The sequence below is a fragment of the Pandoraea sp. NE5 genome, from assembly GCF_024363545.1.
In the GTDB taxonomy this organism is placed as follows: domain Bacteria; phylum Pseudomonadota; class Gammaproteobacteria; order Burkholderiales; family Burkholderiaceae; genus Pandoraea; species Pandoraea cepalis.
Genome location: NZ_AP025517.1, coordinates 625,809 through 856,494 on the forward strand (window position 1 = coordinate 625,809; position 230,686 = coordinate 856,494).

General features: G+C 63.4%; 207 protein-coding genes, 1 other RNA gene and 1 pseudogene (1 of these 209 running past the window's edge). 102 read left to right on the plus strand and 107 right to left on the minus strand.

Annotation, left to right across the window (positions count from 1 at the left end):
- Window positions 1-85: 85 nt before the first annotated feature.
- The 3 genes from argC (PanNE5_RS02915) to rplM form a co-directional block, all read right to left on the minus strand.
- On the minus strand, window positions 86-1,129 hold the full coding sequence (gene argC / locus PanNE5_RS02915) for an N-acetyl-gamma-glutamyl-phosphate reductase (protein ID WP_017235648.1): 1,044 nt from the start codon (window positions 1,127-1,129) through the stop codon (window positions 86-88).
- Window positions 1,130-1,312: 183 nt separating this feature from the next.
- Window positions 1,313-1,708, minus strand: coding sequence for a 30S ribosomal protein S9 (gene rpsI, locus PanNE5_RS02920; protein ID WP_010805092.1), 396 nt, complete (start codon window positions 1,706-1,708; stop codon window positions 1,313-1,315).
- A 10-nt stretch (window positions 1,709-1,718) separates the two neighbouring features.
- A complete protein-coding gene (rplM, locus tag PanNE5_RS02925; protein ID WP_010805091.1) occupies window positions 1,719-2,147 on the minus strand; it encodes a 50S ribosomal protein L13 in 429 nt (142 codons plus the stop codon).
- Between the two features lie 637 nt (window positions 2,148-2,784).
- On the opposite strand from rplM, the gene PanNE5_RS02930 reads away from it, so the two are divergent.
- Complete coding sequence (locus tag PanNE5_RS02930) at window positions 2,785-3,207, plus strand: OsmC family protein (RefSeq protein WP_026132304.1); 423 nt, start codon at window positions 2,785-2,787, stop codon at window positions 3,205-3,207.
- An 88-nt stretch (window positions 3,208-3,295) separates the two neighbouring features.
- Here the strand turns inward: PanNE5_RS02930 and rnpB are convergent.
- From rnpB to pyrC, 3 genes are all read right to left on the minus strand, one after another.
- An RNA gene (gene rnpB / locus PanNE5_RS02935) (RNase P RNA component class A) lies at window positions 3,296-3,705 on the minus strand.
- 123 nt (window positions 3,706-3,828) lie between these two features.
- The gene (locus tag PanNE5_RS02940; RefSeq protein ID WP_261939200.1) at window positions 3,829-4,611 is read right to left on the minus strand and encodes a DUF3025 domain-containing protein; all 783 of its coding nucleotides are present in this window, start codon (window positions 4,609-4,611) and stop codon (window positions 3,829-3,831) included.
- Window positions 4,612-4,655: 44 nt separating this feature from the next.
- Window positions 4,656-5,693: a dihydroorotase gene (pyrC, locus tag PanNE5_RS02945; RefSeq protein WP_261939201.1), complete on the minus strand. Its 1,038-nt coding sequence runs from the start codon at window positions 5,691-5,693 to the stop codon at window positions 4,656-4,658.
- Between the two features lie 194 nt (window positions 5,694-5,887).
- Between pyrC and PanNE5_RS02950 the strand changes: the two genes are divergently transcribed.
- Window positions 5,888-6,718 carry a class II glutamine amidotransferase gene (locus PanNE5_RS02950; RefSeq protein WP_017235643.1) on the plus strand — a complete coding sequence of 277 codons (831 nt, stop codon included), beginning with the start codon at window positions 5,888-5,890 and terminating at the stop codon, window positions 6,716-6,718.
- A gap of 74 nt (window positions 6,719-6,792) precedes the next feature.
- Here the strand turns inward: PanNE5_RS02950 and PanNE5_RS02955 are convergent, their stop codons facing one another.
- The 7 genes from PanNE5_RS02955 to PanNE5_RS02985 form a co-directional block, all read right to left on the minus strand.
- Window positions 6,793-7,518: an amino acid ABC transporter ATP-binding protein gene (locus tag PanNE5_RS02955; protein WP_017235642.1), complete on the minus strand. Its 726-nt coding sequence runs from the start codon at window positions 7,516-7,518 to the stop codon at window positions 6,793-6,795.
- Window positions 7,515-8,195, minus strand: a complete 681-nt coding sequence (gltK, locus tag PanNE5_RS02960; RefSeq protein ID WP_017235641.1) for a glutamate/aspartate ABC transporter permease GltK — start codon at window positions 8,193-8,195, stop codon at window positions 7,515-7,517. Before gltK ends, PanNE5_RS02955 begins: the two co-directional genes overlap by 4 nt.
- The gene (locus PanNE5_RS02965) at window positions 8,195-8,935 is read right to left on the minus strand and encodes an amino acid ABC transporter permease (RefSeq protein WP_017235640.1); all 741 of its coding nucleotides are present in this window, start codon (window positions 8,933-8,935) and stop codon (window positions 8,195-8,197) included. The genes gltK and PanNE5_RS02965 overlap by 1 nt, the downstream gene beginning before the upstream one ends.
- A 109-nt stretch (window positions 8,936-9,044) precedes the next feature.
- On the minus strand, window positions 9,045-9,953 hold the full coding sequence (locus PanNE5_RS02970; RefSeq protein WP_017235638.1) for a glutamate/aspartate ABC transporter substrate-binding protein: 909 nt from the start codon (window positions 9,951-9,953) through the stop codon (window positions 9,045-9,047).
- A gap of 164 nt (window positions 9,954-10,117) precedes the next feature.
- Window positions 10,118-11,404 carry a Glu/Leu/Phe/Val family dehydrogenase gene (locus tag PanNE5_RS02975; protein WP_017235637.1) on the minus strand — a complete coding sequence of 429 codons (1,287 nt, stop codon included), beginning with the start codon at window positions 11,402-11,404 and terminating at the stop codon, window positions 10,118-10,120.
- Window positions 11,405-11,613: 209 nt separating this feature from the next.
- Complete coding sequence (locus PanNE5_RS02980) at window positions 11,614-12,570, minus strand: LysR family transcriptional regulator (RefSeq protein ID WP_017235636.1); 957 nt, start codon at window positions 12,568-12,570, stop codon at window positions 11,614-11,616.
- Between the two features lie 145 nt (window positions 12,571-12,715).
- A complete protein-coding gene (locus PanNE5_RS02985; protein WP_017235635.1) occupies window positions 12,716-14,620 on the minus strand; it encodes an ABCB family ABC transporter ATP-binding protein/permease in 1,905 nt (634 codons plus the stop codon).
- Window positions 14,621-14,832: 212 nt separating this feature from the next.
- On the opposite strand from PanNE5_RS02985, the gene PanNE5_RS02990 reads away from it, so the two are divergent.
- Window positions 14,833-15,252: an acyl-CoA thioesterase gene (locus PanNE5_RS02990; RefSeq protein ID WP_017235634.1), complete on the plus strand. Its 420-nt coding sequence runs from the start codon at window positions 14,833-14,835 to the stop codon at window positions 15,250-15,252.
- Between the two features lie 99 nt (window positions 15,253-15,351).
- Here the strand turns inward: PanNE5_RS02990 and PanNE5_RS02995 are convergent, their stop codons facing one another.
- From PanNE5_RS02995 to PanNE5_RS03090, 20 genes are all read right to left on the minus strand, one after another.
- Window positions 15,352-16,119, minus strand: coding sequence for an enoyl-CoA hydratase (locus PanNE5_RS02995; protein ID WP_150562441.1), 768 nt, complete (start codon window positions 16,117-16,119; stop codon window positions 15,352-15,354).
- A gap of 170 nt (window positions 16,120-16,289) precedes the next feature.
- Window positions 16,290-17,489 carry an acetyl-CoA C-acyltransferase gene (locus tag PanNE5_RS03000; RefSeq protein ID WP_017235632.1) on the minus strand — a complete coding sequence of 400 codons (1,200 nt, stop codon included), beginning with the start codon at window positions 17,487-17,489 and terminating at the stop codon, window positions 16,290-16,292.
- A gap of 17 nt (window positions 17,490-17,506) precedes the next feature.
- Window positions 17,507-19,891, minus strand: coding sequence for a 3-hydroxyacyl-CoA dehydrogenase/enoyl-CoA hydratase family protein (locus PanNE5_RS03005; protein ID WP_261939788.1), 2,385 nt, complete (start codon window positions 19,889-19,891; stop codon window positions 17,507-17,509).
- A gap of 77 nt (window positions 19,892-19,968) precedes the next feature.
- On the minus strand, window positions 19,969-21,756 hold the full coding sequence (locus tag PanNE5_RS03010; RefSeq protein ID WP_150551580.1) for an acyl-CoA dehydrogenase C-terminal domain-containing protein: 1,788 nt from the start codon (window positions 21,754-21,756) through the stop codon (window positions 19,969-19,971).
- 48 nt (window positions 21,757-21,804) lie between these two features.
- Window positions 21,805-22,398, minus strand: coding sequence for a TetR/AcrR family transcriptional regulator (locus tag PanNE5_RS03015; protein WP_017235629.1), 594 nt, complete (start codon window positions 22,396-22,398; stop codon window positions 21,805-21,807).
- A gap of 211 nt (window positions 22,399-22,609) precedes the next feature.
- Window positions 22,610-23,767: a cardiolipin synthase ClsB gene (gene clsB, locus PanNE5_RS03020; protein ID WP_261939202.1), complete on the minus strand. Its 1,158-nt coding sequence runs from the start codon at window positions 23,765-23,767 to the stop codon at window positions 22,610-22,612.
- 18 nt (window positions 23,768-23,785) lie between these two features.
- Window positions 23,786-24,250 (minus strand): dihydroneopterin triphosphate diphosphatase, encoded by a 465-nt coding sequence (gene nudB, locus PanNE5_RS03025; protein WP_261939203.1) that lies wholly within the window; start codon window positions 24,248-24,250, stop codon window positions 23,786-23,788.
- A gap of 175 nt (window positions 24,251-24,425) precedes the next feature.
- Complete coding sequence (gene aspS, locus PanNE5_RS03030) at window positions 24,426-26,228, minus strand: aspartate--tRNA ligase (protein ID WP_017235626.1); 1,803 nt, start codon at window positions 26,226-26,228, stop codon at window positions 24,426-24,428.
- Between the two features lie 47 nt (window positions 26,229-26,275).
- Complete coding sequence (locus tag PanNE5_RS03035; protein WP_017235625.1) at window positions 26,276-26,920, minus strand: DUF502 domain-containing protein; 645 nt, start codon at window positions 26,918-26,920, stop codon at window positions 26,276-26,278.
- A gap of 102 nt (window positions 26,921-27,022) precedes the next feature.
- Entirely contained in the window at window positions 27,023-27,364 is a 342-nt protein-coding gene (locus PanNE5_RS03040; protein WP_261939204.1) for an FmdB family zinc ribbon protein, read from the minus strand.
- 158 nt (window positions 27,365-27,522) lie between these two features.
- A complete protein-coding gene (locus tag PanNE5_RS03045; RefSeq protein ID WP_261939789.1) occupies window positions 27,523-28,968 on the minus strand; it encodes a sodium:solute symporter family protein in 1,446 nt (481 codons plus the stop codon).
- A gap of 374 nt (window positions 28,969-29,342) precedes the next feature.
- Window positions 29,343-30,041 carry a methyltransferase domain-containing protein gene (locus PanNE5_RS03050; protein ID WP_017235622.1) on the minus strand — a complete coding sequence of 233 codons (699 nt, stop codon included), beginning with the start codon at window positions 30,039-30,041 and terminating at the stop codon, window positions 29,343-29,345.
- Between the two features lie 14 nt (window positions 30,042-30,055).
- A complete protein-coding gene (ubiB, locus tag PanNE5_RS03055) occupies window positions 30,056-31,621 on the minus strand; it encodes a ubiquinone biosynthesis regulatory protein kinase UbiB (protein ID WP_261939205.1) in 1,566 nt (521 codons plus the stop codon).
- 3 nt (window positions 31,622-31,624) lie between these two features.
- On the minus strand, window positions 31,625-32,260 hold the full coding sequence (locus PanNE5_RS03060) for an SCP2 domain-containing protein (protein WP_039830728.1): 636 nt from the start codon (window positions 32,258-32,260) through the stop codon (window positions 31,625-31,627).
- A gap of 143 nt (window positions 32,261-32,403) precedes the next feature.
- A complete protein-coding gene (locus PanNE5_RS03065; RefSeq protein WP_150562434.1) occupies window positions 32,404-33,396 on the minus strand; it encodes a Tim44 domain-containing protein in 993 nt (330 codons plus the stop codon).
- Between the two features lie 208 nt (window positions 33,397-33,604).
- Complete coding sequence (gene ubiE, locus PanNE5_RS03070) at window positions 33,605-34,339, minus strand: bifunctional demethylmenaquinone methyltransferase/2-methoxy-6-polyprenyl-1,4-benzoquinol methylase UbiE (RefSeq protein WP_017235567.1); 735 nt, start codon at window positions 34,337-34,339, stop codon at window positions 33,605-33,607.
- 60 nt (window positions 34,340-34,399) lie between these two features.
- Window positions 34,400-34,813: a gamma-butyrobetaine hydroxylase-like domain-containing protein gene (locus PanNE5_RS03075; protein ID WP_017235566.1), complete on the minus strand. Its 414-nt coding sequence runs from the start codon at window positions 34,811-34,813 to the stop codon at window positions 34,400-34,402.
- Between the two features lie 79 nt (window positions 34,814-34,892).
- Complete coding sequence (locus PanNE5_RS03080) at window positions 34,893-35,330, minus strand: HIT family protein (protein ID WP_261939790.1); 438 nt, start codon at window positions 35,328-35,330, stop codon at window positions 34,893-34,895.
- Between the two features lie 74 nt (window positions 35,331-35,404).
- Window positions 35,405-37,096: a Na+/H+ antiporter gene (locus tag PanNE5_RS03085; protein ID WP_150562432.1), complete on the minus strand. Its 1,692-nt coding sequence runs from the start codon at window positions 37,094-37,096 to the stop codon at window positions 35,405-35,407.
- A 52-nt stretch (window positions 37,097-37,148) separates the two neighbouring features.
- A complete protein-coding gene (locus PanNE5_RS03090; protein ID WP_026132288.1) occupies window positions 37,149-41,144 on the minus strand; it encodes a DUF3683 domain-containing protein in 3,996 nt (1,331 codons plus the stop codon).
- Window positions 41,145-41,718: 574 nt separating this feature from the next.
- Between PanNE5_RS03090 and PanNE5_RS03095 the strand changes: the two genes are divergently transcribed.
- Window positions 41,719-42,177 (plus strand): (2Fe-2S)-binding protein, encoded by a 459-nt coding sequence (locus PanNE5_RS03095; protein ID WP_017235561.1) that lies wholly within the window; start codon window positions 41,719-41,721, stop codon window positions 42,175-42,177.
- 15 nt (window positions 42,178-42,192) lie between these two features.
- Window positions 42,193-44,415, plus strand: a complete 2,223-nt coding sequence (locus tag PanNE5_RS03100; protein WP_261939206.1) for a xanthine dehydrogenase family protein molybdopterin-binding subunit — start codon at window positions 42,193-42,195, stop codon at window positions 44,413-44,415.
- A gap of 215 nt (window positions 44,416-44,630) precedes the next feature.
- Here PanNE5_RS03100 and PanNE5_RS03105 read toward each other — a convergent pair whose 3' ends face one another.
- Window positions 44,631-45,230, minus strand: a complete 600-nt coding sequence (locus PanNE5_RS03105) for a YqaA family protein (RefSeq protein WP_261939207.1) — start codon at window positions 45,228-45,230, stop codon at window positions 44,631-44,633.
- A gap of 142 nt (window positions 45,231-45,372) precedes the next feature.
- Between PanNE5_RS03105 and PanNE5_RS03110 the strand changes: the two genes are divergently transcribed.
- The 4 genes from PanNE5_RS03110 (at window position 45,373) to queF (ending at window position 49,447) form a co-directional block, all read left to right on the plus strand.
- Window positions 45,373-45,993, plus strand: coding sequence for an NTP transferase domain-containing protein (locus tag PanNE5_RS03110; RefSeq protein ID WP_017235558.1), 621 nt, complete (start codon window positions 45,373-45,375; stop codon window positions 45,991-45,993).
- A 121-nt stretch (window positions 45,994-46,114) separates the two neighbouring features.
- Entirely contained in the window at window positions 46,115-47,644 is a 1,530-nt protein-coding gene (gene ilvA / locus PanNE5_RS03115) for a threonine ammonia-lyase, biosynthetic (RefSeq protein ID WP_017235557.1), read from the plus strand.
- 56 nt (window positions 47,645-47,700) lie between these two features.
- Entirely contained in the window at window positions 47,701-48,633 is a 933-nt protein-coding gene (locus PanNE5_RS03120) for a 5'-nucleotidase (RefSeq protein WP_017235556.1), read from the plus strand.
- The gene (gene queF, locus PanNE5_RS03125; protein WP_261939208.1) at window positions 48,620-49,447 is read left to right on the plus strand and encodes an NADPH-dependent 7-cyano-7-deazaguanine reductase QueF; all 828 of its coding nucleotides are present in this window, start codon (window positions 48,620-48,622) and stop codon (window positions 49,445-49,447) included. Before PanNE5_RS03120 ends, queF begins: the two co-directional genes overlap by 14 nt.
- A 67-nt stretch (window positions 49,448-49,514) precedes the next feature.
- Here the strand turns inward: queF and PanNE5_RS03130 are convergent, their stop codons facing one another.
- The 5 genes from PanNE5_RS03130 to PanNE5_RS03150 all read right to left on the minus strand — a co-directional run bounded on the left by PanNE5_RS03130 (window position 49,515) and on the right by PanNE5_RS03150 (window position 53,460).
- Entirely contained in the window at window positions 49,515-50,036 is a 522-nt protein-coding gene (locus PanNE5_RS03130; protein ID WP_017235554.1) for a hypothetical protein, read from the minus strand.
- Window positions 50,033-50,497, minus strand: coding sequence for a hypothetical protein (locus tag PanNE5_RS03135; protein ID WP_157211553.1), 465 nt, complete (start codon window positions 50,495-50,497; stop codon window positions 50,033-50,035). The genes PanNE5_RS03130 and PanNE5_RS03135 overlap by 4 nt, the downstream gene beginning before the upstream one ends.
- Before the next feature lie 157 nt (window positions 50,498-50,654).
- On the minus strand, window positions 50,655-51,047 hold the full coding sequence (locus PanNE5_RS03140; RefSeq protein WP_198288736.1) for a RidA family protein: 393 nt from the start codon (window positions 51,045-51,047) through the stop codon (window positions 50,655-50,657).
- A gap of 39 nt (window positions 51,048-51,086) precedes the next feature.
- Entirely contained in the window at window positions 51,087-52,577 is a 1,491-nt protein-coding gene (locus tag PanNE5_RS03145) for an N-acyl-D-amino-acid deacylase family protein (RefSeq protein ID WP_261939209.1), read from the minus strand.
- Window position 52,578: 1 nt separating this feature from the next.
- Window positions 52,579-53,460, minus strand: a complete 882-nt coding sequence (locus tag PanNE5_RS03150) for a MurR/RpiR family transcriptional regulator (protein WP_017235550.1) — start codon at window positions 53,458-53,460, stop codon at window positions 52,579-52,581.
- A gap of 165 nt (window positions 53,461-53,625) precedes the next feature.
- On the opposite strand from PanNE5_RS03150, the gene PanNE5_RS03155 reads away from it, so the two are divergent.
- A complete protein-coding gene (locus tag PanNE5_RS03155; protein ID WP_150562423.1) occupies window positions 53,626-54,897 on the plus strand; it encodes an amino acid deaminase in 1,272 nt (423 codons plus the stop codon).
- Between the two features lie 188 nt (window positions 54,898-55,085).
- Here the strand turns inward: PanNE5_RS03155 and PanNE5_RS03160 are convergent, their stop codons facing one another.
- The 3 genes from PanNE5_RS03160 to PanNE5_RS03170 all read right to left on the minus strand — a co-directional run bounded on the left by PanNE5_RS03160 (window position 55,086) and on the right by PanNE5_RS03170 (window position 58,295).
- Window positions 55,086-55,637, minus strand: a complete 552-nt coding sequence (locus tag PanNE5_RS03160; RefSeq protein WP_017235548.1) for a MarR family winged helix-turn-helix transcriptional regulator — start codon at window positions 55,635-55,637, stop codon at window positions 55,086-55,088.
- 4 nt (window positions 55,638-55,641) lie between these two features.
- The gene (locus PanNE5_RS03165) at window positions 55,642-57,237 is read right to left on the minus strand and encodes an MDR family MFS transporter (protein ID WP_026132286.1); all 1,596 of its coding nucleotides are present in this window, start codon (window positions 57,235-57,237) and stop codon (window positions 55,642-55,644) included.
- 200 nt (window positions 57,238-57,437) lie between these two features.
- Window positions 57,438-58,295 carry an alpha/beta hydrolase gene (locus PanNE5_RS03170; protein WP_261939210.1) on the minus strand — a complete coding sequence of 286 codons (858 nt, stop codon included), beginning with the start codon at window positions 58,293-58,295 and terminating at the stop codon, window positions 57,438-57,440.
- A gap of 125 nt (window positions 58,296-58,420) precedes the next feature.
- Between PanNE5_RS03170 and PanNE5_RS03175 the strand changes: the two genes are divergently transcribed.
- From PanNE5_RS03175 to PanNE5_RS03195, 5 genes are all read left to right on the plus strand, one after another.
- Window positions 58,421-59,194 carry an AraC family transcriptional regulator gene (locus PanNE5_RS03175; RefSeq protein WP_017235545.1) on the plus strand — a complete coding sequence of 258 codons (774 nt, stop codon included), beginning with the start codon at window positions 58,421-58,423 and terminating at the stop codon, window positions 59,192-59,194.
- Between the two features lie 120 nt (window positions 59,195-59,314).
- Window positions 59,315-59,779, plus strand: coding sequence for a RidA family protein (locus tag PanNE5_RS03180; protein WP_017235544.1), 465 nt, complete (start codon window positions 59,315-59,317; stop codon window positions 59,777-59,779).
- Window positions 59,776-61,167: an adenylosuccinate synthetase gene (locus PanNE5_RS03185; protein WP_261939211.1), complete on the plus strand. Its 1,392-nt coding sequence runs from the start codon at window positions 59,776-59,778 to the stop codon at window positions 61,165-61,167. Before PanNE5_RS03180 ends, PanNE5_RS03185 begins: the two co-directional genes overlap by 4 nt.
- Window positions 61,157-61,777, plus strand: coding sequence for a pyridoxamine 5'-phosphate oxidase family protein (locus PanNE5_RS03190; RefSeq protein WP_017235542.1), 621 nt, complete (start codon window positions 61,157-61,159; stop codon window positions 61,775-61,777). Before PanNE5_RS03185 ends, PanNE5_RS03190 begins: the two co-directional genes overlap by 11 nt.
- A gap of 206 nt (window positions 61,778-61,983) precedes the next feature.
- Window positions 61,984-63,357: an MFS transporter gene (locus PanNE5_RS03195; RefSeq protein WP_261939212.1), complete on the plus strand. Its 1,374-nt coding sequence runs from the start codon at window positions 61,984-61,986 to the stop codon at window positions 63,355-63,357.
- A gap of 164 nt (window positions 63,358-63,521) precedes the next feature.
- Here the strand turns inward: PanNE5_RS03195 and PanNE5_RS03200 are convergent, their stop codons facing one another.
- The 3 genes from PanNE5_RS03200 to PanNE5_RS03210 all read right to left on the minus strand — a co-directional run bounded on the left by PanNE5_RS03200 (window position 63,522) and on the right by PanNE5_RS03210 (window position 66,573).
- Entirely contained in the window at window positions 63,522-64,091 is a 570-nt protein-coding gene (locus PanNE5_RS03200; protein WP_261939213.1) for a YdeI/OmpD-associated family protein, read from the minus strand.
- A gap of 330 nt (window positions 64,092-64,421) precedes the next feature.
- Window positions 64,422-65,312, minus strand: a complete 891-nt coding sequence (locus PanNE5_RS03205; protein WP_261939214.1) for an oxidoreductase — start codon at window positions 65,310-65,312, stop codon at window positions 64,422-64,424.
- Window positions 65,313-65,358: 46 nt separating this feature from the next.
- On the minus strand, window positions 65,359-66,573 hold the full coding sequence (locus tag PanNE5_RS03210; protein WP_261939215.1) for an MFS transporter: 1,215 nt from the start codon (window positions 66,571-66,573) through the stop codon (window positions 65,359-65,361).
- 129 nt (window positions 66,574-66,702) lie between these two features.
- Between PanNE5_RS03210 and PanNE5_RS03215 the strand changes: the two genes are divergently transcribed.
- Window positions 66,703-67,653 (plus strand): LysR substrate-binding domain-containing protein, encoded by a 951-nt coding sequence (locus tag PanNE5_RS03215; protein WP_261939216.1) that lies wholly within the window; start codon window positions 66,703-66,705, stop codon window positions 67,651-67,653.
- Window positions 67,654-68,008: 355 nt separating this feature from the next.
- On the opposite strand, the gene PanNE5_RS03220 is transcribed toward PanNE5_RS03215, so the two are convergent.
- Window positions 68,009-68,929, minus strand: a complete 921-nt coding sequence (locus PanNE5_RS03220; RefSeq protein ID WP_150562416.1) for an alpha/beta fold hydrolase — start codon at window positions 68,927-68,929, stop codon at window positions 68,009-68,011.
- A gap of 104 nt (window positions 68,930-69,033) precedes the next feature.
- On the opposite strand from PanNE5_RS03220, the gene PanNE5_RS03225 reads away from it, so the two are divergent.
- Window positions 69,034-69,402 carry a MerR family transcriptional regulator gene (locus PanNE5_RS03225; RefSeq protein ID WP_150562415.1) on the plus strand — a complete coding sequence of 123 codons (369 nt, stop codon included), beginning with the start codon at window positions 69,034-69,036 and terminating at the stop codon, window positions 69,400-69,402.
- A gap of 306 nt (window positions 69,403-69,708) precedes the next feature.
- Here PanNE5_RS03225 and argC (PanNE5_RS03230) read toward each other — a convergent pair whose 3' ends face one another.
- On the minus strand, window positions 69,709-70,638 hold the full coding sequence (gene argC, locus PanNE5_RS03230) for an N-acetyl-gamma-glutamyl-phosphate reductase (RefSeq protein WP_261939791.1): 930 nt from the start codon (window positions 70,636-70,638) through the stop codon (window positions 69,709-69,711).
- 136 nt (window positions 70,639-70,774) lie between these two features.
- Here argC (PanNE5_RS03230) and PanNE5_RS03235 point away from each other — a divergent pair, with 136 nt between their 5' ends.
- From PanNE5_RS03235 to PanNE5_RS03280, 10 genes and pseudogenes are all read left to right on the plus strand, one after another.
- Window positions 70,775-71,659, plus strand: a complete 885-nt coding sequence (locus PanNE5_RS03235; RefSeq protein ID WP_261939217.1) for a LysR family transcriptional regulator — start codon at window positions 70,775-70,777, stop codon at window positions 71,657-71,659.
- A 71-nt stretch (window positions 71,660-71,730) separates the two neighbouring features.
- A pseudogene (locus PanNE5_RS03240) lies at window positions 71,731-71,832 on the plus strand (GNAT family N-acetyltransferase); the annotation flags it as partial.
- 615 nt (window positions 71,833-72,447) lie between these two features.
- On the plus strand, window positions 72,448-73,278 hold the full coding sequence (locus PanNE5_RS03245; RefSeq protein WP_261939792.1) for a nitrilase family protein: 831 nt from the start codon (window positions 72,448-72,450) through the stop codon (window positions 73,276-73,278).
- A gap of 61 nt (window positions 73,279-73,339) precedes the next feature.
- Window positions 73,340-74,503, plus strand: a complete 1,164-nt coding sequence (locus tag PanNE5_RS03250) for a substrate-binding protein (RefSeq protein ID WP_261939218.1) — start codon at window positions 73,340-73,342, stop codon at window positions 74,501-74,503.
- A 76-nt stretch (window positions 74,504-74,579) separates the two neighbouring features.
- Window positions 74,580-75,413, plus strand: coding sequence for a branched-chain amino acid ABC transporter permease (locus PanNE5_RS03255; protein ID WP_150562407.1), 834 nt, complete (start codon window positions 74,580-74,582; stop codon window positions 75,411-75,413).
- An 88-nt stretch (window positions 75,414-75,501) separates the two neighbouring features.
- The gene (locus PanNE5_RS03260) at window positions 75,502-77,268 is read left to right on the plus strand and encodes a branched-chain amino acid ABC transporter ATP-binding protein/permease (RefSeq protein WP_261939793.1); all 1,767 of its coding nucleotides are present in this window, start codon (window positions 75,502-75,504) and stop codon (window positions 77,266-77,268) included.
- Window positions 77,265-77,972, plus strand: a complete 708-nt coding sequence (locus tag PanNE5_RS03265) for an ABC transporter ATP-binding protein (protein ID WP_035534536.1) — start codon at window positions 77,265-77,267, stop codon at window positions 77,970-77,972. Before PanNE5_RS03260 ends, PanNE5_RS03265 begins: the two co-directional genes overlap by 4 nt.
- Before the next feature lie 91 nt (window positions 77,973-78,063).
- Window positions 78,064-79,065 carry an asparaginase gene (locus tag PanNE5_RS03270; protein ID WP_261939219.1) on the plus strand — a complete coding sequence of 334 codons (1,002 nt, stop codon included), beginning with the start codon at window positions 78,064-78,066 and terminating at the stop codon, window positions 79,063-79,065.
- A gap of 10 nt (window positions 79,066-79,075) precedes the next feature.
- The gene (locus PanNE5_RS03275) at window positions 79,076-80,236 is read left to right on the plus strand and encodes a transporter substrate-binding domain-containing protein (protein ID WP_150562405.1); all 1,161 of its coding nucleotides are present in this window, start codon (window positions 79,076-79,078) and stop codon (window positions 80,234-80,236) included.
- Window positions 80,233-80,853, plus strand: coding sequence for an ANTAR domain-containing response regulator (locus PanNE5_RS03280; protein ID WP_261939220.1), 621 nt, complete (start codon window positions 80,233-80,235; stop codon window positions 80,851-80,853). Before PanNE5_RS03275 ends, PanNE5_RS03280 begins: the two co-directional genes overlap by 4 nt.
- A gap of 368 nt (window positions 80,854-81,221) precedes the next feature.
- Here PanNE5_RS03280 and PanNE5_RS03285 read toward each other — a convergent pair whose 3' ends face one another.
- Window positions 81,222-81,674, minus strand: a complete 453-nt coding sequence (locus tag PanNE5_RS03285; protein ID WP_150562403.1) for an Rrf2 family transcriptional regulator — start codon at window positions 81,672-81,674, stop codon at window positions 81,222-81,224.
- A gap of 101 nt (window positions 81,675-81,775) precedes the next feature.
- Here PanNE5_RS03285 and PanNE5_RS03290 point away from each other — a divergent pair, with 101 nt between their 5' ends.
- Window positions 81,776-82,681: an NAD(P)/FAD-dependent oxidoreductase gene (locus PanNE5_RS03290; RefSeq protein WP_261939221.1), complete on the plus strand. Its 906-nt coding sequence runs from the start codon at window positions 81,776-81,778 to the stop codon at window positions 82,679-82,681.
- A 401-nt stretch (window positions 82,682-83,082) separates the two neighbouring features.
- Here PanNE5_RS03290 and PanNE5_RS03295 read toward each other — a convergent pair whose 3' ends face one another.
- A complete protein-coding gene (locus PanNE5_RS03295; protein ID WP_261939794.1) occupies window positions 83,083-83,946 on the minus strand; it encodes a class I SAM-dependent methyltransferase in 864 nt (287 codons plus the stop codon).
- A 96-nt stretch (window positions 83,947-84,042) separates the two neighbouring features.
- A complete protein-coding gene (locus PanNE5_RS03300; protein ID WP_261939222.1) occupies window positions 84,043-84,936 on the minus strand; it encodes an NAD(P)/FAD-dependent oxidoreductase in 894 nt (297 codons plus the stop codon).
- Between the two features lie 148 nt (window positions 84,937-85,084).
- On the opposite strand from PanNE5_RS03300, the gene PanNE5_RS03305 reads away from it, so the two are divergent.
- From PanNE5_RS03305 to PanNE5_RS03315, 3 genes are all read left to right on the plus strand, one after another.
- Window positions 85,085-85,717: a TetR/AcrR family transcriptional regulator gene (locus tag PanNE5_RS03305; RefSeq protein WP_261939223.1), complete on the plus strand. Its 633-nt coding sequence runs from the start codon at window positions 85,085-85,087 to the stop codon at window positions 85,715-85,717.
- Window positions 85,718-86,289: 572 nt separating this feature from the next.
- Window positions 86,290-86,634 carry an ArsR/SmtB family transcription factor gene (locus tag PanNE5_RS03310; RefSeq protein WP_017235523.1) on the plus strand — a complete coding sequence of 115 codons (345 nt, stop codon included), beginning with the start codon at window positions 86,290-86,292 and terminating at the stop codon, window positions 86,632-86,634.
- Window positions 86,624-87,142, plus strand: a complete 519-nt coding sequence (locus PanNE5_RS03315) for an SRPBCC domain-containing protein (RefSeq protein WP_261939224.1) — start codon at window positions 86,624-86,626, stop codon at window positions 87,140-87,142. Before PanNE5_RS03310 ends, PanNE5_RS03315 begins: the two co-directional genes overlap by 11 nt.
- Window positions 87,143-87,259: 117 nt before the next feature.
- On the opposite strand, the gene PanNE5_RS03320 is transcribed toward PanNE5_RS03315, so the two are convergent.
- A complete protein-coding gene (locus PanNE5_RS03320) occupies window positions 87,260-88,150 on the minus strand; it encodes an alpha/beta fold hydrolase (protein ID WP_261939225.1) in 891 nt (296 codons plus the stop codon).
- A gap of 176 nt (window positions 88,151-88,326) precedes the next feature.
- Window positions 88,327-88,932, minus strand: a complete 606-nt coding sequence (locus PanNE5_RS03325) for a TetR/AcrR family transcriptional regulator (RefSeq protein WP_261939226.1) — start codon at window positions 88,930-88,932, stop codon at window positions 88,327-88,329.
- Window positions 88,933-89,218: 286 nt separating this feature from the next.
- Here PanNE5_RS03325 and PanNE5_RS03330 point away from each other — a divergent pair, with 286 nt between their 5' ends.
- Complete coding sequence (locus tag PanNE5_RS03330; protein ID WP_261939227.1) at window positions 89,219-90,931, plus strand: SulP family inorganic anion transporter; 1,713 nt, start codon at window positions 89,219-89,221, stop codon at window positions 90,929-90,931.
- 77 nt (window positions 90,932-91,008) lie between these two features.
- On the opposite strand, the gene PanNE5_RS03335 is transcribed toward PanNE5_RS03330, so the two are convergent.
- The 3 genes from PanNE5_RS03335 to PanNE5_RS03345 all read right to left on the minus strand — a co-directional run bounded on the left by PanNE5_RS03335 (window position 91,009) and on the right by PanNE5_RS03345 (window position 94,003).
- Window positions 91,009-91,437, minus strand: coding sequence for a GFA family protein (locus tag PanNE5_RS03335; protein WP_261939228.1), 429 nt, complete (start codon window positions 91,435-91,437; stop codon window positions 91,009-91,011).
- A gap of 207 nt (window positions 91,438-91,644) precedes the next feature.
- Window positions 91,645-92,712, minus strand: a complete 1,068-nt coding sequence (locus PanNE5_RS03340) for a DUF2971 domain-containing protein (protein ID WP_261939229.1) — start codon at window positions 92,710-92,712, stop codon at window positions 91,645-91,647.
- Between the two features lie 307 nt (window positions 92,713-93,019).
- Window positions 93,020-94,003, minus strand: a complete 984-nt coding sequence (locus PanNE5_RS03345; RefSeq protein ID WP_261939230.1) for a LysR substrate-binding domain-containing protein — start codon at window positions 94,001-94,003, stop codon at window positions 93,020-93,022.
- 189 nt (window positions 94,004-94,192) lie between these two features.
- Between PanNE5_RS03345 and PanNE5_RS03350 the strand changes: the two genes are divergently transcribed.
- Both PanNE5_RS03350 and PanNE5_RS03355 read left to right on the plus strand, forming a co-directional pair.
- The gene (locus PanNE5_RS03350; protein ID WP_261939231.1) at window positions 94,193-95,533 is read left to right on the plus strand and encodes an MFS transporter; all 1,341 of its coding nucleotides are present in this window, start codon (window positions 94,193-94,195) and stop codon (window positions 95,531-95,533) included.
- A 34-nt stretch (window positions 95,534-95,567) separates the two neighbouring features.
- Window positions 95,568-97,133 (plus strand): sulfatase-like hydrolase/transferase, encoded by a 1,566-nt coding sequence (locus tag PanNE5_RS03355; protein WP_261939232.1) that lies wholly within the window; start codon window positions 95,568-95,570, stop codon window positions 97,131-97,133.
- Window positions 97,134-97,320: 187 nt separating this feature from the next.
- Here PanNE5_RS03355 and PanNE5_RS03360 read toward each other — a convergent pair whose 3' ends face one another.
- A complete protein-coding gene (locus PanNE5_RS03360; RefSeq protein WP_261939233.1) occupies window positions 97,321-98,223 on the minus strand; it encodes a LysR substrate-binding domain-containing protein in 903 nt (300 codons plus the stop codon).
- 150 nt (window positions 98,224-98,373) lie between these two features.
- Here PanNE5_RS03360 and mdcA point away from each other — a divergent pair, with 150 nt between their 5' ends.
- The 9 genes from mdcA (at window position 98,374) to mdcH (ending at window position 105,889) form a co-directional block, all read left to right on the plus strand.
- On the plus strand, window positions 98,374-100,035 hold the full coding sequence (gene mdcA / locus PanNE5_RS03365; protein WP_261939234.1) for a malonate decarboxylase subunit alpha: 1,662 nt from the start codon (window positions 98,374-98,376) through the stop codon (window positions 100,033-100,035).
- The gene (locus PanNE5_RS03370; protein WP_261939235.1) at window positions 100,035-100,943 is read left to right on the plus strand and encodes a triphosphoribosyl-dephospho-CoA synthase; all 909 of its coding nucleotides are present in this window, start codon (window positions 100,035-100,037) and stop codon (window positions 100,941-100,943) included. Before mdcA ends, PanNE5_RS03370 begins: the two co-directional genes overlap by 1 nt.
- A gap of 11 nt (window positions 100,944-100,954) precedes the next feature.
- Window positions 100,955-101,257 (plus strand): malonate decarboxylase subunit delta, encoded by a 303-nt coding sequence (locus PanNE5_RS03375; RefSeq protein WP_261939236.1) that lies wholly within the window; start codon window positions 100,955-100,957, stop codon window positions 101,255-101,257.
- Between the two features lie 12 nt (window positions 101,258-101,269).
- Window positions 101,270-102,127 (plus strand): biotin-independent malonate decarboxylase subunit beta, encoded by an 858-nt coding sequence (locus PanNE5_RS03380; RefSeq protein WP_261939237.1) that lies wholly within the window; start codon window positions 101,270-101,272, stop codon window positions 102,125-102,127.
- Window positions 102,124-102,945, plus strand: coding sequence for a biotin-independent malonate decarboxylase subunit gamma (gene mdcE / locus PanNE5_RS03385; protein WP_261939238.1), 822 nt, complete (start codon window positions 102,124-102,126; stop codon window positions 102,943-102,945). The genes PanNE5_RS03380 and mdcE overlap by 4 nt, the downstream gene beginning before the upstream one ends.
- A gap of 179 nt (window positions 102,946-103,124) precedes the next feature.
- Window positions 103,125-103,520, plus strand: coding sequence for a malonate transporter subunit MadL (gene madL / locus PanNE5_RS03390; RefSeq protein ID WP_017235504.1), 396 nt, complete (start codon window positions 103,125-103,127; stop codon window positions 103,518-103,520).
- Between the two features lie 13 nt (window positions 103,521-103,533).
- Window positions 103,534-104,298, plus strand: a complete 765-nt coding sequence (gene madM / locus PanNE5_RS03395) for a malonate transporter subunit MadM (RefSeq protein WP_026132280.1) — start codon at window positions 103,534-103,536, stop codon at window positions 104,296-104,298.
- Window positions 104,295-104,954 carry a malonate decarboxylase holo-ACP synthase gene (locus PanNE5_RS03400; RefSeq protein ID WP_261939239.1) on the plus strand — a complete coding sequence of 220 codons (660 nt, stop codon included), beginning with the start codon at window positions 104,295-104,297 and terminating at the stop codon, window positions 104,952-104,954. The genes madM and PanNE5_RS03400 overlap by 4 nt, the downstream gene beginning before the upstream one ends.
- Window positions 104,951-105,889, plus strand: a complete 939-nt coding sequence (gene mdcH / locus PanNE5_RS03405) for a malonate decarboxylase subunit epsilon (protein ID WP_261939240.1) — start codon at window positions 104,951-104,953, stop codon at window positions 105,887-105,889. The genes PanNE5_RS03400 and mdcH overlap by 4 nt, the downstream gene beginning before the upstream one ends.
- Before the next feature lie 77 nt (window positions 105,890-105,966).
- On the opposite strand, the gene yddG is transcribed toward mdcH, so the two are convergent.
- Complete coding sequence (yddG, locus tag PanNE5_RS03410; RefSeq protein WP_261939241.1) at window positions 105,967-106,899, minus strand: aromatic amino acid DMT transporter YddG; 933 nt, start codon at window positions 106,897-106,899, stop codon at window positions 105,967-105,969.
- An 87-nt stretch (window positions 106,900-106,986) separates the two neighbouring features.
- The gene (locus PanNE5_RS03415) at window positions 106,987-108,522 is read right to left on the minus strand and encodes a PLP-dependent aminotransferase family protein (RefSeq protein ID WP_026132278.1); all 1,536 of its coding nucleotides are present in this window, start codon (window positions 108,520-108,522) and stop codon (window positions 106,987-106,989) included.
- 297 nt (window positions 108,523-108,819) lie between these two features.
- On the opposite strand from PanNE5_RS03415, the gene tauA reads away from it, so the two are divergent.
- The 4 genes from tauA (at window position 108,820) to PanNE5_RS03435 (ending at window position 113,385) form a co-directional block, all read left to right on the plus strand.
- Window positions 108,820-109,878 carry a taurine ABC transporter substrate-binding protein gene (gene tauA / locus PanNE5_RS03420; protein ID WP_150562381.1) on the plus strand — a complete coding sequence of 353 codons (1,059 nt, stop codon included), beginning with the start codon at window positions 108,820-108,822 and terminating at the stop codon, window positions 109,876-109,878.
- Between the two features lie 79 nt (window positions 109,879-109,957).
- The gene (locus PanNE5_RS03425; RefSeq protein WP_261939242.1) at window positions 109,958-110,782 is read left to right on the plus strand and encodes a taurine ABC transporter ATP-binding protein; all 825 of its coding nucleotides are present in this window, start codon (window positions 109,958-109,960) and stop codon (window positions 110,780-110,782) included.
- Window positions 110,783-110,922: 140 nt separating this feature from the next.
- Entirely contained in the window at window positions 110,923-111,738 is an 816-nt protein-coding gene (locus tag PanNE5_RS03430; protein WP_017235496.1) for an ABC transporter permease subunit, read from the plus strand.
- A gap of 243 nt (window positions 111,739-111,981) precedes the next feature.
- Window positions 111,982-113,385: an amino acid permease gene (locus PanNE5_RS03435; protein WP_017235495.1), complete on the plus strand. Its 1,404-nt coding sequence runs from the start codon at window positions 111,982-111,984 to the stop codon at window positions 113,383-113,385.
- Window positions 113,386-113,530: 145 nt separating this feature from the next.
- Here PanNE5_RS03435 and PanNE5_RS03440 read toward each other — a convergent pair whose 3' ends face one another.
- The 4 genes from PanNE5_RS03440 to PanNE5_RS03455 form a co-directional block, all read right to left on the minus strand.
- Window positions 113,531-114,418, minus strand: coding sequence for an ABC transporter permease (locus tag PanNE5_RS03440; RefSeq protein ID WP_017235494.1), 888 nt, complete (start codon window positions 114,416-114,418; stop codon window positions 113,531-113,533).
- 3 nt (window positions 114,419-114,421) lie between these two features.
- Window positions 114,422-115,684 carry an ABC transporter permease gene (locus PanNE5_RS03445; RefSeq protein ID WP_026132276.1) on the minus strand — a complete coding sequence of 421 codons (1,263 nt, stop codon included), beginning with the start codon at window positions 115,682-115,684 and terminating at the stop codon, window positions 114,422-114,424.
- A gap of 104 nt (window positions 115,685-115,788) precedes the next feature.
- On the minus strand, window positions 115,789-116,823 hold the full coding sequence (locus PanNE5_RS03450) for an ABC transporter substrate-binding protein (RefSeq protein ID WP_017235492.1): 1,035 nt from the start codon (window positions 116,821-116,823) through the stop codon (window positions 115,789-115,791).
- A 57-nt stretch (window positions 116,824-116,880) separates the two neighbouring features.
- Window positions 116,881-118,014, minus strand: a complete 1,134-nt coding sequence (locus tag PanNE5_RS03455; protein WP_261939795.1) for an ABC transporter ATP-binding protein — start codon at window positions 118,012-118,014, stop codon at window positions 116,881-116,883.
- 171 nt (window positions 118,015-118,185) lie between these two features.
- Between PanNE5_RS03455 and PanNE5_RS03460 the strand changes: the two genes are divergently transcribed.
- Window positions 118,186-119,694 carry a PLP-dependent aminotransferase family protein gene (locus tag PanNE5_RS03460; protein WP_017235490.1) on the plus strand — a complete coding sequence of 503 codons (1,509 nt, stop codon included), beginning with the start codon at window positions 118,186-118,188 and terminating at the stop codon, window positions 119,692-119,694.
- Window positions 119,695-119,927: 233 nt separating this feature from the next.
- Entirely contained in the window at window positions 119,928-121,211 is a 1,284-nt protein-coding gene (gene gabT, locus PanNE5_RS03465) for a 4-aminobutyrate--2-oxoglutarate transaminase (protein WP_017235489.1), read from the plus strand.
- A 36-nt stretch (window positions 121,212-121,247) separates the two neighbouring features.
- Here gabT and PanNE5_RS03470 read toward each other — a convergent pair whose 3' ends face one another.
- From PanNE5_RS03470 to PanNE5_RS03485, 4 genes are all read right to left on the minus strand, one after another.
- Window positions 121,248-122,192 (minus strand): CobW family GTP-binding protein, encoded by a 945-nt coding sequence (locus PanNE5_RS03470; protein WP_261939796.1) that lies wholly within the window; start codon window positions 122,190-122,192, stop codon window positions 121,248-121,250.
- A 68-nt stretch (window positions 122,193-122,260) separates the two neighbouring features.
- Window positions 122,261-123,928: an amidohydrolase gene (locus PanNE5_RS03475; protein WP_017235487.1), complete on the minus strand. Its 1,668-nt coding sequence runs from the start codon at window positions 123,926-123,928 to the stop codon at window positions 122,261-122,263.
- Window positions 123,928-125,349 carry a sodium:solute symporter gene (locus PanNE5_RS03480; RefSeq protein ID WP_150551648.1) on the minus strand — a complete coding sequence of 474 codons (1,422 nt, stop codon included), beginning with the start codon at window positions 125,347-125,349 and terminating at the stop codon, window positions 123,928-123,930. Before PanNE5_RS03480 ends, PanNE5_RS03475 begins: the two co-directional genes overlap by 1 nt.
- Window positions 125,350-125,457: 108 nt before the next feature.
- Window positions 125,458-125,658: a DUF3311 domain-containing protein gene (locus PanNE5_RS03485; protein WP_026132274.1), complete on the minus strand. Its 201-nt coding sequence runs from the start codon at window positions 125,656-125,658 to the stop codon at window positions 125,458-125,460.
- 300 nt (window positions 125,659-125,958) lie between these two features.
- Here PanNE5_RS03485 and PanNE5_RS03490 point away from each other — a divergent pair, with 300 nt between their 5' ends.
- The 5 genes from PanNE5_RS03490 to PanNE5_RS03510 all read left to right on the plus strand — a co-directional run bounded on the left by PanNE5_RS03490 (window position 125,959) and on the right by PanNE5_RS03510 (window position 131,710).
- Window positions 125,959-127,392 (plus strand): NAD(P)/FAD-dependent oxidoreductase, encoded by a 1,434-nt coding sequence (locus PanNE5_RS03490; RefSeq protein ID WP_017235484.1) that lies wholly within the window; start codon window positions 125,959-125,961, stop codon window positions 127,390-127,392.
- Between the two features lie 34 nt (window positions 127,393-127,426).
- On the plus strand, window positions 127,427-127,816 hold the full coding sequence (locus PanNE5_RS03495) for a nuclear transport factor 2 family protein (RefSeq protein WP_017235483.1): 390 nt from the start codon (window positions 127,427-127,429) through the stop codon (window positions 127,814-127,816).
- 176 nt (window positions 127,817-127,992) lie between these two features.
- Window positions 127,993-129,825: a sulfoacetaldehyde acetyltransferase gene (gene xsc, locus PanNE5_RS03500; RefSeq protein WP_017235482.1), complete on the plus strand. Its 1,833-nt coding sequence runs from the start codon at window positions 127,993-127,995 to the stop codon at window positions 129,823-129,825.
- Between the two features lie 80 nt (window positions 129,826-129,905).
- Window positions 129,906-130,946, plus strand: coding sequence for a phosphate acetyltransferase (pta, locus tag PanNE5_RS03505; RefSeq protein ID WP_017235481.1), 1,041 nt, complete (start codon window positions 129,906-129,908; stop codon window positions 130,944-130,946).
- Entirely contained in the window at window positions 130,943-131,710 is a 768-nt protein-coding gene (locus PanNE5_RS03510) for a sulfite exporter TauE/SafE family protein (RefSeq protein WP_017235480.1), read from the plus strand. Before pta ends, PanNE5_RS03510 begins: the two co-directional genes overlap by 4 nt.
- A gap of 21 nt (window positions 131,711-131,731) precedes the next feature.
- Here PanNE5_RS03510 and PanNE5_RS03515 read toward each other — a convergent pair whose 3' ends face one another.
- Together PanNE5_RS03515 and PanNE5_RS03520 are read right to left on the minus strand one after the other, a co-directional pair.
- Window positions 131,732-133,474: a cobaltochelatase CobT-related protein gene (locus PanNE5_RS03515; protein ID WP_261939243.1), complete on the minus strand. Its 1,743-nt coding sequence runs from the start codon at window positions 133,472-133,474 to the stop codon at window positions 131,732-131,734.
- Window positions 133,471-134,457 carry an AAA family ATPase gene (locus PanNE5_RS03520; protein ID WP_261939244.1) on the minus strand — a complete coding sequence of 329 codons (987 nt, stop codon included), beginning with the start codon at window positions 134,455-134,457 and terminating at the stop codon, window positions 133,471-133,473. The genes PanNE5_RS03515 and PanNE5_RS03520 overlap by 4 nt, the downstream gene beginning before the upstream one ends.
- A gap of 220 nt (window positions 134,458-134,677) precedes the next feature.
- Here PanNE5_RS03520 and PanNE5_RS03525 point away from each other — a divergent pair, with 220 nt between their 5' ends.
- A complete protein-coding gene (locus PanNE5_RS03525) occupies window positions 134,678-135,466 on the plus strand; it encodes an IclR family transcriptional regulator (RefSeq protein WP_130024881.1) in 789 nt (262 codons plus the stop codon).
- A 4-nt stretch (window positions 135,467-135,470) separates the two neighbouring features.
- On the opposite strand, the gene PanNE5_RS03530 is transcribed toward PanNE5_RS03525, so the two are convergent.
- The gene (locus PanNE5_RS03530; RefSeq protein ID WP_261939245.1) at window positions 135,471-136,343 is read right to left on the minus strand and encodes an IclR family transcriptional regulator; all 873 of its coding nucleotides are present in this window, start codon (window positions 136,341-136,343) and stop codon (window positions 135,471-135,473) included.
- Between the two features lie 341 nt (window positions 136,344-136,684).
- Here PanNE5_RS03530 and PanNE5_RS03535 point away from each other — a divergent pair, with 341 nt between their 5' ends.
- The 3 genes from PanNE5_RS03535 to PanNE5_RS03545 all read left to right on the plus strand — a co-directional run bounded on the left by PanNE5_RS03535 (window position 136,685) and on the right by PanNE5_RS03545 (window position 141,215).
- On the plus strand, window positions 136,685-138,355 hold the full coding sequence (locus PanNE5_RS03535; protein WP_261939246.1) for a GMC family oxidoreductase: 1,671 nt from the start codon (window positions 136,685-136,687) through the stop codon (window positions 138,353-138,355).
- Window positions 138,356-138,398: 43 nt separating this feature from the next.
- The gene (locus PanNE5_RS03540) at window positions 138,399-139,727 is read left to right on the plus strand and encodes an MFS transporter (protein WP_017231496.1); all 1,329 of its coding nucleotides are present in this window, start codon (window positions 138,399-138,401) and stop codon (window positions 139,725-139,727) included.
- Between the two features lie 237 nt (window positions 139,728-139,964).
- Complete coding sequence (locus PanNE5_RS03545; RefSeq protein ID WP_017231497.1) at window positions 139,965-141,215, plus strand: EAL domain-containing protein; 1,251 nt, start codon at window positions 139,965-139,967, stop codon at window positions 141,213-141,215.
- 88 nt (window positions 141,216-141,303) lie between these two features.
- Here PanNE5_RS03545 and PanNE5_RS03550 read toward each other — a convergent pair whose 3' ends face one another.
- Entirely contained in the window at window positions 141,304-142,410 is a 1,107-nt protein-coding gene (locus PanNE5_RS03550) for an NADH:flavin oxidoreductase/NADH oxidase (protein WP_017231498.1), read from the minus strand.
- A 176-nt stretch (window positions 142,411-142,586) separates the two neighbouring features.
- Between PanNE5_RS03550 and PanNE5_RS03555 the strand changes: the two genes are divergently transcribed.
- Entirely contained in the window at window positions 142,587-143,522 is a 936-nt protein-coding gene (locus tag PanNE5_RS03555; protein ID WP_261939247.1) for a LysR family transcriptional regulator, read from the plus strand.
- A gap of 107 nt (window positions 143,523-143,629) precedes the next feature.
- Here PanNE5_RS03555 and PanNE5_RS03560 read toward each other — a convergent pair whose 3' ends face one another.
- The gene (locus PanNE5_RS03560) at window positions 143,630-144,739 is read right to left on the minus strand and encodes a tartrate dehydrogenase (protein ID WP_150562361.1); all 1,110 of its coding nucleotides are present in this window, start codon (window positions 144,737-144,739) and stop codon (window positions 143,630-143,632) included.
- Between the two features lie 95 nt (window positions 144,740-144,834).
- Between PanNE5_RS03560 and PanNE5_RS03565 the strand changes: the two genes are divergently transcribed.
- Window positions 144,835-145,746, plus strand: coding sequence for a LysR family transcriptional regulator (locus PanNE5_RS03565; protein ID WP_017233067.1), 912 nt, complete (start codon window positions 144,835-144,837; stop codon window positions 145,744-145,746).
- A 42-nt stretch (window positions 145,747-145,788) separates the two neighbouring features.
- Here the strand turns inward: PanNE5_RS03565 and bglX are convergent, their stop codons facing one another.
- On the minus strand, window positions 145,789-148,119 hold the full coding sequence (gene bglX / locus PanNE5_RS03570; protein ID WP_150562533.1) for a beta-glucosidase BglX: 2,331 nt from the start codon (window positions 148,117-148,119) through the stop codon (window positions 145,789-145,791).
- Between the two features lie 296 nt (window positions 148,120-148,415).
- On the opposite strand from bglX, the gene PanNE5_RS03575 reads away from it, so the two are divergent.
- From PanNE5_RS03575 to PanNE5_RS03585, 3 genes are all read left to right on the plus strand, one after another.
- Window positions 148,416-149,960, plus strand: coding sequence for a glucan biosynthesis protein G (locus tag PanNE5_RS03575; RefSeq protein ID WP_261939797.1), 1,545 nt, complete (start codon window positions 148,416-148,418; stop codon window positions 149,958-149,960).
- Window positions 149,961-150,304: 344 nt separating this feature from the next.
- Window positions 150,305-151,684: an MFS transporter gene (locus tag PanNE5_RS03580; protein ID WP_150562359.1), complete on the plus strand. Its 1,380-nt coding sequence runs from the start codon at window positions 150,305-150,307 to the stop codon at window positions 151,682-151,684.
- A gap of 257 nt (window positions 151,685-151,941) precedes the next feature.
- Entirely contained in the window at window positions 151,942-152,367 is a 426-nt protein-coding gene (locus PanNE5_RS03585) for a hypothetical protein (RefSeq protein ID WP_150562358.1), read from the plus strand.
- Window positions 152,368-152,464: 97 nt separating this feature from the next.
- Here PanNE5_RS03585 and PanNE5_RS03590 read toward each other — a convergent pair whose 3' ends face one another.
- The gene (locus PanNE5_RS03590) at window positions 152,465-153,343 is read right to left on the minus strand and encodes an IclR family transcriptional regulator (protein WP_410007557.1); all 879 of its coding nucleotides are present in this window, start codon (window positions 153,341-153,343) and stop codon (window positions 152,465-152,467) included.
- Complete coding sequence (locus PanNE5_RS03595; protein WP_254440890.1) at window positions 153,340-154,161, minus strand: IclR family transcriptional regulator; 822 nt, start codon at window positions 154,159-154,161, stop codon at window positions 153,340-153,342. The genes PanNE5_RS03590 and PanNE5_RS03595 overlap by 4 nt, the downstream gene beginning before the upstream one ends.
- Before the next feature lie 251 nt (window positions 154,162-154,412).
- Here PanNE5_RS03595 and PanNE5_RS03600 point away from each other — a divergent pair, with 251 nt between their 5' ends.
- The 3 genes from PanNE5_RS03600 to PanNE5_RS03610 all read left to right on the plus strand — a co-directional run bounded on the left by PanNE5_RS03600 (window position 154,413) and on the right by PanNE5_RS03610 (window position 157,495).
- Window positions 154,413-155,372 carry an MBL fold metallo-hydrolase gene (locus tag PanNE5_RS03600; protein ID WP_150551663.1) on the plus strand — a complete coding sequence of 320 codons (960 nt, stop codon included), beginning with the start codon at window positions 154,413-154,415 and terminating at the stop codon, window positions 155,370-155,372.
- A gap of 86 nt (window positions 155,373-155,458) precedes the next feature.
- Window positions 155,459-157,195, plus strand: coding sequence for an FAD-dependent oxidoreductase (locus PanNE5_RS03605; RefSeq protein ID WP_017233073.1), 1,737 nt, complete (start codon window positions 155,459-155,461; stop codon window positions 157,193-157,195).
- Window positions 157,196-157,261: 66 nt separating this feature from the next.
- Entirely contained in the window at window positions 157,262-157,495 is a 234-nt protein-coding gene (locus PanNE5_RS03610) for a DUF2783 domain-containing protein (RefSeq protein ID WP_150562356.1), read from the plus strand.
- An 82-nt stretch (window positions 157,496-157,577) separates the two neighbouring features.
- On the opposite strand, the gene PanNE5_RS03615 is transcribed toward PanNE5_RS03610, so the two are convergent.
- Window positions 157,578-158,378 (minus strand): IclR family transcriptional regulator, encoded by an 801-nt coding sequence (locus PanNE5_RS03615; RefSeq protein ID WP_017233075.1) that lies wholly within the window; start codon window positions 158,376-158,378, stop codon window positions 157,578-157,580.
- A gap of 301 nt (window positions 158,379-158,679) precedes the next feature.
- Between PanNE5_RS03615 and PanNE5_RS03620 the strand changes: the two genes are divergently transcribed.
- From PanNE5_RS03620 to pcaF, 3 genes are all read left to right on the plus strand, one after another.
- Complete coding sequence (locus PanNE5_RS03620) at window positions 158,680-159,357, plus strand: 3-oxoacid CoA-transferase subunit A (protein ID WP_150562355.1); 678 nt, start codon at window positions 158,680-158,682, stop codon at window positions 159,355-159,357.
- A 25-nt stretch (window positions 159,358-159,382) separates the two neighbouring features.
- On the plus strand, window positions 159,383-160,033 hold the full coding sequence (locus PanNE5_RS03625; protein ID WP_017233077.1) for a CoA transferase subunit B: 651 nt from the start codon (window positions 159,383-159,385) through the stop codon (window positions 160,031-160,033).
- Between the two features lie 98 nt (window positions 160,034-160,131).
- Entirely contained in the window at window positions 160,132-161,334 is a 1,203-nt protein-coding gene (gene pcaF / locus PanNE5_RS03630) for a 3-oxoadipyl-CoA thiolase (RefSeq protein ID WP_150562354.1), read from the plus strand.
- Between the two features lie 155 nt (window positions 161,335-161,489).
- On the opposite strand, the gene leuA is transcribed toward pcaF, so the two are convergent.
- Both leuA and PanNE5_RS03640 read right to left on the minus strand, forming a co-directional pair.
- Window positions 161,490-163,202 (minus strand): 2-isopropylmalate synthase, encoded by a 1,713-nt coding sequence (leuA, locus tag PanNE5_RS03635; RefSeq protein ID WP_150562353.1) that lies wholly within the window; start codon window positions 163,200-163,202, stop codon window positions 161,490-161,492.
- A 351-nt stretch (window positions 163,203-163,553) separates the two neighbouring features.
- Window positions 163,554-164,027 (minus strand): Lrp/AsnC family transcriptional regulator, encoded by a 474-nt coding sequence (locus PanNE5_RS03640; protein ID WP_261939248.1) that lies wholly within the window; start codon window positions 164,025-164,027, stop codon window positions 163,554-163,556.
- Window positions 164,028-164,317: 290 nt separating this feature from the next.
- On the opposite strand from PanNE5_RS03640, the gene hppD reads away from it, so the two are divergent.
- The 3 genes from hppD to PanNE5_RS03655 all read left to right on the plus strand — a co-directional run bounded on the left by hppD (window position 164,318) and on the right by PanNE5_RS03655 (window position 168,360).
- Window positions 164,318-165,391 (plus strand): 4-hydroxyphenylpyruvate dioxygenase, encoded by a 1,074-nt coding sequence (gene hppD / locus PanNE5_RS03645; RefSeq protein ID WP_261939249.1) that lies wholly within the window; start codon window positions 164,318-164,320, stop codon window positions 165,389-165,391.
- A gap of 163 nt (window positions 165,392-165,554) precedes the next feature.
- Window positions 165,555-166,943 (plus strand): amino acid permease, encoded by a 1,389-nt coding sequence (locus tag PanNE5_RS03650; RefSeq protein WP_017233081.1) that lies wholly within the window; start codon window positions 165,555-165,557, stop codon window positions 166,941-166,943.
- A 217-nt stretch (window positions 166,944-167,160) separates the two neighbouring features.
- Complete coding sequence (locus tag PanNE5_RS03655; protein ID WP_017233082.1) at window positions 167,161-168,360, plus strand: aromatic amino acid transaminase; 1,200 nt, start codon at window positions 167,161-167,163, stop codon at window positions 168,358-168,360.
- 117 nt (window positions 168,361-168,477) lie between these two features.
- Here PanNE5_RS03655 and PanNE5_RS03660 read toward each other — a convergent pair whose 3' ends face one another.
- From PanNE5_RS03660 to PanNE5_RS03675, 4 genes are all read right to left on the minus strand, one after another.
- Window positions 168,478-169,368, minus strand: a complete 891-nt coding sequence (locus tag PanNE5_RS03660; protein ID WP_261939250.1) for an MBL fold metallo-hydrolase — start codon at window positions 169,366-169,368, stop codon at window positions 168,478-168,480.
- A 57-nt stretch (window positions 169,369-169,425) separates the two neighbouring features.
- Window positions 169,426-170,784, minus strand: a complete 1,359-nt coding sequence (locus PanNE5_RS03665; protein WP_261939251.1) for an MFS transporter — start codon at window positions 170,782-170,784, stop codon at window positions 169,426-169,428.
- A 64-nt stretch (window positions 170,785-170,848) separates the two neighbouring features.
- On the minus strand, window positions 170,849-171,865 hold the full coding sequence (locus PanNE5_RS03670) for a succinylglutamate desuccinylase/aspartoacylase family protein (RefSeq protein ID WP_261939252.1): 1,017 nt from the start codon (window positions 171,863-171,865) through the stop codon (window positions 170,849-170,851).
- A gap of 156 nt (window positions 171,866-172,021) precedes the next feature.
- Window positions 172,022-172,915, minus strand: a complete 894-nt coding sequence (locus PanNE5_RS03675; RefSeq protein ID WP_017233086.1) for a LysR family transcriptional regulator — start codon at window positions 172,913-172,915, stop codon at window positions 172,022-172,024.
- Window positions 172,916-173,098: 183 nt separating this feature from the next.
- On the opposite strand from PanNE5_RS03675, the gene PanNE5_RS03680 reads away from it, so the two are divergent.
- Window positions 173,099-173,818 (plus strand): glutathione binding-like protein, encoded by a 720-nt coding sequence (locus PanNE5_RS03680; protein ID WP_039830110.1) that lies wholly within the window; start codon window positions 173,099-173,101, stop codon window positions 173,816-173,818.
- 126 nt (window positions 173,819-173,944) lie between these two features.
- On the opposite strand, the gene PanNE5_RS03685 is transcribed toward PanNE5_RS03680, so the two are convergent.
- Both PanNE5_RS03685 and PanNE5_RS03690 read right to left on the minus strand, forming a co-directional pair.
- Window positions 173,945-176,503 (minus strand): penicillin-binding protein 1A, encoded by a 2,559-nt coding sequence (locus PanNE5_RS03685; protein WP_410007578.1) that lies wholly within the window; start codon window positions 176,501-176,503, stop codon window positions 173,945-173,947.
- 58 nt (window positions 176,504-176,561) lie between these two features.
- Window positions 176,562-177,278 carry a FadR/GntR family transcriptional regulator gene (locus PanNE5_RS03690; protein WP_150562346.1) on the minus strand — a complete coding sequence of 239 codons (717 nt, stop codon included), beginning with the start codon at window positions 177,276-177,278 and terminating at the stop codon, window positions 176,562-176,564.
- 323 nt (window positions 177,279-177,601) lie between these two features.
- On the opposite strand from PanNE5_RS03690, the gene PanNE5_RS03695 reads away from it, so the two are divergent.
- From PanNE5_RS03695 to PanNE5_RS03715, 5 genes are all read left to right on the plus strand, one after another.
- Window positions 177,602-179,308, plus strand: coding sequence for a lactate permease LctP family transporter (locus PanNE5_RS03695; protein WP_017232547.1), 1,707 nt, complete (start codon window positions 177,602-177,604; stop codon window positions 179,306-179,308).
- A gap of 79 nt (window positions 179,309-179,387) precedes the next feature.
- A complete protein-coding gene (locus PanNE5_RS03700) occupies window positions 179,388-180,170 on the plus strand; it encodes a (Fe-S)-binding protein (protein ID WP_017232548.1) in 783 nt (260 codons plus the stop codon).
- Window positions 180,167-181,576: a lactate utilization protein B gene (locus PanNE5_RS03705; RefSeq protein WP_261939253.1), complete on the plus strand. Its 1,410-nt coding sequence runs from the start codon at window positions 180,167-180,169 to the stop codon at window positions 181,574-181,576. The genes PanNE5_RS03700 and PanNE5_RS03705 overlap by 4 nt, the downstream gene beginning before the upstream one ends.
- Complete coding sequence (locus PanNE5_RS03710) at window positions 181,573-182,202, plus strand: lactate utilization protein C (RefSeq protein ID WP_261939254.1); 630 nt, start codon at window positions 181,573-181,575, stop codon at window positions 182,200-182,202. The genes PanNE5_RS03705 and PanNE5_RS03710 overlap by 4 nt, the downstream gene beginning before the upstream one ends.
- A gap of 140 nt (window positions 182,203-182,342) precedes the next feature.
- A complete protein-coding gene (locus PanNE5_RS03715; RefSeq protein WP_051060084.1) occupies window positions 182,343-183,050 on the plus strand; it encodes an OmpW/AlkL family protein in 708 nt (235 codons plus the stop codon).
- A gap of 176 nt (window positions 183,051-183,226) precedes the next feature.
- Here PanNE5_RS03715 and PanNE5_RS03720 read toward each other — a convergent pair whose 3' ends face one another.
- Window positions 183,227-183,799 carry a cytochrome b gene (locus tag PanNE5_RS03720; protein ID WP_017232552.1) on the minus strand — a complete coding sequence of 191 codons (573 nt, stop codon included), beginning with the start codon at window positions 183,797-183,799 and terminating at the stop codon, window positions 183,227-183,229.
- 593 nt (window positions 183,800-184,392) lie between these two features.
- Between PanNE5_RS03720 and PanNE5_RS03725 the strand changes: the two genes are divergently transcribed.
- Window positions 184,393-185,226, plus strand: coding sequence for an aldo/keto reductase (locus tag PanNE5_RS03725; RefSeq protein WP_017232553.1), 834 nt, complete (start codon window positions 184,393-184,395; stop codon window positions 185,224-185,226).
- 85 nt (window positions 185,227-185,311) lie between these two features.
- A complete protein-coding gene (locus PanNE5_RS03730) occupies window positions 185,312-186,580 on the plus strand; it encodes an NAD(P)/FAD-dependent oxidoreductase (protein WP_261939255.1) in 1,269 nt (422 codons plus the stop codon).
- 81 nt (window positions 186,581-186,661) lie between these two features.
- Here PanNE5_RS03730 and PanNE5_RS03735 read toward each other — a convergent pair whose 3' ends face one another.
- Window positions 186,662-187,663, minus strand: a complete 1,002-nt coding sequence (locus PanNE5_RS03735) for an LLM class flavin-dependent oxidoreductase (RefSeq protein ID WP_261939256.1) — start codon at window positions 187,661-187,663, stop codon at window positions 186,662-186,664.
- Between the two features lie 162 nt (window positions 187,664-187,825).
- On the opposite strand from PanNE5_RS03735, the gene PanNE5_RS03740 reads away from it, so the two are divergent.
- Window positions 187,826-188,242: a winged helix-turn-helix transcriptional regulator gene (locus tag PanNE5_RS03740; RefSeq protein ID WP_017232556.1), complete on the plus strand. Its 417-nt coding sequence runs from the start codon at window positions 187,826-187,828 to the stop codon at window positions 188,240-188,242.
- A gap of 2 nt (window positions 188,243-188,244) precedes the next feature.
- Here the strand turns inward: PanNE5_RS03740 and PanNE5_RS03745 are convergent, their stop codons facing one another.
- The 4 genes from PanNE5_RS03745 to PanNE5_RS03760 form a co-directional block, all read right to left on the minus strand.
- Window positions 188,245-189,228: a succinylglutamate desuccinylase/aspartoacylase family protein gene (locus PanNE5_RS03745; RefSeq protein WP_261939257.1), complete on the minus strand. Its 984-nt coding sequence runs from the start codon at window positions 189,226-189,228 to the stop codon at window positions 188,245-188,247.
- A 141-nt stretch (window positions 189,229-189,369) separates the two neighbouring features.
- Complete coding sequence (locus PanNE5_RS03750) at window positions 189,370-190,689, minus strand: MFS transporter (RefSeq protein ID WP_017232558.1); 1,320 nt, start codon at window positions 190,687-190,689, stop codon at window positions 189,370-189,372.
- Between the two features lie 174 nt (window positions 190,690-190,863).
- Window positions 190,864-191,784, minus strand: coding sequence for an alpha/beta fold hydrolase (locus PanNE5_RS03755; RefSeq protein WP_261939258.1), 921 nt, complete (start codon window positions 191,782-191,784; stop codon window positions 190,864-190,866).
- Between the two features lie 231 nt (window positions 191,785-192,015).
- Window positions 192,016-192,549: a MarR family winged helix-turn-helix transcriptional regulator gene (locus tag PanNE5_RS03760; RefSeq protein ID WP_261939259.1), complete on the minus strand. Its 534-nt coding sequence runs from the start codon at window positions 192,547-192,549 to the stop codon at window positions 192,016-192,018.
- Between the two features lie 241 nt (window positions 192,550-192,790).
- On the opposite strand from PanNE5_RS03760, the gene PanNE5_RS03765 reads away from it, so the two are divergent.
- Both PanNE5_RS03765 and PanNE5_RS03770 read left to right on the plus strand, forming a co-directional pair.
- Entirely contained in the window at window positions 192,791-193,939 is a 1,149-nt protein-coding gene (locus tag PanNE5_RS03765) for a M20 aminoacylase family protein (protein WP_232424540.1), read from the plus strand.
- 40 nt (window positions 193,940-193,979) lie between these two features.
- Window positions 193,980-195,296, plus strand: a complete 1,317-nt coding sequence (locus tag PanNE5_RS03770) for an MFS transporter (RefSeq protein WP_261939260.1) — start codon at window positions 193,980-193,982, stop codon at window positions 195,294-195,296.
- Window positions 195,297-195,354: 58 nt separating this feature from the next.
- Here PanNE5_RS03770 and PanNE5_RS03775 read toward each other — a convergent pair whose 3' ends face one another.
- Window positions 195,355-195,672 carry a DUF190 domain-containing protein gene (locus PanNE5_RS03775; protein ID WP_261939261.1) on the minus strand — a complete coding sequence of 106 codons (318 nt, stop codon included), beginning with the start codon at window positions 195,670-195,672 and terminating at the stop codon, window positions 195,355-195,357.
- Window positions 195,673-196,093: 421 nt separating this feature from the next.
- Between PanNE5_RS03775 and PanNE5_RS03780 the strand changes: the two genes are divergently transcribed.
- Window positions 196,094-196,657, plus strand: a complete 564-nt coding sequence (locus PanNE5_RS03780) for a hypothetical protein (protein WP_261939262.1) — start codon at window positions 196,094-196,096, stop codon at window positions 196,655-196,657.
- A 150-nt stretch (window positions 196,658-196,807) separates the two neighbouring features.
- Here PanNE5_RS03780 and PanNE5_RS03785 read toward each other — a convergent pair whose 3' ends face one another.
- Genes PanNE5_RS03785 through PanNE5_RS03810 form a run of 6 tightly spaced genes read right to left on the minus strand, consistent with a single transcriptional unit; the run spans window position 196,808 to window position 201,227 of the window.
- Window positions 196,808-197,230 (minus strand): RidA family protein, encoded by a 423-nt coding sequence (locus PanNE5_RS03785; protein ID WP_017232565.1) that lies wholly within the window; start codon window positions 197,228-197,230, stop codon window positions 196,808-196,810.
- 58 nt (window positions 197,231-197,288) lie between these two features.
- Window positions 197,289-198,017, minus strand: a complete 729-nt coding sequence (locus PanNE5_RS03790; protein WP_261939799.1) for an amino acid ABC transporter ATP-binding protein — start codon at window positions 198,015-198,017, stop codon at window positions 197,289-197,291.
- A gap of 14 nt (window positions 198,018-198,031) precedes the next feature.
- Window positions 198,032-198,991 carry an agmatinase gene (locus tag PanNE5_RS03795; RefSeq protein ID WP_261939263.1) on the minus strand — a complete coding sequence of 320 codons (960 nt, stop codon included), beginning with the start codon at window positions 198,989-198,991 and terminating at the stop codon, window positions 198,032-198,034.
- Window positions 198,992-199,022: 31 nt separating this feature from the next.
- Window positions 199,023-199,685 (minus strand): amino acid ABC transporter permease, encoded by a 663-nt coding sequence (locus PanNE5_RS03800; protein WP_017232568.1) that lies wholly within the window; start codon window positions 199,683-199,685, stop codon window positions 199,023-199,025.
- Window positions 199,675-200,337 (minus strand): amino acid ABC transporter permease, encoded by a 663-nt coding sequence (locus PanNE5_RS03805; RefSeq protein ID WP_261939800.1) that lies wholly within the window; start codon window positions 200,335-200,337, stop codon window positions 199,675-199,677. Before PanNE5_RS03805 ends, PanNE5_RS03800 begins: the two co-directional genes overlap by 11 nt.
- 29 nt (window positions 200,338-200,366) lie before the next feature.
- The gene (locus PanNE5_RS03810) at window positions 200,367-201,227 is read right to left on the minus strand and encodes a transporter substrate-binding domain-containing protein (protein WP_026131704.1); all 861 of its coding nucleotides are present in this window, start codon (window positions 201,225-201,227) and stop codon (window positions 200,367-200,369) included.
- Between the two features lie 200 nt (window positions 201,228-201,427).
- Here PanNE5_RS03810 and PanNE5_RS03815 point away from each other — a divergent pair, with 200 nt between their 5' ends.
- Complete coding sequence (locus PanNE5_RS03815) at window positions 201,428-202,300, plus strand: LysR family transcriptional regulator (protein WP_017232571.1); 873 nt, start codon at window positions 201,428-201,430, stop codon at window positions 202,298-202,300.
- 393 nt (window positions 202,301-202,693) lie between these two features.
- The gene (locus PanNE5_RS03820) at window positions 202,694-203,983 is read left to right on the plus strand and encodes an MFS family transporter (protein WP_017232572.1); all 1,290 of its coding nucleotides are present in this window, start codon (window positions 202,694-202,696) and stop codon (window positions 203,981-203,983) included.
- 28 nt (window positions 203,984-204,011) lie between these two features.
- Here PanNE5_RS03820 and PanNE5_RS03825 read toward each other — a convergent pair whose 3' ends face one another.
- The 3 genes from PanNE5_RS03825 to PanNE5_RS03835 all read right to left on the minus strand — a co-directional run bounded on the left by PanNE5_RS03825 (window position 204,012) and on the right by PanNE5_RS03835 (window position 206,579).
- Window positions 204,012-204,920, minus strand: a complete 909-nt coding sequence (locus PanNE5_RS03825) for a LysR family transcriptional regulator (RefSeq protein WP_261939264.1) — start codon at window positions 204,918-204,920, stop codon at window positions 204,012-204,014.
- Between the two features lie 53 nt (window positions 204,921-204,973).
- Complete coding sequence (gene ruvA, locus PanNE5_RS03830; protein ID WP_017232574.1) at window positions 204,974-205,555, minus strand: Holliday junction branch migration protein RuvA; 582 nt, start codon at window positions 205,553-205,555, stop codon at window positions 204,974-204,976.
- Window positions 205,556-205,628: 73 nt separating this feature from the next.
- Complete coding sequence (locus PanNE5_RS03835; RefSeq protein ID WP_017232575.1) at window positions 205,629-206,579, minus strand: LysR family transcriptional regulator; 951 nt, start codon at window positions 206,577-206,579, stop codon at window positions 205,629-205,631.
- Window positions 206,580-206,772: 193 nt separating this feature from the next.
- Between PanNE5_RS03835 and gtdA the strand changes: the two genes are divergently transcribed.
- From gtdA to PanNE5_RS03865, 6 genes are all read left to right on the plus strand, one after another.
- Window positions 206,773-207,810, plus strand: a complete 1,038-nt coding sequence (gtdA, locus tag PanNE5_RS03840; protein WP_017232576.1) for a gentisate 1,2-dioxygenase — start codon at window positions 206,773-206,775, stop codon at window positions 207,808-207,810.
- A 99-nt stretch (window positions 207,811-207,909) separates the two neighbouring features.
- Complete coding sequence (locus PanNE5_RS03845; RefSeq protein WP_017232577.1) at window positions 207,910-208,608, plus strand: fumarylacetoacetate hydrolase family protein; 699 nt, start codon at window positions 207,910-207,912, stop codon at window positions 208,606-208,608.
- Window positions 208,609-208,617: 9 nt separating this feature from the next.
- Window positions 208,618-209,259: a maleylacetoacetate isomerase gene (gene maiA, locus PanNE5_RS03850; protein ID WP_261939265.1), complete on the plus strand. Its 642-nt coding sequence runs from the start codon at window positions 208,618-208,620 to the stop codon at window positions 209,257-209,259.
- A gap of 40 nt (window positions 209,260-209,299) precedes the next feature.
- The gene (locus tag PanNE5_RS03855; protein WP_261939266.1) at window positions 209,300-210,517 is read left to right on the plus strand and encodes a 3-hydroxybenzoate 6-monooxygenase; all 1,218 of its coding nucleotides are present in this window, start codon (window positions 209,300-209,302) and stop codon (window positions 210,515-210,517) included.
- 207 nt (window positions 210,518-210,724) lie between these two features.
- Window positions 210,725-212,068 (plus strand): MFS transporter, encoded by a 1,344-nt coding sequence (locus tag PanNE5_RS03860; RefSeq protein WP_261939267.1) that lies wholly within the window; start codon window positions 210,725-210,727, stop codon window positions 212,066-212,068.
- A 270-nt stretch (window positions 212,069-212,338) separates the two neighbouring features.
- Entirely contained in the window at window positions 212,339-213,280 is a 942-nt protein-coding gene (locus PanNE5_RS03865) for a 2-hydroxyacid dehydrogenase (protein WP_017232581.1), read from the plus strand.
- 13 nt (window positions 213,281-213,293) lie between these two features.
- Here PanNE5_RS03865 and PanNE5_RS03870 read toward each other — a convergent pair whose 3' ends face one another.
- On the minus strand, window positions 213,294-213,545 hold the full coding sequence (locus PanNE5_RS03870; RefSeq protein WP_017232582.1) for an MJ0042-type zinc finger domain-containing protein: 252 nt from the start codon (window positions 213,543-213,545) through the stop codon (window positions 213,294-213,296).
- 79 nt (window positions 213,546-213,624) lie between these two features.
- Here PanNE5_RS03870 and PanNE5_RS03875 point away from each other — a divergent pair, with 79 nt between their 5' ends.
- A complete protein-coding gene (locus PanNE5_RS03875; RefSeq protein ID WP_026131705.1) occupies window positions 213,625-213,912 on the plus strand; it encodes a type II toxin-antitoxin system RelB/DinJ family antitoxin in 288 nt (95 codons plus the stop codon).
- Here the strand turns inward: PanNE5_RS03875 and PanNE5_RS03880 are convergent.
- Complete coding sequence (locus PanNE5_RS03880; protein WP_254440906.1) at window positions 213,909-214,880, minus strand: AraC family transcriptional regulator; 972 nt, start codon at window positions 214,878-214,880, stop codon at window positions 213,909-213,911. The two genes, PanNE5_RS03875 and PanNE5_RS03880, sit on opposite strands and share 4 nt — an antisense overlap.
- A gap of 246 nt (window positions 214,881-215,126) precedes the next feature.
- On the opposite strand from PanNE5_RS03880, the gene PanNE5_RS03885 reads away from it, so the two are divergent.
- From PanNE5_RS03885 to PanNE5_RS03900, 4 genes are all read left to right on the plus strand, one after another.
- On the plus strand, window positions 215,127-216,176 hold the full coding sequence (locus tag PanNE5_RS03885) for an aldo/keto reductase (protein ID WP_017232585.1): 1,050 nt from the start codon (window positions 215,127-215,129) through the stop codon (window positions 216,174-216,176).
- A 224-nt stretch (window positions 216,177-216,400) separates the two neighbouring features.
- Complete coding sequence (gene yfcF, locus PanNE5_RS03890; protein WP_017232586.1) at window positions 216,401-217,075, plus strand: glutathione transferase; 675 nt, start codon at window positions 216,401-216,403, stop codon at window positions 217,073-217,075.
- Between the two features lie 324 nt (window positions 217,076-217,399).
- Window positions 217,400-218,497: a branched-chain amino acid aminotransferase gene (locus PanNE5_RS03895; protein ID WP_017232587.1), complete on the plus strand. Its 1,098-nt coding sequence runs from the start codon at window positions 217,400-217,402 to the stop codon at window positions 218,495-218,497.
- Between the two features lie 138 nt (window positions 218,498-218,635).
- Window positions 218,636-219,295: a YitT family protein gene (locus tag PanNE5_RS03900; protein ID WP_130024818.1), complete on the plus strand. Its 660-nt coding sequence runs from the start codon at window positions 218,636-218,638 to the stop codon at window positions 219,293-219,295.
- A gap of 6 nt (window positions 219,296-219,301) precedes the next feature.
- Here the strand turns inward: PanNE5_RS03900 and PanNE5_RS03905 are convergent, their stop codons facing one another.
- Window positions 219,302-220,210 (minus strand): LysR family transcriptional regulator, encoded by a 909-nt coding sequence (locus PanNE5_RS03905; protein ID WP_261939268.1) that lies wholly within the window; start codon window positions 220,208-220,210, stop codon window positions 219,302-219,304.
- A 166-nt stretch (window positions 220,211-220,376) separates the two neighbouring features.
- On the opposite strand from PanNE5_RS03905, the gene PanNE5_RS03910 reads away from it, so the two are divergent.
- From PanNE5_RS03910 to PanNE5_RS03920, 3 genes are all read left to right on the plus strand, one after another.
- Window positions 220,377-221,402, plus strand: a complete 1,026-nt coding sequence (locus PanNE5_RS03910) for a DUF1338 domain-containing protein (RefSeq protein ID WP_261939269.1) — start codon at window positions 220,377-220,379, stop codon at window positions 221,400-221,402.
- 116 nt (window positions 221,403-221,518) lie between these two features.
- Window positions 221,519-223,018, plus strand: a complete 1,500-nt coding sequence (locus PanNE5_RS03915; RefSeq protein WP_017232591.1) for an aldehyde dehydrogenase family protein — start codon at window positions 221,519-221,521, stop codon at window positions 223,016-223,018.
- 161 nt (window positions 223,019-223,179) lie between these two features.
- A complete protein-coding gene (locus tag PanNE5_RS03920) occupies window positions 223,180-224,382 on the plus strand; it encodes a PLP-dependent aminotransferase family protein (protein ID WP_261939270.1) in 1,203 nt (400 codons plus the stop codon).
- Here PanNE5_RS03920 and PanNE5_RS03925 read toward each other — a convergent pair whose 3' ends face one another.
- From PanNE5_RS03925 to PanNE5_RS03935, 3 genes are read right to left on the minus strand one after another with little or no spacing between them, the layout of a single operon-like run.
- Entirely contained in the window at window positions 224,383-225,549 is a 1,167-nt protein-coding gene (locus tag PanNE5_RS03925; protein ID WP_261939271.1) for a M20 aminoacylase family protein, read from the minus strand.
- Window positions 225,550-225,586: 37 nt separating this feature from the next.
- A complete protein-coding gene (locus PanNE5_RS03930) occupies window positions 225,587-226,819 on the minus strand; it encodes a diaminopropionate ammonia-lyase (RefSeq protein ID WP_261939272.1) in 1,233 nt (410 codons plus the stop codon).
- A gap of 51 nt (window positions 226,820-226,870) precedes the next feature.
- Complete coding sequence (locus PanNE5_RS03935; RefSeq protein ID WP_261939273.1) at window positions 226,871-228,151, minus strand: Zn-dependent hydrolase; 1,281 nt, start codon at window positions 228,149-228,151, stop codon at window positions 226,871-226,873.
- Between the two features lie 180 nt (window positions 228,152-228,331).
- On the opposite strand from PanNE5_RS03935, the gene PanNE5_RS03940 reads away from it, so the two are divergent.
- Window positions 228,332-228,805, plus strand: coding sequence for an Lrp/AsnC family transcriptional regulator (locus PanNE5_RS03940; RefSeq protein ID WP_017232596.1), 474 nt, complete (start codon window positions 228,332-228,334; stop codon window positions 228,803-228,805).
- 78 nt (window positions 228,806-228,883) lie between these two features.
- On the opposite strand, the gene PanNE5_RS03945 is transcribed toward PanNE5_RS03940, so the two are convergent.
- Both PanNE5_RS03945 and PanNE5_RS03950 read right to left on the minus strand, forming a co-directional pair.
- On the minus strand, window positions 228,884-229,468 hold the full coding sequence (locus PanNE5_RS03945; protein ID WP_150551731.1) for a fasciclin domain-containing protein: 585 nt from the start codon (window positions 229,466-229,468) through the stop codon (window positions 228,884-228,886).
- Window positions 229,469-229,514: 46 nt separating this feature from the next.
- The gene (locus PanNE5_RS03950; RefSeq protein ID WP_261939274.1) at window positions 229,515-230,408 is read right to left on the minus strand and encodes an alpha/beta hydrolase; all 894 of its coding nucleotides are present in this window, start codon (window positions 230,406-230,408) and stop codon (window positions 229,515-229,517) included.
- 194 nt (window positions 230,409-230,602) lie between these two features.
- Between PanNE5_RS03950 and PanNE5_RS03955 the strand changes: the two genes are divergently transcribed.
- A protein-coding gene (locus PanNE5_RS03955; RefSeq protein WP_017232599.1) for a lipocalin family protein crosses the window boundary here: on the plus strand, window positions 230,603-230,686 show its 5' end (the start). 603 nt of this gene lie beyond the right edge of the window; only the first 84 of its 687 coding nucleotides appear in the window; the start codon lies at window positions 230,603-230,605; its stop codon lies off the right edge, out of view.

Below are 230,686 nucleotides of genomic sequence, written 5' to 3' on the forward strand. Positions count from 1 at the left end.
AAAATCGGTTCGGTACCATTCTAGTCTCTATTCCCAGATTGTGCCGACGGCAGAAAAATCAAGGGCTTAGAGACCATAAATACCGTTACGGCAGTACGGGAATATGGGTCAGCCCCATGTTCTCCGGCAAGCCGAACATCAGGTTCATACACTGCACGCCCTGACCGGACGCACCCTTGACCAGATTGTCCTCGACGACGAGGATCACCAGCGTATCTTCATTGCCCGGACGATGCACCGCCATACGGACATAGTTCGATGCGCGCACCCAGCGCGTTTCCGGCATCGAGCCGGCCGGCAGCACGTCCACGAACGGCTCGCCGGCGTAATACGTCTCGAACAGCGCCTGGAAATCGGTGTCGCGCGCTTCGGGCAGGATCGTCGCGTAAAGCGTCGAGTGGATGCCGCGAATCGTGGGCAGCAGGTGCGGCACGAACGTCAGGCCCACGTCGTAGCCCGCGATCGCCTCCAGACCCTGCTTGATTTCCGGGTGATGGCGATGGCCCTTCACGGCGTAGGCCTTGAAGTTGTCGGCCGACTCCGCGAGAATCAGCGACGTCTCCCCCTTGCGACCCGCACCGCTCGCCCCTGACTTGGCATCGGCGATCAGGTGTTTGGGGTCGACCAGCTTGCGACCACCGGCAAACAGCGGCGCATAGCCTAGTTGCACGGACGTGGGGTAGCAGCCCGGCAGACCGATGACGCGGGCGCTCTTGATCTTGTCGCGGTTGATTTCGGGCAGGCCGTAGACGGCTTCTTCGAGAATGTCGGGGCAAGCGTGGGGCATGCCGTACCACTTTTCGAACGTGGCGATATCTTTCAGGCGGAAATCCGCCGCCAGATCGATCACGCGCACACCGGCGGCGAGCAGCTCACGCGCTTGCGCCATGGCCACGCCGTGCGGCGTGGCGAAGAACACCACATCGCAATCGGTCAGGCGGGCGTCGTCGGGCGTGCAGAACGCCAGGTCGACACGGCCTCGCAGGTTCGGATACATATCGGCGACCGGCGTACCCGCTTCCTTGCGCGAGGTGATCGCCGTCAACTTCACTTCCGGGTGCTGTGCCAGCAAACGGAGCAGCTCCACACCGGTGTAGCCGGTGCCGCCTACGATACCTACCTTGACCATGTCCTACCCCTTTCAATCGGAACCGCGATTCTATCAAGCTTCCACGACACGTGTGGGACGGCAACGCGCCTGACACCTGCGCAAGTCACACGCGCCAAAGGCGACGCACAATAGAAAAAAGGCCGCACGAGGCGGCCTTTCCTTGCATCCGCCAGAGGCCGATGCGAACAAGCACTCGGGCGATTAACGCTTCGAGAATTGCTTGCGACGGCGAGCCTTGTGCAGACCCACCTTCTTACGTTCGACTTCACGGGCGTCGCGCGTGACGAAGCCAGCGGTCGACAGCGTCGGCTTGAGCGTCGCGTCGTAGTCGATCAGTGCGCGGGTGATCCCGTGACGAACCGCACCGGCCTGACCCGTTTCACCGCCGCCGGACACGTTGACCTTGATGTCGAACGTTTCAGCGTGGTTGGTCAACTCGAGCGGCTGACGAACGATCATCAGCGACGTTTCGCGAGCGAAGTACTCTTTGATCGGCTTGCCGTTGACGACGATGTCGCCCTTGCCAGCCTTGATGAAGACGCGAGCAACAGCGCTTTTGCGACGGCCGGTGCCGTAATTCCAATCGTTTTTGAACATGGCGTGGCCCTTAGATCTCGAGCGACTTCGGTTGCTGCGCTTCGTGCGGATGGTTACCGTCGGCGTAAACCTTCAGCTTCTTGATCATCGCGTAGCCCAGCGGACCCTTCGGCAGCATGCCCTTCACGGCCTTCTCGAGCGCACGGCCCGGGAAACGCTCTTGCATTTTGCCAAACGTGGTTTCGTAGATACCGCCCGGGTAACCCGTGTGACGGTAGTACTTCTTGTCGGTTTGCTTTGCGCCCGTAACTTTCAGCTTGGCAGCATTGACGATGATGATGTAATCACCCGTGTCAACGTGCGGCGTGAATTCCGGTTTGTGTTTGCCGCGCAGACGGCGTGCCACTTCGCTGGCGACACGGCCGAGGACTTTGTCCGTCGCGTCAATCACAAACCATTCGCGCGTCACCTCTGCCGGCTTAGCGGAAAACGTCTTCATGATCGATCCAAATAAAATACATTTGCCCCATTAACATCAACTTCCTGCTTGTCTGCCGGCCGCGTCCTCGCGATTTGCATCGCATGGCGCAGTCCTGTGCTTGCAGGCTCTCCCTGATGTATCTTCCGTGGGCATTTCCGGAAAAGCCGTTGATTATACAGAAAAAACCACTCGTCGGTAAACAGCGTTTCCCGACGCACAAAAAAAAACCCGAACCTCATGGGTCCGGGTTAAATCCACCAAAGGAGGAGGGTGGAGGAGACACTGGCAGAATTGCTGTGAAGCACAACAACCAATGACTGCAGTCTAGCAAACCCGATGGTGCGATGCAAGAAAATTTATAGTGCGAAATCAATAACCATAATGCGGAATGGCCGGAAGATGAGGGACTGACAATTATCTACATTAAAATCAAATGGTTACCATCAAAAAACCTTACGTAACAACGCGGCCAGTAGAGTCCAACATCTAACTTTAGGGTTTATCCGCCTGAAACCACGATCAAAAAAGCGCCAATATTGCGACGCAGCAACCCGTGCTGCCCAGGTCGGCATCCCAAGGTCGCGTTGAGCGTCGTACGCGCCTTAGCGGAAGCCGTTACAATTTTCGCTTGAACGGGATATCGGGGTTTCGGAATATGGAATGCAAGGTGAGTTGGATGGGCCAGGACGGTATGGCTTTCGTCGCCCAGACGGGAAGCGGACACATCGTCGCAATGGACGGTGCCCCGGAGGGTGGCGGTCACAATCAGGCGCCGCGTCCGATGGAAATGCTGTTGGTTGGCACGGGCGGATGTACGGCGTACGACGTCGTGCTGATTCTCAAGAAGAGCCGGGCCGAAGTGAAGGATTGCAACGTCACGCTCAAGGCCGAGCGGGCCAGCGAAGATCCGAAGGTCTTTACCAAGATTCACTTCCACTTCACGGTGACGGGGCGCAATCTGAACCCCGCCACGGTGGAGCGCGCGGTGACCCTCTCTCACGACAAGTACTGCTCGGCGTCGATCATGCTCGCGAAGACGGCGGAGATCACCCATAGCGTCGAGATCGTCGAAGGCTGAGAATCGCTCGGTCCGGCCATGGCTCGCCGACACGATGACGTTGGAAACACAAAAGGCTCCCAGCGGGAGCCTTTTGTGTTTTGTTCGGATGCAGAGCCGGCCGATAAGCCGGATTCTGTGAACGCGACTCGCGCCGCGCCTGACAATCATTCCTCTAGGCGACGCATCACTGCGCCGCTCAAGCTTCCTACCCGCAGGCTCCCGGGGGCCCCGTTGCCGGCATCCGCACGAGGCGCATGCCGTTCACCTGCCTATTTGGAATTGCTCCGGGTGGAGGTTACCGTGCCGTGTGCGTTGCCGCACGCCGCGGTGCGCTCTTACCGCACCGTTTCACCCTTACCTGATCCGCCTGGCTTGCGCCAGGGGCCATCGGCGGTCTGTTCTCTGTTGCCCTGTTCCGCGTCTCACGACGGATGGCCGTTAGCCATCACCCTGCCCTGTGGAGTCCGGACTTTCCTCCCCCTCCCAAAGGGAGGCGGCGATTGTCTGGCCGACTCTGCGGGCGGAAGTGTACCACGCGTGCCGCCGTGCCGCCGCCGTTCCGCCGCCCTGCCCCTGCCCTACTTCAGCGCCTGACTCTGCCCAACGTCCGCCCTCCTGGCCCACGCGCCACCGAGACACTCAGCTCGTCCGACGCCGGCCAGGCCGGAAGACCGAGGTGTCCCGATAATAGGCGGGGTCTTGGTTGGCCGGCCACCAATCGGGGATGCCCAACACCGGCAAGGGGGCGAAGTCACGTGTCGTGAGCGGCCCATTGGCGAGCCCCGGCGCGATCCGGGCGTCGAGCCAGGCGCGGCGCGCATTCGGTGTCCAGCCAAAGTAGGCGTGTGGCACGTCCACGATCCACGCGTGCGCGGTCACTGCCGGGTACGGGGCAACGAGCTTCTCCAGCAACGCATGCCCGAAAGGCTGCACCTCGCAGGCGCGCCCCCAATCGGCACGCCGTGCAACGAAGAGCGTGTGCCAGTCGAACGCCCGAAGCGCCCCGCCCAGCGCAGGGTCGCTACACGCGAAGAGGACGGCATTTTCGTCGAAGAGGGTGGCGGCATCGCGCGTGGCACCGCGCGTGGCTTGCACACCGTCGACGGCGATGGCGGCGGCCTGACGAGCGTTGAGCGCCGCCTTGCCGCGCGGATAGGCCAGCCAGATCAGCGCATTGAAGAAGTCATGCAGATTAGGGCGCGTCGGTACCCCGCCTGTGTCCGCGATGAAGGCCTCGTAGGCGGTGTCGGCGGGAAGCGCCTGTGGGGCGACGAATCGCAACGCCCGCCCCCGCCCACTCACCTGTCCGGCCGCCGCCGCTTGCGCCGACAGCGCCTCGCGCCAGTCGGCGCCCGCCAAGGCGTCCCGTCCCCGCTCGGCAACCGCGTCGAACCAGGGCGCGTGCCAGTCGATCGCCGGCAAGCCTGTCCGCGTGGACGCCAAAGGCGCCGACGCGTCCACTGGACTCACCCCTTGAACTTCCAGCCGATGACTTCGCCGCCGCGCAACGGCACCACGGTCGCATCGCCCATCGGCAGTGCCGCCGGCAGTTCCCAGTCTTCACGCACCAGGGTGATCTTGTCGCTATTGCGCGGCAGTTCGTAGAAATCCGGGCCGTGGAAGCTGGCGAAGCCTTCGAACTTGTCGAGCGCGCCGGCCTTGTCGAACGCCTCGGCGTACAGCTCTACCGCGTGCAGCGCCGTGTAGCAGCCGGCGCAGCCACAGGCGGCTTCCTTCGCTTCGCGTGCGTGCGGGGCACTGTCGGTACCGAGGAAGAAGCGCGGACTGCCTGACGTAGCCGCCTTCACGAGCGCGTCGCGATGCGTCTCGCGCTTGAGCACCGGCAGGCAGTAGTAATGCGGACGAATACCGCCCGTGAAGATCGCGTTGCGGTTGTACAGCAGGTGATGCGCGGTGATCGTGGCGGCGATGGGGCCGTCGGCCTGTGCGACATACTCGGCGGCGTCCTGGGTCGTGATGTGTTCGAACACCACCTTGAGGCCCGGGAAATCGCGGCGCAGCGGCGACATCACGCGGTCGATAAAGACCTTTTCACGATCGAAGATGTCGATGTCGGCGCTCGTCACCTCACCGTGCACGAGCAGCGGCATGCCAACGTCCTGCATCGCTTCGAGCGCGCCGCGGCACTTGGCCAGATCGGTCACACCGGCGTCGGAGTTCGTCGTGGCGCCGGCGGGGTAGAGCTTCACCCCATGCACGAAGCCCGATGCCTTCGCGCGACGGATTTCGTCGGCGGCCGTGTTGTCGGTCAGATACAGGGTCATGAGCGGCTCGAACGCATTGCCGGCCGGGCGCGCCGCGAGAATACGCTCGCGATACGCGGCGGCGAGTTCGGTCGTCGTGACCGGCGGCTTGAGGTTCGGCATGATGATCGCGCGCCCGAACTGGCGGGCGCTGTCGGGCAGCACGCTCTTGAGCACGTCGCCATCGCGCACGTGCAGGTGCCAGTCATCGGGGCGGGTGATAGTCAGTTCGTTGATCATGGGCGTTTTCCGGGAGCTGGGGGAGACGGCAAGCCCATGAGACCGTCGCCGCGCGGTGACGCGTCGGCGCGACGGACCGATTGGGCGGCAATGTACGTACACAGGGGCCAGTGCTATGCTTGTGCAACCCCATATTGTACTGGTTGCGGCGCTCCGACACGACGTGCGCAACCCATCTTCGATTGACCCGCCCCATGTGCCAACTGCTCGCAATGAATTGCGCGGAACCGACCGACATCACGTTCTCATTTACCGGTTTCGCAGCGCGTGGAGGCGGTACGGATCACCACGCGGACGGCTGGGGCATTGCATTCTTCGAAGACAAGGCCTGCCGGCTGTTCATCGATCACCAGGCCGCCGCGAACTCGCCCATCGCCGAGCTGGTGAAGAAATACCCGATCAAGTCCAAGAACGTCATCGCGCATATCCGCAAAGCGACACAGGGCATCGTTGAGCTGGAGAACTGCCACCCGTTCCAACGCGAGCTATGGGGACGCCACTGGATCTTCGCGCACAACGGCGATCTGCATGACTACGATCCGTTTCTCTCGGGCGTCTACCAGCCCGTGGGGACGACCGACAGCGAGCGCGCCTTCTGCGACATCATGCAGGGCCTGCGCAAGCGCTTCCCCGGTTCGCAACCGCCACTCGACGAGTTGTTCCATGCGGTCGAGGACATTACGCGCACGATCACGCGCCACGGCGTATTCAACTTCGTCCTCTCGAACGGCCAGGCGCTGATCGCGCACTGCTCGACACGGCTGCACTTCATCGCCCGCCAGTGGCCGTTCACGAAGGCGCATCTGATCGACGCCGACTGGGAAATCGATTTTTCCAAGTTCACGACGCCGGCCGATCGCGTGGCGGTGATCGCCACGGCACCGCTCACCGACAACGAAGTCTGGACGACCTTCGCACCGGGTGAGTTGATTCTGTTCGAGAAGGGGGGGCCGTCGCTGCGCACCGTCGTGCCGATTCCCGAAGCCGTTCGTCTGCGCAACGAGCAGAACACTGCCTGCCAGTAAGCCCGCGACGACGCCGACGAGCATAAAAAAGCGTGCCCGAAGGCACGCTTTTTTCATTCCACCCGCACCAACGATCAGTGCAGGATCTTGGCCAGGAAGTCCTTGGCGCGGTCCGACTTCGGATTCGCGAAGAACTCGTCCTTCTTGTCGTCTTCGACGATGATGCCTTGATCCATGAAGATCACACGGTTCGCGACCTTCTTGGCGAAGCCCATTTCGTGCGTAACCACCATCATGGTCATGCCTTCCTGCGCCAATTCGACCATCACGTCGAGCACTTCGTTGATCATTTCCGGGTCGAGCGCCGAGGTCGGCTCGTCGAACAGCATGGCGATCGGGTCCATGCACAGGGCGCGAGCGATGGCCACGCGCTGCTGCTGACCGCCCGAGAGCTGGCCCGGGAACTTGTGGGCATGCGCCGTCAGGCCCACGCGCTCCAGCAACTTCAGGCCCTTGACACGGGCGGCGTCCTTGCTGCGACCGAGCACCTTGACCTGCGCGAGCGTCAGGTTTTCGGTGATCGACAGGTGCGGGAACAATTCGAAGTGCTGGAACACCATGCCTACGCGCGAGCGCAGCTTGGCCAGGTTCGTCTTCGGATCGGCGACCGATGTGCCATCGACGATGATCTCGCCTTGCTGGATCGGCTCCAGACCGTTGACGGTCTTGATGAGCGTGGACTTGCCCGAACCCGACGGGCCGCACACCACCACGACTTCACCCTTCTTGACTTCAGTGGAGCAGTCCGTGAGCACCTGGAACTGGCCGTACCACTTGGAGACGTTTTTAAGGGTAATCATTTCGCCAACCTCTTCTGAAGACGTTTAACCGACATCGAAACCGTGAAGCAGATCACAAAGTAGACCGCTCCGGCAAACACAATCATTGCGGGCAACGTGCCGTCACGCTGGCCCACCTGGTACGCCATGCCGAAGAAGTCGGCCAAGGCGATCGCGTATACGAGCGAGGTGTCCTGGAACAGAATGATGCCCTGGGTCAGCAACAACGGCACCATGTTGCGGAACGCCTGCGGCAGCACCACGAGCGCCATCGCCTGCCAGTACGACATGCCCAGCGCGTAGGCGGCGGACATCTGGCCCCGCGATACGCTCTGGATACCCGCGCGAATGATTTCCGAATAATACGCCGCTTCGAACAGCGAGAAGGCGACGAGTGCCGAGACCATCCGGATGTCCCAGGTCGGCGGCACATCGAGCACCGAACGCAACACCTGCGGCACGATCAGGAAGAACCACAGCAGCACCATCAGCAGCGGAATCGAGCGGAACAGGTTCACGTACAGATCCGCAAACCATTTCAGCACGGTCACGCCCGACAGACGCATCATCGCGAGAATCGTGCCCCAGAGGATGCCCACGACCACGGCGAGCACCGTGATCTGCAGCGTGGTGATCATGCCCTTGACGAGCAGCGGCATCGCGTCGATAGCGCCGCCCCATGCGAAGATCTCACCCATTATTTGCCCCCGATGTAGCCCGGCAGGCGGGTCTTGGCTTCGATGAAGCGCATGAGCACCAGCACCGCGACGTTGATGATCATGTACGCGATCGTCACAGCAATGAAGGACTCATAGCTATGCGCCGTGTAATCGATGAGCTGCTTGCCCTGCCCGGTCAGTTCGAGCAGGTTCACCGTCGAGATCACGGCCGAGTTCTTGAAGATGTTGACGAATTCCGAGGTGACCGGCGGAATCACCACACGGAAGGCCACCGGCAGCAGTACGAAGCGGTACGTCTGCGGGAGCGTGAGCCCCATGGCCAGACCGGCGCTCTTCTGGCCCTTGGGCAGGGAATTGATACCGGAGCGCACCTGCTCACACACCCGGGCCGCCGTAAAGAGCCCCAGGCCGATCACGCCGGTGAGCAGCGAGACGCTCGCCGGATTAAGCGCGAACAACCACGTACGAACCGATTCCGGCAGGAAGTCGGGCGCCACGTAGTACCAGAAAAACAACTGGATAAGCAACGGGATGTTCCGGAACAACTCGACGTAGGCCGTCGCGAAGCCGGATATCCATTTGTTGGGGATGGTGCGCATCACGCCGAGCACGGAGCCCACGATGAGCGCAATGATCCAGCCGCCGAGGCCAACTTCAAGCGTGAGCTTGAAGCCCGAGAGCAACCACCCGAAATAGGTCGTCCCCTCGCCCGTTGCCACAGGCTGGAAGAAAAAACTGAAATCGAGACCGAGAGCCATGATCTCCCCTTTTCTACTTGTCTTGCTTAAAAAGAAGCGGAAGGATTGGCTCCTTCCGCTTCGGCATTACGCACTGATGGTGCTCGGCGACTCGTGAAGCCTGCGAGGCTTACTTGGCGCCTTGAACGTCAGCGTGGTCGTTCGGCGACTTCCACAGCGCGGCCATCTCGGCCGACGGGGGGAAGTCCATATTCACGCCGCCCAGCGCAGCGATCGGCTGCTGGAACCACTTGGCGAAGTCCTTCTGCGCCTGGCCCGACTTCTGGTAATCGGCAACGGCCTTGTCCACCAGCTTCTTGAAGGCCGGATCGTCCTTGCGCATCATGCAGCCGTAGGCTTCATACGATTGCGGCTTGCCGACAATGCTGTAGTCCTTGGCGTCCTTGAACTTGGCGCGCTCGCCCGCGAGCAGGGCGTCATCCATCATGAACGCGACGGCACGGCCCGAGTGCAGCGTGATCGCGGCTTCTCCGTGGTCCTTGGCGCTGATGATGTTCATGCCCATGTTGTCCTTCTGGTTCATCTCGCGCAGCAGACGCTCGGAGGTCGTGCCCGCCGTGGTCACGACGTTCTTGCCCTTGAGGTCGGCGAAGTCCTTGATGCCCGAGCTGTTCTTCGCCAGCAAACGCGTGCCGATGATGAAGAACGTGTTCGAGAACGCTGCCTGCTTCTGACGCTCGGCGTTGTTCGTGGTCGAACCGCACTCCATGTCGATCGTGCCGTTCTGAACCAGCGGAATGCGGTTCTGAGACGTGATCGGCGTCTGCGTGACCTTCAGGTTCGGCAGCTTGAGTTCCTTCTTGACTTCGGCCACGACGGCCATCGCCACATCATTGGCATAGCCAACGACATTGTGGTTATTGTCATAGAACGAGAACGGAATCGAGGATTCGCGGTTACCCAGCGAGATGACGCCGGTGTCCTTGATTTTCTTGAGCGTACCGGTTTCCTGCGCCTGGGCAGCACCTGCCATCAAGCCAACACAGCACATCGCCAATGCAATTTTCGAGAGGGTCATTCTTTAGTCTCCTTGGCAAAAAACAGATGCATTTTAGCACCGCATTTGCCCATTTTTTTATTATCGAATGTTCGGAACGTACGTCTTTCTTAACGCAAATCGCCCCGAACATTCTGTTTTACGCATTATTGCGTATTACTACTTAGCCGGACAGCACCGCCTGATCAGGGGTACAGACCGCGCATCTCACGGGCTTGCAGAATACGGGTACACGCCACGATGAATGCGGCAGTACGCAGCGAAACCTTATGCTCCTGCGCCACATGCCACACGCCATCGAACGCTTCGCGCATGATGCGCTCCAGACGGTGGTTGATCTCTTCCTCGGTCCAGAAGAAGCTCGAGAAATCCTGCACCCACTCGAAGTACGAGACCGTCACGCCGCCGGCGTTGGCCACCACGTCCGGCACGACAAGAATGTTCTTGCTGCGCAAGATGTCGTCGGCCGCCGTCGTCGTCGGGCCATTGGCCCCTTCGACCACGATCTTCGCGCGGATCTTGTCGGCGTTTTTCTCGGTGATCTGGTTTTCGAGTGCCGCCGGAATCATGAACTCGCAGTCCAGCGACCAGAACTCGTCGTCCTTGATGGTCTCAGCCGCCGGGAAGCCGCCCACGCCGCCGGTTTCGGCCACGTGCTTGAGCAGGTTCGGCACGTCGAGGCCGTCGGACTTGTAGATCGTACCGGTGTGATCTTGCACGCCGATGACATGCGCACCCGCCTCGTGGAACAGACGGGCGGCAATGCCCCCCACGTTGCCGAAGCCCTGTACCACCACGCGTGCGCCGCGCACGTCGAGTCCCAGGCGGCGGGCCGCCTCGCAACTCACCACGAACACGCCGCGGCCCGTGGCTTCACGACGGCCCAGCGAGCCGCCCAGCGAAATCGGCTTGCCGGTCACCACGCCGGTGGCCGTGGACCCCTCGTTCATCGAGTAGGTATCCATCATCCACGCCATGATCTGCTCATTGGTGTTGACGTCCGGCGCCGGAATATCCTTCGTCGGCCCGATAATGATGTTGATTTCGCTGGTGTAACGACGCGTCAGACGCTCGAGTTCTCCGCGCGAGAGCTTGCGCGGGTCGACACGAATGCCGCCCTTGGCGCCGCCGTAAGGCACGTTCACCGCTGCGTTCTTGACCGACATCCAGGCCGACAGCGCCATGACTTCGGACAGCGTGACGTCCTGGTGAAAACGCACACCGCCCTTACCGGGGCCGCGCGACGTATTGTGCTGGACACGATAGCCCTCGAAATGGGCGATGGTGCCATTGTCGAGTTCGATCGGGCAGTCGACGATCAGGATGCGCTTGGGACGCTTGAGGGTTTCGACCCAGCGCGACAGCGTGCCCAGGTAAGGCGTGACGCGGTCGACCTGTTGAAGGTAGTTGCCCCACGGACCGAGATCATCGGCCTGCAGGTAAGAAGGCAAGATATGTGACGTTTGCGACATTATGGAATTCTCCGGCTTCAATCTGCGCCGCACGCACATACCGTGCTTGCGACACGAATGGCTGGCACTTTACCGAGAACCCCCGAGAACAATCCAATGCCGAATAAACATGCAACTATGCATTTCATGCATAGTTTTGCCGCCCGTCTGAAATTATCCCGACATTCCGCGAATCGACGCGCATCGCGCCGATCCGGCACGCACGCCGGTCAGCCTTTGATCTGATCGCGCACGGCTTGCCAGAACGCCTCGAGCGCATCGCGCTTGGTCAGCTCGCGCCGGTTGCTGGCGTCGGTATAGGCCAGACGGTCGCGATACAGGCGAATCTCCATGTCCAGATGCCATGGGGCCGCCGCCTTGCCCGGGGGCGCGAGATCGACCAACTCGCCGCGCGCGACCGAATCGACCACGGCGCTTTCCGGCAGAAAGGCCACACCGTGTCCGGCGAGCACCATGGCCTTGAGCGCCTCGGCCATGTCGGTCTCGTACACCTTGTCCAGATGCAGCCGGCTCGACGCGTCGCCGGCGAGCAGATCGGTCATCCGGCCGAGATAGGCATTCGCCGTGTAGGCGAGGTAGGGCACCGGCGCGTCGGGCGTGCCGGGCAGCTTGAAGCGGGCGCGCTTTTGCGGCGTCGGGGCGCTGTAGGGGCTGAACCGCTCGCTGCCGAGCACGATCATCTCGTAGCGCGCCGCATCGAGTTGCAAGGGCTGGCTCGGATGGTAGTAGCACATCAGGAGATCGCAGCCGCCATCGGTCAGCGACATCGCCGCGTCGTGCACGTTGAGCGCACGCAAACGGCTGCGCAACAGGCCCAGACGCTTCTCCAGCGCCTTGAGCCATCGCGGGAAGAACGTCATCGACAGCGTGTGCGGCACGGCGAAATCGAGCACCGAATGGTCGGCCGAGCGCTGTTCGCGCAGCAAGGCGCGCGCCTCCTGCGCTTGCGAGAGCAATGCCAGCGCCTGCTCATAGAACACTTCGCCGGCCGCGGTGAGGCGCGTGGGATAGCTCGATCGGTCGATCAGTTCACTGCCAAGCCACGCTTCGAGCGACTGAATCCGGCGCGAGAACGCCGGCTGCGTCACATGGCGCAACTCGGCCGAACGACTGAAACTGTTCGTCTTGGCGAGCGACACGAAGTCCTCGAGCCATTTGATTTCCATGCGGCACTCCCGCGTCGGCGATGTCAGCGCGCTAGTCTACTCAATCGTCCGGCCGGCGCACAGACCCGCGTCCGCGCCAGTCGTCCAACTGCCCAACGGCTCAACCGCCCTGCCTTCCGCCCGACGGCCGAGTTGCCACGCGCCCTCAGGACACCACCGTGGCGAAGTGCGACGCCTCGGCATCGCCCTCCCCGTCGCGACGCTGCTGTTGCAACGCCCACATCTGCGCGTAGAGTCCTTCGGCACGCAGCAGGTCGTCGTGCGTGCCACGCTCCACGATGCGGCCCTTGTCGAGCACGATGATCTGCGCGGCGTGCACGACCGTCGAGAGGCGGTGCGCGATGACAAGCGTCGTGCGTTCACGGGCGATGTTGCGCAATTCCGCCTGAATCGCCTGCTCGGAGCGCGAGTCCAGCGCCGAGGTCGCCTCGTCGAAAATCAGGATATGCGGATTCTTGAGAAGGGTGCGCGCAATCGCCACGCGCTGCTTCTCGCCGCCGGAGAGCTTGAGCCCGCGCTCGCCGACCATCGATTCATAGCCGGCCGGCAGGCTCTCGATGAAGTCGTGGATATGCGCCGCACGGGCCGCGGCGATGACCTGCTCGCGCGACGCCGACGGATTGCCGTACGCGATGTTGTAGTAGATCGTGTCGTTGAACAGCACAGTGTCCTGCGGCACGATACCGATGGCCGCGCGCAGCGAGTCCTGCGTGACGTCGCGAATGTCCTGCCCGTCGATGGTGATGCGCCCCGCCGCCGCGCCGGGGAAGCCGACGTCGTAGAAGCGAAACAGCAGGCGTGAGAGTGTCGATTTTCCCGAGCCGCTGTGCCCGACGACAGCCGTGGTCGTGCCCGCCGCCACGGTGAAATCGACGTCGTGCAGAATCTGGCGCGACGCCTCGTACCCGAAATTCACGTGCTCGAAACGCACGGTGCCGCCATGACAGACAAGTGGCGCCGCACCCGGCGGATCGGCAACTTCGCGATTCACGTCGAGCAACGTGAACATGCGATCCATGTCGGTCATCGCCTGTTTGAGTTCGCGATAGATCACGCCGAGGAAATTCAGCGGAATGTAGAGTTGCAGCATGAAGGTGTTGACGAGCACCAGGTCGCCGAGCGTCATGCGGCCACTCATCACGCCTTGGGTGGCATGCCAGAGAATCAGGATGAGTCCGGTCGCGATGATCGCCTGCTGTCCGAAATTCAGCACCGAGAGCGAGTTCTGCGACCGAATCGCCGCGGCGCGATAGCGCTTGAGGTTCTCGTCGTAACGCTGCGTCTCGAACGCCTCGTTGCCGAAATACTTCACCGTCTCGTAGTTGATCAGCGAATCGATGGCGCGCGCGTTGGCTTTCGAGTCGAGTTCGTTCATCGTGCGACGAAAATGCGTGCGCCACTCCGTGACTTTCACCGTGAACACGATGTAGAACGACAGTGCCACGAGCGTGACGATGGCGTAAAACGCGTCGTAGCGCACGACGAAGAAGCCGAGCACGAGCGCCACCTCGATGAGCGTGGGCAGAATGCTGTAGAGCGAGTACGAGATCATCGACTGGATGCCCCGCGTGCCGCGCTCGATGTCGCGACTCATGCCGCCCGTCTGACGCTCCAGGTGAAAGCGCAGCGACAGCGCGTGCAAATGGCGAAACACCTTGAGCGCGATTTGCCGCACCGCGCTTTCCGTCACCTTCGAGAACAACATTTCCCGCAGTTCGGTGAAGAGCGACGTGGACAGGCGCACCACCCCATATGCCACGACCAGCAGACCGAGCCCGCCCACGACGATCAGGCTTGCATCGCCCGATGCGCGCGCCGTGGCGGAGAAGGTCGCCACGGGGCCGAGCCCGTCGACGATGTGCTTCATGATGATGGGCACGCCGAGGTTGGCCACCTTCGCCATGACGAGACACGACAGCGCCAGCGTGACGCGTCCGCGGAATTCGAGCAGATACGGGAACAGCGATTTGATGACTTGCCAGTCGCCGCGGGGGGGGCGAGCGGCGTCGGAGGCCGTCGGTGCAGGCTCGGCCGAAGAGTAACGTCTCATGATGGGGAGGGGCGGCGTCCGGCTCGTTCGAGGGCTTTCCGCTAAAATCGTCGATGGCGTATTTTCGCAGAACCCGGCGTCTCATGCTGAGCCGACGCCGGGCGGCTCTTCCGCCCGTGGAAACCCGAAGCAGGACCGGCAGCGGCGTGCCGTCGCCGTCTTTCTCGCGGTTTCCGACTTTCGCAGTCTTCCCGGCTCACGCAAGGATCCTCATGAGTACCTCGACTGCCGCCCTCACGGCCCTGCCCGAAGAAAAAGAACTGGCGTTGCGCGTACTGCCGATGCCTGCCGACGCCAACGCCCACGGCGACGTATTCGGCGGCTGGATCATGTCGCAGGTCGACATTGCCGGCTCGATTCCCGCCGCACAGCGCGCCAACGGCCGCGTGGCGACCATTGCCGTCAACTCGTTCCTGTTCAAGGAGCCGGTGTTCGTGGGCGACCTGCTGAGCTTTTACGCGACGATCGTGAAGACCGGCAATACGTCGATCACCGTCTACGTCGAGGCCTATGCGCAACGCATGCGCCTGTCGCACGAGATCGTCAAGGTCACCGAGGCGATGGTCACGTACGTGGCGACCGACGAAGATCGCCGTCCGCGCCCGCTGCCCAAGCTCGACACGGCGAGCTGAGCGTCCGCCAACAAAAAAACGCCGCCGTCTCGCAGAATGAGGCGTGCGGCGTCGATGCGCCTGCTGTGCCGCCGAGTCTTCCCGGCGACGGCGGAGGCGTTATGAAAACTGACTGAAATCCGGCTTGCGCTTCTCGAAGAACGCCGTGAACGCCTCACGCGCTTCCGGAGAGACGAGCCGTTTACCGAACTCCAACGCCTCGTCGCGAATACGCGACTGCACCGCTTGCGCGCTGTCGCCCTTCATCAGCTGCTTGGTCACGCGCAGCGACGCCGCCGGCATGGCCGCGAGTTGCGCGGCACGCTTCGCGGCGTAGTCGGCCAGTTCGTCCGCCGGCACAGCACGGTTGACGAAGCCCATCGCGACGGCCTCGTTCACGTCGAACGGCTCACCGAAAAGCAGCTTCTCGGCGGCACGCTGGTAGCCCGCCACGCGCGGCAGCAGCCAGCTCGACGCCGCCTCCGGACACAACGCCAGTTGCGAAAACGGCAGCGAGAAGCGAGCGGTTTGCGTGGCATACACGACATCGCAGTGCAGCAGCAGTGTCGTGCCGACGCCGACCGCATTGCCCGCCACGGCCGCGACAATGGGTTTGGTCGCCTGGCTGATCGCACGCAGGAACTGGAACACGGGGGCGTCGTCGTCCTTCGGCGGGTTTTTCAGAAAGTCTTCGAGATCGTTGCCTGCCGAAAAGGCCTCCGGCTGCCCCTGGATCAGGATCACGCGCAACGACGGATCGGCCTCCGCCTCGGCAATGCCTTCGGCCATTGCCTGATACATCGCGGCGGTAATCGCATTCTTCTTGTGCGCGCGGTTGAAGGTCAGCACCTGCACCGCGCCCTGGCGATGCACCAATACGTCTTCCATCTCGTGTGTCTCCTCGGATGTTCCGGGCCTCTGGCGACGCCGGGTCACTGCCCGCCGTAGATGAGAACGCCGGGGGCGGTCGCGCTGTTGCGAAACCGCACCCCGGCGCCCTGGGCCGTCGTCCGCCGCATGTCTGACGATTGCCAGCGGACGGCCTACGGCACGCCCGCTTACATGCGCTCGAGAATCCCCGCCGCGCCCATGCCGGTCCCCACGCACATGGTCACCATCCCGTACTTCAGGTTGTGACGGCGCAGCGCGTGCACCACGGTCGCGGCACGGATCGCGCCGGTCGCGCCCAGCGGGTGGCCCAGCGCGATAGCGCCGCCCATCGGGTTGACCTTGCGGGTGTCGAGATCCAGATCCTTGATGACGGCAAGGGCCTGCGCGGCAAACGCCTCGTTCAGTTCGATCCAGTCCATGTCCTGCTGCGACAGGCCCGCCGCGCGCAGAGCCGCGGGAATCGCCTCCTTCGGACCGATACCCATGATCTCGGGCGGCACGCCGCGCACGGCGAACGACACGAAACGGGCGAGCGGCGTGAGGTTGAACTGCTTGAGAATCTTCTCGCTCACGACGAGCAGCGCGCCGGCACCATCCGACGTCTGCGAACTGTTGCCGGCCGTGACCGACCCCTTGTTCGCGAAGACCGGACGCAGTTTGCCGAGCCCTTCGATCGACGTATCCGGCCGCGGGCCTTCGTCGAGCGACAACGTGCGCGTCTTGATCGACACGTCGCCGGTGGCCAGATTCGGGAAGCGTTCGACGATCTCGATCGGCGTGATCTCGTTCGTGAATTCGCCCGCCTGTTGCGCCTGGATCGCCTTCTGGTGGGAGGCCAGCGCGAAGGCGTCCTGCGCGTCGCGCGTCACGCCCCATTGCTGCGCCACCTTCTCGGCGGTCAGCCCCATGCCGTACGCGATGCCCACGTTCTCGTCGCGCTCGAAGATCGACGGCGAGAGCGACGGCGTGTTGCCCATCATCGGCACCATGCTCATGCTCTCGATACCCCCGGCGAACATTGCGTCGGCTTCGCCCACACGAATGCGGTCCGCCGCCATCGCGAGCGCCGTGAGGCCCGAGGCGCAGAAACGGTTGACGGTCACCCCGCCCACCGTGTTCGGCAGACCCGAGAGCAGCGCGCCGATACGCGCCACGTTCAGGCCCTGCTGGGCTTCGGGAATGGCACAGCCGATGATGGCGTCCTCGATGACCTTAGGATCGAGATCCGGCACCTGCGCGAGCGCACTCTTGAGAATGGTCGCGAGCAGGTCGTCCGGACGCGTGTTCTTGTAGCTGCCCTTGGGTGCCTTGCCGATCGGCGCGCGCGTGGCGGCAACGATGTAGGCGTCTTGCAGTTGTTTGCTCATGTCAGTCTCCGATCGGCTTAGTTGCGCACCGGCTTGCCGGATTGCAGCATGCCCATGATGCGTTCCTGGGTCTTCGACGTGCCCAGCAGTTCGATGAAGGCGCGACGCTCGAGCGCCAGCAGCCATTCTTCGTTCACGAGGCTGCCGGCCTCCACGTCGCCGCCGCACACGGCTTCGGCGATGCGCGAGGCGATGAGGAAGTCGTGCGCCGAGATGAAGTTGCCGTCTCGCATATTCACGAGCGACGCCTTGATGGTCGAGATCCCCGAGCGACCGGCGACAGGAATGCCAGCCGGCTTGAGCGGCGGACGATAGCCGGCAATGGCCAGCGCGCGCGCCTCGTTACGGGCGACCGACAGCAGTTCGTGCACGTTGTACACGATGGTGTCCGTCGGCTTCAGATAGCCCATGTCGCGGGCGTCGAGCGCCGAGGCCGAGACCTTCGCCATCGCCGCATTGGTGAACGACTTGGTCACGAACTGGAGATACTGCACGCTGCCCGCGGCACTCGCGGCTTCCGCTGCGCGGATCGCCGCTTCCTTCAGGCCGCCGCCGCCCGGCACCAGCCCGACACCGACTTCCACGAGACCGATGTAGCTCTCGAGCGCCGCCACGCGCTTCGCGCTATGCAGCAACAGCTCGCACCCGCCGCCCAGCGCAATACCGGAGACGGCCGAGACGACGGGCACCTGCGCGTACTTCACACGCATCATGCCGTCCTGGAACTTCTTGATGAACGGCTCGATACCCTTCGCCCCGCCCATCATGAACGCGGGCATGGCCGCTTCGAGATCGGCGCCGGCAGAGAACGGACCACCCGGCGCACCGAGTTTGAGCGACGTGGGCTGCCATACGACCACACCGCGATAGTGCTGCTCGGCCAGATCGATCGCGCGGGTCAGCCCGTCGATGACGGCCGGCCCGATGGTGTTCATCTTCGACTTGAACGAGACGATAAGCACGTCGTCCTGCCCCGGGGTCTCGTCGACCCACAGGCGCACGGCGTCGTTCTCTTCGATGGTCTTGCCGAACTTGCGCGGATCGGCGCTGGCGTCGCCCACGAGCGAGGCCGGGAAAACCTGACGCTGATACACCGGCAGCGTGCTGCGCGCAACGAACGCGTCCTTGGCCGGTGCATACGAGCCATTCGCCGTGTGCACACCGCCCGCCTCGGCGACATTGCCGCTCGTCACCCACTTGGGCAGCGGCGCGCTCGAGAGCGCCTGACCGGCGTCGATGTCTTCCTGCACCCACTGCGCAATGTCCTTCCAGCCCGCAGCTTGCCAGTCCTCGAACGGACCGGTGCTCCAGCCGAAGCCCCAGCGAATCGCGAAGTCGACTTCACGTGCGTTGTCGGCGATCTGCTCGAGATACACACCGATGTAATGGAACACATCGCGGAACACCGCCCACAGAAACTGGGCTTGCGGGTTCGTCGATTCGCGCAGCAGACGCAGACGCTCGGCCGGCGCTTTCTTCAGAATGCGCACGACCATCTCGTCGGCCTTCTTGCCCGACTCGACATACTCACCCGATTGCGGGTCGAGCACCTTGATGACCTTGCCTTCCTTCTTGTAGAAACCCGCGCCCGTCTTCTGACCCAGCGCGCCCTTTTCTACGAGTGCCTTGAGCACCGGCGGCGTGGCATACGTCGGGGCGAACGGGTCGTCCTTGAGGCCGTCCTGCATCGTCTTGATCACGTGCGCCATCGTGTCCAGACCGACCACGTCGGCCGTGCGGAACGTGGCCGACTTGGCACGACCCAGCTTGCTGCCGGTCAGGTCATCGACCACATCGAACGGAATGCCATACTTCTGCGCTTCGGCGAACACCGCCAGAATCGAGAACACGCCCACGCGGTTGGCGATGAAGTTCGGCGTATCCTTCGCGCGCACCACGCCCTTGCCGAGCGTGGACGTGAGGAACGTTTCGAGTTGGTCGAGAATCTCCGGCGCCGTGGTGGCGGTCGGGATCAATTCGACCAGATGCATATAGCGCGGGGGATTGAAGAAGTGCACGCCGCAGAAGCGCGACTTCAGATCGGCATCGAAGCCTTCCGAGAGTTCAGTGATCGACAGGCCCGACGTATTCGACGCGAAAATTGCGTGCTTGGCCAGATGCGGCGCGACCTTCTTGTACAGGTCATGCTTCCAGTCCATGCGCTCGGCGATCGCTTCGATCACCACGTCGCAGCCGGCGAGGGTTGCAAGGTCGTCCTCGTAATTCGCCGCTTCGATGTATTGGGCGTCGGCCTTGTCGGCGAACGGCGCGGGGCTCAGCTTCTTCAGGCCGTCGATGGCACGCAGGACGATGCCATTCTTCGGGCCTTCCTTGGCCGGCAGATCGAACAGCACGACGGGCACTTTCGCATTGACGAGGTGCGCGGCAATCTGCGCACCCATCACGCCGGCGCCCAGCACAGCGACCTTGCGTACGACCAGGGGTTTGTTGGTTTGGCTCACGGTGATCTCCTCCGCTCTCAGAACAGGTCGACGTCGACTTCCATCAGCGTCTTCGCACCGGCACGGGCCATGCGGATTTGCGACGCGGTCTCCGGCAGCAACTTGGCGAAATAGAAACGCGCCGTGGCGAGCTTCGATTCGTAGAACTTGTCGCCGCTGCCTTGCTTGTCAAGCGCGATGCGCGCCATGCGTGCCCAGAAGTAAGCGAACACGAGATGGCCGACCACGCGCTGATACGGCACCGAGGCGGCGCCCACTTCGTCTGGATTGGCCATGGCCTTCATGCCGATTTCCATCGTCAGCTTCTGCACCTTGTCGCCGATGTCCGCGAGGGGATTGACGAACTCCTGCATTTCTTCCTTCGTGCCTTCGGCCTCGACGAAGTCCTGCACGAGCTTGCCGAACTTCTTGAGCTTCGCCCCCATGTCGCCGAGCACCTTGCGGCCCAACAGGTCGAGCGCCTGAATCGAGTTCGTGCCCTCGTAGATCATGTTGATGCGTGCGTCGCGCACATACTGCTCCATGCCCCACTCGGAGATGAAGCCGTGGCCGCCGTAAATTTGCATCGCATGGTTGGTGCACTCGAACGCGTTGTCGGTCAGGAAGGCCTTGATGATCGGCGTGAGCAGCGCGACCAGATCGGCGGCTTCACGACGCTCGGCTTCGTCACCGTGCGACAGCTCCTTGTCGATGTGCAGCGCGGTCCAGTAAGAGAACGCGCGACCGCCTTCCACATAGGCTTTCTGCGTGAGCAGCATGCGGCGCACGTCCGGATGCACGATGATCGGATCCGCCGGCTTGTCCGGCGCCTTCGGGCCGGTGAGCGAGCGCATCTGAATGCGCTCCTTCGCGTACACCAACGAGTTCTGGTAGGCGACTTCCGTCAGGCCCATGCCCTGCATGCCCACGCCCTGACGCGCGGCGTTCATCATCACGAACATGGCATTCAGGCCCTTGTTCGGTTCGCCAACGAGCCAGCCGCGCGCGCCGTCGAGGTTCATCACGCAGGTGGCATTGCCGTGAATGCCCATCTTGTGCTCGATCGAGCCGCACTTGATGCCGTTGCGCTCACCCGGTGCGCCATTCGCGTCGGGGATGAACTTCGGCACAACGAACAGCGAGATACCCTTCGTTCCCGGCGGCGCGTCCGGCAGGCGGGCCAGCACAAGGTGGACGATGTTGGCGGCCATGTCGTGCTCGCCGGCGGAGATGAAGATCTTGGTGCCGGAGATGGCGTACGAGCCGTCGCCATTCGGCTCGGCCTTCGTGCGCAGCATGCCCAGGTCGGTGCCGCAGTGCGGCTCGGTCAGGCACATCGTACCGGTCCATTCGCCCGATACGATCTTCGGCAGATAGGTGGATTGCTGCTCAGGCGTGCCATGCGCATGCAGGCACTCGTAAGCGCCGTGCGACAGGCCGGGATACATCGTCCAGGCCTGGTTGGCGGAGTTGAGCATTTCATACAGGGCGTTGTTGACGACCTGCGGCAGCCCTTGGCCTCCGAACGCGGGGTCGCACGCCAGCGAGGGCCAGCCGGCCTCGACGTATTGCTGATAGGCCTGCTTGAAGCCGGTCGGCGTCGTGACGACGCCATCGCCTTCGTACTTGCAGCCCTCGCGATCACCCACCTGATTCAGCGGGAAGACGACTTCGCTGCAGAACTTGCCGGCCTCTTCGAGCACCTGGTTGATGGTGTCGGCATCGATGTCCGCGTGTTTCGGCAATGCCTTCAATTCGTTTTCCACGCCCAGCAGTTCGTGCAAAACGAATTGCATGTCGCGCAGCGGCGCGTTGTACTGTCCCATGACCTACTCCTCCGAACAAATCGAATTGAATCGCGGACGGCTCGCGCCTCACCCGCGCTGATAAGACGAAATCAGTTTTTCCAGCGCCACCCGGGTCATCTCGACGGCCCCCGGCTCCCGGAGGAACCGCGCGTCGTGATGCAAGCCAAGTGTCAGGCTGTACATTTCAAAGAGCATCAGACGCGGATCGGTGTCCGCACGCAAATGCCCCTCCTCCTTCGCTTGCGTGATCGCGCGCAGCAGGGCCGATCGCCACAACCGCACGCTCTTCACCAAGGCCTCGCGCACCGGGCTGGCCGCGCGATCGTCGTACTCGACGGCACCGCTGATATAGATACAGCCCGTCGTCACCTCGCGAATGCGCTTGTCCATCCAGCGATCCACCAGCGCCCTGAGTCGCGGCAGGCCGCGCGGAGCTTCCATCCCGGGGGCGAACACCTCGTCCTCGAAACGCCGGTGATACTCGCGCAGCACTTCAATCTGCAAGTCCTCGCGCGAACCGAAATGCGCGAAGACGCCGCTCTTGCTCATCTGCATACGATCAGCCAGCAAGCCGATCGTCAGCCCCTCAAGTCCATCGCGCCCCGCAAGTTCCAGCGCGGCATTCAGGATGGCGGCTCGTGTCTGTTCACCCTTTCGCATATGTTTGGCATCGCTTTGGTTATCCGTTCTCCGATGCTAACCAAAAAATCGAACGGCCGTCCTATTATTGGGGGACACCCATGGGCGAACAAGGAATTTATTAGATCGGAATACCTAATCGGTAGCCGTCGGAGGGCGGGGTTCGGCGACGTCGGCACAGGGCCGAGAGCCATGAGCAACGGCGGATCATCCGTCGGCATCCGCCCGAAAATCAGTCGTATTTGCCGCGCGTGAGGAGCCGCATCGTCAGGCGATAGAGGCGATACGCCATCCACTGGCGGAAGCGCCGCCAGCGCGAGCGTGCGCCGTAGCGGGCGGGGTCGATGAGACGCGCCTCGTCAAAGGCTCGGCGGATGTGATCGCGCAGTTCGATGACCAGCGGATCGTCGAGCACCACCACGTTGGCTTCGTGATTCAGGAACAGCGACAGCGCATCCAGATTGGAGGAGCCGACCGTAGCCCATACGTCGTCGACGACGGCCACCTTGCCATGCAGTTGACGCACGTCGTACTCGCCGATGCGCACGCCGGCATCGAGCAACTTGGCGTAAAGCCAGGGCACCGCGGCATCGAGCAGGCGGAACTCGTTGCGGCCGATCAGCAGATGCACCGCCACGCCGCGTCGGGCCGCCTGCGTCAGTGCACGTCGCAGCCGGCGGCCGGGCACGAAATAGGGATTCGCGAGCCAAACCTCGTGGCGCGCGCGGCCCAGCGCCATCAGGTACGCCTTTTCGACCGCGCGACGATTGTGCAGGTTATCGCGTGCCACGAAGGCTGCCTGACCGGCGTAAGGCGCGTGCAGACGCCCACGTTGCCCGCGGCGCCGATGACGGAACGGCGTCCCCAGATACCCCGGCGCGAGGCGCAGCCACTGAATATGAAACGCGATGGAGATTTCGGCGACGATGGGACCGCGGCATTGCACGGCAAAGTCCCAGCGCGGATCGTCCATGCGGGTGTCGCCACCGGCGTTGTCGTCGTCGATGATGTTGATGCCGCCGACAAATGCCACCGCGTGATCGACGATGGCCAGCTTGCGGTGCGTGCGCGAGAAACCGAACTTGCCGAACAGCCGCGGATTGTAGATGCGATACGCCACACCGCGCTCGCGCCAATCGGCGAGAAACGGCAGTCGGCGGCTCGTGCCGATGCCGTCGAGGATGACGCGTACCGCAACGCCGCGTTGCGCGGCGCGTTGCAGCGCTGCGGCGACCTGCTGCCCCGCCTCGTCGGCTTCGAAGATATACGTCTCGAGCGCCACGTCGCGGGTGGCTCGGTCGATGGCGGCAATGAGCGCTGTGAAGTAGCGCTGACCGAGATAGAGCAGCGTCAGATCGTTATCGCGGGAGAACGGCAGGTACTTGCTCATCGGCGCGCCGTGCCGCGGCTAGCGCACGCGCAACGGCAACTGCCGGATGGCATCGCCGTTCGACGGTGAGAAACAACGCGCGGCGGCCGCTTCCCACGGCAGCCACGCATAGGCGACATGCTCGCGCGGCGAAAGCGTCACGGCGGTGTTCTGCGGCACGCACAAGCCGAACCAGTGTTCCGTATTGCGCGTCACGCCCGGCGCATAACGATGGGCCCAACGCGGATAGATGTTGTACTGAATTTCGTGCTGCCAATCGGTCAGCGCAGCGGCGGGCACCGCGGTTCCGTTTGCCACGCGAATACCGGTCTCCTCGAAGACTTCGCGCACGGCCGTCTCGAACAGCGGTTCGTCGAGCCGGTCCTTGCTGCCGGTGACCGACTGCCAGAAGTTCTCGGCGTCGGCACGCTCGATGAGCAGAACGTCGAGCGCCGGCGTATAGATCACGACGAGCACCGATTCGGGAATCTTGAAGGGTTTCATGCAGGTGGCGATTCGAGAACGGCACCGAAGACCGGCACCGATGACGCATTGTATAGGGCAAACGCCGGGTGTTGCGGCATGCGCGATGCCCCCGAAAAACGAAAACCCCCTCGCCTGACGGCAGAGGGGGTTTTCAGCTTGCGTGCGGGGCCGACGAGCGGCCCCGTGAGCCACGTCAGGCCTTGGGCGCTTCCGGCTGGCGCAGACGGATATGCAGGTCGCGCAGTTGACGCTCGTCGACCGACGACGGTGCCTGCGTGAGCAGATCCTGCGCACGTTGCGTCTTCGGGAACGCGATCACGTCGCGGATCGAATCGGCGCCGGCCATCATCGTGATGACGCGGTCGAGACCGAATGCAATGCCCCCGTGCGGCGGCGCGCCGTACTGCAGCGCGTCGAGCAGGAAGCCGAACTTCGCGCGCGCTTCTTCCTCACCGAGATTGAGCGCACGGAACACCTTGCTCTGCACGTCTTCCTGGAAGATACGGACCGAACCGCCGCCGATTTCCCAGCCGTTGAGCACCATATCGTAGGCTTTGGCCAGGCACTTGCCCGGATCGGTCTCGAGGTAGTCGATGTGCTCGTCCTTCGGGCTCGTGAACGGGTGATGGCACGCGACCCAGCGGGCATCTTCCTCGTCGTACTCGAACATCGGGAAGTCGACGACCCACAGCGGACGCCAGCCGGCTTCGAACAGGCCGTGGCTCTTGCCGAATTCCGAGTGACCGATCTTCAGGCGCAGCGCGCCGATGCCGTCGTTCACCACCTTGGCCTTGTCCGCACCGAAGAAAATGATGTCGCCGTCCTGCGCGCCGGTACGCTCGAGAATCGAGGCAACGGCGGCGTCGTGCAGATTCTTCACGATCGGGCTTTGCAGACCGTCGCGGCCCTTGGCCACTTCGTTGACCTTGATCCACGCCAGGCCCTTCGCGCCGTAGATCTTCACGAAATCGGTGTAGGCGTCGATTTCGCTACGCGAGATCTCCGCACCGCCCGGCACGCGCAGCGCAACCACGCGACCGCCTTCGGTCGTGGCCGGCACCGAGAACACCTTGAAGTCCACGTCGCCCATCACGTCGGTCAGCTCGGTGAATTCGAGCTTCACGCGCAGATCGGGCTTGTCGGAGCCGAAGCGACGCATCGCTTCCGCGTACTCCATGACCGGCACCTTGGCATCGAGGTCGACGTCGATGGCTTCCTTGAACACGTGACGAATCATGTTCTCGAACAGATCGCGGATTTCCTGCTCCGTGAGGAACGAGGTTTCGCAGTCGATCTGCGTGAATTCCGGCTGACGGTCAGCGCGCAGGTCTTCGTCGCGGAAGCACTTGGTGATCTGGTAATAGCGGTCGAAGCCGGCCACCATCAAGAGCTGCTTGAAGAGCTGCGGCGACTGCGGCAACGCGAAGAACATGCCGGCGTTCACACGCGAGGGCACCAGATAGTCGCGTGCGCCTTCCGGGGTGCTCTTCGTGAGCATCGGGGTTTCGATGTCGATGAAGCCTTGCGCGTCGAGATATTTGCGCACTTCCATCGCCACCTTGTAGCGCAGGCGCAGGTTGTATTGCATCTGCGGACGACGCAGATCCAGCACGCGATGCGTGAGGCGCGTGGTTTCCGACAGGTTTTCGTCGTCGAGCTGGAACGGGGGCGTGACCGACGGGTTGAGCACTTCGAGCGCGTGGCACAGCACTTCGATCTTGCCGCTCGTCAGGTTGGCGTTCTCGGTGCCCGCCGGACGGCTGCGCACCAGGCCCGTGATCTGCACGCAGAATTCATTGCGCAGGCCTTCGGCGGCCTTGAACATCTCCGCGCGGTCCGGATCGCACACGACCTGCACCAGACCTTCGCGATCGCGCAGGTCGATGAAAATGACCCCGCCGTGATCGCGGCGGCGATTGACCCAGCCACACAGCTTGACCGTTTGGCCCAGTTGTTGCTCGGTCACCAGACCGCAGTAGGAGGTACGCATGGACATTTTGCTGTTCCGATTTTCAAAAAATGGCGCCGGCGATTCCCGGTGGCTCAGAGGAGCGGACCGGGACGTTGCTGGCGCGGGTTGTGGGCGGGCGCCACCACGCCCATCGATACGATGTACTTGAGGGCGGCATCGACCGTCATGTCGAGTTCGACCACGTCGCTCGCCCGCATCATCAGGAAGAAACCCGACGTCGGGTTCGGCGTCGTCGGCACATAGACGCTCACGAACTCGCCCTGCAAATGATTGACCACGTCGCCGCCCGGCGCGCCGGTCAGGAAAGCGATGGTCCAGGAATCCGCGTGCGGATATCGCACGAGCAACGCCTTGCGAAACGCGTTGCCGTTGCTCGACAGCAAGGTGTCGGACACCTGCTTGACGCTGCCATACAGCGGTCCAACGATGGGAATGCGCGTCAGGATGGCTTCCCACCAGCCGACCAGCTTCTGGCCGATGAAATTATGCGCCAGAAGGCCAACGACGAACACGAACGCGAGCGTCACCACCACGCCGAAGCCGGGCACGCGCATGCCGATGAGGTGCGACGGCTGCCAGTCGTCCGGCAACAGCAGCAAGGTCTGATCCATCGTGCCGATGATCAGGCCGAGGACCCACAGCGTGATGGCGAGCGGCACCAGCACCAGCAGGCCGGTGAGGAAAATCGTCTTCAACGCGGGTTTTTTAACGCGCATGGCAGGGCTCGCGAAGGTGGGCGGCTATGGGTATGTCAGCAGGCGAATCCGCGTTCCGGCGCATCCGGCCGCCGGGCTCGAACGCGCATCGTTCTGTCTATCTCAGTGGCAGGCGCAACCGCCGCCACAGCTCGCCGCCGGCGCGCTCGACGACTCGCCGCCAGACGACGAGGCCGAAGCGGACGACGTCGCGCTCTCGCCCGACGCCGCTGCCGGCGCCGACGAGGTCGACGCCGCGCCCGAGGCACTCGCGCCGCCCGAACCGCCACGGAAATCGGTCACATACCACCCCGAACCCTTGAGCTGGAACCCGGCCGCAGTCACCTGCTTGCGAAACGTGTCCTTGCCGCATTCCGGGCACTGGGAGAGCGGATCATCGCTCATTTTTTGCAGCACATCCTTGGCGAAACCGCATGTTTCGCAACGATAGGCATAGATAGGCATGGTACTTTCCGACGGAAAAAGGCGCGCAAAGCCTTGAATTATAACCGCTTCACAAGGCTTTCGGGATTTGTCCAGCGACATATGGGGCCGCAACGACCCAAGATCAAGATGGGTCGTTGCCGTAATCCGCGTAGTGAAAGGCTTCCCGGCCTGGGTCGTCAGATCGTCGACACCTGCGGCTCCCGCGACTGCGCATGCGCTGCGTTGGGTTGGAGGAGCGAGCCAACGACCATGCCGGCGATCGAGGCCGCCAGCCCCGCCAACTGCGCCGGCACCATGGCCTCGGGCGCCAGCCATTCGCACCCGATCCAGACGATCAGGCCGAAGAGCACGGCAAGCGTGCCGCCCAGGGAGCTCGAACGCTTCCAGTAAAGTCCGAACGCCAGCGGCACGAAGCAGCACACGAGCGTGACCTTGTATGCGCTCTCGACCATATGGAAGATCGACGCCGTGGAATTCAGCGCGTACACCAGCACCAGCGCCGTGAAACAGAGCACGACGATACGCATCAGTCGCAGCAGGTGCTTGTCGTCGATACGACCGCGCAGCATCGGGCGGACGATGTTCTCCGCGAACGTCACCGAGGGCGCCAGCAGCGTGGCCGACGCGCAGCTCTTGATGGCCGAGAGGAGCGCGCCGAAGAACATTACTTGCGCCACGACCGGCACACTAGTGAGCACCAACTGCGGCAGAATCTGTTGCGGATCGGTGCCGATGTACTTCTGCACCATCGACGGGGCGATCAGCAGGGCCGAGTAGGCCAGGAAGATGGGGATGAACGTGAAGAAGAAGTACAGCACGCCGCCCGTGACCGAACCGGCGACCGCGACATTCTCCGACTTGGACGACATCACGCGCTGGAACACGTCCTGTTGCGGAATCGAGCCGAACATCATGGTAATGCCCGCGGCAATGAACGCCAGCACTTCGGTTGGGTTCAACTCCGGCAGGAACGCGAACTTGCCGGCCTGAGCCGCGTGTGTGATCACCGCGCTCGCCCCCCCCGGCACCATGCCAGAGACCTGCACAGCGATGTACACAAGCCCCACGACGATGATGATCATCTGGATGAAGTCGGTCACCGCCACCGAGATCATGCCGCCGAGCAGCGTATAGGCCAGCACCGAGACCGCGCCGATCACCATGCCCATGGGCTCGGACATTGCGCCGCCGGACACCGCGTGAAACACGAGTCCCAGCGCCTTGATCTGCGCACCGACCCAGCCGAGGTACGAGATCACGATGGCGATACTCGTCACCACTTCAACCGTACGGTTGTACCTGAGCTTGTAGAAGTCGCCGATCGTCATGAGGTTCATGCGATACAGCTTGCGGGCGAAAAACATGCCGACGAGCACCAGGCACATCGACGAACCGAACGGATCCGAGACCACGCCGCGCAGCCCTTCGCCGAGGAAGGTGGCGGGAATGCCGAGCACCGCTTCTGAGCCGAACCAGGTGGCGAAGACCACGGCGATGACCATGCCGTAGGGCAGGCGACGGCCGGCGACGGTGAAATCCTTGGTATTGCGGACCTTGAGGGCGGCCAACAGCCCGATGGCCACTGAAATGACCCAATACAGTATGACAAACCAGATCAGCATAGCGCGGCCCCCGCCAATCCCCGGGGCGTCGGTCATGGCGTGGCGGCGTCCGTCTTGCGCCCGGTCCGGCCTCAAACGGCCACTGCGCAAGCGAACGATACCGCGCCTTGGGCCTCAGCCTTCCGGGCAACAGAAAATCAGGTCGTGCATGACGGGGCCGATGCGATGGAGCGCTTTTATCTGCCCGCTGTGCCGCCTGGCGAAAAAATTTCGGCCGATTATAGCGGCGCGAGCGCGACGCGGGGAGGAAAAATCGCGACGGCCCGGTTCGATGGCGGCAAATATCGGGAATTGCCTAGCGTCTGAGGTGACGTTGCATGCTGATGGTGCCTGTGCGCAGTCACCGCCGAGACGCCAAAAGGCGTGTTCGACGCTCAGCGCCGGCGCCAGATCATCCAGTGTTCGGCCCCGGCGAAGACCGGCACCGAGTCGTCGACAAGCCGGTCCGCCTCGCAGACGAAGTCCTGACCGAGCAGAGCATCCAGGGCGTCCGGCGCGATGCCGAACGGCGGGCCCTTCAGCGTTTCCTTGAGGAAGAAGAATCCGGCCAGACGTCCACCTTGGGGCAGCAGTTGCGCCATCCGGCGTGCGTAGTCCTGCCAGAGGGTGCGGGGCAAGGCGCAGAGAAACGCCCGCTCGTAGACCACCTCGAGCGCGAACGGCGGCGTATAGGTGAAGAAATCGGCCTGTTCCACGAGCGCCGCGTGTGAACCGAGCCCCGCCTTGGCCGACGCGACGGCGGTCGCCGAGAAGTCGATGGCCCGCACCGGCCAGCCTTGCGTGTCGAGCCACGCGGCCTCATACGCCGAGCCACAGCCCGGGATCAGCGTGGCCCGGGGTGCGCCCTCGCCTGCGACGAAGTCGCGCAGCGCCCTGGGCACCCCGGCCGCATCCCAAGGCATGAAGGCACTCGCGAAACGCTCGTCCCAGAATTCCGCGCGCGACGGATCGCGATGGGAGAAAGTCGGGACGGAAGGTGCGGCAGGCGCGGCGGACGCACCGCCCGTCTCCGGGCGGTCATCTTCTCGAGGGGCGGCAAATGCGACGTAAGGCGTTCGGACGATGGGCACCATAGGCTCCGCTATTTTCAGAATCCGCCGTAGAGCCAGACAAATGCCGTCAACACGCCGATGGCGACGCCGCCCACCAGACAGAACGCGCCCGTCAGCAGCCGATTGGTGCGGCGTTGCTCCTGAAGTAACGCGAGCAGCACGGTGTCGTCCTGCGGACGCGCATGCGCGGCGAGCGCCTGGTGGATGAGCCGCGGCAGTTGCGGCATCGTCTTGCTCCACTGCGGCGCTTCGGCTTTCAGCCGTTCAAGCCAACCGCGCGGGCCGATCTGTTCGGCCATCCACCGTTCGAGGAACGGCTTGGCCGTCTTCCACAAATCCAGATCCGGGTCGAGCTGACGGCCGAGACCTTCGATATTGAGCAGCGTCTTTTGCAACAGCACGAGCTGCGGTTGAATCTCGACGTTGAAGCGGCGCGACGTCTGGAACAGGCGCATGAGCACGAGCCCGAGCGAAATCTCCTTGAGCGGCCGGTCGAAGTAAGGCTCGCAGACGGCGCGAATCGCCCCTTCGAGTTCTTCGACCCGCGTGTCGGCCGGCACCCAGCCCGACTCCAGATGCAGCGATGCCACCCGGTGGTAGTCGCGACGGAAGAACGCGAGGAAGTTCTGCGCGAGGTAATTCTTGTCGAACTCGGACAGCGCGCCGACGATGCCGCAGTCGAGTGCGATATACCGGCCGAACGTCGCCGGGTCGAGACTGACCAGGATATTGCCCGGATGCATGTCGGCGTGGAAGAAGCCGTCGCGCAGGAACTGGGTGAAGAAAATCTCGACGCCCTCGCGCGCAAGCTTCTTGAGGTCGACGCCCGCCTCGCGCAGCACGTCGATCTGGCTGATCGGCACCCCGTGCATGCGCTCCATCACGAGGACGGCGCTGGAACTGAATTCCCAATAGATCTCGGGCACCATCAGCATGCCCGAGTCGATGAAGTTGCGACGAAGTTGCGCGGCGTTGGCGGCCTCGCGCATCAGGTCGAGTTCGTCGTGCAGATACTTGTCGAACTCGGCGACCACCTCACGCGGCTTCAACCGCTTGCCGTCTGGCCACAACCGCTCGACCCAACCGGCGAGATCGCGCATGAGCGCCAGATCGCTGTCGATCACGTTGAGCATATTCGGGCGCAATACCTTGACCGCGACTTCTTTGCCGGCGTGCTCGCCATCGCGAACCCGGGCGAAGTGCACCTGCGCAATCGAGGCACTCGCGACCGGCATGCGCTCGAATTCCACGAAGACGTCTTCGAGCGGGTGACCCAGCGACTTCTCGATGCTCGCGCGGGCAACTGCCGGATCAAACGGCGGCACCTGATCCTGGAGACGCGCCAGTTCCTGCGCGATATCGGGCGGCATCAGATCACGGCGCGTCGAGAGCACTTGTCCGAACTTCACGAAAATCGGCCCCAGCGATTCAAGCGCGAGGCGCAAACGTTCGCCGCGCGGCGCTTTGAGCCCACTGCGCCCGAACGACAACACGCGCAGCAGCCCGCGTGCCATGGGATGAGGAATGCTCGAGAGCACCAGTTCGTCGAGCCCGTAGCGGTAGCTGACGAAAAAGATCTTGATCAGACGCAGGAGGCGCATCGTTCAGCGACCTCCCAGGGGGCGGGATACCGAGGCGGCTGCCGCATCGCGCCCGGCCGTCTGGCGTTCGAGCTTCTCCAGGCGCTTTTCCAGCCGCGCGAGATCGTCGCGCAGCGTGCCGATGCCGCTGCGCATCGCATCGAGGCGCCCACGCCCGACCAGCAGCGGGTTCTCCTCCACGAGGTAATCGGCGAGCGAGCGCGCCAGCGTGCCGCCGGTGCGGCGTGCGCCGGCCACCGCCGCCTTGCCGGTTTCGGTCACCCGGTGTGCCGCCGCGTCGCCGATCACCTTGCTCAGGTCTTCGGCCACCTCCCAGCGCAGATGCTGGGCCAGATAGGAGACCGTGTTGGCAAACTCGGCATCGCCCTCGATCTTGACGTGTCGCATGACAGCCGCCTGACCGCCGCCCGCGAAGTCGGCGAGCGCCGCCGGCGGCACCGCGATGCTGACGTCGCAAGACAGGTTGGCATCGGCGGCGACCAGATAGCCGTCGTCGCCCACGCGCAGACGCAGGTCGATGGCCGACATCGCCAGCCGGGCAGACGCCCCGATGTGATGGCGCAGACGGTCGCGCGCCCACGGTTCGCGGGCAAGCAAGTGGTTCACGGTGGCGGCAAAGGCTTTGGCGGCTACGGTCATGAGCTTGGCGGTCGGCCGGCGATGCGCGCCGGTCGTACCGAAAGACGCCGCCCGGCAACGATCGGCGGACGGCAAAAAAAAGAGCCCGCGCTTTAGACGCGGGCTCTCATTGTAAGGCAGGTTACGGCAAAACCGTCGTGCGCTTAGCTAGCCTGTTGAATCCCGGCGAGCACCCAGCCGCCGCTACCGGTCACCGGCTTGGTCAGGTTCCACACTTCGTTGAACGGCTCGGCCGCGGCACCCTCGGCTTCGCGGATCAGGCCCGAGAAGCGAACGCTTGCCACATACTCGACGGCCGATTCCTCGATGCCAAGCAGTTCGGCATTGAGTTGCACGACGTCCGTGCGGTTGACCGACTTGCCGCGCTCTTCGAGGTCCATCTTGATTTCCGCGAACATCTGCGGCGTGGTGAACTCGTTGATATCGGCCTGATCGCCCTTGTCCCAGGCCGCTTGCAGACGGTTGAAGTACACCTTGGCACTGCGCAGGAATCCGTCGACATCGAAGCCGGCCGGCACGCCGAACGGGGCGGCTGCGGCAGCGGCCCCCGCGGCGACGGGCACGCCCGACAGCGACGGCTGGGCCGACGAAGACGCCGGTTGTGCCGGTTGCGACGGTTGTTGCGGCTGGCTGTCCCACGACTGGCGCAGCGTGTTGTTCGACGCGTCGTTACCCGCGCCCGCATACGCCGGCGTCTGGGACTGCGACTTATTGCCGCGGAAACGACGGATCAGCCACATCACGGCGAAGGCGATCAGCGCAATCATGATGACGTTGGCCATCATGCTGGCGAACGCGCCGCCCAGGCCGAAGTGCGAGAGCAGGGCCGCGATACCGAGACCGGCCGCCAGACCGGCGATCGGGCCGAGCCAGCGATTGGCCGGCTTGGCGGCGGCCGCGGCCCCTGCGGCACCGGCCCCTGCTGCCGCCGGTGCGGCCTGCTGCGGTGCGGTGCCCGGCGTGGCTTGCGTCGGTTGTTGCGGCGCTTGCTGGCGCTGCGTCACGGTGCTGGACTGCTTGCCGATGCTCCGGCCGCCGCCAACGCGTTTGGCATCGGCGTCCGCGATCGTCATGCCGACCGCCACTACGCCGGCCACCACGCCCAACAACAGCTTGTTTTTCAGGAACTGGAACATCGTTCTGGTCTCTCCGTGGAGTTTATAGGTTGCTGTCTACTGACAGGCGTCAACCGGAATGGTTCAGCACTTTTTTACGTACTGAAACCAGATGAGGCGACGGCCGATTCTGCCACAGCAGAATTAGCTCGTTCTTAGAGAAACGCCCCGGCGCGGCTTTTTTCCGCAGTCCGGGGCGCTGAGGTGCGTCAGGTAAGTGAGCGCAAACTCAGAATTTGCGTCCGATATGCAGCGCGACGACCCCCGCGGTCAGGTTGTGATATTCCACACGTTCGAGACCGACCTGTTCCATCAGGGACTTGAGCGTTTCCTGGTCCGGGTGCATGCGAATCGACTCGGCCAGATAGCGGTAGCTGTCGGCGTCGCCCGCGATGCGCGAACCGAGCCACGGCAGCACCTTGAACGAATACGTGTCGTACGCCTTCTCGAGCGGCTGCCAAACCTTCGAGAACTCGAGCACCATGACCTTGCCGCCCGGTTTGATCACGCGGCGCATTTCGGCGAGCGCGGCATCCTTGTGCGTCATGTTGCGCAGGCCAAACGCCACCGTGACCACATCGAAATAGTTCGACGGGAACGGCAGCTTTTCGGCATCGCACAGCAGGGTCGGGGTGACAATGCCTGCGTCGAGCAGGCGATCGCGCCCCACGCGCAGCATCGATTCGTTGATGTCGGTGAGCCAGACTTCGCCGGTCGGGCCGGCCGCGCGCGCAAACGCCTTCGACAGGTCGCCCGTGCCGCCCGCGATGTCGAGCACCTTGAAGCCGGGGCGCACGGCGGCGCGTCCGATCGTGAAGGCTTTCCAGATCCGGTGCAGTCCACCCGACATCAGATCATTCATGATGTCGTACTTGCTCGCGACCGAATGGAACACCTCGGCGACCTTGCCGGCCTTTTCCTTCTCGTCGACGGTTTCATAACCGAAGTGGGTCTGTTGGCCCATTGCAATCTCCCAGATTCATGTAAGCGGGCGCGCCACACGCACGTGCGCCCCGCCGGGGCCTCAATGGTGGTGGCAGCCACCCGCAGCCGGCGACGACATCGGCGTGTCGCGATCGACCCCCGCTGACGCGAGCTTGTCCAGGTATTCCTGCCACAGCGCGTCCTGACGCACGCACAGCTCGTAGAGGTAATCCCACGAATAGATGCCGGTATCGTGTCCGTCCGAAAACACCGGGCGCACGGCGTAATTGCCGATCGGCTCCAGGCCAATCAGATCGACATCGCGCTTGCCGGTTTGCAGCGTCTCCTGCCCCGGGCCGTGGCCACGCACTTCCGCCGACGGCGAGAGTACGCGCAGGAATTCGAACGGCAGGCGGTAGTGTGTTCCGTCCTCGTAGCCCAGTTCCAGCACCTTCGATGTGCGATGCAGCGTCAAGGAAACGGGAATCGGCGTGTCTTTCTCCAGCCCAGCCATGGTCTTGCTCCAGAATAATCGGTCGGTGCGCCGACATGCGACACATCGGCCGGCAGTATAGCCGCTCAGGCCTCAACGGTCATGCCGGCCACGCCGGGAGACGATTCAATTCCGCCACCACGGCCTCGCGCAGGGCGGGTGTCCAGGCGGCGCGCTCGGCGAGCACCGCCGCCGGCACCTCGCGTTGCGGCGCGCTCCAGACCGAGCCGGGAAAATGAACGTCGTCGCGATATCGCGGAATCACGTGCCAGTGCACGTGCGGCACCATGTTGCCCAGACTCGCCACGTTGATCTTGTGCGGCGACATGACCGTGCGCTGGGCTGTTTCGACGGCGAACACGGCGCGCATCACATGCTCGCGCGCCGCCGCGGGCAGATCGCTCATTTCGGCGACGTGGGCATGCCAGATCACCCGAGCGAAGCCCGGGTAGGCGATCTCATTCGCCAGCACCACGCGCAGCACCGGGTCGCGCCATACGACATCGCCGCCCTCTCCGGTGCAAAACGGACATTCCATCATGCGTCTTCCCTCGTTTGCCCTGCCCTCCCCGCGTGCGCCGCAGACGGTTCAGGTCAGTGCTGTCAGTGCGCTCACTGCTTGTTGCGCTTGTAACGTTTGCCGGTGGCCGGGTCGACCGGGCCGAGCGCAAGTTCGGCGAAGTCGATCTCGCTGATCAATTCGCGCAGCGTCTCGTCGTTGATGCGGTGCGCCAGGCGCAGACGCGACAGTTCCCCGCGCTCGGCCTGCAGGGCGGCGGCGCGCAGCCGGCGTTCGACTTCGACCTCACGCACCGCGCGCACGCGCATCTCGTCGTCGGTCGCGTTCGACGCGTTGAGCGTGCGGCGATACCGCCCCATCACCCGCGCGGCCGCTTCGGCGCACACGGCAGTGTCGAGTTCGTCGCCCGACTTCGCAATGACTTTTTGCAGCGATTCAACGGTGCGGATCGCCGCCTCCGACGCCGCGAGGCGCGCCTCGCCCATCTCACGATTGCGCGGGTCCTCGACCGGCCAGCGCACGCCGCGCAGCAGGAACGGCAAACCGAGGCTGCCGCCGACAAGCGAGAGCAGAATCACGCCGGCGGCCAGGAAAATCAGCAGATCGCGTCCCGGAAACGGCGCGCCGCCCGGCAGGGCCAGCGGCACCGAGAGCGCACCGGCCAGCGTCACCGCGCCGCGCACGCCCGAGAGGGCCGTCACGCCAGTGAAGCGCATGCCGGGCTTCATTGTGATTTCGCCACGTCGCATACCGAGAAAATACATCACGCGCCACGCCACCCACACCCAGCAGAAGCGCAGCACGATGAGCACCGCCGAAATCGCGCCGACGTAGGCCATCAGTTCGCCGAGATTGAGCAGCGTTCCCCAATGCGGCTCGCCGGGCCGCAACGCGGCACGCACGATGTCAGGCAATTGCAGGCCGAGCAGCACGAACACTGCGCCATTGAACACGAATTCGAGCATCGACCACACCCCGTTACCGAGAATGCGGGTGGCGGTGCGGGTATTGAGCAGATCGGTCGAGCTGACCGTCATGCCGGCGGCCACGGCCGCGAGAATGCCCGAGAAGCCGAAATGTTCGGCCAGCAGATAGGCCGCAAACGGCATGAGCAACAGCAGCAGCACGACCGTCGCCGGCTCTTCGGCGGACGCCGCCATCACGCGGCGATGGAACTGCGTGAACAGCCACGTCACGGCCCAGCCGGCGAGCAAGCCGCCCAGCGCGATGACGAAAAACGAGAACGTGGCGTTACCGATCGAAAAGAGTCCCGTGGTCGCGGCCACGATGGCGAACTTGAACGCGACCAGGCCCGACGCGTCGTTCATCATGGCCTCGCCTTCGAGCACGTGCATGAGGCGCGTGGGCATCTGCAGGCGTGCGGTGATGGCGGAGACGGCCACGGCATCGGTTGGCGAGAGCACGCCGCCGAGCGCGAACGCCACGGCGAGCGGAATCGACGGAATCATCCAGTGGATGAAATAGCCCACGCCGAGCACCGTGAAGATCACCAGGCCGAGCGCCATCGCGACGATCGGCACGCGCAGGTGCCAGAACTCGCGTTTGGGCATGCGCCAGCCGTCGGCGAAGAGCAACGGCGGGATGAACAGCAGGAAGAAGATCTCCGGATCGAGATCGATGTGCAGCCCCGCGCCCGGAAAAGCGAGCGCGGCGCCCACAGCGATCTGCACGATCGGCACCGGCAGAACTTTGACGTAGCTGACCAGCACGCCGGTCAGCGCCACCACAAACAGCAGGATCAGCGCGGTGAGGACTACCCCCATGCCGCCTCCATGGTCCGTCGGTCAGGCATCGGCCGCGTCCCCGAGCGGGCCATCAGACCAGCACGCGTTCGATGCCGCCGTGGTTCGCATCCTTCACGTAGTCCACCAGCCACTCGTCACCCAGCACATGCTTGGCGATCTCCACGACGATATAGTCCGCCGTGATGTCGGCGTCGTCGTTATAACGCGACAGCCCTTGCAGGCACGACGGGCAGCTCGTCAGAATCTTGACGTCCTCGACCTTGCCGTCCGCGCGCAGCTTCGCCGCGCCCTTGCGCATCTCCTCTTCCTTGCGGAAGCGGATCTGCGTCGAGATGTCCGGACGCGTGACCGCCAGTGTGCCCGACTCACCGCAACACCGATCGTTCTTCTCGATCTTGTAGCCGTCGTGCTCGCTGCCCATCAACTCGTTCACGAGCTTGACCGGATCCATCGTCTTGATCGGCGTGTGGCACGGGTCGTGATACATGTAGCGCGTACCGTTCACGCCTTCGAGCTTCACGTTCTTCTCGAGCAGGTATTCGTGGATGTCGACGATGCGGCAGCCCGGGAAGATCTTCTCGAATTCATAGCCCGCGAGCTGGTCGTAGCAAGTGCCGCACGACACGACCACGGTCTTGATATCGAGATAGTTCAGCGTGTTCGCCATGCGGTGGAACAGCACGCGATTGTCCGTCACGATCTTCTCGGCCTTCTCGCCCTGCCCCGAGCCGCGCTGCGGATACCCGCAGCACAGATAGCCCGGCGGCAGCACCGTCTGCACGCCGACATGCCAGAGCATCGCCTGCGTGGCGAGCCCGACCTGCGAGAACAGGCGCTCCGAGCCGCAGCCCGGGAAATAGAACACCGCTTCCGAATCGACCGTGGTGGTCTTCGGATTGCGAATGATCGGCACGACCTTGTTGTCTTCGATGTCGAGCAGTGCGCGCGCCGTCTTCTTCGGCAGGTTGCCCGGCATCTTCTTGTTGACGAAGTGGATCACTTCCTCGCGCAGCGGCGGCTTGCCCACCGTTGCAGGCGGACGTGCCGTCTGCTTCTTCGCTAGCTTCTTGAAGACGTCCGCGCCGAAACGCTGCGCCTTGTAACCCCAGTCGATCATCACCTTGCGGGTGATGTTGATCGTCTCCGGGTTCGTCGCGTTCAGGAAGAACATGCCGGCGGCCGCGCCCGGATTGAACTTCTTCTTGCCCATCTTGCGCAGCAGGTTGCGCATGTTCATCGTCACGTCGCCGAAGTCGATCTTCACCGGACACGGCGTTACGCACTTGTGACACACCGTGCAGTGATCGGCCACGTCGTTGAACTCGTCCCAGTGCTTGATCGACACCCCGCGGCGCGTTTGCTCTTCGTACAGAAACGCCTCGATGAGCAGCGACGTTGCGAGAATCTTGTTGCGCGGGCTGTAAAGCAGGTTCGCGCGCGGCACGTGCGTGGCGCACACCGGCTTGCACTTGCCGCAGCGCAGGCAGTCTTTCACGCTGTCCGCGATCGCGCCGATATCCGACTGCTGCATGATCAGCGACTCATACCCCATCAGCCCGAAGCTGGGCGTATAGGCATTGCGCAGGTCGGCGGGCAGTTCCGGCATATCGAGCAGCTTGCCCTTGTTGAAGCGCCCTTCCGGATCCACGCGCTGCTTGTACGCGCGGAACTCGCCGATCTCGGCTTCCGTCAGGAACTCCAGCTTGGTAATGCCGATACCGTGTTCGCCCGAGATCACGCCATCGAGCGAACGGGCGATGGCCATGATGCGTGCCACCGCCTTGTGCGCATCCTGGAGCATCTCGTAGTTATCCGAGTTCACCGGGATGTTCGTGTGCACATTGCCGTCGCCCGCGTGCATGTGCAGCGCGACGAACACGCGGCCGTGCAGCACGCGCTTGTGAATCGCTTGCGCTTCCTCAAGGATCGGCTTGAACTCCGCGCCCGAGAAAATCTTGCGCAGTTCTCCGCGGATCTCCTGCTTCCACGACACGCGCACCGTACGATCCTGCAGCAAGTCGATGAGTCGGGTTTGCGGCTGCTTGCTCAGCCGATCGTTGAGCGCCACGTTGAGGTCGCGCACGCCGTGTCGGTTGAGCAGCGGAATCGCTTCGGCCAGCGGCAGTTCGAAATGATCGCGCAGGAACACCCAGCGCGCGCGCACGTCGCGCAGCAGCGTGAGTGCCGTTTGCACGCGATCTTCGAGCAGTTCGGCCGACGGAATCTCGTTCGCGTCATCCGTCTTGCCCAGCGGCAGATTGCCGGCGTCGAAGAAGACTTCGAGCGCATCGACCAGTTGCAGCTTGTTCTTGAGCGACAGCTCGATGTTGATGCGTTCGATGTGATCCGTGTACTCGCCCATGCGCGGCAGCGGAATCACCACGTCTTCATTGATCTTGAAGGCGTTGGTGTGGCGCGCGATGGCGGCGGTACGCGAGCGGTCGAGCCAGAACTTCTTGCGGGCTTCGGCCGACACCGCGACGAAACCTTCGCCGCTCTTGCCGTTGGCCATGCGAATCACTTCCGACGTCGCCTGAGCGACGGCGTTGTCATCGTCGCCAACGATATCGCCGATCAGCACCATCTTCGGGAACGCATTGCGCTTCGACTTCGTGGCGTAGCCCACGGCGCGCAGATAGCGTTCGTCCAGATGCTCCAGGCCCGCCAGAATCGCGCCGCCGGCCGCCGTCTGCGCGAACATGTAGTCCTTGATCTCGACGATGCTCGGAATCGCTTCCTTCGCCTGGCCGAAGAACTCCAGGCATACCGTGCGCGTGTGCGCGGGCATCTTGTGCAGAATCCAGCGCGCGCTCGTGATCAGACCATCGCAGCCTTCCTTCTGAATGCCCGGCAGACCGGCGAGGAACTTGTCCGTCACATCCTTGCCGAGCCCTTCCTTACGGAAACGCTTGCCTTCGATGTCCAGTTTTTCCGTCTTGAGCAGCACGGCGCCCGGGGCGTAATTGCCGTCGAACCACGTCAACTCGAAGCGGGCGACCGGAATGTCGTGAATCTTGCCGAGATTGTGATCGAGACGGGTGACCTCGAGCCAATTGCCCTGCGGGTCGACCATGCGCCACCACGCGAGGTTATCGAGCGCGGTGCCCCACAGCACGGCCTTCTTGCCACCGGCGTTCATCGCCACGTTGCCACCGATGCACGATGCGTCGATCGACGTCGGGTCGACCGCGAACACCAGACCAGCCCGCTCGGCGGCCTCGGCCACGCGACGCGTCACCACGCCGGCGCCCGAGAAAATCGTCGGCACCGGTTCGTCGACGCCCGGCAGCGCCGAGTACTCGACCTCATCGAGCTGCTCGAGCTTTTCCGTATTGATCACGGCCGAGAACGGCGTGAGCGGAATCGCGCCGCCCGTGTAGCCGGTGCCGCCTCCGCGCGGAATCACCGTCAGTCCCAACTCGAAGCACCCCTTCACCAGCGCCGCCATTTCGGCTTCGCTGTCCGGCGTGAGCACCACGAACGGGTACTCCACGCGCCAGTCCGTCGCGTCCGTCACATGCGAGACGCGCGACAGACCGTCGAACTTGATGTTGTCATGCGCGGTCGTGCGACCGAGCACCTTCTTCGCGCGACGGCGCAGCTCGGCCATCTTCGCGAACTCCTCGGCGAAGTCCGCCACGGCGCGGCGTGCCGCCACCTCCAGTTGCTCCACACGGGCGGCGCGTTCGCGGCCGTTCGCATCGGCGTTCGCGGCCACATCCGCGCGGCGACGCTTGTCGATCTCGTTCAGACGATGGTCCAGCGCGTCGATCAGCAGCTTGCGGCGCTTCGGATTATCGAGCAGGTCGTCTTGCAGATACGGATTGCGGCGAACCACCCAGATATCGCCGAGTACCTCGTAGAGCATGCGGGCCGAGCGGCCGGTGCGTCGCTCCGCGCGGAGTTCGTCGAGGATGTGCCAGGCGTCGGCGCCCAGCAGGCGCATGACGATTTCGCGGTCCGAAAACGACGTGTAGTTGTAGGGGATCTCGCGCAGTCGCGGCGGCTGGGCGGCGAGTGCATGCTTGGCGTCGTGCGGCTCGAAGGCGGGCAAGGGTGCGTTCATCTTGTCGGGCTCGTCAATGCGGCGGTGCATCCGCCGTCGGCGTTCGTCTCGCGAGACGCGCCGAAAGTCAAAATCGGGTAAGCGCAATGGATGCCGGCGGCAAGCGCGACGGGTGCGCGCGGGCCGGCAACAGACGATCTGCGGTCAACGAGATCGACGACTGCCGTGCGAAGACGTCGATGACGAATCGTGTCCGATCATCGCGTAGAAACACAGGGGGGTGAGGCAGTTCGTGCGCATGCCCAGATCTTTCTTCCGGCTTGGGAACAGGTTGGTAGGGGAATGTAGCCAGAATTGTACTTCATTGCACCGCAACACGTCGGCACCGCGCCGAATTCGCCGCGAGGCGCGAGATTCCCCTCCTTCCCGACGCTCCGGCGCGTTCACTGCCGCGTTGACCGCCCCTACACGAGCGCCGGCCCCTTCGCATTCCCGCCCTATCGCCGACCTTCCTGCTGATCGCTATATCCGAATGGATACAACGACTTATGACACACGCCTGCGCTGAAACTTTCACCGAATGGGAGTATGTTTTGCCGATCCCCGGTCTCTCCACCCGTCAAGAGGTGTCTCTATGGTCTCGTTTCAACTGAACGGCCGTGTCGTGCAGGTCGATGTCGACCCGGCCACTCCCCTGCTCTGGACCCTGCGCGACGCGCTCAACATGACCGGCACCAAGTTCGGTTGCGGCATGGCGCTGTGCGGCGCGTGCACCGTGCATCTCGACGGTGCGCCCATCCGAAGCTGCATCACCCCGGTCTCCGCCGTCGCGGGAAAGGCCATCACCACCATTGAAAACGTCGGGGCGGACGCCGTCGGGCGTGCTGTGCAGAACGCCTGGGTCAAACACGACGTGCCCCAGTGCGGCTACTGCCAGAGCGGCCAGATCATGTCCGCCACGGCGTTGCTGCGCGAGAACAAACAGCCCAACGACGAACAGATCGACGCCGCAATGTCCGGCAACATCTGCCGTTGCGGCACCTACGCCCGCATTCGTGCGGCGATCAAAGACGCTGCGGCGTCGCTGGCCTGAGGCGAGGAGATACCCATGCGTGAACTTCGCTTTTCCCCGCGCCCTGGCGTCGCCGTGGGCGACTTCGCCGGCCTGACGCGCCGAGTATTTCTCAAGACCTCGGCGCTTGCGGCCGGTGGACTCATGCTCGAAATGTCGCTGCCCGGCGCCATGCGGGCAGCCAGCGCCCAGGGCGCGGCCGCCACGCCCGCCGTGCCCTCGGCCTTCGTGCGCATTGCGCCGGACGACACCGTCACCATCCAGGTCAACCGCCTCGATTTCGGACAAGGCGTACAGACGGCGCTGCCCATGCTCGTCGCCGAAGAACTCGATTGCGACTGGGCCAAAGTGCGCAGCGAGCTGGCGCCGGCGGCCGACGTCTACAAAGACCCCGTGTTCGGCATCCAGATGACGGGGGGCTCGGGCTCCGTCGCGCATTCGTGGCTGCAATACCGGCGCATTGGCGCATCTGCGCGGGCCATGCTCATCGCGGCCGCGGCGCAGCAGTGGAAAGTGCCGGCGGCGCAGTTGCGCACCGAGAACGGCGTCGTGCTCGGCCCGAACGGCCAGCGCGCCACGTACGGCAGTCTTGCCGCGCGCGCGCAGGCGCAGCCGGTGCCGGCCGATGTCGCGCTCAAGGAACCTTCGGCGTTCCGCCTGCTTGGCAAGCCGACGGGACGGCTCGACGCGCGGGCCAAGTCCATGGGCGTGCCGATGTACGGCATGGACTTCAAGCTGCCGAACCTGAAAGTTGCTGTCGTTGCTCGCCCGCCCGTGTTCGGTGCCAAAGTGAAGCAGTTCGACGCCAAAGCTGCGCGGGCGGTCAAGGGCGTGCGCGATGTCCTAGAGATCCCGGACGACCGGGGCGGCACCGCCGTGGCCGTCATTGCCGATGGCTACTGGCAGGCCAAGACCGGGCGCGACGCGCTCAAGGCCACGTGGGACACGACGGGCGTTGAGCATGTCGACACGACCGCCCAACTGGCCAAATATGTGGAAATGGCCAAGACGCCGGGCACGGTCGCGATCGACGCGGACATCTCCAAGCTCAAGGGTGCGCCCAAGACCCTCGTTGCCGAATACCACTTCCCGTACCTGGCGCACGCGCCTATGGAGCCGCTCAACTGCACCGTGCAGCTTTCCGACAAGGGCGCGCAAGTGTGGACCGGCACACAGTTCCAGACCGTCGACCAGGCCGCCATTGCGCGCACGCTCGACCTCAAGCCCGAGCAGGTCAAACTGCACACGCTCATGGCGGGCGGCGGATTTGGCCGCCGCGCGGTCCCGACGTCCGACTATGGCGTCGAGGCGGCCCAGGTGGCGAAAGCGTGGCGGCGTGCGGGGCATCGTGAGCCGGTGAAAGTGATCTGGAGCCGGGAAGACGACATCCGTGGCGGTTACTACCGTCCGATGTACGTCCATCGTGCCGAGATCGGCCTGGATGCCAAGGGCAACGTGCTGGCGTGGGATCACACCATCGTGGGTCAGTCGATTTTGCAGGGCACGCCGTTCGAAAAGATGATGGTCAAGAACGGCATCGACGGCACCAGCGTCGAGGGCGTTGCGGGCACCCCATATGCGGTGCCGTTGCGGCTCACGTTGCACAGTCCGCAGGTCAACGTGCCGGTGCTGTGGTGGCGGTCCGTGGGCAACACGCATACGGCGTACGTCATGGAAACATTGATAGACGAACTATCGAAGGAAGCGGGTCAGGACCCGGTGGCGTATCGGTATGGGTTGATGGGAGATAAGCATCCTCGGCACCGGGAGGCGTTGGCGTTGGCGGTTGAACGTTCCGGCTATGGAAAGACGCCGTTACCGTCGGGCCAGGCGTGGGGTGTGGCGGTGCATGAGTCGTTTGATTCCGTGGTGGCGTACGTCGTAGTGGCTGAGATGCGCAATGATTCACCGCGTTTGGTGAGTGTGACGGCGGGGGTGCATTGCAATTTCGCGGTCAATCCGTTGACGGTGGCGGCACAGGTCGAGGGAGCGGCCTTGATGGGATTGGGGATGACGATACCGGGCGCGGCGATCACGATGAAGGATGGAGAAGTTGAGCAGAGCAACTTCCATCAATACATGGTGGCGCGTTTGCCCGACATGCCGGCCATCAGTGTGCACGTTGTGGGTTCGGGGGACGCACCGACGGGGATGGGAGAGCCGGGGTTGCCGCCGTTGGCGCCGGCGTATGCGAATGCGGTATTCGCGTTGACGGGAAAGCGGATGCGGGCGTTGCCGTTCGACCTGACGAAGGCGTAACGGAAACGGAGGCAAGGCGTAGCGCAAGCGCACGTCGGGCGGGTTGGGCTTGGGGGAGCGTGACGGTGGGCCGGACCGGGGCCCCTTTCTGCAGCGAGTTGGGTTTATGTTTGAGAGGCGGAAAGGGGCCCCGGTCCGGCCTCTCGGGCATAGGAAGAAGGAAGCGCGTGGCATGACCACCGGTGTGTGTGTCAGTCCAGGCGTCAGCCCGGTCGTCAGCCAATGAGCAGGTGTTTAAGGGGCGCAAAGATGCCGTGCCAAAACGACTCGGGCACGCGCAGCATCAGAAACGTGACGGCGACATAGCGAAGCGTTTTGCCGACGGCGATAAAGAAGAGGCATTCGCGCCAGGAGAGTCGCAGCCATCCGGCGAGGGTACAGAACGGGTCGCCGACCACGGGCAGCCAGGAGAGCAGGAGCAGGGGTGGGCCGAAGCGGCGCATCCAGCGGTGATAGCGCTCATTCATCGGGGCTTGTCCGTTGGGGCGCTTCGTGCTGGCGGGCTCTGGCATCGGGCCGCCCGCGAGTGCGGCGGTACGGGCGTGCGCGCGTCGGCGGGCTTTCAGGCGAACGAAGCCGCGGCGAGCGGCGAAGCCCATCCACCAGTCGAGCATGCCACCAGCGGTATTGCCTATGCTGGCCACCGCGATGGCGGTCCAGAGCATATGTGGATTGAGCGTCACATAGCCGAACAGTGCGGGCTCCGAGCCCATGGGCAGAAGCGTGGCCGACAGAAACGACACCAGGAAAATGGCCGGCAGGCCGACGCCGGGCAGGGCCAGCACGCCGAGCAGCCAGGTGATGAACGACTCCATGCAACTCCGGGAAAAGACAAAAACGACCGAAAAAATGGCGGCAACCCTGCCTCCATGACCGACCGGACGGTCGGCACATCCCGCGAGAGGGTACACGCACGCGTTTGGCAGAAACAAAGAGTCTGGCGCATAATGCACCCCCATGACCCGACCCTCGACGCCGCCCGTGGCCATTCTACTGGCAGGCGGACTCGGTACCCGCTTCGATGCGGCGGGGCGCAGGAACAAGCTGCTCGCGCCGCTGCCTGGCGATCCCCTGAACCGACCCGTTGCCCTCGCCAGCGCCCACGCGCTGCTGGCGGTGTTGCCGCGCGTCATCGCGGTGGTGCGCCCGGACTCGGCCGAGCTGGAGAGCGTGCTGTTGCAGGCCGGGTGTGAAGTCGTCATGAGCCATGCCACCCAACGCGGCATGGGCGCAACGCTTGCCGCCGGCATCCGGTCCGGCGTCGACGAAGCGCCGCCCTCGGGGCTCGAACATCTCGACGGCTGGCTCATCGCGCTGGCCGACATGCCCTACATTCATCCGAACACCATTCGCGCGATTGCCGGCGGACTCACGTCGCCCGACGCCATCGTCGCTCCGAGTTACCAAGGACAACGCGGCCACCCCGTCGCGTTCGGATCCGCCCTGACACCGCGCCTGAGCGCCCTCGATGGCGACATCGGCGCGCGCGACCTGTTGATTAGCGGGCACATTACGATCGTCGATGTCGACGACGCCGGAATCGTGCGCGACATCGACACCCCAGACGACCTTCGCTAGGGCGCGCACTCTCCTTTCCCGTTTTTTCCAGAGAAACCAAGCGCGACCGCCCCGGCGGACGTGCTGGTCTATCATTGTCCTTTCGTTCCTCGATGTGCCTAACCTGAAGAAGCCTTAAATCATGTCCGACGCAGCTCCCGACTATCTGAAGAAGATTCTGACCGCCAAAGTCTACGACGTCGCCAAAGAAAGCGAACTCGAACTCGCACGCACGCTCTCCATGCGTCTGCACAATCGAATTTATCTCAAGCGCGAAGACAACCAGACGGTGTTCTCCTTCAAGATTCGGGGTGCATACAACAAGATGGCCAACCTGAGCGAAGCCGACCGCGAGCGCGGCGTGCTCACCGCATCGGCAGGCAATCACGCGCAAGGCGTCGCTTACTCTGCTGCGCGCCTGGGCTGCAAGGCCGTCATCGTCATGCCCGTCACCACGCCGCAGGTGAAAATCGAGGCCGTGAAAACCCACGGCGGGCGCGCCGTCGAAGTCGTGCTCGCGGGCGACTCCTACAGCGACGCCTACGCCCACGCGATGACATTGCAAGAAGAGCGCGGCCTGACCTTCGTGCCCCCGTTCGATGACCCCGACGTCATCGCCGGCCAGGGCACCATCGCCATGGAAATTCTGCGCCAGCACCAGGGACCGCTGCATGCCATCTTCGTGCCCATCGGCGGTGGCGGCCTGGCTGCGGGCGTGGCGGCCTACGTCAAAGCCGTGCGGCCCGAGATCAAAGTCATTGGCGTGCAATCCGTCGACTCCGACGCCATGGCCCAATCAATTCACGCCGGCGAACGTGTCCTGCTGAGCGACGTCGGCCTCTTCGCCGATGGCACCGCCGTCAAATACGTCGGCGCCGAGACCTTCCGCCTGTGCGCGGCCTACCTCGACGAAGTCGTGCGCGTGGACACCGACCAACTTTGCGCCGCCATCAAAGACGTCTTCCAGGACACCCGCAGCGTGCTCGAACCGTCGGGCGCCCTGTCCGTGGCCGGGGCCAAGCTCTACTCCGAGCGCGAAAAGCTCAAAGGCGAAACGCTCGTCGCGATCACCTCCGGCGCCAACATGAACTTCGACCGTCTGCGCTTCGTGGCCGAGCGTGCCGAAGTCGGTGAAGCCCGCGAAGCCGTGTTCGCCGTCACCATTCCCGAAGCGCGCGGCAGCTTCAAGCGCTTCACCGAAGTGGTGGGCAACCGCAACGTGACCGAGTTCAACTATCGCATCAGCGAAGCGTCGAGCGCTCACATCTTCGTGGGTATCCAGATGCACAACCGCGACGAAGGCGAGCGCATCAAAGCCGGCTTCGAACGCCACGGCTTTCCCACGCTCGACCTGTCCAACGACGAACTCTCCAAGCAGCACATCCGCTACATGGTCGGCGGCCGCTCCACACTCGCCAGCCATGAAGTGCTGTACCGCTTCCAGTTCCCGGAGCGTCCGGGCGCGCTGATGACTTTCCTCTCGGCCATGAGCCCGAACTGGAACATCAGCCTGTTCCACTACCGCAACCAGGGGGCCGATTACAGCAATATCCTCGTGGGGATCCAGGTGCCCGACAACGAGAAGGCCGCGTTCCGCGACTTCCTCGCCACGCTCGGCTATCCTTACTGGGACGAGAGCGACAACCCGGTCTACAAGCTGTTCCTCGCGTAAGCCGGCCCGATAGACGCCGCCGCTCACCGCCTCACGACAGGAGTTTCGCTGCCACCATGCCGATCACGCTCGAGAACAAACTCGTTGTCGCGATATCCTCGCGCGCGCTGTTCGACTTCGAAGAAGAGAACCGCGTGTACGAGGCCGGGGTGGCTGGCGGCGACGACCGATCGTACCGGCAGTACCAGCTCGACCGCCTCGACGTGCCCGCACGCGTCGGCGTCGCCTTCCCGCTCGTGCAGAAGCTCCTCGCCTTCAACCAGGGCAACGAGATCGACAACCACCGCGTGGAAGTCGTCGTCCTCTCGCGCAACGATCCCGTGAGCGGCATGCGCGTGTTTCGTTCGGCGCGTCAGGTCGACCTCAAGATCGAGCGCGGCGTGTTCACGCGCGGGCGCGATCCGTTCGGTTATCTCAATGCGTTGGGCGCGCACCTGTTTCTCTCCGCGAACGAGCGCGACGTGCGCAGTGCGCTGGTGGCCGGATTTCCTTCCGCGCGCGTCTATCCCGACTCGGCGAAAAAAGCCGAGCTGCATCCCGACGAAATCCGCATCGCCTTCGACGGCGACGCCGTGCTCTTCTCCGACGAAGCCGAACGGGTCTTCCAGCGCAACGGCCTCGACGCGTTCCAGCAGCACGAGACCGAACGTGCCGCGACCCCGCTGCCGCCGGGTCCGTTCAAGCCGCTGTTGCAGGCCCTGCATCGCCTGCAAAGCCTGGCGGGCCACGAAGTGCCGGTCAAAATCCGCACGGCGCTGGTCACGGCGCGCTCGGCCCCGGCCCACGAGCGGGCCATCCGCACGCTGATGGACTGGAAAATCGACATCGACGAGGCGATGTTCCTGGGTGGGCTCGACAAGGGCGCGTTCCTGCGCGAATTCGAGCCCGATTTCTTCTTTGACGATCAGACACGCCACTGCGAGTCCGCCGCGCGGGTGAGCCCGACCGGACACGTTATCAGCGGCATTGCCAACCATGACCACGCCTGACCAATCTCCGCTCGGCAAGGAAGTTGCCTACACCGAGCAATACGACCCGTGCCTGCTCTTCGCGATCGCCCGTGCCCCGGCGCGCGCGGCCATCGGCGTACCCGACGTCCTGCCGTTCTTTGGCGCGGACATCTGGAACGGCTACGAACTCTCGTGGCTCAACGACAAGGGCAAGCCGCAGATCGCGTTGCTCACGGCCATGGTGCCGGCCGACTCGCCGAACATCATCGAATCGAAATCGTTCAAGCTGTATCTCGGCTCATTCGCCCAGACCAAACTGGCGAATGCCGATGCCGCCCGGGCGCTGATTCAGCAGGATCTGTCCGAAGCCGCAGGCGCGGCGGTGCAGGTGCGTCTCGTCGAGCCGGGCGGCTTCGCCAAACTCGAACTCGACGAACTTGACGGCCTGCTCGTCGACCGGCTCGATATCGACACGGATATTTATTCGCCGGATGCGACCTTGCTCAAGGCCGCACAGGGCGAAGCGCCTGTGGAGGAAACCCTCGTCTCGAACCTGCTCAAGTCCAACTGCCCGGTGACAGGACAACCCGACTGGGGCAGTCTGCAGATTCGCTACGTTGGCCCGCCCATCGACCAGGAAGGGCTGCTCAAGTACGTGATTTCGTACCGGCGCCACACTGGCTTTCATGAGCAATGCGTGGAAGGGATCTTCATGGACATCCTGCGCCAGTGCCAACCGACCCAGTTGGCCGTCTACGCGCGCTACACGCGGCGTGGCGGACTCGATATCAACCCGTTCCGCACCAACTTCACGTTGCCGATGCCGGACAACGCCCGCACGGCTCGCCAATAAGCCGAGGGCGAAAAAAAGCGACGGGTTGATGAGACCCGTCGCCAATCCACGCACATCTAGAGGGGAGTCAGCGCATGAAGCTGACGCGGGCCATCATCCGGCGGGCCGCGTTGCCCACGTTGGCATACTGGGGTCGACCGGCGCAGCGGTGCAGCGTTTCCTTCATGGCGCGATAGGCCGCGTCGAATTGGCGCAACTCGATCAGGCACTCGCCAACGCGATACATCGGGCCGGGCGACGCCTCGTCCAGCAACGCCGCCGCCATGAACAGCGACAGCGCCGCCTTGGGTTCACCGAGCCGTTGCACCGAGAGCGCCAGCGCCACCGCGTAGTCGGCCTGGAGCGGACACGCCGACAACAGCGGCGCGAAGCACTCGATCGCCTGCGCGTAGTCGCCACGCTCGTAAGCACCATAGCCGCAGCGATACGCGGCATCGCACTGCATCGCGTCCCACGCGCCGGGACTCGGCATGCCCATCGCCGCCTGCTGCTTTTGTGCGTCGCGCACCACCGCCAGCGCCACGTCGATCTCCTTGGCGATATGCTGCGACGATGGCCGCTTGCCCTGGGGAATCTCAAACGTGCTCACGGACGGAGTTCTCCCATCGTCGATTCGAATCGCGCCTGCTGGCTAAGCTCCAACGCCTCTTCCTGAGCTTCACGACGCTTCGCCGCGGCATAGCAGAGCTGACCGACGCCATACGTCACGAGCATGCCCCCCAGAACGGCCACACTCCCACCGAAGCCATATCCCAGCCGTTGAATCTCGCTATTGGCAACGGCGCTACCGGCCTGCTTATCGGTCTCAACGCAGACGTAGGCCGCGGTCGCGAGTCCCGCCAATCCCAGTACCAGCGTTACCAGCCCCGACATCCCGCTGGTACACCCCGCCATGCTGAGGCGGCACGAGCTAGTGCTTTGAGAGCGCAAACGGACGTCATCGGGCGACGCCGGAAAATCGATCGTGACGCGTTGCTCATCGACGGCCTCGACGTCCGTCTGCGGTGCTTGCATCGTCGGCGCGATCCCGGAAATTGATCCTAGTGTCACAGTCCACCTCCTCTTGGGTTAGGAGATTGAAGACTGCGCGCTCGCGACGACACCCGCCATCGAAGCCAAACCGCAAACTTTGTGAAACGGGTACTGAAGTGTCCGTCAATGCACAGCCCGCATGCCGCGGGCCTTCGATCCCTCTGCCCTTCGGGCTTTATGCGGCTGGCTTCTTGTATGCCACGCAGTCCACTTCCACCTTGCAGTCGATCACCATGCTCGACACCACGCAGGCGCGCGCGGGCGGATGATCGCCGAAGTACTCCTTGAACACCTTGTTGAACGACGCGAAGTCGCGCGGGTCGTCGAGCCACACGCCAATGCGCATTACATGCTCGGGTCCGTAACCGGCTTCGGTGAGAATCGCCAGCATGTTCCGGATGGCCTGATGCGACTGGGCAACGATGCCCCCGTCGATCACTTCGCCATCTTTCATCGGGGTCTGACCCGAGACGAACAGAAAGCCGTCAGCTTCGGTGGCGCGTGCGAACGGCATGCGTTGCCCGCCTGTGCCCTGCCCGCCTTCCACGCCATATCGTTTGATGCTCATCATTGCTCCTTTCGACTAAACGGTTTCATTTCCACTCATTCAAAGCACCGGCTGCGGCGTGCCGCGACGCACGAAGCGGCCTGCGCGTGCATTCTGCGTAGGCGCGCGATCCTGCCAAGCCAGCACGCCGTTGACCCACACCGCCGCAATACCGTACGCAGGCTGCATGGGATCGGTGAAGGTCGCGGCATCGGCCACGGTGGCCGGATCGAACAGCACCAGGTCGGCCCAATACCCCTCGCGTACCAGCCCCCGGTCCGTCAGACCGAAGCGCTCGGCGGAGAGCCCCGTCATCTTGTGAACGGCCTCGGCCAGTGGGAACAGTTGCTGCTCGCGGCTGTAGCGACCGAGCACACGCGGGAAGGCGCCCCACAGACGCGGATGCGGCAACGGATCGTTCGGCAGCCCGTCGGAGCCGACGACCGTTGCCGGGTGCCGCAGAATGCGCCGCACGTCGTCTTCCTCCATGCAGTGATACACCGCGCCCGCCGGTTGCAGACGCTTCGCGGCCTCCATCAGGTCGACGCCCCACTCGACCGCGATCGTCGCGAGCAGCTTGCCGCCCTGCTCCGGGTACGGTTGCGACCACGTCACCAGAATGTCGAAGTCGTCCGTCACCTGTTTGAGGTCGAGCGTCGACGAACTGGCCGTGTACGGATAGCAGTCGCAGCCGACCGGCTGGAAGCGCTGCGCCTGGTCGAGCGCGTCGAGAATCTCCTTGCTGCGTCCCCAGTTGTCGACGCCCGCGCACTTCAGGTGCGAGACGACGACCGGCACGCGGGCATGACGGCCGATGCGGAAGGCTTCATCAAGCGCTTCGAGAATCTCGGCGAACTCCGTGCGCAGGTGCGTCGCATAGAGACCGCCCGCCGCGGCGAGCGGCTCGGCGAGCGCGAGCACTTCCTCCGTCGGCGCGGCATTCGCGTTCGCGTAGGCCAGCCCCGTCGACAACCCCAATGCGCCATGCTCGAGTGCTTCGCGCAATTGGGCGCGCATGCCTTCGATTTCGGCCTCGGTCGCGGGCCGGTCGAGGCGATCCATATGGTTGCTGCGCAGCGCGGTGTGACCGATGAGCGCCGCCACGTTGATCGCGGGCTGCGCGGCTTCGAGCGCGGTAACGTAGGCGGCGAAGGTCGGATACTGGAATGCGTCGGCGTCGCCCAGCAGGTTCATCGGATCGGGCGGATCGCCCCTGAGCGTGACCGGCGCCGCGCTGATGCCGCAGTTGCCGACGACGACCGTCGTCACGCCCTGCGAGAGCTTCGGCGTCATGTCGGGCGTGCGCACGACGTTCGTGTCGTCGTGCGTATGTACGTCGATGAAGCCCGGGCTCAACACCTGGCCGTCGCCGCGAATCTGTTGCGCGGCGTGCCAGCCGGCGAGCGCACCGGCCGGGGCGATCGTATGGATGCGGCCGTCGCGCAGCGCGACGTCGAAGCGCTCGTCGGTCATGGGCGCGCCGGAGCCGTCCGCCAGACGCACGTTGGTGATGAGGGTGTCGACCGTTCGGTTCGCGAGGCAGTCAGTCATGTCAGTCTCCGAGGGGCTGGCGATCGCCGCCGCCCCGATGCGTATCGAGCACGTACTTGATCCGCCGCAACAGCGCCTGGCTCTGCGGCTTGGCGAGCAACGCCAGTTCCGTGGCCAGCACGTCCATCGCCAGCAGCATCGCGTAACGCGACGACGACGGCTTAAAAATGAAATCCGTTTCCAGTGCACGGATCGGCAGCACCTCGTCGGCCAGCGCCGCGAGCGGCGAGCCGGTCGCCGTGACCGCCACCACCTGCGCGCCGTACTCGCGGGCGATCTCGCAGGCCGAGACCAGCTCCGGCGTGTGGCCGCTCACCGAGAAGGCGAGCACCACGTCGTCGCGCCCGAGCGTGCTGGCAACCATGCGGGCGAGCACGGCGTCCTGATAGGTCGCGACCGGGCGTCCGAGCCGGACAAGCCGGTAACGCGCTTCATCGGCCATCAGCGACGAGCCGCCCCCCATTCCGAACGCGTACACCATGCGCGCCGACAGCAACCGGGCCGCCGCGCGACGCGCGGTGTCCGGCTTGATGAGGCTGCGATGCAACTGCAACGTCGTCTGGATATCGTCGGCAATGCGGTCGATGGTTTCCGTCGAGCCGTCCGGCCCGCTCGCCGCGTTCGCGCCGAAAAAGCGCTGTCCGACGACGGCGGCTTGCGCCAGACGCAGCTTGAGATCGCGCACGTCGCGGCAGCCCATCGCCTTGGCGAAACGCGTCACGCTCGCCTCGCTCACGCCCGCGCGCTCGGCCAGCACGTTGATCGACACCGCTGCCGCGCCGGCGACATCGTCCAGCACCACCTGCGCGACCTTGCGTTCCGCCTGGCTCAGCGCGTCGGTGCGCTCGGCAACGCGCGTCACGATATCGAAGGTTTCGGGCATCTCTCGGGTCCATGTGGCCCCCACGACGCCGTGCCGGGGTGCCTTGCTGATAGGTTTGGCAACTTTTTTGGTACTTTATAACAAAATTGTCAAACACAGGGAATTAAAAGCTATTATAGGAGGCATCCAGCGGCCCTATCCGCATCGTCACGGAGATGATTCCCAATGAATGATACAAACTATCAGCACGGCATGATCGATACCCTCAACAAGGGTCTGGGGGCGATGGAAGTCCCGCTCGCCCCGTCCGCGACGGCCGGATTGGGATGGAATCTGCTGGACGAAGATCTGAGCCTGCCGACGGCGGTGCTCTACGAGGAAAAGATCCGTCACAACCTCGCGTGGATGCAGCGCTTCGTGCATGAGTACGGCGTGAAACTCGCCCCGCACGGCAAGACGACGATGGCGCCCAAGCTGTTCCGCCGACAACTCGAGGGGGGCGCGTGGGGCATCACGCTCGCCACGGCGCAGCAGACCCACGCGGCGTATCACCACGGTGTGCGACGCGTGCTCATGGCGAACCAGCTCGTCGGCAAGCGCAACATGGCGCTGATCGCCGATTTGCTGACGGATCCCGATTTCGAATTCTTCTGTCTGGTGGACTCCGCCGCCGCGGTGGAGCATCTGGGCAAGTTCTTCCGTGCGCGCGGTCAGTCGATCCAGGTGCTCATCGAACTGGGCGTGACGGGCGGCCGTACCGGGGTGCGCGACGCCGCGCAGCAGCAGGCGGTGCTCGACGCTCTGGCGCAGTATCACGACGCGGTCAAGCTCGCGGGTGTGGAAGTCTACGAGGGGGTGCTGAGCACCGAAGCGGACATTCGTGCGTTCCTGCAACGCGCGGTGGGCATCACGCGCGAACTGGTGGCGGCGGGTCGCATCGAGCGCACGCCGGCGGTACTCTCGGGTGCAGGTTCGGCGTGGTACGACGTCGTCGCGGACGAGTTCGCGCACAAGGACGTGGGCGCGCCGCTCGACGTCGTGTTGCGCCCGGGCTGCTATCTCACGCACGACGTCGGCATCTACAAGGCCGCGCAAGCGCAGATCGCCACGCGCAACCCGATCGCGAAGCAGATGCGCTCGCAACTGCAACCGGCGCTGCAACTCTGGGCGTATGTGCAATCGATCCCGGAGCCGGAGCGCGCGATCATCGCGCTCGGCAAGCGCGACGCGGCGTTCGATGCCGGCATGCCGGAACCGGCGCTGCAGTTCCGTCCGGGCGAGAGCAAGACACCGACGGCGACGCCGGCGCACTGGGAAGTCACGGGCATGATGGATCAGCACGCGTATCTGCGCATCGCCCCAGGCGACGACATCCGCGTGGGCGACATGATCGCGTTCGACATCTCGCATCCGTGTCTCACGTTCGACAAATGGCGTCATTTGCCGGTGATCGACAGCGATTACAACGTCGTCGACATCGTGCAGACGTTCTTCTGATCGCGCATCGACAACGTAACGCGTATCGCTCCAGCCGCTGTAGCGCGCTACAACGACAAAGCCGCCCGATGTGAACTGCCCCGCGAGGTTGGACGCGAATCCAACCGTTGGGATGCAGCTCACGATGGGCGGCTTTTTTACGTCAAATACGGTCGCGATGTGAGCAACGGCGCGTCGCGACGAGGCGCTTACGCTCGACTGCGCGACGCGCGTTTGCCGGGTGACGTGGCTAACGCCGACGTCGGTGTCTCGACGTGCGCGGGTCGCGTCGCGTCGCCACTTGACTTCGCGTCCGTATCGGTCGCTTTCGCTCGCGACGCCACCGACTTGAACTGCGCTTCCAGATGGCCGAGCGCGCTTTCCAGCGTTGCGATCTCGGCGGGCGTCATGCCTTCGAGCGCGTCGTCGAAGAAGGCCTGACGGCGTGGCGTCGCCTCGTCGTACACGGCCATGCCGGCGACGGTAAGCGTGACGTTCGTAAGACGGTTGTCGTGCGGATCGGTCGCGCGCGAGATCCAGCCGAGCGCTTCCATCGCCTTCAACTGACGCGTGAGCGACGCCGGATCGAGACGACAATGTTCCGCGAGAAACTTCTGAGAACAGGTACCCCGCTCGGCCAGCGCGAGAATGATTCGCCAGCGCGGCAGCGGGTGTCCGACCTGAGCGTCGAAGGCAAGCATCATCGCCCGATAGGTCTGGCCGAGTTGCTGGATAACGTTGCGTCTTTGCGGTGTGGGCATCGCGTCACTCCCCGACGGGCGGCTGCGGCTTGGCGCCGCGCGTCAGACGAATGAGCGGCACGCGCTTGACGAACCACAGACCGGCGAGCGCTGCCGCGAGCGACATCATTTGCCCGTTGTGGATGGCGGCAACGAGCGACGTGCGAGCCGATTCGATGAAGAGCGCGCCATTCTGCCCCAGGGGTGCGAGCGCGCTCAGGAAATCGCTTTGCGATTGCGCATTGACGAGGATCTGCGGATCGGCAAGTTGCGGCACCCAATGCGTACCGCCGTTGGCGGCGAGGGCATCCGTCACGCGGCCGGTGTAGCTGTGGTTCACGAGCGTACCGACGATGGCCGTGCCGAGCATCCCGCCGATCATGCGCAGCGATTGCATGAGCGCGGTGGCGATGCCCAAGTGCGCGGGCCCGGCAACTTCCTGGGCGAAGACGGTGAGGTTCGGCATGACGAAACCGAGGCCCAGTCCGGCGAACAGCATGTAGGTGGCGATCAGGGCATGCGGCGTGCCGCGATGCGTGGTGATCACGCCGGCGCACGCGAGCGCGAGCAGAAAGAAGCCGCCGTAGAGCATCACGTTCGGATTTGGCAGGCGCGTGATGAGCCGGCCGTTCACGATGCTGCCGACGGTGATGCACACGACCATCGGCGTGATCAGCAGACCCGTTTCCCTCGGCGAGAGGCCGAAGCCGCCCTGGAGCAGCAATGGCGCGTAGAACAGCACCCCGAACATGGTGAAGCCGGCGAAGGCTGACAGCACGAAGAGCGGCGCAAGTTTCTTGTCGCGGAACATTTCGAACGGCACGATCGGATGCGACGTGCGCCGCTCCCACTGGTAAAGCGCATACGACGAGATCGCCAACACGACGAGCAACATGAGCACGCCGCGCGAGAGGCCATCGGCGGGCAGCCATTCGACGAGCATTTGCAGGCTACCGAGCGTGGCGGTGATCAGGACGGCGCCGAGCCAGTCGAGGCTCGCCTTGCCGTGCCCGCCGGCGCGCATATGCGGCAGGTGACGGCCGACAAACCACAGACCGAGCAGACCCACGGGGAGGTTGACGTAGAAAACCGATCGCCAGCCATAGGCTTCGGTGAGGAAACCGCCGAGCGAGGGCCCGATGGCATTGGCGATCCCGAAGGCGGAGCTGAGCATGACCTGCCAGCGCAGACGCACGTGGGGATCGGGGAACAGCTCGGGGATGCAGGCGAATGCGGTGCCGACGAGCATGCCGCCGCCGATACCTTGCAGAGCGCGCGCAATGACGAGGAACAACATGCTGTTCGAGGCGCCGCACAGGACCGATGCGGCGGTGAAGATGATGATGGCCGCAACGACGAAGGGCTTGCGTCCGTAGAAGTCGCCGAGACGTCCGAAGATCGGCACGGTGATGACGGAGGTGAGGAGATACGAGGTTGCGACCCAGGCGTAGTACTCGAAACCCTTGAGTTCAGAGACGATGGTCGGCAGCGCGGTACCGACCACTGTCTGGTCAAGCGCCACCATCATCGTACAGAAACACAGGCCGAGCATCGCCACGATCGATTGCCGGAACGGCAATACCTGCCCCGCCGAATGCGGGGTATTGGGACTGGGAGCCATTTTTTGACGGATCAATGTTTGATCAGTCAAGGATTTTAACACATCGACGGGCCGATGGGTCCGCTTAAGGCAACCGGTGACAATCGCGCCCGGCGCAATAGGGTGCCAGGAGCGACCATTCGCCAGCGGCGGTAACCGACCACAGTCCGTCGATCACGAAGGATCGCGACGCATGGCCGGACACGCAATGCCACAGGCAATTATCGAGCGTTGATCATGGTGAGAATCGCGCTCGAAAGATCGCTCCCCGCTTCGCCCACTCGGTCAACGGCATCGAAATGATGGCCGTCACGCTGGCGCACGATCCGTACGTCCAGACCGTGGTCGTTCAGTATCGTTTGGTACTGTGCCTGAAGTCGATGAAATTCATCCGACTCGTCTCCGCCCACACTGAGAATGTACGCCAGCGGTACTTTAGGGAGATGATGGATCGGGCTAAAGGCGACCACGTCATCTTCATCGAGCTGAACCGCCTTGTTCAGATAGCACAGGCGTATCGGCTCAAGGTCGTAAAGACCGCTGATCGCACATGCCCCCTTGATCAAATTGGGAGGGGCATCGAACGACGCCCAGTCAGTGCCTGCCAATGCAGCCGTCAAATGACCACCCGCCGAGCTGCCGCAAACATAAATTGCGTCGCGATCGATGCCGAGGCTCGCGGCATTTCGGTACAGGTGCAGCACTGCCTGGCGATTGTCGTCGACGATTTCCGCCATCCGTACCTCTGGCGCCAAGCGATAGTTCACGACCACAAAGTTGATGTCGTTGGCCTGATATAGACCGGCCAGCGCGCTGAAATCGGATTTATCCAGCGATTGCCAGTAGCCGCCATGAATGAACACCAGCGTTGGCCGGCCTTGCCCCGGCGCGGGAAACAGGTCGTAGGTCTGCTTCGCCTCGCTGCCGTAGGCGACATCCTCCCTGAACGTCTTGGCGCGACGGAAGGCTTCGCCAGTGCGGGCCCAACGAGAAAAAATTTCGAGATGATCGGGAATGCCCGCGCGAACGTTGTACTGACGATCCAACGCCTCTTGATCAAATGAACGGTAAACCGGCATGCTAGCCTCACTTATCGGAATGGAAGTCGATCTCGCGCCGCATCGTTACGGCGCAAATTCCGAATCTAAGAGACACACGACGCCGCGGCGCGCGGACAAGTGTCAAGCTATGACGAGGTTACGCCATGTTCGGAAAAAGTGAGGATCGAGACGATTACCAGCGGATCGCGCGGCCGGTGGGTGGCATGGCTCGCGACCTGCCGGATCGCTTCTTCATCGATTATCACGAACACATCCGTGGACAGCTGATCTATGCAAGCACGGGTGCCATTGTCGTCACCACCGCGAAAGGCAACTGGGTCGTGCCGTCGCTTCGCGCTGTCTGGGTACCGCCGAGCGTCAGGCATTGCATGCAGGCGGTCGGCGCCATCGAAATGCGCACGCTTTATTTCGATGCCGACCGCGCCCCGCTTCGCTCAAGCGATTGCTGCGTGGTGTCGGTGTCGCCGCTGCTGCGCGAACTCATCGACGCCGTCACCCGGATGCCTGTCGACTATGCGCCCAATAGCCGGGATGCGGCCGTCGTAGATCTGCTGTTTCATGAGATTCGACCGCTGAGCACCGAGCCGCTGCACCTTCCCATGCCGTCGGACGAGCGCATCGCCCGCATTTGTCGGTGGATTCTTTCGAATCCCTCGGAAGAGACATCCGTCGCGGCGTGGAGCAGAGTCGTGGGCGCCAGCGAGCGCACCATCATCCGGCTGTTTCCGGAACAGACCGGCATGACCTTTACGCGCTGGCGGCAACAAGCCCGATTGCTCGTGGCCGTGCAGATGCTGAGCGCGCAACATTCCGTGACGGACATTGCCTCGTCGCTCGGCTATGACAGTACAAGCGCTTTCAGCGCGATGTTCCGCAAGGCGCTCGGTTGCACGCCGACGGAATTTTTCAAGCCCTGAGTCGCCTGATGTCGATTGGCGCAATCGCGATATACGTCTGCGTCGCCGCTACATTCCCCACCTGCCGGATCATCCAGAATTGACAGGCAGCCGCAGCCGCGGCGCCATTCTGGAGATCTCATGAACATCTACGACCGCATCACCGCAGCGGGGCTGGCATTGCCGAGCCTTACGGTGGCACCGGCCCCTTTCAAGCCCTTCAAATTGCATGGCAACACGCTCATCGTCTCTGGGCAATTGCCGGTGCGAAATGGCGTGCCCGTTTGGGTGGGCAAAGTGCCATCCAACGTTTCGACCGATGACGCACGAAGTGCGGCGAGGCTTTGCGTGATGAATCTTCTTGGTTGGGCCCACGTTGCCACCGACGGACGCCTCGATCGCGTCGAGAGCGTGTTGCGGGTAGGCGGATTCGTCGCGACATCCGAAGGATTTGCCGACGCGCCGTTTATCGTGAACGCGGCATCAGAACTACTGACGCAGCTCTTCGGCGAGGCGGGAGCGCATGCCCGTATCGCCATCGGCGTGGCAAGTCTGCCGTTCAATGCGCCCGTCGAGGTGGAAGCCACGTTCGCCCTCGCCTCATGAGCGCCGGCTCGGGGTATGCCGATGTTCTTGTCGGCCTCCAATACGGCGATGAGGGAAAAGCCAAGATCGTCGACATGCTTGCGGCCGATTACGACATCGTCGCCCGCTTCAATGGTGGTGCGAACGCAGGCCACACGGTGCAGACTCCACGCGCAAGCGCTCGACTCGCCCAGGTGCCTTCAGGCGTATTTCATTCGGGAAAGCTGCTCTACATCGGCTCCGGATGCGTCGTCAATCTAACGAAACTTTCCGACGAAATCACCACGCTCCGAAACGCCGGCTGTCAGTTGGCAACGCGGCTGTACTTGAGTGAACACTGCACGGTCATTCAGCCCGTGCATCTCGATCTCGATGCCGGACACGGGGCTGGCATTGGCACGACCGGCAACGGCATTGGTCCATGCTATGCAGACTTGTCGCTCCGTTGGCAGCGCGGCATACGCACCGTGGTACAGATTCGCGATCTGGTCGCCGACGAAGCGGGCGCGTTCGAGCAGATGGCGCGTTACGCGGCTTTACACGACAACTCGTCGGAAGCCTTAGCCGCGACAGCCGTCGCAATCACAGGCATGCGCGCGGCATGGCAAGACCTACAGAGCACAATCGTCGTCGCGGACTCGCGATGGCTTACGCGCAGGGTCAAGGGTGGGGCCCGCGTTCTGTTCGAAGGTGCCCAGTCCGTAATGCTCGACGTCACCGGCGGACAACAGCCTTATGTCACCGCCAGTCATACGGCGCCGGCATTTGCCTTCGTCGGTGGCGATCTTCCCAGTCAATATCACCGCAAGACGATCGGTGTCGCGAAGGCCATTGCTTCGCGCGTCGGCGCGGGGCCGTTTCGCTCCGAATTCGGAGGAGACCAGTCAGCCCGCTATTGCGCAGACGCCGAGCTGCGCGGTATTGGTTGGCGTGAGGAACAAGACCGTTTCGACGCTCACGAAATGCTGGCGTCGGAGGACGAGTTTGCGGTCGGCGTCGCCCTTCGCCTGTTGACGGGAGAATACGGCACCGGCAGCGGACGGCCGCGCCGTCTCGGGCGGCTCGACCTTGCCGAGCTGGCTGCGGTCGTCGAGCGCCATGGCGTGGACGAACTGTATCTGAACAAGTGCGATTGCCTGTCACTGTTCTCAAAGACACGCGACGGTCGGATTCCCGTCCTGGTCGACGAGGCACGGAAGGGTCGGTCGCTTCCGACAATCCGCCACTTCCCCGCCTTCGACGCCCTCCCGGATACCCCGCTTGCCTTCTCTTTGCTTCCCTTGTCATTGCAAAAATTTGTCCTGGCGGTCCAGGAGGCAACGGCGTGTCGCGTCGCGGGCATCGGGGTAGGGCCCGGGCGAGAACAACAACTCATCATTTCAACAGGAGACATGGATCATGACGCCTGAGTATCTTGATAACACAATGCGTCGAACGGATCTGACGTGGACCGATTGGCCTGCCATCGAAGCGTTTTTGCGCGACGAGCTGATCTGTCGTGTGGCCGTGAACGACAAGCCGTTTCCCTACGTGGTGCCACAAAGCTTTACGTTTACAGGCGACGCCTTCCTGATTCACTGCTCGCGATTCGGAAAATTTTCCAAACTGATCCAGGAAGATCCGCACATTGTTATCGTGATCGATCGCCCCGTCGCATTGCTCAAAGCGCCCAAAGGGCAGAACACCAGTCTTGAGTACTACAGCGTCATCGCGCGATGCAAAGCTTTCACCCGCATGGAAACACAGGACGTGATTGCACATCAGAACCAGGCATTGGGCAAGTTTCGCCCGGAAAACGACTACACCGCCATCGAACCGGGGGCCGCGAATCAGATCGTGGCCATTCGATGTCAGATCGAGAACCTCAGCGCGAAGAAGCGCATTCTCGCAGACGGCCAGTATTCGCCGCCGGGCCAGCCTCAAGCACCTTATCTTCGCTATCCATTCGAGCGAGGGGCGTGCGTGTCGGGCCTCCCGGAAGGAGCGTTCGATCCTCATCGCTTCAGTCGCACGAAATAATCGCGTTGGGCAGTATGGGGACGCGCGCCGTCGCTTGCGTTGCAAGCGTGCCACGTGATCCCGCAGCATCATCTTGGCGTAACTCCGATTGCATGCGACATTTTCCCGCGCGCCTCACTAGTTTTGGCGGCCCACATTGATGGATGTCAGTACCGATCTCCGGTACTGACACATTCCACGAGATCGGTCAAAACGGAGGAGGTTGAATGAAAATGCAATCGATTGAAGTCGGTCGTGTAACGGCGGCCCAACGCCTGGAGCGGCTGCCCATCTGCGGGTATCACCGTTGGTTGTTTCTCGTCATAGCGCTGGCATTCTTCTTCGACAATATCGATCTGGCCACCATGACGTTCGTGCTCGGATCGATCAAGGCCGACTTCGCACTTACCAATGTGCAGGCCGGGATGATCGGAAGTGCGAGCTTCGTCGGCATGGCGATCGGCGCAATCTGCTCGGGCATTGCTGCCGACCGCTTCGGACGAAAGCCGGTGTTTCAGATCAGTATGGTGGTCTGGGGATTGGGCAGCGTGCTCTGTGCCGTCGCATCGGGACCGGTCGAGTTGAGTGCGTACCGGTTACTGCTCGGGATCGGCATGGGAATGGAGTTACCGCTCGCGCAAACCTTGCTGTCGGAGTTCATTCCCACCGACAAGCGAGGTAAGTATCTGGCGTTGATGGACGGTAATTGGCCTATCGCTTTCATCAGCGCCGGACTGCTTTCCTACTACGTGCTGGCGCACCACGGTTGGCGCGTCTTGTTCGCCCTGGAGGCCGTGCCCGCGCTGTTCCTGTTTGTCATTCGCCGCTATGTACCGGAGTCACCTCGTTGGCTCGAATCGCAGGGACGGTATGCCGAAGCTGATGCGGTTGTGGCGCGCGTGGAGCAGTCGGTCATGCGCCGACTTCACCTGAATGTCCTGCCCCACGTTCCACCGATCGCCTCGGAGAGTCTGCTCGAAGAACGCGGCATGCGAGTCATCTGGTCGGCGAACTACCGCGTTCGCGCGCTGGTCGTCGGTACGCTCTGGTTCTTCGCGCTTCTCGGATTCTACGGTTTGAATACATGGCTTGGCGCGCTGCAGCAGGCGAGCGGGGTCGCCGTCACGCAGTCCGTTCTGTTCACGGTCTGTATCTCGCTCGGCGGCATTCCCGGCTTCCTCGTCGCGGCGTGGTCGGTAGAACGTCTAGGGCGAAAGTTGACGTGCGTCGGCACCCTCGTTGGCGGCGCGCTCGCCACCTATGTTTTCGGCCAGGTGTTGCAGGCCGGGGCCGACCAGTGGTCGAGTTATGTGGCAGGGGCGAGCATGCAATTCTTCGCATTTGGTATGTGGGCGGTCCTCTATGCCTATACACCGGAATTGTTTCCTTCGCGGGCGCGCGCCACGGGGTGTGGATACGCCTCGTTCTGCGGTCGAATTGGCGCGTTGTTGGGCCCGACCCTCGTGGGAGCGATCGTCACGTGGTCAACGAGCGACGCCGTATTTCTGTTCGGGGCGGTTTGTTTCGGCATTGCCGCCGCATGTGTTTGGTTCTTCGGCGTTGAAACGAAGGGCATTCAACTGGAGACGGTCTCGACCTGATCTGCTCGCTCGCGCGTGGTTGCGGAGCGTAACGCTTCGCCCCATCTCCGCACGACCCAATAGCAGCGTCGGGGCCTCGACGCACGGCACAAGGCGCGCGCAGCGGGTCGCCCACCCTGCGCGGCATCGCCCGGCGACTTGCTTTGGATGTTGAACTGCGCGGCTTAGGGATGAATGGTTTCACCGCGATTCAGCATGCCGATGAACGCCTCGATCCTGCGCCCCCGCGTCGCGGGCGTTTTGGCGTTCTGTATCCGAAACAGGATCGCGTAGCGGTTTCGGCCGCTCAGCGTTGCAAAGAACTCGCTGGCCTTGGGATTGGCATCCAGTGCGACCTGCAGGTCGTCCGGCACGACCGAGTTACTGGGCGATGTATAGGCAGCCTCCCAGCGGCCGTCCGCTTTGGCTTTCTCGATTTCCCGCATGCCAGAAGGCAGCATTCTGCCTGCGGCGATCAGCGTTTCGGCCCGCTCTTTGTTGAGTCGGGACCAGATACTTTTTGCGGAGCGTCGCGTGAAGCGTTGCAACCAGTATTCATCACTTTCCGTCTGCTTTTGACCGTCGATCCAGCCATGACAAAGGGCACTTTCCAGCGCCTGCTCATACGTCAATGTCTGCAGCCCGGTGCCCCTCTTGGCAAGGCGTAGCCATATCCCGGTCGACGTACCGCCGTTCTGAGCCAACCAGTTTTCCCATTCGTGCTGGTCAAGGAATGTGAAACGAGGTTCAGTCATGGAGAGATCCGGATGATTGCTTTCACGCAGCGATGGTCCTTGATTCGCCGAAGCCTCACAGACTACCGATTCTTTCGGATTTTGGAATACCCGATTTAGCGACAATCCAGCGTGGACTTGCCTGAGGAAAGATCGAGGTCTTCCTGACTTAACATCCCGTTGATCGGGTGTCCCGCCAACATCCGCCGTTGCCATCGGGCAGGTATCGGCCAGCTTCAGCCGTTCGCCTGAATTAAAGGCCGGACACTCGGATGCCCGGTTGACTTCGAAACCCGTCAACGTCCGATCCGGCTCTTGGACGCATGGACCGAACAGACGGCCGTGCTGAGCCTAACCCGGTCCATCGCTCGCCGCCGCCAGCAGCGGCACGATTAGATCGCTGACCGGCGTGGCGATGCCATGCGCGCGGCCGCAACGCTGTATGACGCCGTTCCGGCTATCCCATTCGAGCGGCCGGCCTGCTTGCCGGTCGGCGAGGATCGATGTGCCAAGGTCGGGTGGTGCGCGCCGGAATCCATCGACGATTTCTCGCATGACCTCATCGCCTAGTGCCGCGCCTTCCGCACGAGCGACCTCGATGCACTCCTTCAGATACGCGAGCGACAGGTGTTCGATATCGGCGCGGGAATACATGCCGGCGCGGCGGCCCGTCAGAACCATCAATCCGGCGACTGCGTTCTGAAGCAGTTTGCGCCACGCGATGCTGGTGAAGTCCTCGGTCACATCCACGGAACAGCGGGTGTCGCGCAACGCCGTCACGACGGCCTGGGCCGCCGACGTGTCCGGCAATGTGAGTCTCGGTTTCGCATGCAGCCACACCGAGGCATCGACTTTCCGTTGAGCGGGAAACCAGACCACCGAAGGCAGCACACGGTCTTTCGACACGTAAGGCGCGAATTGATCCCTTTGTTCCACGCCGTTCTGCAACACACAAACCACGGTCTTCTCGCCGCACAACGCGGACAGCCATGTCGACGCAGCTTCGACCTGCGTCGTCTTCACCGCGACGAAGACGAGATCGAACGTCGTTTCGATGCCGGCCGGATTTGTCCGCACGGGCCCAGGCACGCAAATCTGTCCGCCGTCGAATCGCACGTGCAGATGGTCGTGTGCGGTGCGCCCGAATAGCGCCGGTGTACGGCCTGCTTCGTGAAGCGCAGCGGCAACGGTAGCGCCGATTGCGCCAGGGCCCACCAGGGCGATTGTCGGAGTGTCATGCATTGTCGTAGGCTTCCTGATTTGTTGAGCATCGCTCGTACTTGGCAACTCACGTCGTGCTCAGATGACGGCGAAGCGCAAGCGCTAACGGAAAGATGACGAGCGCGGTGGCGGCGGTCACGATCGTCGCACCGTGCACGCCGATCCGATCGCCCACCAGTCCGTACGCGATCGGAGCGAGTGCCCCCGATGCGATCGTGCCGGTGTAGAAGAGCGCGAATGCCCGCTCGGTGCGACCGGCCGGCGCGAGTTCGGGTACCGTCCCATAAAGCACCGACGACGTGCCGTTGAGCATCACGCCGAGCAGCGGCAGCAAGATCGTCGCGGGCGCGAGCGGCAGCCAGATCACGGCGAGAATCAGCAGCGCGGTGGCGCCTTCGGTGGTGAACACCGCTCCGATCACGCCGACCCGCGCGCCGAGCGCGCCGCAAGCGAACTTGCCCGCCGCGCCGCCGATGAACACCAGCGCCAGCGCCGTACCCATCATCTGAGGCGAGATGCCTTTCGAGCGCAGGAGAAACGGCAGAAACGTGAGCAAGCCCATCCGCACAGCGGTATCGAGCACGCCGATCGCAAACAGCAGCGAGAATCCGCTTCGCGAACTTTTCGTGGCTTCGCCGGCCGTCGCTTCGGCTTCCGATTCGATTCTGCGCACCGAAGGGAGGAAAAGTGCGATGACCAGCGCGACCAGAATGCCGATGGTCGACATCGCCCACAGCGCATGACGCCACGGCATGAAGTTAATCAGCAGCGAAACGGCCGCGGGCAGCGCGGATTTGCCGAGATCGCCGGCAAAGTTATAGACACTGAGCGGAGCGCGGGCGTCGCGTCCGTATGCACGCGACACAGCGCCCGACCCGAGCGGATGCTGCGTGCTCGATCCGCAACCCGACACGGCGAGCGCAACGCATAGCCCCAGCAAAGAGCCCGACATGCCCGCGAGGGCATAGCCTAGCGCGGCGAGCAGCGTGCCGATCGCGAGCGTCGCGCGCGTGCCAAGCAAGCGTGCCAGGCTGCCGGCAGGCACTTGCAGCGTCGCCATGGTGCCCGCGTAGATGCCGCGCAACAGCGCGAGCGCGCCGTAGCCGAGGCCGAAATCCGCCTGCCATGTAGGCAACAGCGCGTAGATCATGTCGGTGTAGCCGTCGTGCAACGCGTGTGCCGTGCACGAGAGCCATAAAACGCGTTTGCGTTGCGCGGAGCGGGTCGGATCGGGGCACTCGGCTGTGTTCGTCGCCGGCGCGGAGAGGAAGAGAAGTCGCATTCGTTGGACCAGGGCGCGCACGTGCGAGTCACGTCGCGCATATCGTTGCAAGCCAGACCGAAGTGTACGGTCGCCCCACCCGTGCAACAACTGACATAAAATTGCCTCGGACGGGAGAAAAAGTCACCTATGAGTACCAGGAAGCGCGTCGCCGCGGATACCGAAAAGTTACCCCCCTTGAATGCCTTGCGGTACTTCGAGGCGGTGGCCCGTCTCGGCAGCTTCGCGGGTGCGGCGAACGAGCTTCACGTGACGCATTGGGCGGTGGGTAAGCAAATCCGCATGCTGGAAGACTGGTTCGGCGTTCCGTTGTTCGAGCGTCGCGCGCGCGGCGTCGTGCCCACCGACGAGGGAACCACATTGCTCGGCGATGTCAACGGCGCGTTCGCGCAGCTGGGCAATTCGGTGGGCCTATTGCGACGGGAATCGATCACGCGTCGAATCAGGGGTGTGGTACGCGTGAATGCGTTGGCGAGCTTTGCGCTGTGCTGGCTTATTCCCAGGCTGGCAGATTTCCAGGCGCTGTATCCGGACGTCGATGTGAGGCTTTCGACCACTTCGCGCCGGCTCCGCTATGTCAGCGATGCATTCGACGTCGGCGTGCGCTCCGGCCCCGAAGACGCGGCCGGCCTCAAGTCATCGATCCTGATGCCCGACCTGCGCTTGCCCGCATGCAGTCCAAAGGCTTTGGTCAGTCGTCCGCTCCGGGCCGTCGCCGATTTGCGCAACCACACATGGCTGCATTCGACGAGCACGCACACAGCATGGTCTGAATGGGTACGGGAGGCGGGCGAGCCGACCATGCGGGGTTTACGCCATCTCAATTTCGATCACGTGTTTCTGCAGTTAGCCGCAGCGACGGAAGGCCTCGGCGTTACCCTGGCGTCGCTGCCCCTCATCGAGCGCGAGATCGCCGCGGGGAGGCTCGTGTGTCCATTGCAAGGACCGGTTTGGCGCGGCCCCGATTACACCATGGTCGTCAATGTGGATCGTGCGGACGACGAAGCCGTCAGGGCGTTCAGAAAGTGGATCGTCACTGCGGCAAAAGCCAGCTTCCCATCGAGCATGAAGTCTTTCTAGCGTGGACTGTTGACGCTGATGGTTAATGCTCATTGAGGGACGAGGGGTATGCTCGCGCTGTTGCAGAGAATGGCCGATCGCGGCCGCCCTCCTTCGTCAGGAGATGTGCATTCGGATGACCGTCTATCTCCGACAAGAGACATTTAAGGCAGCCAACAGAGAACGTCCGGGAAGGGTCAGAAACTGCCCTTCGCGCGTGACCGGTATCGGCCATAAACGGACTTCTACAAAGCACGAACGTCTGGCCGTTCTCCTCGGACGTTGCGACGCTCAATCCGCGCCAGACTGCGGGGAAGAATTGAAATGATCGACTCCGGACACACCAGGCCGGTGTTGCGGGCCGGCCAAGCGCGAGTTAGTGGGCCTTCAAGAATGCGGCAATCAGTCCGGTGATCGCTTGCGGCGCATCCTCGAAGCTGTAATGGCCGACTCCGGCGAGTCGGTGAACCGGCGCCATGGGAAATAGCTCGCTGAACAGCGGAAGAAAGTGTTCAGCTGCCAGCGTCCGATCGGCCTCCCCCCAGATGGCAAGCGCTGGCTTTGAACGGATCGCGTCGAGTGCTAGCGCGTCTGGCACTTCGAAACGATGTGCCCCGATCGCGAAGCCCTTTGCCCAGCCAATCGCGCCTGCACTGTCGGTCGGCAGAGCGAAGCGCGAGCCGTAGGCGCGCAGCCACGTATCGTCAATACGCGCGTGGTTTTCGAAGCCGTTAAGCTTCAAGACACTCAGGATGTTGAAGCCCAGTTCGTCCAGCACGGGTTCGAGACGACCTTGCGAATCGGAGCGGAGAATCCACTGGAACCATGGCGAGACTGCGGCATTCGCATTCAGCCGGTCGAATAACGTGCTTTGACCAAACGGCGTCGGTCCGTTCGTGCTGACGACTCGGCGAATGCGGCCCGGATGCCGTGCGGCGAGTCCCATGCCAACGGGGCCGCCGAAGTCGTGCATGACGAGAGTGATGTCGTCTAAATCCAGCGCAAGCACGAGCTTTTCAAGGTTGTCGATATGATCCTGTAGCCAGTACGTGCGATGTTCCGGCGTCTCGCTCTTGCCGAATCCCATGTGGTCGGGCGCGATCACACGGTAGTCGCCCGCGAGCGCCTTGATCAGATCACGAAACAGGTAGCCCCACGTCGGTTCCCCGTGAATGCACAGGACGACCGCGCCGTCGGCAGGCCCTTCGTCAACGTAATGCATGCGAAAGCCGGCAACATCGCTGAAGCGCGGCGAAAACGGAAACGTTCCGTCAAACGTGTCATTGGATGGTGTCATATTGGGGGTCTCTTGACGAAGGGACCGGCGGGAAATCCGCGCGGTCGAAAGAGGTTAAACTTTGACATCGCTGTCAAGGTCAAGCGTTTCTTTCTGGGGATGTCATGCGTATCGGAGAACTGGCTCGCCGCACCGGTGTCAGTGAGCGGATGCTGCGGTATTACGAGAACGAAGGTCTCCTCAATCCGAGGAGGACCGATTCGGGCTACCGCGAATACGGTTCCGACGAAGTAGACGCCGCACAGCGCATCCGCACGCTCAGCGCGGCAGGTTTGAAGATCAGCAGTATCCGGCTATTGCTGCCTTGTGTACTCGGTGAGAAACCGGTGTTTCATCCATGCGTAGAGGCGCGCGCGTTGCTGCGCGGTGAAGTCGAAAAGCTCGACGTTCGGCTGCGCGAACTCAGTGAAACGCGAGAAGTCGTTGCGAGGCTGCTCAATGCGGTCGATACCAACGAGACATTGGCGCTCTAACAGTTGCGTAGGTTCGAGTACTGATGCACCGCCGCTGGGCGAGACCGATCGAGTTGACGTGTTTCGATCGAGGGTGGAAGCAAATGCTTCGGATCACCGTCCAGAAAATGTCTCCACGAACGACCGTAATCGAGCGTGGTAGAGACGCTCACAAATAGCTGTCCGACGGCGGAGAAGGGTCGTCCTGAGCCGGCGGACCGCTAACCCTTACCGACCGGAACGAATCGTTCGACGGCCACCAACAGATGCGCCAACCTCCGTTGGCACATCCGGAGGTGGCCGAACGCCATCTCAAGCCCGCGACAACTACTGCGACGCAAGCATCAGGTCCAGGTTCTGAACCGCAGCGCCAGACGCGCCTTTGCCAAGGTTGTCGAAAACGGCGGCCAGCAAGACTTGTCCGTCGTCCACGTTATGAAACACGCTTAATTGCATGTCGTTCGTACCGTTCAGCACTTGTGGATCCAAGTGCTCCACGGCGCTCGATTCATGCAGCGGCAAGACCCGCACGTGAACCGCCTCAGCATAGTGGCGAGCGAGGGCGGTGTGTAGCGCCACGCCGTCCACGCCGGGCGCCAGCAACCGCACCGCCAGGGGCACCGTCAGCACGATGCCCTGACGGAACGCTCCGTATGCCGGGACGAAAATGGGACGCTCCGCGAGCCCCGCGTGCTTCTGGATTTCCGGCGCGTGTTTGTGCGCGAGTTTCAGGCCATAGACCTGGTATGACGGCGCGTTGACGGCTCCCGCCCCCTCATACTCCTCCACGCCTGCCCGTCCCCGACCGGAGTACCCCGAGACCGCATGAATGCTGATCGGGTAATCGGGCGGGATAAGCCCGGCCTGCACCAACGGCCCCAGCAAGCCAAGCGCACCGGTCGGATAGCAACCGGGATTGGTGACGCGGCGGGCGTTGGCAATTCGTTCGGCCTGCCCCGGCGCCATCTCCGGAAATCCGTAGGCCCAGTCCGGCTGCGTGCGGTGCGCGGAGCTGGCGTCGATGACTCGAACCGCAGGATTGACAATCGCGGTCACTGCCTCGCGTGCCGCGGCATCAGGCAAACAGAGGATCGCGATGTCGCAGGCGTTGATGAATTCCGTGCGACGCCGCAAATCTTTGCGCTCCGCGGCATCAAGCGTCATCAGTCTGATGTCGGTCCGGTGACGAAGCCGTTCCTGGATCAGCAACCCGGTGGTGCCTTGATCGCCGTCGATGAATACAACGGGAGAGCCCATACGTGAAATACTCCGTTGACTTTGAATGGTAACCAGCAAAAACGAGCACGAGTCCCTATATTCCGTTGACAGATAGAATAGGGAAAGTTGAATTTCACAACGTGATCATTCATTTTTCCTGAATCTGGACGCCGACATGCGAGAAATCAGCCTGGACCGCTTGCGCACCCTCGTGGCCATCGCAGACCGCGGCTCATTTGCCGAGGCGGCACGTGCATTGCACTTGGCACCGCCAACGGTCAGCCTCCACATCGCGGAACTGGAAGACCGCATTGGGGCGCCACTGCTGTCGCGAAAGCGCGGACATGTCAGGCCGTCGGCGATAGGCGAGGTGCTGGTGGAGCGCGCACGTCGATTGCTGGCCGATGCGGAGCAGGCGTTGGCGGATATTCAACGCCAGGTGCAAGGACTCGAAGGGCGCGCGCGGATCGGCGCTTCGACGGGCGCGATCGCACACCTGTTACCGCAAGCGCTTGAGGTGCTGCGCCAGCACCATCCCGCCATCGACATTCAGGTTGCAGTGCTCACGTCGCGGGAGACGTTGTCCGGACTGGTGGATGGAACGCTGGACGTTGGGCTCGTTGCGCTGCCTCAGCCGCCCGAGGCTGGACTCGTGATCACGCCTTGGAGGCGCGACCCCGTGATGGCTTTTGTGCCGGCACATTGGCAGTGCCCTGCCCGCGTCACGCCCGCATGGCTCGCTGGCCAACCGCTCATTCTCAACGATGCGACAACGCGTCTTTCACAACTGACGGCGGAGTGGTTCGCGACTGGGGGGCATCAACCGGTGCCACGCATCGAGCTTAACTACAACGACGCGATCAAGAGTCTGGTCGCGGCAGGATACGGCGCCGCGCTGTTACCCCATGAGGCGACTGCGCCATTGCCCGACAAGCGCGTTGTCATGCGCCCATTGCGGCCGGCGATGTGGCGTCGGCTCGGCATTGCCCATCGCGCGGGGCACATCGAGCGCTCCACGCAACACGTACTTGATGTGTTGCGCGATCTGCGAATGGCATAGGCATTGCGCTGCATGCGCCTCACATCGACCCCCCATTAACGAGGCATGACGGATGAATGTAACGTTCGAAAGCACAACGCACAGCGACGTCGAATCGCTTCTATCAACGGCACGGATTCGCGAAGACGATAGAAACGGAGTGGGATATCTACTACGTTCGCAAACCGCAATGACGACAGTTACCGGCCATCTCCGGTCGGTCATGGATCGCATTCAGGCGGCCGTTCACCCTCGATCAGCGGTCCTTCAACACGAGTCGCTTGCCACCATTGAGGAGAGTTGGCTTGCCTAGCGTTACGAGAGTCGGCTTGCCTGCATTGTGAGGAAACGCGAGTTGAGGCGTGACGGCGATAGTGCTGCCCGGCGTGTTGCATTGCGGCGAGCCTAGGGCAACAAGCGAATAGGGCCGCAGCCGTTGGCCCACAAGCGGTTGCGCGCTCGGCAAGCAGGCAGCCGGCGTCGTGACTCGGGGCCCGTGGGGCTACGCGAAACGCCCTCAGAGCCTTCCGGATTTTGGACTCGCCGGAGAGAGCTAAGGGCTTTCCCTAGAATCAGTCAAATCTCCTTGACGGGCTGACGCGGGCTTCGTACATTTGCGCCATCGATTGCCGAGTTTCATTGGCAATCCGCGGCAACGATGCCGTGCTACATGGAAGGCTATGCAGCCCCCGAACTTGCGTACCAACGCTGGTTCGGGGGCTTTTTGCTTTTGGAGAACAGAATTGGAAAACTTTCAGCGCAGCCCTGCCCCTCGGAACACTAACGGTCCGGTTGTGGCCTGCGTACAGATGGAGCCCCGCATCGGCGAAAAGCATGAAAACGTCGCGAGGTCGCTCCGCTACATCGAGGAAGCTGCGAAGAACGGCGCGGCCCTCGTTGTCCTGCCCGAATTGGCCAACACCGGCTATGTTTTTGCCGACCGCGAAGAAGCGTTCGCGCTGGCCGAAGATCTTCCGAACGGCGAGACGGTCCAGATCTGGGCTGACGCGGCACAGCGTCTTGGCGTACATATCGTTGCGGGCGTTGCAGAGCGCGAGGGCAAGCGACTTTACAACTCGGCTGTCTGCGTCGGCCCGTCCGGGCACATCGGGACGTACCGGAAGCTCCACCTTTGGAACAACGAAAACGTCTACTTCGAACCGGGTAATCGCGGCGCGCCGGTGTTCCATACAGCGCTCGGGAGGATCTCGATCGCAATCTGCTACGACGGATGGTTCCCGGAGGTGTACCGGCTGGCAGCCGCCCATGGCGCCGACATCGTCTGCGTGCCAACGAACTGGGTGCCCATGCCGGGGCAGCCGGCAGAGCACCAGGCGATGGCCGCGACGCTCACCATGGCCGCCGCACATAGCAATGGCCTGATGATCGCGTGCGCGAACCGGATCGGCACCGAGCGCGGGCAACCATTCATCGGACAAAGCCTGATCGTGGGCGGTGACGGATGGCCGCTGGCCGGCCCCGCTAGTCAGGATCGCGAAGAAATCCTGTATGCACAAATCGATCTGCAGGGCATCCGGTCTGGGCGCTCGCTCAATGCTTTTAACCACTTGCTGCGCGACCGGCGCATGGACGTGTACGACCCGATGCTGGGCACGGGCTGGCCTTCCTCACGTCCGTGAGCTGCCAGGCAATGTCCGCATGATCCTGAAAACGAAACCGACCTTACGTGAAGGAGACACCATGAATCAGTTCAAACATCGCGTCCTTGTAGGCGCCGTAGCTGCGATAGCCGCGCTTGCTGCAAACACATATGCCGCAGAGCCCATCAAGATCGGTGTTGCGGTTGGCTTGTCCGGCGCCAACAGCGTAGTCGCACCTGCCGTCGTGCAGTCATCGCAGCTCGCGGTCGAAGAAATCAACGCCGCCGGTGGCATCCTGGGACGCAAGGTCCAGCTCGAAATCGCAGACGACGCGTCTGGTGCAGTCGGCGCACAGAAGGCGTACGACACGCTGGTGTTCCAGAAAGACGTTGACGCGATCATCTCGATGGAGACCAGTGCGGCGCGCAATGCGGCTTTGCCCATCGTCGCTCGCGGCAAGAAGCCGTTCATCTACACGTCGTTCTATGAAGGCCGGTCGTGCAGTCCGTGGATGTATGTCAACGGCTGGGTGCCGGAGCAACAGGTCGCACCTGTCGTCGACTTCTTCGAGAAGAGCAAGGGCGCGAAGACGTTCTACCTGGTCGGCAGCGACTATGCGTTCGGTCGCGGCATGCTCGAGTTCACAAAGAAATATATCGAGCAGCACGGCGGCAAGGTTGTCGGTGAAGAGTACCTGCCGATCGACAGCACGGACTGGACACCGATTCTTTCCAAGATCCGTTCCGTTCATCCCGATGCGCTGATTAGCGCCACAGCGGGGGGAGCGCCTAATGTGGCGCTCGCCAAGCAGCTGAAGGGTTCGGGGATGACGCTGCCGTACGGCAACCTCGCCATTGACGAAGGGACAGCGAAGAGCATGGGTGACGTTGCCACGGGCATCTACATGTCCGGGTCCTATCTGACGAGCATTGACACGGCCGCAAACAAGAAATTTCTCACTGCAATGGACAAACAGTTTGGGAAGGACGTAAAGACGCCCAACGAACTGTCCGAGCCGCAGTACGAGGCCTTCTTCCTTTACAAGGCCGCGGTCGAGAAGGCGGGCTCGACAGACCCAGGCAAGGTGATAAAGGCACTTGGCCAGGTATCGTTCAATGGGCCACGCGGCGTGGTATCGATGGACAAGAGCCGGCACACGCCGCTTGCGATGCGCCTCGGTCAGATCCAGCCCGATGGTTCCGTGAAGATTTTGCAGACCTTCCCTGATGTCAATCCGGGCTCGCAATGCCCGAACATCAAGTAGACGAGGTCAAGGACAAGGCATCCGCCTGCTGACTTGGCGTGGTACGCCGCGCGGGCGGATGCGACTGGAGACGGAAATGGTTCTAGCACTAGATATTTTCACCACCGCGGCGATACTGTTCATCGTGACCGCCGGCTTGATGATGATTTTCGGCGTGATGAAAATCGTCAACTTCGCCCACGGTGCGCTGCTGACGATGGGTGCCTACTCGAGCTTTGTGGTCACGCAATTGAAACTCAATCCATGGTTTGGCGTGCCACTCGCAATGGCTGTGGGCGTAGGAGTTGGCATGCTCGTCGAGCAGGTGATCGTGCGTCCCCTGTATAAGCGCCCCCTCGACGCAATCCTTGCCACCTGGGGTCTCGGAATCGTCATCGGGCAGATCATTGTGATGGTGTTCGGCCGGGAGGTGCAGTTTGTCGAAACGCCGCTGAAGGGAGCATTCTCGATCGCCGGTACGGACTATTCTGCCTATCGCCTGCTGCTGATTCCGATCGCGTTGGGCTTGTGCGGGCTTCTCACCGCGCTACTGTCCGGCACACGCTTTGGCGTCAAGACCCGTGCGGTGATCATGAATGAGGATCTCGCGCGCGGACTCGGCATTCATTCTGGACGCATCCGCTTCATCACGTTCAGTCTGGGCGCAGCGCTTGGTTCCCTGGCGGGCACGCTGATTACGCCCTTGTCAAGCGTCGATCCCAACATGGGGCTACCGTGGCTGGTCAGTGCCTTCATGCTGGTCATGGTTTCAGGCTACTCGATGGTCAGCCTGCTGGTTACGTGTCTGGTGTTCGGGGCGTGCCAGGTTCTTGTTAGCACGTTTGTCAGTCCGGTATTGGGTGGCCTGACCATCGCCGTACTTGCCGCTCTCACGCTGCGCGTTCGTCCGAAGGGGTTCTCGCATGGCTAAAATCAACATGTCGCCGGCCCCTGTCGGCGTCAAATCCTCGCAAAGCGAGATTCGGTTGTCGGATCGGCGAAAGATACCTTCGCGCGGAATGCTTCTGGTCGGTGCATCGGCCGTTCTGCTGCTGGCCGTCGGTCCGTTCCTGTTCGGCACGTACCTCCTGAACGTCCTGATTCAGGCGTTCTTCTTCTCGATCGTCGCGGTAACCGTCGACATCCTGTGGGGCTATACGGGTTACCTGACGTTCGGGCAATCGGCCTTCTTCGGCGTTGGTGCCTATGCCGCGGGCCTCTTGTTCACACACGGCGGCTTCTCGCCCGGATACGTCGTACTGGCAGTGGGCGCCGCCATCCTCGTCGCGGCCGTGATCGCAGTGTTGCTCGGCTGGCTGTCATTTTATCGGGGCGCTTCTCCATTCTTTGCCACTGTGATGTCGCTCGTCTTGCCAATCGTTCTCAGCCAGGTGCTCCTGTCTGGCGGTGAGTGGACCGGCTCAAGCTCGGGCCTGACCGGCTACGAAACATTTGATCTGTCGCTCCACGCGTGGTACTGGATAGCGGGTGCTGGATTGCTGGGCATCGCGACGCTTGCGTGGCTTTTCGTGCGCAGCGATGGCGGCCGCGTGCTGGTGGCCATTCGCGATAATGAATCGCGCTGTTCATACCTTGGCATCAACACGTCGCTTGGGAAGATTGTCCTGCTGGTTGTGGCGGCCATTGTTGCCAGCATCGCGGGATTTGGCTATGGATCGTTCAGCGGCGTGGTTGCGCCGGAACTGACCGGCTTCGTTCTAGGGACGCAGTTGATCATATGGGTCGCGCTCGGCGGTCGAGGTACATTGTGGGGACCTGTGATTGGCACGCTGCTGATCAATGTTGCAACGTCGTATCTGAGCGGCAGCATGCCGTTTGCATGGCAGCTCATCCTTGGTGCGGCGTTCGTCGCGGTAATTGTCCTGTTGCCGCAAGGCCTGGTGCCATTGCTGCTCAAACCGTTTCGCAGTCTGACTGGAAATGCCGTTGAACTCGAACTGGTTGAGCGTCCCGTGCGCCCCGATCATGTGCAACCGGCTTCCGCGCCGGCGCTGCAGATGGCCGGTGTCGCCAAACATTTCGGTAGCCTGAAGGTGCTGCAGGGCATCGACCTGAATGCCAAAGCGGGGGAACTGGTTGGACTGATCGGGCCGAACGGAGCAGGCAAAACCACATTGATGCGATGCATGAGCGACGGTGCAGAGCGTTCCGACGGCACGGTTGTGCTTTGCGGAAATGATATCCGCGATTTGCCGCCTGACCAGTGCGTGCGTTTCGGTCTGGGCCGCAAATTCCAGAACGCGAACATATTCGATTCCCTGACAGTCGGGGAATGCCTGAGGATCTCTGGCACGATCATCGAACGGCCTTCGTTCTTCAAGCGTTCACACACGCTTGCATTGCCACCGTATGCGCTCGAGGTAGTTCGCACAACGGGCCTCGACCAGAAGCTGGGGGCCGTAGCGAAAGACCTGTCGCACGGCCAGCAGCAGGCACTGGAACTGGCGATGGTGCTTGCATTGGAGCCGCGTATCGTGCTGCTCGACGAACCAACGGCAGGATTGACAAAAACCGAACGTACGCAGATCGGCAACGTGCTTGCGGCATTGGCTCACCAGTATCAACTGTGTTGCCTGCTGGTTGAACACGACCTCGACTTCGTGAAGGAAATCGCAACACGCATCGTAGTCCTGCATCAGGGTCAAATCGTGATGCAAGGCAGCTTCGATGAGGTAGTCAATTCGGAGTTGGTCAGAACGATATATGCCGGAACCGCGCACGATACGGGAAGCGCGGGTACCGCCACATCAGGGGAGGCATCATGAGCCAGATCGCATTGGACCTGCAGGACGTGACCAGCGGATACAAGGCTTCCGTGGTGCTGCGCAAGCTATCCATGACCGTCGCGAGCGGCGACGCGGTAGCCCTGCTTGGTAAGAACGGCATGGGCAAGACGACGCTGCTCAAGACGATCATGGGCTACCTGCCGAAAAAGAGCGGTGCAATCCATCTGAACGGGCAGGACATCACCCGCCTGCCGCCGCACCGGATTGCCCGTGCCGGAATCGCTTACGCGGCGCAGGAACACGCGTTGTTTCCGGATCTCACTATCCGTGACAATCTGCGCCTCGGACTTGAAAAGGTATCGGTGTTCGACGAGCGGTTTGCGGAAATCGAACCGATTTTTCCGGTCTTCAAGAGCCGACTCAAGCAACATGCGGGCACACTGTCCGGCGGCGAGCAGAAGATGTTGCTGGTCGCCCGCGCCCTCATGATGCGCCCATCGATCATCCTGCTTGATGAAATCACTGAGGGTCTGCAACCGTCGGTCATTGACCGCCTTGCCGAAGCGCTGCTTTGGGAACGACGTCGCCACGGCACAACACTGCTGCTGATCGAGCAGCACGTGCCTTTCGCCCTGAAGGTCGCAGACCGCTATGCCGTGCTGAAGCAGGGCGAAATTATCGACAACGGTGATGCGAAAAACCCGGTAGCTGCAGATTCGGTATTCGAGCACCTCCGCGTCTAAGTCGGTCTGAAAAGACACGCCGCGGGCGGGCGGTTCAGCCCTGCATGGCGTGTCTATCGCCGTCGCCAACGATGACCCATTTAACGAACCGATGACTGCCTCTGCTCCTTCCCAACTCCCTACGTGTGCCTACATCGCAACGGGCGGTACCATTGCGATGAAGATCGATCCGCTGAAACAGGCGCCGGTCCCGGCTCTGTCCGGCGAAGACCTGTTGGCGGCTGTCCCGGCCATCACCGCGATCGCAAGACTGGAGGTCAACAACCTGTCCAATGTGCCTTCCGATTACATGGGGCCGCAGCGTTGGATTGAGCTGCACAGGGCAATATCATCTGCGCTGGCAAAGGATGACGTGGCGGGCGTTATTGTTTCCCATGGAACGGACACCCTGGAAGAAACCGCCTGGTTTCTCGATCTGACAACCGACACGCACAAGCCGATCGTTCTAACCGGTGCGCAGCGTAACGCGTCTGCATCCGATTTCGATGGTCCGCGTAACCTGCTCAATGCTGCGCGAGTTTGCCTTTCGCCGGATGCACGCGGCAAAGGCGCCGTTGTTGTATTGAACAACCAGATCAATGCGGCGCGGGAGGTCACCAAGGCACATACGGCTGATGTGGAAGCATTCCGGTCCGGGGATTTCGGGTTCCTTGGAACAGTGGACGAAGACCGTGTTGTATTTGCCCGCTCACCTGTGCGCCGGCAGTTCATTCGTCTTGAAAGGGACACACTGCCGTACGTGGAAATTGTACCAATGTACGCCGGCGCCGATGGTGGCCTGGTTCGCGCCGCCCTGAAGCTGGGCGCCAGAGGAATCGTGATACAGGCGCTTGGTTTTGGCAACGTCAACGCCGAAATGTACGAGGCGATCAGGGAAGCAATCATGGCCGACGTGCCTGTTGTCATTTCGACGCGCGTGCCCAACGGCCGGGTATTGCCGGTGTATGGTTTTGTTGGCGGCGGGAGCACACTGAAGGCGGCAGGTTCGATCTTCGCCGACAATCTCAGCCCACAGAAAGCGAGAATTCTCCTCATGCTGGCGCTACAGAATTCTTCGGCGCAGGAAGATATCCAGCGTCTCTTCGATCGATAAGGTATTTCAGATGAACTCGAGCCGAAATTCCGTTACTGAGCCAGGCTGGCGCATCGGCGTCCTGTTCTCACGAACCGGCGTCACAGCGGCAACAGAATCCGAGCATTTTTTGGGCACTGTACTCGCAATCGAAGAAATCAACGCCGCTGGTGGCGTCGACGGGCGATTGCTTGACCCCGTCGTGTATGACCCGAAGAGCGACCCGGATGAATACAGGCGGCTCGCTACACGCATGCTGCAGGAAGACGACGCAACGGTAATATTCGGGTGTTCCACTTCTTCCAGCCGTAAGGCAGTGCTGCCGGTGATCGAGCGCAACAACGCACTGCTCTGGTACTGCTCGATCTATGAGGGCTTTGAGTATTCGCCGAACATCATCTACACGGGCGCAGTACCTAACCAGAACAGCATGCAACTTGCGGCGTATCTTCTCCGCCATCACGGAAAGCGCTTTTTCCTGGTTGGGGCCGACTATATCTATCCGCGCGAGTCGAACCGAATCATGCGCGATATGGTCGAAGAGCACGGCGGAGAGATCGTGGAAGAAGTCTACCTGCCAAGCGACGCGGCCCCTTCCGCCCTCGAAGCGGTCGTGCGGGAGATCAAGGCCGTCGAGCCGGACGTAGTTTTTTCGACCCTGATCGGACGTGGAGCACGCGCGTTCTACAAACTCTATCGCGAACACGGTATCGATCCCGCCTGTATCCCGATCGCCAGTCTGACAATGACGGAGGGCGAAACGCGGATGATTGGCCCGGAATTGTGTGGCGGGCATATCGTAGCTGCCAGCTACGTCAATACGTTAGACAATGAGAGCAACCGGCGTTTCATGAATGCGTGGCAGGCGCGTTTCGGAGACCAGCCGGCCAGCATGTGGTCGGAAATGGCATACAACCAGGCACACCTCTTCGCCCTCGCCTTGGCACGCACCCGTAGTCTCGACACAGCAAAGCTGGTGGCGGCTGTTCGTGAAGTCGGGTTCGATTCACCCGAGGGGTTGCTCAGGATCGACCCTGAGAATAACCACGCGATCCTTACGCCACGTATTGCCGTCTGTCGCCCAGATGGAGCGTTCGACGTCGTGTGGGAAGGCAGCGGTCCGGTCAAACCAGATCCTTATCTGACCTCTTACGGCTTCACGGACTTCTGGCTTAACGGAGAACTCACATGAACACCGGCGCGCGTCGGCTGTTCGACGATTTGCGTTCGCTGCGGGTCGTCGTGATCCATCCGCCGGGAGAGGATCGTGGCGTTCTGGAAGAGCAATTGCGCCGCATCGGTTGCCCCGTTCGCACCGTCTGGCCATTTCCAGCTCAGTTGCCCGCAGATGCGGACGTGATCCTCTTTCTTGTTGGCCCCGAGTTACGCAGCGCGGGCAACTGGTGCGCGGCAGACACCGATGCGACGCTCATCGCGCTGTCCGACTATGAGAACCCGACAGCTTTGAAACTGCTCGTCGACACGCGGGCGCATGGCGTGATCACGAAGCCGTATCGCTCCACGGGGATACTGAGCACGCTGGTGCTGGCACGCGCCTCCTCTGGCTATCAACAGCGACTTCACCACAAGATCGGAAAGCTTGAAGAAGCAATCAAGGCGCGACGCCATATCGAGAAGGCGATACGGATTCTGATGGATGCCCATCGACTCAGTGAGAATGACGCCTACGAGCACATGCGGTCACGCGCAACAAGTCTCCGGGTCACGGTAGGGGAAATTGCTACGATGATAATTGACGCCCATGAGGCAATGGAAAAGCTGGGTTTAGGAAAGGCACCCAAACTCTGATCGAAGCGGTGTTGAGGCCAACAGTTCAGCCACATAGCCCTGTGATCGCCCGCAGACTTAATCCGGCACTGCGTTCTAATCGACGTTCCCGGCAAGGTCGGTCAAGTTGCATTCCACACGGCATTCAAGCGTGCAGCCTCTCTGAGGTATGTCGAATGACCGGTTTATGCTGACAGACAGACGTTCCACTCACATACGCGACCGGCAGCAACGGGTCGGAAACCGACCGTCATGAGCGACGGCGAGCGGCCAGCGGCAGTCACTAGCCCGTCCCGCAAAACTGCCATTTAGACGGCGGGTTCGCATCCCAACCCTGCCAATCGCCTACGTGTGCATCGCCGAACCGGACGGGCCGCATACGGCGACTGCTATTTATTCCCTACGCGAGACGATTTCGACCGCAACGCCGAAGTTTCAACTTCTCCTGCAAGCATCGCAATGGTGACCTTCTCGAATTTTTTTAGCAGGACAGCCTCGGCTTCGAGAAGCGTCGCCGAAAGATGGGCATTCACAGCTTGTTCGACAAGACATTCCGGATGATCCTCCGAAACAAGATGCGAGAAAAGCGAAGGTTCACCGACCGCACGGTAGACGTCCAGTAGCGTGATGTTTTCGAGGGGTTCGGCCAGCACCCAACCGCCTCCGTGCCCTTTCTCCGAAGTGACGTATCCAATATCGCGCAGACCGCTGAACAAACGTCTCACGACGACGGCGTTCGTGCACAGCATTTCACCGAGCGCTTCGGAGGTGAGCGGACCCTCCGCATGCTTCATGTGAATCAACGCGTGCAAGACGCGAGACATGCGGCTATCGGTCTTCATCGTGGGCACTCATCTCAAGAAACTTTTCAAGTTGCATAAGAGTTTAACATGGCGTTATCATGCAACTCACAATGTTGCGTGATGATCTGGAGAGGGAACGTATGGACGAGCACTACGACGTCATCGTGATCGGCGGCAGCTTCGCCGGTCTTTCAGCCGCAATGCAGCTGGCGCGCGCGCGACGGCGTGTGCTTGTGCTCGATAGTAGAAAGCCACGCAATCGATTCGCATCACACGCTCATGGTTTTCTCGGGCAGGATGGCAAGGCGCCCGGCGAGATCATCGATGAGGCGACGGCGCAACTCTCGGCGTATCCGACGGCGCACGTCGCGACAGGCGAAGCACGCACGGCGGAGCGTGTTGATGATTGCTTCATCGTCACGCAAAGCAGTGGGAGCACCGCAAGCGCGGATCGATTGATCCTTGCGACGGGCGTTCGAGACGAACTGCCCTCTCTCCCCGGCCTGGATGAACGGTGGGGTATCAGCGCGCTGCATTGTCCGTATTGTCACGGTTACGAAGTCGCGGACAAACGGCTCGGCGTCCTGGCAACGCATTCACTATCGATTCATCAGGCGATGCTCGTTCCCGACTGGGGACCGACAACCTGGTTTACGCAAGGCATAGTCGAGCCATCGCCCGAAGAGACTGCGTTGCTCGAAGCCCGCAATGTGCGGATCGAACGGGCGCCAGTCGTGGAAGTGCTTGGCGACGCACCCAACATGACAGGGTTGCGTCTCGCCGACGGCCGCGCCATCGACATCGATGCACTGTTTGTGGGGCCGCGCACCCAGATGGCAAGTCCGCTCGCAAAGCAGCTCGGATGCGAGTTCGACGAAGGTCCGATAGGTCCCGTTATCCGCGTGGACGGCTGGAAGCAGACCACCGTTCCGGGAGTGTTTGCAGCGGGCGATGCGGCGAGCGCATGGTCCAACGCGACGTTCGCCTCGGCCGCCGGCGTTGCAGCGGGCGTTGCGGCACATCGCTCGCTCATTTTGGGCTTGTAATCGATCGTGGAAGTGGCCGCGCCCTGGCAGCGGGCTCTAACGCGTCGAGTGCATCAAACGACTATCCGCGAGGCTCGCATTCGTCCGAGGTGGCCACGGGGCGGTCCGATCGATCATTCCTGCGCCTTGGTTCTTCCCACGAGCAGGTAAAGGCGATTGAGGCCGGAAGCCGAACGGCCGCTTCACGGTCGGGATTCGCCGTTCAACCAGCCGTGCGTCGAGTGACTCGGATGGGTCGGAAACCGACCGTCATGAGCGACGGCAAGCGGCCATCAAGCGCCACTACTCTTTTTGCCCTCAATGGCTAATCAGCGCCGCGTTTCGGTCGTTCGGCGCTCAAGGTAGCCCCTCCCCGAGACACGAGGAATTGCCGGTTCTGACACATTGGTCGACGTAACCTGTCAACGTGCGGGATTGCGTGCATTGACGACCCACGCCGCGCCGTTGATCATCACCGACCGCTCACCGGGGAGGCTCTCGAAGGCGGCACGAACTGCGGCCGCGGCGCGGGCGCGGAGGTCGTCGGGCTGATCAGCGAGCACACGCGACAGCGGGCCGACCTCGAGCGTCATCTTCACCGCGACGTCGATCGCAGCGTCCCGCGTTTCGCCCTCACCGAATGGGACGGACGCGTCGAAGGGCATGATAGCGATATCGGTGAAGCCGGCCGCCGTCAGGATGCGCGCCACGCGCGCTCGGTCGCCGAACGAAAACGGGCCGGGCGCTTCGGGATCGGGCAGCGCGCTCGGCGGGAGAATGCCCTTGAGCGCGCCCACCGGCAGGCGCATCCAGTCGTTCTCGGCCGCCCCGCGCCAGCAGACAAAAGCGACCCGCCCGCCAGGCCGGAGTGCGCGTCGCATGTGGGCGAACGCCGCTGTCGGATCGTCGAAGAACATCACGCCGAAACGCGAGAACAGGATGTCGAACGCGCCTTCGGGCAGCTCTGCGCTGCTGGCGTCGGCCACCTGAAACAGGGCCGGCGTATCGTGGCGCGCAAGCGCGCGCGCTCGCTCGATCAGCGGCTCGGATATGTCCACGCCCAGCACTTGGCCCCCCGCGCCAACGCGGGCGGCCAGAGCCAGACTCGATGCGCCCGCGCCGCAACCGATGTCCAGCGCGCGCTCACCCGTCGCGGGCGCGGCGGCTTCTATCGCAGCCTGGCCAAACACTGCCACCAGAGCGTCGAGCCGGGCCTGGTTGGCGACCCAGCGCTCACCGCTTCGACCATTCCAGTCACCCACCTGATCAGCACTTTGCTTTGCCATGTCATCTCCTCGACTCGACGATCCGCTCTTCACTGCGCCGATCTACGCCAACCTTTTCGAAGGCGACGACGCAATGGGAGAAGGGAATCTGTGCTCTCAAACCACCATCGACTGCTGGGCGAAGATGCCCGCCAATGCGCCCTGCGAGGATGCCTGGGTGACCGATGGCAAGAAGGGCGTGGCGAGGTCGCCAGCGGCGTAGATGCCGGGCATGCTGGTTTGGCGGCGCTCGTCGACCTTGAGTACGATGCCGGTGGGCGTATCGACCGTGGCGAGGCCCAGTGATTCATGCAGGCTTGTGGACGGCTTGTTGCGCGGATTGGCGAACAGGATTTCGATCGCGACATTGCGACCAGTATCGAGATTGACGGTGGTGATATGGCCCTTCTGGTGGGCGATCTCGACGATCCGTCCATCGACGAGAGGTATGTTGCGGCGCGCCAGATCGGCCTCGATATCGGGCGCAATGTCATGACCATCGGTGAAGACAGTCAACTTGTCAGTCCAATCGCGGAACAGCTTGGCAGATTGGTACGACTGCGGGCTGGACCAGACGAGGCCCCAATGCTGGCCGGCGACTTCAAAGCCGTCGCAATAGGGGCAGGGCACGATGGACGTGCCCCAGCTTTCGGCGAAGCCCGGAACATCAGGCATCTGGTCGGCGACGCCATAGCTCAGGATCAGGCGGCGCGCCCTCAGGCTTTCGTGATCGTCAGTGACGACACAGAAATCGTCGATGGCGCCAGACACGCTTTCGGCCCGGGCATTGACGAAGCTGATCGTTGGATAGCGCACCAGTTGCTGCCGCGCCTCGACCAGGATGTCCAGCGGCGGTTTGTGATCGTGGCCGAGCAGGCCATGTGAGTGGCCGGCAAAGCGGTTACGCGGCCGGCCGGTATCGAGAACGGTGACCTTGCGGCGGGCACGGCCAAGCTGCAGGGCGGCGGCGAGGCCGGCAAAGCTGCCGCCTATGATGATGACGTCATTCATGGTGATGGGCTCCGTGTTGTGAATGAGGGGTGGGCCCCGGGGACGCCTGATCTGGACAACCGGTTGAAACCTGCCCTTGGCTTGCACATTGCGATACTATACGGTATCGTATTAACATATTTCAATACTGTCAAGTACCATAATTATCGTGACCGAAAATAGCCAGAGCCGGCGCGGCCGGCCCGCCAACGAGGCACTTCGCCAAACGATCGTCGACGCGGCCTGCGAACTCTTTGTGGGATTGGGTTTTCAAGCGACGACCATGGACAAGGTCGCGCAGCGGGCGAAGATATCCAAGCTCAGCATCTATCGGCACTTCGAGAACAAGGAGGCGCTGTTCAGCGCGGCCATGGTGGCCCGCTGCGATGAGTTTGCACCGCAGGCCCTTTCTGACGGCGTCGACGGTTCAGCCGAAGATCAGCTCATGGCGATGGGATCATCCCTGCTTCGCACGCTGTTGAGCCCGGACGTCCGCAGTGTCGAGGCCATGGTCTTGGCCGACAAGACGAATCAAAAGGCGTTAAGCAAGCTCCACTACGAGGCCGGGCCTGCCCATGTCATCGCCCACATCGAGGCCGTGTTGCGTCAGTTGCACGAGAAGGGGATGCTGAACGTACCCGATGCGCACCTGTCCGCCCGCTTGTTTGCCGCGCTTTTCAAAGGGGCCGATCTCCTGCTGATCGCACGCTTCGATGAGGCGAGAGCAGAGGACGACAACGAAATCGAATCCTATTGCCGGTCGGCCGTCGCCATGTTTATCGCCGCGCACGGTGGCATCTGAGGGTGCGCTATCACGGTCGATGAAGTACACGCCGTTCGCGCCGAGCAATCTATTTATGATGCGTTGACGAGCCTGATGGGCCAGGCTCATTGCATTAGCGAAAAGCCGCGCGCGGGCAGGCAAGTAGGCGGGCAGAGCCCTCTTTACACACGATAGCGGTCGCTACTGCGGCCTGAGCGGAACGACAGAGAAGGGTCGCAAGCAGATGCTTGTGATAGGACGCAATCGGCCAGGAAGCGCATCGGACGTGGCTCCTGTCGGCAACAAGTCAAACGACGACTTTGCGTCCGCCACCGGCCATTCGACAACGCATTCTGATCGCTTGATTGTTTCAATCGGTTGGCACCGGTGCAGTCGCGTGACTTGGCGTGCGCTTATCGTTTCCGTATCAACGGGTCTTCATGCGCGAGCCGCGTCAAGACGTCGGCGAATATGCGCCGGCTTTCCCCAAAAGACAGAAGCCAACGACCTACGCATCGTAGGCGAGATCGCCCGACACCTCGGACGCGCGCCCAACATGCCCCAAAGACTTGCTATTGCACCTCCCGATAAGCTCGCGTATAGTTAGCCAAATGGATAACTATGGAATTGCGCTGAACTCGGTCTTTCACGCACTGGCAGACCCTACGCGCAGAGCAGTTATTCAACGGCTCGGCGTGGGGCCCGCGACGGTGAGCGAGTTGGCAGAACCCTTCGACATGGCTCTGCCGTCGTTCATGAAGCATGTGCGGGTACTGGAAGACACCGGGTTGATTCACTCGAGCAAGACCGGCAGAACTCGCACGTGCATGCTCGATCGCCAGAATCTGGCGGCCGCCGAACGGTGGTTTGCCGAGCAGCGCGCGATCTGGGCAAGCAGGTACGACAACCTCGACAACCTGTTAGAAAAACTCCAAGGACAAGACAATGAAAGCTGACCTTCGATTTGATTTCGTCGTCGATATGGAAAAAAGCAGCATCACGGTGAAGCGGGAATTCGCAGCAGGACGCCAACTGGTGTGGGATTGCCATACAAAGCGCGAATTGCTCGATCAATGGTTCGCGCCCAAGCCGCTCACCACCCGGACAAAGCACATGGAGTTCAAGGAAGGCGGCTATTGGCACTACGCCATGACGACGCCTGACGGGGAATCATTCTGGAACCGTCTGGACTACCAGGCAATCAATCCGATCGATGGCTACGTAGCGCTCGACGGTTTTTGTGATGAATCGGGCGTCGTGAATCCGAGCCTGCCGAGGGCACGCTGGGACGTCGCTTTCGCCGATGCGAAGGAACGGACCCTTGTGACCACCGTTGTGCTCTACAACTCGCCGGCAGATGTGCAAAAAGCTATCGAGATGGGATTGAAAGACGGTCTGGCTGCCACTCTCGAACGACTCGACGAGCTGCTGCTCACCATCGTACCGTCAGAAGCGCGTGCATAAGGACTACCGCAAGCCCCTGGCCTGCAGCGGAGAAATCCATCACTTTCCGCGCTTGGCCAGACGTCGACATGGCGATCAACGCCACCCATTGCCGACGAGCGGCAGATCATCCGTCATTCAAACTGAAGCAAAAAACCTCGCCAAGGCGTGCGCTACGGCCTCAGGCTGTTCCTCTGGCTGAAAGTGTCCGCAATTCACGATGGTCTCCCCGCACACCTCATCTGCGAATGGGCGGAGTGCAGCCGACATATCCGGGATCGACCCCTGGTCTGCACTGAGGCCGAGTACCGGCATCTTGAGCTTCCGGTCGTGAGACAGCGCACGGTTCTGTTCGACCGAAAGCGCCGCGGCGCGATAGAATGCGAGCCCCGCGCGCATTCCGCCAGGCGCGCAGTAGGTCCTCAGATACTCGGCAATTTCGTCCTCGCCGTAACATGCCGGATTGGCCGCCTTGCTCCAGAAGAACCACTCGAGATAGGCTCTTTCCCGACCGGCAAGAAGAATCTCCGGAAGGTCCGGGACCGCGTGAAAGGAGAAATGCCAGGTCTTCCACGACAGATTGGAAGACGACGGCAGCATGTCCGGCAGGGTGATGCCTGGAATGCCCGCATCCATTAGCGCCAGCGCCTCGACTTCCTCGCTGAATAGGTGCGCGTATGGAAACGCAACCCATGCGCCGACGTCGTGCGCGGCGATACTGTATCGCTTGATGCCGAGATGATTCACAAGTTCGTGCACACGTTGTGCGACGGTTTGCGTGTCATAGCCGTCGAGCGGTCGATCACTATCGCCTTGGCCCGGCAAGTCGATGGCGACGACACGAAAGTCGTTGCCAAGCAACGGCATCACCTTACGCCACGCGTACCAACTCTCGGGAAAGCCGGCGATGAGGACGACGGTGCGTTCTGCCTTCGCGCCACCGTCGACATAGTGGAAACGCAGACCATTCACGGTAGCAAATCGATGTTCAAAACCGGCGGGGGCGGCCGGCAGTACGCCATGTATCATGACGGAGTCCTTTTCGAATAGCGCAGCGCGACGGTCATCGCAGTCAGTGCGACCACGCCGCATACGCTGCCGGTGTATGAACAGATGGAAGGGTCGGTGCTGCCTTCGCTACGCGGTAAGCCGCGACCGGAGGTGAGTCCGACCGGCACGAGCGCAAAAAATTTGGCGGTTCATGGTCACTCCAGGACTTTGAGTGCTAGGGCAACAAATGCGTCCGCATCGTCGCTAAATGCACCGGCTTTTCCGAGCACGCGCATGCCCTGCAACAGTGCAAGCAACACATCTGCCACGGTCGCGGGATCGCTTGCGGTAGTGATCGAGCCGTCGGCCTGCCCTTGGGCCACCAGTCTGGCCAATAGATCTCGACGCTGCGCAAGCTGGCCCCGCAACGCATCGCCGACCCGAGAGAATTGAGGCAGCTCGGCGATGCCCGCCACCAGCAGACAGCCGAGTTTGCCCTCCTTTCCTTGGCTAAGCCGGGCATATAGGCCAAGCAGCGATGCGATGCTGGCGCGTGCGTTCTCCGCGCCTTTTATCATGGCGCTGACCTCCGCCTCGCGCCGGGCGATATAACGCTCGAGCGCTTTGGCAAAGATCCCTTCCTTGTCCAGATACGCCTTGTAAAGGCTGCCGGCCGTCAGGCCGGTAGCCTGCTGGAGATCGCTAATTCCTGTGGCCGAATATCCCGAAGCACTGAATAGCGCGATGGCGCGACTGAGCACTCGCTCTTCGTCGAATTCTCTCGGCCGCCCCCGGGGCCGGCTTGCAGCAGCCTGGATCATCTTTATCGCACTTATTTAGGAAACGATCACATCCTAAATTCTCTTTCTCACGTTGTCAATCGGCCGGCAGACAGACTATCTCGAGGCCCGGCAGGATGGGCATGCGGAACGCCTATCGCGTCGAATTCGCCTGGACAACGGACGCATGCCGCCGGCAAAACTCAACTTGCGAGTGCCATAACGAACTCGAGGAATCTCGTTCCGAACAAATCCGGCGATAATGGCTCGTCAGCGTGTGACGCCTTGACGGTTATCAACCGCCGTATATTCGATAACGCCCCTCGATATGACTATCGATACCGGCCATGCCGCCGCCGTACAGCTTCAGAAGCCATCCACCTATACGAGTTCGGTCGAGCCACCTCCCCCGCGACGGGTTCGTATTGGGCGTGACGTACTGGCCGGCGTTTCGATAGCAGGACTCTTGCTGCCTGAGGCCATTGCCTACGCGGGTATCGCTGGACTGCCACCGCAGGCGGGCCTGATTGCGCTGCTCACCGGGCTTGTCGTCTATGGGCTAACGGGCAGTAGCCGATTCGCGATCGTATCGGGAACATCCTCATCCGCAGCCGTGCTTGCCGCCACGGTGGGGGCCGGCGACGGGGGCATCGGTGCGCAGCTCGCCTACGCCGCCGCCCTCGTCGCGGCGACTGGCATTCTTTTTCTGCTGGCCGGCGCGTCGCGTTTGGGCGCCATGTCGGACTTTGTCTCGAAGCCGGTCTTGCGCGGTTTTGCGTTCGGCCTGGCGCTGACGATTGCCATCAAGCAACTGCCGGCCATACTCGGCGTGCACTCGCATTACACCGATACGCTGCGAATCGCTTTCGATCTCGCGTATCAAGCGCCCAGTTGGAATTTCTATAGCGTGGCGCTGGGGGCGGCTGCGCTGGCCATCCTTTTCGGGCTGGGCCGAAGTGCCCGCATGCCGGCGACGCTGGCGGTGATTGTGCTCGGCATCGCGTTGGGGTACCGGATCGACTGGCATGCACATGGCATTGGCACCGTTGGCGCGATCGATTTTCACGATATGACGGTCGGCCTGCCACGGTTCGACCGCTCACAGTGGCTGCAAACCGCGGAACTCGCGTTTGCGCTGATGCTGATTCTGTACGCGGAATCGTACGGGTCGATCCGCAGCTTCGCGCTAAAGCATGGCGATGTCGTGTCGGCTAACCGGGACCTCATGGCGCTCGGCTGCGCAAATCTTGTCTCCGGATTACTGCACGGGATGCCGGTGGGTGCAGGCTACTCGGCGACTTCCGCCAACGAAGCCGCCGGCGCGCAGACCCGCTTCGCGGGGATATTTGCCGCAGCGGTCATTGCGCTGATCGTGCTGATGCTGTTACCGCAGTTGTCTCGCACGCCCGAACCGGTGCTTGCTGCGATCGTCATTTATGCCGTCAGTCACTCACTGCACCCGGACGTGTTCAAGCCATACTGGACGTGGCAACGTGACAGACTGGTCGTGATAGCGGCGCTGCTGGCTGTGCTCGTGTTTGGCATACTTCACGGCTTGCTGGTCGCCATTGGGGTGAGCCTTCTGCTAACACTGCGTAACTTGTCTGAGCCGGCAGTCTCGGTGCTCGGGCGCCTGAGAGATAGCCACGATTTCGTCGACATCTCCGCACACACGGATGCAACCCCCATCCCCGGCATCACGATCGTGCGGCCAGAGGTACCCCTCTTCTTTGCCAATGCCGAACGCGTGCTCAGTCAGGTGCGTTTAATGCTGCGGGGGCAGTCGACGCCGGTGCAGACGGTAATGCTGAGTCTCGAAGAAACACCCGATGTCGATAGTTCAGTGATCGAAGCACTGCGCATCTTCTCCGCCGAATTGACGTCGCGTGGGCAGCGGCTGCTCCTGGTGCGGCTCAAACCGCGCGCGCTTGCGGTGCTTGAGCGAGCCTCCGACGAGACGCTGCCGCGTAGCGCGCTATGGGAGTTGAGCGTCGATAAATGCGTGCAGTCGATTGCGGGTGAAATGGACCAGAAGGGCTGACGATAACGGCGGAGAAGTTTGTGGATTCAACCAGGAGTAGTCCTTCGCTCGTTTGTGTGTCGACGTACTCAGCCTGACTAACCAACGTAAGTCGGTCCGTCCCATCCATCGAGGTACTTCGGCAGTTTGTCATCCACGTCGATGATCCTATGCCGATAGAACAGATGCATCGTCGCCCGCATTGGTTCGGGCAACTCACCGCCCGCCGCCCGAGCAACAACGCTGTTGGGAATGACTAACATGCCGAGACGGTTGGTACCAAACACTGTTTCGCCGCAATGGGGGCAAAAGGCGCGCGACAGTTGCCTTGTCGGGTGTGCAAATTTCGAGAGGCTACCGCTGACCACCGCGACTTGCTCGGGTAGCCATGCAGTTGCCGACAACATTGAAGTCCCGTAGAAATCCCGGCAGGACTGGCAATGACAGTTCGCTCTTGCTTCCGGTTGGCCTTTTAACTGAATATTGACGGTGCCACACAGGCACCGCAGGGAATTTGGTTCGGTCATATCGGCTCCGAGTTGTGCGTCGGAAGTATATATAGTCGAATGCTGTCTTTGAGCACGGCAGGCTGTCCCCTGCCGGCCAGCTCCAGTCACTGGCCGGCCCTCTCATACTGCCGCTCGAGTGACGCTTCGACCTTAGCAATCGGCCATTCGAGCATCAATGACCCACGCTGTACCCGTCGCAAATACTGGTTGGACTTGTATGGTCGTCTAATTCCGGTAGGGCGCAGATGAGTAGACGATTTCAGTATTTTGATAGCCACATCTGCGCATGAAACTTTCGACAGACTTCGCCAATAATTCTCGATCGGGTTGTGGGCCGACTACTATCTTCGTTATATTAAGCGAGGGCACTTCTATCTCAGTGGCGGCCGGATACATCCCCCATTCGCTTGACTTCAAATACGGCACTATTATTCGCCCCCGGACTCGGTTGTGAATGGGCATCTTCTCGCCAGAAGCTACAAGCCTGATTTCATTCTCTGAGCGGAAAGCATTGTGCTTGAACGTTGGAATGCGGTGCATTATCTCGTTCGAAAAATGTGTCGCGTATTCTTCAGCAAAATCTGGTGGCACCTTATCTCGATAGAATAGATAATCCTGCTCCAGCTCTCGGAGATATTTTCGTGCAAGCCATATAATCACACGGACCTTGCTCAGATCATCGTATAGAACGGGAAAAAGCAGTGTTCTAGGTCCTACTCCAAGGAGCCCCCCATACGGCATTGAAATCTCAATATTCACTCCCCCGGCCCCACCATAGGCACGCCATTGCTCAAGACTATCTGCCTCCAATGTAAAGCAGGTAACGTAGAATTCGTGTGCTTCGGCTTGCTTGATCTTTTCGCATGCTCTACCGAGAATATCCTTCATTAATAAGAAGCGATTTTTATGGGCGAGACCTTCGAGCGTGTGTAGTGTCAGATCTCTTCCGTGTGAAATTTCCACAGCATCATTAAGAAAGCCATGGTGTGTCATGTAGAAGCCACGATCTTTAACGATCCCAAGCAAGCCATCGACTGAAGTGTAGTGATAGATTTTGGGCGGACAGGGCATTGGAAACAAGAAAGGATACCGAGCGTTCACGCGGCGGATAGCGGAAATATTCTTCTCATCGGCACCCCACCAGAATGCATTGAGGAAGCCTGCGCGATAGGTCGTTTCAGTCATAGTTGCCGATGTAGGCGTGCGCTCTTGCATTGGGACGAAGCCATATGGTGCCACACCATCATTTCGACGGACCCTCAGCGAATCGTTTCCGCCGTAGCGAGTGGTCACGATTGGCACGCCGGGCTACCAAACAACAAAAAGCGGCCGCTGAGCGAACGCCTGTCTGACCGGCAGCAACGGGTCGAAAACCGCCGATGGACTGACAACGGTTACCGGCCAGGAAACCTCAGTCATGGACGCCGTCAGTCGGACGCCCAGGCGCCCGATTCTCTCTGTGGATTCAACCGGTCGTTCCCACCACTGCGGCGGGGAAATTCAGGTTTCTCCGCTAGTCGATGCAACCCTGCAACCTGCATCCACCATCTGGATCGAGACCGTCTCCAGCTCCCTCACGGTCGCCACAGCACACGCCCCCCTAAATCCGCACCACCTTCGCCGCATCACTAAGACAGGCACGAAACAGCGCGGTGGCTGGGGTGTCGTCGGCATCGGCTCGCCATGTGGTGCTGACCGGGCCGAGCGCGGCACCGAGGCTCAGTGGCAAAATCTTCAACACACCGCCCTCCTCGTGATGCCGAGCCAGCGAGCGCGGCAGCAGACCCAGCACGGGGTACGACTGCAGCATGCCCACGTTGGCGTCGATCACCACCGACTCGATGGTGTTGATCGGCGTACCCACGCCGTGCGACTCCAGTACCGACAGCAGATGCCGGTACATGGGCGCACCGGCACTCGGCACGATCCACGCCAACCCTGCCAAGTCGGCCCACTTGATGCGCTTACGAGATGCCAGCGGGTGCGTGCGCGCCACCACGATGACCGTCGGGTCGTCGAACAACGGCTCGCTGGTGAATTCCGGCGCGGACAGTCCCCGCGCGAGTCGCCCAACGATCATATCGAGTTGACCCACGCGCAGCGCCGGCAAGAGTTGATCCAGCGTGCCTTCGTGCAGGCACACCGTAGCCGTCGGCGAACGCTGCTTGAACAGCGCCACGGCCGCCGGTATCAGAATCGGCGCGGCCACCGACAGCACGCCCACCTCGACGCGGCCGCCAATGCCGCTGGTCATCGCGTGCAACTCCTCACTCGCACGCTGGGCGTGCAGCAATAGTTCGCGCGCATGGCGGATCAGGCACTCGCCGTAAGCCGTGGGCCGGATACGGCGTCCATCACGCTCGAACAGCGGCACACCAATACCTTTCTCCATCTCGTTGAGCATCTTCGAGACGGCCGGCTGCGTCACGTGCAGTGCCTCGGCGACCTTGCCGACCGTCTGGCGATCGGCGAGTGCCACGAGCAACTGCAGGTGCCGCAGTTTCAACTGGCGCGAAAAATACCCGTCAATAACACTACGTTCGAGCGACACGCCAGGCGATGCGCCGGAGGTTGCGGAAGCCATCGATTCATAACCTTAAATTTATGATTTGGAGGCAATATCTCATTGGACGGTAACGAAGTAAATCCACACAATCGTGATGGCTTGCCACACGGACAGCCCTGAGCGCCCTAGTGGCGGCCACAACAACACAAACACGAGACATGGCAGCCGCCCGCCCCGGAGCCCGGCCGCCGCCAGGAGGATTTCGCCATGCCAACCACGCCCGCCCTACCCCGCGCCAACCGCCGGGCGATCGTCGCCGCCACCATCGGTAACGCATTCGAGTGGTACGACTTCATCGTCTTCGGCTTCCTGTCGGTGATCATCGCGCGGCAGTTCTTCCCGTCGTCGAACCCGACCGTATCGATGCTGCTGACCACGGCAACCTTCGGCAGCGCGTTCCTGATGCGGCCGATCGGCGGCATCCTGCTGGGCATCTACGCCGACCGTGCCGGGCGCAAGGCTGCGCTGTCGCTGGTGATCCTGCTGATGACGGTGTCCTCGGCCATGATGGCGCTCACTCCCGGATACGCGACGATCGGCATCGCCGCGCCGATCATCGTGGTGCTGGCACGACTGCTGCAAGGCCTGTCGGCCGGGGGCGAGTTCGGCAGCGCCACGGCGATGCTGATCGAGTACGCGCCGCCTCACCGGCGCGGCTTCTACGGAAGCTGGCAAAACTTCGGCCAGTTCGTCGCTGCCGTGACGGCCGCGCTGATGGGCGCCCTGGTCACGCGCGGGCTGAGCCAGAGCACACTCGATGCGTGGGGTTGGCGTGTGCCGTTCCTGTTCGGCATGCTGATCGGTCCCGTCGGGTTCTACATCCGCACCCGGCTGCACGAAGTGGTGCCGGCGTATGAAGACGCCGACGAAGGCGCACGCGCCGCCACGGTCGGCAAGGCCGCCTCGACACTCACGACGGTCTGGCGCGAGCACCAGGCCGCACTGTGGATCGCATTCGGGCTGGTCGTGGCAAGCTCTGTTGCTCAATACGTGCTGAATGTGTACCTGCCAGTCTACGCGGTGACCCAACTGAAGCTGCCAGTGTCCGCACCGTTCATCGTGCTGATGGTCACCGGCACGCTGCGCATGATCCTGATTCCGCTGTTTGGGCTGCTGTCTGACCACGTCGGGCGCAAACCGGTGATGGGCGCCTCAATGGCGCTGTACGTGCTGACCATCTATCCCCTGTTCCTTTGGCTCGTCGCTGGGCCGAGCTTGCCGCGACTGCTTGAGGTGGAGGTCGTGTTCGCGGTGCTGATGGCAGCCGCACTGGGCCCGGCGTCGACGGCGCTTGCCGAATTGTTCCCCGCACAGGTACGGGCCACCGGTCTTTCGATTTCCTACAACTTGGCCACCACGCTGTTCGGCGGCTTCTCGCCGTTTCTCGTCACCTGGCTCATCAGCGCAACCGGCGACAAGATGATGCCGGCCTACTTCGTGACAACGGCCATGGTTGTCGGTCTTGTCGCGTTGTGGCCGATGCCCGACCTGGCACGCCGCACAACCAGTGTGCCATTCGGCACCAGCAATGGCACGACGTCGCGCTGAACGTCATCTCTTAAATTCAATTCGGATACCTACGATGTCGTCGATCCGCAACGTGCTTTTCGTGATGTGTGACCAGCTACGGGCGGATCACCTGTCGTGCTACGGGCATCCGTATCTGGCCACGCCCAACATCGACGGTCTCGCCCGACGCGGTGTGAAGTTCGAGCGCGCGTTCGTACAGTCGGGGGTGTGTGGTCCGTCGCGAATGTCGTTCTACACAGGGCGCTACGTCGCCAGCCATGGCGCGACGTGGAACCGTGTGCCATTGTCGATCGACGAAATCACGCTAGGGGAATATCTTTCCGCGCGCGACATGAAGCTGGCGCTGGTCGGCAAGACGCACATGATGCCGGACAACCACGGTCTGAAGCGCCTGCATCTGGATGGCGGCAATGCGCTCGGCGCGCTGCTGCGCGAGGGGCATTTCACGCTAGTCGACCGCTACGACGGGCACCACGCAGAACCCGCCGGCGGCTACGCGGAATACCTTCGCCGACAAGGCTACGCAAGCGACGATCCGTGGTCAGACTTTGTGATCTCGGCCGAAGATGCGCAGGGCCGCATCGTCAGCGGCTGGCACATGCGCAATGCGCACCTGCCCGCGCGTGTGCGCGAAGCCGACTCCGAAACGGCCTATACCACCGACCAAGCCATCCGTTTCATCGAGCGCCAGGGCGATGCGCCATGGGCGATGCACCTGTCGTATGTCAAGCCACACTGGCCGTATATGGCCCCAGCGCCGTACCACAACAAATACACCCTCGAACAATGTCTGCCCGTGCGGCGCGCCGAGCGTGAGCGCGAGGCGCCACATCCGGTAACGGGTGCGTACTTCCAGCAGGAGGAATGCGCCAATTTCATGCGCGACGAGGTCATCGCCAAGGTGCGGCCCGCTTATCAGGGTCTGATAAGCCAGCTCGACGATCATCTCGGACGACTGTGGGAAACCCTGGACAGGCTCGGACGGTGGAAGGACACACTCATCGTTTTCACCGCCGACCACGGCGACTTCCTCGGCGACCACTGGCTAGGCGAGAAGGAATTGTTCTACGACACCGTGCAGCGCGTGCCGTATATCGTCTACGATCCGTCCCCCGAGGCCGACGCCACGCGCGGCCACAGCGACGCACGCTTCGTCGAGGCCATCGACACCGTGCCGACAGTGCTGGACGCGCTCGGCATGCCTGTTCCCGATCACCGCGTCGAAGGTCGCTCGCTGCTTGCGCTGACGCGAAACGACGCAGCGCAAACGCCCTGGCGAGATGCCGTCTTCTCCGAGCTTGACTACGCCTATCGGCAGGCACGCCAGATCCTCGGCCGCCGCCCCGACGCATGCCGCGGCTGGATGGTGCGCACCGACGCATGGAAATACATTCACTGGGACGGATTCGCGCCGCAGCTTTTTGATCTGTCCAACGATCCCGACGAATTCGTCGACCTCGGTACCGACCCGGCGTTTGACAACGTGCGACAAGCCATGCGCGAGCGCCTGCTGACCTGGTCCCTCGGCCTGCGCAATCGCACCACCGTGACGCATGACGACGTCGAACGCGGCACGCATCAGTACAAGAAGGCCGGGGTGTTCTACGGGGTGTGGTGAGCAACCGAAACGACAGACAGTCGCTCGACCAATAGACGCACAGAATGCATTCGTAGGGCCCATCGAGCGCATCGGGTTTGTCCGGCCGACCGGAGGCGCTTGCGGTGTGCGGCGGCGCATCGTCGATCCAGTACGGCATGATCGAATGCCTTCAGCCGCACCAATACATCGAGCGGCATCCTGACACCTACGCCCTGAGCATGCGACACTCCGCGCTCAGGGCGAGCAGATTCGGATCGCGCTCGCGGTTTTTCGGAAGCACCAACACGATATTCTGGCTGCGCGCATAGCGTTCCGTGAGCGGAATCAACTGCACCTTCGGACTGAAATCCGCAACGCGTCGCGGCAGCAACGCGTACCCTATGCCGCCGCTCACGAGATTGATCAGCGAAAAGATGTCGCCCACCTGCATCGCAATGTCCGGCGCGAATCCCGCGAGATCAAAGGCCGATTTGAAATCGTGATACGTCGCGAATTCGTCGCCGAGCGACACGAACTTCTCATGACGCACGGCCCTGAGGTCGATGGCCGTCTCTTTCGCATACGGCGAGCCCAGCGGCGCCGCGAAGAGAATGTCGTCCTCGAACATGGGGATGACCAATAGGTCCGGACTCTTCGGCGGTGCGCCGAGGGCAATGACAATCGCGTCCAACAGACCGTCGTCCAGTTTGGACATCAGATCGCGATTGGACCCGAGCGTGAGATCGATATCCAACGCAGGTCGGCGCATTTTCAACCCGACCAGCAATCGCGGAATCGTCCCGACCGTCATCGAATACAGGCCGCCGATCTTGAGTCGCGTCGACGTGAATCCGGCCGCCTCGCGCGTGCGCTGCACACCGGTCTCGCACTCGCTCAGCATCCGCGCCGCATGCTCGGAGAACACATACGCCGTCGCCAACGGAATCAGCTTTCGACCGTCCTTCTTGAACAACGGACACCGGAGCCCAGCCTCCAGCGAGTGGAGCGCACGGTGCACGCTCACCGTGCTCTGACCCAGCACTTCCGATACCCGGGCCATATTCCCCAGCGCCATGAACGCCTGAAACACTTCCAGCTTCTTCAGGGTGATGCCGTCGTCAATTGCCATGCTCGCGCCTCACTTCGTTTCGGTACGTTTGCTTCGAACCGCCCAATTATTACCCTAAAGCTAATGAACCGACACCTAAGTTGATTGAAACGAGTGGTTTTGACGCATAGGTTAGAGGCTACTGACGACTCAATGGCCGGAGCCTCCGACATGCAAGAGATGCCCACAATCCCGGCGAAATGGCGTCGCCGGCGCGACGAAAAGGCGCGCCGCCTCGCGGCCGCCCGCAGGATCGCCCATGGCAAGGTGATCGAGACCGGCGACATCGTGGCGGCCCTGCAAGCGCTGATCGCACCGGGCGACCGCGTGGTGCTCGAAGGCAACAATCAGAAGCAGGCGGATTTCCTCTCGCGCTCACTGGTGCAAGTCGATCCGGACATCGTGCACGACCTGCACATGATCATGCCCAGCGTGGGTCGCGCAGAACACCTCGATCTCTTTGAAGTCGGCATCGCCCGGAAGCTGGATTTCTCCTTTGCCGGGCCGCAGAGCCTGCGCATCAGTCAGTTGCTCGCCGACGGACAGTTGGAGGTCGGCGCGATCCACACCTACATCGAGCTTTACGCGCGGCTTGTCGTGGACTTGATCCCGAACGTCGCCCTCGTGGCGGGCTTCAAGGCCGACCGCGCCGGCAACATCTACACCGGCCCCAGCACCGAAGACACACCGGCGCTCGTGGAACCCGCGGCATTCTCCGACGGCATCGTGATCGTTCAGGTCAACGAGATCGTCGACGACGTGACCGACCTGCCGCGCGTCGACATTCCGGCGTCGTGGGTCGATTTCGTCGTCGTGGCCGACAAGCCCTTCTTCATCGAGCCGCTGTTCACGCGCGATCCCCGCCTGGTCAAACCCGTGCACGTCCTGATGGCGATGATGGCCATTCGCGGCATCTACGAGCGGCACAACGTTCAGTCACTCAACCACGGCATCGGCTTCAACACCGCGGCCATCGAACTCATTCTGCCGACCTACGGCGAGCGCCTCGGACTGAAAGGCAAGATCTGCCGGAACTGGACGCTCAACCCCCACCCGACCCTGATCCCCGCCATCGAATCGGGATGGGTCGAAAGCGTGCATTGCTTCGGCACCGAGCTTGGCATGGAGCGCTATGTGGCCGCGCGTCCCGATGTTTTCTTCACCGGTCGCGACGGCTCGCTGCGCTCCAATCGCATGCTCTGTCAACTGGCCGGTCAGTACGCGGTCGATCTGTTTATCGGTGCCACGCTGCAAGTCGACGGCGACGGACACTCGTCCACGGTGACGCGTGGTCGGTTGGCCGGCTTCGGCGGTGCACCGAACATGGGGCACGACCCGCGCGGACGCCGTCACGCCACGCCTGCCTGGCTCGACATGACGCAGCCGGACACCCTGCTCGAACGCGGCAAGAAGCTGGTCGTTCAGATGGTGGAGACATTCCAGGAAGGCGGCAAGCCGACGTTCGTCGAAACGCTGGACGCCGTTGCTGTCGCCAAACAAAGCGGCATGCCACTCGCCCCCGTGATGATCTATGGCGACGACGTGACCCACCTGCTCACTGAAGATGGCATTGCCTACCTCTACAAGGCACGCTCGCTGGAAGAGCGGCGCGCCATGATCTCTGCAGTGGCCGGCGTCACCGCGATCGGCCTGAAGCACGACCCGGCCAATACGGCCAAGATGCGCAGCGACGGCCTCATCGCCTTGCCGGAGGATCTTGGCATTCGTCGCACGGACGCGAGCCGCGAGTTGCTCGCCGCCAAGAGCATCGGCGAGCTGGTGGAATGGTCGGGGGGACTCTACGACCCGCCCGCGCGCTTTCGGAGCTGGTAATGGACAAGACCCTCATTCGACGGATCGAGTCGCCGTCCCAGCCGATCGCGATCGCAACGAAACTCGCCACGCTCGTCGAGTCCGCGCTGATCGACGAAGTGACGCTCTCTCCCAAGCCGGGCCTCGTCGATGTTCGCGGATGCGGCGCACATCACGACCTCACATGGGGCTTGATGGTGCAGTCGGCCAATGTCTTGCGGCCGACGTTCGAGGCCATGGCCAAGGCCGGTGTGTTGATCGAAAACCCAATGCGCCTGCGCGAGCAGATCGGCCGTCTCGGGCGCCTGGGGGAAACGGCAATGCTCGCGGCGACTGGCGGCGTGAACACCCACCGCGGGGCCATCTGGGCACTGGGCCTTCTGATCACGGCCGCAGCGCAAGCGCCCAACGCACTGAGCGCCCATGCCGTCGCGCGTCGCGCCGCAACGCTCGCGCGCCTGCCCGACCGCTTTGCGCCATGTGCCACCGGACATAAAGGCGAGCGCGCGTGCCTCGACTATGGCGTGGGCGGTGCGCGAGGTCAGGCATGGGCAGGCTTTCCGCACGTAACGAAAGTCGCGCTGCCCGCACTCAGGCGAGCCCGCGCGGCAGGCATGCGCGAGGACCATGCCCGTATCGACGCCCTGCTCGCGGTGATGGTCACGCTCGACGATACGTGCGTCCTCGCTCGGGGTGGCCCCGATGCGCTGCACGCGATGCAGGCCGGCGCGAGCGCCGTTCGCGCGGCCGGTGGCTTGTCGACGGCCGACGGCCGACGCAAATTTCGAAAACTCGAGTCCGACATGCTGGCCCGACACATCTCGCCAGGCGGTGCCGCCGACATGCTGGCCGCCGCCCTGTTCCTCGACCGGCTTTCCGCAAAGGGGTCGTCGTCGCGGCTTAACGAATCACCGTTTCTGAGTCTTTAGGAAGCACGTCCATGGAAACGCTTCAATTTCATTTCTCCGGCGGCGCACCCAGTGCGGGCAGAGCCTGCGTCGGTGTCGTCGGGTCGGGCGACCTGGAGGTCCTGCTGTCTCCGGGCGAGCCGGGGCAGATCCACGTCGAACTCACGACTTCGGTCAATGGCCTGTCCGCGATCTGGCAAGCGCAACTCGAGCGCATCTTCGCATCGCATACCTGGCCGGCGCTGAACGTGGAAATCAACGATTTCGGCGCTACGCCGGCCGTCGTTCGCCTTCGCCTCGAGCAAGCGCGCGAAGCCCTCGAATCTCCCCAGTAAGGGCTCATCGAGATGACGAATACTCCGATACAACGAGACAGCTTCATCGAACGCGACGCGCGCCGTCGCGCCCTCGCCCTGCTCGACCCCGGCACGTTCCGCGAGCTTCTGGATCCGTTCGAACGATTGTCCTCGCCCTGGCTGCCCCGGCAAGGCATCGTTGCGCAAGCGGACGACGGTGTGGTCGTCGCCCGTGGCACGCTCGATTCGCAACCGGCAGTCGTTCTCGCCATCGAGGGCGCCTTCCAGGGCGGAAGCATGGGGGAAGTCTCCGGCGCGAAAATCGCGGGGGCCCTTGAGCTTGCCGTCGAAGACAACCGCCGAGGCATACCGACACGCGCGGTCATCGTCTTCGAGACGGGCGGCGTGCGTCTGCAGGAAGCCAATCTCGGCCTCGCCGCCATCGCGGAAATCCACGCGGCCATCCACGAACTCAGAACGTTCGGGCCCGTCATCGGCATCTCCGCCGGCGTGGTCGGCTGCTTTGGCGGCATGAGCATCGCCGCCGGCATGTGCAGCTATCTGCTGGTCACACGCGAAGCACGGCTTGGGTTGAATGGGCCCTCCGTCATCGAGCAGGAGGCCGGTGTCGAGGAATACGACTCGCGCGATCGACCGTTCATCTGGGGTCTGACGGGCGGGGAACAGCGCCAGGCGACAGGCCTCGTCGACGCCTGCCTCGACGACGACACCGCAGCGATTCGCGCGCAGGTGCTCGCATGGCTGCGGGCCGACGCCCCGAAGCCGCAGCGTAGCGAACAAATCGAGTACTACCTTGAGCGGCTGATGCACGTCGATGTGACGAATCAGCCTTCGCCCGAAGACGTGCGCGTCCTTTATGCCGTCCCCCGCGCAGGAGACCCCTCATGAACCTTTCCGAACGCTCCTCGCGAGGCGCCGTGTGGATGCACGCTTTGACGTGCGACGCTGCGCACCGCACCGTCACCCATGACTACGGCAGCACGTTGCAGGTCGTGGATGCCTCGCTCGCCGAGTCCCCCGCTCGCTACATCGCCGTGATTCCGGACGAGAACAATCGCTTTCCCCGCGCACGACACGGCGAAGTCGGATTGATCGAGGGATGGCAACTGGCGCGCGCCGTGCGGGACGTGATCGCACGCGACCGAGACCGCGAGAGCAAAGCCGCCATCGTCGCCATCGTCGACGTGGCGAGCCAGGCTTACGGACGCCGCGAAGAAGCCTATGGCATTCATCTCGCGCTTGCGGCGGCGGCCGATGCCTATGCCGCGGCGCGTGTGGCCGGACACCCCGTGATCGGGCTCATCGTCGGGCGAGCGATGTCCGGCGCGTTTCTCGCGCATGGTTATCAGGCGAATCGTCTGATCGCGCTCGACGACGCGGGCGTGATGGTTCACGCCATGGGGAAAGCGGCTGCCGCGCGCATTACACAGCGTTCGGTCGACGAACTCGAAGCGCTGGCCGAAGCCGTTCCCCCGATGGCGTACGACATCGCCAACTTTGCGTCGCTTGGGCTGCTGTGGCGCCTGCTGAAGGTCGGTTCAGCCCAACAGCCCGATCCGGAAGACGTCGGTGAAGTACGGCGCGTGCTGGCGCAAGCGCTCGCGGACATCCAGAGAGATCCGTCGCGCGGTCTTTCCAGCCGACTCGGCGCGCCTTCCCGACAGGCCTCATCGACGGTACGCGAACGACTGAAGGCACTTTGGTAGTTCGCGCCCGACCGCCCGGCGAGAGCGCCGGGCCATCCACAAAACTCACCGCCGCGCGCCTGGAGAGCGATTGTCGGCCCAGATATCCGATTCCCGTTTCACCCCTGAATCCGACGACTCGACGCTTGCCATAACACCAGAAAAGACAGTTCGTCATTGCTTCAACCAGGAGACAGCTTGTGATTATTTACGGTACGACCCTGCTCGCGATTTGCCATCTCGCCGGCATCTTCCTTGGCGACCTGCTCGGCCAGGCCATCGGTGTGAAAGCCAATGTCGGCGGCGTCGGTATTGCCATGCTGCTATTGATCTTCGCTCGGCTCTATCTGCATCGGCGCGGCCTCATGCCTGCTGCGACCGAAGCCGGGGTTTCTTTCTGGGGCGCAATGTATATCCCTGTCGTGGTCGCCATGGCCGCTCAGCAAGACGTTGTCACCGCCTTGCGAGGCGGTCCCGTCGCGCTGCTTGCCGCCGTGGGTGCCGTGCTGGTCTGCGGCGTCGCCATTGCGCTGATCAACCGAACGGGCAACGCGCAGCCGCTTCCGCCGCTGTCCGAGACGGCACAGAACGCTTGAGGGAGGATCAGTCATGCTATCCATGTTCGAGAAAATTCTGCATCACAACGGATTGGTCACCGCCTTCGCCCTCGTCGGCATCATCATGGGACTCTCCATGTGGGTGTCCCGACGGCTGACATTCGGGCGCGTACACGGTTCGGCCATCGCCATCATGATCGGCCTTGTGTTGGCCTATTGGGGCGGCGCCGCCTCGGGCGGACAAAAAGGACTTGCGGACGTCTCGCTGTTCAGCGGTATCGGACTGATGGGCGGCGCGATGCTGCGCGACTTCGCGATCGTTGCCACCGCGTTCGAGGTACAGGTCTCGGAAGCCCGCAAGGCCGGTCTGATTGGCGTTGTGTCCCTGCTGCTCGGCACGGTACTGCCCTTCATCGTCGGGGCATCGCTCGCCCATGCGTTCGGCTACACCGACGCCGTGAGCATGACCACCATCGGCGCAGGTGCCGTGACCTACATCGTCGGCCCGGTGACCGGCGCCGCGATCGGTGCCAGTTCCGACGTGATGGCGCTGTCGATTGCCGCCGGGCTCATCAAGGCCATCATCGTCATGGTCGGCACGCCGTTTGCCGCCCGACTGCTGGCGCTGGACAACCCCCGCGCCGCCATGGTGTTCGGAGGACTGGCAGGGACCGTCAGCGGTGTGTCGGCGGGACTCGCCGCAACGGATCGCCGACTCGTGCCCTACGGCGCGCTCGTCGCGACGTTCCATACCGGCCTGGGATGTCTGCTCGGACCGTCGGTCCTGTTTCTAGCGACGAAGGCCCTTGTGCAATGACATTGGACCGCGCTGCGCAACGGCCATCGCTACGGCCCCACGATCTTCTCTGGTGTGACGATGTTGCGCTACCGGAGGGGATGGCGGTGCCGGGGTGGGTGGCTGACGCACTGGCAAGCGGTACGCCTGCCGTCGTGCGCAGGGCGCCGCTCGCGCAACCCGACCTCGTACCGGTCGGGTTGCGTGGGACGTCCCGCGACCAGCGCATCGCGGCGCACGTGCCGCGCCGATCGGTGCGCCGCATCGTCTCGCCGGAATCGCTGCTCGATCGCGTCGCCAGGATCGAGCCCACAACACCGTTGCCGTGCCTCAGAGCACTTCGTGATCTCGCCCCGGCCCTCAATGCCTTGGGATTGCATTGGGGACCGACCGGCGGCGTCGGCTTTGCGCTGGCCACCGGCTTGCCGGCCCTGCATCCACAAAGCGATCTCGATGTCCTCATTCGCCTGCCGTTTCCACCATCGGACGTGCAATGCGACGCGCTCGCATGGATCGCGCGCGACAGAACCTGCCGCATCGATATCCAGGTCGATACCGGGCGCGGCGGGTTCTCGCTTCGCGAATGGCTGCGTTCGCCGCCTCGCGTGCTGGTGAAAACCGACCAAGGTCCGACACTGGTTGCGGATCCGTGGGGCGACGTCGGAGACGCGACGTGAGCATCTTGTTCACCTATCCCGGTCAGGGGGGGCAGCGCCCCGGCATGCTGGGCGCATTGCCCGACACGCCCGAGGTCCAATCAACGCTGGCCGAAGCGCACGATGCCACTGGCATCGATCCGATGACGCTTTGCAGTACAGATTCGCTTCGCTCGACCACCGCCGTGCAGTTGAGTCTGCTGATCGCGGGGGTCGCCATGACAAGAGCGCTCGCCGCACAAGGGGCCACACCGCACCTTGTGGCGGGCCACTCGATCGGTGCCTGGACGGCAGCCGTCGCGGCAGGGGCGCTGGATTTCAGGGATGCGCTGGGTCTCGTGCACCTGCGAGGCCGCTTGATGGAGACGGCCTATCCGCGCGGCTATGGCATGACGGTGATTACCGGATTGTCCGCGGCAGCGGTGGCCGACATTGTGGAGGCAGTTCACACCGACGACTCGCCCGCTTACGTCGCGAATCTGAATGCCGAGCAACAGATCGTGGTGGCGGGCAACGATGCCGCGCTGGATCGTGTACAGGCGCTGGCGTCGAAAGCCGGTGCCGCACAGGCGGCTCGACTGGCAATGGCGGTGCCGTCGCATTGCGCGTTGCTCACGGCCCAGGCGAGCACGTTGGCGCAAGCCACCGCGAAAGTGCGCTTTCAACGGCCAACGATGACCTACGTCAGTTGCACCCGGGCGCGTGCGCTTTTTCGTCCCGACGACATTGCAGACGATCTCGCCTGGAACATGGCCCGTCAGGTGAATTGGCATGACACCGCGCGTCACGCATATGAGCGCGGGGCACGGCTCGCCGTGGAAATGCCGACGGGCGGCGTTCTGACCCGGTTGACACGGCCGATATTCGGGAATGACAGCGCCATCGACAGTGCCAACGAAAAGGTGAGTTCCGTCGTCACGCGCCTCCTTCGATACCGGGGTACGGATCGCGCTTGATCGCGGACCGTGCTCTCTGGCATTCCCAGCCATCGGGGCACACGCATCGTTGTTCGACACGTGCCCTTGACGACGTCTCACTCCCGCACATCAACCGCCTTCGACGTCACGCCGGCTGGCCGTCGCGATCGCGTTGCCGTCCAGCAAAGTATCGAGCCGCCGCACACCATCGCCGCGCCTTGCCAGAACGCGAAGGACAGCGGCGCTTGCAGCAACATCGCCGATATTGCCGCGGAGAACACCGGAATGAAATACGACGCCCCGGCCAGCACCGTCACATTGCCGCGCAAAATGCCAACGTTCCACGCTGCATAGCCGAAGCCCATCGCACATGCGGCCAGCACCAGGTAGACGATGCCACTCACACGCAATTGCATCTGCCCTCCGCCCGCCAACAGATACTTGGCCCACAGCGCCGCCGCCACCAGCATGAAGAAGAACGTCACGCCGTTCTTGCCCTCGGCATAGCGCGTCGTCACGGTGCAATAAGCGGCCCAGATCACCGCGCCCGCGAACGCCAGGCCGTAACTCAGCGGGTTGGCGAGCACGTTGGCTGCCATCTCGGCGACGTCGAGGCCATGATCGCCGCCCAGTACCCAGCAAATGCCGAGCATTGACAGGAAGAACCCCGGAATCACCCAGAAATTCGCGCGCTGCTTGTTGAAGACGATGGCCGAGATCAGCGTGAACGTCGGCCAGAGATAGTTGACCATGCCGACTTCGATCGCCTGCTGCGCACTGTTCGCGTAGCCGATCGACAGTGACAGGCAAAGTTCATAGGCTACGAACAGCAGGCTTCCCACATACAGATATCGCTTCGGGAATGTCTTGATCTGCGGGAAACCGACGGAGAACAGCAGAAACACCGAGGCCACGGTGTACATCATCGCCGCGCCGCCTGTCGGCCCGAAGCTCTCGCTCACGCCGCGAATCAGTCCGACGATCGAACTCCACAACACCACGGCCGCCAATCCAATGAGCGTCGCCCGGTTCTTGCACTTGCTATCCATGCTCCCTGCCTGCCTCCATGTTCAACGATGTCGCCTGCCGACGCATCATAAGCCAGCAACGCCCGCTGACTGCCGGCCGCACGCGACCTACCCCTGCGCCATCGTCTCGCGCAGGACCTCGGCCAGCGCGATGATGCCCGACTCGATGTGCTCGAGCCGTATCGACGAAAAGCCCAGCCGGAACCGGTTGAGCGGCGGCGTATCGCCCATGAAGAAAATGTCGCCCGTCTCGATGAGAATACCGCGCACCTTCGCCCGCGCCGCCAGTACGTTCGCGTTCAGTGTCGGCGGCCCTTGCACCCAGCACGACGCCCCGCCCTTCACCTGCACGAACGACACCTCCGGCATATGCGCGGCAAGCGCCGCGCTCAGCACCTCGGCGCGCTTCGCATAGGTATCCGCCAGACGACGCAGCAAGGCGTCGTGATGGCCCAGTGCCAGGAACATCGAAAACGAGCGTTGAATGAAGGCCGACGGATGGCGAATCATCAAGCGGCGCAACGCCCGCAACTCCGCCACCAACGCCGCCGGCGCCACGATATACCCCAGGCGCAGCCCAGGGGCGAACGACTTGGACAAGCTCCCGATATAGATCACACGGTCGCTGCGATCCAGGCTCTTGAGCGCCGGGATCGGAATGTCCGAATAGCTGTTTTCGCTCTCGTAGTCGTCCTCGATCACCACGAAGTCTTCGGCTTCCGCCCGACGCAGCAACGCCTCGCGATTCGCCAGCGGCATCGTGGTCGTCGTGGGGCACTGGTGCGATGGCGTGACGTACACGTAATCGCACTGCGACAAGCGATCGTCGACCGGCAGACCCGACTCGTCCACGGGCAAGCCCACGAGCTTTGGCGTGCGTATCGCGAAGATGTTGCGCGCGTCCGGGTAGCCCGGGTCTTCGATCCCCACCGTCGTGTGCGCCCCGACCAGCAAATCGGCCAGTAGATACAGCGCCTGTTGCGCCCCATTGGTGAGCACGATCTCGTCGGCGTCGGCCCACACGCCGCGTCGCGGCAGCACGCGCGTGCGGATCTGCTGGATCAGTGTCTCGTCATCGCGCGCGATCATGTCCGGTGCCCAGTCGCGGATCTCCATGACGGTGAGCGCCTTGTGGCAACACTCGCGCCAATCCGCCGTCGGGAACATGGTCGGATCGAACTGGCCGTAAATAAAGGGGTACTGATACTTCTGCCAATCGATGGGCTTCACGATGTTGCGTTGCCCCGAAGGACGCACCACGTAGCGCCCCTCCCAGTCCGGTGTCGCCGGATCCCGTGGCGCGATGGTGCCAGCCGCCAACGCCGGCGCATCGCGCGCCGGCGTGACCTGCGACCCGACGCGGGGCGCCAGAATATCGCCGTTGACGAAATACCCGCGCCGCTCCCGCGCAATCAGGTAGCCCTCGTCGACCAGTTGCTGATAGGCGAGCACCACCGTGTTGCGCGCCACGCCAAGCCCTTCGGCCAACTCGCGCGACGACGGCACCGCAGCGCCGCGCATCAGCCGCTCGTCGAGAATCGCCGACACCAGCATCTGGCGAATCTGGCTCTGCAAACTCATGCCGGCGTGCGCCGACATCTGAAACAACTGGTTCCACATCGCCGCGGAAATCCGGCTCGACATCGTGCCCCCTCTCGACTCACCCTTCCAGAACGTCAATTATTACTCAAGTGACGGTGACATCCATTCCGAGTTGGGGTTTATCCGCAGTCGCGCGAAATCACGCCCGATTCCAGCATTCATGCGGCTTGCAAGCCGATTTCGGGTCCACTGGACCAGTTGGCATCATCAAATGCGGCCAACTGGCTCTAACGAACAAAAAGGCTGGCGGCAATGATGCAATCACTTGGCGCCGATTCTTAACAGCATGCGCGTCAAACCCGAGTGTTCTACCGAAAACTTTCCGATTAGAGGTGAACCATGAATGGACTTCCGAACCGGCTGCGACGGGCGTTCGCCGCCACGGCGCTGGCGGCAGCTGCACTCCCCGCTGCGCTGACGCTCGGGCTTACGCTGCCCTCGACGGCGCAGGCGCAGGAAAAAGAGGTGACGATTGCGTACCAGCAAATCGTCGATCCGTGGCTGGTCGCCATTACCGGCGGCGAATTCGAGAAGGCCACCGGCTACAAGATCCACTGGCGTCAGTTCGAGTCGGGCGCCAAGGTCGCCACGGCCCTCGCCTCGGGCGACATCAAGATCGGCGTGCTCGGCTCCAGCCCAATGGCCGCCGCCGTCTCGCAGGGGCTGGACCTGCAACTGTTCTGGATTCTCGACGACATCAACCAGGCCGAGGCAATGGTCGTGCGCAACGCCTCGAACATCAAGTCGCCCGCCGACCTGAAGGGCAAGAAGATCGGGGTGCCGTTCGTCTCGACCACGCACTACCACACCATGTTTGCCTTGCAACAATGGGGCATCAAGCCGACCGAGGTGAAGGTGCTCAACATGCAGCCGAACCAGATCGTGGCGGCGTGGGAGCGTGGCGACATCGATGCGGCCTACGTCTGGGATCCGGCGCTCGCGCAGATCAAGAAGAGCGGTCACGTGCTGATCACCTCCGGAGAGCTGTCGAAGCAGGGCAAGCCGACGTTTGACGGCATCGCCGTCGACCGCAAATGGGGGGAGGCGAACGCTGATTTCATGGCGAAGTTCGTCAAGGTGATCGCCGACGCCGACGCGGCCTACCGTGATCATCAGGCCGCCTGGACCGCCACCTCGCCACAGGTCAAGGCCATCGTGAAGATGATCGGCGGCAAGCCGGAAGACGTTCCCGGCGCGCTCTCGCTCTATGCCTTCCCGTCGGCCCAGCAGCAGGCATCGGCTGAATGGCTGGGCGGCGGCAAGGACAGCCGCGCCGCCAAAGCCCTCAAGGACACTGCGGAGTTCCTGAAGGGCCAGCAGAAGATCGACGCCGTCAAGGCCGACTACACGCCTTATGTCACGTCGCGCTACGTCGACGCCGCACTTAAACTGAAGTAAGCCGTACCGGGGCGGTCGCGCCGAAAGTTCAGGCGCGACCGCCCCTCCCCGATCGCTCGATCGACAGGAGAAGGGCTTCATGGAACAACTCATCGTCAACGACGTCAGCGTCGTCTATCCCGGCCGGCGTCCCGGCGAGCAGGTGCAGGCGCTCGCTCACGTCGATCTGACCATCGCACCCGGCGATTTCGTAGTGGCGCTCGGCGCCTCGGGTTGCGGCAAGACCACGCTGCTCAGTCTGATGGCTGGCTTCATCGCGCCCACGTCCGGCGAATTGCTGCTGGGCGATGCCCCGATCGAAGGCCCTGGCGCCGATCGCGGCGTGGTGTTCCAGAAGCACGCGCTGTTGCCGTGGCTCAACGTGATGGAGAACACCGAGTTCGGGCTGAAGCTCCAAGGCGTGCCGAAGACGGAACGACGCGCCATTGCCGCGCGCAATCTCGCGCTGGTCGGGCTGCAGGACTTCCACAATCACATGATTTACCAACTCTCCGGCGGCATGCAGCAGCGGGTGGGCATTGCACGCGCGCTCACGTGCAATCCGTCGATGCTGCTCATGGACGAGCCGATGGCCGCACTCGACGCGCTCACGCGTGAAACCATCCAGGAACTGCTGCTCGACGTGTGGCGCGAGACCCGCAAGATGATCTTCTTCATCACGCACAGCGTCGAAGAAGCCCTGTTTCTCGCCAGTCGCCTGATCGTGATGTCGCCGCGCCCCGGACGCATCACGCACACGTATGAGCTTGACTTCAACCAGCGCTATCTCGAATGCCGTGACGCGCGCACCATCAAGTCGAGCCCGGATTTCATCGCCATGCGCGAGACCGTGCTCAGCATCATCTACGGCGACGAACGTGCGGGCCAGACGGCGACGTCGAATGCCAATGCGGTCGCAGCCTGATCGCTGCAGGAGAGAACACCATGATGACCAAACCCGTCACCCCTCACCCCACGCCGCCCGCCGCTGCCGCCAATTCGCCCGGCGCGCGCCGCCCGGCGGTTGCGCCCCGTACACCGCGTCGGCGCGGTTTCTTCGCGCGCATGTTTGCCCCGCGCCCGGTCAAGGCCGGTGAGTCGTTCGGCGCCCCCGGCCAAGGCCCGAGCCTGGCGATCAGCGTCGTGACCGTGGTTGCGCTGTTGCTGCTCTGGATCGCCATTACGTCGTCGGGCATGATCAAGCCGCTGTTCCTGCCGGGACCGCGCGCCATCATCGAGAAGTTCATGCAGGTCGCCACGGAGGGCTTTGCCGGCTCGACACTGTGGGAGCACACGCTCGCGAGTCTGTATCGCGTCTTCGGCGCCTTTGCGCTGGCCTGTGTGACCGCCATCCCGGTGGGCATTCTCATGGGCGTGTCGCGCATCGGCCGCGGCGTGTTCGATCCGCCGATCGAGTTCTACCGCCCGCTGCCGCCGCTGGCCTACTTGCCGCTCGTCATCATCTGGTTCGGCATCGGTGAATTCTCGAAGGTGTTCCTGATTTACCTGGCCATCTTCGCCCCGCTGGCCATTGCGGCACGGGCAGGCGTGCGCTCGGTGTCGATGGAGCAGATTCACGCGGCCTATTCGATGGGCGCTTCGCCGCGCCAGATCGTCATGCACGTGATCGTGAAGTCGGCGCTGCCGGAGATCTTCACCGGCATGCGCATCGGCATCGGCGTGGGCTGGACAACGCTGGTCGCCGCCGAAATGGTGGCGGCATCGAGCGGACTCGGTTTCATGGTGCTCAACGCGGCGGAATTCCTCGCGTCGGACATCGTGATCATGGGGATCATCGTGATCGGCTTTTTCGCGTTCGGATTCGATCTGATCATGCGCTACCTCGAGCGCGTGCTGGTGCCCTGGAAAGGCAAGGTCTGACAAGACGTAAGCAGGTCCGTTGGTCATTACAAAAGACGCAGGGCGGCTCCCCCCGCCGCACCTGCCGTCAGATAAGGTCTTCAGGAGGTTGTGTGGTAGTCGAGACATTGCAGGTCGGGCGTGTTGCCCGTGAGCGGCGCGTTGTCGCATTGGCGGTTCCCCCCCGGTTCTCCCTCTCCCCTTGTTCCATCAGCGTCTGCGATAGCGCCGTGCGCATCGCACGCCCCATCACGGGAGGTCGTCATGGCCAATCGTGAACAGGGCACGCATCTGCAATCGAGCCTCAAGCAGCGGCACATGAGCATGATCGCGCTGGGCGGCGTGATCGGTGCAGGCCTTTTCGTCGGCAGTGGCGTAGTCGTGCATGCCGCCGGCCCGGCGGCCGTGCTGTCGTTCCTGATTACCGGCGCGCTCGTGGTGCTCGTGATGCGCATGCTCGGCGAGATGGCGTGTGCGCTGCCCGCGGTGGGGTCGTTTTACGAGTACGCTCGGCTCGCCTGGAACGACAAGCCGGTCGGCGGTGAGCTGGCCGGCTTTCTGACAGGCTGGATGTACTGGTACTTCTGGGTGATCGTGGTCGCGGTCGAAGCGGTCGCGGGTGCCAACCTGATCCAGTTCTGGCTCCCCGGCATCCCGGCCTGGGCCATCAGTCTCGCGTTGCTGGTGGTGCTGACATTGACGAATCTGGTGTCGGTGGCGTCCTACGGCGAGTTCGAATTCTGGTTCGCGTCGATCAAGGTCGCGGCCATCGTCGTGTTCCTTTTCCTCGGCGGGCTCTTTGTGTTCGGCCTGTGGCCGGGTGCGGTGGCAAGCACCGGACACCTGCTCTCGCACGGCGGCTTCATGCCCAACGGCATTGGCCCGGTGATGGCCGGTGCGGTCGCGGCGACCGGCTTTTACTTCGGCGCGGAGATCGTGACGATTGCGGCCGCCGAAGCCGCCGAGCCGCAGCAAGCCGTGGCACGCGCCACCAATTCGGTCATCGGCCGCGTGCTGTTCTTCTACATCGGCTCGATCCTGCTGGTGGTGATGCTCGTGCCCTGGAACTCCGCCAGCATGGCCACGCCGTATGTGAGCGCGCTCGAAGCAATGCACATTCCGGCAGCGGCGCACATCATGAACGCCGTGGTGCTGACCGCCGTGCTCTCGGCACTGAACTCGGGTTTGTACGCCTCGTCGCGCATGCTCTTCGCGCTCACGCGCCGTGGCGATGCCCCGCGCTCGCTGGCCAAGCTCAATGCGCGTGGCGTGCCGGTTCGCGCCATTCTCATCGGCACGCTGTTCGGCTATGCGGCCGTAGTGATGTCTTACGTGTCGCCCGATACGGTGTTCGCCTTTCTCGTGAACTCGTACGGCACGGTAGCGATCTTCGTGTACGTGCTCATCGCCTTCTCGCAGTTGAAGCTGCGCAAGCGGCTGGAACGCGAGGCGCCGGGCAAGCTCAAGATTCGGATGTGGGGCTACCCGTACCTCACCTGGGTCGCGATTATCGGCATGCTGTCGATTGTCGGGGCAATGGCCTTCATCCCGGACCAGCGCACGCCGCTAGCCCTCGGGGTGGCCAGCCTGACGGTCCTGCTCGTGGCGTTCACCGTCCGGTCGATCTGGCGCAAGCTGCGCTCGCCGGACCCGGGCTTCGAGATCTGAGATAGGTCGGTGTGACAAGGGCGGTGGCAGACTCTGTCGATGGGCGAACGTTCAAATTCCGACGACCGCTTGCCACCGCCCTCATTCGTGGACTACCGCTGGCATCGAGACGATGCGGCATGCCTTCGGACGGGCCAACGTGCGCTTATGTAGCGTTACGCTTGGCACCTCGCCCCCGCAGCCACTCGAGCACAAGTAGCAGACAAGTGGAAAAGACGATCAGGATGGTCGCAAGCGCTGCGATGGTCGGGCTGATGTTTTCACGAATCCCGGTAAACATCTGACGCGGGAGCGTCGCCTGCCCCGGTCCGGCGAGAAACAGCGTCACGACCACATCGTCAAACGAGGTCGCGAAGGCGAACAGCGCCCCCGATATCACCCCTGGCGCAATCACCGGCAGCGTTACGCGAAAAAAGGTTTCCAGGGGGCCTGCCCCCAGCGACAGGCTCGCACGCACCAAATTCTGGTTGAAACCCCGCAAGGTGGCCGACACCGTGGTGACCACAAACGGTGCGCCCAGCGCGGCGTGCGCCAGCACCATGCCCAGGTAAGTGCCGGCCAGCCCCAACGGCGCGAAGCACAGATACATGCCGACGCCGACCACGATCACCGGCACGATCATCGGTGACATCAGCACCGCCATCAGGATCGCCTTGCCGCGAAATTGCACCTGGTTCAGCCCCGTTGCAGCCAGCGTGCCCAGTATCGTCGCCAGCAAGGTGGCCAACGGCGCAATAATGAAACTATTGCGTGCCGCCGACATCCACTCGTCGGAGTTAAACAGGTTGTGATACCAGCGCAGCGAGTACGCCGGGATCGGATACGCGAGGAAGGTGCTGTCCGAGAACGACAGCGGCACCATCACCAGAACCGGCAGCACGAGGAACAACAGCGTAAGCGCGTTACCCGCGCGCAGCAGGTAGTACCAGAGCCGCTCGACCAGGGAAACATACGGCGGAAAGCGCGATGGACGACCACCGGTTGCCGGCGGCTCCTGATACGCGTTATGAGAATTGATTGCTGGTTGTCTCATTGCTCACCCCATGCCCAATTCCGCGCGCGTCAGGCGCCCATAGACCACATACAGCACGAGCGTGGCGGCAAGCAACAGGCCGCCCAATGCACACGCCATACCCCAATTGATGGAAACGTTCGTGAAATAGGCCACGTAGTAGCTGATCATCTGGTCGTTGGGTCCGCCCAGCAACGCTGGTGTGATGTAGTAGCCGATCGACAGGATGAACACCAGCAGCGCGCCAGCGCCAACGCCCGGATAGGTTTGCGGCAAATAGACGCGCCAAAATGCCGCGAACGGATGACTCCCCAGCGAGACGGCCGCGCGCTGATACGTCGGAGGAATCGATTTCATCACGCTATACAGCGGCAAGATCATGAAGGGCAACAAGATATGGGTCATTGAGATGTACACGCCGACCCGATTGAAAAGCAGCTCGAGTGGCGCGCGTGTCATGCCGCTCGCCATCAGTGCCTTGTTGACCAAGCCTTGCCCCTGCAGCAACACGATCCATGCGGCGACACGCACGAGAATGGACGTCCAGAATGGGATCAACACCAGGATCATCATCAAGTTCGCGCGCCGGCCCGGCAGCGTCGAAATCCAATAGGCAAGCGGAAAGCCGATCAACAAGGCGAAGCATGTCACCACGGCGCTGATGCCGAAAGTGCGCGCAAAGATGTTCAGGTAGATCGACGCGTCCGGGTCGGCCGGCACCACTTCGCCGAACGCATTCTGCCGATGGTCCAGCGCCGCGAGCACATAGAACGCAGAGTAGCGGCTGCTGTTCTTGGCGATCGCCTGCCAATAGGGCAGTTCGCCCCATCGCGCATCAAAATTCACCAGCCGCTCGCGCGCCTGTGTGAGCGGCACTGTCTTGCCGTCGTCATCGGTAAACGGCAACGCCCGCGCCGTCTTCATCACTAGTGTGTGAAATCCAGGTAATTCCGTGTTGAGGCGTCGCGCGAGGCCGCCAAGGCTATCGCCGTCCTGTAGCGCCGTCAGATCACTCATCAGTGCGACGTACGCGGCGTCGCCGGGCAACTGCTTGCGATCCCAGCCGTGCAGCGTGCGGCTTGTCGTGGGCAAGGCGCCGACGACCTCGGGATTCTCGACCGCGCGAGTGAGTAGCATCGCAATCGGCACGACAAAGATCAGGAGCAGAAAAATCGCCAGCGGTGCAACCAAGGCCAGCGCCTTGATCCGCTTTCGATTCCGGGTCTGACGCAACTCGTCTTTAACGAGTCGCATGTTCTCGGCAACGGCCAGTGTTGCGGTTTGCATGTAGGAGATCTCTTTTCTCGACGTCGAATCTTGCGATTCCACTACCGTTTCGGGTTCGCTCGTCGGTGCCGCGCGAACCCGAAGCATAGGCTTGCTACATCGTCTTATTTCGAGGCCCATGCCGCAAAGCGTTGCTCGAGTTCATCGCCGCGATCCGTCCAGAAGTCGATGTTCTGAAGCACAGCAGTCGTCACGTTAGCCGGCGAGTTAGGCAAGTCTTTCAGGGTGGAGGCATCGAGCGACTTGACCGCCTCATTGCTGACCGGGCCGTAGGCTATGTGCTTGGCATAGGCACTCTGCGCGGGTGTCGACAGCGAATATGCGATGTATTGCAGTGCCAGGTCCTTCTTCGGCGATCCCTTCGGAATCGCCCAGTAGTCGAGATCGTAGATACTGCCGTTCCAGACCACCTTCAGGTTCTTTCCCTCGCGCTGCGCCGCATCGATGCGGCCGTTGAACGCCGTCGACATGACAACGTCACCGGCCACCAGGAATTGCGGTGGCTGAGCGCCCGCTTCCCACCACTGAATCGACGGCTTGAGTTCGCTCAGCTTCTTGAAGGCTCGATCGACACCCTCCTTGGTCGACAACACGCGATAGACATCCTTGGGCGCAACGCCGTCGGCCATCAGCGCAAATTCAAGATTGCCGCGTGCGCCCTTGCGCATCGCGCGCTTGCCCGGGAATTTCTTGGTATCCCAGAAATCGGCCCAACCCGTCGGCGCAGTCTTGAGCGCGCTGGCGTTGTATGCCAAAACCGTCGACCAGATGAAAATGCCTGCGCCACAGGTCTGCACCGCGGCGGGCGTGAATCCATTCTTCGGCCCGATCTTGCTCCAGTCGAGCTTTTCGTACAATCCCTCGTCGCAGCCACGGCCAAGGTCGCCGGACTCGACTTCGACCAAGTCCCAATTCACACGCTTGGCTTCGACCATGGCCTTGACCTTGGCCTGCTCGCCGTTGTACTCGACGCTCGTCACATGATGGCCGGTGGCCTTCTCGAACGGCTGCACGAAAGCTGCTTTCTGGGCGTCGCCGTTGGCACCGCCGAAGTTGACAACGGTCACGTCGGCGGCTTGGGCAACGCCGAACAGCATGGCGCCGGCAACGACGAATACTGTGTTTACAACCTTCTTCATCTTCAACTCCTGTTGATGGTCAGACGGACAACTAGACAAGGAAACGGGATATCTTGATCAAGTGAATACGCGCAGATGTTCCGGCTCAAACGCGAGCGCGACCGGTACGCCTTGCACAAAGTGCTTGAGCGCCGGCGTTCCCAGCGGCACCTTCACGAAGCATTCGTCCTGCTGCGGCAATTGGCAGCGCATGCGCACGTGGTCGCCGAAATAGATCAGGCCGGCTGCACGTCCCACCACGCCATTAACGCCGCCGTCGACCGACGAAGCCGGGTCAATCAGGCGCATGCGTTCGGGGCGGATGCATGCGCTCACCACTTCGCCAATCTGGGCGCGACGACCCGTACTGCCGACGTCGCGAGCCGCCGACGCGTGAACGCTCATGCCGCGAACCTCGCTTCCGTCCGCGAGCCGCAACGTACAGTAGTCGTCCCCCAGTTGTGAGACCACCCCGCGCAGGCGGTTACTGTCGCCAATGAAGTTCGCAACGAATTGATTGCACGGTGACTCATACAAGCGGTCCACGGTATCGAGCTGCTGTACATAACCTTGATCGAACACGGCGACACGATCGGACATCGTCAACGCTTCGCCCTGATCGTGCGTCACATACACGAAAGTCACGCCTAACCTCTCGTGCAACGCCTTGAGCTCCAGTTGCATGTGTTCGCGCAGTTGCTTGTCGAGCGCACCCAGCGGCTCGTCCATCAACACTAGACGCGGCTCGAACACCAGTGCGCGTGCCAACGCGATACGCTGCTGCTGCCCCCCCGACAACTGCGCCGGATAGCGCTTGCCAAAACTCCCCATCTGCACCATATCCAGCGCTGCGGCCACTCTCCTCGCACGGTCGGCGCCAGGCACGCGGCGCACCTTCAGCGGGTATTCAACGTTCTGCGCCACGCTCAAGTGTGGAAAAAGTGCGTAGTTCTGAAAAACCATGCCGATATTGCGCTGATGCGGCGGCACCGTGTTGAGCAGCACACCGTCGAGCCAGATCTCTCCGCCGGTGGGGTACTCGAACCCGGCCAGCATCATCAGGCAAGTGGTCTTGCCCGATCCCGACGGCCCCAGCAAGGTCAGGAATTCGCCTTGGTAGATGTCGAGGTCGAGTTGTTTGACCACCAACGTTTCGCCGTCGTAGGTCTTGCTCACGCGACGAAAACTCACCAGTACCTGTTTGCTGTTCACCATCGCGGGCCTCTTCATCCCTGGTTGATATGCGCGCACCGAAGCGCGACAAGCCCAATGCGCTTAGGGCGTCACGACGTTTGCGACGCCGTGGAACTTAACTTGAATCCGAATATAGACTGACTTGGCCCTACAATAGGGAACCATTTCTTTATTCTGGATGGGACCACTTTGGACGCAATCATTCTGTCGGACTGGCTGATCCAGCATCTCGACAAGGCGGGCGGCGAGCCGGCATATCGCCAGATCAATAGCCTGCTCCAGCAGGCCATCCTGAGCGGCCAGTTGCCGCCCGGCACGAAGCTGCCCTCCTCGCGAACGCTCGCATCCGATTTGCGGGTGGCGCGCAATACCGTGCTGCACGTCTATGACCAACTGACTGCCGAGGGTTATGTCACTTCGTCCACGGGCAGCGGCACGTACGTGGCGGATACGCGGCCCGCGCGCGCTGTCGATACGGCCGCCTCGGAGATGACATCGCACGAGCAGCCGCACAAGCGCTTGTCGACGCGGGGGCAGCAAATGATCGATCAGGCGGGCGTATCAAAGCGACAATGGGGTGCTTTCATGCCCGGCGTACCGGACACCTCCGAATTCCCGAGCAAGACATGGAACCGCCTCCAAGCCAAGCTCTGGCGCCAACCCAGCCATGAACTGCTGACATATGCATCGGGCAGCGGCTACCGTCCGTTACGACGTGCCCTGTCGGATTATCTGCGCGTGGCACGTTCGGTCAATTGCAATCCCGATCAGATCATCATCACGACCGGCGTGCATCAGTCGGTCGACCTGGCAGTCAAGCTGCTGAGCGATATTGGCGACGTCGCGTGGCTGGAAGAGCCGTGCTATTGGGGTGTGCGCAGCGTGTTCCGGATGTCGGGCCTCGAACTGAAGCCGATCCCGATCGATACCGAAGGCCTCAACCCGAGCGTGGAGGACATGCAGGGCCCACCACCGCGCTTGATTCTCGTCACGCCATCGCACCAGTATCCGATGGGGATGGTAATGAGCCTGTCGCGCCGCCGAATGCTGTTGGATTTCGCGAGCAAGCATCGTACTTGGGTGATCGAGGACGACTACGACAGCGAATTTCGCTATGGCAGCCGGCCGATCTCATCGCTACAAGGACTGGATACGGCAGGTCAGGTCATCTATGTCGGTAGCTTCGGCAAGACCATGTTCCCCGGTTTGCGCATGGGCTATATGGTCGTGCCCGAGAACCTGATCGAACACTTTCGCACCGGCCTGTCGGAGCTGTATCGCGAAGGCCAGTTGATGCAGCAAGCGCTGCTGACCGACTTCATCATCGATGGCTACCTGACCTCGCACATTCGACATATGCGCGCGCTGTACGGCGAGCGGCGCACCTTGTTGATCGATACGATTCGCGCCAACTTCGGCGATGCGCTGCCGGTGATGGGCGACGAAGCCGGATTGCACCTGGTGCTTGGCCTGCATGGGCAGTCACGAGACCCGCACGATAACCCCATTTCGGATGAGAGAATTACCGACGAAGCACTGGAAGCGGGCATCGTGGTGCGGCCTCTGACGCGCTATTACATCGACCCAGCCTCGGCACAATCGGGCCTGTTGCTCGGCTATGCGTGCGTGCCCAACAACCGTATTGAGCCCGCCTTCGACAGCCTCGCCCGCGTCATCGAAAAGCACCTGAAGCCGTAGACAAGCGCTGCCGAAAATACCAATGCTCAGCCATTCGGATCGGCGGGCACGATTCTCCCTCAGCGACTGTCCATTCCCATCCGAGGCGAAGCCGCACCTCATTCGCCAAAAAAGCGGCTCCATCAAAGATAATGAAATGGCTCTTTTTTAAGAACCAGACCTGAGTATATTCCGAACTATCAGCCAGATCGTGCCGAACCTCGGCGCGGCAACCGGACCACTCAGGAGTCGAAATGTTGAATGCGGAATTTCACGCGCGCAAAAATGCCGCCACCCCGCGCGGGATCGGAGTCATGTGCGATTTCTATGCGGAACGAGCGAAAAATGCCGAGCTCTGGGATGTCGAAGGACGGCGTTTCATCGACTTCGCCAGCGGCATCGCTGTGCTCAACACAGGGCATCGTCACCCCAAGATCGTAGCGGCGATTCGCGAACAACTGGATCGCTTCACGCACACGGCATACCAGATCGTGCCGTATGAATCGTATGTGACGTTGGCCGAGCGCTTGAATGCCTGCACGCCGGGTGACCATTCGAAGAAGACCGCCTTCTTCACCACCGGCGCCGAGGCTGTCGAAAACGCGATCAAGATCGCACGTGCCGCCACGGGACGTACGGGGGTGATCGCATTCGGCGGGGCATTCCACGGTCGGACAATGATGACCATGGCGCTGACGGGCAAGGTCGAGCCATACAAGAAGGGTTTCGGGCCGTTCCCTGGCGAGGTGTACCACGTGCCGTTCCCATCGGCACTGCACGAGATCGACTCGGCGCAGAGCCTCGCGGCGATCGAACAGCTGTTCAAGAGCGACATCGACCCGCAGCGGGTAGCCGCGATCATCTTCGAGCCGGTGCAGGGCGAAGGTGGCTTCTACCAGGCGCCGCCGGAGTTCGTGCGTGCCTTGCGCGCGTTATGCACGCAGCACGGCATCCTGCTGATCGCGGACGAGGTGCAAAGCGGCTTTTCTCGTACAGGCAAGCTTTTCGCGATGCAACACTACGACGTGATACCCGACCTGATGACCGTAGCCAAGAGTTTGGCAGGCGGCATGCCACTGTCGGCAGTCGTCGGTCGCACGGAGATCATGGATGCAGCCGCGCCGGGGGGGCTGGGCGGGACATATGCGGGGAATCCGCTGGCCGTTGCGGCAGCGCATGCGGTACTGGATGTGATCGAGGAAGAGCAGCTTTCATCGCGCGCCGAGACCTTAGGCAACCAGTTGAAGGCGCGCCTGCGCAAGCTACAGGCTTCGGTGCCGCAGCTTGTCGAAGTGCGCGGACCGGGCGCAATGGTAGCGGCGGAATTCCACGATCCCCAAACCGGAGCGCCGGCACCGGAAGTCGTGAAACGGATCCAGGCCCGCGCACTGGAACAGGGCCTGCTGCTGCTGAGTTGCGGTGCCCATGGCAACGTGATTCGCTTCCTGTTTCCGCTGACCATAGAACAAGCGGTGTTCGACGAAGCTCTCGGCATTCTGGAGACAGCCTTGCTCGAACTTAGCGACGTAACGGTCTGAGCGTGCCTCGTTTTCACGCGCAGCAATTCACGCCGCCTATCGCATAGCCTCGTCGTCGCACGCGCCTCGAAGCATGGCGGCTTCGAGCGCCTGCGTGAGCCGACGCTCGTCTTCGTCCGAAACAATGCCGATGAACACGATGACCGACGACGCGGCAGGCAGATCCGAGCGACGTGTGAGCATCGAACGACGCCCGACGACATGCAGCTCGCTCATCTGACCGGCCTGCAGCGCCACGAAGCCCTTCGCGCGCAGCAGTTTGTCGCCCAACAGGGCCAGCGCCGCTTTCAGTCGCGACCGGTCGAACACGCCACCGGTCGCGACGCTGAAACTGCGCAGTCCACGCGGCAACGCGCGTGATGCCGACTCCATCGGGCGCGGGCTCAGCAACCCGGGCAAGGTCATCACGTCATCGGGAAAGAGAATGGCGGGTGGCACGACGCCCTGGTTCGCGGTGACAACGACCTGCGTTGCCCCCAGCGATGCCAGTCGCTCTCTGACGGCCTGCAACCTGGCGTCGCTCACCAGATCGGTCTTGGTCAGCACGAGCGTGCTGGCCGCCGCAATCTGACGCCGGACGATGTCGCCGACATAGCGATCGTCCAGTACGGCGTCAATGCCATCGACGTCTACCGCCACCACAATGCCATGCAGGCGGAATGCCTTGTCGAGCAACCCCACCTGCGCGATGCGCAGCGGATCGGACACACCGCTCGCCTCAATCACGAGCAAGTCGGGCCGCTGCGCGCGCTCGCCCAGCGAGATCAGCGTCTCGACCAGGCGTCCGCCAATGGTGCAGCACACACAGCCGTTCTCAAGTCCGATCACGTCGTCGCCTCGCTCACGAATGAGCGACGCGTCGACATTGATCGAACCGAAGTCGTTGACGAGCACGGTAACGCGCAACCCCTCGGCATTTTGCAGCAGCGCGTTGACAAGCGTGGTCTTGCCCGCACCGAGATAGCCGCCCAGGACGACCATCGGGATCGGAGGCCTGGGCGCCGCAGCGACCGCTGCGGGTGCGAGGGGTTGACTGCCTTGCATCGTCGTCACGCCGGGGCGCGGAACACCTCGCCCCCGAGCACCGTGCCCCACACCGGCATCTGTCGCAGATCGTCGACGGGCACCTCGAACGGATCCGCCTCAAGGACGGCAAAGTCGGCGTACTTGCCGACTTCGACACTCCCGACCAAATGATCCATTCCCAACGAGAACGCGGCACCCAACGTGATCGCGTGCAAGGCATCCGCCACCGGCAAGCGCAGCGACTCGCCCAGCACGCGTCCCGACGACGTCTCCCGTTTGGCCGCGCACCACGCGGTGAACAGCGGATTGAGCTGGGTGATCGGCGCATCCGAATGCAAGGCGAACGGCAGGCCGATCTGACGGGCGACCTCGGCGGCATCCATCCGATTGGCGCGATCCGGGCCCATCGTTTGGTGATAGTGTGCGTCGCCCCAGTAGTAGACGTGGTTCGCGAAGAAGTTCACACACATGCCGAGCCGCTGCGCTCGCGTGAGTTGCGCGGCATCGGCCATCTGGCAGTGCTGCAACGTGTGGCGATGATCGACACGCGGATGCAGCGCCAGCATCGCCTCGATCGCATCAAGCACGACGTCGGTCGCCTCGTCGCCATTCGTATGAATATGCAATTGCAGGCCAGCCGCGTGGAACGGCATGAACGTCTCGACCAGTTGCGACGGTGGAATCAGCCAGAGCCCGTTGGGCTTGCCATTGTGGTATCCCGGCCAGCGCAGCCGCGCCGTAAAGCCTTGAATCGAGCCGTCGACAATGAATTTGACCGGCCCGTAATGAAGCTTGTCCGTGTTGCCCTCACGCGCGCTCAACACGCGTTGCGGCCCCCCTTCCGGGCAGCGCTGCGGCGCAAACGCCGGCACGATGCGGATCGGATATGTCGGGTCACCTGTCACCTCGCGAAGATTCGCATTGCCCGACGGCGTCAAGTCGTTGACGAGGTCGGTGGCCGTCGTCACCCCGGCGAGCTGCGCAACGCGTCCGAAATTCCAGATCGCGCGAACACTCTCGCTCGCGGCAATCGATAGTCCTTCCCCAATGACCCGATACACCGGAAACATCGCCGCGAACTCCTGCAATTCACCGGTCGGCTCGCCGTCAGCGCCCATGACGACGCCTTCGACATCGGTGTCGCCGTCGATGCCCGCCAGCGCGAGCATTGCCGAATTCACATTCATCAGATGCACACTGGCATGCAGGATCGCAATGGGCCGGGTGGCGGACACGGCATCGAGGTCGCGCGCGACGAGCGGCGCGCCCTCGAAGAAGATCGGGTCGTAGCCCCAGGCCAGCAACGGCTTGGGGTCGCCGGTCATGCGTTGCTCAGCCTCGCGCAGGCGCTCCAGCACGGCGGCCGGCGACTTCAACCCTTCCCACAAGTGTCCATCGGGGCCGCGCCGGTCGTAGTAACCCACGTAGACGGCATCCCACATCGCGCCCTCCATGAGGTGGCAGTGCCCCTCCACCAGTCCGGGCATCAACACCTTGTCGCGCAATGTGTCGATCGGTGCCGCGTCGGTCCAGCGCCGCATGTCCTGCAAATCGCCGACGGCCAGGATGCGGCCGTCGCACACGGCCACGTGCGTCGCAACCGGTTGCGCCGGGTTCATCGTCAGGATCTTGCGGGCGACGTAGACGCGAATGTCGTCGCGGCTGGCTGCGGTGTTGTCTCTGTCTGTCATCACGACTTCTTGTAGGTGGAAAGCGAGCCGACCCCCGTGTCCATCGAACGCTCGCGACTGCCGCCAAGCAGCAAGTTGAGCACCGACATCACCACGATGTTGACGACCAGGCAGATCAGCCCGAGGTTCACGCCGCCAAGGTCCGGATTCTTGAAGTAAAGCACGAGCGCCAGCCCCTGACCGGCCAGCACGCCGGCCGCGACCGCTGACGCCCGGACACGCAGTCGCAGGACCACGGCGATCACGCCCGGCAGGAACTGCGTCACCCCGTAATAGGCCATATTGATCAGCGTCAGCATGAGGTTCGGCGTGAGCAGCGTAAGTACGATGGAGCCCAGCAGATACAGCACGATCACGACCTTCGAGCTGGCTTTCTGACGATGCTCAGGCATGCCCGACAGAATGTTTCGCGTGACGATGGGGCCCAGTGCGAGGCAAATCCCCGCGAGCACGAGCAACCCCGACAACGCCGCGCCTGCCGCCACGAGCCCGACCAGCCACGACGGCAGCAATTGCGTCACGGCGGCGAAGAACGCCTCGTTCGGCGACGCCAGTGTGATGTTCCGGCTGATCGCGTAATACGACGCCAGCACGAGGAACGGATACATCAGCATGTACAGCGGCATGGCGACCTGCGTGCGGCGAATCGTCGAGGCACTTTTCGCCGTGAAGAAGTTCTGCACGCCAAATGGCATGACGTACATGCCGAGCGACTGGAAGACGATGGTCGTCATGGCGAACGTGAGCTGTTGCGTGCTCATCGCGTTGCTCACGTGCTGGCTCGCGGCCTGGAACACCGGCGTCACGCCCACTTCCCACGCCACGGCCACCCCGGTGATGACGATGGCGGCCACCATCAGCACGTCCTTGAGAACGGCGATATAGGCCGACGCGCGCACGCCTGCAATGGCGATGTAGATGAAGGCCAGCATCGCCGAAAAAGCGATGAGCCACAGCGGCTGGAAGTTCCACCCCAGCCCCTTGAGCGCCGCCACCAGACCGGTGAACTGCAACTGGCCCCAAGGCAACAGGAAGACGATGGCGGTCACCGCCACCACGAGTTCGAGAAAGCGATTTTGAAAGTGCCCCTTGAACAGATCGGGCAGTGTGATCGCGTTGTAGCGTTTGCCCGCATCCCAGATCTTCGGGCCGAGGAAATACCCGACCGGATAGGCCAGCAGGATGTAGCCGAGAAACCAAACGCCATACGTCGGCCCCTTGGCGTAAATGCCGCCGGGAAAGCCGACCATCGTGCCAATGCTGTAGATCTCGCCGGCCGCGAGGAAGAACACGAGCCACGCGCCGAACTGGCGTGACGCCACGAAAAAATCGTGCACGCTTTGCGGGCCGCGTCCTCCGCGCGCTCGCAAGGCGAGATAAACCGACAACAGGATGAAGCCGGCAAAGATGAGGGTTGCCATCGACGCAATCTCCGGGGATTCGTTAATGAAGCGCTGGTCGCGCTGTCTGCGCGAGCTGGGCACGACGGCAAAACACGCCGGCCGCCAGGCACTAAGGGGAAACGGCCGTTACGCCGGTTCCTCGACGGTATGTCGGTCGAAGAGCGCCCAGCACAGCGCAAGGCAGCCGGACGTGAGCACGAACCACAGGAAAATCCAGCCGTAAATGAACGGCACCCCGAGCACGTAGCGATCGACGGACGCCGCCCACGGCAGCATTCCCACGACACCGAGATACGGCAATCCAAGACCAATGAACCATCTGAGCATCATCTCTCTCCGCTGCGCGAGGCGTTGATCGGCTTGTGTGCACCGGCCACTGCGGCGCACACGTGGCCCGCATCGCCGAATGACGATCAGAGGCCGGTTTTCTGGCCCAGTATCCACAGCCAAAATTCGCGCCGTTTAGAGCCACATGAGACAAAAATGTGGTGCCAGAGAGGCGCTCACCGACCCGCGAAAACGCTGCAACGGTGCCGCTTTTCACTGGCACCATCACAAAGCGGCGGTGGTACTAATCGCGGCAAAATGTTCTTGGCAGTATGGTCACATTTCCGTCAGGAGCCTACCGTGGGTACGATTGAAACCTTCGCGCTGGATCGTCGCTCCGAAGCTGCGCCATACGATCCCCTCTACGATCCGCTAGTCTCGGCCAGCCCTGGCCTCGGCATGGACTACGCGCCCACTTACTGGGTCGCCACCGCGGGCGATGCGCCCGAAGATGACGGCCCGCTGCCCGGCGATGCCGATGTCGACGTGGTCATCGTCGGTGCCGGTTTCACCGGTCTGGCGACCGCGCTGTTCCTCGCTCGCGAGCACGGCATTCGCGCCATGGTGCTCGAAGCGAACCGCACATGCTGGGGCTGTACCAGCCGCAACGGCGGCCAGGGACAAAACGCCAGCGGACGACTCTATCGCTCGCAATGGATCGCGCGTTGGGGCAAGGAAACGGCCCTGCGTCTCGATGCCGAAATTCGCGAGGGCTTCAATACGTTCAAGTCGCTCATCGCCGAAGTGCCCGAGTGCGAGCCTCAACCGGGCGGCCATCTCTACATCGCGCACCGCGATCGCAAGATGGAATTCCTGCGCAACGAAGCCAAGGTCATGCACGACGTTTTCGGTTACGACACGCGCATCCTCTCGCGCGACGACGTTCGCGAGCAGTATGTCGACGACCAGGAAAACTGCGGCGCGATGCACGAGCCCGACGGCATCGGCGTGCACCCGCTCAAGCTCGCGTTCGGCTATCTGCGCATGGCCCGCGCCCTCGGCGCTCGCGTGCATCCGTCCACACCCGTGCTGGATGTGCAGACGATCAACGGTGTGCATCACGTGCGCACGCCGCGCGGGGTGGTGCGCGCCAAAGCCGTCGCCTTCGCGACTGGCGGCTACACGCGCAACGACGTGACGAAGGCCCTGCGCGCCAAGATCATGCCGATTCTGTCGAACTCGCTGGTGACGCGCGTGCTCACGCCCGACGAACTCGCCGCGACGAACTTCCGCACCCACGAAGTCATTACCGATACGCGCACGCTGCGCTACTACTACCGTCTGCTGCCCGACAACCGCGTGCAGATCGGCAGCCGCAGCTCGATCACCGGTGCCGACGCACAGAATCCGAAGCACATGGCGGTGCTCGTCGAAGGCCTGCACCGCAAGTTTCCGGCGCTGCGCGGCATTCGCATCGACTATTCGTGGTGGGGCTGGGTCGACGTGAGCCACGACATGATGCCGCGCGTGACACAGCCCGATCCGCGACAAAGCCTCTTCTATGCAGTGGGTTACGGCGGCAACGGTGTGTCGTTCTCCGCGCATGCCGGTCGCCGCCTCGCACAACGCATTGCCGGAGAGCGCGATCCGTCGTGGAACCTGCCGATCTACGACTCGGCCCTCCAATACCCGAACGTGTTCGGCGCCGTGCAGTGGCAGGGCTTCGCGCCGTTCCGCCGCATCGGCCAGCGCTTCCTCTATCAGAAGTATCACGCGCAAGACGAAGCGCGTTGAACCCTTTGCCTCTTTGCCTTTTCTGGAATTTGCCATGACGACTCAACACGACTCCACCGACATCCAGTTGCTCACGACCTTCAATGACGCCTGGAACCGGCACGACATCGACGCCCTCATGGCCTGCATGACCGATACCTGCGTGTTCCACGCCGTCGCCGGCCCTGACATGATGGGCCGCACCTTCGAAGGCCGTGACGCCGTGCGCACCGCGTTCCAGTCCGCGTGGGAGACCTTCCCCGACGCATCGTGGACCGAGGGCGTGCATTTCGTCACCGGCAATCGCGGCGTGTCCGAATCGACGTTTCGTGGCACGAAAGCCGATGGCACCCGCGTCGAGGCCCGCATGGTCGACGTCTTCACCCTGCGCGACGGCAAGATCGAAGTGAAAAACGCCTTCCGCAAAGACCGCCCTGCGCTCTAAGACGCCCCCGACATCTCGTGGATCCATGGCCCTGTCGTCGTTAATCTCATTTTTCAATACAAAACGTACCAAATAATAAAAATACTGATTGACCACGGTAGATACTTCGCCTAAATTTCCACTTACACAACTAAATCGGAATTATTTGTTCCGTTTATTTTTCACTGGAGACATCCATGAGCGCCAAAGATTCGGCTACGGCCACCCAACAACTGACCGCCTCCGACGGTGGCCCGCAGGCCATGACGCCGTCTGAAGCCTTCGTCGAAACAATGGTCGCCAACGGTGTGAGCGAGATGTTCGGCATCATGGGCTCGGCCTTCATGGATGCGATGGACATCTTCGCGCCGGCCGGCATTCGTCTGATTCCGGTGGTGCATGAGCAAGGCGCCGGCCACATGGCCGACGGCTACGCTCGCGTCTCGGGCCGTCACGGTGTCGTGATCGGACAGAACGGCCCGGGCATCAGCAACTGCGTGACGGCGATTGCCGCCGCTTACTGGGCACACAGCCCGGTCGTGATCGTCACGCCTGAAGCCGGCACGATGGGCATTGGCCTCGGCGGCTTCCAGGAAGCCAAGCAGCTCCCGATGTTCCAGGAATTCACGAAGTACCAGGGCCACGTGACCCACCCGGCCCGCATGGCCGAATTCACCGGCCGCTGCTTCGACCGCGCGATGGCCGAAATGGGCCCGACGCAACTCAATATTCCGCGTGACTATTTCTACGGCCAGATCAAGGCCGAGATTCCGCGTCCGCAACGTCTCGATCGTGGCGCAGGCGGCGACGAGCGCCTGAACGAAGCGGCCGAACTGCTCGCGCAAGCCAAGTTCCCGGTCATCATCTCGGGCGGCGGCGTGGTCATGGGCGACGCCATCGAAGAGTGCAAGGCGCTCGCCGAACGTCTGGGCGCGCCGGTCGTGAACAGCTATCTGCATAACGATTCGTTCCCGGCCAACCATCCGCTGTGGTGCGGCCCGCTCGGCTATCAGGGCTCGAAGGCCGCCATGAAGCTGCTGGCGCAGGCCGACGTGGTCGTGGCGCTCGGCTCGCGCCTCGGACCGTTCGGCACGCTGCCGCAGCACGGCATGGACTACTGGCCGAAGAACGCGAAGATCATCCAGATCGATGCCGATCACAAGATGCTCGGCCTCGTGAAGAAGATCTCGGTCGGTATCTGCGGCGATGCGAAGGCTGCCGCCATTGCGCTGTCGCAGCGTCTGGCCGAGCGCACCCTCGCGTGCGATGCCACGCGTGCCGCCCGCGCCGACCAGATCGCCACGGAGAAGGCCGCGTGGGAGAAGGAACTCGACGAGTGGACTCACGAACGCGATCCGTACAGCCTCGACATGATCGAAGAGCAGAAGCAAGAGCGCACGTTCAACGGCGGCGAGTATCTGCATCCGCGTCAGGTGTTGCGCGAGCTGGAAAAGGCCATGCCGGAAGACGTCATGGTGTCGACCGACATCGGCAACATCAACTCGGTGGCGAACAGCTACCTGCGCTTCAACAAGCCGCGCAGCTTCTTCGCGGCCATGAGTTGGGGCAATTGCGGCTACGCGTTCCCGACGATCATCGGCGCGAAGGTTGCCGCGCCGCACCGTCCGGCCATTTCGTATGCCGGCGACGGCGCCTGGGGCATGAGCCTGATGGAAACGCTCACCTGCGTGCGTCACAACATTCCGGTCACGGCCGTGGTCTTCCACAACCGTCAGTGGGGTGCGGAGAAGAAGAACCAGGTCGACTTCTACAACCGCCGCTTCGTGGCGGGCGAACTCGATAGCCCGAGCTTTGCCAACATCGCCCGCGCGATGGGCGCGGAGGGCATCGTGGTCGATCGTCTGGAAGACGTGGGTCCGGCGCTCAAGAAGGCCATCGACCTGCAGATGAACCACGGCAAGACGACGATCATCGAAATCATGTGTACCCGCGAGCTGGGCGACCCGTTCCGTCGCGACGCGCTGGCCAAGCCGGTGCGCATGCTCGACAAGTACAAGGACTACGTCTAACGTCGTCGAGGTCGTTCGTGTGACAGCGCTCCCGGCTCTGTGGGTGCCGGGGGCGCTTTCTTTTTTTTGACATCGACATCATGAAAGCCATCCATCGCATTATCGACACGGCGCGCCACGCACCGATGCGCATCGTGCTGTGCGAATCGGAAGACGAGCGGGTGCTCGCCGCCGCCGCACGGGCCACGCGCGAGGGCATCGCCCGCATCTTGCTCGTTGGTGACATCGGCAAGACACAACGAGCGGCCGAGGCGGCGCACATCGACCTGGCCGGCATGGAACTGATCGATCCGGCCACGTCGCCGCTGACCGATGCCTTCGCCGAGACCTGGTACGGCATGCGCGCCAAAAAGGGCATGACGCGCGAGCAAGCCGTCGAGGAAATGCGCGCGCCGCTGGGCTTCGCCAACATGATGGTGCGGCTCGGCCACGCCGACGGCTCCGTCGCCGGCGCGGTCAACACCACGGCCGACGTGGTGCGCATGGCGATACAGATCATCGGGGTGCAGCCGTCGTTCCAACTCGTGTCGAGCTTCTTCCTGATGATGCTCTGCGAGCCGTTCCATACGATGAAGGGCGGCCTGATCTTTTCCGACTGCGCCCTGGTCGTCGATCCCGACGCCGCCCAGCTCGCGCAGATTGCACTGGCCGCCGCCGACAGTGCCAGCGCCCTGCTCATGGAGCCACCGCGCGTGGCGATGCTGTCGTTCTCGACCAGCGGCAGCGCGAAGCATGCGGCCGTCGACAAGGTGGTCCAGGCGACCCATCTCGTACAAGCGGCGCGGCCGGACCTGGCCATCGATGGCGACGTCCAGCTCGATGCGGCCATCGTCGCCGAGATTGCCCAGCGCAAGGTCGTGCACTCGCAAGTCGAGGGCCATGCCAATACGCTCATCTTCCCGAATCTCGACGCGGGCAATATCGGCTACAAGCTCGCGGAACGCATCGGCGGAGCGAAAGCCATCGGCCCGCTCCTGCAAGGGCTGAACCGGCCGGCCAACGACCTGTCGCGCGGCTGCAGCGCCGACGATATCTATTACGTGATCGGCGTGACCTGCGTGCAGGCGCAGGCCGCCCAGGCCAAGCTCACCGGAACCTCGCCGCTCGCCACCCGGCCATGACGCTTCACGCCATTGCGGCCTACCTGCCGTTGATGCTGTTGCTGGGCTTCGCCACGTATTTCCAGACGGTCACGGGCTTCGGGCTGGGCATGATCGTTCTGGGCGGCGCCAGCGGGTTCGGGCTGGCGCCGGTGGCGAGCGTGGCCATTCTGGTGAGTCTGGTCACGCTGATAAACAGCGCCCTTGCGCTGCCGGGCACGCTGCATCACATCGACTGGCGGGCGGTAGGCGCGGCGACCCTGGGCATCCTGCCATCGGTCGTTGTCGGCGTGTTGCTCTTCGATTACCTGAACGGCACCGCGTCGAACGCGCTGCATCTGCTGCTCGGCGCGGTCGTGCTGTACGGAGGTATTGGCTCGGCGCTGCGCCCCGCGCCGAAGACCGAGCGCTCCGGCGACACGGGGTTCTTCCTCAGCGGCATCTTCGGCGGATTGCTCAGTGGGATGTTCGGCATTTCCGGGCCGCCGCTGATCTTCTATTTCTATCGCCAGCCGCTCACCCTGGTGCAGATTCGTTGTGCGTTGATTCTGTTGTTCGCCGTCACGGCGTCGATCCGCACGCTCTACAGTGCCTTCGCGGGACAGTTGCCCGCGTCGATGATCTGGCAGGCGGCCGTCGCGCTACCGGTCGTGACGTTCGCCACCCTGTTCGCACGCCGTTATCCGCCTCCGCTCTCGAGCGTGACAACACGGCGTCTCGCCTTTCTCACGTTGATCCTGTTGGGCACCCATTTGATGGTGAGCGCGTTGATGGAAATGGCTTAGGGACGACAACGCGGGCGGCGGTTAAGTGTGTGCGCGACGACCACCGGTGCCGATCCAGTCGACGAGTCGCGAGAGCATCGTCATGTCGGGCGGCGACGTCAGGTCCAGCGCCAGCGAGTTCCGGTAATACGGGCTGAGATCGAGACCCACGCCGAGCCCGAGCACTTCCACATCGCCGAGCGCCTGCTGTTGCGCCACGACTTCGCGCAGGTGATGGTCGAGATAGTGGTCGTCGTTGGCCTGGTTGGTGGCGGCGTCCATCGGACTGCCGTCGGAAATCACGATCAACAGGCGTCGGTTGACGCTGCGCGAGCGCAACCGCTCGCACGCCCACTCGACGGCCTCGCCATCGACGCCCTCGCGGAACAGATCGGCCTTGAACAGCGACGCGATGTCGGACCGGGCTCGGCGCCAACTCGTCACGGCGTCCTTGAAGATCAGATGCGAGACTTCGTTCAAACGCCCCGGGAACTTGGGCTTGCCGCGCGCGAGCCAATCGGTGCGCGCGCGTCCGCCGTTCCATGCGCCGGTGGTGAAACCGAGGATTTCGTTGGTGATGCCCGCCGCATCGAGCGCCCGCGACAGGACGTCGACAATCATCGCAACCGCTTCGATCTGGGCCTTCATCGACCCGGAACAGTCGATTAGCAAGCTCACCATCGACTCGGCAATCAACGTGTGCTTTTCGAGCCGGAACAGCCGCCGCTCGGCAGGCGAGCTGACCAGTTGCGCGAGCCGCCGTCCGTCGATACGCCCGTGCTCTTCGCCGAACGACCAGCCGTCGCGCTGCGGCACCGCCAGCGCCGCCTTGAGCGCGCGCGCAAGCCTCGGCACGTTGATCGCCTGCGCGACGATGCGCTCGTCGAGCCGTTCGCGAAATTCCGTCAGCAGCGCCCGGCGCACGAGCGTGCCGGCATACAGCTCACGGTCGTAACGCTGGGTGAATACGCAGTAGCCCTGCGCCGACGCCTTGAGCACGCGGCTATCGCCCGAATGCGCGAGCGTGATGCCATCGTCCTCCTGATCGTCGATATCGAGAAACAGCGAGAACGCGTTGCGCACACCTTTTTCGTCCTCGTCGTCCTTGGCATCGCCCTCGGCCTGGTCAGCGCCGGCGGCACGAATCAGGCCCGCGATATCGGCGGCTAGCGCGCGCGCGTACACGGCGAAGGCGGCCTGATCGGCACACGTTCGGCGCATGCCCGCGAGGGCGCCGCCGATTTGTGGCGCGATGGCCATTCGCGTGGCTTCGATGAGACCTTCCGTGTCCTCGATGACCGGATAGCCGGTGAGCCGCGACCAGCCCATCTGGGCGACGGTATAGAGCAGCAGCCCGACATGACTGTCGGCCACGCCAGCGATGTGCATCGCGCGCGACCAAGCCTCGAAGCGATCGCGCACATTCTTCGCCACGCCGGGCATGCCCGCCGGGATGAACGTCTCGCAGCGCAACTGCTCCATCAGCTCGAAGAGCAGCCGCTCGAGTGGTGCGTCCGGTTGCAGGCGGCGATGCAACGCCGCATCGCTGTGCCGCAACCGCAGCGCCGCGCCGTCGGCTGCACCGCGCAGCGTCGTCAGCGGATCCGCGGGTGCCGGCAGCGTTTGCAGATGCGGGGCATGCAACGGCACCGGCCGCATGTTCCGGCACAGGCGCGCGCTGCTGTAATGCAGCGCGGCGTCGCCGGTCAGTGCGCGCACCGTCGCCGCGCACAGCGCCTCGCCACGCGCGGCGCGACGTGCCGCCTCGCGCTCGGACATCGTCATAACGCATCGGCCAGCAGCGACCGGCTGCCGTCGTTCGTGGGCAACTCGCAACCGAAGGCGCGCTGATAATACTCGGCCACCACGGCGCGCTCGGCCTCGTCGCACTTGTTCAGGAACGTGAGCTGAAAGGCCAGCCCGGCATCGCGGAAGATTCCAACGTTCTCCGCCCAGTTGATCACCGTGCGCGGCGACATGAGCGTGGACAGATCGCCCGTCGCGAAGCCCTTGCGCGTGAGTTCCGCCACGCTCACCATCGAGTCGATGAGCGTGCGCCCGTCGCCGTTGTCCAGTTCCGGCACGCGCGCCAACACGATGCCCGCTTCGTCCTCGCGCGACAGATAGTTGAGCGTCGCCACGACATTCCAACGGTCGATCTGGGCGTGATTGAGCACCTGTGTGCCGTGGTAAAGGCCGTTGAGGTTGCCGAGACCGACGGTGTTCGTCGTGGCAAACATGCGAAAGCCTGGATGCGGATGGATCACGCGATTCTGGTCGAGCAACGTGAACTTGCCGTCGCGCTCCAGAATGCGCTGAATCACGAACATCACGTCGGGACGCCCGGCGTCGTATTCGTCGAAGATCAACGCGACCGGGCGTTGCAGCGCCCACGGCACGATGCCTTCCTGAAACTCCGTGACCTGATGGCCGTCGCGCACAACGATGGCGTCCTTGCCCACCAGGTCGAGACGGCTGATGTGCCCGTCGAGATTCACTCGCACGCACGGCCAGTTCAGCCGCGCCGCCACCTGCTCGATGTGCGTGGATTTACCGGTGCCATGCATGCCCTGCACCATCACGCGCCGGTTGCGCATGAAGCCGGCCAGAATCGCCAGCGTGACGTCGGGGTTGAAGCGGTAAGCCGTGTCGATCTCGGGAACATGGTCATCGCGCTCGCCGAACGCCGGCACCTGCAGATCCGTATCGATGCCGAATACGCTGCGGGCATCGATCAGACGATCCGGTTGTTGGGTTGCGGTCTCCATTACGTCCCTCTCCTGTTCCAAAGCCAATTCGGTGCATCATAACGCTAACCATTTTTAGAAACAATTCGTTCCGAAAAATAAAAATACTGATTGACGACGCCTGATGGCTCATCTACATTTGAACCAACCGAAACGCATCGGAACCCAGCCCATGCCGTTCAATCCGTTCGATGGCCCGTTTGGGTACAATACCGCTGATCCATTTTCCGGAACGGCGCATATGAACGACGCAGCACTTCAGCTCGACTCTCCTGCAGACAACAAGGCGGATACCCCGACCCTGCGGGCGTTTGCGTTGCTCGAATATCTCGTCGCGGCCGACGCACCGGTCTCGCTCGCTGACATGGCGCACGACATCCAGATGCCGAAAGCTTCGCTGCACCGCATGCTCGGCTCACTCGAAGCGGGTGGCCTGGTGATTCGCGAGCCGGGGCAGAAGAACGCCTACGTGATTGGCCCGCGCCTCGCGCAACTGAGCTTGGGCGTGATGATGCAGGCGGGTGCTCGACGCATGCGCCATGCGATTCTTGGCCGTCTCGTGGCCGATCTGGGCGAGACGTGCAACCTCACGATGCTGCACGAGACCGAGGTGCTCTATCTCGACCGCATGGAAGCGCCGTGGCCGCTGCGTCTCGATCTCAAACCGGGGTCGCACGTACCCGCGCACAGCAGTGCGAGCGGCAAGCTGATGCTGGCCATGCTGCCGCGCGAGCAACGCGCCGCCCTCCTGCGCGCCATGAAGCTCCAACGCTTCACGCCGAACACGCTCACCGACCCCGAACTGCTGGAAAGCGAACTCGACCGCATTGCGCACAAGGGCATTGCCGTCGACAACGAAGAGTTCGTGCTGGGCATCGCCTGTGTGGCCGCGCCCGTGCTCAAGGACGACGGCACGTGCATTGCCGCCGTGGCCGTGCATGCCCCGGTCTCGCGCACGTCGCTGTCCAAGGCCATGGAGTTCGTGCCGCGCCTGCAGGAGGCCGCGAAGGAACTCGCCAAGACGTTCTGACACGTCAGACCGCTCTGCGCTGCTCCCGGGCGTCGGCCAGCTTCGCCAACGCTTCCGCCTTGCCGGCCCGCTGCCAGTCGAGCAGCGGTGCGAGCGCCGTCGCGGTCTCGCGCAGCGTGGGCGCCAGCGCCAGCAGTTGTTCCAGCGTCACTCTCGCCGTCGGCCCATGCACGGCGAGCACCGCGCGTACGTGGCCGTCATCGAGCGCGCGCACCGGCACGCCCACCGCCACCATGCCGCGCACGAATTCCTCGTTATCGATGCCGATGCCGCGCGCGGCCAGCCGGTCCAGCTCGGCCTCCAACAGGCTCACGTCGGTGATGGTGCGCGGCGTCATGCGTTTGAGCGACAGGCGCGAGAGTACGGCGCGCCGTTCGGCCACCGGCATCTGAGACAGGAATAGCTTGCCGCTCGCCGTGCAATGCAGTGGCACACGCATGCCGGGATGCATCTGCATGCGCAACGGCTCGTTCGTCTCCACCCGTTCGATGTAAAGAATCTCGTCGCCGTCGAGCGCTGTCAGGTTGACGGTCTCGCCGACACGATCGACCAACGCGCGCAGCAACGAGCGTGCCGCACGTGTGAAGTTGTTGTTCGCCAGCGTGACCAGCGCCAGTCGCGCCGCGCGCGGCCCCAACGACAGACCTCGCTCCGATCCGCGCGAATCGGGCACATGCGAGACATAGCCGCAGACCTCCAGCGCCTCGATCAGGCGCATGAGGGTGGCCTTCGGAATCGACAGACGCGTGGCGAGCTGCGACAACGTGTAGGGCTGTCCGGCCATCGCCAATCGTTCAATGACGGCCAGCGCACGCAGATTCCGCGCCTCGTCGCTCGCGCGCAACTCCCCCTCCTCCAGCGTGACCGTCTCGCGCATTGCGCCTCCTTGCTCGCCATCAACACAATAAAAGAAACAAAATATACCAATTATTTGACGATCATCCGCTTCGGGATAACCCCGGGGCTGTCTGAAAAACCTCGCGGCACCCCAGTCGATCGACGCATCGAGTCCGCGCGCCAACCCCTAGTAAAACCCCGCAGATGCGCTGCAGCAATCGTCTCGTTCTGAGACGCCAAGCGCGAAATCCGTTTCAGTTTTCCGCCGCACGCGGTTTTTTGCTTGGCATTTACGTACGGCTCGCCGACATTGGATCGAAACAATCCGAAACAAATCGTTTCACCCAATTCGAAGCAGATGCGAGGCAGGAGACAAGTGGTATGGAACATGAGGTCGACTATCTGATCGTCGGTGCGGGCTCCGCCGGATGCGTGCTCGCCAATCGCCTGAGCGCGGACCCGGCAAACCGGGTGCTGCTGCTCGAGGCCGGCGGCCCCGATAGCAATCCGTGGATTCACATCCCGGTTGGATATTTCAAGACGATGCACGACCCCGAACTCGACTGGTGCTATCGCACCGAGGCCGACGCCAACGTGGCCAATCGTCAGATCGACTGGCCGCGCGGCAAGGTGCTGGGGGGCTCCAGTTCGCTCAACGGGCTGCTCTATGTGCGCGGACAGCGCGAAGACTACGATCACTGGGCGGCACTGGGCAATCGCGGCTGGCGCTATGCCGACGTGCTGCCGTACTTCCGCAAATCCGAAGATCAGGAGCACGGTGCCAACGAGTATCACGGCGTGGGCGGCCCGCTGAAGGTGTCTGATCTGCGCCTGCGCCGCCCGATCGCGGAACACTTCATCGCCGCCGCGAACGACACCGGCATCCCATTCAACGCGGACTACAACGGCGCGACGCAGGAAGGTGTCGGTTACTTCCAGCAGACGGCGTTCCGGGGCTTTCGCTGGAGTACGGCGAAGGGCTTTCTGAAGCCGGCGCGCGAGCGTCGCAACCTGGTGGTGGAGACGCGTGCGCAGACCTGCCGCGTGCTGTTCGAAGGCAAGCGTGCGGTAGGTGTCGAGTATCTGCAGAACGGCGAGCGCAAGAAGGCACGTGCGCGCGTCGAGGTCATTCTCGCGGCCGGGGCGATCGGGTCGCCGCAGTTGCTGCAAAACTCGGGGGTCGGTCCGACAACGGTGCTGGCGAAGGCCGGTGTCGCGCTACGGCATGCGTTGCCGGGCGTCGGTCGGAACCTGCAAGACCACCTGCAAGTGCGCCTGGTTTTCAAGACCCGCGAGCGCACCCTCAACGACGAGGTCAACAACCCGCTGCGCAAGGCGCTCATCGGCCTGCAATACGCGTTGTTCCGCACGGGGCCGCTCACGCTCGCCGCCAGTCAGGTGACGATCTTCACGCGCTCGCGCCCGGAGCTCACGCGTCCCGACATCCAGTTCCACATGCAGCCGCTCTCGGCCGACAAGCCGGGCAAGGGTGCGCACCGGTTCTCGGCGTTCACTTCGTCGGTGTGCCAATTGCGCCCGTTCAGCCGGGGCAGTGTCGAGATCCGGTCAAACGATCCGCTGCAATACCCGGCGATCCACGCCAACTATTTGTCGGATGAGCGCGACCATCGCGTCGTGATCGACGGCATCAAGGTGGCGCGCCGCATTGCCGCCGCCCCGTCGCTCGCACCGCACATCATCAGCGAGTTCATTCCGGGCGCGCAGTATCAGAGCGACGACGAGTTGCTTCAGGCCGCGCGCCAGTTCAGCCAATCGATCTATCACCCGGCGGGCACTTGCCGGATGGGTCACGACCCGATGTCGGTCGTCGACGACCGTCTGCGCGTTCACGGCCTTGCGGCGCTGCGCGTCGTGGACGCGTCGATCATGCCCGAGCTGGTGTCGGGCAACACGAATGCACCGACCATCATGATCGCCGAGAAAGCGGCCGACATGATTCTCGAAGACAGGAAGCAGGCGTCGGGCATGCAGGAGATTCGCGGCAGCGAGGCGCCGCCAGCAGAAGCGGCACGCGTTGCCGTCGTCATTTAGCCAGTCACGTCAGCCCCAACCATTACAAAATTCGGAGACAACCATGAATGCATCGAAGCAGACCGACGCCCGGCAGATGCGCCGTGTCGTCGTCGCCAGCCTTATCGGCGCCACCATCGAGTGGTACGACTTTTTCCTGTACGGCGTTGTCGCCGGCATCGTGTTCAACAAGTTGTACTTTCCCGGCAGTGACCCCCTCGTCTCGACGATGCTCGCCTATGGCACGTTCGCCGTGGGCTTTCTCAGCCGGCCGCTGGGTGGCGTGATCTTCGGGCACTTCGGCGACAAGCTCGGCCGCAAGAGCATGCTCGTGATGACACTCACCATCATGGGCATTGCCACGATGCTCATCGGACTGGTGCCGACGTACGCGCAAATCGGCCTGTGGGCGCCGGTGTTGCTGCTCGTGCTGCGGGTGCTGCAAGGCATCGGGCTCGGTGGCGAGTGGGGCGGCGCGGTGCTCATGGCATTCGAATATGCGCCCAAGGAGAAGCGCGGCTTCTACGCCAGCCTTCCGCAGGTGGGCCTCGCGCTCGGCCTGTGCCTGGCCTCTGGCGTGGTTGCCCTGCTGTCGTACACCCTCACCACGGCCCAGTTCCTGGCATGGGGCTGGCGCGTAGCGTTCTTCCTCTCGGTGGGGTTGGTGGCCATCGGCATGTACATTCGCCTGAACGTGATGGAGACGCCCGAGTTCACGAAGATCAAGAAGGCAGGCACCGAGATCAAGATGCCGATTGCCGAAGTCCTCATGCGCAGCCCGGGCAATGTACTGGCCGGCATGGGCGCGCGCTTCATCGACGGCGTGTTCTTCAACGTCTTCGGTGTGTTCTCGATCTCTTACCTGACGCAGACGCTCAAGCTGTCGCAGACCGAAGCGCTCACCGGCGTGATGGCCGCCGCGTTCGTGATGATCTTCACCATTCCGTTCTTCGGCAAGCTGTCGGATCGTATCGGTCGCACGCGTATCTACTTCTGGGGCTCGCTCGCAACCGGCCTGTCGTCGTTCGCAGGGTTCTGGCTGATGAAGGCGAGCGGCGGCAATGTGATGCTCGTCTGGCTGTCCATCGTGATTCCGCTGGGCGTGATCTACGCCTCGATTTACGGACCCGAAGCCGCCCTCTTCTCGGAACTGTTCGACGCCAAGGTCCGCTACACCGGTATCTCTTTCGTCTACCAGTTCTCGGGCATCTTCGCGAGCGGCCTGAGCCCGATCATCGCGACCTACCTGTTGCAGAAGAATGGCGGGGAGCCGTGGATGATCTGCATCTACGTACTCAGCGCCGGCCTCATCAGCGCGCTGTCCGCGGCGTGGATCGGCAGCCGCCAGCGCCGCCAGAATGTATGGCACGGGGCCGGCGTGACCGAGCATTGAAGGGCCAAGCGCCGCCGCGCCGGGACGGACATCCGGCGGCGGCGCGATGCCGGGCGCCCTAACGCCCAGGCCCCAGTTTGGTGCGAAGGCGACGCACGCTGGTGCGATGCGTCGTCTCCCGGGCGAAAAATCGCGGAAAATCAGGGACAATAGCGCCGGCGCCGCCGGGCGCCTTTGAGCACGGTTCTTGCTCATCTATCCTGTACTTAACCCTGCTGCCCCGCGCCCGTCCCTACCATGACCATGATCGATCTCGACGCCCCCGGCTTGCTGCCGCCCCGTTTGACGGCGGCCGAAGACGGCCGGCGCATCGTCATCTACGGCGACTTCACGATTTGCAGCGTCTTCCAGCCGGTTTTTTCGGTCTCGCACCGGCGCGCCATCGGCTACCACGCATCCCTGCGCGCGCACGACGCGCAAGGTCGCCACATCCCGTCGCACGAAGTCTTTACACTGGCCGCGCGGCACGGCGACATGCTCGAACTGGGCCGACTGGCCGAATCGCTGCATCTGGGCAACTTCCATGAATTCGACGGCCGCGATGCGTGGCTCTTCCTGAGCCTGCACCCCGCCGCCCTGATGGACACTGTCTACGGCGACGCACTCATCGCCACGCTCAAGGCCATCGGCCTGTCGCCGCAACGCGTGGTGCTCGAAGTGCCCGAGCAGGCGGGCGGCGACACCCCGCGTTTCGGCGCCATCGTCGGCAGCCTGCGCAAGGCGGGCTTCCTGATCGCGCTGGGCGGCTTCGGGGCCAAGCATTCGAACATCGACCGGGTGTGGGATCTGCGCCCGGACATCGTGGTGCTCGATCGCGGCATTCTGGCGCAGGCGACCGAGCAATCGCATCTGGCACGCGTACTGCCCGGGCTCGTGTCGCTGTTGCACGAATCGGGACAACTGGTGATGATGGGCGGCCTCGCGACGGATCGCGAAGCGCTCATCGCTCTGGAGTGCAACGTCGACTTCGTGCAGGGGCTGTACTTCGCGGGGCCGGATGTGGACCCCGTTCAGCCGAAGGTCGCGGCCGAGCGCATGGACGCGCTGTCGTCGGCGCTGCGCACGCAACTCGTCGAGCGGGAGCGGGCCGAGCATGCGCGGCTTGCGCCGTATGTGGCGGGCATCGAGGCGGCCGCCGCCCACTTGGCTCAGGGGCAGGACCTCAGACACGCGACACACGACCTGCTCGCGCTGCCCGATGCCGCGCGCTGCTTCCTGCTCGATGCCGCCGGACGCCAGATCGGCGACAACGTGCTGCCGCACAACCATTCGTCACAGCGCGCCAAGCGTTTCCGTCCGCTGCTGCATTCGGAGGGGGCGAACTGGGCACGGCGACCGTATTTCATCGATGCCATGCGCGCGCCCGGCGAAGTACACTTCACCTCGCCCTATCTCTCGATCAACGAGGCTCACCTGTGCGTGACCGCCTCCATCGCCACGCCCGCCAAGCAAGGCCTGCATGTGCTCTGCGTCGATATCAACTGGTGACGGCAACCGTTTGAACCTCGCTTGAAATGCCAACGCCCCCGGACATCTTCCGATGCACGGGGGCGTTGTTCATGGCGCGTCGCCGTGATCAGGCGGCGCGTTGCACGCGATAGCGTTCAAGCCAGTGCGCATACGGGGCGGGCAACACCCACGACGGACGCGCCACATCCAGTTCGCGCGCTGCGTAATACGGCCAGTGCGGGTTGGCGAGCAGTGCGCGCCCAATCATCACGAGATCCATCTGGCCGTCGGCCACCACGCGCTGCGCCGCATGCGGGTCGTCGATACTCCACGACGACGCCACGGCAATCCCCGCTTCTTTCTTGACGCGCTCGGCGATCGGCGCGAGGAACGCCGAGCCCCAGGGAATATTCGCGGTGGGTGTCGAGAAACCGACGCTGACGTTGAGCAGATCGAGACCGCCTTCACGCATCTGCCGCGTGAGGTCAATCGATTCCGCCAGCGTTTCTTCATCGCGGCCGTCGTATTCGAGCACGCCGAAACGCGCAGTGAGCGGCAGATGCTCGGGCCACACCTCGCGCACGGCGGCGAGCGTCTCAAGCAAGAAACGGCTGCGTCCCGCGACGTCGCCGCCGTAGGCATCGTCGCGATGGTTCGCATGCACCGAGAAGAAGCTCTGCGCGAGATAGCCGTGAGCGAAGTGCAACTCGAGCCATTCGAAGCCCGCCGCCAACGCACGGCGTGCGGCCGCCACGAAGTCGGCTTTCACGCGTTCGATGTCGTCCAGCGTCATCGCCGTGGGCACTTTGCCAAGATGCGCGCCGAAAGCGACCGCCGACGGCGAGATCGTCGGCCAGCCGCGCGGATCGTCTTCACCGATGTGGTCGTCGCCCTCCCAGGGGCGGTTGGCGCTGGCCTTGCGTCCGGCGTGCGCGATCTGAATGCCGGGCACCGCGCCGTGCGCCTTGATGGCCGAGGCAATGCGCGCCATGCCTTGCGCCTGAGCGTCGTTCCACAGTCCGGTGCATCCCGGGGAGATACGGCCTTCGGGCGAGACGGCGGTCGCCTCGACGATCACCAACCCGGCACCGCCACGCGCCAGTCCGGCGTAATGGGCGAGGTGCCAGTCGTTGATGAGACCGTCGACGGCGCTGTACTGGCACATCGGCGGAATGGCCACACGGTTGCGCAACTTGACGCTTTTCAATTCAAACGGGGAAAACAGGGCGGACATGGGTTTCTCTTGGAGTCAGGGGAGCGGCGCTGACGGACGACATCGGTCGCTGAAGAACATGACGGACGTCGGTGTTTCGCAGCGCCTCGACCGTGGCAGGTCGACCAACGCCATGTTAGCCTCACAACGCTATAATGAAAACTATCTACACATTATCGAATTGATAACAGTTCATTATGGTCAATCCTCAGTGGCTCAAATCGTTCGCCACGCTCGCCGAGCTCGGTAACTTCACGCGCACCGCCGACCGGTTGGGCCTGACGCAGGCGGCCGTGAGCCAGCACGTGAAGCATCTCGAAGCGGAGTTCGGGCCGTTGTTGGTGCGGCGTCCGCGCGCCATCGAACTCACGCCCGCCGGTCAGGCGCTGCTGACCTATTGTCGCGAAGTCGAGTGTGCGGCGCGGCATCTTCGCTCACGGCTGGACGATGCGGACGACGATTGCGGTGAAATCACACTCATCACGCCGGGCAGCATCGGGCTGTACCTGTGTCCGATCCTGCTCGACATGCAGAAGGCCAACCCGACGATGGTCGTGCAGCATCGCTTCGCGCCTGACCGGGAGGTGCTCGAAGGCGTGTTGCAGAATCGTTTCGAGCTGGGCCTGGTGACGTTGCGGCCTGACGATCCACGGCTTGCCGCCACGCCGTTCACGCAGGAGCCGCTCGAACTCGTGGTTCCGGCGGGGGAAGACGTGCACAAATGGGAGGACCTGAAGCGCATCGGGTACATCGATCACCCGGATGGCGAGGCGATGTCGACGCGCTTGTTGAGCCGTCGTTTTCCGGGCAATCCCGGCGTACAGAGCCTGCCGTGCAAGGGGTGCACGAACCAGATCGGCCTGATTCTCGAATATGTTGCGCGGGGGCTGGGGTTCACCATCATTCCGCAGTACGCGCGGCAGGCGTTCGCGTCGCAGGCGGCCATTCGCGTGGTGGACTGCGGCCCGCCGGTGGTCGACACGCTATGGCTGATCCATCGCGCCGAGTGGCCGCTGTCGGCGCGCGCGCAGCGGGCGGTGGCGCTGCTGCGCGAACGTGTCGACGCTCCGCGCCCGCGCGCCTTCGGTGGCGAACGGGTGCGACAACGCACGGGCGCGAGCGTGGGCGCGTGAGCGGGCGGCGGGCGCATCGCTCGGCCCGCTCGGCCCGCGCGACACGTCTCACGTTCACGCGGTCGCGGCAGCGGCGATCGCTCCTACCGCCCACCGGTGTATCCTGCTCAGCCCGCGCTGACCACGGCGGCAATCGCCTGACCGACTTCGGTCGTGTTCGCGCTCCCCCCTAAATCGCCGGTGCGCGGCCCGTCCTTGATGACCTGCGTGATCGCCGCGAGAATGGCGTCGTGCGCCTCGCGCGTGCGGCCTTCGCCGCGGCCGATAAAGTCGAGCATCATCGCGGCCGTCCAGATCATGCCAATCGGGTTGGCGATGTTCTTGCCCGCGATATCCGGCGCCGAGCCGTGCACCGGTTCGAACAGCGACGGGAATTTACCTTCCGGATTCAGGTTGCCCGACGGCGCGATGCCGATGGTGCCGGTGCAGGCCGGCCCCAGATCCGACAGGATGTCGCCGAACAGATTCGACGCGACCACCACGTCGAAGCGATCCGGATTGAGCACAAAGCGCGCACACAGAATGTCGATGTGCTGCTTGTCCCACGTGATGTCCGGATACTTCGCCGCCGTCTCGGCCGCGCGCTTGTCCCACCACGGCATCGAGATCGAAATCCCATTGCTCTTGGTCGCCACCGTCACGTGCTTGCGCTCACGTTGCTGTGCGAGATCGAACGCGAACTTCAGCACGCGCTCCGTGCCGTGGCGCGTGAAGATCGACTCCTGCACCACGAACTCGCGCTCCGTGCCCTCGAACATTACGCCGCCCACCGACGAGTACTCGCCTTCGGTGTTCTCGCGCACGATCAGGAAATCGATATCGCCCGCCTCGCGGCCCGCCAGCGGTGACGGCACCCCTTCGAACAGACGCGCCGGGCGCAGGTTGATGTACTGATCGAATTCGCGACGGAACTTGAGCAACGACCCCCACAGCGAGATATGGTCGGGCACCGTCTCGGGCCAGCCCACGGCACCGAACAGAATGGCGTCGACGCCGTCGAGCTGCTGCTTCCAGTCGTCCGGCATCATCTGGCCGTGCTTGGCATAGTAGTCGCAGCTCGCCCATTCGATGTGCTGGTAGTCGACGGGAATACCAAAGCGTCGGCACGCGGCGTCGAGCACGCGCAGGCCTTCGGGCATCACCTCTTTACCGATGCCGTCGCCCGGAATCACGGCGATCTTGAACGGACGCGCAGGGCGCTGGGACGTGTCGGTCATGGTCTGCTTCTCCTGAGGGTTGGACGATGACGCTAGATTATTCCATTCCAACGCGGATAAAATCCCTCAATCGGTTAATCCACTATCCACGAATCGTGAATAAACCTCTACCCGTCACCCCGAATCTCGACGATCTGCGCGTCTTTTGCCAGGTCGCGCGCCGTGCCAGCTTTTCGGCGGCAGCCGAAGCGCTGGGCGTCTCGCCCGCGTACGTGAGCAAGCGCGTCGGCATGCTCGAAGCCGACCTTGGCACGCGCTTGCTACATCGCTCGACCCGGCGCGTGGCCATTACCGACGCAGGGGAACGCGTGTACGCCTGGGCGGAAAAGATTCTCGACGACGTGAATCACCTGATCGAGGATGTCTCCAGCACGCGGCAGGTGCCGCGCGGCACGCTGCGGGTGTCGAGCAGCTTCGGCTTCGGACGGCATGCCGTGGCACCCGCCATGTCGCGGCTGCGCGCGCTGCATCCGCAGCTCAACGTGCGCCTGGACCTGTTCGACCGCATCGTCGACGTGGCGGCCGAGGGATATGACCTCGACGTGCGCATCGGCGACGACATCGCACCGCATCTGATCGCCCGCAAGCTCGCGGACAATCATCGGGTGCTGTGCGCCTCGCGCGCCTATCTCGACGCGCACGGCACGCCGCGTCAATTGAGCGACCTGGCCGGCCATGCGTGCATCGTCATCAAGGAACGCGATCATCCGTTCGGCATGTGGCGGCTGCAACAGCGCGCAGAGGCCGTCGCCCTCAAGGTGACGGGACCGCTGTCGACGAACCACGGCGAGGTGGCCGTGCAATGGGCGCTCGACGGACAGGGGATCGTGCTGCGCTCGATGTGGGACGTGGGGGCGCTGATCGCGCGCGGGGATCTGGTGCAGGTTCTGCCCGACGTGACGCAACCGGCCAACGTCTGGGCCGTTTATCCGTCGCGCGTGGCATCGTCGGCCAAGGTCCGTGCCTGCGTGGAATTCCTTCGCGAGGAATTCCAGACGCAGACGTGAGGTACGTCAAGTCGCGACACCACGCCGCGACACGCGTTGCCATTACTGCAGCGTGAACGACGCCTGTTCGACATGTTGCGAATCAAGCCCGATCTCGACGTTGAAGTCGCCGGGTTCGGCCACGTATTGCAGTTTCGCGTTGTAGAACTTCAGCAGACTTTCATCGATCGCGAAATGCACGGTGCGCGATTCGCCAGGCTTCAGGCTTACCTTGTCGAAACCCTTCAGCTCCTTGATGGGCCGCACGATCGACGCGGCAACGTCCTGCAAGTAGAGCTGCACGACGGTCGCCCCCTCGCGCTTGCCGGTGTTGCGCACCGTCACGCTCGCATCGAGCTTGCCGCCGCGCTCAAGTGTCTTGCTCGATAGCGTCACCTTCGACACCGCGAACGAGGTGTAGCTCAGGCCGTAGCCAAAGGCATACAACGGGCCGGAGTCTTCCTCGAAGTATTGCGAGGTGTAGTTGGCCGGCTTGCCCGGTGTGAACGGACGGCCGATGCGCAACTGGTTGTAGTACGTCGGGATCTGGCCGATCGAGCGCGGGAACGAGATCGGCAGCTTGCCCGACGGGTTGTAGTCGCCGAACAGCACGTCCGCAATCGCGTGGCCGCCTTCGGTGCCGGTGTACCACGTCTCGAGCATGGCGTCGGCGTTGGCCTTCGGCCAGTTCAGATCGAGCGGTCGACCGTTCATCAGCACGACGACGAGCGGCTTGCCGGTCGCCTTGAGTGCCTGCAACAGCGCCAACTGGCTACCTGGCAACGACAGGCTCGTGCGGCTGGACGCCTCGTGCGACATGCCACGCGCTTCGCCTACCGCCACGATCAGCGTGTCGGCGTTGCGCGCGACTCGCACGGCTTCGTCGATCATCTGCTGCGGCGATCGCTTGTCCTGCACGACTTCCGGATTGTCCCAATCGAGGAAGTTGAGATACTGCACCACGCGCGGGTCGTCGGTGATGTTCGCGCCGCGCGCATAGGTCACCTGCGCCTGCGGGCCGAGGGCGTCGCGCACGCCTTGCAGCAGCGTGACGGCCTGCGCCGCCACGCCCGCGGCCGACCAGCTCCCCAGGATATCGATCTTCGCGTCCGCGAGCGGCCCGATCACCGCGACCTTGCCCGCTTTGGCCAGCGGCAGTGTGTCGTGCCGGTTCTCCAGCAAGACAATGGACTTGCGCGCGGCATCGCGCGCGGCGTCACGATGCAGACGGCTCTGCGCATTCACATCTTTCGGATCCTGCGCCGCGTTGCCAATCCGGCGATAGGGGTCGGCAAACAGGCCCATGTCGTATTTCGCGCCGAGGACTTCGCGCACGGCGTCGTCGATGTCGCGCATCGGCACCTCGCCCGACTTCACGAGCCCCGGCAATTGCTTGAGGTACTGCACATCGGCCATGCTCATGTCGACGCCTGCCTCGATGGCCAGCTTCGCGGCCTCGCGGCCGTCCTTCGCCACGCCATGACGCATCAACTCTTCGATCGCGCCGTGATCGCTCACTGTCACGCCCTTGAATCCCCATTCGTCACGCAGCAGGTCGCGCAGCAGCCACTTGTTCGACGTGGCCGGCGTGCCGTTGATGGAGTTCAGCGCGATCATCACCCCGCCCGCACCGGCATCGATCCCGGCGCGGTACGGCGGCAGATAGTCCTGGTACATGCGCATCGGGCTCATGTCGACCACGTTGTAATCGCGTCCGCCCTCCACGGCACCGTACAGCGCAAAGTGCTTCACGAAGGCCATCAGGCTGTCCGGGTTGGCCGGCGACGTGCCCTGGAATCCCTGCACGCTCGCGCGCGCGGCTTGCGAAACCAGGTACGGGTCTTCGCCGAAGCCTTCCGAGGTGCGCCCCCAGCGCGGATCGCGCGAGATGTCGACCATCGGCGCGAACGTCGCATCCAGCCCGTCGGCGCTCGCTTCGATGGCGGCCACGCGTGCGGCGTGCTTCACCACCGACATATCCCAGCTCGATGCCAAGCCGAGGCTGATCGGGAACACGGTGCGATGCCCATGCACGATGTCGTAGGCGAAGAAAATGGGAATCTTCAGGCGGCTTTGCTTGACGGCCGCGTCTTGCAGCGGGCGGTTGTCGCTGCGCGTGACCGAGTTGAACGTGCCCCCTACGCGACCGGCAGCAATCTCCTTGATGAGCTGCGGCTGCGGCATGTCCGAGCCGATGCTGATCAGGCGCAATTGGCCGACCTTCTCCTCGAGCGTCATGCGCGCGATGAGGTCGTCGATGAACGCCCGCTTGGCGGACGCAGACGGCATGGCCGCCGGGGGATTGCCTTGAGCACCGTTGCCCAGGGCGGCAGGCGCGTCGGCGAAGGCCGGTGCGGCCGTGAGACTGGCCGCGAGCGCCAGTGCGGAGAACATTCTCATCTGATAGCGATCCAATGTGGCGCGACGTGTGGATGACCGGCGAGATCGCGCGGCAGTGCCTCGCGTCGTATCAACTGGCGTTACCCATACCGGCGCAACGATCCGGGTGCGTAACTCGAAGTGCGAAGTGCGATACTTTGCCACAATTGGTTTTTCCCGAAGGCGTTCGTCCCGGCTTTCGCGAACGTCGCGATGCCATCGGGCGCGATACGCCCCCCCAACGACTGGAGAATTTCGTGGTTCTGCTTCCCCCCGCCAAGTCTTGGCATCGACGCGGCGCACGCGCGCTCGTGTCCGCCTTCGTCACGGGTGCGGCCCTGCTGGGCGCCGCGTATGCCCATGCCTTCTCGCTCGAGGACGTCACGGCCCGCGCGAAGGCGCTCGCCGACAAACCTTACGTCGCGCCAGTGAGCAATCTCACGCCGGCCTTCGCCAAGATGCCGTTCGGCGACTACATCAAGATCCAGCCGCGGCGCGACGCGTTCGAATGGAACGATCAGCCCTCGCCGTTCAAGCTGGGTTTCTATCACCAGGGCATGCAGTTCAGCACGCCGGTGAAGATCAACGAGGTCGTCGGCACAGGCCCCAACGCCAAGATCGACGAGATCAAGTACGACAGCCACCGCTTCGACTTCGGCGATCTCAAGCTCGACCGCAGCGCCACGCACAATCTCGGCTACGCGGGCTTTCGCGTGCTTTACCCGATCAACGAACCGGGCAAGCTCGACGAAATCATGAGCGTGCTCGGCGCGAGCTACTTTCGTGTGATCGGCAAAGGACAGGTCTACGGACTCTCGGCGCGCGGTCTGGCCATCGACACGGGCCTGCCCATCGCGGAGGAATTCCCGGCCTTTCGCGAGTTCTGGATCGAACGGCCGAACGCGGGCGACAAGCACCTGGTGTTCTACGCGCTGCTCGACTCGAAGCGCGCCACCGGCGCCTATCGCTTCGATCTGACGCCCGGCGAGGATTCGCTGTTGAAGGTGCAGGCACGGGTCTTCCTCCGCGCACCGGTGACCAAGCTCGGCATCGCGCCGCTCACGAGCATGTTCCTGTTCGGACCGAATCAGCAGCGCGATCCGTACAACTTCCGTCCGGCATTGCACGATTCGAATGGCCTGGCCATTCACGCCGGCAATGGCGAATGGATCTGGCGTCCGCTGAACAATCCGCGCAATCTGGCCATCAGCCAGTTCCAGGTGACAAATCCGCGCGGCTTCGGCCTGCTTCAGCGCGGGCGCGATTTCGCGCAGTACGAGGACCTGAAGGATCGTTACGATCTTCGCCCAAGCGCCTGGATCGAGCCGCAGGGCGACTGGGGCAAGGGCCATATCGAACTGGTGGAAATCCCGTCGCCGGACGAGACCAATGACAACATCGGCGCGTTCTGGACGCCTGACCAATTGCCGCCCAAGGGGCAGCCGCTGCAGGCCGATTACACGATCCACTGGACGATGAATGAGCGCGGCATCGTCGATCGACGTCTGGCCTGGGTGAAGCAGACGCTGCGCACGGCGGGCGAGATTACGCAAGCCAACCTGATCCGTCACTTCGACGGCAGCACCGGGCTGATCGTGGACTTCGACGGCGGCCCGCTCGCCACGCTGCCCGCCGGTTCGGTCGCGCCACAGGTCAGCGTGAGCGATAACGCCACCCTCATCGAGCAGACGCTGCAACCGAACCCGGTCACGCATGGCATGCGCCTGAATCTGCGTGTGATGGTCAAGGATCCGGCCAAGGTCGTGGAACTGCGGGCCGCCCTCGTCTCCGGCGGCAAGGCCGTAAGCGAGACCTGGAGTTATCAGCTCCCGCCGTTTTCGGTCGCCAAGCAATAAGTTGCATCCTGCGTCTTCGTGCGGCGGCGTCCTGCCGCCGCACACCGCGCTCCCTCCGCACCCGTCACCACCGCAATTAAACAGGCACTTACGCGCCTTGTTTCCTCCTGTAAAACCCTGAATCGGGCAAATTGTCCTTGCAGTGAATCGTCATTTCGCGTTTACTGCATGCACAATATTGCATAAATAGCTGCCCATCGAGGTGTGTTGAGGCAGTCGGCTTCCTCGGCAACGGTCCTCGGCCGCCCGGATGGGGCCCGGCCTGGTGCCGCTTGCGTCGGTCAAGACATCCCCAAGACTCTCCGCATTTCGACGGAGGGCGGATTCGTTATGGAGACACTCGCATGCGACCTATCGACGTACATGAGTTGGCCGACAACGCCCGCTTGAACGGCTATCACTACCGCATCCTGCTCTGGTGCGCGCTCATCATCATCTTCGACGGCTACGATCTCGCGGTCGCGGGCATTGCGCTGCCCTCGATCATGAAAGCGATGAACGTCGACGCCACCAGTGCCGGCTTCATGGTCAGCGCCGCCCTCTTCGGCATGATGTTCGGCGCCATTGCGATGGGCATGGTGGCCGACAGCATCGGCCGTCGCAAAGCTATCGCCATCTGTGTGCTGATGTTCTCGCTGTTCACCGCCATGGCCGGATTCACACACGAGCCGATCAGCTTCTCCGTGACGCGCTTCTTCGCGGGCGTCGGCATTGGCGGCGTGATGCCGATCGTGGTCGCGCAAATGACGGAGTACGCGCCGCGTCGCCTGCGCGCCACGCTCGTCACGCTCATGTTCTCGGGCTATTCGGTGGGCGGCATGCTCGCGGCGCTGCTCGGCAAGGGGCTGATTGAGACGCACGGCTGGCAGTCCGTCTTTCTGGCGGCGGGTCTGCCCGCGCTGCTCGTGCCGTTCGCGATGAGGGCACTGCCGGAGTCGATGCCGTTCCTGATCCGCACCGGCCGTCTCGACGCGCTCAAGCAAGTGCTTGCCCGCCTCGCGCCGGATTATGTCGCGCAGCCGGGCGATCAGTTCGCGCTGGCCTCGACGGATCGCAAGCAGGCTGCGCCGCTCTCGCGTCTGTTTCAGGACGGGCGAGGCGTGAGCACCGTCATGCTGTGGGTCGCGTTCTTCATGTGTCTGTTCATGGTGTATGCGCTCAGTTCGTGGCTCGCCAAACTCATGGCAAGCGCCGGTTATAGCCTCGGCTCGGCACTCACGTTTGTGCTCGTGCTGAACTTTGGCGCGATGCTCGGCGCCATCGGCGGCGGCTGGCTCGCCGACCGTTTCAACATCAAGTACGTGCTCGTGGGCATGTATGCGCTGGCCGCCGTGTCCATCACGCTGCTCGGCGTGAAGGTACCGACGCCGGTGCTCTTCGTGCTGGTGGGGTTGGCCGGGGCGTCGACCATCGGCACGCAGATCGTCACCTACGCGTACGCGGGACAGTTCTATCCAATGGCCGCGCGCGGCACGGGCATCGGCTGGGCCTCCGGGGTGGGACGCAGCGGCGCCATTCTCGCGCCCATCGCGATCGGCATGCTGGTGAGCCTGTCGCTGCCTTTGCAGCAAAACTTTATGGCAATCGCCATTCCCGCCGTCATCGCGGTCGTCGCCGTGTTGTTGATCGACCACAAGAAATCGGCGTCGGTGCAGCAGCAAGCGGCAACGCAATCGCACGTCACGGCGGCGAAACTCGCGAACGGCGCGGGAGAACCGGCGTAATCTCGCGCGTCAAGGCACGCTCGGCCAACCATCACCGACGCAACGGCATGGCGACGCAATCGCGCGTCGCCATGCGAAAATGCGCGCCGCGGCGGTTATGGGAATGATCGCGGCTTTCAGTGACGCAACGCGCCGGTGTCGGGGCAATCCGTCAACGTCCGGCGCATCCGCGGCACATGAAAATTTCCTTCAACCCGAGCGCCTCAGGCGCCGATAACCAGATATCCGTCCCAACGGACTCTCTGGGGAAAATCAATATGCCGCGTATTGCTTTGCTGAGTGCCCTCGTGCTGACCGTCGCCCAGGCGCCGGCCTTCGCCGCCCCCCTCAACGACGCCACCGTCGTCAATCTCTCCACCCGACAAACCCTCGCCAGCGACGCCGTGTTTCGTGGCGGCCAGACCGCCACCCTCGGCACCGACGCGCTGCGCAACGCGCACGGCAGCTTCGGCGTCAACGTTGCCGCCGGCGCGCTCAACTTGCAGTCGAATCAGCTTGTGCTGGCGAACGCCTCGCGCGTTGCGGTCGATACCCGTCAGACGATCCGCAACACGACGATCCTGACCGGCGTGCCGAGCGCGTCGCTGGGTGACCGGGCCCTGATGGGCGCCTCGGGCAATCTCGGTGTGAACGTGGTGGCCGGCGTGGCCAACGCACAGGCCAACGCGTTGGCCATTCATTGACGACTCGCTGAACCTTCACCCGGCCGGATGACGTCTCGGCCGGGATCGGTCTGTACCGATACGGCTCCCGCCGCGCGACTGCGTCGACGCCGCGCGCTTACCCTACCGCGCCAACCGAACCATCCGCGCCGTCCGCCCGGCCCACCGCGCCAAAGCGCCACGACAGCCTGCGCGCCGCCGCCAGCAAGGCCTGCGCCGGCGATGCGCCCAGCGCCGTCTCGAAACTGCCCGCCGACCCCATCAACGCAAGCACCAGCGTGACTTCTCCCGTGTGATCGAACACCGGTACCGCCACCGTGTCGATTCCGGGCACGGGGTTGCTCTGCGCCGTATCGAATCGTTGTTCGCGAATCACCTTCAACCGCGCGGCAAAATCGGCTGGCGGCGTCGACGCGCGCCCTTCCGCGCCGAGGCCCGCCATGCGCACCGATTCCTGTGCGAGCATGCCGCCGAGTACCGCATCGGGCAGGAACGCCGCGAACGTGCGCCCCATGGCGGTGTTCACCAACGAAAGCACCGTGCCGATGCGCAAGCTCACGTGCTGCGGACGCATCGCCTCCTCAAGCCGAACCACCGTGGGGCCGACCGGCCCCAGCACGGCCATCGCGGCCGACAGCCCGGTGGCGTGAGCCAGCGCAAGAATCTCCGGCTCGGCCTCCCCCGTAGGCGAGAGACGCTGCAATGCCATCAAGCCTAGCTCAAGGCTGAGCGCCCCCGCCTCGAAATTGCCGTTCGCATCACGCGAGAGCAAGCCGGCACGTTGCAGGCTCACCAGATGCGGATGCGCCTTTGCTGGCGCCATCCCCGCGTTGCGCGCCAGCGCATTGAGCGGCAGCGGACGCCCCGCCGCCGCCAGCGCCTCGAGCAATGCCCCGGTGCTTTCCAGCGCCTGAATGCCGCGCTGCGGTTTCGCGGGCATCAATGCCACGTCGTCCGGCACCTCGTGCGTTTCCTTTCGGCTTGGCGTCGCGTTCATGCGCCCTCCTTGCCGTCTGCACCACGAGCATCGACTTGCGCGGCGATGTCGCTCGCCGTCGCGCGCAATGCATTCGCCGCCGCGCCGTCCCAGGCGACATCGAGTGCAGCCGTCGGCCCGATCGCGGTGAGCGCGAGACGCAGCCGCCCGCTCGCATCGAACACCGGCGCGCACAGGCTGCTCACCGACGGGCTCGGCGTATTCACGCTACGCGCCACACCGTGCGCGCGTGTCTCGTCGAGCAGCGCATCGAACCCTTCGCGCTCGCTCGGGGATGTCGGCATCTGCTCACGCCACGCCTGCGGCCATTGCGCCTGCGGGGTGAAGGCGCAAAACGCCCGCCCGGTCGACGTCGTCGTGAGCGACATGACCGATCCCACGTGCAGATTCACATGCAACGGAAACGCCGCACGCTCGAAATGCACGACGAGCGGGCCCTGCGGCGCACTCGTGCAGATCGCGACACAAAGCCCCGTCTCGCGTGCCAGCGCAACGACACGCGGCACCGCCGCGCGATACGCCGGGTCGTTCTCGAGATGCAGCAACGCGAGACGCAACGTCATCGGGCCCGGCGTGTAGTCGCCCGACATCGGGTCGCGCTTGAGCAAGCCGAGCCGCGTGAGGCTTACCAGATACGGATGCGCCTGCGCAGGCGGCAGCCCGGCGAGCGCGGCGAGATCGCCGGGCCCCAGCGCCCGGTGCGCCTGCGCCAGCGCCTGAAGCACGCGCGCCGCCACGTCCACGCTTTGCACGCCGCGCGAGGCACGCCCGGGTTGGCCGCTCGCGTCGGCCGTGCCGTCCATCGGAATTCGATTCATGCGATCAAGGGAGGCGGGCTCCCAAAGGAAAATGGCCTAGATTCTAAACAAGTCGACGCCCGCAATGGCATCGATCCCGATGTTCCTCGGGGTTAACCCAAGACGGGAACGTCATTCCATCGCTCACGAAGCAACATTAGCAAATAACGATACTATTTGTCATTGACAAATATTAAAGGCATTTCGTAAGATGGCTTCATCCACCCCATCAGTCGCATCATCCCCGCAGACGAGATAAGAGAGAGACAAGCATGGCCAAAGCATTCGCCTCGCAAGCCGACCTGGAAACCAAGAAGGTCACATTTACCCAATTGTCGGAAAACACCTGGGCCTACACGGCCGAGGGTGACCCGAACTCCGGCGTCATCATCGGCGACGACGGCGTGATGATCGTCGACACGACAGCCACGCCCGCCATGGCGCAGGATCTCATCGCGAAGATCCGCACAGTCACCGACAAGCCGATCAAGTATGTGGTGCTCTCGCACTATCACGCCGTGCGCGTGCTGGGTGCGTCGGCCTACTTCGCCGAAGGTGCGCAGCAGATCATCGCAAGCCGTGGCACGTACGAGATGATCGTCGAGCGCGGCGAAGCCGACATGAAGTCGGAGATCGAGCGCTTTCCGCGTCTGTTCGCCGGTGTCGAAACGGTGCCGGGTCTCACGTGGCCGACGCTCGTCTTCGAGAAGGAAATGACGCTCTTCCTCGGCAAGCTCGAAGTAAAGATCGCGCACCTCGGTTCGGGTCACACCAAGGGCGACACCGTGGTGTGGCTGCCGTCGCAAAAGGTGCTGTTCTCGGGCGATCTGGTCGAGTACGACGCCGCCTGCTACACCGGTGACGCGCAACTCGCCGAATGGCCGGCCACGCTCGACGCGCTGGCCGCGCTCGGCGCCGAAAAGCTCGTGCCGGGCCGGGGCCCTGCCCTGACCACGCCCGACGATGTCGCCAAGGGCCTGGCGTACACGAAGGACTTCGTGACAACGTTGTTCGAAGCGGGCAAGCAGGCCGTCGAACAGAAGCTCGATCTGAAGGGTGCGATGGCGCTTACGCGACGCGAGATGGATCCGAAGTTCGGTCATGTCTTTATCTATGAACACTGCCTGCCGTTCGATGTGACCCGCGCGTTCGACGAAGCGAGCGGCATCACGCATCCGCGCATCTGGACGGCGCAGCGCGACAAGGAAATGTGGACCGCCCTGCAGGACTGAGTTCGCGCCGAGCGCAACATCAAAAGTAAAAAGCGGAACCCGCCGGGGCACGTGCGCCGGTGCGGTGCCGACGATGGAGACATTGCATGAGCAGCATCGATTACCAGCGCCTGACGTTCGATTACCGGCCTTGCGCAGAACAGTCCGGCAACGCCGCAGGTGAGATCCACCCGGTCATCGTGGTCGGCGCGGGGCCGGTGGGACTGGCCGGCGCCATCGACCTTGCGCAGCAAGGCGTGCCCGTGATCGTGCTCGACGACGACTGCACGCTCTCGGCCGGCTCACGCGCCATCTGTTTCGCCAAGCGTACGCTCGATATCTTCGACCGTCTCGGCTGCGGCGAGCGCATGGTGCAAAAGGGCGTGCGCTGGAACGTCGGCCGCGTGTTCCTGCGCGATCAGGAGGTCTACAACTTCGATCTGCTGCCCGAAGCGGGACACCATCGCCCGGCGTTCATCAATCTTCAGCAGTACTACGTCGAAGGCTATCTCTACGAGCGCGCACGCGAACTGCCGAACATCGACATCCGTTGGAAGCACAAGGTCGTCGGACTCACCCAGCAGGGCACGCCCGGCACGCCTGAGGCGAGCGTCACGCTCACGGTCGAGACGCCCGACGGCGAGTATCAAACCAGCGCACGTTACGTCGTGGCCGCCGACGGATCGCGCAGCCCCGTGCGCAAGTTGATCGGTGTGGACACCCACGGACGCACATTCAAGGACCGCTTCCTGATCGCCGACGTGAAGATGACGGCAGACTTCCCGACCGAGCGCTGGTTCTGGTTCGATCCGCCGTTCCATCCGAATCAATCCGTGCTGCTGCATCGACAACCCGACAACGTGTGGCGCATCGATTTCCAATTGGGATGGGACGCCGACCCGGCCGTCGAGAAGACGCCCGAGCGCGTGATCCCGCGCGTGCAAGCCTTGCTCGGCCCGGACGCCAAATTCAGCCTGGAGTGGGTCAGCGTCTACACCTTCTCGTGCCTGCGCATGGACGACTTCCGTCACGGTCATGTGCTGTTCGCCGGAGACGCCGCGCATGGTGTGTCGCCGTTCGGCGCGCGCGGTGCGAACAGCGGCGTGCAGGATGCGGAGAACCTCGCGTGGAAACTGGCGCGGGTGCTCGCCGGTCAGGCGCCGGATACGCTGCTCGATACTTACGCCCGTGAGCGCGAATTCGCCGCCGACGAAAACATCCGTAACTCGACGCGCTCCACCGATTTCATCACGCCCAAGAGCGCTGTCTCGCGGGTCTTCCGCGATGCCGTGCTGACGCTCGCCCGCGATCACGCGTTTGCGCGTCAGTTGGTCAACAGCGGGCGGTTGTCCGTGCCCGCCGTGCTGAGCGAGTCGACATTGAATACGCCGGAGCGCGACACGTTTGCGGGACGCATGGTCCCGGGCACGGCCTGCGTCGACGCGCCGCTCGTCCGGCATGGGCAGGACGGCTGGCTGCTGCCTCGCCTGGGCGGGCGCTTTGTCGCACTCGTATTCGGTGCGCCGGCGTCGCTCGATGCGGCATCGCTCGCGGGCCTCGACGCCCTCGCGAACGGCAGCGTGCCCGTCGTGTCATTGTTCGTCACGCCGGATGCCGAAGCGGCGCAGGACGCGCGCGGCGAACCCCATAGCGTCTGGCACGACGCGCAAGGCCTGGCGGCCCAACGCTATGACGCCGCGCCGGGAACGGTGTATCTGATTCGTCCGGATCAACACGTGTGCGCGCGGTGGCGCAGCGTCGACGCGACGGCGATTGCCGCCGCGCGCGAGCGCGCCTTGGGACGTACCGCCCCGGAAGTCGCGCCGATGCAATGCGCGGCCTGACGTGCCTCCGGCCAAACGCATCGACCACATCCCGATCCCATCGATCCCGCAGTAAGGAGCCCCTTCATGGCACTCGATACACAACCGCGTCTGACGCGTCCGGACGACTTCTACGAAGCCCTGATCGACATGCACCGAGATCTCGACGAGGCGCAAAGTCAGGCCGCCAACGCGCAACTGATCCTGCTGCTCGCCAACCAGATCGGCGATCACGACACGCTGCTTTCGGCGCTTCGGCTGGCGCGCGCTGGCGCACTGGGCACCGCGACGAGTGGTTCGACGGACGGTCCGCACGCGTGACACAAGCAAAGGCGGGGCGCCCGGCCATCGGGCGCCCCGCGTTGTTCGACGCGAGACCGCGCAAGCAATGCGCGTGCGGGCGTTACACCACCACCATCTGCGAAATCTTCTGCGCCGCCGCCAGCAGGGGAGCGAGGAATGTGGCTTCCATTTCCGCTGCCGACGTCCGGTTGGCCTGACCACTGACATTCATCGCCGCGATCACCTGCCCCGCGCGATTGCGAATTGGCGCAGCGATCGAAATCATCCCCTCTTCCAACTCCTGATCGACAATGGCCCACCCTTGGGCGCGCACGTCGAGAATGCGTTGACGCAACGTGTCGATATCCGTCACCGTGCGGCGCGTGTGCTGACGAATGTCCGCGCGACGCAAGGCGGCGTCGAGTTCGTCGTCGGGCAACGCCGAGAGCATGACGCGCCCCATCGAGGTACACCATGCCGGCAGACGGCTGCCGATCGACAGGTTGATCGACATCACCTTGCGCACCGGCACGCGCAGGACATAGACGATGTCGTCGCCATCGAGCACCGAGGCGGAACTGCTCTCATGCACTTGCTGCACCAGCGCCTCCATGAACGGCTCGGCCAGATTCCACAGCGGCATCGACGTCAGATACGAGAAGCCGAGGTCGAGAATACGCGGCGTGAGCCGAAACAGGCGCCCCTCACTTCGCACGTAGCCCAGCGCTTCGAGCGTGAGCAGAATGCGTCGCGCCCCCGCACGGGTGAGGCCCGACGCCTGTGCGACTTCCGAGAGCGTCTGCGCCGGACGCGTCGCGTTGAACACCTTGACCACGGCCAACCCGCGCGCAAACGACTGCACATAGGAGTCACCCGGTTTCTTGTCGGTGGGGTCGGTAGCGTCGTTGGGCACGGGTGTCATGGAAAAGGCGGATGGCGAAAGGCAATGGAACGGCAAGCGTAATGGATTTGTGTCGCCGGTTCCACCGCACGACACACGCCACCGCGTCGCCTGCGCCAGACCGGCGTTCCCCCCTCGGGCCGACCCTCGCTTGACGGCCGACAAGAGAAGGCTTACGCTGTTCTTATAGCGAATATATGTTCGCTATAAGAACATTGTGAACCAGACGATGCCGCCTGACAAGTCGCCGTCGCCGGGAGACACTCAACAAGGGTCACGGGCGCGAGTCCGCCAGCCCGATGGAACTGCCCAGGAGGCACGTGTGATCAACAAGATTTACGATTCGCTCGCCAGCGCGGTGGCCGACGTTCACGACGGCGCGACGATCATGATTGGCGGCTTCGGCAATGCCGGGATGCCCTCGGCGCTCATCGACGCCCTGATTGAGCAAGGCTCGCGCGAACTGACCATCGTCAACAACAATGCCGGCAACGGCGAGACTGGCCTCGCCGCCCTGCTGGGTGCCGGGCGCGTGCGCAAGATTATCTGCTCGTTCCCGCGCCAGACCGACTCGCAAGTGTTCGACGCGCTCTACCGCGCGGGCAAGATCGAGCTGGAACTCGTGCCGCAGGGCAATCTGGCCGAGCGTATTCGCGCCGCGGGCGCCGGCATCGGCGGCTTCTTCACGCCGACCGGCTACGGCACGCTGCTCGCCGAGGGCAAGGAAACGCGCGTCATCGACGGCAAGCCGTACGTGTTCGAACTGCCGATCCACGCCGACTTCGCGCTCATCAAGGCGCTCAAAGGCGACCGCTGGGGCAACCTCGTGTATCGCAAGACCGCGCGCAACTTCGGCCCGATCATGGCCACGGCGGCCAAGTGCGCCATCGTTCAGGTGAATGAAGTCGTCGAGCTTGGCGAGCTCGATCCGGAAGCCGTGGTGACGCCCGGCATCTTCGTTCAACGCGTTGTCGCGGTGCCTGGCGCCGCACGCGCCTGATCCCCATCTGATTTCGGAGCACGACATGAACCGACTGACCCGCGACCAGATGGCCGCCCGCGTCGCCCAGGACATTCCCGACGGCGCCTACGTGAACCTCGGCATCGGCTTGCCGACCGCTGTTGCCAATCACTTGCCTGCCGAGCGAGAGATCATTCTCCAGAGCGAAAACGGCGTGATCGGCATGGGCCCGGCCCCCGCCAAGGGCGAAGAGGACGAAGACCTTATCAACGCCGGCAAGCAACCCGTCACGCTCAAGCCGGGCGGCGCCTACTTCCACCATGCCGATTCGTTCGCGATGATGCGCGGCGGCCACCTCGACTTCTGCGTGCTCGGCGCGTTCCAGGTCTCGAAGACGGGCGACCTCGCCAACTGGCACACCGGCGCTCCCGACGCCATTCCAGCCGTCGGCGGTGCGATGGATCTCGCCAGCGGCGCCAAGCAGGTGTTCGTGATGATGGAACACCAGACCAAGCAGGGCGATAGCAAGATCGTCGAGCAGTGCACTTATCCGCTCACCGGCGTGGGTTGCGTCACGCGCATCTACACCGATCTGGCGGTGATCGATGTCGCCCCCGAGGGCCTGCGCGTCGTCGAGATGGTCGACGGCCTCACGCTCGACGAACTCCAGCGTGTGACCGGCGTGACGCTGCTGCCCTCGCCGGCCGTTGCCTGACGCGACACCCCCATCGCCGGGACATCGCCTGATGTGACCCGGCGTTTTTTCATCTGCGAGACTCCCTGCGCGAGTTTCGATTCGGCTGAGGTAGACCCATGAGTGAAGTCTTTATCTGCGACGCGATTCGCACCCCGATCGGCCGCTACGGCGGCGCGCTGTCCTCCGTGCGTGCCGACGACCTCGGCGCCATTCCGCTCAAGGCGCTCATGGCGCGCAACGGCGGCGTCGACTGGACGCAGGTCGACGACGTGATCTTCGGCTGCGCCAACCAGGCCGGGGAAGACAACCGCAACGTGGCGCGCATGTCGTCGCTGCTGGCCGGCCTGCCGCAAGACGTGCCGGGCGCCACGCTCAACCGCCTGTGTGGTTCGGGCATGGACGCCATCGGCACCGCCGCGCGCGCCATCAAGGCGGGCGAAGCCGGTCTGATGATCGCCGGCGGCGTGGAGAGCATGAGCCGTGCGCCGTTCGTGATGGGCAAGGCGGCGAGCGCGTTTTCGCGTCAGGCGGAGATTTACGATACGACCATCGGCTGGCGTTTCGTCAATCCGCTGATGAAGGCACAGTACGGTGTGGATTCGATGCCCGAGACGGGCGAGAACGTCGCGACCGAGTTCGGCATCAGCCGTGAAGATCAGGATCGCTTTGCGGTGCGTTCGCAGGAAAAGGCCGCACGCGCCCAGGCGGACGGCACGCTGGCCCAGGAAATCACGCCGGTGTCCATCGCCCAGAAGAAGGGCGAGGCGATCGTGGTGGATCGCGACGAACATCCGCGTGCAACGAGCATGGAAGCGCTCGCCAGACTCAAGGGCGTGGTACGCCCGGATGGCACCGTGACCGCCGGTAACGCTTCTGGCGTCAACGACGGCGCCTGCGCACTGCTGTTGGCAGACGAGGCGAGTGCGGCGCGCTTTGGCCTGACGCCGCGTGCCCGCATTCTGGGCATGGCGACGGCAGGGGTGGCACCGCGCATCATGGGCATCGGTCCGGCTCCCGCAACGAAAAAACTGCTCGCTCGGCTCGGTATGTCGATCGATCAGTTCGATGTGATCGAACTCAACGAAGCGTTTGCGAGCCAGGGCCTGGCCGTGCTGCGTCAGCTCGGCGTGGCCGACGATGACCTGCGCGTCAATCCGAACGGCGGCGCCATTGCGCTGGGCCATCCGCTCGGCATGAGCGGCGCACGTCTGGTGACGACGGCGATGTATCAGCTCCAGCGTACGGGTGGTCGCTTTGCGCTGTGTACGATGTGCATTGGGGTCGGCCAAGGCATCGCTATCGCCATCGAAGCGGTGTAATCCCACCACACCGCCTGTGTTTCAGGGCCGGGCGTGCGTGCGGGACTCGGTAAGTCCCGCCACGCCTCGCCCGGGTCCCGTCGGCATGATCGATGCCGGTCGGGACGCGTCTGCCCTCAATCTCCTTCCGTCCTTCCTCAGGTTCCCCTGACCGTTCAGACAGCCTTGGCGACGTCGCGCATGACGGCGTCGAAGAACGTTGCCTGCGCGTCCGCTTCGCTGCGGGCATACGCGCGGTTGATGCCGCTGATCACTGCCCGAATCGATGCGGTCGTCAGATTCGCATCGATGCCCACGCCGAAAGCACTGCCCACGATGGCGTCGCCAGCCATTTCCGCGATGGCGATCGCGCGGGCGTCGGCCCCTTGCGTGAGCGCGCGCTCCTCGTAGTGCTGGACACGCACAGGCGTGCGCATGGCGTGCATCAGCGCATCGAGCGGTCCGTTACCGGTGCCCGAGACAGTCGTGCGCTGACCGTGAATGTCGACCGTCACGGCGATATGCTGGCGGCCGTCTCGCTCGGACAGCGTGTGACCAACGTACGCGACCGGCTCGCTCGACGCCACGTATTCCTTCTGGAACAGTTGCCAGATCTGCGACGCGGTGACTTCGGCCCCCGTCTCGTCGGTGTAACGCTGTACGGCTGAGCTGAAATCGACCTGCAGGCGACGCGGCATCTGCACGCCATACGACTGCTCGAGCAGATAGGCGATGCCGCCCTTGCCCGACTGGCTGTTCACGCGAATGATCGAGTCGTACGTGCGGCCGAGATCGCTCGGGTCGATGGGCAGGTACGGCACTTCCCAGACGGCGTCAGGTTTTTGCGCGGCCAGGCCCTTCTTGATGGCGTCCTGATGCGAACCGGAGAATGCGGTGAACACCAGGTCGCCGACATACGGATGACGCGGATGCACGGGCAACTGCGTGCATTCCTCCGACGTGCGGGCGATCTCGTTGATGTTCGAGAAATCGAGGCCCGGATCCACGCCCTGCGTGTACAGGTTCAAGCCGAGGGTGACGAGGTCGACGTTGCCGGTACGCTCGCCGTTGCCGAAGAGGCAACCTTCGATGCGATCGGCACCGGCCATCACGGCCAGCTCGGCCGCGGCCACCGCCGTGCCGCGATCGTTGTGCGGGTGTACCGAGAGAATCAGCGAATCGCGGCGCGCGAGGTGACGGTGCATCCACTCGATCTGGTCGGCGTAGTGGTTCGGCGTGCCGATTTCCACCGTGGCCGGCAGGTTGACGATGCACTTGCGCTGCGGCGTCGGTTGCCACACGTCGAACACCGCGTCGCACACGTCCTTGGCGAACTCGAGTTCGGTGCCGGTGAACGTCTCGGGGCTGTATTGCAGCGTCCATTGCGTGTCCGGCGCGGCGTCGGCACAGCGTTTGATCGTCTTGGCCGCAGCCACGGCAAGCGCCTTCACACCGGGCTGATCGAGGTTGAAGACGATGCGGCGGAATTCGGGCGCGGTCGCGTTGTAGAGGTGGACGATGGCGCGCGGTACGCCCTTGAGGGCGGCGAAGGTGCGCTCGATGAGGTCGTCACGGGCCTGCGTGAGGACTTCGATGGTGACGTCGTCGGGAATGTGACCGCCTTCGATCAGTTCGCGCACGAAGTTGAAATCGGTATCGGACGCCGACGGGAACGCCACTTCGATTTCCTTGAAGCCAATGGCGACGAGCGTCTTGAACATGCGCATCTTGCGCTGGGCATCCATCGGCTCGAACAAGGCCTGGTTGCCGTCTCGCAGATCGGTGCTCATCCAGATCGGGGCACGCGTGATGGTGCGGCTCGGCCATTGTCGGTCGGGGATATTGACCGGGGTGAACGGGCGGTACTTCGTGGCGGGGTGCTTCAACATGGCGTAGTCTCAAGGGTCGGCAAAAGTGGCAACCGGACGACGCATGAACGCAGATTAGCTACGACCGCCGGTTGGAGGAACCGGGGCTCAGATCGGCGTAACTGGGGAAAATCAGCGGTGCTTCAGAGAAGTCTTCAGACGATGCACGCGCGCAGCAACGGACCAAGCCCGGTGGAGCGGGCTAGTAGTCGTAGCGAGAGGGAGAATTGCGCGGTGATCATGGCCCTCATGAAATCACAGAGTTTCGGACGCTGTCAACCATGATGTGTTGTCTCATGACATTTCCCTCGTGGGCCGGCACGCACCGGCGCGGTCGTCGTCGACCCGCGGCCCCGGGGATCGGGCGCCTCGTCAGGGCGTGAGCGGCACGGCCGAGGTGCACTTGATCTCGTCGAGACAAACGCTCGACTTGACGGCACTCACCCCGGGAATCCGCATCAGTGTATCGAGCAGAAACTCGGACAGCGCCTTCAGATCACGGGCCACGACCTTGAGCACGTAGTCGATATCCCCCGTCACGGAAAAGCACTCTTGAATCTGTGCCAGCTCCGCCACCAATCCCTTGAAATTCGACAGGTCGCGGATATGACCGCGCTCCATCGTCACGTGGACAAAGGCGACCACGCCAAAGCCGAGCCGCTGCGCGTCGAGCCGTGTGTCGTAGCCCTTGATCACCCCCGTCTCCTCGAGCCGCCGGTGACGCCGCAACGTCTGAGCAGGCGACAGCTTGATCGCCTCGGCCAGCTCAAGATTCGAAATTCGCCCGTGCGACTGCAATACCCCCAGCAACCGGACGTCGATTCGATCGATCTCGATGTCATGCACTTTTATCTCTCCTTAGGCACATATCACGAAATATTAGTGCAAAAACTAGGGTTTCCCTAACACCGTTACGAAATCCTATTTTGCGGTGTCCCCCTTACACTGAGCGCGGTAAAACGTCGCACGTGCGTGCCACCTTCCCACTATTTCAGGGATTACGGCGAGCGGAACGGGCCCGCCGGTTTATCCCAACCCGACGGTCGACAAAGCGCAATTTTGTTGCACTTTCCGCCGTCACCCGGCGTTCGACGAATCTGACACTTTATCCATCACCTGACCCAGCCGAGACGATCATGGCCGACCTGTTTGACAACCCGATGCAACTGATGGGCTTCGAATTCGTGGAATTCGCGTCGCCTACCCCGAATGTCCTCGAACCCATTTTCGAGCAGATGGGCTTCACGCTGGTGGCGCGTCACCGTTCGAAGGACGTAGTGCTGTACCGCCAGGGCGACATCAACTTCATCGTGAACCGCGAGCCGAACAGCGAAGCGGCCTACTTCGCCGCCGAGCACGGCCCGAGCGCCTGCGGCATGGCATTCCGCGTGAAAGACTCGCACAAGGCCTACGCCCGTGCACTGGCGCTCGGTGCGCAGCCGGTAGAGATCGAGACCGGCCCGATGGAGCTGCGTCTGCCCGCGATCAAGGGCATCGGCGGTGCGCCGCTGTATCTGATCGATCGCTTCGAGGAAGGCAAGTCGATCTATGACATCGACTTCGAATTCATCGAGGGCGTCGACCGTCATCCGGTCGGCCACGGCCTGCGTCTGATCGACCACCTGACGCACAACGTTTATCGCGGCCGCATGGCCTATTGGGCCAGCTTCTACGAGAAGCTGTTCAACTTCCGCGAGATCCGCTACTTCGACATCTCGGGCGAATACACGGGCCTGACATCCAAGGCCATGACCGCGCCCGATGGTAAAATTCGCATCCCCCTGAACGAGGAATCCGCCAAGGGCAGCGGCCAGATCGAGGAATTCCTGATGGCCTTCAACGGCGAAGGCATTCAGCACATTGCGTTCCTCACCGACAACCTGCTTCAGGTGATCGACAACCTGCAAATGGCCGGCGTCGAGCTCATGACCGCGCCGAACGACTTCTACTACGATGCGCTCGAGACCCGTCTGCCCGGCCATGGCCAGCCGATCGGCGAACTGAAGTCGCGCGGCATTCTGCTCGACGGCACGACCGAAGGCGGCAAGCCCCGCCTGCTGTTGCAGATCTTCTCGAAGACGCTGCTCGGCCCCGTGTTCTTCGAGTTCATCCAGCGCGAGGGTGACGACGGCTTCGGCGAAGGCAACTTCAAGGCGCTGTTCGAATCGCTCGAGCGCGATCAGATCGAGCGAGGTACGCTCAAGGTCTGAGTCCGGGGGAGACACGATCGTCGGCACAGTCCGACGATCCCAAAGGACACGGCGACGGCGTCATAAGCGCTGCGCCGTGGCGGCTCAACGGTTCCGGTTCGTTCGCACAGAACGAAACAGAGAAGCGCGCCGCATGGCAATGAAGGTAGGGTAAGGAACAGACATGTCCGCCAATGCACCACAAGAAGGCTCGCTCCACCGCGGCCTGAAGAATCGTCACATCCAATTGATCGCGCTGGGTGGCGCGATCGGCACCGGCCTCTTTCTCGGCATCGCCCAAACCATTAAGACCGCCGGCCCGTCAGTGCTGCTGGGCTATGCCATTGCCGGCGTCATCGCGTTTTTCATCATGCGCCAGCTCGGCGAAATGGTCGTCGACGAGCCGGTCGCCGGCTCGTTCAGCTACTTCGCCAACAAGTATTGCGGGCATTTCGCGGGCTTCGTGTCCGGCTGGAACTACTGGGTGCTCTATGTGCTGGTGTCGATGGCCGAACTCTCGGCCGTGGGCATCTACGTCCAGTACTGGTGGCCGGCCATTCCCACGTGGGTTTCGGCCCTCGTGTGCTTTGGCGTCATCAACGCCATCAATCTCTCCAGCGTGAAGTCGTACGGCGAGATGGAATTCTGGTTCTCCATCATCAAGGTCGCCGCCATCGTCGGCATGATCGGGTTCGGCGGCTATCTGCTGTTCTCCGGCAACGCCGGCCCTGAAGCCAGCGTGACCAACCTGTGGCGACACGGCGGTTTCTTCCCGAACGGCGTATCGGGCCTCGTCATGGCGATGGCCGTCATCATGTTCTCCTTCGGCGGACTGGAACTGGTCGGCATCACCGCGGCGGAAGCGGACAACCCGTCGCACACGATTCCGCGCGCGACCAACCAGGTCATCTACCGCATTCTGATTTTCTACGTTGGCGCGCTCGGCGTGCTGCTCTCGCTGTACCCGTGGGAGAAGGTGGTATCCGGCGGCAGCCCGTTCGTGCTGATCTTCCACGCACTGAACAGCAATGCCGTGGCCAACGTGCTCAACGCGGTGGTATTGACCGCGGCACTATCGGTCTACAACAGCTGCGTGTACTGCAACAGCCGCATGCTCTACGGTCTGGCCGGTCAAGGCAATGCGCCGCGTGCGCTGCTCAAGGTCAACCGTCGTGGCATTCCGCTGCTGGCGCTGGGCGTCTCGGCCGCCGCGACCGCCGTGTGCGTGGTGATCAATTACTTCATGCCCGGCAAGGCGTTCGAACTGTTGATGGGGCTGGTCGTGTCGGCCCTGATCATCAACTGGGCGATGATCAGTGTGATCCACCTGGTCTTCCGTCGTGCCAAGGCGCGCGCGGGCGAGACAACGCTGTTCAAGAGCCTCGGCTACCCGCTCACGAACTACCTGTGCCTGGCGTTCCTCGGCGGCATTCTGGTCGTGATGTACCTGATTCCGGACCTGCGCATTTCGGTCTACCTGATCCCGGTGTGGCTGGTGGCGCTCGGCATCGGCTATCGGGTGCGTCAGAAAACAAACCGCGTAGCCCCGATTCAGGCCAGGGCGGCACGCTGAGGTCCCCCCGCTCAATGCTGACGGCCACCGGCGGCAGCGGGTCGCAACGCGTCGCGGTCTCGCCTCGGGGACCAACCACCCGGGGCGTACCCAGCGATACCTCACTAGCGGTATCATCAACTGTTTGGCGCCGTCGGGGCCGCCGGAGCCGCACCGACGGTCCGGTGGCCCCCAGCCCGCATTCCACCGACTTTCTCTCGTTTTTCCAGGAACCGCCATGTTCGAACATATCGATGCCTATCCCGGTGACCCGATCCTCTCGCTCAACGAGAATTTCGCCAAGGATCCCCGTACCAACAAGGTCAACCTGAGCATCGGCATCTACTACGACGACGATGGCCGCCTTCCGGTCATGCAGGCTGTGCGAGAGGCCGAAGCGCAGTTGCTCGGCGAGGTCGGTCCGAAGCCGTACCTGCCGATGGCGGGGCTCGCCACCTATCGCGACGCCGTGCAAGCGCTCGTGTTCGGCGACGACTCGCCGGCACGCGCCGACGGTCGCATCGCTACGGTGCAGACGCTCGGCGGCTCGGGCGCGCTCAAGGTGGGCGCCGATTTCATCAAGCGCTACTTCCCCGGCGCGCAGGTCTGGGTGAGCGATCCCACGTGGGACAACCATCGCTTCATCTTCGAGCGTGCCGGTTTCACCGTGAATACGTATCCGTATTACGACGAAGCCACCGGCGGCCTGCGTTTCGACGCGATGGTCGACGCCATCGACAAGCTGCCTGCGCGTAGCGTGGTGCTGTTGCACGCGTGCTGTCACAACCCGACCGGCGTCGATCTGAACGACGCGCAGTGGGTGCAGCTGATCGACGTGCTCAAGAAGCGCGAGTTGTTGCCCTTCGTCGATATGGCGTATCAAGGCTTCGGCTCGGGTCTGGACGCCGACGCGTTCGTGATTCGCGAACTGGCCCGTCAGGGCGTGCCGGCCTTCGTCGCCAACTCGTTCTCGAAGAACTTCTCGTTGTATGGCGAGCGTTGCGGCGGCTTGTCGGTCATCTGCGAGTCGGCGGAAGCGGCGGATCGCGTGCTCGGTCAGCTCACGAGCGCGGTGCGTTCGAACTACAGCAACCCGCCGACGCACGGCGCGAAGATCGTGGCCAAGGTGTTGAGCACGCCGGCACTGCGCAAGTCGTGGGAAGCCGAACTCATGGCCATGTGCCAGCGCATTACGCGCATGCGCGGCGCGATTCACGACGGCCTTCGTGGACACGTCCCCGAGACGATGCTCTCGCGCTACCTCGAGCAGCGCGGCATGTTCACGTACACGGGGCTGTCGGCGACGCAGGTCGATGTGCTGCGTGACACTTACGGCGTCTATCTGATCCGCTCGGGCCGCATGTGCGTGGCGGGCCTCAACGAGAAGAACGTGGCGGTGGTGGCCGACAGCATTGCCAAGGTGCTGAGCCACGGCTGAGCGTCGCTCGATACCGGAAGCTCCACGAAAAGGGACGGCGCGTGCCGTCCCTTTTTCATTCCAACGCGGCGTGCTTGACGCGCCGCGCCGCACCGCAAGCTTTTCCGCCGTCTTTCGTCATCCGCGTTCCGTGGCGAGGTACCGCCACGACAGCCCTACCCCATCGCGCACGACCTTGCCCGCCGAGCCCTCGGGAAAGTGGGCTGGGAACACCGTGGTTCCGGCGTCGAGCGCCAGATCGAGCAGCCCGCGGCGAGACTCGCCGGCCTGAACCGGATCGAGACAGAACGCCGAACACCACTCGGGACGATAGACCTGCACGGGGCTGTGCATGACATCGCCGGAAAACAACGCGGTCTCCCCGCGAGACGCGATCGAGATGGCCATGTGCCCTGCGCTGTGGCCCGGCGTCGGCAGAAAGCGAATGCCGTCGAGCACCTGCTCACCGGCGTCGGGCACCTCATGCACAAGACCGGCGTCGAGCAGCGGCAACACGCTGTCCTCGAACACCATTCGGCGTGCGGCACCCGGGCCGGTGTCAAAGAACTCGCGCTCGCGCCGGGCGAAGACATACGTGGCGTTGGGAAAGACCGGCACCCAGCGCTCTCCTTCGCGAAAGGTGTTCCAGCCAACGTGATCGACGTGGAGGTGTGTATTGAACACGTAGTCGACCCGTTGGCGATCAAACCCCGCGGCGCTCAAGCGCTCCAGCACCGGGTTGGACAAGCGGTCGAACAACGGACTGAAGGCGCGCATCTTGTCATTGCCGATGCCGGTGTCGACGACGATCGTCAAGCCGGCGAACTCCACGATCCAGAGATGCGTTTGCAATGCGACGCGTCCATTCGAGTGATCGAACGAGGCCGGCGAGAGCCTTGTCGCGAGATCGGCCCCGGCCTCGGCTTTCCAATCGGGGAACAGTCGCGGCGCGGGCAACGCAAACGCGGTCTCGAAGATGCCCGTGATTCGGGCGGATCCCACATGAAAGACGGGTACAGACGGCGTCATGTTCGAACTCCAGGACGTTATCCAGAAGAATAAGCTGCGTATGCAGTGACCGGCGCATCACTCGCTACCGGATGCCAATGCCACCGCGGCGCGGCGCGTGGCAAGCGCATAGCAAAGGAAGCTGGCAATCGCCGCGACCGTCCCCACCAGCGCAAGCGCCGTGCCCAGACTACTTGCCGTTCTTCCAAGGTGCTCGTTGATCGCGCCAACCGCAAACGGCCCCACACTGCCGCTGATGGCATTCGTCATGAAGACGAGCAGCGCGATCGCCCGACCACGCATCCGGTTCGGCAGCGCGATCTGAAGCGGAACAGGCGCGAGCGCCATGGCGATGCTGGCGGCGAACGCGCATACACCATACAGCACCACTGCCGCCAGACTATGGCTCATCAGCGGCATCGCAAACGCGGCAGGAATCAGAATGGCCGCGCCGCCCGTGGACAGCCCCAGTACCCGGCGCAGCGCACTGCGATCGGTCGCACGCGCGGCGAGCAGGCCCGCACACACCACACCGAGCACGCCCCCCAGCATGTACGCGGGCGCCGCAAGTTCGCCGACCGTCCGGGCGTCGAGCTGAAACGTGCGCATGAGTAGCGCCGGAAACCAGGCGGCATGGGCGTAAAAAAGTGTGATCAGCGCCACATACGCCGCGAAGTACGGCAGGCAGAAGCGATTCCTGACGAAGAGTTCTCGCATCACCTCCCGCATCGACGGCAGGTCGTCCTCGTCGGCGGCGCCGGCACCTCCGAGACCGCGACGCGCCGGCTCACGCACCGTGAACAACACCAGGGCGCTGAGCAGGAAACCTGGCAGACCGACGGCAACGAAAACGGACTGCCACGGCGTCAGCCCATGGGTCGCCAGCCAGGCGCTCGCGGTGTGATCGCTGCTCAGGGTGAACAGAAAGCCGCCACCGAACAATGCCAGCCCGCCACCGACATACGGCCCCAACATGAAGATGCTGCTGGCGCGAGTGACCTTTCGCGGCGCGAAGAGATCGCTGAAGATCGACAGCACGGCAGGGCTGAGTGCCGCTTCCGCCACGGCCGTCCCGGCGCGCGCGAACAACAGTTCCGTGAAGTTGGTCGCAAACCCGCACAGCACGGTCGATGCCCCCCAGATGGCCACACAGGCCGCGATCAGCTTCACGCGATTGGCGCGGTCGACCCAGCGGGCCACGAAAACCCCCGCCGTGGCATAGCACATGGTGAAAGATATCCCTTGCATCAGACCGATCTGCACGTCGGTGAGCCCAAGCGTTTGCTTGATCGGCTGCACGAGAATGCTGACAACCTGACGGTCGAGATAAGAAAACGCAAAGCAAACGAAAAACAGCAGCACCACGTAACCGTAATAGCCGGCACGTTCGTGTTGCTCATTTGCCGGCGTGGCAATGATGGCGGGTTGAGCGCTCATGAGAATGTCCTGTTTGACATGCAATGTGTCGAGATGACGGAGGCGGGGATCGGCGCAGTACGCGTCAGTCCCAGTGACTGTCGCTGGCGAGCAATGCGATGCAGTCGCCCGGTTCCACTCGGGCGAACGTGCGCATGCACATCACCGTGCCATCGCTGCGGAAGGCGATTTCGCGGGGTGCCTCCCACGGGGCGTGCGGATCGAACAGACGCCCCGCCAGTTGCCCCTCGCGCACGTCGTCGCTCAGCCGGAACGCGGGCTCAAAGACTCCGCCCCGCGGCGCGTAGACGTAATGCCTCGGCCCCTGCACCGCCATGACGCGGGTGTCGTGCGACGGTGCCGGGCCGTCCTCCGACGTGACACCCAGCGCGCGCAGAACGCGTTGCAGACCGGCTTCGACGATGGCGAGGTTGGCGGCGTCGCAACCCGCGCCACCACCAAATTCGCCGCAGAGAAATAGTTTGTCGTGGCGTTGCGCCGCAGCGCCGAAGGTGCGGTCTTCGCCGAGCAGATCCATGACCATCGTGTACGGGGCACCGAAGGCGCGAACCAACTGCAGATAGCTTGTGCGGCGCACGGCATCGACGGGCGGCGCGGCCAGCAAGGTCGGCGTGTGGTCGAACGACGCCCCGCCAGCGTGCAAGTCGATCACGACGTCGGCACGGGGCAGCAACTCGGTCTCGACGTAGTGCGCGATCATCTCGGTCGGCGACCCGTTACGCGCGCCGGGAAACAGCCGGTTCAGGTTGCCCTTGTCGATGGGCGACGTGCGCGTGCCGTTCGCGAACGCCGGAAAATTAAGCCCTGGAATCACGATCAAGCGGCCGCGAATCGACATGGCGGGCAGGCGCCGCATCAGCTTCATCAGAGCGATGGGGCCTTCGTATTCGTCGCCATGATTGCCGCCCGTGAGCAGCACCGTGGGCCCCGTGTCCGGGCCCGCGTTCAGCACGGCGACCGGAATCGGGACATGGCCGTAAGCAGACCGGTCGTGAGAGTAAGGCAAGCGCAGCGTGCCGGTCTGAAGACCGGTGCGCTCGTAGTCGATATCGGAAGCGATCAGGGAAGCAGAGTTGTGCATGACGAGAGAGTGAAAAGCCAGGCGACGCCTAGGGTGAATTCACTATCGCAGACGCAAAAATGCTTGACCAATGCCGTTCATTGACCTGGGTGATGCCTCAAACGCATCGCCCGAAGCCGCGGCGGTTGCCGCCGCATTTCGTGGTCCCCGTGGTCGTCAAGCCGCCTGAACGGTCGCCAACTGCTCGATGAACCGTTGCAGGGCGGGCTGCGGCGGATGCTGGGCCGAGTGACAGAAGGCCAACGGCAGCCGCACCGAGAGATCGCGAATGGCGGCAAAACGCACGCGTGCCGGCGGCCGGTCGCGGTTCGCATCGTTGACGATCGCCAGCCCGACACCCGCAGACACCAGCGACAGGATCGCCGCCTCGGTCGATACTTCCTGACGAATGTCGAGCGTCAAGCCACGCTCGGCGCATGCGGCGATCAAACGATCGTAGTACGCGGGATAAACCGCGCGCGGAAAGGCCACGAAGGGGTGCGCGCGAAGCGACGCGATGTCCACGTCTCCCTCGCGCCCCAACGGCCAGTCTGCCGGCACTGCGAGGACGACATCGTGTTCGAGCAGGGGCACCTCGGCGCATCCTTCGCGCAACGCGCCGAAACGATAACAAAACCCGCCGTCCAGCGTGCCAGCCGCGATGGCGTCGAGCTGCTCGGGCGTGTTCATCGGTATCAGTTCGAGCGCCACGTCTGGCGTGGCGCGCTGAAAGGCATTGAAGGCGGCGGGCACCAGACCATCCCAGGACGCGTTCTCGACAAAGCCGATGCGCAACCGGCCGGTGACGCCCGACGCGAGGCGCCGTGCGGTACGGTTCGCGCTTTCGACACGGGCGAGGATGTCACGGGCTTCAGCGAGATAGGCCGTTCCGGCAGCGGTCAGCACGAGGCCGCGCGCCGTGCGCGTGAAGAGCGCCGCCCCGATGGTCTCTTCGAGATCCCGGATCTGCCGGGAGACGGCCGGTTGCGTCACATGCAGAATTTCGGACGCCGCGCGCACGCTCAACTGCTCTGCCACCGCAATGAAATATCGAAGATGCCTGAGTTCCATGGTCTGGCCGAGGAAGGTGCTTCGTGTCTCGCCTGCGCAGACAGCCTCCGCGCGACGGGTCGAAGTGCGAGCAGTCTACCGGAAAAGCCCGACGCCACCGCGCCCGGCAAGCCTGGCGACTTGGCGGTATATTGGTCGTCCCGCGGCGCTGCGCGTCGCTCCAACACGAACGCATCGATCCTCATGTCCGATCTATCCGCCGATCTGTCCCAGTTTCCCATCACGCGCAAGTGGCCTGCCGCGCACCCCGAGCGTCTGCAACTGTATTCGCTGCCCACCCCCAACGGCGTGAAGGCCTCGATCATGCTCGAAGAAATCGGGCTGCCTTACGAAGTGCACCTGGTGAACTTCTCGACCGACGACCAACTCTCGACCGAGTTTCTCGCGCTCAACCCCAACAACAAGATTCCCGCGATCCTCGATCCCAATGGCCCCGACGGCAAGCCGATGCCGCTGTTCGAGTCGGGCGCGATTCTCTGGTATCTCGCCGAGAAGACCGGCAAGCTGCTGCCCGCCGATCCGGCCGCGCGTTACGAAACGCTGCAATGGGTGATGTTCCAGATGGGGGGCGTGGGGCCGATGTTCGGTCAGGTCGGCTTCTTCCACAAGTTCGCGGGCAAGGACTTCGAAGACAAGCGTCCGCGCGACCGGTACGTGAACGAAGCGAAGCGCCTGCTTGCCGTGCTCGACGCGCGCCTGGCGACACACCGGTGGATCATGGGCGACGAGTACACGATTGCCGATATCGCTACGTTCCCGTGGGTGAGAAACCTCGTCGGCTTCTACGAGGCGGGGGAGCTGGTCGGCTTCGACCAGTTCAAGCACGTGCGACGCGCGCTCGACGCGTTCGTTGCGCGTCCCGCCGTGATTCGAGGCCTCGACATTCCGAAGCGCTCCGCCTGAGCACCCGGATCAGGCCGGAATGTCGATGCGACGATCGGCCTGCGAATGTGAGCAGGGATGCGTTTAGTTGCGCTCACGCCGGACGTCGGACAAACGATCCGGCGGGCTCGATGCGCCCCGCACGAATTACGGCGGGGCAGGCCCCGATGCGGCTGGCGTCGGGCGCGACGGCGTCACGAACTGCGTCGCCGGCGACGGTAAGCCGCCCGCCGAGCCGGACGGCAGCGCCGCACCGTTCGACGACGCCGCGCCCGGGCCGTTCCACTCGCCCGGTACGCCCGGAATCGTGGTGCCATGCGGCGTGCTCGCGGGCAGACCTGACTCGGGCTGCGCCAGCACGGCCGACGCGACCGGCACCGGCAGCGGCCCGCTATCGCTCGCGGCGGCGGGCGTGGCGCCCGCGGAAGCGGGCGCAGGCGCCGCACGCTTCACCGGGGCTTTCGCCTTGTGCGCCGGTTCGGGCGTCTTCGTGAACAGCCCCGTCACCCAATCCGAGACGCGCGTCCACCCGTCGCTATACCAATGGTGGTTATCCGGCGCTTCGAACTTCGCATTCGCATCGATCACCTTCGAGCGCAAGGCGCGCGAGAACACGTCGCCGACGATCGGCAACGCGCTGTGCGCGCCCTGCCCCCAGTAATCGCTGCGCAGCGTCACGCGACTGTCGTTGAAGCCGACCCACGCCCCCGCCACCAACTGGGGCTGCATGAGAATGAACCAGCCATCGGCATTGTCTTGCGTCGTGCCGGTCTTGCCCGCCACATCGGCGCGAATGCCGAAACGTGTGCGAATCGCAGTGCCCGTGCCGCGATTGATGACTCCCCGCAGCGTATCGAGCAACGTGTAGTCGTCGTTCACGGAAAGCGCTCGCTCGGCGCGCGCGGGTGAGAACGTGGCGAGCACGTCACCGTCGCTGTTCGTGATCTCGGTGACCATCGTCGGCTCGCGATACTCTCCGCCATCCGCGATGGTGCCGTATGCGCTCACCATCTCCTTGAGTGAGACAGGGCTCGTGCCGAGCGCCAGCGACGGCACCGGATCGAGCTTGCTCTCGCGCACGCCCATTGCCCGCGCCAGGCCGGCCACACGCGACGGCCCCACGTCCTGCATCAGTTGTGCCGTGACGGTGTTGCGCGACTGCGCCAGCGCGTCGCGCAACGTCATGGGCTTGTTGGTCGGCGCGGTGTCGTCGCTCGGTCGCCAGATCTCGCCGCCCGCAAGCGGAATGTCGACGACCTGGTCGACGATGGTGTCATCCGGCGTTCTGCCCTTGACGAACGCGGCGCCATACACGAAGGCCTTGAATGTCGACCCCGGCTGCCGCCGCGCCTGCTGAACGTGATCGAAGGGATCGGTCATAAAGTCGCGGCTGCCGACCCACGCGCGAATTTCACCCGTGCGCGGATCGAGCGCCAGAAAACCGGCTTGCACCCGGGTCTTCGTCGCGCGCAGATTCTGCATGAACGTCTTGTCGGCGAGCAGGCGCTTCATCGCCGCGTCCGGCGCCTCTCCTCCCGCCACCGCGTTGCGATACTCCGCCGATTCGCGCACGAACGCATGCACCAGCGCCGCGCTGTCGCGCCAGCCACCGCGTGCCGACCAGTTCGCGTCGGCAATACTCTGCAGTTGATTGGCCTGATGCGTGAGCGCCTGCGTGGCCATCGTCTGCAAGCGCGAGTCGATGGTCGTATGCACGACGAGGCCGTCGGAATAAATGTTGTAATCGTGACGATCGGCCCAGCCGATCAGCCACTTGCGCAATTGCTGGGCAAAGTGCGGTGCGGGCCCGGGCTCCTCGGTCTGCCGTTCGAAGTTGATGCGCAGCGGGCGTTTCTGCAACGCGGGGAGCTTCGACGCATCGAGCCCTCCGAACTTGACCATCTGGGCGAGCACGGTATTGCGACGTTGCAGCGCACGCTCCGGGTTGATCACCGGGTTGTAATAGCTGTTGCCCTTGAGCATGCCGACGAGCGTGGCGGCTTCGAGCAAATCGAGCTGGTCAGCCGACTTGTCGAAGTACGTGCGCGCGGCCATCTCGATACCGTACGCGTTGTACAGGAACGGCACCGTGTTCAGGTATGTCTCGAGAATCTCAGGCTTGGTGTAAAGCGCTTCGATTTTCAGAGCGGTGATCGCTTCCTTGAGCTTGCGCGTGAGCGTGGGCGCCCGGCCGATCTCGTCCGGATACAGATTGCGCGCGAGCTGCTGCGTGAGGGTCGACCCGCCCTGCCGGTCGCCGGAGAACGTGTGCAGCGCCGCCGATGCGGTGCGCTTCAGGTCGATGCCATGATGCTCGTAAAAGCGGTGGTCTTCCGTCGCAACCAGTGCCCTGACGACGTTCGGAGATACGTCTTTCAACGGCACCCATTCACGGTTCGCCGGCCGGAATTCGGCAAGCAGCTTGCCGTCGGCCGACAGCACCTGCGCCGGTCGGTCGATCCTGGCGCGCCGGATGTCGCGGATGCTCGGCGTGAATGGAATCAGGATCAACGTGTACGCGACAAGCAGGCACGGCAGCGCCGCGACGGCGATGAGCACGCCCCGGCGCGTGGGGTGACGCACGTGAAACCACGCACGGGCCGCATACGGCTGCAGGGGTTGCGCGAGACGCAGACCATGCCGGCCCGTCTGGGCGATGGCATGCAACAACGACGAGAACAGCGACGAAATCGGGCGCTTCACGATGGGGGATGGCGTGGCAAAGTCCGCATCCTACCAAAACCGACGGACGAACCCGGCAAGCTCAAGGCACGATCGGCGCCGGCGAGTCCGGTTCGAGCTTGCGCCACACGAAGCCGATATGCTCGCGCATGATGCGGCGCGCCGCTTCGGGCTGGCGGGTACGGATGGCCTCCCACAGTGCAAGATGGTGCGCGAGGATGGTTTCCGACGCCTGCTCGCGCAGATCGAACAGCCCCGAGTTGTTGAGTGAGATGTGCTCGTGGAGCATCTTGGTCACGCTGCCTTGCAGGTGTCGAAGCATCGCATTGTGCGACGCGTTCGCGAGCGCCGTATGAAAATCACCGTCGAGCCGTGACTCGCGCACCGTGTCGCCGCGCTCGTGCGCGTCGACCAGTCCATCGACCAGTTCGGACAGGCGCGCAAGATCTTCATCGGTCGCCCGCACGGCCGCCAGATAGGCGGTGGTGCCCTCCAGCATCAGGCGAAACTCGAGCATGTCCGGACGCAATTCCGGATGATCGCTCACGAGTTGCCGCCACGGCGAGATCAACCCCGTCTGCAGACGATCCGAGACATACACGCCCGACGCGGCGCGCGTCTTGAGCAGGCCGCGGGCAACGAGGCGCTGAAGCGCGGCGCGCACCGTCGAGCGTGCCACGCCCAGCGACAGCGCCAGCGCACGCTCAGACGGAATGCGCTCGCCTGGCGCCCATACGCCTTCGATCAAACGGGTCTCGAGTTCGCGTGTGATGCGCTCGGTCAAAGTGGGACCGCTCACGGTGACGTCTCCTGCAATCGGACAGATGCGTGCGTCGATGGCGACGCGGCGCCCAAGTTGCGACACACGAGCACCTCGATGCCTGGGCGTGCGTCGTCGGCGCGTGTTTTGCCTATGCCGCGATTTTGCCCTGTCGGCTCGCATTCACAGCAACTGGTACGACCAGTTTGCCCGAACGTTTCACGGGTGTCGATCATCGCGTCAGCCGGACGACACGTCCGTGCCAACCGTCGTGCCAACCGCCATTCAGACGCGGCCGCGCGCACGGCGACACCGCCTGACCAAGCCTTATAGCAATCGATCACCAAATCGAGGAGACGCAAGTGGAAGTGTGGGTACAGAACTACGTGCCGGGTGGCACGCTATGGATCGCGGCGCTCATGGCCGCGCTACCGATCATCGTATTCTTTGTCGCCCTGGCGGGACTGCGCATGAAAGCGCATGTCGCGGGCGCGCTGACCGTTGGGATCGCACTGATCATCGCCGTCGCTTACTTCGGCATGCCGGCCAGAATGGCCGCCATGTCCGCCGTGTATGGCTTCGCTTACGGTCTGTGGCCCATCGCCTGGATCATCATCACTGCGGTCTTTCTTTATCGTGTGGTCGTCAAGACCGGACAGTTCGACATCATTCGCAGCTCGGTGGTCTCGCTGACCAACGACCAGCGGCTTCAGATGCTGCTGATCGGTTTCTCGTTCGGCGCGTTTCTTGAAGGTGCGGCGGGCTTCGGCGCGCCGGTGGCCATCACCGCCGCGCTGCTCGTCGGCCTCGGCTTCGAGCCGCTGCGCGCCGCAGGCCTGTGCCTGATCGCCAACACCGCGCCCGTAGCCTTCGGTGCGATGGGCATTCCGATCATCGTGGCGGGTCAGGTGAGCGGCATCGACGCATTCCATATCGGCGCAATGGCCGGACGCCAACTGCCGCTGCTCTCCGCCTTCGTCCCGTTCTGGCTCGTATTCATCATGGACGGCAAGCGTGGCGTCAAGGAAACGTGGCCTGCTGCGCTTGTGGCGGGGGGCAGTTTCGCCGTCGCGCAGTACTTTTCGTCGAACTATATCGGACCGGAACTGCCGGACATCATCTCGTCGCTGTTCTCGCTCGTGTGCCTCGCCAGCTTCCTGAAGGTGTGGCAGCCGAAGACGTCCGCCGCGCGGGCCCATTCCGGCGTGTCGATGTCGGGCGGCAGCGCAGCCCTGGGTGGATTCGGTGGTCTTGGTGGCGGATCGGCGCACGGCGCGACAGCGTCGCCCTACTCCGCCGGCCAGGTCCTGCGTGCCTGGTCGCCGTTCCTGATCCTGACCGGCATGGTCACGATCTGGAGCCTCCCCGCCTTCAAGGCACTGTTCGCCGCGACAGGCCCGCTGGCGTGGACCGTGCCCTCGCTGCACGTGGCCGGGCTCGACCGCCTGGTGTCCAAGGCCGCGCCCATCGTCGCCAAGACAACCCCGATGGACGCCATCTTCAAGTGGGATGCCCTCTCGGCGACGGGCACGGCGATCTTCATTGCGGCACTGCTCTCGATGGCCCTGCTGCGCATGAAGCCTGTCGACGGTGTGAAAAGCTTCTTCGAAACCGTCATGGCGCTGAAGAAGCCCGTGCTGGCCATCGGTCTCGTGCTGGCGTTTGCATTCGTCATGAACTATTCGGGCATGTCGACGACGCTTGCGCTGTTGCTCGCGCACACGGGCGCGGCGTTCCCGTTCTTCTCGCCGCTGCTCGGTTGGCTGGGGGTGTTCCTGACCGGTTCCGACACGTCGTCCAACGCGTTGTTTGCGAGTCTGCAAAGCACCACCGCGCAGCAGATCGGTGTGTCGAACACGCTACTCGTGGCCGCGAACACCACCGGCGGCGTGACCGCCAAGATGATTTCCCCGCAATCGATCGCGGTGGCTTGCGCGGCCACCGGCCTGATCGGCAAGGAAGCCGATCTGTTCCGCTTCACCGTCTGGCACAGCCTGATGTTCGTCTTGCTCGCCGGTGTGATGACGCTGGTGCAGGCTTACTGGCTCACGGGGATGCTGGTGCATTGAGTCGGTCGTCGTTGTAGACACTCGCCGTGGCGCCGATTGTGTGCCGCGGCGAGTGTGTCGTCCCCTGTTGGAGAATCCCATGAAAGCGGCCTTGTTCGTCCCCTGTTTCATCGATGCCCTGTTTCCCGAAGTCGGCATCGCCACGCTGGAGTTGCTGGAGAAACTCGGCGTGAGCGTCGATTACCCGCGCCGTCAGACCTGTTGCGGACAGCCGTTGGCCAACAACGGCTGCGAAGCCGACGCCGCGGGCGCCGAGTCGCTCTTCGTCGACAACTTCGCCGGTTACGACTACATCGTGGCGCCGTCGTCGAGTTGCGTGCATCACGTGCGCAAGCACCTGAGCGCAGCGGGCGAGTCGGAGCGCACGGCCGCCGTTCGCGCCAACACCTACGAACTCACCGAGTTTCTCCACGATGTGCTCAAGGTCCGCCACTTTCCCTGGGCCGAGTTTGCGTACACCGTCGGGCTGCATAACAGTTGCAGCGCCATCCGCCACCTGCATGCGGCGTCTGCCAGCGAGATTCCCGGCGAGCCATGGTCGAAGGCACGCACGCTGCTCGACGGCGTGCGCGGCATCCGCTTCGCGGCGCCGCGTCGTCCCGACGAATGCTGTGGCTTCGGCGGCACATTCTCCGTGTCCGAGCAGGCCGTCTCGGTCAAGATGGGGCAGGACAAGGTGCAGGACCACCTCGACGCGGGCGCGCAGTTCATCGTCTCCGCCGACATGTCTTGCCTGATGCATCAGAAAGGTTGCGCGGCACGCGCGCAGACACCGATGCGCTTCCTGCATATCGCTCAAGTCCTCAATGGCGTCGACCTCGACACCCTCGCGCCGGCGGCGCATGCGCAGGTGACGGCATGAGCCGGGCCGAGCGCGTGAATCACGCCAGACAGGCTGAGGCGTTTCTCGCGAAAACCGCGCACGTGGCATTTCACGACAAGCGCCTGTGGGATCTGCGGATGAAGCGCGACGCGCAGGCCGCCTCCATTGGCGAGTGGGAAACACTGCGCACGCTCGCGTCGCAAATCAAGGAACACACGCTCTCGCGATTGGGAGACTACCTCGACCAATTCTCGACACAAGCCGAAGCCAATGGCGTAAAGGTTCATTGGGCGCTCGACGCCGCGGCGCACAATGCCATCGTCCACGGCATTCTTGCGGCGCATGGCGTCAAGACACTCGTCAAGAGCAAGTCGATGCTCACCGACGAATGCGAATTGCGCGAGTATCTCGAACCGCGCGGCGTCGAAGTCATGGAGACCGATCTTGGCGAGCGCATTCAGCAGCTCGACAAGCAGCCGCCGTCGCATGTGGTCGTGCCTGCTGTGCACAAGCTGCGGGGCGACGTCGCAAAGCTGTTCGGCCGCACGCTCGGCACTGACCCCGACAACGACGACGTGCACTATCTGGCCGAGAGTCAGCGTCAGACCACGCGTCCGGCGTTTCTCGAAGCGGGCGCCGGCATGACCGGCTGCAACTTCGCCGTCGCGGAAACCGGCACGGTCGTGGTGTGCACCAACGAGGGCAATGCCGATCTGTCGGCCAACGTACCGCCGGTGCACATCGTGTCCATCGGCATCGAAAAGCTGATTCCGCGCACGGCCGACCTCGGTGTTTTCATCCGCTTGTTGTCGCGCAGCGCCCTCGGGTCGCCCATCACCCAATACACGTCGCACTTTCGCGCGCCGCGTCCGGGTACGGAGATGCACTTCGTCATCGTCGACAACGGCCGCTCGGCGCGTCTCGCGATGGACGACTTCTGGTACTCGCTCAAATGCATTCGCTGCGGGGCCTGTATGAATACGTGTCCGGTCTACCGACGCAGCAGTGGCCTGTCGTACGGCAGCACTTACGCAGGGCCGATCGGCGCCATTCTCAATCCCGCCTCCGACCTCAAGCGCTACAGCGCGCTGCCGTTCGCATCGACGATGAATGGCAGTTGCACCAACGTCTGCCCGGTGCGCATCAATATTCACGAGCAGTTGTACAAGTGGCGGCAGATCGTGGCAGAGGAAGGTGAATTGCCCCGCGTCAAGCGCAGCCTGATCAAGGTCGCGGGCAAGCTGCTCGCCAATCCGGTGCTGTATCGCACATCGATCAAATCGATGAACGTCGCCCTGCACCGTCTGCCGAACCTGGTGCTCTACAACCCCCTCAACACGTGGGGCAAGGGGCGCGATCTGCCCGACGCCCCTACCCAGACCTTCCGCGACTGGTACGACGCCAATCGAACATCGCGCGACGCGACAAGCAAGGAGACGCCATGAGCACGTCCCGCAACGAATTTCTCGCGCGCGTGCGCGCCGCGCAGCGCGTATCGCTGCGTGATGACGAACGGACTGTCGACGGGGCGTACGAACCGTTTCCCTTGCCCGTACTGCCGGTCTTCGAGACACCCGAGGGCGACCGGTGCGAGCGCTTTGGCCTGAATCTCGTTGCGATGGGCGGCAAACTCGCGACGCTCGACCACGCGCGTGAACTGCCTGCGTGGCTTGCCGAGCGGTTTCCCGGCGTGACGCCCGTCACCGCAACGGCGGAGGCCGCCTCGGCGGCACCGCTTGACGTCGCGCGCGCGCCGGCATCGCTGCATGACGTCGACGTCGCCATCGTGCGTGCGCGCTTCGGCGTTGCGGAGACCGGCTCCGTCTGGCTCTCCGAGCAGGAGTACGGAGTGAACGCGCTCGGCTATCTCGTGCAGCATCTCGTGGTGTTGCTCGACCCACGCGACATCGTCGATGGCCTGCAGGACATCTATCGATTGCCCGACTTTGCGTCGGCGCGTTACGCGGTCCTCGTCACCGGACCGTCCGCAACGGCCGATATCGAAGGCGTGCTGATTCAAGGCGCCCAGGGCGTGCGTTCCCTCACGGTAGTGTTGCTGCCTCGCGACTGAATGCGTCCCAACGCAGCTCGGCGCCGCGACGCTTTGTCGCACAGCGCCCCTGCGTTCTCCCGCACTTGACGCGCATCAAGTTCGCCACGGAAGGCGGCTTCTACCATCGGTCGGGCTCACTCACGACTATGGAAACCACCATGAAGCTCTCTCTTGGCGCTACGGCCATCGCCGCCGCATTCGTCAGCTGTGCCGCCGTCTTCAGCCCATTCGCGGCGGCACAGGCAACGTCACAAACGACCGACAACGCCCCGGTCGAGTCAGCCAAACGCTTCGGCTTCATCAAGGACAGCTCGCAAGGGATTTACGCCGGCGACATCCTCGCACGCGTTCGCGTCATCGGCATTTTGCCGGACTCGCATGCAAGCGGCAGCGTGTTGCCAACGCTGGGGGTGAGCGTGAACAACGCCATCGTGCCGGAGCTGGATTTCAGCTACATGATTCTCGACAACGTTGGTGTTGAACTGATTCTTGGCATGTCACGTCATCAACTGACGTCCAGCATCGGGAACCTCGGCAGCCTGAACGTATTGCCACCGACGCTGCTGCTTCAATACCACTTTAATCATGCGGGCAAGGTACGTCCGTATGTCGGTGCAGGCGTCAACTACTCGCGCTTCTGGAACAGCAACCTGCAGGCGGGCGGCACGCCGATCTCGATCACGAACCACAGCTTCGGTCCGGCACTGCAAGCGGGTGTGGACGTTCAAATGACGAAGCATCTGTTCGTCAACATCGATGTCAAGAAGGTCTGGATGAAGACGGATACCTCGCTTGGCGGCACCGATCTGGGCACGCTCCACATCGATCCGTTGATCGTTGGCGTGGGGCTGGGCGTAACGTTCTGATACCCCTGCGGGCGCGCAAGAGAAACGTTCGGGTCAAACGCCGAAACGCGCTGGCCGTTACAAACGGCCAGCGCGCTCGCCCGTGCCTTGCTGGGCAGCACCGCACCCGCACACACGCGGCGCCCGGGGAGGCGCCGCGCAATGTCCCCTCAGAGCGGGCGACGCAAAAATCCCTTTTAAAGCATGCGTCGCAACGTATCGTCGCGACGGAAGTAGTGGTGCCACAGCGCCGCCAGCGCATGGAAGCCGATCACCCAATAGAACGCGTTGCCGATCGTCTCGTGAATCTCCTTGATCGAACGCCCCGTCTGTTCGTCTTTCGCAATGAACTGCGGCAGCGCGATATCCAGGCCTGGAATCGTGAGCGGATGCCCCTGGGCATTGAGCGTCAGATAGCCCAGCACCGGCTGCGCAAACATGAACAGATAGAGCAGCAGATGTGCGGCCGACGACCCGGCTCGCGCCCACCACGCTTGGCCTGGCAGCGCCGCCGGCGCGCCCTTGATCAATCGAATGAGCAAGCGCGGCACGGCCAGCACCAACACCGCGAGCGCAGCCCATTCGTGGATCGTGAGTGATAACGCACGTGGCGCACTCCCTCTCGGCAAATAGCCTTTGATAATGACGGCGGCATAGGCGATCACAATCAGCAATGCGATCACCCAGTGAAAGAAAACCGAGGTCGGCGCGTACCGCTCACCGGGCAAGAGCGACGAACCGCGCGAGCGGAACTTGATCGTGTTATCCATCTGGGGAGTTCCTCGAGTTTGGGGTCCCCCATTATCGCGTTCGTCCCGCGACAAGAAAAGGTCGCCAATTGTCACATTTGTTACCCAACGTTCCCCCCTGACATTCGGAATCCTCCTTCCCATAGGTAGATCGACTATGCCGACAATACGTCTGAAGCGCGCCCCCACTCGATGTTCGCGCCGCGCTGCGATGAACCTCCTTGGCCGACGCACGCTCGGTCGGCCTTTAAGCCCCGCTCGCGGGGCTTTCTTTTTTGCCCGTAACGCTCGCCCCCCTTTTCTTCCGCCCCCTCCTGTCCTCGCAGGTCCGATGCACACGACGGGAGCCATCACCGAGCCGTCTCGCTGCGGAGCAACAATCGCCATGTACATCGGTGAAATCAGCTTATCGCGGCGATGCGACGATAGGGCTGTGAACTATCCGAGAGAATCGGTGCACAAACGCAAAAGCGGCAATTTCCGAACGGTGCTTCAGGCGAGTCCGAGTCAAACGATCGGACGACACCGCAAAGTGTTGCGTGAAGCCCTCACGGCACTGGTCATCGCTCGACTTGCGGGCCGATAATGGTGACCAGGATTACGGAGGACAGGCCATGCGAAAAATCGCGCTGCCCCAGGGCGACACCGTGCCGGTACTCGGCCAGGGGACTTGGATGATGGGCGAGAAGCCGGAGCGGCGTCGCGAGGAGATCGCGGCGTTGCAACTGGGTGTCTCGCTGGGCATGACGCTGGTCGATACGGCCGAAATGTATGGAGAAGGGGCGACCGAGTGTCTCGTGGGCGAAGCGCTCGACGGACTGCGCGATGAAGTATTTCTCGTGAGCAAGGTCTACCCGCACAATGCCTCGCGACGTGGCGTGATCGCCGCTTGCGAGCGGAGTCTGGAACGCCTGCGCACCGATCGCCTCGACCTCTACCTGCTGCACTGGCGCGGCGACGTCCCGCTCGAAGACACGATTGCCGGCTTCGAAGCACTGCGTGAAGCGGGCAAGATCCGGCACTGGGGCGTGAGCAATTTCGATACGGACGACATGGAAGACTTGTTCGAGCTGCCCGGCGGCGACCAGTGTGCGAGCGATCAGGTGCTGTACAACCTTTCGCGGCGCGGTCCCGAGTATGACCTTGTCCCGTGGCTGGCGGCGCGCGGTCTGCCGATGATGGCGTATTCGCCGATCGAACAGGGACGGCTGCCGGCAAAAGGCGCACTCGACGACATCGCCGCCGCGCGCCATGTCGCACCGCTGCAGATTGCGCTTGCCTGGGTGCTGAGCCGCCCGGGCGTCATCGCCATTCCCAAGGCGAGCACGGACGCTCACGTACGCGCCAATCGTGCTGCCCATGACATCGATCTGACGGCGGAGGAACTATTACGAATCGATCATCAGTTCGAAGCGCCGTCGCGAAAGCGTCCGTTGGAAATGATCTGAACACATTCCTGAATTTTGAAGGCGTTCAGGGGTACGTACTTAACCCGGTACACTAGGCGCTTTCGTGTTTTCGCAGGGCGGCTTCATGAATGATTCACGTCCCGTCGTCGTTATCGGGGGCGGTTTGGTCGGCGTATGTACGGCCGCGTATCTTCAACGCGCCGGACACGCGGTGGTGATCGTCGACCGGCAATCGGCACGCCAGGCGGCGTCGCTTGGCAATGCGGGCTGCATCAATGGCTCGTCGGTCGTGCCCATCGCCATGCCCGGCGTGCTGTGGCAGGTACCCGGCTGGTTGATGCAACCGGAGGGTCCGCTGGTGCTGCGTTGGGGGTACCTTCCGCGCATGGTGCCATGGCTGATGCGCTTCGTCGCCGCCAGTCAGCCCGCACGTGTCACCGCGCAGGCGCGCGCGTTGCGCGCACTGCTCGGCCCCGCGCTCGACGCCTATCAACCGTTGCTTGACGATGCGGGCGCAAACGATCTCGTCACGCGTCGCGGCTATCTCATCGCCTATTCCAGTCAGAAGGGTATGGTGGGCGACGAAGGCGGGATGGCGCTGCGCCGCGACAACGGCGTGCACATCGAAACGCTGGATGCGAACGCATTGCGCGAGTTCGAGCCCACGCTATCGCATGACTTCGTCGGTGCCCGCTATATCGGCGAGACCGGCCACACGCCCGATCCCGGCGCGCTGTTGGCGCGCTTGACGGCGCAAGTGGTCGCGCGGGGCGGGCGAGTTGTCGATGCTGCCGCCACCGCCATCGAGACCAATGGCGCGCAGGCCGTGGCCGTGCACACCAACCGGGGCCGCGAAAGCGCAAGCGCCGTGGTGATCGCGGCCGGTGCATGGTCCGCACCGCTTGTGCGCCAATTGGGCGACACCGTTGTCTTCGACACCGAGCGCGGCTATCACGTGGAAATTCCGACGCCGCATGAGATGCCCTCACGTCCCGTCATGTGGGCCGAAGGCAAGCTGTTCGCCACACCGATGAACGGCCGTCTTCGCGGTGCGGGCACGGTCGAACTGGCCGGTCTGCAAGCCTCACCGAACTGGCGGCGCGCCGATCTGCTGCTCAATCAGTTGCACAAGATGTTCCCCGGCGCAGTGAACGGGACGAAGCCGACACAGTCGGTCGACGGTGCACGCTGGCAAGGATTCCGCCCCAGCACGCCCGATTCGCTGCCGGTATTGGGCGCGGCGTCGAAGGTGCCTAACGCTTTCTATGCATTCGGCCATGGCCACGTAGGTCTGACCGCCGCCGCCTCGACGGGACGCACGATTGCAGCGCTGGTGTCCGGCGAGCGGCCCGCCATCGACCTCTCGCCCTTCTCCATCGGCCGCTTTCGCTGACGGGGCAGGATCAGGCGGAGGACAGCGGGCGTGATCGTTGCGCCCCCTCCTTCGCCAATCCTCACGACGCGCTGCGTATCGTCATGACTTGCAGACGGACGCGACGATATCGCACGAGCGCAGGCGCAGCGCGGGATCGTAGATGTCGGTGACGAGCATCAGCTCATCGGCCTGCGTACGCTCGACCAGATCGGACAGACCGGCCCCCACCCGCTCGGGGCCACCCACCACGGCCACGCCGAGGAACGCTTCCACCGAGTGCCGTTCGGCCGGATCCCAGCGCGCGTCCATATCGTTCACGGGCGGCTGCAATTTCAGGCTTTGCCCGCGCATGAGCGCCAAAATCTTCTGCTGCGCGGACGTTGCGAGAAATGCCGCTTCCTCGTCCGTGGGCGCGGCCACGACCGGCGCGCCCACCATCACGTAGGGCTTATCCAACGCTGCCGAGGGACGGAATCGCTCGCGGTAAAGCCGAAGTGCGTCGAACAGGAACCGCGGGGCGAAGTGCGACGCGAACGCATACGGTAGCCCCAAATGCGCCGCGAGTTGCGCAGAAAACAACGACGAGCCCAGCAACCACACCGGAATATCGCTGCCCGCGCCGGGCGTTGCGACGAGCCGTTGTCCGGGCTGCGCGGGCGCAAGCAGCGCGCGCAATTCGGCGACCTGCTCGGGGAAATCGTCGCCATCGGACAATCGGTCGCGACGCAGCGCGCGCATGGTGGCCTGGTCCGCACCGGGTGCGCGCCCCAAGCCCAGATCGACACGTCCCGGATACAGCGCGGCGAGCGTGCCAAAGTTCTCGGCAACGACCAACGGCGGGTGGTTCGGCAACATCACACCGCCCGACCCCACGCGAATACGCGACGTCTTGCCTGCAACGTGACCGATCAACAGCGCCGTCGCCGAACTCGCGATGCCGTCCATGTTGTGGTGTTCGGCCAGCCAGAACCGCGTGAAGCCCAAGCGTTCAACGTGCTGCGCCAGTTCCGTGGATTGTTTCAGGGCATCGGCCACCGTGCCGCCGGCACGCACCGGCACCAGATCCAGCATTGAAAGGGCCGTCTTCGACAAACTGCTCATGGGAGTCTCCAAGTTCCTGCGCGCGCCCACTCCGCATGTCGACCCGCAGGCTTCCAGGCTCCCTCACACCGGATGACGCGCACCATCGCCACAAAGTATAGTGACGAAGGTCCCAAATCCCCAGTAGGCACCTTTCAGTTGAATAGTCACCAATTAGTAACCATGAACAAACTTGCCCCATTCGTTTTCGAGGAAACCTGCGTGCCGCGCCGCGTGCTGGAGCTCTTCAGCGTGAAGTGGACGAGCATGGTGTTGTACGCGTTGCAGTGCGGCACCACACGCACGGGGGAACTACAGCGCCGATTGCCGGGGATTTCCAAGAAGATGCTCACGCAGACGTTGCGCGAACTCGAACGCGATGGTCTGATTCACCGCGAGGTGTTTGCCGTCGTGCCGCCCAAGGTCGAGTATTCGCTCACGCCGCTGGGTGAATTGTTCATCGAGCCCATCGAGATGCTCTACCGCTGGGGCAATCAGCACGCCGACGTACTCGCCCAACTGAGCCTGCGCCGCGGCAAGCGGGCACAGGCTGGGGATTCCGGAGATTCCGGGGACGCTACCGACACGACGGCCCCATAGGATCAACGATCCAGCAACCGTCCCAGGCGCATCATCGTGACATTCACGCCAAGGTGCCGCATCGACGGTTGCACGATGACGCAGTTGTCATAGGGCGTGACGATCACCTCATCGCCATCGCGGGCGATCTCGGTGCCGGCCTTCTCGATCACTTCGAGCCCCGTGAACGGCTGCGAGAAGCGGAAGTCCATCGAGCGCGCCACAACCGGCTGCGTGATTTCCACGAACTTCTGGCGGGCGGGCTGCGTCTGCGTCAGGTACGGCGCCATGTCGGCTTCGGCCACGACGCCCGCATGAATCAGGAAACGCGCCGCGCAATCGAGCGCGACATCGCGGGCGCTCCCCGCGAAATGCTGACCGGTTTCGATCAGCAGTGCGTTCTTCGGGCTGGCCGGGTCGCCGAAGCCACCGTAATCGCGCATGCGCGTGCCGTTCGCGTGCCCCTTGTCGACGATCACGTGCTCGGGCGTGCCGAGTTCGGCGGCGAGGGCGATCGCCTTCTCCAGCGGACCGGTCATCATCAGCGGCGCGGACGCCTCGTGCATCGAGTGGATGTCGAGCAGCAGATCGACCGTGTCGATGAACGGACGCATCGCACGGGCACGCGCGAGCTCGCGGCTCTGACGCGCTCCGTCGAGCGTCGATGGCGTCCAGACGCGGTTCATGTCTTCGTCGAGGAAACGGGTAGCGTCGGCATTCTCCGCGCTGAATAGCGCGTACGCACCGATATTGCCGAAGCCCAGCGACAGACGGCCCGCCGTGGGACGCACACCGGCGGCAAGCAACGTATCGACCGCGATGGCGCCGCTCACTTCGTTGCCGTGCGTGAGCGCGAGAATCATCACGTGCTTGCCGGGCTTGCCGCTGTCGAACGAATGTAGGTAGTCGATGCCAGTGTTGCCGTCGCGCCAGCGGGTGATGTCGGGGAACGAGACTTCGATGGGGTATGCCGGCAGGGCGGCGCGGATCGCTTCAAGCGTGGTCATGAAAATGCTCCACAGAGGATGTCGCGAACGACGACGTCTCGGCAGGGAATGGCGAACGACGTCGTTGCGGCGGGATTCAGTTCATCGGACGATGGCGCCGGTGCGGGAAGTGCATTGCATGCCGATCGTCCGGGGCGTCGATCAAACCTTGGATACGCGGGGCGAGCCGTGCGTCATGCCGGCGATCTTGCCGGCGCGCACCCGGCGGCCGAGCGATATCACTGCGGTAACGCTGAGTACGGCGGTCGCCATCACGTAGAAGCTCGGCGCGAGCTTGTTGTGCGTGGCATCGATGAGCCAGGTCACGATGAGCGGTGCAAACCCGCCGAACAGCGTCACCGAGAAGTTATACGACAGCGCCAACCCCGTGCCGCGCGTGCTCGTCGGGAAGATGTCCGCCAGCAGGGCGGGCAGCGGCGCGAGACTCACCGCGATGAGCAGACCGACGAGCGCCTGAACCATGAGCAGCGTCTGGAACGTCGGATATTTGTTGAGCAACACGAACAAGGGGTACGTCGTGACGCCCACGAGAATGAGTGCCCAGAGCATTACGCGAATGCGACCGAAGCGATCGGAAAGGTGGCCCACGACCGGGGCGGCGATCATCAGCATCACGCCGGTGACGACCGCGCCGATGAACGATGACGTCGCCGGAATATGCAGTTGCTTGACGGCATACGTCGGCATGTAAAGCTTGTGGACATAGTTGAACGCTGTGGCCGCCGCGACAACCCCCGCGCCGAGCAACATATTGGCGCGATCACGACCGAAGACCTCGCGCAGCGGCGACGTTTCGCGCTGCTTTTGACCGAGCTTCTTGAAGTCGGCCGTCTCGTCGATATTGCGGCGAATGTAAAGACCGACCGGGCCGATGAGCAAGCCCACGGCGAAAGCGATACGCCATCCCCATGCGCTCAGTTGATCGGCGGTGAGCAGCAGGCTCAGCAGCGCAGACACCCCGGCGGCGAGCACGGTGGCGAGACCCTGCGTCGACATCTGCCAGCTCGCGAAGAAGCCACGGCGTTTCGCGTCGGCATGTTCGACCATGAAGGCCGTGGCGGCGCCGAACTCGCCGCCCGTCGAGAAGCCTTGCAACATGCGGGCGACGATGATCAGGAGCGGCGAGAAAATGCCGATCTGCGCATACGTCGGGGCGAATGCGATCATGGCGGTGCCGAGCATCATCAAGGCGATGGATACCGTGAGCGACGCCTTGCGGCCGGCACGGTCAGCGTAGCTGCCCAGAACGATCGAGCCCAGGGGACGCGTCACGAAGGAGATGCCGAAGGTGCCGACGGAGAGCAGCAACGACGTCGTCGGGTCGTGCGAGGGGAAGAACAACTGCCCGATCACGATGGCGAAGTAGCCATAGATCAGCAGATCGTAAAACTCAAGTGCATTACCGATGCTCGCGGCGCAAATTTCGCGCCACGGGTTGTGGGGTTTGGCGTTGTGGGTCATGCCCGGCTCCTCTGGATCGCTGGCGTTGGGGATAAGTGTGAGATGACCCCGGGGCGCCACGAAGGCGCGCTGGAGCCATCAGCCAGTCTCAGGAAGCGGAGTGTAGGCGGCAGAAAAAGAGGCTTCGTGCCGATTCGGCACGCACGGGTGCTGATTGAGAAGTCGGCGCGTGCATCACTGAAGAAACTGGACGATGGCCGCCACCGTCGCCTTCGGCTGCTCCTCCATCAGCCAGTGGCCAGCCCCCGGGATCACCACCCCCTGCACATTCCCGGCGGCCCCACGCGCCACGGTTTCCATCATGGTGCCGAACGATTTCTCGCCACCGATGGCGAGCACCGGCATCGGCAACGGGCCTTTGGCGAGGAAGGCTTTATTATCGATTGCGTCCTGGTCGAAAGCGTGGAATTGTTCGAAGCCGGAATGCATGGCACCGGGCAAGGCGTAGAACTTGGCGTAGTGCCGGCGCGATGCCTCGTCGAAGTTTTTCGGATTCGCCGAGAAATCGTTCCAGAAGCGATCCAGGTAAATGCGCTCGCGGCCTTTCACCAGCCGTTCCATGTCCGGCCCACCAAATCGGAAGTGCCACAGCAGCGGGTTCTTCAGAATCTCCTCCCACGGGCCGACGCCGGGTATCGGGGCATCCATCAACACGAGTTTGGACACGCGCTCGGGCTGCTCGGCCGCGAACGCGTAAGCGACCATGTTGCCGATGTCATGGGCGACCACGTCGACCTTGCCAATCTGGAGCGTGTCCAAAACACCGGCGATATCGCGTGCTTCGTTCTTCTTGTCGTAGCCGGTCGCGGGGTGGTCGGAAAGCCCCATGCCCCGCAGATCCGGCACGACCACCGTGTGAGTGGCGGCCAGCTTCGCGGCGAGCGGCGCCCACATGTCGCCGGTCTCACCGTAGCCATGCAGCAACACCACGGCAGGCCCATGGCCGCCGACGCGAACGTAAATCTTTGCGCCGTTGGTCGTAATGGTCCGCGTCTTGAAACTCGCCGGAAATGGCACGACTGCGGAGAAGGCTGGGACGACGGGCAAGACGTACAGCGAGGCAAGCAACAACAGAAACGAGAGCATCTTTCGCATTTCTAACCTCCGAGGGTCGAGAAAACCGATCCAAGACGCCACCGTTGGCGCCATCGATCGCTACCGCGAACCACGTGCTTCGTTACCGCGTCGTACCCGTGCTGGTTGCTTCCATGAAAGAATCGGCGCTGATGCGAACACCCTCTGCACCCATGACGCGCTACGCCCCGGAACGTTCATGGGCTGTCGTGTCGCGCCGAACCGACGACCCCGCCCGCGCGTCCGCAACGTTCACCCCTGAGCCTTTCCCGCCTTCTGAAACGCGTCGACCAACTTGTCGACAATGCTGTTCAGTTGCCCGCGCTCGTCGGCACTGAGCATCGACAGCATTTCCGTCTCCATCGACTGCCCAAGCTCGTCGCTGGACACGCGCAGGCGCTTGCCGGCCGCCGTCGGCCACAGTTGAAAGTGACGCGCGTCGTCGGGATGGATCGAGCGCCGAACCAGCTTGCGTTGAATCAAGTCCGCGATCAGCTTCGAGAGCAACGTCTTCTCGACGAGCGTCTGCGCATTGAGCGCGCTCGCGGTAATCCCGGGGGCGTCGCAGATCACGCGCAGCACGCGCAATGAACGCACATCGAGCCCGAACGCGGGACGATACTCGGCGTTGGCACGGCTGATCATCTCGCTTTTGATCAGGTCCAGCTTGAACGTCAAATAATAGGCCACGCCACCGGCCGTGCCGCCTTCTCCTTTGGCCTTGTCGTCTTTGCCACGGCCCCCCGGTCCTTCGTCATGTCCCGCCGGTGACGTTCCTGCTCGCATGTGCTGCCGCCCTGTCTGAAGTCTGCATCCCATCGAAGCGCGTTGCGCCGGCCTACCCTCGCCCGCAGCCGCTTCGCCACGGACGATGATAGCTCAGCCGGATCGATGGTCGACAACATCCGGGTAATTCATTAGTTGAAATATTCAACTAATGAATTACCCTTCGACCAGAAGCATTCGTTCGGGCAGTCCCTGGACGGTCCCCACACTCCCCCGTGAAAAAGAGGTTGGCGCAATGCAGATGGATGGCGAATTGAGCGGTCTTGGAGAACAGATGCGCACGTGGCGCAGGGACATCCACCAGCATCCGGAGTTGGGCTTTCACGAGCATCGCACGGCCGGTCTGGTGGCAAGGCTGCTCGCCGACTGGGCAATCGACATCGAGACCGGTATCGCCGGCACTGGCGTGGTCGGCACGATCCACGGCACGCGGGGCGAGGGACCGTCGATCGGTCTGCGCGCCGACATGGACGCGCTGCCGATGAGCGAAAAGGGCACGTCCGCGCACCGCTCAACGCACGACAATGTGTTCCACGGCTGCGGTCACGACGGTCACACAGCCATCCTGCTCGGCGTCGCCAGGCACTTGTCCCTGAATCGCGATTTCCGGGGCACCATCCATCTGATCTTTCAGCCGGCCGAGGAAACGCTACGCGGCGGCTCGGCCATGATCGACGACGGCCTGTTCGAGCGATTCCATTGCGACGAAATCTACGCGCTGCACAACAACAACGCTCTGCCGGCCGGCAAGGTCGGCGTGCGCAGCGGTGCCATTCTGTCGGCATGCGACCTGTTCCGCATCACCATCAAGGGCATCGGCAGCCACGCGGCGATGCCGCACAAATCGATCGATCCGTTGATCGTCGGGACCACCCTGGTGCAGTCGATACAGAGCATCGCGAGTCGCAACATCGACCCGCTCGACACCGCTGTGGTGAGTGTGTGCAAGTTCCTGTCGGGCACGGCGATCAACGTCATCCCCGACACCGCGGTGCTCGAAGGCACCGTGCGCACGCTGTCAGTCAAGGCACAGGACATCACGCTCGCACGACTGCGCACGATTTGCGAAGGCGCGGCGACGATGTATGGCTGTGAAGTCAGCTTCGAGCATCTGCAAACGTCGCCGCCGACCGTCAACACCCCCACCGAAACCGAACATGTGCGGCGCGCGGCGGAGCGCGTTCTCGGTGTGGACAACGTGATCGTCGACGTCGCCCCGCTGATGGCCTCGGAAGACTTCGCGTTCATGTTGCAGCAGCGCCCGGGCTCGTACTTCTTCCTCGGTCACGACGGACTCACCTGTCACCACCCCGAATTCGATTTCGACGACGACACCGCCCCCACCGGCGTGGCCGTGTTCCTCGAAATCGTCCGGCAACGGCTTGGCTAAGCCGGCCTCACTTCCAACAATCGATCAGAGGGGAACCGCAATGAACGAAAACCCGACACCGTCGCCGGCGATGGTGCGCAAAGTCGTCATCGCCTCGGTACTCGGCAATGCCTTCGAATGGTTCGACTTCGCGATCTACGGTCTGTTCGCCGTAATGATCGCGAAGCTTTTTTTCCCGAGCGGCAACGAGTTCGCGTCGATGCTGCTCACACTTGCGACGTTTGGCGTCGGCTTCGCGGTACGGCCGCTCGGCGGCGTACTGCTCGGCCTCTATGGCGACCGGGTCGGCCGCAAGAAAGCGCTGTCGCTGACGATCGTGCTGATGGCGGTCGGCACCGGCATGATCGGCATCTTGCCGACGCATGAGGCTATCGGCATTGCGGCGCCGATCCTGATGGTGCTTGCGCGGCTGATCCAGGGCTTCTCGGTCGGCGGCGAGTTCAGTGGCGCGACCACGATGCTGGTGGAGTTCGCCCCCGCGAATCGCCGCGGCTTTTTCGGCAGCTTCCAGATGTGCTCGCAGGCGCTGGCGTTCTCTCTCGGTGCCTTGGTGGCCTATCTACTGACAGTCAATCTCGCGCCGCACGATCTCGAGTCGTGGGGCTGGCGCCTGCCGTTCCTGCTCGGCATTCTGATCGGGCCGGTCGGCTGGCTGATCCGCTCGAACGTCGACGAATCGCCGGAATTTCTCAATTACGCGAACGATGTGAAACGCGGCAAGATTCAGCGCGTGAACACGCCGCTGCGCACCGTGTTCCGCGACTATCCGCGCGCGGTGTTCGGCACGCTCGGCATCTCGGTGGTCGGCACCGTGTCGGCCTACGTGTTCGTGTTCTTCCTGCCGATCTTCGCGAAGAAGCAACTGGGCATGTCGGCCGCCGACGTCAACCTGAGCACGTTCATCGCCACCCTGGTCATCCTCGTGTTCTGCCCGCTTGCCGGCTATTTGTCGGATCGCTACGGCCGCAAGGCGGTCCTGCTGCCGGCGATCATCGCGTATGGCGTGGCGTCGTACGTGCTGTTCAAGCACTTCGTCACCCTGCCGAGCCTGGGCTCGCTGCTGGCGGTGCAGATCGGCGTGTCGTTCTTCATGAGCTTCTTCTGGGGCCCGACGCCGATCGTGCTGACCGAGGTGTTTCCAGTCAGCGTGCGCTCGACCGGCGCCGCCGTCACCTACAACCTCGCGGTGCTGGTATTCGGCGGCCTCGCGCCGTTCCTGAATACGTGGCTCGTGCATGTGACCGGCAGCAATCTCGCGCCGATCTACTACGTCCTGACGAGCGTGGTCGTCGGGCTGGCCGGTGTGTTGGTGTTGCCGTCGGCCGAGCGGCGCGCCTCAGCGGCGCTTGCGACCTGAGCCGCTTACAAAGCACGCGCGAACAGGGCGGTCGGCGGCGTCGTGCCTCCGCCCTGCGCTAACCATCGCCAAGCATGCCGAATTCAATCGGGAAGCGCGTATAGAAAACGTGGACGCGTTGCGCACGAATCACGTCGAGCAGGCGTTCGGCTTCCTCATCGGTGATGGCCAACACGACCTCGACCGGTTGTTCGGCGAGCTCAAAGAATCGGGCGGCATGACGCTTTCCGACATGATCGATACCTTCCGTGCCCACGAACAGGGTGGCCCCGCGAATCCCCAGCTGCCGCACTTCGCTCATGATCCAGTCGGCGACCGGCTGATGGCCATGGCGGTGATTCTGCTGTGTGTAGAAGGTGAGTTGACATCCGTGCATGACGACCTCCCCAGGCGCAGCGTGCGCCACGTTCGCGCGCCCCTGACTGGCATACCCTCGCCCGTTGATTTAAATCTAGCACATCGCGCTTCACCGGGAACGCGACTCGTTCAATGCGCCGCCCAACCGCCGGTCCGCTGCGTCGGCAACCGCCGTCACGATCTCGGGACAAACCCCGAGCCGCGTCGTTGCCCCCCACGCAAGCGTCAGGTCCGACGGGCTTGGGCAGGCAGTTCCGCTCTGACGACGATCAACCTCAGTGCAAATTGGGGTAGCGGGACGCAAATGACTGACTACACTTCCTAAATGCGTACGACGCGAAAAGGCCACGAAAGACGGTTCGTAATACGAAGGTCGTTGTACGTGAGACAAATTGGGGCTGGCGACGTAGCGTTTCCATTCCTTCACGGGAGGCATGTCCATGACGTGCCTAGGCAAATGGATGATCGGCGCGTGTGTCGTCACGCTAAGCGGCGTGGCGATCGCAGAGGGCGCCAACTCGGGCTCATCCGAACAGATGATGCTGGCCAACGTTGGCCCCGGGCCACTCCCCATACACGTGCCGCAACCGCCTCCACCGGTCTCCGTTGCTGCCGTTCCGGCCGTTCGCGTCACCCTGTATCCGTTTGGTCGCGAGGGTCCGGAGCCGACCGCGCTGGCCGACGACAGCGCATTCCTTTACACGCGCATCGAATCGATCAACAGCGCCCTGCCGACGGCGGACAACGGACATGTGGACTGGATCGACACCTCGACCTCGGAACCGGCCGCGCGGCCGACTCACAGCTACCTGAAGATCGGACCTTCCACGGCGCCGCAGTTGTCCCTCGTGCAGTGGGCCAACACCGACGATAAGCTGGGCTCCGACCCGAAGCGCGGATTGTCGCTCAAGACGGAGGAATGGACGTTTTCGGCAAGTGCCCGTGTGCCGCTGCTGCGCTCGCACGACTTGGGTGCGACGATTTACGTCAAACGCCGCTTCTGAGTGGGCTGCTGAGTGGGCTTCTGAGTGGGCTTCTGAGTGCGCTTCGGTGCGTTTGACCGCGCTTGGCGCAGCGCGATACGTGGCCGGCGCTTGCACGCCGGCCCGACGTTGTTGTTGCTTCACTTATGCGGCTTATGCCGCTCGTGCCGCTTATGCCGACGACACCGCCGGCTTCACCGCCGTCACATCGATTTCGACCAGCCACTCCGGGCGCGCCAGCGCCTGCACAACGATGCCGGTCGACACTGGAAACACGCCCTTGAGCCAGCGTCCCATGACGTTGTAGACCGCCTCGCGATAACGCGGATCGACGAGATACACCGTGACCTTGCAGATATCCGCGAGCTGGCTGCCGCACTCGTCGAGCAGCATCGCAACGTTGGCCATGGCCTTTTCGGCCTGCGCGGCAACATCGCCGATGCCAACGGATTCGCGCGTATCGAGATCCTGGCCGATCTGACCACGCAGATAGATGGTGTTGCCGGCGACGACCGCCTGACAGAGGTCGTTGTCGAGCTTCTGCTCCGGGTAAGTGTCGCGGGTGTTGAATTTGCGGATTCGGGTGTGCGTCATGATGTCTCGGTATGGAGTCTTGATGTGGGTGAGCTCGGCGCGCGATGGCGTCGCGCACTCAATGTGTCAGGATCTTCGAGAGAAAGCGTTTGGCGGCGGCACTGGCGGCGTCGTTGAAGAACATGTCGGTCGGACTGTCCTCGATGATGGCGCCGTCCTCCATGAACACCACGCGATGGGCCACGCGTCGCGCGAACCCCATCTCGTGCGTGACGACCATCATCGTCATGCCTTCGCGGGCGAGTTCGACCATCACGTCGAGCACCTCGTTGACCATCTCCGGGTCCAGCGCCGAGGTCGGCTCGTCGAACAGCATCGCCGTCGGGTCCATCGACAACGCGCGCGCAATCGCCACGCGTTGCTGCTGACCGCCCGACAACTGCCCGGGATACTTGTGCGCATGCGCCGACAGACCGACGCGATCGAGTAGCGCGCGCGCCTTGGTGCGGGCCGCATCGACGCCGCGGCCCAGCACGATCTGCTGCGCGAGCGTGAGATTGCGCGTGAGATCCAGATGCGGGAACAGCTCGAAATGCTGGAAGACCATGCCAACCTTGCTGCGCAGCTTCGGCAGGTCGGTCGTCCTGGCCGTGAGCGACGTGCCGTCGACGACGACATCGCCCTTCTGGAAAGGCTCCAGTGCATTGACCGTCTTGATCAGGGTCGACTTGCCGGACCCGGACGGTCCGCACACCACCACGATCTCGCCCGCGCCCACCTGCGTTGAGCACTGCTTGAGCACGTGATGCGCGCCGTACCATTTGTCGACGTTCCGGATGTCGATGATGGGCTGTGCGGTGCTCATTTGTCGAAGTGCCCCGCGCGAATCGATGCGCCGATCAGGTTGAGAATCAGACGACCGGCCGTCACGCACGAGATCATGTTGGCGTCGTCCTTCTCGGGCTGAATCTCCACGATGTCCATGCCGACCACGCGTCCCTTGCGTACCAGGCCGTGAATCAGCTTGCGCGCCTGTACAAACGTCACCCCACCGGGCGCGGGACCGGCAACGGCCGGCATCGTCGACGGATCGAGGCCGTCCGCGTCGATGGTGAGGTAGTAGTTGCCGCCGTCCGGAATGCGATCGAGCACGGCGTCCATGCCGATGTCATGCAGCTCGTACGCGGTCACCAGTTCGGCACCGTAGGCGCGCGCCGCGACGAGTTCCTCGTAACGGCCGCTCCCCTGCGCGCGCAGGCCGATCTGCACGATGCGGTCCACGTGCGCCATCTCCGAGGCGCGGCGAATCGGGCTCGAGAGGCCTTCGCGCACGCCGTTCACCTCGTCACGCCAATCCAGGTGGGCATCGATGTGCACGAGCGTGATGGGCCCCTTTTGGTCCAGGCCGCGCAGCACGGGCGTCGTAATGCCGTGGTCGCCGCCAAGCACGATGGGCATCGCACCGCCGGCCACGATGCGACGCACCGCCGCCTCGGCGCGGGCATAGTGCTCGCCGGGCTTCGTCAGGTCCGGGATGATGTCACCACAATCGACGAAGCGAATATCCGTGCGCCCCTGGAGCAGCGGCCCGTCGATGTCGAAGTCGTAGTGGTTCGGGCGACGCGCGATGCGATCCGTCGCCTGGCGGATGGCGGACGGCGCATTCGTCTGGTCGTTGCTGAAATCCGACGCCGCGTACGGGGCACCGTAGGGCATGCCCAACACGGCGATGTCGGCCTTGAGGTTGTCGATATCGAGATCCAGCGCCGAATACAGCAGGGTCGGATGGCCGGTGCGAGGGGCCACGGTGTAGGTCGTCATGAAAGTGTCCTCGGGTGGAAGTTTCGGGGCGTCAGGCGTGCCGGGTACGTCGCCCGACAACGGTTTCCAGTCGGCGCCCCACGCTGGCCAGCAAGACGCTGCTGACCCAGTAGATCAACGCTGTCGTGCCAAGCACTTCAACGTAGGCGAATGTATTGGCCGTAAGCAGATTGCTCTGATAGGTCATCTCCGGCAGGCTCATGACCGAAAAGATGGCCGAGTCCTTGAACATCATGATCACGAGGCTCGTCGTCGGCGGAATCAGGAAACCGAAGAGCTGCGGCGCGATGATGTGCCGTTGCGTCTGCCAATAGGTCATGCCGAGCGAGAGCGCCGCATGCGTTTGTCCGCGGGCGACGCTGCGCAGTGCCGCGCGTAGGATTTCGCAGAAGTAGCCGCCGGTGTAGAACGCCGTGCAACCTACCGCGACGCTCATGGCCGACGCGCCAATGCCGAGCTTGGGCAGGCCGAAAAACGACAGATAAACGAGAATCAGGTATGGGATGTTGCGCACCCCTTCCACGTAGCCCAGTGCGATAGGTCGCAAGATCGTGCGCGACTGCGCCGCATAGGCGGCGACGATGCCGATCGCCACGCCGAGCGGAATGCCGATGACGCTGACCAGTGCCGTGACACGCAGGCCTTCGAGCAGCACGGGAATCGCTTCCCTGACGATGGAGACATCAATGGCCATGGGGCAACATCCTGGAAACGCGGCGCTCGCACAGACGCGAGGCGGCCGAAATGCAGAACAGAAGGACGAAGTACACGGCGGCGGTGATCGCGAACACCTGTAATGGCAGGTCGGTCTGCAGCGTGGCATTGCGGGCGACTGTCGCCAGTTCCGGCACGGCGATGATCGACATCAGCGACGACGCCTTGAGCAGGATCGTGAACTCGCTGGTGAGCGGCGGAATGGCGCGATAGATCACCTGTGGCAGGAGTACGTGCCGCCAGACCTGCGAGACGCGCATGCCCATGGCGTAGGCGGCGGCGCGTTGCCCACGAGAGATCGTGCCGAGCGCGCCGCGCAGAATCTCGACGATATAGGCGCTCGTGTTACACGCCAGCGCGGCAACTCCGGCGGTGATGGGCGAGATCGAGATATCGAACAGCGCCGGCACCATGTAGTACGCGATCAGCATGTGAATCAGCGCCGGCGTGCCGCGAATCAGGCTCACCCACAGCACGACGAGCGAGCGCAATGGCGCGAGCGGCGAGATGCGGGCGAGCAGCAGCACGACACCCAGCGCCAGACCGATGGCGAAGGCGACGGCCGACGCGGCCAGCGTGATCGCCGTTCCCGAGACGACGCCTTCGAGGAACGGTGCGATCACGCCGCCCATGTCAAGCCCGCCGACCGTGGTCGCGGGCGTCAAATGGCACCTTGCGGCAGGTAGTTCGCGTGCGGCGTGTCCATCGACGCCCCGAACCACTTTTTCTGCAAGGCGGCGAGCTTGCCGTTCGCGCGGAATTCATCGAGCGAATCGTTGATGAACTTGCGGATCTCCAGATCGTTGGGATTGGCGACCCATGCCAGCAGCTTCGGCTGGCCGATGGTCCCGGCAATGCGGAACACGTTGGGCTGCTTGCGCATCTGGACGGCGGCGATATTGGACGGCATCAGCGCCACGTCGATCGTCTTGTTCGCGAGCGCGTTCGACACATCCGGATAGGCCTGGAACAGGCGCGTGCCGGCGTATCCCTTGCCGGTCTTTTCCTTCAGTTCCTTCTCGAATTCGTCGGCCACCGGCTGCGAAGACGATCCCATCTGGGTGCCGATGGTCTTCCCGGCGATGTCCATGTCCTGCTTAATCGCTACGTCGTCGGCGCGCACCATCAGAACCGAACGCACCACGCCGACCGGCTGGCTGAAGGCGAAGCGCTTGGCGCGCTCCGGCGTGATGCCCACACTGGTGGCGACAAAGTCGAACTTGTGCGACATCAGGCCCGGCAGCAAGCCCTGGAACGGCAGGTTCATCTGCTCGAGCTTCACGCCGAGTTTCGCCGCCATCAGTTCAAGCACATCGTGCCCATATCCGACCACCTGACCGTTTTCCACGAACTCGAACGGCTCGTAGGCCGCCTCGGTGCCGACTGTCAGCTTGCCGCGCTTCTTGATGTCGGCCAGGGTGCCGCCTTCGGCATACGCCATCGTCGGCAGGGCCGGCAGGGCCAATGCGGCGCTCGATGCGAGCGTCGCCTTTACAAAGGATCGTCTGGACCAGGTCTTCATCGCTTGCCTCGCGGGGTGTGGGTAGGGGATTGCGCTGGCGCATCGGTTCGGTCAGGTCCGGCCCGGTGCGAGTGAAATCCAATGTATGCGGGCAAAAAGATCATGAAAAATGATTTTTTTATTGGTATGGTTCCAAAAAACGAAACCTTTTGACACGCGCCATCCGCAGCAGGTTTGGCGCCATTTCCGGGAGTGGAGCAGTGGCAAGTCGTGACTTCAGTGAGCGTGACCTGCGCTCGTTGCGCATCTTCTGTGCCGTCGCTCAGGCCAGCGGCTTTGCGGCGGCGGAGAAGCAACTGAACATGTCGAAGGCGTCGATCAGCCGGCACATTCGCGAGGTCGAGGAAACCTTGGGTACTCGTTTGTGCGAGCGTGGACCGTCCGGATTTGTTCTCACGCACGCGGGCAAGGTCGCGCTGGACCTTGCCCGCGACGCGCTGAAGTCGCTGGAGCGCATACGTCCCGAAATCGATGCGGTGCGCGGTGTGCTCTCGGGCACGTTGTCCATCGGCATGGTCGAGCACGTCGTGTCCGACATCGGCTGCCACATCCCCGAGGCGCTTGCCGCGCTCAAGGCGCAGGCGCCCGACGTGAAGGTCGAACTCACGGTCATGACGTTCAACGAGCTCGACCTCGCGTTGCGCGAGCGCCGGGTACAGATCGCCATTCGCGGGATGTATCGTCGCGAAGCCGGGTTTCACTACCAGCCGCTGTTCATCGAGCGTCACCGCCTATACGTTGCGCGGCATCGGATCAAGGACGCGTCGACGCTCCCGCTCGTCTACCGGAGCCAGCCGTTTGTCCATGAAGCGCTCAATTCGCTCGGACTGACGCGAGGGCCAACGGCGTCAGGACTGGAGGCTGTCGCCATGCTGGTCCTCTCCGGGCATTACGTCGGACTGTTGCCGCAGTACTACGCCGCGCTGTTTGGCAAGCGCCATGCACTGGCGCAGGTTCCGACAGGGCCTGAGTATGAGAATGCCATCAGCGCCATCACCGAGGCCTCGCGGCCCAGGACGCGCGCGCTGGAGCTGTTTCTCGATCTGCTGGCGCAGTGTCACCCGCGCGAATGAGGCGTGAGGGTTCGGCCGCGCGGCGTGCTAGCCGATGCGGTGCACAGGGCATCCAAAAAAATTTTCTCGATTTTCCGCACGTCGTCCCGCCCATCAACACGCTCGTAACACGCCCGCAAATCGCCGTCCGACGGGCGCGATCACCATGCTGCAACGCAACAATCCAAACAATTGTTTCGATATTCACAATAATCGATTCAGCACTCAGGCATTGTCTGCGCATGCCCACACCCGCTATAGTTGGCCCGCCCCCGGGACGCGATGCCTGGTTGTGCCTCCGGACAGGTGATCCCTGTGAGGCGAGCGCATCAGCGTCATGTTGCAAACGTAGTTATTAATGCGATGTCACCATCGCCCGTAGAAATGAGAGACACAGCTACTACCGACGCCGCCATGGCCACCAAGCCGCCCACGCCGGAAGAAATCCGCAAGCGCATCTTCGCGATTGTTGCGGCATCGTCCGGGAATCTGGTCGAGTGGTTCGACTTCTATATCTATGCGTTCTGCGCGATCTACTTCGCGCCGGCGTTCTTCCCGAGTGCCAATCCCACCGCACAGCTGCTCAACACCGCGGGCGTGTTTGCCGCAGGCTTCCTGATGCGCCCCATCGGCGGCTGGATCTTCGGCCGCATCGCCGATCGCAACGGCCGCAAGAACTCGATGGTCATCTCGGTGATGATGATGTGCTTCGGCTCGCTGATGATCGCCGCGCTCCCGACGCACGCCAGCATCGGCAACTGGGCTCCGGCGTTGTTGCTGGTGGCGCGTCTGTTGCAAGGTCTGTCGGTGGGTGGCGAATACGGCACCACGGCGACGTACATGAGTGAAGTGGCGCTCAAAGGCCGTCGCGGCTTCTTCTCGTCGTTCCAGTACGTGACGCTCATCGGCGGCCAGCTGCTTGCCGTGCTCGTCGTCGTGATTCTCCAGCAATTGCTCAGCGAGGCCGAACTCAAGGCCTGGGGCTGGCGCATTCCGTTCGTGGTCGGCGCGATCACTGCGGTCGTTGCCTTGCTGCTGCGTCGCACGCTGCACGAGACGTCGACGAGCGCGAGCCGCAACAGCCGCGACGCCGGTTCGATCGCCGGGTTGTTCCGCCACCACAAGGCTGCGTTTTTCACGGTGCTCGGCTACACGGCCGGCGGCTCGCTGATCTTCTACACGTTCACCACTTACATGCAGAAGTACCTGGTGAACACCGCCGGCATGCCGATCAAGACGGCCAGCTACATCATGACGGGCTGCCTGTTCGTCTACATGTGCATGCAGCCGATCTTCGGCATGCTGTCGGACAAGATCGGCCGTCGCACCAACATGCTGCTCTTCAGCGCGCTCGGCGCCATTGCCACGGTACCGATCCTCACCACGCTCAAGACGGTGCAAAGCCCGACCGCGGCGTTTTTGTTGATTTGTCTGGCGCTCGCCATCGTCAGCTTCTACACGTCGATCAGCGGCATCGTGAAGGCCGAGATGTTCCCGATCGAAGTGCGTGCGCTCGGCGTGGGTCTGGCCTACGCCGTGGCCAATGCCATCTTCGGCGGTTCGGCGGAATATGTGGCGCTCGGCCTCAAGAAGGCCGGCATGGAGCCGACATTCTACTGGTACGTGACCGGCATGATGGTCCTGGCGTTCCTCGTCAGCCTGCGCCTGCCGCGTCAGGCAAAGTACCTGCAGCACGAGCACTGATCGGGCCCGTCGGGGGTTGGCGCGCGGTTCAGGCGTCGTCCCCCGAGGCCTGACGCGCGCTCTGCCAGATCGCGTCGAGCACCGGGTGCGGTTGGTGCCGGCGCCGGTAGAGCGCAATATCGAAGCCGATCTGCCATTCCTTGCCGCCCACGATCGCGAGCGTGCCGCGCGCAATGTCGTCGGCCACCAGGCGTTGCGGCAGCCACGCGATACCGGCGCCGCGTCGCGCCATCGCCAGAATCGCTTCGTACGAATCGGCCTGATACACCGGCTTGAGCGTGGGACGGTTTGCCATCTCGGCAAGATGGCGGGCCAGCACGGCCCGCAACGTCAGCGTGCGGGAGAACGCCAGCCAGGGAATCGGCGACGGGCCGGCGGCAAGCCGATAGGTGGCGCGCCCCTTGGCGTCGAGCGCACTCACCGGCACCAGCACCTCACGCGCGACACTCAACCAGTCATAACGCTCCTGATCGATCAACAGCCGCGTGTGCGCACTGGAATACACGATGAGCAGATCGACCTCGCCGGCCGCGAGCCGCAGAATGGCCTCCTCGGCCCCTCCCGTGGACAGCGTCGCGGTGAAGAAGCCGATGCGCGAGACCGCCTCGTCGTACCAATCCGGAAAGAAGGTGGCGGCCAAGGTTCGGCCCGTGGCGATCTTCAGATTGTTTTCGAGTGTGGGCGCGGCGTCCTGCAACTGCGTGCGAGCGCCGTGAAGAATGTCGAGCGCATTGGTCGCCGCATCGAGAAACACGGTGCCGGCAGCCGTGAGTTCGAGCGGTTTGCTCCGTTCGACAAGCTGTGTGCCCACCCACTCTTCCAAGGCGCGGATGCGTCGCCCGAATGCCGGGTGCGTGACGAAACGGTTTTCCGCCGCTCGCGTGAAACTGCGCGTGCGTGCCAGTTCGACGAAGTCTTCAAGCCATCGCAGTTGCATACCGTCTCCTCACGGCCTCCCCACGGCCTCGACGAGGCCGATTCGTGTTTCGCTCAGGCCTTGGAGAGCGACTTGAGCGCGTGCTTGATGCCGTCGGACACGCTTGTGCCGTCGGGCACGCTCTTGACGGCGGCAAGCGCCTCCTTGTCGGAGTAGCCCAGCGCGAGCAATGCATTGACGACGTCGCTCTTGTGGTCGTGCGGTGTGAGCGCGCCGGGCACCGTGCCCAGTTGCGCGCCGAGCTTGCCCTTGAGTTCGAGCAGCAGACGCTCGGCTGTCTTCTTGCCGATGCCGGGGATCTTCGTCAGACGTCCCGACTCCTGCAGCGTGACGGCCTGGGCGATGTCCGCGACGCTCATGCCCGAGAGAATCGCAAGTGCCGTGCGTGCGCCCACGCCGGAGATCTTGAGCAGTTCGCGAAAGGTGTTGCGCTCGTCAGGCGAGCCGAAGCCGAAGAGCAGTTGGGCGTCTTCGCGCACGATGAACTGGGTGAGCAACGTCACGCGCTCGCCGAGATTCGGCAGGTTGAAGAAGGTGCTCATCGGCACCGAGATTTCATAGCCTACGCCCTGGCAATCGACCAGGATGTGCGGCGGATTCTTTTCCAGCAACGTGCCGGAGATGCGGCCAATCATTGACGCCTCGGGAGAGTGACTTCGACAGGCGGCAAGTGTAGCAGCCGCCAGCTCGGCAACGGACTCGGCAAGCTCATCCGTCGCCTTCGATGCCCGCGACCGCGTCGCCCGTCGAGCGTCTCGCCGCGCTGCGCAGACACTCAAGCGCCGCTGCCACCGCAGCCCGGTTCGCGCCGTCGTCGCGCCAGTACATCGAGATCGCCCCGAACCCCGCCAGACGCAACGGCACGATACGCAACGCCCCGAGCGCCTGCAGACGACTCGCCGTGCGGTGCGACGCCAGGCCGATCATGTCGCTGTTGTTGAGCAACGTCAGGTTGAGAATCGTGGAGTTCGATTCGACGGTGTCGTTCGGCAACGGATAACCGGCCTCCGCGAGCGCCGCCTCCAGCGCGTTGCGAATCGGCGTGCCGCGCGGCCAGACCACCCAGCGGTAACGCTGCATGTCGGGCCAGTCCACCCTGTCGAGCGAAAAGACCGGATGGCGCGCGCGCGCAACGAAATGCAGCGGCTCCAGATATAGCGCCTCGGCGCGAACGTTGCGGTCCTGCAGTTCGGGGGCCGAGCGCCCAACGACGATATCGATCTCGCTGTGCGCGAGCTGATTCATCAGCCGGTCCATCGTGTTCTCGATCACGCGGGCCTGCACGCGGGGCATGCGCTGCAGGAGCAACAACATCGCGAGCGGCACCGTGTCCGCCGACGACGCCCCCGACGTGCCGATCGCCACCAAACCGCTGCCGCCCTCGCGCATGGCGTCGAGATCGTCGCGCGCCGTGTCGAGCTGCGCCTCGATTCGCCGCGCGTGCTGGATCAGGGATTCCCCGTAGGCCGTCGGACGCAATCCCCGCGCCTGACGCTCGAACAGCGGCAGGCCAATGTCCTCCTCCAAATCCTTGAGCCACTTCGACAAACCGGGTTGCGTCGTGTTGAGCAATGTCGCGGACTGGCTCATGTTGCCGGTCTCCGCAAGGGTCAGCAACATTTGCAGATTGCGCAGACGCAGTCGATGGGTCCAGTCCATACGAAGTCTCCGGGCCCCCTCGGGACGCCCCCAAAATCACCCAATCCATACTATTTTTCGTATGGATCCGATGATTTATTCATTTCAAAGAATATGTCTCGCCGAGTATAACGCTACTCATAGACCCGCAAGCCCTCGTCGGCCGAGCTTGTCAGACGAGTTGACCGGGCCCCATATCGACACGGAGACACGCATGTCCGAACGCGCCCCCAGCGCCGATCGCGCTGCCTATTACGAACACATCGGGCACAACCACATGGCCCCGCTGTGGGAATCGCTGCACAGTCTCGTGCCCCCGCAGCCGCGCCCGCGCGTGGTGCCCGCCCTCTGGAAATACAACGAAGTGCGCCCGCTCGTGATGGAAGCGGGACGCGTCATCAGCGCCGAAGAGGCCGTGCGTCGCGTGCTGGTCTTGCAGAACCCGGGAACGCCGGGCTCGTCGAGCATCACGGGTTCGCTTTACGCCGGGCTGCAACTCATTCTGCCGGGTGAGATCGCACCGAGCCATCGCCATACGCAATCGGCCCTGCGCTTCATCGTGGAAGGCCGCGGTGCGTGGACGGCCGTAAACGGCGAGCGCACCACGATGCACCCCGGCGACTTCATCATCACGCCGTCGTGGACGTGGCATGACCACGGCAACCCGGCGGACGGCGAGCCGGTCGTGTGGCTCGACGGGCTCGACATTCCGCTCGTGCAGTACTTCGACGCCGGCTTTGCCGAGAACTACCCCGAGTCGCAACAGCCGGTGCAGCGCCCAGAGGGCGACAGCTTCGCGCGTTACGGCCACAACATGCTGCCGGTGCATCACAAGGTCAGCGAGCCGACCTCGCCGATCTTCAGCTATCCGTATGCCCGTTCGCGCGAAGCGCTCGACACGCTGTACCGCAACGGCGAACTCGATCCGTGGGACGGCATCAAGTTGCGCTATGTGAATCCGGCAACCGGCGGCTGGCCGATGCCGACGATGGCGACGTTCATGCAATACCTGCCCGCCGGCTTCCAGGGCAAGACCTATCGCAGCACCGATGCAACGGTCTTCTCGGTGGTCGAGGGTCGCGGCACGGCGCGCATTGGCGACGAAGTCTTCCAGTTCGAGCCGCGCGATCATTTCGTCGTGCCCTCGTGGGCGCCGGTGCAGCTCGCCGCGCTCGACGACGCCGTACTGTTCAGCTACTCCGATCGCCCCGTGCTCGCCGCCCTGAACCTGCTGCGCGAGTCACGCACCTGAGGCCAACCCAACGCTCACTTGCCGGCCCCGCGCGCCGAACACCCGCGTGAGCGGCGCGCGCCGCCTGTGTCCTTTCCTTTATTCGTCGAGTCAAACGCTATGTCCTTCGTCTTCGCTCCGCCCGCTACCGTCGCCATTCCCGTTGTCGGCAGCGCCGACCAGTTCGCCGTGCGCCGCGTGTACTGCGTTGGCCGCAACTACGCCGCGCATGCCCGCGAAATGGGCTTCGATCCCGATCGCGAACCGCCGTTCTTCTTCTGCAAGCCGGCCGATGCCGTGGTGCCGGTGGCCTACGGCGAAACGCTCACGTTGAAGTATCCCGCCCAGACGACCAACTATCACTACGAAGCCGAACTGGTCGCCGCGATCGGCAAGGCGGGCTCGGACATTGCACTCGAGCAGGCGCTCGAACATGTCTGGGGCTACGCCGTGGGGCTCGACATGACGCGCCGCGATCTGCAGATGAAGATGCGCGAAATGGGCCGTCCGTGGGAAATCGGCAAGGCATTCGATGACTCGGCCCCGATCGGCCCGATTCATCCGGTGTCGAGCGTCGGTCATATCGAGAAGGGCGCGATTTCGCTGACGGTCGACGGCGTGCAAAAGCAGAAAAGCGACGTCACCCATCTGATCTGGTCGGTGGCGGAAACCGTCTCGTACCTGTCGCAGTTCTTCCGTCTCGAGCCGGGCGATCTGATCTACACCGGCACGCCCGAAGGCGTGGGCCCGGTCAAGGCAGGAGAGACGATGGTCACCGCCGTGGAAGGGCTCGGCGAGATCACCGTGCGCGTGGTCTGAGGCCTCGTCATGCAGCTCTATAGCTTCTTCAACAGCTCGACGTCGTATCGCGTGCGCATTGCGCTCGCGCTCAAAGGGCTGGAATTCGACACCATTCCGGTGAATATCCGCGCCGGCGAGCATCGCGCCGGCGCGTATGTCGACGAGGTCAATCCGTCGGCCAGCGTGCCCGCCCTGATCGACGGCGAGATCGCGCTCGGTCAGTCGCTCGCCATCCTCGACTATCTCGACGCGAAATATCCCGAGCCGCGTCTGGTGCCGCAGGACATCGAGGCACGCGCCCGCGTGCTCGAATTGGCGATGCTCGTCAGTTGCGACATGCACCCGGTGAATAACCTGCGCATTCTGAAGTATCTGCAAGGCCCGCTGGGCCTCAGCGTCGAGCAGAAGAACGCGTGGTACCGCCACTGGGTCGACGAGGGCATGGCAGGCGTGGAGCGATTGCTCGGCAAGCATGGTCACGGCGCATGGTGCTTCGGCGATGCACCGACGCTTGCCGACGTCTGCCTGATTCCGCAAATCGTCAATGCCCGGCGCATGGGTTGCGATTTGTCGGCGTATCCGCGAGCGATGGCGGTCTACGCGCAGGCGGAGACACATCCGGCTTTCCTCGCGGCAGCGCCCAATCGTCAGCCGGATTACACGGCCTGAATTCCATCCAGAACGGCTGGACAGGCCGCAGGAGACAACCATGAGTCAAACCTCTCAACCCAAAGCGCTGGTCGTTGGCGGTGGCATCGGCGGCCTCGCGGCTGCACTCGCGCTCGCCAATCAGGGCGTGCAAATCGAACTGCTGGAGCAAGCCGAGACCATCGGCGAAATCGGCGCGGGCATTCAGCTCGCCGCCAACGCGTTCGCAGCACTCGACGCCCTCGGCGTCGGTGAGGCAGCGCGCGGGTGTTCGGTCTTCACCGACCACATCACGCTGCGCGACGCCATCGACCGCAGCATCATCGCGCAAGTCGACGTCGGCGCGCCGTATCGCGAGCGCTTCGGCAATCCGTACGCCGTGATCCACCGCGCCGACATCCATCTGTCGATTCTGGAAGCGGTACAGCGCAATCCGTTGATTCAGTTCCGCACCGCGACGCGGGTCGTCTCGCTGGCGCAGGACGACAAGCACGTCACCGTCATCGACCAGCACGGCGAGCGACACACGGCCGACGCCGTGATCGGCTGCGACGGCGTGAAGTCCGCCGTGCGCGCCGTGCTGATCGGCGACGAGCCGCGCGTGACCGGTCACGTGGTGTATCGCGCGGTCGTCGACGTCGAGAACATGCCGAAGGACTTGCAGGTCAACGCGCCGGTCGTCTGGGCAGGACCGAACTGCCACCTCGTGCATTACCCGTTGCGCGGCGGCACGCAATACAACCTCGTGGTCACGTTCCACAGCCGCGAGCAGGAAGTCTGGGGCGTACGCGACGGCAGCAAGGAAGAGGTGCTGTCGTACTTCGAAGGCATCGATGCGCTGCCGCACCAGATGCTCGACCGTCCGACCTCGTGGCGACGCTGGGCCACCGCCGACCGCGATCCGGTCGCGCAGTGGAGCTTCGGGCGCGCCACGATCCTGGGCGACGCCGCCCACCCGATGACGCAGTACATCGCGCAAGGCGCCTGCCAGGCACTCGAAGACGCCGTCACGCTCGGCGCCGCGTATGCGGCGGCGAACGGCGATTTCGTCGACGCCTTCCGCCGCTACGAGCACGCCCGCATTCCCCGCACCGCCCGCGTGCTCTACGGCGCGCGCGACATGGGCCGTGTCTACCACGCCAAGGGGGTGGATCGTTGGGTGCGCAACTCGCTGTGGAAGGGCCGCACGCAAACGCAGTTCTACGACGCCTTGCAATGGCTGCACGGCTGGCGCGCCGAGCATTGCCTGTCGCAAACCCCGTGGCTGGCTGAGGCCTGAGCGCTAACCACGCCCTACCTCTCGATTCACCGCCCGGCATCCGGGCATCCCGCCACGCGACGGTCCCGCACCGTCGCGCGGCCCCCCTCGCCTCGCGTCTCGCGATGCGGGGGCTCGGCAGCACTAATAACAACAATCACGGCAACACGTTTCGGCGACGACGGCTGACTTGCCGCGCCGCTTCTGGCAACTTTGAGGAGACAACCCATGCCAGCCACCCCCATCAACGTGACGGCGTTCATCGACCGCCATCGCATTTCGCCGTTCCAGGTGATGATCGTCGTGCTGTGCTTCCTGATCGTCGCCATCGACGGTTTCGACACGGCGGCCATCGGCTTCATCGCCCCTGCCATTCGCGCCGAATGGTCGCTCACCCCGGCGCTGCTCGCGCCCCTTTTCGGCGCCGGGCTCGCGGGCCTGATGGCCGGCGCATTCCTGTTCGGGCCGCTCGCCGACAAGTTCGGCCGCAAGACCATTCTCATCTTCTCCGTGGTGTTCTTCGGTCTGGCGAGTCTCGCGTCCGCAGGGTCGATGGAACTGTGGCAACTGATCGCATTGCGGTTTCTGACGGGCCTCGGCCTCGGCGGCGCCATGCCGAACGCGATCACGCTGACGTCGGAGTACTGCCCTGAGTCGCGCCGTTCGTTCCTCGTAACGACCATGTTCTGCGGCTTCACGCTCGGCTCGGCGCTGGGCGGTCTCGCGTCGGCCGGGTTGATCGACGCCTTCGGCTGGCGCGCCGTGCTGATCGTGGGCGGCGTCATGCCGCTCGTGCTCGCTGTACTCCTGATGCGCGCGCTGCCCGAGTCGGTGCGCTATCTCGTGATGGCGGGCAAGTCGCCGGAGCGCATCGCGGCATCGCTACAACGCATTGCGCCGAATGAGGATCTGCGTGGTGCGACGTTCAACGTCGCGACGAAGCCGTCGACCACGTCGCCGGTGAAGCATCTGTTCAAACCCGAATTGCTGCGGGGCACGCTGCTTTTCTGGATCACGTTCTTCATGAGCCTGCTCGTGATCTATCTGCTCTCGAGCTGGTTGCCCACGCTGCTTCGCACCAACGGCCTGACGCTGCGCGACGCCGCCATCGTCACCTCGATGTTCCAGGTCGGTGGCACACTCGGCGCTATCGTGCTCGGCGGGTTGATGGACCGCTTCAACCCGCACTACGTGCTTGCTGCCGCTTACGTGGTTGCGGGCGTGTGTGTCGCCGCTGTCGGTCCTGTCGCCAGTTCCCCCGTGCTCGCCTCGGTGGCCGTGTTCTGGGCCGGGTTCTGCGTGTCGGGCGGTCAGGTCGGCGCGAACGCGCTGTCCGCTGGCTTCTATCCCACGGATTGCCGCGCCACGGGCGTGAGCTGGGCCAATGGCGTCGGGAGACTGGGGTCGGTGGTCGGCTCGGTTGGCGGGGCGTCGATGCTCGCCATGGGCTGGTCGATGCCGGCCCTTTTCGCCGCCATCGGCGTGCCCGCCGTGCTCGCCGGTCTGACGATGCTCACGCTGGGTCGCCTGCGTCATCATCAGGCCACGCACGCGGTGCAAGCCACGGCCTAAGCGTTTCGGCCCACGCAACAAGGCATACGTAACGCACACTGCCGCGGGTCTCGGGCTTGGGCGGGCGCCATTCGCATTGTGCGATGGCGCCCGCGTGCGTTTCGGGCCGGGAAATCCCGACAGCAAGGAGGTCGCGTGGCGTGTTGCATCGCGCAAATCGTTGCGGATAGGCATACAGTGTCGACTGGCGGCGAATTCGAGGTGTCCATTCGGCACCCGCGTCATTGCGACGCTGCGCCGCGAGCCCCCATTTCCCTGTGGAGATTGAAGGTGTCGTTGCCCTCATTGCTGGTCCTGATCCCGATGCACCCCGAGCAGTTGTCCGCACTGCAAACCCATTTCGATGTGGCTTACCACCCGAGCTATCACCCCGCGCCGCAAGGCTGGGGGCCCGACGGCGAGCGGGCGCGCTTCGTGCTGACTCACGGCGCGCGTGGTCTGAGCGCCGCCGAGCTGTCGCATCTGCCGAACGTGGCGTTGGTCAGCGCGCTGGGCGCCGGCTATGAGAATCTGGACGTCGCCGCCATGCGTTCGCGCAATATCGTGGCCGTGAACGGTGCCGGTGCGAATGCGCCGACGGTGGCGGATCAGGGCTTCGCCCTGCTGCTTGCTGCCGTGCGTCGCATTCCGGCCTACGACGCCGCCTGCCGCAAGGGTGTGTGGCGCGACGCGCTGCCGATGCAGCCGGGCGTGTCGGGAAAGAAGCTGGGGATCGTGGGGCTGGGGGCGGTCGGCCGTCAGTTCGCCAAACGCGGTGAGGGCTTCGATATGCAGATCGGTTACCGGAATCGGAACCGTCGCGACGATGCGCCCGCGCACTATCAATATTTCGACAGCGTGCTGGCGCTGGCCGAATGGGCGGACTACCTCGTCGTAACCGCTCCGGGCGGCGCGCAGTCCCATCACCTCGTGAATGCCGAGGTGTTGCGCGCGCTGGGCAAGCACGGCTTCCTCGTCAATCTGGGGCGTGGCAGCGTCGTCGACACGGCCGCCCTGGCGGACGCATTGCGCGACGGCGTCATCGCCGGTGCCGGGCTGGACGTCTACGAAGGCGAGCCGTCACCGCCTGCGGCACTGATCGATTTGCAGAATGTGGTGCTCAGTCCGCACGTCGCTGGCCGCTCGCCCGAAGCGGAAGCCGCCACGCTCGCCCTGTTTCTCGAAAATGCGCGTCGCTTCCAGGCGGGGGAGCCGGTGTTGACGCCGCTGTGAGTGGCGAATGGCGTCAGTGATTGTCGAGCCCGTCGATGCTTCGCACGGGCGACGGCGAGAGCGTGACGCCGTCGTTGACCGGCTCGAACTCGATGCTGCTGTTGGCGCTGCCCGTGGTGAAGGCGGTCTCGCACGTCGGACACTTCACTTCGGCATCCGAATGGAGATAGTCGTACATCGCCTGGACGGTCGGCTCGCTCGCCGCGACGGGGAAGCGGGCTTTACAGGTAGGACAAACGACGAAACCGGTGTGGATCGACAGCATGACGGGCCTCCTGCGGGCAAGTCGGCAACGTCACTGATTTTACAACCAGCCGGGTCATCGTGCGACGCGGGTCGCGGGGATTGGCGACGGCATCGATCCCGAACTGAAGGAACGCGCCACTGCCGTACTCGACAAGATGGGGTTGACCGTTTCCGATGTAGTTCGGATTTTACTCACGCGCATTGCCAACGAAGGTGCGCTACCTTTTGGTTTCGTCACGGATCCCGACGCTCACGATGCATGGTTCAAGCGAAAGGTGTTGGAAGCGCTGGAAGACACACGTCCAGCCATTCCCGACGAAGACGTCGAATCCCATTTCGCCGCACGCCGTGCCGCCGCACGCAAACGCAGTTCCCCAAAAGGTTAGTTTCGCGGCGCCCCGGCCTCGCCCTCCTGCAACCAACGGCGTTTGTCGCGCAGCGGCGCTTCGCCAAACACGCGCGCATATTCCCGGCTGAACTGCGATGCACTTTCATACCCCACCGTCTGCGCTGCCGCCGCCACGGTGACGTCCGCCGCAAAGATCAATCGCCGCGCCTCCTGCAAGCGCAACTGTTTCTGGTACTGCACCGGACTCATGGCCGTCACCAGCTTGAAGTGGTGATGCAGCGACGACACGCTCATGTGCACCTCCTGCGCCAATGCCTCCACGCGCAACGGTTGTGCGTAATGCTCACGCAACCATCGCACGGCGCGTGCAATGCGGTTCATCTGGCTGTCCTGCAACGCCATCTGCCGCAGCAACACTCCCTGACCGTTCATCAGCAATCGATAGACGATCTCGCGCTTGATCATCGGCGCCAGGATCGGAATGTCGCGCGGCGTGTCCAGCAAGCGCAACAATCGCAACACCGCGTCGAGCAACGCCGCGTCCAGCCGATTGACGTACATGCCACGCCCACTCGCTGAAGGCGCCGGCGGCGGCAAATGCTCGTCGCCGATGAGCGACGTCACATCCTCGGCCACCAGGTCGAGGCGCATGCCCAGATACGGCGACTGCTCGCTCGCCCCCGACACCTGCGCCACCACCGGCAAATGCACCGACGACACCAGGTAGTGCATCGGGTCATACGCGTAATCCTCGTCGCCGATCCGCAAGCGCTTCTCGCCCTGGGCGATGACGGCGAACGCCGGTTGCTGAAGCGCCGGCTTCGGGCCGCCCGGATGCAGGATCCGATGCACGAACAGGCCTTCCACCGCCGTCGGTGTCGTGCCCTCCAGGCCGTGCGTCGCGCGCTCCAGCCGATGCACCAGTTCGGTACGCGCGGCGCGCGACGGATCCCCCTCGAACCCGCGCGGCGAGGCCTCGCGCGGCTCAGTCTTGACCAAATGCATGACCATGCCTTCACTCCAGAGGCGGCCGATCCCCACGTCACGGCCGCAATGCTGCACAGCATACCCTCGCTACATGCGCTTGCCCGATCCTCCGACCGGGGATTCACACGATCAGGCAGGAAATGTGCAGGAACAGGTACTGCTCGCCCGATGCGCCTCGACGCATAATTTCTCCCATCCCGTGCAAGCCGTCGCCCCTCCCAGACGGCCGCCTGCGACGGGCAGCCACTTCAACGGAGCAATGCAATGCGACAAAGAAAACTCGGCAATACCGGCCTCTTCGTCTCGGAACTGTGCCTCGGCACGATGACCTTCGGCGGACAGGGCGAACTGTGGAGCAAGATCGGTCATTTGCAGCAACACGATGTCGACTCACTCGTGGGCCGCGCGCTCGATGCCGGCATCAACTTCATCGACACCGCCGACGTCTATTCGGAAGGGCAGTCGGAAATCCTCACCGGCCAGGCCCTGCGCAACCTCAAGGTACCGCGCGATAACGTCGTGGTCGCCACCAAGGTCTTCGGTGCCACGGGCGCACAAGGGGCCAATTCTCGTGGCCTTTCGCGCTATCACATCATGGACGGCATCAAGGCCAGTCTCAAACGCCTGCAACTCGATCACATCGACCTGTACCAGGTGCACGGCTTCGATCCGGCCACGCCCATCGAAGAGACCCTCGGCGCGCTCGACACACTGGTGCGCCAAGGGCACGTCCGCTATATCGGCGTCTCGAACTGGGCGGCCTGGCAGATCACCAAGGCGCTGGGTATTTCGGCGCGGCTGAACCTCGCGAGCTTCACGTCGCTGCAGGCGTATTACACGGTCGCCGGACGCGATCTCGAACGTGAAATCGTGCCGATGCTGCGCAGCGAAAACGTGGGCCTGATGGTGTGGAGCCCGCTCGCCGGCGGCCTGCTCTCGGGCAAATACACGCGCGACGGCCAGTCCGAAGCGGGCAGCCGCCGCCAAACCTTCGACTTCCCGCCGGTCAACGTGGAGCGTGCCTATGACGTCATCGACGTCATGCGTGGCATCGCCGCCGAGAAGGGCGTGTCGGTCGCGCAGATCGCGCTCGCCTGGCTGCTTGCCCAGCCGGTCGTCTCGACGGTCATCATCGGCGCCAAGCGGACCGATCAGCTCGACGACAACATTGCGGCAACGCGTGTCACGCTGAGCGCGCGCGAACTGTCGGCTATCGATGGGGCCAGCGCTCTGCCGAGCGAGTATCCCGGCTGGATGCTCTCGCGCCAGGGCGACCCGCGCCGCGCCCAGCTCGCCGAAGCCGGTCTGCTGTAAACGTCGGGAAGCAGTCAATGCGCGCAGAACTGTAGTGAGCGAGACACAGTGCACCGCGCGAGCGGTGCACTGTGCTCACGGCACGAGGGAAAATTCTCGCGACCTGGTGGCGGCAAGGTGTGAACATAGATCGCGCCCTATTGGCGATTTTTGCGGTAGCTTATTGTCGCGTGCGTTGGACAATCCAGGCCATCGCCCGCACATCCCTTTAACAGGAGTCCATCTTGTCAGCTGCTGCCCCCGCCTCGCTCACGCTCTTTGTCGACGCTCGATTCACAAGCCCCTACGCACTGTCGGTCTTCGTCACGCTACGTGAGAAAGGTCTGCCGTTTGATCTGCAAACCGTGGATCTCGTGCAGGGCGCGCATTATGAGACCCGCTTTGCGAACCTATCGCTCACGCGTCGCGTGCCCACGCTCGTGCACGGCGATTTCACGCTGTCCGAATCGTCGGCCATCACCGAATACATCGAGACCATTTTCCCCGAGGTGCCCGTGTATCCGTCAGATGTATGCGAGCGGGCTCGCGCGCGTCAGGTGCAGGCGTGGCTGCGCAGCGATCTGGGCGCCTTGCGAGAAGAGCGTTCGACCGAAGTGATCTTCTACCGTCCAGTGGACGAACCCCTCTCCGACGCAGGTCACGCGGCCGCGAGCAAGCTGATCGCCATTGCCCAGGACCTGCTGGCCGATGGCCGCATGTCGCTGTTCGACAAGGCGTGCATCGCAGACGTCGATCTCGCATTGATGATCAACCGTCTCGTGTACAACGACGACGTGGTGCCTGCGGCACTGGTCGAGTATGCCCGCCGCCAATTTGCGCGACCGGCCGTGCAGGAGTGGCTGGCGATGACGCGCCCGCCGCGTCCGGGCGACAGCATCGACGGCAGGGCCGCAGCCTGAGGGGGCCGTCGCCCTGGACGAATAACCCAGTCGCTCCCTCCTGATAAACGAAAACGCCCGTTTGACACGTTGCAGTCCTTCGTGGAGACGAACGGCGGCAGCCGTCATTTCGCGGGAATATCGACAAATCTCGCACTTTTCTTCTAATAATCGGCCAATTTCCGATTTTTATCGGCGTCATCGCCCTCTGAATGAAGTTGTGACGGCGCGGGTGGTGAATTCAGTCGACAGGCAGGGGGCTAAAGGAGGAAAATATGGCGACCTTGCCGTTTACGTTAACGGCACTGACGACTGAAGCCCCCTCTGCCGAGACATTCAAGAAACATGAGCGCCGATAATCAATTGCGTTTTGTCGTGGAGCCGCACGCCAACCCCACCCCTGCCGACCAGATCGCCGCCAAGCTGGCGAACCCGGTGTTTGGCCGCGTATTCACGGATCACATGGTCACGATTCGCTGGACCGAGGGCACGGGCTGGCATGACGCGAAGGTAGAGGCCCGCCGTCCGTTCGAGATCGATCCGGCATGCGCCGTGCTGCATTACGCGCAGGAAATCTTCGAAGGAATGAAGGCCTATCGCAGCGAAGACGGCAAGATCTCGCTGTTCCGCCCGCAAGCCAATGCCAAGCGTTTCCGTGAATCGGCCCAGCGCATGTCGATGGCCGAGCTGCCGGAAGCCGTGTTCCTCGAAGCCGTGGAAAAGCTGGTCGACATCGATCGCGCATGGATTCCGGGCACGGAAGGCAGCAGCCTCTATATCCGCCCGTTCATGTTCGCGTCGGAGAGCTTCCTCGGCGTGCGCGCCGCGCATGAATACATTTTCTGCGTGATCGCCTGCCCGGTCGGCCCCTACTTCAAGCCCGGCAAGTCGGCCGTGACCGTGTGGGTGTCCGACCAATACACGCGTGCCGCCCCGGGCGGCACGGGTGCCGCCAAGTGCGGCGGCAACTACGCCGCGAGCCTGATCGCGCAGACCGAAGCGAGTGGCAAGGGCTGCGATCAGGTCGTGTTCCTCGACGCCGCGCAGCATCGCTGGATCGAAGAGCTGGGCGGCATGAACGTCTTCTTCGTCATGGACGACGGCTCGCTCCAGACCCCGCCGCTCGCCGGCACGATTCTGCCGGGCATCACGCGCGCGTCGATCATCGAAATGGCCAAGCGCGACGGCCTGACGGTCAACGAAACGCCGTACGAGTTTGCCCAGTGGCAAGCCGACGCAGCCAGCGGTCGTGTGAAGGAAACGTTCGCGTGCGGCACGGCGGCGGTCGTCACGGCCATCGGTCAGGTGCGTCACGCCAAGGGCGAGTTCAATATTGGCGACGGCGGCGAAGGCCCGGTCACCAAGCGTATTCGCGATCAGCTCACGGGCATTCAACGCGGCAAGGTCGCCGATCCGTTCGGCTGGGTGCACCACGTCGCCTGATCGACGGACGTTGCTCACATAACAAACAAGTTGCGAAGTTGCGCATCGCCCGAGACAGCGATGCGGGAAATCATCGGCGGCGCGCCACGACACCAGGAGAGTCGGGCGCGCCGTCTTGTTGTATTTGACTTGCAGATCATGGAACAGAATCCAGGCGCCATGGCGGGCAGCCCCCGCAGCGCCCTCGCGGCAGCCGACACAATCGGCGTTCCGCACTCCGTGCTCGAAGACATCTATGCGATGGTCATCGGCATGGCATTCGTGGTGGTCGGGCTCGTGCTGCTCAAGGCAGCCGGGTTGGTCACCGGCGGCGTGGCCGGCATTGCACTGCTCGCGTCCTACGTCTTTCCCCTCCCGGTGGGCACCATCTTCACGCTGGTGAACATTCCGTTCTTCCTTTTTGCGTACGTCACGATGGGCCCGCGCTTCGCGCTCAAGTCCACCGTCGCGAGCGTCGGCATCACCTTTGCCCTCGCGGCCATGCCGCAGACCTTCAACGTCGCCTTCGTCAATCCGCTGTTCGCCGCATTCGTCGGCGGCACGCTGTGCGGCATGGGAATTCTGGCGCTCGCGCGTCACGGGGCCGGCGTGGGCGGCACAGGCATCGTCACGCTGTGGCTGCAACGCGAGCGCGGCATCAACGCGGGCATTACCCAGGCGTGCATCGACACGACGATTCTGCTCGCCTCGCTCACCACGATCCCCGCGGGACGCGTTGCCTGGTCGGCACTGTCCGCGCTCGCCATGAGCGCCATGGTGGTCGCCTGGCACCGGCCGGGCCGTTACACCGGACGCTGAGCCGCGTCAGACGGGCGCGTCCGGGCGATAGGCGCTGGCCTGTGTCAACAGCCACTCCCGGAACACGCTGAGTGGTTGCCCATGCGTGAGTTCCGTCGGATAGACGAGGTAGTAGGCCGACTCCGCCACGCTCTTCACGTCGACCGGAATTGTCAGGCCAAAGGTGGCCAATTGTCCCTCGACGAAGAATTTCGGCACCAGCGCGACGCCGAGCCCGGCGGCCGCGCCCGCGATGAGCATCGTGTGCAGCTCATAGCGCACCCCCTGGAGCGCCCGATGGTCCTCGATGCGTTGCTCCGCAAACCATTGGGTCCAAGCACTGGGGCGTGTCGTCGAGTGCAGCAGCGGATACTCGAGCAGATCGGCGGCCGTGCGAACCGGCCCTTTGAGCAGCGACGGTCGGCACACCGGCACAACTTCCTCACCGAACAGATAATCCGACGAGGTGCCCGGCCAGGTTGGCTGCCCGAAATGGATGGCCGCTTCGAAGTGCGTCTCGTCGAACGTGAACAGGTCGGTGTGCACCCCCATGTTCACCCGAACCTCGGGGTGGCGCTCGTCGAAATCCTTCATTCTCGGAATCAACCACTCGGACGCGAACGTCGGCAGCACCGCCAGTTCCAAATACCCGCCCCCGCTGCCGTGCGCCATGATCGAGAGCGTGTCTCGATCAAGTTGTTCCAACGTGCGGCGCACTTGCATGCCGTACAGGCGTCCGGCGCGGGTGAGCACCACGCGCTGCTTGGCGCGAACGAACAGACGCACCCCCAGTTGCGCCTCCAGCGTGGCGATCTGACGTGACACGGCACTTTCCGTCAGAAACAGCTCGCGCGCCGCGTGCGTAAAGCTTTCGTGTCGGGCCGCGGCCTCGAATGCCAGCAGCGCCGCCGTGCCCGGGGTCTTGAATTTGCGCATATTGATTCCAAGAACGCATCAAGTGGCAATTTTATCTCGCTTTACGAGTGAGGCATCCCTTCCAATAATGCTGTCAATGCAAGATGGCATGGGGTAAGGCGCTCCCTGCCATGCCCTGACACCCTGCGATGCCGCCTGAGACGGCGTTCCCCCTTGAGATAATCCGATGCGCAATGCCAATGTGCAGTCCCTGCTGGTTCCCCTGATCGGGCAAGCGCGTACCGACGCGCTCTTCGCGACACTCAATTCGCCGTCGATCCTGGCGGATGCCGAGCCGGGATGCGTGACGAGAGCCGAACTCGCGCAGGCCATGAACATGGCCCTTTTCGAAGGGCTGCTGGCGCGTTCGCCGAATGGACGCACCTACACTGAAGAAGCGATTGCGGGCGGTGGCAGCGTCTACTTCGATCACGGCGCGCTGCGCACCGTACGCTGGGCCGGTAACGGCGCGCTGCCGCCGGGCGAAGCGGCCTTCACGCGCATTTTGCGCCCGCTGGGCTTCCGTCTGAACGGTCGCTATCCGCTCGACCGTCTCGGCATGACGGGTCGAGCCTATGCACACGAAGACGCCCCTGAAGAGATTTCGCAGTTCTTCGTGAGCGAGCTGCATCCGGAGCGTTTCTCCGAGACGTTCCAGCAAGCCGTGTCGCGTGTGGTCGGCACGTCGAAGGATCCGCTCACGCCTGCGGCCGCCGGTCAGCTTTGGGAACTGGAGCGCGACGGCACGCTGCCGCTCGAAAGCGCACAAGCGCTGCTGCCGGTGATCGTTGGTGCGTTTGCCCGTCAGCACGACATTCCGAGCGAAGCCGATTACGAACTGCTGTTGGCGGAATCCGCTGAAATGGCCTGGATCGCGACCGAAGGCAATGCGTTCAATCATGCGACCGACCGTGTCGAAAACGTGTTCGCGTTGTCCGACGCCGAGAAGGCCAAGGGCCGCCCGATGAAGCCCGACGTCGAGCGTTCGCGCTCGGGTCGCGTGTTCCAGACGGCCTATCGTGCCGACACCGTGCGTCGCGAGTTCCGCGGCAAGGACGGCGAAATCGTGACGCGCGACGTGCCGGGGTCGTTCTACGAATTCATCACGAGGCATCGCGCGTACGACACCGAGAAGCGTTGCTGGAAGATCGACCTGCGCTTCGACGCGGGCAATGCGCAGGGTATTTTCAAGATGACGGCCAACGCCAAGTAATGGAGGGCTCGTGGCGTCCGGCGCACAATATGTCCGTGCCTCGATGCTGCACCTCAATCTGCCGACACCGGTGAACAGCACCGTCGGCCAACACTGAATTCCATAGGGGTATCCACGTGAACGCAACTTCCATCCTCAACGAACTGGGCATTGCCAAACTGGCCGAAGCGGGCGACATCGCGGTGCACTCACCCATCGACGGCGCATTGATCGGCCGCGTGGCCAGCGCCTCGGTCGCCGACGCCCAAGCCACCCTCGCCCGCGCGCAGACCGCGTTCACCGCATGGCGCAACGTGCCCGCACCGCGTCGCGGCGAACTGGTGCGTCTGCTCGGCGAAAAGCTGCGCGAGCGCAAGCAGGCGCTGGGCGCGCTCGTCACGCTCGAAGCCGGCAAGATCCTGCAAGAAGGGTTGGGCGAAGTGCAGGAAATGATCGACATCTGCGACTTCGCCGTCGGCCTGTCGCGTCAGTTGTACGGCCTGACCATCGCGTCGGAGCGTCCGGGCCACCGCATGGCCGAGACGTGGCACCCGATGGGCGTGTGCACGGTCATCTCCGCCTTCAATTTCCCGGTGGCCGTATGGGCCTGGAACGCGGCGCTCGCGCTCGTGTGCGGGAACGCCGTGGTGTGGAAGCCCTCTGAGAAGACGCCGCTGACCGCACTGGCCGTCAATCGTTTGATGGAAGAAGTCATCGCCGAATTCGGCGACGCGCCGGAAGGCCTGACCGCGCTCATCATCGGCGGTCGCGACGTGGGCGAGGCACTCGTCGCCGATCCGCGCTCGGCCATCGTGAGTGCGACGGGCAGCACGGAAATGGGCCGCAAGGTCGGCGTGGAAGTCGCGCGCCGCTTTGGCCGCTCGATCCTGGAACTCGGTGGCAACAACGCGGGCATCGTGACCGGCAGCGCCGACATGGAACTCGCCCCGCGCGGCATCCTGTTCTCGGCGGTGGGTACGGCCGGTCAGCGTTGCACCACGCTGCGCCGCCTGTTCGTGCACGAGAGCGTGTATGACAAGACCGTCGAGCGTCTGAAGACGCTGTATGGCAAGGTTGCCATCGGCAACCCGCTGGAGCGCGGCACGCTCATGGGCCCGCTGATCGACGAAGGTGCCTTCAAGCGCATGCAAGACGCCCTGGACAAGGCACGCGCGCAAGGCGGCAAGGTCACGGGCGGCGAGCGTTACGCGGTCGCAGGCGCGGAGAACGCGTTCTATGTGAAGCCGGCCATCGTCGAGATGCCGTCGCAGACGGAAATCGTGCTCACCGAAACGTTCGCACCGATCCTGTATGTGCTCAAGTACAGCGACTTCTCGCAAGCCATCGACGCCAACAATGCCGCTTCGCACGGCCTGTCGTCGTGCGTGTTCACGACCGATCTGCGCGAAGCCGAGCGCTTCACGTCATCGGCCGGTAGCGACTGCGGCATTGCCAACGTCAACATCGGCCCGAGCGGCGCGGAGATCGGCGGCGCCTTCGGCGGCGAGAAGGAAACGGGCGGCGGACGCGAGTCGGGTTCGGACGCGTGGAAGGGCTATATGCGCCGTGCCACCAACACCGTCAACTACTCGTCCGCCCTGCCGCTCGCGCAAGGCATCGACTTCTCGATCGAGTGAAGTCTCGATAACCCGCCCCGACGTCGCCCATGCCCATGCGCGACGTCACGCAACGGGTTACGCATCTGGTCAACGCCGGACGTGCCCTGCCCCTCGGCAGGTACGCCCGGCGCCCCTCCCCGATAGCCGAATTCCGTCACGCTTTGTTTAGCGAGGCCCCCATGTACGCCTTCACTTCTGTGTTCGCCAACCCGGCCGGTTCGCCGATTCGCGAATTGTTCAAATACTTGTCCGAGCCGGGCATGATTTCGTTCGCGGGCGGCTATCCCGCAAGCGACCTGTTCGATGTGGACGGTCTCGCCGCAGCGCAGGCCCGCGCCTTCGCGCAACCGACGCGCTGCCTGCAGTACGGGCCGACCGACGGCCTGGCCGAACTCAAGACGCAGCTTCTCGCGCTGATGGCCTCGCGCGGCGCGTCCTGCGCCGCCGATGAGCTGCTGGTGACGACCGGCTCGCAACAAGGGCTGGACCTGCTGCTGCGCGTGATGATCGCGCCGGGCGATGTCGTGGTGACCGAGCAGCCCGCGTATCCGGCGACGCTGCAGGCATTGCGACTGCAGCAAGCGACGATCGTGACGGTGCCCGTCGACGCACACGGTCTGGACGTCGCGCACCTGAGCACGCTGCTGCACGAGGGCAAGATCGCCGTGCCGAAGCTGCTGTACACCGTGCCGACCTTCGCCAATCCGACCGGCGCAACGCTCTCGCGCGAGCGTCGTATCGCGCTGCTGAAGCTGGCGGTCGAGTACCGGTTCATCATCGTCGAGGACGATCCGTATGGCGACTTGCGATTCGCGGGCGACGCGGTGCCGACCTTGCTCGGCCTGACGGCGGAAGTGCCGGGATCGCGCGACTGGGTGGTGCACTTCTCGAGCCTGTCGAAGATCGTCGCCCCGGGGTTGCGCGTGGGTTGGACGGTCGCGCCGCCGGAGATTGCGCGCCGATGCGTCGTCGCGAAGCAGACGGTTGATCTATGCAGTGTTCCGTGGACGCAAGCGGTCGCGGCGGAATATCTGGCAGACGGCGCGTTGGCACGCCATCTGCCGAGGATCACGGAAGCCTATCGCCGCAAATCCGACGCGATGTGCGACGCGTTGCGCGCGACGCTGGGCGATGCCATCGCGTTCCACGCGCCGCAGGGCGGCATGTTCGTGTGGGCGCGTCTCGCCGCAGTGAAGACGAGCGATCTGCTGCCGCACGCGATCGCCGAGAAGGTGTTGTTCGTGCCGGGAACGGCGTTCTTCGCAGAACAGGCCGACGAGGCTTCGCTGCGGTTGTCGTTCGCGGCGCCGGCCGTATCAGCGATCGAGGAAGGCGCGGCACGACTTGCACGTGCAATGCACGCGACCGGCGCCACGCGATGATCAACGCGGCAGGCTGTCGCGCACGATCTGCGCGAAGTAGCGCGCACCGAGCGGCAGAATCGCGTCGTTGAAGTCGTAGCAGGCATTGTGCAGCGGGATGGCGCCAAGCGCATCGCCGCTGCCGTTGCCGATGAACGCGAAGTTGCCCGGCACGTGCTGCAGGAACACCCCGAAGTCCTCCGATGCCATCATCGGTGTAACGTCCGCGTCGACGCGGGTTTCGCCCACCACCGACTGCGCCGCGCGAACGGCGAGCGTCGTGTTGTCCGCCCAGTTCATCGTCGGCGCGAACTCGTGTGCGTACTCGAATTCGCCATGCGCGCCATGCATCGCACAGACGCCCAGACTGATCTCACGCATGCGTGTCTCGAGCAGTAGCTGCACGTCCGGCGAATAGCTTCGCGTGTCGCCCTTGATGACGACGTTCGTCGGAATGGCGTTGCGAATGCCATCTGTAATGAATTCCGTGCAAGACACCACCGCCGACAGCCCCGGATCGACACTGCGCGACACCACGGTCTGAAGCGCCACGACGATCTGCGCGCCAATCACGAGCGGGTCGATGCCCATGTGCGGGCGCGCCGCGTGCGTTCCCTTGCCGCGAATGCGGATGACGAAGTTGTCTTCGCTCGCCATGATGCCGCCGACGCGCGTGGCGAAGTGACCTGCCGCGATGCCCGGCATGTTGTGCACGCCGTAAATCGCATCGATCGGGAAGCGTTCCAGCAATCCATCCGCAATCATCGCCTTCGCGCCGCGGCCATGCTCCTCGGCGGGCTGGAAGATGAAGCGCACCGTGCCGTTGAAATCGCGCGACGCGGCCAGCAGCTTGGCCGCGCCGAGCACCATCGACATATGACCGTCGTGCCCGCAGGCGTGCATCTTGCCCGGCACTTGCGACGCGTGGTCACGCCCCGCCGCCTGCTCGGCGATCTGTAGGGCGTCCATGTCGGCCCGAATGCCGATCGCGCCGCGCCCGTCGCCCACCCGCAGATTCGCGACAATCCCCGTACCGCCGATGCCGCGATGCACCTCCAGCCCGAGACTCGCCAGAATCGTCGCCACCGTTTGCGACGTGGCGACTTCCTCGAAACCGGTCTCCGGTTGACGGTGAAACGCGTGTCGCCACCCCGTCAGCGCCTTGGCAAAATAGAGGTCCTGCGTCATGACTGACTCCTGTGAATGCTATTGATCGGAGACGACATCAGCGTGCCAGCCACGCCTGCTGGCGCCGCGTCACCGACGTCGCCGGTTCGCCCACAAGGTCCGCATAAACGCGCGGCGCTGTCGCGCCTTCCGTGTTGATCAGCAGGACGCGTGAGTCCGCGTTCAGACCGATGGCCGTTGCCAGCGCAGGCGTAGCGGCCGCCTGCATCAAACCCGCCAGACCTGCTACCCCCGACTCTCCCGCGACAAAGGGCACGTCGTTGTCGCTGCCGCGCGCCAGGCACCGCATGGCTTCGACGGCCTCGGCATCGGTGACGGTCATGAACGCATCGACCGACGATTGCAGGAATCGCCACGCGAGCGGCGACGTCTCGCCGCAGGCCAGCCCGGCCATTACGGAATCGACCGACCCCGACGCCGAGGCTGCCTTGCCCGCAATGGCGCTCTGATAGAGGCAATCGGCCTGCATCGGCTCCACGACAACGAATGTTGGACGCCACACGCCCCAGCGCTCCCAAAGATAGCTCACGATACCCGCCGCCAGTCCACCCACGCCCCCTTGCAGGAAGACATGCGTGAGCGGGCAGGCGGCGTCCGTGCGAGCGTCTGCGCCGCAGAGCGCTTCATCGACTTCGGCCGCCGCCGTCCCGTAACCCTGCATGACGTCGCGTGGAATGGCCTCGTAACCCTCGTAAGACGTGTCCGAAACCACATGCCAGCCGTGACGCGCGGCAAGCGCCGCCGCCGCGTCCACCGACGCATCGTAATTGCCCTCGACGCGCACGATCTCGGCACCGTACGCGGCGATCGCCTGTTCGCGCTCCTCGCTCACCTGCGCGTGCAGCACGATGACGCAGCGGCAGCCAATGCTCTGCGCTGCCGCGGCGAGCGCGCGACCGTGGTTGCCGTCCGTCGCGCTGATGACCGTGACACCGGCCAGCGCGTCGCGATGCTCACCTCGCAGAAGCGTTCGCGCGGTGAAGCCGAGTGTTTCGCATTCGCGCAACAGAAGGCGCACGAGCGCGATCGGCGCGCCCAGGGCCTTGAAACTGCCCAGCGCCGAGCGCAGCGCTTCGTCTTTCACGAGCACGCTGCAAACGCCCAGCGATGCGGCCAGATCGGGCAGCGCGCGCAGCGGTGTGCTCCCGCGCGTCAGCCCATCCCAATGGGCCAGCCACTCGCGGCTCTCTTGCGCACGAGCGATGCTCATGATGTCCTGGAGGTCGGCCGGGTATGGCGCGCGAGCGGCGTGCGGATTGACGTACAGCATGGGGGGCTCCGGTATTGCGGTATTTCGGGATGTCGGGATGTCCGAACGGTTCTATCGATGTACGCCGAGGCGCCTTGCAACGACATCGAGCAGCACTTTCGCGCCGTTCACCAATTGCTCGTCGTCGGTGTGCTCGCGCGGGTTGTGGCTGATGCCGCCCCGGCTCGGCACGAAGATCATCGCCGCCGGCGCGATGCGCGCGATCATCTGTGCGTCGTGGCCCGCGCCCGACGTCATGCGCTTGGACGACAGGCCCAGCCCGCTGGCGCTCGCTTCAATGACGTCGGCCAACTCGGCGTCGAAGACAACCGGCGAGAAGCGCGCCAGGCGCTCGGCCGAAATGCGCACGCCTTCGTCTTGTGCGAGCTTCGTCAGGAATGCCGAAAAATGCGCTTCGCTCGCTGCCAGACGTTGTTCGTTCGGGTCGCGCATATCGACCGTGAATACCGCCTTGCGGGGAATCACGTTGATGACGCCCGGCTCGAACCGCAGCGTGCCAACGGTCGCGAGCGTCGTGCCGGCGTCGACGGCGATGCGCCGCAGCTCGGTGACCGCGGCGGCCGCGGCATAGCCGGCATCGTGGCGCAGACGCGTCGGCGTGGTGCCGGCATGATTGGCGTTGCCCTGCACGGTGATCTGCTGCCACGAAATGCCCTGTAGATTCTCGACGACGCCGATCTGCCGCCCTTCCGCCTCGAGAATCGGGCCTTGTTCGATGTGCAGCTCAAGATACTCGTGGGGCACGAGGGTGCCCGGCATCATCTCGCCCGCGTATCCGATACGCACGAGTTCATCGCCCAGACGCGCGCCATCGGTACCGATGGCATCGAGCGCCTCGGCCAGCGGCACCCCCCCCGCGTGAACCAGCGAGCCCATCATGTCCGGATGAAAACGCGCGCCTTCCTCGTTGGTGAATGCCGCGACCGTGATCGGACGCGACGGCACGACGCCCGCTTCGCGAAATGCCCGCACGATCGCAAGGCCACCGAGCACGCCATAGCATCCGTCGAGCGCGCCCGCGTTGACGACGGTGTCGATGTGCGAACCCATCATGAGCGGGCGCAGCACCTCACCCGCCTCACCCGCCGCGTCCTTCGCGGCCGACGACAGCGTGCCAAAGATATTGCCGATGCGATCGATCCGCACGTCGAGATCGAGTTCGCGCATCCACGCGACGACCTGATCACGCCCGGCTTTCTCGGCATCGGTGAGCGCGACGCGAGTGCGGCCGCCCGCCACGGGATCGGCGCCGATCTCGCCCAGCTCATGCAACTGTTGCAACAGCACGGCGCCGTTCAGGCGAAGGACGGTGGGGGCGTTCGTAGCGGACATAGGGGAATGCGGTCGTTTCGGTGGAGATGTCGATGGGACAGCCGCTCGCGCAAGCGTTTTCAGCGACGGGTTTTGCGCGTCACCGCTGGCGGAGTATCATCGATCTGCCTGAATAATATTCCGGGGCGCGTGTACGATTAACCCGTTTTTAGCCGAAAATTCGAATTTTTATTGCGTCACATGAGCCTGGACAGTTACGACATCGCCCTGCTCGCCGCGATCCAGCAAGACGCGACGACGCCTCAGCATGCGCTTGGCGCGCAAATCAATCTGTCATCGGCCGCGGTGAATCGGCGGCTCAGAAAGCTGGCCGACGAGGGCGTGACACGCAAGACCGTCTCGCTGGTGGATCCGGCCAGCGTAGGCTACACGCTGACGATCATTACCGAGGTCGAAGTCGAGAACGAGCGGCTCGACCTGCTCGATGCGATGAGGCGCAGCTTTCTCGCCTGCCCGCAAGTGCAGCAATGCTATTACGTGGCGGGCGAATGCGACTTCGTGGTGATCATGGTCGTGCAGAACATGGCGCAGTACACCGAACTCACCCGCGCCCTGTTCTTCGAGAGCAACAATGTCAAACGCTTCAAAACGCTCGTGTCGATGAGCAACGTCAAGGTCGGGTTGGAAGTGCCGCTGGACGCGCTCGGCAGTTGAGCGCAACGACACCCGGTCATTCTCCTGGGCACCATGCCCTGACGAACGACCGGGGAAACATCACAGGGCATCAGGACATCAGGGCATCAGTACTTTGTCCACGACGTGAATCACCCCATTCGATTGCATGACGTTGCTGATGGCGATGTTTGCCACACCGCCCTTGTCATCCGTCACCATCAGGTGTCCGCCCATCTGCGTCACGGTCAGTGAATCGCCTTCGACCGTTTTCAACATCGCCTTGCCGCCGGCGTCTTTGACGGCCTTCATCAGATCTTGCGCGGAGAGTCGGCCCGGCACCACGTGATACGTGAGCACCTTGTCGAGGGTTGCCTTGTTCTCGGGCTTGAGCAGCGTATCGACAGTCCCCGCCGGCAGTGCCGCGAACGCTTCGTTGGTCGGCGCGAAGACCGTGAAGGGCCCGGGGCCGGAGAGGGTGTCGACCAATCCGCCGGCCTTCACGGCGGCGACGAGTGTCGTATGGTCTTTTGAGTTCACCGCGTTTTCGATGATGTTCTTCGAGGGGTACATCGCTGCCCCGCCGACCATGACCGTCTTCTCACCGCTGTCCATCGGCGCCGCGCAAGCGCTGAGCGCCGATCCGAAAACACAGCAGGTTGCCACAAGCACCGGCAGAAATCCGGTCGAGTAACGAGTCTTCATTTTCTCACCCCATTGATGGCGCTTCGCAAATCGGAAGCCCTCTTACTTACGAACAAGCCGGGTGAGCGGATGCACGCTCCGGAAATGAATTCACGAAGGTGGCAATATCGTCCAGCACTGGCGCATACCCTCGCAGCGGTGCGCTAAGCGTTCCCAGAAGCATCGCGTGTCCGAGGTCGTAGTGCCGCACTTGCACCGCATCGTTCATCCCATGCAAGCGCTGGGCAAACCGCGTCGTATTGCCCGGATCGACGACCGTGTCCGCGTCGCCCACGGCCAACCACATGGGCGGTTCCCTACCCGTCACGAAATGAATCGGCTGACTGGCGAGTCGCACCGGCTCGGGAAATATCCGGCGAAGCACATCGCTCTTGAGCGGCAGGAAATCGTAGGGGCCGGCCAGACCGATGACGCCCGCGATATCGCACTCGCGCATGCCATTGGCGTGCAGGTAGCGGGCATCGGTTGCCAGTAACGCGACCATTTGCGCGCCCGCCGAATGGCCCATGAGAAACAGGCGGTCGGGGTCGCCGCCATACGCTCGCGCACGCTCGCTCGCCCAGCGCACCGCGATCGCGGCGTCGTCCATGAAGCCCGGGAAGGTCACCTCGGGATAGGTTCGATAGTCGGGCACGACCACCAGGAAGCCGCGCGAGGCGAGCGCCTCGCCCACAAAGCGGTAGTCTTCACGTTGGCCGTTCTGCCAACTCCCGCCGTAGAAGAACACGACCACCGGCATGCCGCTCGCCCCCGCGTCGGGGTGTGTTGGCACATAGACGTCGAGTCGCTGTCGCTCCGACGTGCCATAAGCGATATTCGTGACGTCACGATACGTGGTCCGCGGCGTGAGCGCATTCACTAGCGTGACGGGACTGCACGCACACAGTGCGACGCTGGTGAGCACCAGGGCCAGCATGCCGCCGAGCGAGACATTCGTCATGTTCCCTTCCTGTCGAATAGAGGCCGGGGAAGGCCAATGCCCCCCGGGCTTGCCTTCGTCAGTACGGGAATGGCGATCGCCCGGATGCACGTCCGAGCGGAAATCGGCGGTTTTTTTGTTTCCGCTGCATCCGAGGGATCGCGACGTCCGTATACCCGTGACACGCGTCTTGAACCCGCTACGGAGCTTGCATCATGCCTGCCGCCGCCATTGCATTCGTCGGACTGAATCTCGCGCTGTATGCCGCGTGGCTTTCTCGATGGCGCAGCCACGAAGGC

Coding starts and splice junctions, on each gene's coding strand:
- PanNE5_RS03430 (WP_017235496.1), top strand. CDS start 110,923: ATGTTTGCCCCGCGCCCGGTCAAGGCCGGTGAGTCGTTCGGCGCCCCC.
- PanNE5_RS03435 (WP_017235495.1), top strand. CDS start 111,982: ATGGCCAATCGTGAACAGGGCACGCATCTGCAATCGAGCCTCAAGCAG.
- PanNE5_RS03445 (WP_026132276.1), bottom strand. CDS start 115,684: ATGCAAACCGCAACACTGGCCGTTGCCGAGAACATGCGACTCGTTAAA.
- PanNE5_RS03940 (WP_017232596.1), top strand. CDS start 228,332: ATGAGCCTGGACAGTTACGACATCGCCCTGCTCGCCGCGATCCAGCAA.
- ruvA (WP_017232574.1), bottom strand. CDS start 205,555: ATGATTGGCCGCATCTCCGGCACGTTGCTGGAAAAGAATCCGCCGCAC.
- PanNE5_RS03270 (WP_261939219.1), top strand. CDS start 78,064: ATGACTGCCTCTGCTCCTTCCCAACTCCCTACGTGTGCCTACATCGCA.
- PanNE5_RS03360 (WP_261939233.1), bottom strand. CDS start 98,223: ATGGCAATTGACGACGGCATCACCCTGAAGAAGCTGGAAGTGTTTCAG.
- PanNE5_RS03180 (WP_017235544.1), top strand. CDS start 59,315: ATGAACATCTACGACCGCATCACCGCAGCGGGGCTGGCATTGCCGAGC.
- PanNE5_RS03605 (WP_017233073.1), top strand. CDS start 155,459: ATGAGCAGCATCGATTACCAGCGCCTGACGTTCGATTACCGGCCTTGC.
- ilvA (WP_017235557.1), top strand. CDS start 46,115: ATGTCCGACGCAGCTCCCGACTATCTGAAGAAGATTCTGACCGCCAAA.
- yddG (WP_261939241.1), bottom strand. CDS start 106,899: ATGGATAGCAAGTGCAAGAACCGGGCGACGCTCATTGGATTGGCGGCC.
- PanNE5_RS03735 (WP_261939256.1), bottom strand. CDS start 187,663: ATGAGCAGTTTGTCGAAGACGGCCCTTTCAATGCTGGATCTGGTGCCG.
- PanNE5_RS03325 (WP_261939226.1), bottom strand. CDS start 88,932: ATGATCCAGGCTGCTGCAAGCCGGCCCCGGGGGCGGCCGAGAGAATTC.
- PanNE5_RS03555 (WP_261939247.1), top strand. CDS start 142,587: ATGGTCAATCCTCAGTGGCTCAAATCGTTCGCCACGCTCGCCGAGCTC.
- ubiE (WP_017235567.1), bottom strand. CDS start 34,339: ATGGGCCAACAGACCCACTTCGGTTATGAAACCGTCGACGAGAAGGAA.
- bglX (WP_150562533.1), bottom strand. CDS start 148,119: ATGTTCTCCGCACTGGCGCTCGCGGCCAGTCTCACGGCCGCACCGGCC.
- PanNE5_RS03895 (WP_017232587.1), top strand. CDS start 217,400: ATGAGCGCCGATAATCAATTGCGTTTTGTCGTGGAGCCGCACGCCAAC.
- PanNE5_RS03320 (WP_261939225.1), bottom strand. CDS start 88,150: ATGATACATGGCGTACTGCCGGCCGCCCCCGCCGGTTTTGAACATCGA.
- PanNE5_RS03000 (WP_017235632.1), bottom strand. CDS start 17,489: ATGAGCAAACAACTGCAAGACGCCTACATCGTTGCCGCCACGCGCGCG.
- PanNE5_RS03105 (WP_261939207.1), bottom strand. CDS start 45,230: ATGGAGTCGTTCATCACCTGGCTGCTCGGCGTGCTGGCCCTGCCCGGC.
- argC (WP_017235648.1), bottom strand. CDS start 1,129: ATGGTCAAGGTAGGTATCGTAGGCGGCACCGGCTACACCGGTGTGGAG.
- PanNE5_RS03170 (WP_261939210.1), bottom strand. CDS start 58,295: ATGCCGGTTTACCGTTCATTTGATCAAGAGGCGTTGGATCGTCAGTAC.
- PanNE5_RS03595 (WP_254440890.1), bottom strand. CDS start 154,161: ATGAATCGAATTCCGATGGACGGCACGGCCGACGCGAGCGGCCAACCC.
- mdcA (WP_261939234.1), top strand. CDS start 98,374: ATGCAAGAGATGCCCACAATCCCGGCGAAATGGCGTCGCCGGCGCGAC.
- PanNE5_RS03300 (WP_261939222.1), bottom strand. CDS start 84,936: ATGAATGACGTCATCATCATAGGCGGCAGCTTTGCCGGCCTCGCCGCC.
- PanNE5_RS03205 (WP_261939214.1), bottom strand. CDS start 65,312: ATGCATGACACTCCGACAATCGCCCTGGTGGGCCCTGGCGCAATCGGC.
- gabT (WP_017235489.1), top strand. CDS start 119,928: ATGTTGAATGCGGAATTTCACGCGCGCAAAAATGCCGCCACCCCGCGC.
- PanNE5_RS03120 (WP_017235556.1), top strand. CDS start 47,701: ATGCCGATCACGCTCGAGAACAAACTCGTTGTCGCGATATCCTCGCGC.
- PanNE5_RS03835 (WP_017232575.1), bottom strand. CDS start 206,579: ATGGACTGGACCCATCGACTGCGTCTGCGCAATCTGCAAATGTTGCTG.
- PanNE5_RS03740 (WP_017232556.1), top strand. CDS start 187,826: ATGAACAAACTTGCCCCATTCGTTTTCGAGGAAACCTGCGTGCCGCGC.
- PanNE5_RS03165 (WP_026132286.1), bottom strand. CDS start 57,237: ATGGCTCCCAGTCCCAATACCCCGCATTCGGCGGGGCAGGTATTGCCG.
- PanNE5_RS03495 (WP_017235483.1), top strand. CDS start 127,427: ATGACGACTCAACACGACTCCACCGACATCCAGTTGCTCACGACCTTC.
- PanNE5_RS03295 (WP_261939794.1), bottom strand. CDS start 83,946: ATGGCAAAGCAAAGTGCTGATCAGGTGGGTGACTGGAATGGTCGAAGC.
- PanNE5_RS03700 (WP_017232548.1), top strand. CDS start 179,388: ATGAAAGCGGCCTTGTTCGTCCCCTGTTTCATCGATGCCCTGTTTCCC.
- pta (WP_017235481.1), top strand. CDS start 129,906: ATGAAAGCCATCCATCGCATTATCGACACGGCGCGCCACGCACCGATG.
- PanNE5_RS03470 (WP_261939796.1), bottom strand. CDS start 122,192: ATGGTCGTCCTGGGCGGCTATCTCGGTGCGGGCAAGACCACGCTTGTC.
- PanNE5_RS03400 (WP_261939239.1), top strand. CDS start 104,295: ATGACATTGGACCGCGCTGCGCAACGGCCATCGCTACGGCCCCACGAT.
- PanNE5_RS03705 (WP_261939253.1), top strand. CDS start 180,167: ATGAGCCGGGCCGAGCGCGTGAATCACGCCAGACAGGCTGAGGCGTTT.
- PanNE5_RS03330 (WP_261939227.1), top strand. CDS start 89,219: ATGACTATCGATACCGGCCATGCCGCCGCCGTACAGCTTCAGAAGCCA.
- PanNE5_RS03195 (WP_261939212.1), top strand. CDS start 61,984: ATGAAAATGCAATCGATTGAAGTCGGTCGTGTAACGGCGGCCCAACGC.
- PanNE5_RS02955 (WP_017235642.1), bottom strand. CDS start 7,518: ATGATTACCCTTAAAAACGTCTCCAAGTGGTACGGCCAGTTCCAGGTG.
- PanNE5_RS03220 (WP_150562416.1), bottom strand. CDS start 68,929: ATGACACCATCCAATGACACGTTTGACGGAACGTTTCCGTTTTCGCCG.
- PanNE5_RS03680 (WP_039830110.1), top strand. CDS start 173,099: ATGTCCGATCTATCCGCCGATCTGTCCCAGTTTCCCATCACGCGCAAG.
- PanNE5_RS03665 (WP_261939251.1), bottom strand. CDS start 170,784: ATGAGCGCTCAACCCGCCATCATTGCCACGCCGGCAAATGAGCAACAC.
- PanNE5_RS03610 (WP_150562356.1), top strand. CDS start 157,262: ATGGCACTCGATACACAACCGCGTCTGACGCGTCCGGACGACTTCTAC.
- PanNE5_RS03845 (WP_017232577.1), top strand. CDS start 207,910: ATGTCCTTCGTCTTCGCTCCGCCCGCTACCGTCGCCATTCCCGTTGTC.
- PanNE5_RS03860 (WP_261939267.1), top strand. CDS start 210,725: ATGCCAGCCACCCCCATCAACGTGACGGCGTTCATCGACCGCCATCGC.
- PanNE5_RS03110 (WP_017235558.1), top strand. CDS start 45,373: ATGACCCGACCCTCGACGCCGCCCGTGGCCATTCTACTGGCAGGCGGA.
- PanNE5_RS03550 (WP_017231498.1), bottom strand. CDS start 142,410: ATGTCCGCCCTGTTTTCCCCGTTTGAATTGAAAAGCGTCAAGTTGCGC.
- PanNE5_RS03870 (WP_017232582.1), bottom strand. CDS start 213,545: ATGCTGTCGATCCACACCGGTTTCGTCGTTTGTCCTACCTGTAAAGCC.
- PanNE5_RS02975 (WP_017235637.1), bottom strand. CDS start 11,404: ATGTCGCAAACGTCACATATCTTGCCTTCTTACCTGCAGGCCGATGAT.
- PanNE5_RS03040 (WP_261939204.1), bottom strand. CDS start 27,364: ATGCCTATCTATGCCTATCGTTGCGAAACATGCGGTTTCGCCAAGGAT.
- gltK (WP_017235641.1), bottom strand. CDS start 8,195: ATGGGTGAGATCTTCGCATGGGGCGGCGCTATCGACGCGATGCCGCTG.
- PanNE5_RS03175 (WP_017235545.1), top strand. CDS start 58,421: ATGTTCGGAAAAAGTGAGGATCGAGACGATTACCAGCGGATCGCGCGG.
- PanNE5_RS03160 (WP_017235548.1), bottom strand. CDS start 55,637: ATGCCCACACCGCAAAGACGCAACGTTATCCAGCAACTCGGCCAGACC.
- hppD (WP_261939249.1), top strand. CDS start 164,318: ATGGCCGACCTGTTTGACAACCCGATGCAACTGATGGGCTTCGAATTC.
- PanNE5_RS03010 (WP_150551580.1), bottom strand. CDS start 21,756: ATGGGACAGTACAACGCGCCGCTGCGCGACATGCAATTCGTTTTGCAC.
- PanNE5_RS03950 (WP_261939274.1), bottom strand. CDS start 230,408: ATGACGAATGTCTCGCTCGGCGGCATGCTGGCCCTGGTGCTCACCAGC.
- PanNE5_RS03725 (WP_017232553.1), top strand. CDS start 184,393: ATGCGAAAAATCGCGCTGCCCCAGGGCGACACCGTGCCGGTACTCGGC.
- PanNE5_RS03925 (WP_261939271.1), bottom strand. CDS start 225,549: ATGACGCAGGACCTCTATTTTGCCAAGGCGCTGACGGGGTGGCGACAC.
- PanNE5_RS03250 (WP_261939218.1), top strand. CDS start 73,340: ATGAATCAGTTCAAACATCGCGTCCTTGTAGGCGCCGTAGCTGCGATA.
- PanNE5_RS03045 (WP_261939789.1), bottom strand. CDS start 28,968: ATGCTGATCTGGTTTGTCATACTGTATTGGGTCATTTCAGTGGCCATC.
- PanNE5_RS03415 (WP_026132278.1), bottom strand. CDS start 108,522: ATGTCGAGCCGGATTTCCGCGGCGATGTGGAACCAGTTGTTTCAGATG.
- PanNE5_RS03885 (WP_017232585.1), top strand. CDS start 215,127: ATGCGACAAAGAAAACTCGGCAATACCGGCCTCTTCGTCTCGGAACTG.
- PanNE5_RS03765 (WP_232424540.1), top strand. CDS start 192,791: ATGGATGGCGAATTGAGCGGTCTTGGAGAACAGATGCGCACGTGGCGC.
- PanNE5_RS03650 (WP_017233081.1), top strand. CDS start 165,555: ATGTCCGCCAATGCACCACAAGAAGGCTCGCTCCACCGCGGCCTGAAG.
- PanNE5_RS03015 (WP_017235629.1), bottom strand. CDS start 22,398: ATGCGAAAGGGTGAACAGACACGAGCCGCCATCCTGAATGCCGCGCTG.
- PanNE5_RS03190 (WP_017235542.1), top strand. CDS start 61,157: ATGACGCCTGAGTATCTTGATAACACAATGCGTCGAACGGATCTGACG.
- PanNE5_RS03535 (WP_261939246.1), top strand. CDS start 136,685: ATGGAACATGAGGTCGACTATCTGATCGTCGGTGCGGGCTCCGCCGGA.
- PanNE5_RS02930 (WP_026132304.1), top strand. CDS start 2,785: ATGGAATGCAAGGTGAGTTGGATGGGCCAGGACGGTATGGCTTTCGTC.
- pcaF (WP_150562354.1), top strand. CDS start 160,132: ATGAGTGAAGTCTTTATCTGCGACGCGATTCGCACCCCGATCGGCCGC.
- gtdA (WP_017232576.1), top strand. CDS start 206,773: ATGTCCGAACGCGCCCCCAGCGCCGATCGCGCTGCCTATTACGAACAC.
- PanNE5_RS03625 (WP_017233077.1), top strand. CDS start 159,383: ATGAACCGACTGACCCGCGACCAGATGGCCGCCCGCGTCGCCCAGGAC.
- xsc (WP_017235482.1), top strand. CDS start 127,993: ATGAGCGCCAAAGATTCGGCTACGGCCACCCAACAACTGACCGCCTCC.
- queF (WP_261939208.1), top strand. CDS start 48,620: ATGACCACGCCTGACCAATCTCCGCTCGGCAAGGAAGTTGCCTACACC.
- ubiB (WP_261939205.1), bottom strand. CDS start 31,621: ATGCGCCTCCTGCGTCTGATCAAGATCTTTTTCGTCAGCTACCGCTAC.
- PanNE5_RS03880 (WP_254440906.1), bottom strand. CDS start 214,880: ATGCATTTGGTCAAGACTGAGCCGCGCGAGGCCTCGCCGCGCGGGTTC.
- PanNE5_RS03255 (WP_150562407.1), top strand. CDS start 74,580: ATGGTTCTAGCACTAGATATTTTCACCACCGCGGCGATACTGTTCATC.
- PanNE5_RS02990 (WP_017235634.1), top strand. CDS start 14,833: ATGAGTACCTCGACTGCCGCCCTCACGGCCCTGCCCGAAGAAAAAGAA.
- leuA (WP_150562353.1), bottom strand. CDS start 163,202: ATGTTGAAGCACCCCGCCACGAAGTACCGCCCGTTCACCCCGGTCAAT.
- PanNE5_RS03275 (WP_150562405.1), top strand. CDS start 79,076: ATGAACTCGAGCCGAAATTCCGTTACTGAGCCAGGCTGGCGCATCGGC.
- PanNE5_RS03745 (WP_261939257.1), bottom strand. CDS start 189,228: ATGACCACGCTTGAAGCGATCCGCGCCGCCCTGCCGGCATACCCCATC.
- PanNE5_RS03065 (WP_150562434.1), bottom strand. CDS start 33,396: ATGTTCCAGTTCCTGAAAAACAAGCTGTTGTTGGGCGTGGTGGCCGGC.
- aspS (WP_017235626.1), bottom strand. CDS start 26,228: ATGTCCATGCGTACCTCCTACTGCGGTCTGGTGACCGAGCAACAACTG.
- PanNE5_RS02950 (WP_017235643.1), top strand. CDS start 5,888: ATGTGCCAACTGCTCGCAATGAATTGCGCGGAACCGACCGACATCACG.
- PanNE5_RS03185 (WP_261939211.1), top strand. CDS start 59,776: ATGAGCGCCGGCTCGGGGTATGCCGATGTTCTTGTCGGCCTCCAATAC.
- PanNE5_RS03480 (WP_150551648.1), bottom strand. CDS start 125,349: ATGGCAACCCTCATCTTTGCCGGCTTCATCCTGTTGTCGGTTTATCTC.
- PanNE5_RS02965 (WP_017235640.1), bottom strand. CDS start 8,935: ATGGCTCTCGGTCTCGATTTCAGTTTTTTCTTCCAGCCTGTGGCAACG.
- PanNE5_RS03825 (WP_261939264.1), bottom strand. CDS start 204,920: ATGCAACTGCGATGGCTTGAAGACTTCGTCGAACTGGCACGCACGCGC.
- PanNE5_RS03035 (WP_017235625.1), bottom strand. CDS start 26,920: ATGCGCGTTAAAAAACCCGCGTTGAAGACGATTTTCCTCACCGGCCTG.
- PanNE5_RS03770 (WP_261939260.1), top strand. CDS start 193,980: ATGAACGAAAACCCGACACCGTCGCCGGCGATGGTGCGCAAAGTCGTC.
- PanNE5_RS03810 (WP_026131704.1), bottom strand. CDS start 201,227: ATGAAGACCTGGTCCAGACGATCCTTTGTAAAGGCGACGCTCGCATCG.
- madM (WP_026132280.1), top strand. CDS start 103,534: ATGCTATCCATGTTCGAGAAAATTCTGCATCACAACGGATTGGTCACC.
- PanNE5_RS03485 (WP_026132274.1), bottom strand. CDS start 125,658: ATGCTCAGATGGTTCATTGGTCTTGGATTGCCGTATCTCGGTGTCGTG.
- PanNE5_RS03545 (WP_017231497.1), top strand. CDS start 139,965: ATGACCATGATCGATCTCGACGCCCCCGGCTTGCTGCCGCCCCGTTTG.
- PanNE5_RS03720 (WP_017232552.1), bottom strand. CDS start 183,799: ATGGATAACACGATCAAGTTCCGCTCGCGCGGTTCGTCGCTCTTGCCC.
- mdcE (WP_261939238.1), top strand. CDS start 102,124: ATGAACCTTTCCGAACGCTCCTCGCGAGGCGCCGTGTGGATGCACGCT.
- PanNE5_RS03600 (WP_150551663.1), top strand. CDS start 154,413: ATGGCCAAAGCATTCGCCTCGCAAGCCGACCTGGAAACCAAGAAGGTC.
- PanNE5_RS03260 (WP_261939793.1), top strand. CDS start 75,502: ATGCTTCTGGTCGGTGCATCGGCCGTTCTGCTGCTGGCCGTCGGTCCG.
- PanNE5_RS03945 (WP_150551731.1), bottom strand. CDS start 229,468: ATGAAGACTCGTTACTCGACCGGATTTCTGCCGGTGCTTGTGGCAACC.
- PanNE5_RS03585 (WP_150562358.1), top strand. CDS start 151,942: ATGCCGCGTATTGCTTTGCTGAGTGCCCTCGTGCTGACCGTCGCCCAG.
- PanNE5_RS03375 (WP_261939236.1), top strand. CDS start 100,955: ATGGAAACGCTTCAATTTCATTTCTCCGGCGGCGCACCCAGTGCGGGC.
- PanNE5_RS03710 (WP_261939254.1), top strand. CDS start 181,573: ATGAGCACGTCCCGCAACGAATTTCTCGCGCGCGTGCGCGCCGCGCAG.
- PanNE5_RS03615 (WP_017233075.1), bottom strand. CDS start 158,378: ATGACACCCGTGCCCAACGACGCTACCGACCCCACCGACAAGAAACCG.
- PanNE5_RS03900 (WP_130024818.1), top strand. CDS start 218,636: ATGGAACAGAATCCAGGCGCCATGGCGGGCAGCCCCCGCAGCGCCCTC.
- PanNE5_RS03910 (WP_261939269.1), top strand. CDS start 220,377: ATGCGCAATGCCAATGTGCAGTCCCTGCTGGTTCCCCTGATCGGGCAA.
- PanNE5_RS03285 (WP_150562403.1), bottom strand. CDS start 81,674: ATGAAGACCGATAGCCGCATGTCTCGCGTCTTGCACGCGTTGATTCAC.
- PanNE5_RS03050 (WP_017235622.1), bottom strand. CDS start 30,041: ATGGTGCCCATCGTCCGAACGCCTTACGTCGCATTTGCCGCCCCTCGA.
- rplM (WP_010805091.1), bottom strand. CDS start 2,147: ATGAAGACGTTTTCCGCTAAGCCGGCAGAGGTGACGCGCGAATGGTTT.
- nudB (WP_261939203.1), bottom strand. CDS start 24,250: ATGAAACCCTTCAAGATTCCCGAATCGGTGCTCGTCGTGATCTATACG.
- tauA (WP_150562381.1), top strand. CDS start 108,820: ATGAATGGACTTCCGAACCGGCTGCGACGGGCGTTCGCCGCCACGGCG.
- PanNE5_RS03660 (WP_261939250.1), bottom strand. CDS start 169,368: ATGACGCCGTCTGTACCCGTCTTTCATGTGGGATCCGCCCGAATCACG.
- PanNE5_RS03380 (WP_261939237.1), top strand. CDS start 101,270: ATGACGAATACTCCGATACAACGAGACAGCTTCATCGAACGCGACGCG.
- clsB (WP_261939202.1), bottom strand. CDS start 23,767: ATGAGCAAGTACCTGCCGTTCTCCCGCGATAACGATCTGACGCTGCTC.
- PanNE5_RS03580 (WP_150562359.1), top strand. CDS start 150,305: ATGCGACCTATCGACGTACATGAGTTGGCCGACAACGCCCGCTTGAAC.
- PanNE5_RS03215 (WP_261939216.1), top strand. CDS start 66,703: ATGAGTACCAGGAAGCGCGTCGCCGCGGATACCGAAAAGTTACCCCCC.
- PanNE5_RS03315 (WP_261939224.1), top strand. CDS start 86,624: ATGAAAGCTGACCTTCGATTTGATTTCGTCGTCGATATGGAAAAAAGC.
- PanNE5_RS03775 (WP_261939261.1), bottom strand. CDS start 195,672: ATGCACGGATGTCAACTCACCTTCTACACACAGCAGAATCACCGCCAT.
- PanNE5_RS03855 (WP_261939266.1), top strand. CDS start 209,300: ATGAGTCAAACCTCTCAACCCAAAGCGCTGGTCGTTGGCGGTGGCATC.
- PanNE5_RS03210 (WP_261939215.1), bottom strand. CDS start 66,573: ATGCGACTTCTCTTCCTCTCCGCGCCGGCGACGAACACAGCCGAGTGC.
- PanNE5_RS02985 (WP_017235635.1), bottom strand. CDS start 14,620: ATGAGACGTTACTCTTCGGCCGAGCCTGCACCGACGGCCTCCGACGCC.
- PanNE5_RS03795 (WP_261939263.1), bottom strand. CDS start 198,991: ATGACGACCTACACCGTGGCCCCTCGCACCGGCCATCCGACCCTGCTG.
- PanNE5_RS03590 (WP_410007557.1), bottom strand. CDS start 153,343: ATGAACGCGACGCCAAGCCGAAAGGAAACGCACGAGGTGCCGGACGAC.
- PanNE5_RS03150 (WP_017235550.1), bottom strand. CDS start 53,460: ATGCCCGAAACCTTCGATATCGTGACGCGCGTTGCCGAGCGCACCGAC.
- PanNE5_RS03540 (WP_017231496.1), top strand. CDS start 138,399: ATGAATGCATCGAAGCAGACCGACGCCCGGCAGATGCGCCGTGTCGTC.
- PanNE5_RS03905 (WP_261939268.1), bottom strand. CDS start 220,210: ATGCGCAAATTCAAGACCCCGGGCACGGCGGCGCTGCTGGCATTCGAG.
- PanNE5_RS03370 (WP_261939235.1), top strand. CDS start 100,035: ATGGACAAGACCCTCATTCGACGGATCGAGTCGCCGTCCCAGCCGATC.
- PanNE5_RS03520 (WP_261939244.1), bottom strand. CDS start 134,457: ATGGAGACCGCAACCCAACAACCGGATCGTCTGATCGATGCCCGCAGC.
- PanNE5_RS03245 (WP_261939792.1), top strand. CDS start 72,448: ATGGAGCCCCGCATCGGCGAAAAGCATGAAAACGTCGCGAGGTCGCTC.
- PanNE5_RS03350 (WP_261939231.1), top strand. CDS start 94,193: ATGCCAACCACGCCCGCCCTACCCCGCGCCAACCGCCGGGCGATCGTC.
- PanNE5_RS03935 (WP_261939273.1), bottom strand. CDS start 228,151: ATGTCCGCTACGAACGCCCCCACCGTCCTTCGCCTGAACGGCGCCGTG.
- PanNE5_RS03560 (WP_150562361.1), bottom strand. CDS start 144,739: ATGACCGACACGTCCCAGCGCCCTGCGCGTCCGTTCAAGATCGCCGTG.
- PanNE5_RS03675 (WP_017233086.1), bottom strand. CDS start 172,915: ATGGAACTCAGGCATCTTCGATATTTCATTGCGGTGGCAGAGCAGTTG.
- PanNE5_RS03155 (WP_150562423.1), top strand. CDS start 53,626: ATGAATGATACAAACTATCAGCACGGCATGATCGATACCCTCAACAAG.
- PanNE5_RS03335 (WP_261939228.1), bottom strand. CDS start 91,437: ATGACCGAACCAAATTCCCTGCGGTGCCTGTGTGGCACCGTCAATATT.
- PanNE5_RS03525 (WP_130024881.1), top strand. CDS start 134,678: ATGAACGACGCAGCACTTCAGCTCGACTCTCCTGCAGACAACAAGGCG.
- PanNE5_RS03510 (WP_017235480.1), top strand. CDS start 130,943: ATGACGCTTCACGCCATTGCGGCCTACCTGCCGTTGATGCTGTTGCTG.
- PanNE5_RS03425 (WP_261939242.1), top strand. CDS start 109,958: ATGGAACAACTCATCGTCAACGACGTCAGCGTCGTCTATCCCGGCCGG.
- PanNE5_RS03755 (WP_261939258.1), bottom strand. CDS start 191,784: ATGCGAAAGATGCTCTCGTTTCTGTTGTTGCTTGCCTCGCTGTACGTC.
- PanNE5_RS03090 (WP_026132288.1), bottom strand. CDS start 41,144: ATGAACGCACCCTTGCCCGCCTTCGAGCCGCACGACGCCAAGCATGCA.
- PanNE5_RS03760 (WP_261939259.1), bottom strand. CDS start 192,549: ATGCGAGCAGGAACGTCACCGGCGGGACATGACGAAGGACCGGGGGGC.
- PanNE5_RS03440 (WP_017235494.1), bottom strand. CDS start 114,418: ATGAGACAACCAGCAATCAATTCTCATAACGCGTATCAGGAGCCGCCG.
- PanNE5_RS03085 (WP_150562432.1), bottom strand. CDS start 37,096: ATGGGGGTAGTCCTCACCGCGCTGATCCTGCTGTTTGTGGTGGCGCTG.
- PanNE5_RS03235 (WP_261939217.1), top strand. CDS start 70,775: ATGCGAGAAATCAGCCTGGACCGCTTGCGCACCCTCGTGGCCATCGCA.
- PanNE5_RS03515 (WP_261939243.1), bottom strand. CDS start 133,474: ATGACGATGTCCGAGCGCGAGGCGGCACGTCGCGCCGCGCGTGGCGAG.
- PanNE5_RS03075 (WP_017235566.1), bottom strand. CDS start 34,813: ATGGCTGGGCTGGAGAAAGACACGCCGATTCCCGTTTCCTTGACGCTG.
- PanNE5_RS03060 (WP_039830728.1), bottom strand. CDS start 32,260: ATGACCGTAGCCGCCAAAGCCTTTGCCGCCACCGTGAACCACTTGCTT.
- PanNE5_RS03280 (WP_261939220.1), top strand. CDS start 80,233: ATGAACACCGGCGCGCGTCGGCTGTTCGACGATTTGCGTTCGCTGCGG.
- PanNE5_RS03450 (WP_017235492.1), bottom strand. CDS start 116,823: ATGAAGAAGGTTGTAAACACAGTATTCGTCGTTGCCGGCGCCATGCTG.
- pyrC (WP_261939201.1), bottom strand. CDS start 5,693: ATGATCAACGAACTGACTATCACCCGCCCCGATGACTGGCACCTGCAC.
- PanNE5_RS03750 (WP_017232558.1), bottom strand. CDS start 190,689: ATGACCCACAACGCCAAACCCCACAACCCGTGGCGCGAAATTTGCGCC.
- PanNE5_RS03310 (WP_017235523.1), top strand. CDS start 86,290: ATGGATAACTATGGAATTGCGCTGAACTCGGTCTTTCACGCACTGGCA.
- PanNE5_RS03005 (WP_261939788.1), bottom strand. CDS start 19,891: ATGGGTGCGCAGATTGCCGCGCACCTCGTCAATGCGAAAGTGCCCGTC.
- PanNE5_RS03290 (WP_261939221.1), top strand. CDS start 81,776: ATGGACGAGCACTACGACGTCATCGTGATCGGCGGCAGCTTCGCCGGT.
- PanNE5_RS03200 (WP_261939213.1), bottom strand. CDS start 64,091: ATGACTGAACCTCGTTTCACATTCCTTGACCAGCACGAATGGGAAAAC.
- PanNE5_RS03140 (WP_198288736.1), bottom strand. CDS start 51,047: ATGAGCATCAAACGATATGGCGTGGAAGGCGGGCAGGGCACAGGCGGG.
- PanNE5_RS03715 (WP_051060084.1), top strand. CDS start 182,343: ATGAAGCTCTCTCTTGGCGCTACGGCCATCGCCGCCGCATTCGTCAGC.
- PanNE5_RS03080 (WP_261939790.1), bottom strand. CDS start 35,330: ATGGAATGTCCGTTTTGCACCGGAGAGGGCGGCGATGTCGTATGGCGC.
- PanNE5_RS03095 (WP_017235561.1), top strand. CDS start 41,719: ATGGTCTCGTTTCAACTGAACGGCCGTGTCGTGCAGGTCGATGTCGAC.
- argC (WP_261939791.1), bottom strand. CDS start 70,638: ATGGGCTCTCCCGTTGTATTCATCGACGGCGATCAAGGCACCACCGGG.
- PanNE5_RS03100 (WP_261939206.1), top strand. CDS start 42,193: ATGCGTGAACTTCGCTTTTCCCCGCGCCCTGGCGTCGCCGTGGGCGAC.
- PanNE5_RS03930 (WP_261939272.1), bottom strand. CDS start 226,819: ATGCTGTACGTCAATCCGCACGCCGCTCGCGCGCCATACCCGGCCGAC.
- PanNE5_RS03355 (WP_261939232.1), top strand. CDS start 95,568: ATGTCGTCGATCCGCAACGTGCTTTTCGTGATGTGTGACCAGCTACGG.
- PanNE5_RS03345 (WP_261939230.1), bottom strand. CDS start 94,003: ATGGCTTCCGCAACCTCCGGCGCATCGCCTGGCGTGTCGCTCGAACGT.
- PanNE5_RS03780 (WP_261939262.1), top strand. CDS start 196,094: ATGACGTGCCTAGGCAAATGGATGATCGGCGCGTGTGTCGTCACGCTA.
- PanNE5_RS03670 (WP_261939252.1), bottom strand. CDS start 171,865: ATGCACAACTCTGCTTCCCTGATCGCTTCCGATATCGACTACGAGCGC.
- PanNE5_RS03265 (WP_035534536.1), top strand. CDS start 77,265: ATGAGCCAGATCGCATTGGACCTGCAGGACGTGACCAGCGGATACAAG.
- PanNE5_RS03800 (WP_017232568.1), bottom strand. CDS start 199,685: ATGGCCATTGATGTCTCCATCGTCAGGGAAGCGATTCCCGTGCTGCTC.
- maiA (WP_261939265.1), top strand. CDS start 208,618: ATGCAGCTCTATAGCTTCTTCAACAGCTCGACGTCGTATCGCGTGCGC.
- rpsI (WP_010805092.1), bottom strand. CDS start 1,708: ATGTTCAAAAACGATTGGAATTACGGCACCGGCCGTCGCAAAAGCGCT.
- PanNE5_RS03655 (WP_017233082.1), top strand. CDS start 167,161: ATGTTCGAACATATCGATGCCTATCCCGGTGACCCGATCCTCTCGCTC.
- PanNE5_RS03475 (WP_017235487.1), bottom strand. CDS start 123,928: ATGACAGACAGAGACAACACCGCAGCCAGCCGCGACGACATTCGCGTC.
- PanNE5_RS03145 (WP_261939209.1), bottom strand. CDS start 52,577: ATGACTGACTGCCTCGCGAACCGAACGGTCGACACCCTCATCACCAAC.
- PanNE5_RS03785 (WP_017232565.1), bottom strand. CDS start 197,230: ATGACGCACACCCGAATCCGCAAATTCAACACCCGCGACACTTACCCG.
- PanNE5_RS03920 (WP_261939270.1), top strand. CDS start 223,180: ATGTACGCCTTCACTTCTGTGTTCGCCAACCCGGCCGGTTCGCCGATT.
- PanNE5_RS03225 (WP_150562415.1), top strand. CDS start 69,034: ATGCGTATCGGAGAACTGGCTCGCCGCACCGGTGTCAGTGAGCGGATG.
- PanNE5_RS03730 (WP_261939255.1), top strand. CDS start 185,312: ATGAATGATTCACGTCCCGTCGTCGTTATCGGGGGCGGTTTGGTCGGC.
- PanNE5_RS02980 (WP_017235636.1), bottom strand. CDS start 12,570: ATGGAAATCAAATGGCTCGAGGACTTCGTGTCGCTCGCCAAGACGAAC.
- PanNE5_RS02970 (WP_017235638.1), bottom strand. CDS start 9,953: ATGACCCTCTCGAAAATTGCATTGGCGATGTGCTGTGTTGGCTTGATG.
- PanNE5_RS03805 (WP_261939800.1), bottom strand. CDS start 200,337: ATGGGCGGCGTGATCGCACCGTTCCTCGAAGGCGTCGTCTCGGGAACG.
- PanNE5_RS03820 (WP_017232572.1), top strand. CDS start 202,694: ATGGCCACCAAGCCGCCCACGCCGGAAGAAATCCGCAAGCGCATCTTC.
- PanNE5_RS03530 (WP_261939245.1), bottom strand. CDS start 136,343: ATGCGCGAGACGGTCACGCTGGAGGAGGGGGAGTTGCGCGCGAGCGAC.
- PanNE5_RS02995 (WP_150562441.1), bottom strand. CDS start 16,119: ATGGAAGACGTATTGGTGCATCGCCAGGGCGCGGTGCAGGTGCTGACC.